We start from the raw sequence: 207,138 nt of genomic DNA, 5'->3' as shown, positions 1-207,138 counted from the left end.
CCATCCAGTACGCCGCAGCTTCTCGCTTCAATCACAGCGGCCACTGGAATACTGGATCGCCCGATCAAGTCGGGCGATGACAACTGAGATGGCGGTGCTATCGCTCGCTTCTCTCCATCAATGGACTCAACCAGGATTCAACCATGGCCTCCATCCACAATGACATTCCCCTCGCCGCCTCAGCGCAGGACGTCTGGGACGCGGTGCGTGATTTCGGCGCGCTGCATCAGCGGCTGGCGCCGGGCTTCGTCACCGCATGTCAGCTCGACGGCGATGCGCGCATCGTCAACTTCGCCAACGGTTCGGTGGCGCGCGAGGTGCTGGTCGATTGCGACGATGCGCGGCGACGGCTGGTCTATGCCATCGACAACGAGCGGCTGAAACATTACAGCGCCTCCGTGCAGGTGATCGCCGAGAGCGAGACGCGATGCCGCCTGGTCTGGATCATCGACATGCTGCCGAATGAGCTTGCGGCTTACGTGCAAGGACAGACCAAGGACGCCGTGATCGCCATGCACAAGGCGTTTCCGGCGCGAACGTAACTTTTTATTTGGACATGATCTTTCCGGATAACCGCTGCACAGTTTGCGCTGACGCGGTCCTTCGGGTCCGGATCATGCTCGTGGCTGCGTGATCTTTCTCACAGAGCCCTGCCCTCACCAGCCGTAACCATGGCGGCGTGCGCCCGGTTGGCTCCGCTCTCCCGGCGGCGCCACGCACGCGAGGAGCAGGCCATGAGAGGTGCGGACAAGGTGATCTGCCAGGCGGCCGTCGTGCTGCTGATGTTTTCGATTTCGAGCACGCCGGCAAAGGCGCAGTTCCTCGGCGGCGGAGGTGCCGGCGGCGAGGACATGATGACCCAGATGGCGCCGATGCTGGAGATGATGAAGGCCAAGATGGGCAAGCGCCGCTTCGGCATGATGATGCAGACCATGGGCCCGATGATGAGCCGCATGATGGAGAATGGCGGTGGTGGTCTTGGTGGCATGATGGGCGGCGGCGGAATTGGCGGCCTCGGCGGCGGCAATCTCGGCGGCGGTTTCGGTGCGCCCAATTACGGCGGCTACGCGCCGATGGCTGGAGGCGGCACCATGCCGACGGGCATGGGCGGCATGGGCGGCGGCGATATCATGGGCATGCTCGGCGGCGCCGGCGGCGGCGACATGATGGCGATGATTCCGCAACTGATGCGGCTTGCCAATGTCGGTGCTGGCGGCCATCGCCGCCACAGGCACCGCTAGTCGGCCGCGGCCGACAGAGCAGGCCTGATCGCCGCTTTCGCCTCACGCGGTGCCCAGCGTGTCAACAGCACGCTGGAGCACGAGAGCAGGCCGAGCACGACCATCGAGCTGGCGGCCAGCCAGAAGAAGTTTTGCGCGGTGGCCTCATGCGTCGACAGCCACCAGCCGACCGCCGCGATGTAGATCAGCCGCACGGTCTGCGCCAGCACCGGGCCGATGACCTTTGCCGCCCCTTGCGATGAGAAATACATCGTCGTCGCAAGGCCGATGAAGGCGTAGAACGGCGCCACCGTCGAGAGATATTGATGGCTCGCCGCACGCACGGCCACGCTGTCGGTGAAAATATTGACCCAGAGATCCGGGAAGGTCGCAACGAGGCACGCCGGCGCGCCGACCGCCACGAAAGCGGCAGCACTGGCAATCCAGGCGATGCGCCGGGCGCGCGCAATGCGGCCCGCGCCGATCGCCATCCCGACCATCGGCACACAGGCGATGCCGAACGAGAACGCGATCGAGGTCAGCAGGAACTCCAGCCGGGCGCCGATGCCGTAGCCGGCGAGGATCGCAGTGCCGAACTTCGCCAGCATGTGGGTGAAGATCGAGATCGTCAGCACCGATTGCAGCGGCGAGAAGCAGGCGATGGCGCCCACTTTCAGGATGTCGAAAAACATCGCCCATTGAATGCGCAGGCCACGCAGTTTCGGCACGACGCGGGCGCGGCCCGAGAACAGGTACCAGCCCATGATGCAGATGTTCATGGAATAAGCGATCAACGCGCCGGCCGCGACGCCGCGCATGCCGAGCTGCGGCACCGGTCCGAGTCCGAGGCCCAGGGTGCCGCCGAGCACGACCTGCCAGGCCGCGGAGTTGAGGATCAGGAACGATGGCAGCTTCATGTTGCCGGTGCCGCGCAGCACGCCCGCCATGGTGTTGAGCAGCCAGGGCAGCACGGCGCCGCCGAAAAACACTTGGGTGTAGGCGACCGCATGCGTCAGCACATCACCGCGGCCGCCGAGCATTTCCAGAACGCGCGGCCCGAAGATCAGCATGCCCAGCATGAAGACGACGCCGAAGCTGATGCCGATCAGCATCGCATGCACGGCGAGCGTGCCGGCGCGCTCGCGATCGCCGGCGCCGAGCGCGCGCGCGATGGCGGAGGCCACCGCGCCGCCCATCGCGCCGCCCGACATCGTCATGGTCAGGATCACTGTCGGAAACACCAGCGCCATCGCGGCCAGCGCCTCGACGCCCAGCCGGCCGATATAGGAGGTCTCCGCGATCACCACGCAGGTGCCGGCCGACAGCGCCATGACGTTGGGCCAGGCAAGGCCGAGCAGCGTACGCAGGATCGGCCCGTCCAGCAGCGCGCTCTTTACGCTTCGTGGGGGCGGCGGCAGCGGACGCTCTTGTTCATCGACCGGGATTTCGGCGATGTCGGACATGTCCTCTCCGGGATGCAAGGCGCCGTTTGCGGCGCAGCAATGAGTAGGTGTGCCAATAATTTGTTCGCGCGCAGGGCGCAACGAGAGACTTGTTAGCACGAGACGCTGCGATTCCTCCTGCGCCGGATGCAGGCGTGCCCTGCGGCGGCGCATTTCAATGGGTGGAATTACCCGACCGTCCAGACCAACGGGCGATGGCCGCCCACTGTCGAGCCCAGATGCACGCCGATGTGTCGCCCGCATCCGGCAGCGAGCCCTTCCAACAGTCCCTCCAGCACCTTGGTGCAGGCGCGGTGATAATCGGCAACGTCGTCCATCAGCTTCCAGCTTTGCTGGCGGATTTCGAAGCCGCCTTCGGATTGCGTGATCTCGGCCGCATCGTCCTGCGCAGCGAACAGCGCATTGAGGAACGTCGCGAATTCGCTCGCACCGCCGCGGCCTACCGACAGCGCGGCAGCGACCTCATCGAAATATTGCATGCCGATTAGCTTGCCGGTGAGGTGCAGGAGATAGCCGGCATCCTCCGGGCCGAACAGCTGCACCATCACGGGCGCGGCAGTGCGGACATACTCCATCGCATAGTTGCGATAGGCCTTTTCGAGCCGCGGTTTTGGCCAGCTCGCGACGGGAAGCGCTGGTGCTGTCTTTGCATCGAACAGCGGCGCTTCGAGATGGCGTGCAAACACCAGCCGCTGGTCGAGCTCGAGCGGATGGTCGTATTGATGGTAATAACCTTCGAGCCCGTCCTGACCGTCGACGCTCTGCTTGGTGCAGACGAAGCCCAACCTGAGATCGCCGAGCGCGACGCCGTTGTTGGCGTGCCAGCCGCGCAGCATCGCGCGCGAGACCTCGCCCGGCACCCCGCAGATCGCGGTGCCCTTCCAGATCCAGCGCGGCGGCGGATAGCGGATCCAGGCTTTGGTGTCGCTCTCGTACATGTATTCGACATGCACGCCGCCGATCCAGTTGGACAGGTAGTGATATTGCGCGGCGGCGACGGCCGGCGGCAGATGGCTCAGCCCGAGCTTTTGCAGCCCCGGCAGGAAGCGCTCCTGCTGCTGGCGGCGGAACACGCGATAGACGAACTCCGCAGCATCCGCCGTGCCGCGACGCGTGACCACGGTGAGGATCAGGCCGGTGAAGTAGGCGTGATAGAGATCGGCGACCGCGCGCCAGCGTTGCCATTGGGCTTCCTGCAGCGCTGTGTCTGGTACGGCGGTCATGTTCGCTCCCAATCGTTGTTTTGATCGAGTGTGTCACCGCAGCCGGCGACGGACAAGCTGAGCCGCACGCAGGGCGCCCTGCACGCCGGCTCGCCAATTCCGCATCACGAATCTTGCGCGGGCTTAATTTTGCGCAGCTTTGGCGGCGCGCTCGCGTTCGACGCGCTCGGTGACGTCGCGGGCCATCGCCACCGATCCCTGCACCACTTCAGCGGCATCCCGCACCAACGCAAAGGTCATCTCGATGTAGAGCTTGCGTCCATCCCTGTGCAGCGCGCGGGTCAATGTCGGCTTGCCCGCAAGCTTCATCGCGCCGCTGGCAAGCGCGGCCTCAAAACCCTTCCAGTGCGCGGCGCGCAGATGTTCGGGAATGATCAGGTCGAGATTCTGGCCCAGCGCTTCGTCCGCGGAGAAGCCGAACAGTGCGGACGATGCGCGATTCCAGCGCATGATCGTGCCGGAGCGATCCGAATAGATCAGCGCGTCCGCGACGTCGTCGAGGATTTTTGCGTCGAGTTGGGATTGAGCAATCATCTCGCCACCTCGGACATAGCCCGAATTTCACTTCTCATCCTGACACAGATTCGGTGTCATCGCCCGACTTGATCGGGCGATCCAGTATTCCAGAGGCGGATGTTTTCGAGCCGATAGGCTGCGGCGTACTGGATGCCCCGGTCAAGCCGGGGCATGACAGCGGAGGGTGAGGCTATCCCTACACCCGGAAATGCTTGCTCAGCTTCAGCCCCTGCGCCTGGTAGTTGGAGCCGATGCGCTGGCCGTACATCGCGTCGGGGCGGGCCAGCATCTTCTCGTAGACGAGGCGGCCGACGATCTGGCCATGCTCGAGGATGAAGGGCACTTCGCGCGAACGCACTTCGAGGACGGCGCGCGATCCCAGCCCGCCCGCACCGGCATAGCCGAAGCCGGGATCGAAGAATCCGGCATAATGCACGCGGAATTCGCCGACCAGCGGATCGAACGGCACCATCTCCGCGGCGTAATCGGGGGGCACCTGCACCGCCTCTTTCGACGCCAGGATATAGAACTCGCCGGGATCGAGGATCAGATTGCCGTCGGGACGCGCGGGGATCGGCTCCCAGAAATCGTCCACCGCGTAGCCGGCGCGGCGATCGACGTCGATGACGCCGGTGTGGCGCTTGGCGCGGTAGCCGACGAAGCCGCCGCTCTTTTCGCCGGAGAGATCGACGGAGACGGCGACACCGCCGGTGAGATCGGCATCGTCGAGGTCGACGAGACGCTCGGTCGCGTGCAGCGCCTCGAGCTCGTCGATGTTCAGGATGGCGTCACCGGTGCGGAAGCGCACTTGCGACAAGCGCGAGCCCTCGCTGACCAACACAGGAAACGTCTTCGGGCTGATCTCGGCATAGAGCGGACCGTGATAGCCGGCACCGATCATGTCGAAGCGGCGGGTGCCGTCGGCGATCACGCGGGTAAAGACGTCGAGCCGGCCGGTCGAGCTTTTCGGGTTGGCGGCCGCGACGATCTCCGGCGGCAGTGCGAGGCTTTCGAGCAGCGGCACGATGTAGACGCAGTTGGTCTCCAGCACCGCGCCGTCGGCGAGGCTGAACTCGTGCAGCTTCAACTCGTCGATGCGCTCGGCGACGGTGGCGCCGGGGCCGGGCAGGAAGCTGGCGCGGACGCGATAGGCGATGTCGCCGAGGCGCAGATCTAGGCTCGCCGGCTGGATCTGGCTTTCGACGAAATCGTAAGCGGGCAGGATGAGACCGCCCTCCGCCATCGCCGCGATCATGCGGTCGGGCAGGATACCATTGGCGTCGGCGGCGACCGTGAACGTCAACCGAGGGTCCTCATCAGGGGGCGAATGCAGCCCGACATGCGGGAAATATCAGCGTTTTACGGCTATCCGATGGACGTCTTGACGGAAAGGGCATTGCGGAATATGAGCATGACTTATCCCGTGGTGATTTGAGCCGGCCGGCTTGCAGCCACGTTAAATAAGTCGCTAAACAGGCCGGGGACCTCTGTGATCCCGGCCTGTGGAAATATTCCAGGCCGGTTTTTTGTGACCATTTTCGATGGTCACGCAGAGGAGGTCCTATGTCGAAGTCCCCGACGCCAACCGCGCACTACCGTCCCGAAACCCGTCTGGTCCATTCCGGCACCCTGCGCTCGCAATATGGCGAGACGTCGGAGGCGCTGTTCCTGACCCAGGGCTACGTCTACAACAGCGCTGAGGAGTGCGAGGCGCGGTTCAAGGGCGAGGACCCCGGCTTCATCTATTCGCGCTACTCCAACCCGACCATTGCGATGTTCGAGCGCCGCATGATCGAGCTCGAAGGCGCCGAAGCCGCGCGATCGGCCGCGACCGGCATGGCCGCGGTGACGACCGCGATCCTGGCGCCGCTGAAAGCCGGCGATCACGTGGTGGCCTCGCGCGCGCTGTTCGGCTCGTGCCTCTACGTCATCCAGGATTTGTTGCCGCGCTACGGCATCGAGACGACGCTGGTCGACGGCCTCGATCTCGACCAGTGGCAGCGCGCGCTCAAGCCGAACACCAAGACGTTCTTCCTGGAGAGCCCGACCAATCCGACCCTCGACGTGCTCGACATTCCCGGCATTGCCGAGATCGCGCACAGCGGCGGCGCGCGGCTCGTCGTCGACAACGTGTTCGCGACGCCGATCTGGCAGAGCCCGCTCGCGCTCGGCGCCGACGTCGTGGTCTATTCCGCGACCAAGCACATCGACGGCCAGGGCCGCTGTCTCGGCGGCATCATCCTGTCCTCGGAAGCCTTCATCGCCGAGCACATCCACAATTTCATGCGCCAGACCGGCCCGTCGATCTCGCCGTTCAACGCCTGGGTCCTGCTCAAGGGCCTGGAGACGCTGGCCGTGCGCGTGCGCGCGCAGACCGAAACCGCGGCGCGCATCGCGGACGTGCTGGCGAGCCATCCGAAGATTTCGCGGCTGGTTTTCCCCGGCCGCGCCGATCATCCGCAGGCAGCCCTGGTGAAGAAGCAGATGCGCGGCGGCTCGACGCTGGTCGGCTTCGAGGTCAAGGGCGGCAAGCAGGGGGCGTTCCGCGTGCTCAACGAGCTCAAGCTGGCGAAGATCTCGAACAATCTCGGCGACGCCAAGAGCCTCGTCACGCATCCGGCGACCACGACGCATCAGCGCCTCAAGCCCGAGGATCGCGCCGCACTCGGCATCAGCGAGGGCTTCATCCGCTTCTCGGCGGGGCTCGAGCACGCGGACGATCTGATCGAGGATCTGACCGCGGCGCTGGAGAAGGCATGAGGCAAGTAGGGTGGATTAGCCGAAGGCGTAATCCACCAACTTCGTTCCACATTCGCTGAAGCATGGTGGGTTACGGCTTCGCCTAACCCACCCTACAGCACCTCGCCTACATCGGCCGGTAGGTCCGCACATCCCCCGGCACGTTGACCCCGAGCTTGATTTGGCCGACGGAGCGGATGATGTCGTCGCCGAGGAGCTGGGCGAAGCAGGCGTAGCCCCAATCGTTCATGTGCAGGCCGTCGGCGATGACGAAGCTCTCGACCGGAATCGCCTGCTTCTCGTGCCAGTCCCGCATCACCTCGAAGCGCGGGAAGATGCCGACGTGGCGGAGCTCGGCGACCTTGCCGAGCAGCTTCACCATCTTGCCGGCGCTCTCGGCGCGCTGGTTGACGGCCGGCGAATATTGCGGATCGACCAGCACGATGTCGGCATCGCCGGCCGCCTGGATGCGGCTGATGCCATCCTCGACCATCTTCGCGGTGTCGCCGGGATCGAGATTGCGCAGCACGGCGTTGGTGCCGACCTGCCAGATCACCAGATCCGGATGCACGTCGATCACCTCCTTCTGGAGCCGCTTCATCATCTCGGGCGCATCCTCGCCGCCGACGCCGGCGTTGACGACCGTGATGTCGGCGGTCGGATATTGCCGATGAAGCTGGGCGGCCAGCCGGTTCGGATAATTGAACTCCGGCGAGCTCGCGCCGAATCCCGCGGTCGACGATGAGCCGAACGCGACGATGACGACGGGCTTGCCGGCGACGAGCTTGCCCGCAACATGCGGGAGCGTGCCCATCGCCTTCGAGCCGCCCTTCGGCGACAGGCAGGGGACACGGTTGAAGACGTCGCCGGCGGATTTCGCGACCTGCTTCACCTTGTCGATGGCGCGCGCGGTAATGCCGCGCTGGTCGGGGGACGTCGCCGCCACGGTGGTCTGCGAGGGCAAAGCGGAAGCGGGATTAGCCGACTGCTGCGGGGCGGGCGTTGCCGGCGCGGCCTGCGCCTGCGCGCGCGACGGCGAAGCCGGAACCAGCGACAGCAGCAAAGCTGCCGCGGACGCAGCCAGCCATGCCGTCAGGCAAAAAGGGCGGAAAGAACTCATTAACGCTAGACCTCAATTTTGCTGCTGGGCCGGCTCCAGATGGGCTGCGTCAATCACGAACTGTGCCAACGCCCGGCCAAGGCAGTCATGGACCTGTTTCGCCAGCTCAGGCCCGCGCGACGGGCTGAACAGGTCGAACTGGCCCTGATCATTCCACTGCCGCATGATCGCGAAGCGATCGAACAGCGGGATATCATGCTCCTGCGCCACCACCCGCATATTGTCGAGGTATGGCGGCACCGAGATCATGGTTTCGGTACGCGGGCTGTACTGCAAGTTCATCAAGACGACGTCCGCCCCTGCCTTTTGCAGCACGGTAACCCCTTCGGTCACCGCGCCACGAAAATCGTCGGGATCGATGGCTCGGATAGCATCCACGGTCCCGGTCTGCCAGATAACCAAAGTAGGTGCTTTTGCTTCCATCAGCTTAACGAAGCTGGCGGCCGCCTCCTCGGCCGTCTTCTTGCTCTGTATTTCTACGGAGACGTGCACGGTCTCGGACGGCGGCAGCTTGTCCTTCAGAATGGCCTGCATGCGCGCCGGATAGGAGGCGTCCTCGGAGGCTGGAATCGTGGTCGAACGGCTGCCGATGACCAGAATTTCGAGCGGCTTGCCGGCCTTGACGGCATCGGCGACCTTGGGAAGCTGGCTTTCGCTGGTGAGCAGATAGGATGGCAATTCGCAGGCTGCGGGAGCAGCAGGCGCAGCATCGCCCGCGCGCGCCGGCGGCGCGGCGAGGCTACCGCATAGCAGGATCAGGCTCAGGAGAACCTTCGCCTTCATCAGCCCCCTCCCGCCATATCGGCGTTGCTGACGGCGATTTTGGTTTTCGCACCGCTCTTGTCAGCTACGCGCTTATACCACGAAATCACCCAGGCCACGCCCCACATGATCAGGATTCCGGAGAGACTAATCACCGCATGCATGACTGCGCCGCCGGAGACCTCGGCCAGGATGAAATGACCGGCGAAGGCGAGGAAGACGCCGAGGCAGAAGATTTCCAGGGAATGCGAGCCGCACAGGATGAGCGGCCGCAGCCAGGGCGATTTAAGGCCCGGCCAGTCCCGCGGCAGGAAGCGCACAGTGAGCGCGGCCAGCGCCAGGAAATGCGTGAAGCGCAGCACGTCGAGATCGGTCTTGTCGATCGGATACATCCACTGTTCCAGCCGCTTCGGCATCAAATGGGAGAGCTGCGGCACGTACCAGGTCAGCGTCACGTAGAACGCCGCGACGATATAGGCGATCGAGATCCACATCGTCACCGGTGACGCCAGAATACGTGACATGCGCCGCGCACCTCCGAGCGCGCACCAGGCCCCGAAGACGAAAAGCAATTGCCAGGCCAGCGGGTTGAAGGCCCAGAAGCCGTTCGGATAGGCGGAGAAGTAGAGGTCGTATTCCCAGGTCACCGCGTAGAGCGCGACCGAGAGGCCGAGCGTGAGATCGGGCTTCCATTTCATCGACCACAGGATCAAGGGCAGCGCCAGCATCAGCACGATGTAGAGCGGCAGCACGTCCATGTTGACGGGACGGAAGCGCAGCAGCAGCGCCTGCACGATGGTGACGTCGGGCTGCTTGAGGAAATCCATGATGCCCATCTCTTCGGTGTAGAGCGGGTTCTCGAAGCTGGTCGCGACATAGGAGATTTCGGCGAGGAAGATCGTGAACAGGAAGACGTGGGCGACGTAGATCTGCCAGACGCGGCGCATGATGCGCGCGGTGGCGATGACGATGCCGGACTCCAGCATGGCCCGGCCGTAGACGAAGGCGGCGGTATAGCCGGAGATGAAGATGAAGATCTCGGTGGCGTCGCTGAAGCCGTAATTGCGGATCGTGAACCAGGTCAGGAGACTCGGCGGCAAATGGTCGATGAAGATCAGCCACAGCGCCAGGCCGCGGAACAGGTCGAGCCGGAGCTCGCGCTCGCCGATGGCCGGCAGCGAAATGGCCGGCGCGGCGGCGCGCGGCTTGACCCCCGCGGATTTGGCCTCCACGGCTTTGGCGCCCGCGGTTCCCGCGATCGTCGAGCCAGTCACTTGGTCGGCAATGGTCATCGGGGCCTAAAAACCCTTCCGCAAATCGCGACGTGTCAAGGAGTGTACCGATCCGGTCGTCGTCTCGCAAAGCGGCCGGATCACATGCGGGTGTACTTCCCTTCGAATTCTGGCGGGACGATGTCGCCAAAGGCGCCTCCGGCGTTTGGTTCCCGGGGGAATTTCGGTATGATGGCAACCATGTACCGCGCCGTGACCCGCCACATCGAAGTGACCGTCGAGCCGAACTTTGTTCCGGAACAGTCGTCGGCCGACCGTTCCCGCTACTTCTGGTCCTACACCATCGTCATCACCAATTCCGGCGACGAGACCGTGCAGCTCAAGACGCGGCACTGGATCATCACCGACGCCACCGGCCGGCAGCAGGAGGTGAAGGGCGAGGGCGTCGTCGGCGAGCAGCCGACGCTCGCCCCCGGCGAACGTTTCGAATACACCTCCGGCGTGCCGCTCACGACCGCCTCGGGCTTCATGACCGGCCGCTACCAGATGGTCAGCGCAGGCGGCGAACGCTTCGAGATCGACGTGCCGACGTTCTCGCTGGACAGCCCGGACAACAAGCGGGTGTTGAACTAGGGGGCGGGCGGCGTTTCCGGGGCGTCACTCATTCTCGTGTCCCGGACGCGCTGCAACGCTTTTGGCGTTGCGGCGCAGAGCCGGGACCCAGAAGGCAACACGGGTGTAGCGCGGTGAGATGGCCCCCCGGCTCTGCAGCGCACCGCTGAAGAAGCGCTGCGCTGCGTCCGGGGCACGACGGCGAGATGCCGCGCACACTCCATCCACATCGTCATTGCGAGCGCAGCGAAGCAATCCAGAATCTTCCCGCGACGGCAGACGGGATTGCTTCGCTTCGCTCGCAATGACCAGGATGGCGCGTCAAGCGTTCTCCACGCCCGCCTCGTCCGGCGTGAAATCGTACACCGAGCTACAGAACTCGCAGGTCACGACGACCTTGTCGTCCTTGACCATGGCGGCGCGGTCGTCGGGCGAAAAACTCTTCAGCATGGAGGCGACCGCATCGCGCGAGCAGGAGCATTGCGCCTTGAGGACCTGTGGATTGAACACGCGCACGCCGCGCTCGTGGAAGAGACGGTAGAGCAGCCGTTCGCCGGAGAGCTCGGGATCGATCAACTCGACGTCTTCGACGGTGTCGATCAGCGCGCGTGCCTCGACCCAGGCATCGTCTTCAGCAACGCTGTGCACCTCGACGCCTTCGGGCGCATCGCCGGGATGCAGATCGGCCTGCCGAGCCCGCTCCGGGGCCTTCGGCAGGAACTGCATCAGCATGCCGCCGGCACGCCAGCGATGCTTGCCGCCGTCGTTCGAGCGCCACTCCTCGCCGACCGCGAGGCGCACGCGCGTCGGAATCTGCTCGGAGCGCAGGAAATATTCGTGAGCGGCGTCTTCCAGGCTGCCGCCGTCGAGCGCGACCAGGCCCTGGTAGCGGCTCATGTCCGGGCCCTGGTCGATGGTCATGGCGAGATGACCGTGGCCCAGCAGCGCGCCGGAATCCTTGGTGTCGCCGAGGCGCGCGGCGTCGAAACGTGCATAGGCACGCAGGCGATCCGGCGCCACGTAATCGACGACCAGGAACGACACCGGACCGTCGGTCTGGGCCTGGAGGATGAAGCGGCCCTCGAACTTCAGCGCCGAGCCGAGCAGCGTGGTCAGCACGATGGCCTCGCCGAGCAGCTTGCCGACGGCAGCAGGATAATCGTGCTTGGTCAGGATCTCGTCGAGCGCCGGACCAAGCCGCACCAGGCGGCCGCGCACGTCGAGCGCGTCGACCTCGTAGGGCAGCACGGCGTCGTCGATCGGAACCGCTGATGGTGCGCGAACCGGGCCTTCAGGCCCGGTTTTCATGTCAGGAGATTGGGAAACCATGTCGCTTATCTGGGGTCGGAGGGCGGAAATGGAAGGGGGCGCGAGGGCGGTGTGTTCCTGATGCAGGTCGCATGTATGCAGCCACCTCACACTCGGTGTCGTCCTGGCTTTCGCCAGGACGACGATCCAAACCTACTTCGCCGTGCCCCGCGCTACTTCACCGCGTCAAAACACCAGGCCAGAATGCCCTTCTGCGCATGCAGGCGGTTTTCGGCCTCGTCGAACACGACCGATTGCGGGCCGTCGATCACCTCGTCGGTGACCTCCTCGCCGCGATGGGCGGGCAGGCAGTGCATGAACAGCGCATCGGGCTTGGCCAGCGACATCAATTGGGCGTTGACCTGATAGGGCTTGAGCACGTTATGGCGGTGCTCCCCTTCCTTGTCGCCCATCGACACCCAGGTGTCGGTGACGACACAATCGGCGCCCTTCACGGCGGCTTCGGCATCGGTGCCCAGCACGATCGGCGCGCCGGTGGCCTTGATGAAGTCGCGCATCACCTTCTTCGGTGCGAGCTCCGGCGGCGTTGCCACATTGAGCTGGAACTTGAAGCGCTCGGCCGCATGCGCCCAGGACGCCAGCACGTTGTTGTCGTCGCCGGTCCAGGCCACCGTCTTGCCCTCGATCGGCCCGCGATGTTCCTCGTAGGTCATGAGGTCGGCCATCACCTGACACGGATGCGAGCGCCGCGTCAGGCCGTTGATGACGGGCACCGTCGCATATTCCGCGAGCTCCAGCAGGGCATCGTGATTGAGGATACGGATCATGATGGCGTCGACATAGCGCGACAGCACGCGCGCGGTGTCGGCGATGGTCTCGCCGCGGCCGAGCTGCATCTCGGCACCGGTGAGCATGATGGGCTCGCCACCGAGCTGGCGCATGGCGACATCGAACGAGACGCGGGTGCGGGTCGATGGACGCTCGAAGATCATCGCCAGCGTCTTGCCTTCGAGCGGCCTGACCGGCTGATGCGCCTTCTGCTTCGCCTTCATCGCGGAGGACGCGGCGAGCATGCGCTTGAGCTCCGACAGCGGCAGCTCGTTGATGTCGAGGAAATGCTTCGGTGTCTTGTCGGGCGACTTGCTCATCAGCTTGCCGCCCGCTTGGTGCCGGACAACGCGGTGCAGGCGCGCTCGAGCCGCCCGACGCTGTCCTCGATCTCGGCTTCGGTGACGATCAGAGGCGGCAGGAAACGCACGACGTTCTCGCCAGCGCCGACGGTGAGCAGTTTTTCATCGCGCAAGGCGGCAACGAGATCGCCAGAAGGCACCACGGCCTTGATGCCGATCAGCAGGCCCTCGCCGCGCACTTCGCTGACGACATCGCCATGACGGTCGATCACGGAGGCGAGCTTCTGCTTGAGCAGCAGCGACATTCTCTGCACGTGGTCGAAGAAGCCGGGCTTGAGCATGACGTCGAGCACGGCGTTCGCAGCCGAGATCGCGAGCGGATTGCCGCCGAAGGTCGAGCCGTGCGAGCCAGGGCCCATGCCGGAGGCCGCGTCCGCGGTCGCCAGCACCGCACCGATCGGGAAGCCGCCGCCGAGCGCCTTGGCCAGCGACATCACGTCCGGTGTGACGCCGGTGCGCCTGTGGGCGAAGAGATCGCCGGTGCGGCCCATGCCAGTCTGCACCTCGTCGAACGCGAGCAACAGGCCCTTCTCGTCGCAGAGCTGGCGCAGCGCCTTGAGGAAAGCGGGCGTCGCCGAACGCACGCCGCCCTCACCCTGGATCGGCTCGATCAGGATGCCGGCGGTCTGCGGACCGATCGCCTTCTTCACGGCCTCGATATCGCCATGCGGGATCTGGTCGAAGCCGTCCATCGGCGGACCAAAACCTTCGAGATATTTTGCAGATCCGGTCGCGGCCAGCGTCGCCAGCGTGCGGCCGTGGAAGGCGCCTTCGAAGGTGATGATGCGGTAACGTTCCGGATGACCCTTGGAGAAGTGATGATGGCGGACCAGCTTGATCAGGCCCTCCAGCGCTTCGGCGCCGGAATTGCAGAAGAACACGAAGTCCGCGAAGCTCTCGTGGCAGAGGCGGTTCGCGAGCTTCTCGCCGTCCGGGCTCTGGAACAGGTTCGACATGTGCCAGAGCTTGGTCGCCTGCTCCTGCAACGCCTTGACCAGCACCGGATGGGCATGGCCGAGCGCGTTCACCGCGACGCCCGAGGTGAAATCGAGGTAGCGCTCGCCATTGGTCGCGATGAGCCAGCAGCCCTCGCCGCGCTCGAAGCCGAGGTCGGCCCTGGCGAAAACGGGAAGCAGATGCGGCGCGGCGCTGTTGGTCATGACGGTCACTTGAGTTGCGGACGGTGGGAGCGCGCATTACGCAGCGCACCATTGACCGGCCCGGAAAACGAAACGTGCCGCCTTTTAAGGGCGGCACGTGACACTATCTTATGCCCGGGGAAACCGGTGTCAATGCCGCCCGGAAAGCCCCGCGAAACGCAGAATCCGTAGTCTTGCGGTGCCGATTTTGCGGGTTTTCACCACGGAACATGTGGAAGCGAGTCGGCGGACTCTTGCGCGGGAGTCACGCCATATTGTAGCGTTTGGATTGTCAGATACGACATCTCGTGCAGTGGTTCTGATCTCTAAGTCCTCATGTACCGGCGTAAACGTTCGGGCGTTCTAGTCGCGCCCGGCGAGCCCTAAGGGATTCTGGCGGCACGGGTTTTTCAAGGCTTAAGCATTCGCTGCGAGGCGCCAGGATGGCAGGCCGACAGCGAGGGAAAGGGTGCAATGACGGTTTTGACCTGGTCCGATGATCGCGTCGAGCAGCTGAAAAAGCTCTGGGAGGCCGGACTTTCGGCCAGCCAGATCGCGGCTGAGCTCGGCAATGTGACCCGCAATGCCGTGATTGGCAAAGTGCACAGGCTCGGCCTGTCGGGCCGCGCCAAGAGCCCTTCATCGGCAGCGCCCCGGCCGCGCAAGGCGCGCCCCGCGCAGCATATGATGCGGGTGAGCCGTCCGATCTCGCGCGGCAACACGGCGCTGGCACAGGCCTTCGAGGTCGAAGTGGAGGCCGAACCGGTCACCTATGACAACGTGGTGCCGATGAGCCAGCGGCTGTCGCTGCTGGAGCTGAACGAGGCGACCTGCCACTGGCCTGTCGGCGATCCCTCGAGCCCGGATTTCTTCTTCTGCGGCGGCAAGGCGCTCTCCGGCCTGCCCTATTGCGCCCAGCACTCGCGCGTCGCGTATCAGCCCGCGTCGGATCGGCGGCGTGCACCGGTGAAGCCGGGGCCGCGCTGAGCTAGCGGATTTGGCTGACGGCAAGGACGGCGCCGTCACAGGATGACGCTTCCAGAAATTCAGTGTCGTCCCGGCCTACTGCGCAATAGCGCACCAGGCCGGGACGACACTGTGACTGTGATGTAGTGACAACTCGCTAGATCATCCCTGCACGCCTTGCGCCGGCTCCGCCTTGGCGAAGCGATCGTCCAGCGCGTAGCCGGCACCGCGGACGGTGCGGATCGGGTCCTGCTCGCGGCCGAGATTGAGCAGCTTGCGCAGGCGGCCGATATGGACGTCGACGGTGCGCTCGTCGATGTAGATGTCACGGCCCCAGACGCTGTCGAGCAGCTGCTCGCGCGAGAACACCCGCCCCGGATGCTCCAGGAAGAACTCCAGCAGGCGATATTCGGTCGGGCCGAGATCGATCGGCCGGCCCGAACGCGCCACGCGGCGCTTGTCGCGGTCGAGCTCGATGTCACCAAAGGCGAGCACGGTAGCTAGCCGCTCGGGGCTGGCGCGCCGCAGCAGGCCCTTCACGCGCGCCAAAAGCTCCGGCACCGAGAACGGCTTGACGATGTAATCGTCGGCGCCGGTCGCGAGACCTCGCACCCGCTCGCTCTCCTCGCCGCGCGCGGTGAGCATGATGATCGGGAGCTGCTTGGTGTCGGGACGGGTGCGAAGCCGCCGGCAGAGCTCGATGCCTGACAGGCCGGGCAGCATCCAGTCGAGCACGATCAGGTCCGGGATGTGCTCCTTGAGACGGGTGTCGGCGTCGTCGCCGCGCATGACCGTCTCGACGTCATAGCCGTCGCCCTCGAGGTTGTAGCGGAGAAGCTCGGTCAGGGCTTCCTCGTCCTCAACCACCATAATGCGTGCGCCCATCGCGTCGTCGCTCCTTACGTAATCAGGTGTTCGGTACCGTCGTGGCGAAGGTCGTCATATCGCCCTTCGGCCGCTTGTCGGTGATCGCCTGACCCTCGATCATGTAGAACACGGTCTCGGCGATGTTGGTGGCGTGGTCGCCGATCCGCTCGATATTCTTGGCGCAGAACATCAAATGGATGCAGAACGAGATGTTGCGCGGGTCCTCCATCATGTAGGTGAGGAGCTCGCGGAACAGCGAGGTGCAGATGGCGTCGACTTCCTCGTCGCCCTTCCACACTGCCATCGCCGCCGGCAGATCATGCGCGGCATAGGCATCCAGCACCGACTTGACCTGCTGCTGCACGAGGTCGGTCATGTGCTCGAGGCCGCGGAACAGCTTGAGCGGATGGAAATCCGTCTCCAGCGCCGCGACGCGCTTGCCCATGTTCTTGGCGAGGTCGCCGATGCGCTCGAGATCGGTTGCGACGCGCATGGCGCCGACGATTTCGCGCAGATCGACCGCCATCGGCTGACGCCGGGCGATGGTCAGCACGGCGCGCTCCTCGATCTTCTTCTGCAGCGCGTCGAGCTCGGTGTCGATGCTGACGACGCGCTGGCCGAGCGGGACGTCGCGGCGGATCAGCGCATCGACGGAATCGACGATCATGCGCTCGGCGATGCCGCCCATCTCGGCGACCAGGCGGGTGAGTTCCTGGAGGTCGGTATCGAAGGCCTTTGCGGTATGTTCAGAACCCATGTCCCGTCTCCTCAGCCGAACCGGCCGGTGATGTAATCCTGCGTGCGCCGGTCGGACGGCGACGTGAATATCTTGCTGGTGTCGTCGAACTCGATCAGCTCGCCGAGATACATGAAGGCGGTCTTGTCGGAGACGCGCGCCGCCTGCTGCATGTTGTGGGTGACGATCGCGATCGTGTAGTCCTCGGACAGCTCCTGGATCAGCTCCTCGACCTTGGCGGTCGAGATCGGGTCGAGCGCCGAGCAGGGCTCGTCGAACAGGATGACCTCGGGCCTCACCGCGACGGTGCGGGCGATGCAGAGGCGCTGCTGCTGGCCGCCGGAGAGCGACAGGCCGGAGGCGTTGAGCTTGTCCTTGACCTCGTTCCACAGCGCGCCGCCGCGCAGCGCCTTCTCGACGCGGCCGTCCATCTCGGACTTCGAGATCTTCTCGTAGAGCCGGATGCCGAACGCGATGTTCTCGTAGATCGTCATCGGGAACGGCGTCGGCTTCTGGAACACCATGCCGACGCGGGCGCGGAGCAAATTGAGGTCCAGCCTGGGGTCGAGCACGTTGGTCTGGTCGAGCATGAGCTGGCCGGTGGCGCGCTGGCCCGGATAGAGGTCGTACATCCGGTTGAAAATGCGCAGCAGGGTCGACTTGCCGCAGCCGGACGGGCCGATGAACGCCGTGACGCGGTTGGCGCCGAGCGTCAGGTTGATGTTCTTCAGCGCGTGGTGCTCGCCGTAATAGAAATTGAGGTTGCGAACAGTCACCTTGGCGGGCGCTTCCGGCAGCGGCTGCTGCGCGGCCAGGTGAGCATTCGAACTCACGGATACGGACATGTCGGTCATTTTGCGGTCCTCTCGGCGCTCAGGATGCGCGCGCCAATGTTCAGGGCAAGCACGGTCAGCGTGATCAGCAACGCGCCGCTCCAGGCCAGCTGCTTCCAATAGGCATAAGGGCTCTGCACGAAATTGTTGATGGTGACCGGAAGGTTCGCCATCGTCTTGGTCAGACTCAGGCTGTTGAACTGGTTCGACAGCGCGGTGAAAAGCAGCGGCGCGGTCTCGCCGGCGACGCGGGCCGTCGCCAGCATCACGCCGGTGATGAGGCCGGAACGTGCCGCGCGATAGGCGATGCGCTTGATCACCAGCGAGCGCGGCAGGCCGAGCGCGGAGGCCGCTTCGCGCAGCGCGTTGGGCACCAGCAGCAGCATGTCCTCGGTCGTGCGCAGCACCACCGGGATGACGATGACGGCGAGCGCCAGCGCGCCGGCGATCGCGGAGAAGCCGCGCATCGGCACGACCACCGCGCCGTAGATGAACAGGCCGATGATGATCGAGGGCGCCGAGAGCAGGATGTCGTTGATGAAGCGGATCACCGAGGTCAGCTTGTCGTTGCGGCCGTATTCGGCAAGATAGGTGCCGGCGAACATGCCGAGCGGCGCGCCGATGCCGACGCCGAGCACGGTCATGATGATCGAACCGACGATCGCGTTGCGCAGGCCACCTTCGGTCGAACCCGGAGGCGGAGTATCGGCGACGAAGAGCTCGAGATTGAGGCCGGCGAGGCCGTTGATGAGCAGTGTCATCAGGATCAGCGCGAGCCAGGTGACGCCGAAGACGGCTGCGGCAAAGCAGAGCCCGCGGATGACGATGTCCTTGCGGCGGCGGCGCGAATAGATCGGATTGATGGCCATGGCGTTACTTCCCCGCCTTCTTGTCGAGCCGCATCAGCATCAGCCGAGCGCCTGCGAGCACGAAGAACGTCAGCACGAACAGCAGGAGGCCGAGCAGGATCAGGCCGGACTGATGCAGGCCGTCGCTCTCGGCGAATTCGGATGCGATCGCCGCCGAGATTGTGGTGCCCGGGGCGAAGATCGACGACGAGATGCGGAACGAATTGCCGATGATGAAGGTCACCGCCATGGTCTCGCCGAGCGCGCGGCCCAGCGCCAGCATGATGCCGCCGATGACGCCGACGCGGGTGTAGGGGATCACCACGCTGCGGACGACTTCCCAGGTGGTGCAGCCGACGCCGTAGGCGGCTTCCTTCAGCACCGGAGGCACCGTCTTGAACACGTCGACCGAGATCGAGGTGATGAAGGGCAGCACCATGATGGCGAGGATCAGCGCCGCGTTGAACAGGCTGAGATAGGACGGGGGACCTGCGAAGATCGCGCCCAGCACGGGAACGCCGTCGAAGATCTTGATCATGAAGGGCTGGAACGTGTTGGCCAGGAACGGGCCGAGCACGAAGAAGCCCCACATGCCGTAGATGATCGAGGGGATGCCGGCGAGCAGCTCGATCGCCATGCCGATCGGGCGGCGCAGCCATTGCGGGCAGAGCTCGGTGAGGAAGATCGCAATGCCGAGACCGACCGGAATGGCGATCAGCATCGCGATGAAGGAGGTCACGAGCGTGCCGTAGATCGGCCCGAGCGCTCCGAGCACCGGCGGATCGGCGGACGGCGCCCAGCGCTGCGTCCACAGGAAGGAGAAGCCGTATTCCTTCATCGCCGGGAAGGCGCCGACGATCAGCGAAATGATGATGCCGCCGAGGATCAGAAGCACCGAGATCGCGGAGAGCCGCGTGATCCAGTAGAAAGTGACGTCGCCGAGCTTGAACGCGCTCAACGCCTTGGCGCGATCATACGGTCCGGCGGCATCAATTACATTGCTCTCGACAGCCATCTCAGCCACGCCGATCCCCTGTACCCATTTTATAGACGCTTGTTGCAGGTCGTGTTTTGCAGATCTTGTGGTTGGTCTTGCGCTCCGGATACGGCGCGATGCCGATCCGGAGCGGAAGTCTTTCGAGATCCCGGCGCGGTGTCCGGGACAGACGCGCTTAGCTCTTGATCTCGGCAGCCCAGGTCTTCTCGACCAGGGTCACGACGCCCTCGGGCATCGGGATGTAGTCGAGCTCTTCAGCCGCCTTGCCGCCGTTCTTGAAGGCCCAGCGGAAGAACTTGATGGCTTCCTGCGAGGCCGCCTTGTCGGTGGCGTCCTTGTGCATGAGGATGAAGGTCGCCGCCGTGATCGGCCAGGACTTCTCGCCGGGCTGGTCGGTCAGGATGACGTAGTAGCCGGGAGCCTTGGCCCAGTCGGCGTTGGAGGCGGCCGCCTGGAAGGCTTCGACGGTGGGCTGCACTGGCTTGCCGGCCTTGTTGACGAGCCCGGTATAGGTCAGCTTGTTCTGCTTGGCATAGGCGTACTCGACGTAACCGATCGAGTTCTTGGTCTGGCTGATGTTGCCCGACACGCCTTCGTTGCCCTTGGCGCCGACGCCGACCGGCCATTCGACCGCGGTGCCCTCACCCACCTTGCTCTTCCAGTCCGCGCTGGCCTTGGCGAGGTAGTTGGTGAAGTTGAAGGTGGTGCCCGAGCCGTCCGAGCGGCGGACCACGGTGATCGCGTCCGACGGCAGCTTCACGTTCGGGTTGAGCTTCTTGATCGCGGCGTCGTCCCACTTGGTGATCTTGCCGAGATAGATGCTGGCGAGGGTCTCGCCGTCGAACACCATCTCACCGGGCTTCACGCCCTCGATGTTGACGACGGGAACGATGGCGCCCATCACCATCGGCCACTGGACGAGGCCGTCCTTTTCGAGCTGCTCGGCCTTGAGCGGCGCATCGCTGGCACCGAAGGTCACGGTCTTGGCCTGGATCTGCTTGATGCCGCCGCCGGAACCGATCGACTGGTAGTTCAGACCGTTGCCGGTCTCCTTCTTGTAGGCGTCGGCCCACTTCGAATAGATCGGGAACGGGAACGTCGCACCGGCACCGGTGATGTCGGCAGCAAAGGCCGCCGTCGTCGATGCGGCGACCAAGCCGGCAGCGACGATCGTTTTGATGAAATTCATGGTGGTCTCCATACAGGGGAGCGAAGCGCCATCAGCGCCCGATCGCGCTCCCCGCACCGCCCCTTTAGGAGCGGACAGCTGAGCTTTTACGAAGGTTTCGTGACAGTCGGATGACAGGCCTAAGCGGCTGAAACTGCTGGGATTTAACTCAGCGTCGTGGATTTCCCCTGGGGAAAACAGGCGGTGAAAGTGGCGCCCTGTTTGGGCACGCTTTCGATCAGAAGCCGGCCGCGATGGCGGTTAACAATATGTTTCACCAGCGATAATCCGAGGCCGGTGCCGCCCTGCGAGCGGCTGTCGCCGACATCGACGCGATAGAAGCGCTCCGTCAGCCGCGGCAGGTGTTCCGGCGCGATGCCGGGGCCGAAATCCCGGACCAGAACCCGGATTTCCTGAGTTCCATCCGTGGCGGGGCTGGACGTCAGCGACACGATGACGCGACCACCGGAGGCGCCGTATTTGAGCGCGTTCTCGATCAAATTCTCGAACAGGCGGAGCAGCTCCTCGCGGTCGCCCGCGATCAGCACCGGACCCTCCGGCAGATGGGTCTCGACCTCGACCTGACGTTCCCGCGCCAGCGGCTCGAGCCCGTCGGCGACCTGGTAGATGATCGGCAGGAGGTCCACCAGGGTGTCGGGCCGCACATGGGCCGACAGTTCCACCCGCGACAGCGACAGCAGATCGTCGATCAGGCGCGCCATGCGGGTGGCCTGGTTGTGCATGATGCCGAGGAAGCGCTCGCGCGCCTTGGGGTCGTCCTTGGCCTGGCCCTGGAGCGTGTCGATGAAGCCCGACAGCGCGGCCAGCGGCGTGCGCAATTCGTGGCTGGCATTGGCGACGAAATCGGCCCGCATTTCCTCGACCCGGCGCAGCGGCGTCTGGTCGTGGAAGGTCATCAGCATGCATTTGTCGGCGCCGCCAAAGGTGGTCGGCACCGGCACCGGCGTGATGGTCAGCTCCATCCAGCGATCGACCGGGACATGGTCGAGATAGGTCGCGCGCCGCGGCTCGGTGCTCGCGATCGACTCGCGCAGAGCGGTGATGATCTCCGGCGAGCGCAGTGCGAACTGGGCGAGCTCGTTGCGGCGCAGCGCCGGTGCAAGCTGTGCAGCCGCGGCGTTGAGATGGATGACGCGGCCGGCGCGGTCGAGCAGCACCGCAGGATCGGGCATGCCGGCGACGACCGCGGCCACCGCCGCGCTCTCGACGGGGTTGACGCGGCGGGTGTCCTCGCGCGAGGCGGAATTATCGTGCAGCCGCCACGGGATCAGCGCTGCGGCCGCGATGCAGAGGAACACCGTCGCCGCCCGCATCACCGACAATTCGCCGAGCGAGACCACCACCGACAGCGCCAGCGCCGCGGCGATCAGGATGATGGTCGAGTGCCGCAGCCGGTCGGACCAGGGCCGGGCGGTGGGAGACGATGGGGCGTCGATCGCCATCGGGGCGGGCTTCTCCTGAGACTAATTGCGGCGGTCAGGCGCCGCTGTCGCTGCGCTCTCTCACATAGGCGGCTTCACGCGCGGGGCCGGGGTCGAGCTTGAGCGCGGCCTGCTGCAAGCGCTTGGATCGTGCGCCGATGATAACTTCGCGAAACGTCAGCAAGATTACAGATATGACGAAGGGGGACAGATAATACAGGACGCGGAACAGCAGCATGCCGCCCAGCAGCTCCTCGCGGTCCATCTGCCAGAGCCCCACCAGCATCGCGGCGTCGAACACGCCGAGGCCCCCGGGCGAATGGCTGGCAAAGCCGAGCAGGGTGGCCGAGACGAAGATCACCGCGACCACCACGAAGCCGAGATTGGGCTCGTCCGGGACCAGCACGTACATCGCGAGCGCGCAGAAGCCGAGATCGATGATGCCGATCGCGATCTGGAGCAGGGTCAGCGGGCCGCCCGGCAGCATCACGGTCCAGGGCCCGCGGCCAACCATCCGCGGCTGGGTCCAGACCCAGACCACGTAGGCGACCAGCCCGACGATGATCATCATCGCCAGCGTCCGGTTCAGCCAGGGCGGCAGCTGGTCGATCGCCGCGGCGGCCTCCGGATGATAGGAGATGCCGAGGCCCAGCACGGCGGCATTGCCGAGCCAGAAGGTCAGGCCGGCGAGGAAACAGATTTTTGCGACATCGATCGCGTTCAGGCCGTAGGCCGAATAGATGCGGTAGCGCACCGCGCCGCCGGTGAAGACGCTGGCGCCGACATTGTGGCCGATCGAATAGCTGGTGAAGGCCGCGAGCGCGTTGATGCGGTAGGGCACGTGGGCGTGGCCGATCGCGCGCACGGCGAACAAATCGTAGAAGGTCAGGGTGAAATAGCCGGCGGCGACGAACAGCCCCGCCATCGCGATCTGGCGCGGCTCGGTGCTCTTGATCGCCTCGATCACCTCGTTGGTGTCGATGCCGCGAAGCATGCGGTAGAGCACAAAGCAAGCGATGCCGATGACCGCGACGCTGATCACAACGCCAAGCTTATGCAGGATTTGCTTCTGGCGCAGAAACGTCATCGCCCTGCGTATGGCTTCCAGCATCTAGACCTCGAACAACGCTTCAGCGGCCAGGGTGGCCGGCGGACAGGCAGACGACGTACAGGCACTCAACGAACCCTCGCCGCCGGCTCCGGCATCGCGCATGCCCCCTACCTCTCCCCTAGCGCGTTTTCGCGCGGAGTGGAATTCGGCAATTCGAACAAAAACTCGTGCCTTCAGTATTTTAGGCAGGGTTGCGGGCTCCTGATGCACGGTTTGGCGCTTTCGACGGCAAGACTGACGCGAATCTCCATGGCAATCCTGCGCAGTCGCCATGAAGTTTTGATGATTTCGGCCGCACAATGTTCCGTCCCGGCTTAAGCCGATCTCAATCTATGGGCCGCGCCCCCCTGTTGAAAGAGGGGTGACCGGCGCGATCGTTCACGGTTTTCCGATGTGCCGAAGGGCCGCGCAGTTACACCCCTGACTCCCGCAGTCAGGGTGCACGGCAACATCACAGAGCGGCAGGCGGCGCGGTGCGCGAGACCACCCGGTCGCGCAGCCAGGCGCCGATGGTGCAGCCGACGAGGTAGCAGGCGAACATGACCAGGGCGAGGTCGAGCCAGTAGCCGAAGCGGCCGGGGACCACATGCGCGAACGAGGCCGCGACCAGGGCAGCCGCAAGCGCAGCGAGCCAGCGCGCAGTCACTTTCGAGGTGCCGTTGCCGCGCTGGACCACCGAGATCCAGCCCATGCAAAAGCCGAGCAGCAGCGAGCCGATCAACCAGCCCAGATGGAATGAGACGAGATAGGGCATCGTCACCTCACCAGAAATTCGATGCGGCGGTTCTGCGCCTTGGCGTCTTCGGTGTCGTTGCCGGCGACGGGCTGCGTGCTGCCATAGCCGACCGCGGTGAAGCGGTCGGCGGGCAGGCCGGCCTTGATCAGATGGTCGATCACCGCCTGCGCGCGCTTCTCCGAGAGAGCCTGATTGAAGGAATCCTCGCCGTCGGCATCGGTGTGCCCGGCGACCTCGATATTGGTGGCGGGGCATCGCAGCGCCGTCTCGATCAGATGATCGAGAATGCCGGCGGAATCCGGATCGATGTCGGCGCGCCTCGCCCCGAAGCGGATCTTGGCCTTGGCCAGAAGCTCCGAGAACAATTGCTGGCACACGGTGCCGTCGACCGGACCGGCCGCGGGTTTCACCGTGATTTCCGGCTTGTACTGCCAGTTTTTCGGGAAGTCCTTGCCGAGGCCTGCGCGGATGTCGTTGGCGGCACCTTCATAGAGCGCATCGCCCGACAGCTTCACCTCGCGATCGGAGACGACGAGCGTGCCGGTCGACAGCCGCGACAGCGCGCCCAACGCTGCGACCACGGCGGGGCTGAAGGCGCCGGGCGCGCCGATGCTGGCCTTGAGATTGTCGACGACCTTTTCGTTGAAGAATTTCCGCGACGCGCTGGTGGCGATGGCCGCGTGGACATTGTTGTCGGGAACATAACCGGTCAGCGTCACCGTCGCGGCCACCGGATCCTTGTAGGCCTGGAAGACGTAGGGCGGCGCCTTGACGTCGTTGGCGGCGATCGAAAAACCCTCGGGCAGGTTCTTGAGCGCCGCCGCAATCGCCTCGCGGCCGCCGAGATCGCGCGCCATGCCCGACAGATTGACCTTGGTATCCGTGATCGTGATCTTGCCGTCCTTGAGCTTGCCGATCTGGTCGAGCAGCAGCATCGCAGCCGCCTCGAACCGGGGCGGCGCGCCGCGCGCCAGGCCCATCTGATCGGCCACTTCGACCCCGCCGACCTCCTTGCGGGCCGCCTCGGTCAGGCGGCCCTTCATCGTCGGCAAGGGCGCGGAGCCTGACAGCGTCACCCGCACCACGTCGCGTTCGGCGTTCCAGACGAAGGGTTTTGCCTCGGCAACGAGGCGGGTCCTGTCGTCGACCAGGCGCACGCCGGGGACGGTCTCGACCGCCGCCACAGCGTCCCGACGCCCCTCCTCGGAAAACGCCTCCGCGGCCAGGCCGACGTCGCGGCCGTCCACCGCGATCCGGGTCTTGTCCAGAACGGTGTCCTTGAGGGCGGCCGAACTGCGGGCGGAAAGGTCCGCCTCGACCGGCAAGGTATTATTCCAGGCCGCAAATCCCCACATGACGGCCAGGGGGATCAACCCCGGCCACCATTTGCTGGCCCACCTGAAAAGCTTCTGCATTCGACGACCCGAACTCTGGAACCGGAGACAAAACAAACCCTTGGCGGGCTGTCAAACCGGAAATGGTGCCCTTCCGGAAGCCATGCATGGACAATTGGAATAACTTTTTCTTCAAGGGTGTCACCCTAAGTTGAGGGTGGAATGCCGGGGGTCGGCCAGGCGGTCATGAAACAACTGCGTAACAACGTCATCCGCGCCGGGCTGGGAGCACTCTATTTCAGCGGGGCGCACCACCTGCTGCGCCCGCTTTTGTCGGGCGTCGGCGCTATTTTCATGCTGCACCACGTGCGGCCGGCCCGCGACGTCCCGTTCCAGCCGAATCGGCATCTCGAAGTCACTCCCGAATTTCTGCGTGCAGCCCTGAGCCATTTGCGCTCGCGCGAGATCGACATCGTCAGCATGGACGAGCTGCATGAGCGGCTGGTGCGAGGCCGGTTCGACCGCCGCTTCGCCGCCTTCACGCTCGACGACGGCTATCGCGACAATCGCGACTTTGCCCTGCCGGTGTTGCGCGAATTTGACGCGCCTCTGGCGGTCTATGTCGCCAGCGATTTCGCAGAAGGCACGGGACGGCTGTGGTGGGAGGCGCTGGAGGCCGTGATCGCAAAGGCCGACCAGATCGAAGTGCAGGTCGGCAACGCCGCGCTGCGGCTCGATGCGACGACGCCAGCCGCAAAGCAGACGGCCTTCGACCGCCTGCACGACTGGTTGCGCGCATTGCCGGGCGAGCATGATCTCAAGCGCGAGATCGAGGCGCTGTGCACGAAGTACGGCGTCGACATCGCCGCGCTGTGCCGCAGAATGTGTCTGTCCTGGGACGAGGTGAAGACATTCGCCGCCGATCCCCTGGTCACGATCGGCGCCCATAGCGTCAGTCATTGCAATCTCGCAAAGCAGACGGAAGAGATCGCCACGCAGGAGATGGCCGTGAGCCGCGCGCGGATCGAGCAGGCGCTCGGCCGCAAGGTCCAGCATTTTGCCTATCCCTATGGCGATCGCGAGGCGGCGGGCGCGCGCGAATTCGTCCTTGCGTCGGCCGCCGGTTTCAAGACCGCGGTGACGACACGCCCCGGCATGCTGTTCGCCGAGAGCGCCGGCCACATGACGGCGCTGCCACGCGTCTCGCTCAACGGCAATTACCAGGACGCGCGGATTCTCCCGGTGCTGACCTCGGGCGCCGCGACGGCGATGTGGAACGGCTTTCGCAGGATTGCGGCGGCTTGATCCGTCCGCACACTTCGCCCTCATCCTGAGGAGCGCTCCAAAGGAGCGCGTCTCGAAGGATGGCCGCCCGCATCCTTCGAGACGCGCGCAAGCGCGCGCTCCTCAGGATGAGGCGGAACTGACGACGGTTTCTTGACTCCCCTCCCCGCCCCGCTCACAACCAGCGGCAAACCAAGGGAGGCACCATGTTCAACGATCTGTTCTCGCTCAAAGGCCGCGTCGCGCTGGTGACCGGCGGCTCGCGCGGCATCGGCAAGATGATCGCGGCGGGATTTCTCAGCGCCGGCGCTGCGAAGGTCTACATCACCGCGCGCAAGGCCGGACCGTGCGAAGCGACCGCGAACGAGCTTACCGCGCAATATGACGGCGAGTGCGTCGCACTGCCGATCGACATCTCGACGCTCGCCGGCACTGAATTGCTGGCGAGTGAATTTGGGAAGCGCGAGCCAAAGCTCGACATCCTCGTCAACAATGCGGGCGCGGCCTGGGGCGCGGAGTTCGACGAATTTCCGGAGAGCGGCTGGGACAAGGTGATGAACCTCAACGTCAAGGCGCCGTTCTTCCTGACCAAGGCGCTGGCGCCCACGCTGCGCGCATCCGCGAGCGCGGAGCGGCCGGCGAAGGTGATCAACATCGCCTCGATCGACGGCATCTTCGTCAATCCGGGCGAGACCTATTCCTATGCGGCGAGCAAGGCGGGGCTGATCCATTTGACACGGCGCATGGCGGTGAAGCTCATTCCAGACCACATCGTGGTCACCGCGATCGCGCCCGGCCCGTTCAAATCCGACATGAACCGCGCCGCCCGCGATCATGCCGATGAGGTCTCAACGCGCGTTCCCGCCGGCCGCATCGGCACCGACGAGGACATGGCGGGCGCCGCGATCTACCTCGCTTCGCGCGCGGGAGATTACGTGGTGGGCGCGACCATCGCGGTCGATGGCGGCATCGTTTACGCGAATGCGGGGATCAAGGGGAGCGGGTGGGATAGCTGAGGCTGACTGCGAGCGCGGCGCGCCCTCGCCTCACACTCCGGCGTCGTCCCGGCCTAGTGCGCAATTGCGCACGGGGGGCCGGGACGACAGGGAAAGTGAGGCGCGGTCGTCGCGCCTCGCGAGCCTCTACGATTCGATCTTCACGTACTCGAAATCGCCCGGCTTGTTGTCGATGCCGACTTTCGGCGGCGAGATCCAGGAGGCGAACTCGCCGGTCTCGGTCACCGGCTGCATCAGCGAGGTGATGAAGTCGCCGTCGGCGGTCGAGGGCAGCCATTCGTCCTTGCGCTTCGCCCAATTGGCATCGTCGATCAGGAGACCGTCGGGTGTCGCGTGGATGCCCTTGAACTCGCCGATATGGCGGTGGAAGGCGACGTTGGGCAGCTTGAGCTGGAACTGATAGCCCGCGGTCGAGATCACCTTGTTCCAGCGCAGCATGCCCTTGACGCAATCCTGGCTGTAATCGTCGCGCAGGCGCATATTGAGCGCGGTCAGCGCCGGCTCGTCGACCAGCTTGATCTCGCCGTCGACGAACTTCAGCACCGGATAGGTCGCGTTCTTGAGCTGGTGATCATCCTCGATCTGGGTCTCGTGATAGCGGCCCTTGATGCCGGTGTTGAAGGCGTTGGCCGCGTTGGTCGAGACCTCCGAGCCGAAGAGATCGAGCGACAGCGTATAGTGCAGGTTCAGCTTCTTCTGGATCGTCGGCAGATCGATCACGCCGAGCGCGCGGACCTTCGCGATGTCGGTGGGATCGGTGATGCCGGCTTCGCGCATCGCATCGCAGGTGCGCTGCACGACGCGGGTGATCCCGGTCTCGCCGACGAACATGTGGTGCGCTTCCTCGGTCAGCATGAAGCGGCAGGTGCGCGACAAGGGATCGAAACCGGACTGCGCCAGCGAGTGCAGCTGCATCTTGCCGTCGCGGTCGGTGAAGTAGGTGAACATGAAGAAGGACAGCCAGTCCGGTGTCGCCTCGTTGAAGGCACCCAGCATGCGTGGGCTGTCCGCGTCGCCCGAGCGGCGGCGCAACAAATCATCGGCCTCCTCGCGGCCGTCACGGCCGAAATATTTCTGGAGCAGATAGACCATCGCCCAGAGGTGGCGGCCTTCCTCGACATTGACCTGGAAGAGATTGCGCATGTCATAGAGCGAGGGCGCGGTCTTGCCGAGGTGGCGCTGCTGCTCGACGGAAGCCGGCTCGGTGTCGCCCTGGATCACGATCAGGCGGCGCAACATGGCGCGATACTCGCCCGGGACTTCCTGCCAGGCCGGCTCGCCAAAATGCTCGCCGAACGGCACGACGCGGTTTTCTTCCTGGGGAGCAAGGAGGATGCCCCAGCGATAGTCGGGCATGCGGACATAGTCGAACTTGGCCCAGCCGCGCGGATCGACGGAGTAGGCGGTGCGCAGATACACCAGCGATTCCTGGAAACCTTCCGGCCCCATGTCTTTCCACCAGTCCATGTAGCCGGGATGCCAGCCTTCCAGCGCCTTCAGCACCTGGCGGTCTTCGGCGAGATTGACGTTGTTCGGAATCTTGGTCGAGTAGTCGACGTTCATGATGTTCAGGCTCATGGCCGTGCTCCTTGCGATTTCTTGTCCCGGACGCAGTGCGGCGCGAAGTGCTGCACTGCTGAGCCGGGACCTATTGCTCGGTCTGTGTGGGTCCCGGTTCTGCGTCGCATCACTTCGTGCTGCGCCGCGCCCGGGACACAAAAAGTTAAACCCGCGTCATATCGAATTTCGGCTTCTGGCCGCTGCCGTAGCGGCGCAGCGCGCCTTCCTCGCCGACCGCGTTCGGGCGCTGGAAGATCCAGTTCTGCCAGGCGGTGAGACGCGAGAAGATCTTTGATTCCATCGTCTCGGGACCGACGAAGCGCAGGCTCGCTTCCATGCCGGTGAGGCTGTCGGGAGAGAAGCTGGCACGCTCCTCCAGGAACACGCGGACCTCGTCATCCCAGTCGATGTCGTCGAGCGCGAAGGTGACGAGGCCGAGTTCTTCCGCCTGCTCGGCGTCGAGCGCGGTGCCCATGGTGGCTTCCGCGCGTTCGACATCGGACGGATCGGCCTGGAAGCGCGACTGAAGCCGCGTCAGGCCATGGCTCATCGGATACGGGCCAAAGTTCATGGCGGAGAGTTCGATCGACGGCGGCGGACGGTTGTCGCCCTGGCGCGTGCCGATCAGCATGTAGGAGCGATCGGCGGCGAAGACGAGCTCGGCGAGCGTGCCGGCGAAGCAGGAGCCGGGCTCGACCAGCGTCACCAGCGTGCGCGAGGTGACGTCGATGCGCTTGAGCACACGCTTCCAATAGTGCCTGATCTCGTTGACCAGCCAATGCGCCTTGTTGGTTTCGAGGAAGGCATCGGATGCCAGCACATGGGCGCGGTCGCCATGGCTCTTGAACACCAGCATCGCGATCTCGAGCTCGTTGATGCGCAGATGCAGGATCGCGTCATCGATCTCGCGGGCGACCTGGAGCGGCCAGAACGAAGCGCCCTGCGCCATCATGCCATCGATATCGGCGGGCGGTGCCGTCTCCGGCGCCTTGATCGAGATCGTGGCGATGCGCGCGGCGCGGTCGATATCGACGGTGACGAAGCCGTAACGCAGGCTGGTCTCGTCGATGACACGCTTGAGCGGCGTGAGCGCGATGCCCTTGCCGCTTCCGTTGCGCTTCGACGCAGCCGCAAACTCCTTGGCGCGCTCGGCGACCTTGCCTTCAAGCTTGCTGTTCGGCGCGATCTCGTCGACGAGGCGCCATTGCACGGCGCGCTTGCCCTTCACGCCTTCCTCGATGGTGCAGAAGAAATCGGCATGGTCGCGGCGCACCTTGCGCTTGTCGACGACGCGGGTGAGGCCGCCGGTGCCCGGCAGCACCGCGAGCAGCGGCACTTCGGGCAGCGCCACTGCAGACGCGCCGTCGTCGGCGAGGATGATGTGGTCGGTCGCGAGCGCAAGCTCATAGCCGCCGCCGGCGGCCGAGCCGTTCACGACGGTGATGAAGCGCTGGCCGGAATTTTCCGACGAGTCTTCCATGCCGTTGCGGGTCTCGTTGGTGAATTTGCAGAAGTTGACCTTGTGGGCGTGGGTCGAACCCGCGAGCATGCGGATGTTGGCGCCGGCGCAGAACACGCGGTTCTTGGCCGAGCGCATCACCACGACCTTGACCTCGGGATGCTCGAAGCGCAGGCGCTGGACCACGTCGGCAAGCTCGATATCGACGCCGAGATCGTACGAGTTCAGCTTGAGCAGATAGCCTTCGAACAGGCCGCCATTCTCGTCGACATCCATGGTCAAGGTCGCGACGTCACCGTCGACAGCGAGCTTCCAGTGCCGGTAGCGGGACGGCTCGGTCTGGAAATCGATGAATGTCGCGCCGCCTGCGAGGCGCCGATCTTCCCCGGCCATGGGCCACCCTTGAGCTGTTTATGCGTTCTGGCTTATCGTTATATGCACAATAATGCATATTTTGGAGGATGTCTAGGTTTTAACGCTCCGTCTATGCACTTTGTTTCATGATCACGCGGCGCGGCCCTGAAGTCCCTGATCATCGCGGAGGGCTGCTTCTGCAAATTGCTCAATCGCCTTAAGCGTCGGCCCCGGCGCTTCACGATGCGGGGAATGCCCCGCGCCGGAAATGACTTTCGGATCAATCGGGCAATAACACTCGTCCTGCGCAATTTCGACTTGGCGCAGTGTCCCATACTGGTCATCCACGCCTTGCAGGATCGTGATGGGAACGCGGATGTAGGCCAGATATTCGGAAATGTCCCAGTCGCGGAATCTCGGATCGAGCCAGGCGCCGTTCCAGCCATGGAAGGCGTTGTCGACGTCCTTGTGCCAGCGCGCGAGCTTTGTCCTGAGATCGGTGGTCTCGAAGGCAGTCTTGATCGCGGCGATGGATTTGACCGAGACGTCCTCGACGATGAAATGCGGCGCGATCAGCACGAGGCCGCTCAGGCGATGATCCTGATGTGCCCCGGCATAGATCGTCGCGATCGAGGCACCGTCGGAATGGCCGAGCAGGAGGCCGCGCTTGAAGCCGATCGCATCGAGAATTTTCGGCAGCACGTCCAGCGCCTCGCGCTGCATGTAGTCGAGCGGCCGCGGCATTGTCGCCGGGCTCGACTGGCCATAGCCCGCACGCGAATAGACGAAGATGCCGGCTGAGGTGGCCTCGCGAAGCTTTTCCGGAAAGTCGCCCCAGAGCCCGACGGAGCCGAGGCCTTCATGCAGCATGACGATGGTGGGCGCGTCGGCGGATTCGGGCGCGAGCCATTTGTATTCGAGACTGGCGTTGCCGATGCCGAGGAAGCCTGTGGGGGTGAGGTCGGTCATGCTGTGTCGCCCTATTCTTCCGTCTTATCCAACGTGGAACGCATCGCGCGCCATTCGCTCAGTCGTTCCCTCTCCCTTGTTGGGGAGGGAGCGCAGTGGAGTTCGCAGCAACAGCGTTGGTCACACTCGGCACCCACGCGCTCAATTCGCACCTTCGCGCAGCTTGAACCGCTGGATCTTTCCCGTCGCGGTCTTCGGCAAGGACTCCACAACGTCGATCCAGCGCGGATATTTCCATGGGCCGATCTTCTGCTTGACGTGGTCCTTGAGCATCTCCTGAAGGTTGCTCGTGGTGGCGCCTGGGCGCAGCACGACAAAGGCCTTCGGCTTCAACAGGCCTTCCGGATCGGCCTCGGGCACGACGGCGGCTTCCAGCACGGCTGGATGCGTGATCAGCGCGCTCTCGACCTCGAACGGCGACACCCAGATGCCGGAGACCTTGAACATGTCGTCGGCGCGGCCGCAGAAGGTGTAGCGGCCCTCGGCATCCCGAATATATTTGTCCCCGGTGCGGGTCCACGGGCCCTCGAACGTGCGGCGGCTCTTGTGGCGCTGGTTCCAGTAGCCCTCGCCGGCGGAGGGTGCATCGACCAGCAGTTCGCCGACCTCGCCGTCGGCCACGGCCTCACCGGCTTCGTTGACGAGCCGAACCGCGTAGCCCGGCACCGGCTTGCCGCACGAGCCGTATTTGATGTCGCCCGGCGCATTCGACAGGAAGATGTGCAACAGCTCGGTCGAACCGACGCCGTCGAGAATGTCGACGTTGAAGCGCGCCTTCCAGCTGTTGCCGACCGATTCCGGCAGCGCCTCGCCGGCCGAGGTGCAGATGCGCAAGGACGTGCCGCCGCGCTCGGCCTTCCTCGCCTCGTCGTTTAGCATCGCGGCGAACAGCGTCGGCACGCCGTAGAAGATCGAGGGATTGTACTTGTTCATCAGGTCGAACATGCGTGCCGGCGTCGGGCGCTCGCTGTTCAGGATTGTGGTGGCGCCGACCGACATCGGGAAGGTCAGCGCATTGCCGAGGCCATAGGCGAAGAACAGCTTTGCCGCGGAGAGACCGACGTCGTTCTCGCGGATGCCGAGCACCTGGCTCGCATAAGTGTCGGCCGTCGCCTGCAAATTCGAATGGATGTGGCGCACGCCCTTGGGCATGCCGGTCGAACCCGACGAATACAGCCAGAACGCCGGTTCATCCGGATGCGTCGCCGCGGTCGTGAACTGATCGCTCTCGCGCGCGAGTTCTTCGGCGAGCTGCTTGTGGCCGTTCGCCTTGGCTCCGGACACCACGACGTGCTCGATATCCGGCATGCGGTCGACGACGTCCTTGATAACGGGATAGAGCGCTTCGGAGACGAACAGCACGCGCGCGCGGCAGTCGGCGAGGATGTAGGCGTACTGGTCCGAGGTCAGCAGCGTGTTGAGCGGCACCGGCACGATGCCGGCACGGATCGCACCCAGGAACACGATCGGGAAATCGACCGTATCCGGCATGATCATCGCCACGCGCTCTTCGCGGCGGACACCGAGGCGGCGCAGCATGTTGGCGGCGCGCCGCGTCTCACGCTGGAGCTCGCCATAGGTGAGCCGGGAGACGGTGTCGTCGAACACCAGCTTGTTGCCGCGGCCCTCCTCGACGTTACGGTCGAGCAGCCAGGTCACCGCGTTATAGGATCCCTCGACCACGGACGTCTCCCCTGATTTTAGAATTATAATTCATAGAAAGACACTGCGGCAGCTTGCTGTCAATGCCAGCAGGCATTATGTTTCATTAAACCGCGCCGCAGGACCTTCTTAAAAGAAGACATCCGCTCAAGAAGGCTCATGACCGACAGTCCCGACGCCGAATCCCGATTTCTCGAACAGCTCGGCCAGCGCGTGCGCACCATGCGCGCGCTGCGCGGCATGTCGCGCAAAGTGCTCGCCAAGGTATCGGGAATTTCGGAGCGCTACATCGCGCAGCTCGAGAGCGGCAAGGGCAACGTCTCCATCGTGCTGTTGCGCCGCGTCTCGGTCGCGATGGGCGCGCATCTGGAAGACCTGCTGCCCTCCGCCGATCCGACCCCGGACTGGCAGATGTTTCGCGATCTCCTGCGCAAGGCGACGCCGGCGCAGATCGCGCAGGCCAAGGATCTGCTCGCCGGCGGCAGCGCCTCGGCGCCGCGGCGCGCGCCGTTCTGCGGCATCGCGCTGATCGGCCTGCGCGGCGCCGGCAAATCCACGCTCGGCAAGGTGTTGGCGAAGAAGGTCGGCTGGAGCTTCGTCGAGCTCAACAAGGAGGTCGAGCAGCAGAACGGGCTCTCGGTCGCCGAGATCATCGCGCTCTACGGCCAGGAAGGCTTTCGCCGCATGGAGCAGGCGGCGCTGCAACAGTTGCTCGCGCGCAATGAGCTGATGGTGCTGGCGACCGGCGGCGGCATCGTCTCGGAGCCTCTGACCTTCGACCAGATCCTGTCGTCGTTCTACACGATCTGGCTGAAGGCCGAGCCCGAGGAGCACATGGCCCGCGTCCGCCGCCAAGGCGATCTGCGGCCGATGGCCGATGACCGCTCCGCAATGGCCGAGCTGCGCAACATTCTGCTTAGCCGCGAGCCGCTGTATGCGCGCGCGACGGCGGTGGTGGACACGGCGGGACTTTCCGTCGACGCCGCCGCGGCGCGCCTGATCGATGCGGTACGCCCCGTGCTGCAGAACGAAGCGCGCAGCTTTGGGCTGCGCAGCGTGGCGCTGTAGGCCGGGGCGCGGCATGACCGAGAGCGGCGTTACGGTTTCCATGTTCGAGCGGATCGGCGGCAGTGCCACGATCGATCGGCTGGTCGATCGCTTCTACGAGCGGATGGATACCCTGCCGGAGGCACAGGTCATCCGCGCCATGCACGCCGCCGATCTCGGCCTGATCAGGGACGTGCTGAAGCGCTATCTCACCGAATGGACCGGCGGCCCGAAACTCTATTCGGTCGAGAAGGGCCATCCACGGCTGCGCCAGCGCCATATCGGCTTTGCCATCGGCGATGCCGAGCGCGACGCCTGGATGCTCTGCATGCGCGGCGCGCTGGAGGAAAGTGTTGCGGACGCTGCGGCGCGGGAGGACCTCGATCGCGCCCTGTCGGGTCTCGCCGACTGGATGCGCAACCGGTAGCCAAGCTACAACAGCTGCGAGCCCACGGAGTCCGCACCCTCACGCAACAACGGCAAAAATCGCTCGATCAATTCCTGCGCCGGCACGCGGTCGACATGGGCGCCCATGTTGATGGCGGCGACAATGACGCCGTCGTAGCGGCGCACCGGGATCGAGATCGAGCGGAAATGCGGCTCGGCCTCGCGATCGACCAACGCATAGCCTTGCGCGCGGTCGGCAGCGATGCGCGCGAGCAAGGCCTTGGGATCGGTTACCGTCTGCGGCGTCAGCGCCTCGCGCGTCATCGCCTTCAGGCGCGAAGCAAGATCGGCATCGTCGAGCTGGCCGAGCATGGCGCGGCCGACCGAGGTGCAGAACGCCGGCAGGCGGTAACCGATCTCGAGGCCGCCGGAAAACATCCGCGCCGGACTGCTGCGCGCGATGAACACGACCTCATCGCCGTCGAGGACCGCGAGCGAGCAGATTTCGTTGGCCGCGGTCGCGACGCGATCGAGCACCGGTTGCAGGACCGTGACGAGCTGGCTGGACCGCAGATACGACGCGGCCAGTGTCAGCACATGCGGCGTCAGCGAAAACAGCTTGCCGTCGCCGGCGACGAACCCGCCGCGCTGGAGCGTGAACAGCATGCGGCGCGCGGTGGCGCGCGGAAGCTCGGCGGCGCGGGCGAGATCGCTCAGCGTCATCGGGCCGGCCGTGGTGCCGAAGCATTGCAGCAGGCGCAGCCCGCGATCGAGGCTCTCGACGAAATCCGTCGCGCGTTCGTCGCTCTCGCTTCGCTTCAGTTTTGGCATGGTGTCGGGATTGTCCTGCAAAATAGTGCTTGCTGCCGGATCGGGTCATGTCATAATTCGCCCATTCGTTCAATAGGCGAACAAACCTCACCCAAAAGGATGCCCTCGCCATGATGAGCCAGGAGCAGAACGACCTGATTACCCGCACCGGGCCGAAGGACCCCTGCGGAAAGCTGATGCGGAGCTACTGGCAGCCGGCGGCGCTGGTGGATGAGCTCGAAGGCGATCGTCCGATCCGCCCCGTCAAGCTGCTCGGCGAAAATCTGGTGCTGTTCCGCGACGAGCGAGGGCGCTACGGCCTGATCGATCGCCACTGCGCCCATCGCGGCGCCGACCTCGCCTTTGGACGGCTCGAACATGGCGGCCTGCGCTGCGCCTTCCATGGCTGGCTGTTCGACGCCACCGGCCAGTGCATCGAGACGCCGGCCGAGCCGAAGGATTCCAAACTCTGCCAGAACGTCCGCCAGCGCTCCTATCCCGTGGTGGAGAAGAGCGGCATCCTCTGGGCTTATCTCGGCGAAGGTGAGCCGCCGGCATTCCCCGAGCTCGACTGCTTCGTCGCGCCCGGCACGCATATTTTCGCGTTCAAGGGCCACATGGCCTGCAACTGGCTGCAGGCGCTGGAGGTCGGCATCGATCCCGCGCACGCCTCCTATCTGCATCGCTTCTTCGAGGACGAGGACACCTCGACCGCGTACGGAAAGCAGTTCCGCGGCGCGTCCGCCGGCAGCGACCTGCCGATGACCAAGATCCTGCGCGAATACGATCGCCCGATCATCAATGTCGAGCACACCGAATACGGGTTGCGGCTGATCGCGCTGCGCGAGATCGACGAGGAGCGCACCCATGTGCGCGTCACCAACCAGCTCTTCCCGCACGGCTTCGTCATCCCCATGAGCACGGAGATGACGATCACGCAGTGGCACGTGCCGGTCGACGACGAGAACTGCTACTGGTACGCGATCTTCACCAGCTATGCGAACCCGGTCGACAAACAGAAGATGCGCGACCAGCGGCTCGAGCTCTATGAGCTGCCCGACTACAAATCGCGCAAGAACAAGACCAACGATTACGGTTTCGATCCGCACGAGCAGCAGACCGCGACCTATACCGGCATGGGCAGCGACATCAACGTCCACGACCAGTGGGCGGTGGAGTCGATGGGCGCGATCCAGGACCGCACCAGCGAGCATCTCGGCACCAGCGACAAGGCGATCGTGCAATATCGCCGCCTGCTGCGGCAGGAGATCGAGAAGGTCGGCGGCGGCGAGAAGCCGATGCTGTTTCTCGACGAGGCCAACGCACGCAGCATCCAGGGACCGGCGACCATGGACGGCATCGGGCCGACGCGGGGCTGGGAGACCTATTGGATGGAAGTCGACGTCAAGCGCCGCCGCGGTGCGCCTTGGGCGGCACCGGTGCCGAAGGAGATCGCGGACAACGTGCACCGGCTGACGGCGGCGGAGTGAGGGTGACGCTTCCGACCAGCGAGGCGCGGCGGCGGCTCCACATTCTTCGTTGTCATGCCCCGCGAAAGCGGGGCATCCAGTACGCCGCGGCCTCTCGTGGACACACGGCCGTCTCTGGAATACTGGATCGTCCGCTTTCGCGGACCATGGCAGCGAGGGTTATACTCCTACCGGGCGAGAAGGAACGTTCAAAGTGAGTTTCGTCGCGCGTCATGCGCTGTGGTCCGATGAGCAGAAGGACGCCGCAACACGGCTGCGCCGTCTCGTCGAGGAGAAGAACCTCGAGGTCATCCGCCTCGCTTTCCCCGACCAGCACGGCATCTTGCGCGGCAAGACCATCATCGCGTCCGAGGCGATTGCCTCGCTGGAAAGCGGCTGCTCCATCACCACCACCCTGCTCGCCAAGGACACCTCGCACCGCACGGTGTTTCCGGTGTTCACATCAGGCGGCGGTTTTGGCATGAAGGAGATGGAGGGCGCGGCCGACGTACTGATGGTCGCCGATCCCACCACGTTTCGCGTGCTGCCATGGGCACCGGCCACGGGCTGGGTTCTCTGCGACCTCTATTTCAATGACGGCCGTCCCGTGCCCTTCGCGACGCGCGGTCTCTATCGCAAGGTGCTCGACGAGCTCGCAAGCCGCGGCCACGATTTCGTCGCGGGGCTCGAGGTCGAATTCCACATCTTCAAGCTCGACGATCCGCATATGCGCCCCGAGGATGCGGGACAGCCCGGCACGCCGCCGTCGGTGAGCCTGCTCAGCCACGGCTACCAATACCTCACCGAGCAGCGCTTCGATCAGATGGAGCCGGTGCTGGAGATTTTGCGCCGTGACATCGTCGCGCTCGGCCTTCCCCTGCGCTCGGTCGAGGTCGAGTTCGGGCCGAGCCAGTGCGAATTCACCTTCGCGCCGAAGAAGGGGATGGAGCCCGCCGACAACATGGTGCTGTTTCGTAGCGCCGTGAAGCAGATCGCGCACCGCCACGGCTATCACGCCACCTTCATGTGCCGGCCAAAACTGCCGAACCTTTTCGCGAGCGGCTGGCACCTGCATCAGTCGATCGTGTCGCGCGCGAGCGGCGAGAATCAGTTCATGGCGAAAGACGGCGGCGAGCCGCTCAGCGCCTTCGGCCGCGCGTATCTTGCCGGCCTGCTCGACCACGCCCGCGCCTCGACATTGTTCACCACCCCGACCATCAACGGTTACAAGCGGTACCGCTCCTATTCGCTGGCGCCGGATCGCGCGATCTGGGGCCGCGACAATCGCGGCGTGATGATCCGCGTGCTCGGGGCTGCCGGCGATGCCGCCACGCGCCTGGAAAACCGCATCGGCGAGCCCGCCGCCAATCCCTATCTCTACATGGCCTCGCAGATTCTCTCGGGCCTCGACGGCGTCGACCGCAAGCTCGATCCCGGCCCGTCGGCCGACACGCCCTACGAGACCAAGGCGCCGCTATTGCCGAAATCCCTGCGCGACGCGGTCAGCGCGCTGAAGGACGATCCGTTCTTCCGCGAGAAGCTGGGGGCGGAGTTCGTCGACTATTACGCCCACATCAAGAACGCCGAGATCGACCGCTTCCTGGCGGAGGTGACGGATTGGGAGCATCGCGAATATTTCGAGGTGTTTTGACGCCCTCCTCCCTCGGAGGCGGAGCCGCCGCGGCTCAATGCTCACACCCCCGTGAGGTGACTTCGTCCCACCTATTCCGACGACATCACATCGCGGGCCGACGAAACCATTTTCCGCACGTCCCGAAAACCGCCGGAAAAACACCGGGGTTAACCTGCTCCTGTGATCAACAGTGGAGTTCGGTCATGTGGGGTCAATTGTTCAGCCTGATCTATCGCCTGTCCTGCCGGACCACTCTGACCGAGATCGGCGCGCATCGGCTTACGCGGTGATTGGGCCGGTCGGGCGCTAATAGGTAAGACGGTTTGACCAGATGACGGGGATTTCATGCGCAAGCTGATCCTGATCGCTTCGATCTCGCTGTTCGCAGCACAAGCCCATGCCGGTGGTCCGCGCAGTCTGAGCCTCGCGGCGACCAACGCAAACCAACCGGCCGCCGGGCAACCGGCCTCGCCCACAGCCGCACCGCAGACGACGCAGGCCCCGGCGGCAACGCAGCCGGCGAATGTCCAGACGGCGACCACCGCCCCGACTTCAACGCCTCCGGCGGCGGCCGCCACGACAACCGCGACCCCTCCGGCCGCAACTCAGTCCACTGGTGCACCGGTTGCCAGCACGACAGATGTCGCCAAAACGAAACGTCGCCAGCCTTCCACCGAGGCGCGCGTGATCCGCGAGCTGCATCGGCATGGGATTTACTGGTGATTGCCCCGATGTCGTCCTGGCGAAAGCCAGGACCCATTACCCCAAGAAGGGGTTTGGCGAAGACCGTTGTTCGGTACTGATACTGCCCAAAATAGGTAGACCTCGCGGTATGGGTCCTGGCCCCCGTGCGCAATTGCGCACTAGGCCAGGACGACACCGAGTGGGCGGCGCGAGCATCCCGCCCCTAATCGTATCGTCAAATCCCCAGATATTTGTGCTGCAGATCCGGCTCGGCCATCAGCTCGTCCGAGGTGCCGCTCCACACCGTCTTGCCGCGCTCGATGATGGTGTGGCGGTCGCAGATGCGGGCGAGGTGGTCGACGTTCTTGTCGACGACCAGGATCGACTGTCCTCGGCTCTTGAGCAGCGACAGGCAGGTCCATATTTCTTCGCGGATCAGCGGCGCGAGGCCTTCGGTCGCTTCATCCAGGATCAGGAGCTTCGGGTTGGTCATCAGGGCGCGCCCGATGGCAAGCATCTGCTGCTCGCCGCCGGAGAGCTGGTTGCCCATGTTGGCGGCGCGCTCGGCGAGGCGCGGAAACATCCCGTAGATCGCAGCCAGCGTCCAGGGATTGGCGCTGCCGAAGCGATCGGCGGCGGCCGCAACCAGGTTTTCGCGCACGGTGAGGTTCGGGAAGATCTGCCGCCCCTCCGGGACGAGGCCGACGCCCAGCTTTGCGATTCGGTAGGACGGCTGCGTCCGCACCTCGGTGCCCGCAAAGCGGATGCTGCCGGCGCGCGCCGGGGTTAGGCCCATGATGGAGCGGATGGTCGTGGTCTTGCCCATGCCGTTGCGGCCCATCAACGAGACCATCTCGCCTGATTTGATCGACAGCGACAGCCCGAACAGCACCTGGGACAGGCCGTAGCAGGTCTCGATGCCGTCGACCTCGAGCAGCGTGTCGGCCACCACTTTTTCAGCCATGGTGCGTCACCACATGCGCCTCGCCGAGATAGGCGCGCTTGACGTCCTCGTTCGCCCGGATCGCGGCCGGATCGCCGGAGGCGATGACGCGGCCATAGACCAGCACCGAGATGCGGTCGGCGAGCGCGAACACCGCCGGCATGTCGTGCTCCACCAGCACGATCGAGACTTCTTTCCGCAACTCCTGGAGCAGTTGCACCATGCGCTGGGATTCGGTGACGCCGAGACCCGCCATCGGCTCGTCGAGCAGCAGCAATTTCGGCTTGCTCGCGAGCGCGACCGCAAGCTCGATCTGGCGACGCTCGCCATGGCTGAGCCTGGACACCAGGACGTCGGCGCGATGGGCCAGACCAACGCGGTCGAGCGCGGCATGCGCGGCATCGCGCAGGCCCTTCTCCTTGCGGGCATTGGCGAAGAAGCGGAACGAGTGCCCCGCATGCGCCTGCGCCGCCAGCGCGACATTGTCGGCGGCGGTGAAATCGAGCAGCAACGAGGTGATCTGGAACGAACGTGCCAGGCCCAGCGCGCAGCGGCGATAGGCCGGCAGATAGGTGATGTCGCGACCGCCCAGCGAGACGGTTCCGGAATGCGGTTCAAGATGTCCGGTGAGCTGGCTGATCAGCGTGGTCTTGCCGGCGCCGTTCGGGCCGATGATGGCGTGCAGCTCACCGGCCGCGACGTCGAGCGAGACGTTGTCGGTCGCAACGATACCGCCGAAGCGGCGCACCAGCCTGTCGACACGGAGCAAGGGTTCAGCCACGATTGAGCCTCCCGAGCAGGCCCATGATCCCGCCACGGCCGAACAGCACGATCAGCAGCAGCAGCGGCCCCATGATCAGCGCCCAATATTCGGTGAGCTGCGACAAAAACTCTTCCAGCAGCAGATATACCACCGCGCCGATGACCGGGCCGAACAGCGTGCCCATGCCGCCGAGGATCACCATCACCATGAGGTCGCCGGAACGGGTCCAGTACATCATGGCCGGGCTGACGAAATCGGTGTTGTTGGCGAGCAGCGCGCCGGCGAGGCCGCACATGGTGCCTGAGATGACGAAGCAGACGAGCTGGTAGCGTTTCGAGGGAAAGCCGATCGCCTGCATGCGCTGCTCGTTGGAGCGCAGCCCCTGCAACACGAGGCCGAAGCGCGAATTGACGACGCGCCAGATCAGGAAGATCATTGCGAACAAGCAGGCGAGGCAGAGATAATAGAACTGCGTGCGGTTCGACAGATTGACCAGCCCGGAGAAGTCGCTGCGCTTGTAGACGGTGAGGCCGTCATCGCCGCCGTAACGCGCCAGTCCCGAGGCGACGTAATAGGCCATCTGCGCGAAGGCGAGCGTGATCATGATGAAATAGACGCCTCGGGTGCGCAAGGAGAGCGCGCCGATCACCAGCGCGTAAGTCGCCGACGCCGCGAGCGCGACCGGAAACTGGATGAAGCCGGAGCCGATGCCTTCCTGTGCCAGCATGCCGACCGCGTAGCCGCCGATGCCGAGATAGGCGGCGTGGCCAAAACTCATCATGCCGCCAAAACCCATGATGAGGTTGAGGCTGGCGGCCGCCAGCGCCAGGATGATGATTCGGGTGAACAGCGTCAGGATGAAGATGTTGCCGGAGGCTTGCGAGTAGAGCGGCAACAGCACGAGGCCTACCACAAGAAGGGCCGTGACGGCCTTGCTCACAGTGAAAGCCTTCATCGACGATTGGCCGGAAACAGCCCCTCCGGCCGCACCACCAGCACGATCGCCATCAACAGGTAGATCAGCATGGACGACAGCGCGGGCGCGGCGGTGGAGGCGGCGGCGCCGCTCAGCACCTGCCGCAACAGGTTCGGCAGGAAGGCGCGGCCAAGCGTGTCGATCATGCCGACAAAGATCGCGGCGAGAAACGCGCCGCGGATCGAGCCGATGCCGCCGATCACGATGATGACGAAGGCGAGGATCAGGATGTTCTCGCCCATGCCGATCTGCACGGTGAGGATCGGTGCCTGCATCAACCCGGCAAGGCCTGCGAGCGCGGCACCGAGGCCGAACACCAGCGTGTAGAGCAGCTTGATGTTGATGCCGAGCGCGCCGATCATCTCGCGATTGGAGGCGCCGGCGCGGATCAGCATGCCGATGCGGGTGCGCATCACGCCGAGATAGAGCAGCAGCGCGACCAGCAGCGCCACCGCGATGATGGCGAGGCGATAGGCGGGATAGTGAATGCCCGGCAGGATCGGTACCGGCACGGTAAGCCAATTCGGCAGCTGCAGCGCGAGGCCGGCCGGACCCCAGACCAGCCGCACGGCCTCGTTGAAGAACAGGATCAGCCCGAAGGTCGCGAGCACGTGGTCGAGATGGTCGCGGCCATAGAGATGCCGCAGCGCGCTCATCTCGAGCACGATGCCGAGCACCAGCGTCGCGCCGAGCGCCAGCAGCGCGCCGAGCAGGAAGCTGCCGGTCCAGGCCGCGAAGGTGGCGGCGAAATAGGCGCCCATCATGTAGAGCGAGCCGTGCGCGAGGTTGACGAGATCCATGATCCCGAACACCAGCGTGAGGCCGGCTGCGAGCAGGAACAGCAGCAGGCCGAACTGCAACCCGTTCAAGAACTGTTCGACGACGAGCAGCATCAAAACTCTTTCAGGCGCACGCAGCTTCGCGCCGATGTCCGAACACGGTCGCCATCAGTGAAAGAGCTCCCCCTGCCTCTACAAGGCGGAAAAATGGGTAATGGCAGTATCGTTCCGAGGCAAGAGCGATTCGACACCGAACATGCACTTTGTTGCATGCCGGTGCATGCGATCGAACTGGGCGATGCAAAAAGACTGCCGTGCGGGCTGGGGCAACGTGCCGCACCCAAAACGATCACCCTCCCCCCGGCTGGCCGGAGGGAGGGTGCGATGGTCGTCGGAATGTAAAGAGGACGCGTCTAGTGCGACGTCATCTGCCGGGGAAGATCATCCGGCTCGGCGAGCACGCTGTTGGCCGTCGAGGCTTCCAGCGCCGCCATCCGGAACAGATAGGCGAGCGTCGCCAATCCGGTGTCTTCCGCCATCTGCGCCAATTCGAGCGCCATGTCGGACATGTAGCCGAGATTCTCGTCCTTGGTCTGCGCCATGATCTGGCTGTCTCGCATCATGTTCGACATCTCAAGCGCTCCTTCGTTGGGCGGCGAGGCCGCAGAGGTTGGCACGGGCGACGGCGTCCAGACGCGGGCCGTCGTGGCGCACGACATTCTTCATTCCGATACGGTCGCGCACGACATCGAGCGATTCCTGTCGGACCTCGATGGACGCCGCCATGGTCCAGGAATTCTCGATCAGTGCCGGCAATCCCAGCGGGGTAACGACGAAGCCGATGTCGTGGAAGCGCGGCAACCACCAGGTCTCCATGACGAGACAAAGACGCTCGATACCCTGATCCAGGCAGAACTCCTGCGCCGCAGCCATCAATTGCAGATTGAACGCGCCGTCGCGGCGTTCGCGCGAAACGAAGAAGCGCGACCACTCCCAGACCAGCGGGTCGGAGGGGCACCCGCGCACCGCGGCGAGATGCGGGAAGACCTCGCTCAGCATCGTCGGCTTGGTGGTCGGATACAGGCGGGAGCCGCCGAGCACCCGGCGGTTATCGAGCGCCAGCAGGTAGATCGCGTCCTCATTGTCATAGGTGTCGATCTCGCGGCCGTCGGGCTTGCGGAGCGCCTCCCATTTCCGTTCCTCGACGAAAATCTCGTGACGCACCCTGAAATGTTGCTCGAGCACGTCCTCATAGAGGTGCCGGTTAACGGCAGAGATCACATGAATCATTTATTCCCCCATTGTTCGAAATAAAGGGGAATCCTCACGGAAAACGACCAGACCGACTATTGGGAAATTTCCCAGTAGGCGCGGATTTCAGGGGGTGATGATTCTGTGGCGGATCGCGATCGCGACCGCGTGGGTCCGGTTGACCGCACCCAGCTTGCGCGCGGCAGTTGCAAGATGTTCTTCGGCTGTGCGCTGCGTGATGTGCAGGATCTCGCCGATTTCCCAGGCCGACTTGCCCTGCGACGCCCAGGCGAGCACCTCGCGCTCGCGCGGGGTAAGACGCATCGATGGATGCGGTACCGGATCGAGCAGACGGCGAATATGATCGAAGCCGTACATTCCGATCAGGTGCAGCGCCGGCTTACTGCGCGCATTGAGATCGAGATGAACGCCACCGAGCGAAACGCCAGCCTCATACCCGGTCAACCCGTGGATCGGCACCACGAAGCCGCGCGACATTCGGAAATCGGCAGCGCGCCGCATCACTTCTACCGCGCCCGGCTCCAGTTCCGGATCGTACGGCGCCTCAGACCACTCGAATGGGTTCACCGTCTGCCGGCACTTGCGGATCACGGGATCGACACGGTCGTAGCCTTTTTGAGTATAGAGGCTGAACCATTCCGCCGGCCACTTCTTGGCGAGCACCATTTGGGAAAAGCGCTGATCGGGATTCGGCAAGCCGGTGACGATGATATGCTCGAAGCCGTACCGTCCGAACGCGGTCGCAAGCGCGTCCATGGCGTCCGGAACCTTGGTGTAGGCTCCTAGCCCCTCAATGAAGTCGAGCGCTTCCCGGCCATAATCCACGGCGGACATCGGTGCGTTTCCTGACCCTCGCCGTTCGCTATAGCACGACTTTGGGGGCTGCCTCAATTCGCTGCTCCCGTAGTTCCCCGGTAGGCGTCTGCGCGGAAGCTTTAATCTACTTGTGGAAGAAGTGACGTCAAGTTACACCTGCGGCGTACAGAGCGAGAAAACCCCGATGGACGACGAGAACATCGCCCTCAACAGCGTGCTCGGCCTGGAACTCAACCGCGTGTTTTTCGCCGTCCTCGAAACGGCAAACAAGCAGAAGATCATCGAGTTCGCGCGCGAGATTCTGCAAAGCGAGCGCACCAAGCCGGCAGAGAGTGCCTCGCCGGAAGGACCGGCGAGCTAGAACGCAGTTGCAGCAAGGCGTGCGTCCTGCGCGAGCGACGCCTCTCCATTCGAACGTGCCGATTTTCGCCGAAACAATCAGGTCGTTGCCTTTCCTTCTCGCCTTGTGGGAGAAGGTGGCGCGAAGCGTCGGCCGCTATCGCGGCGATCCACCCTCTCACAAGGGGAGAGGGAAGGGCAGCGCGACCACGATTATCTTTCGGGTGCCAAGAGCATGATGACGCTGCGCCAAGTTGAAGTGATCCGTGCCGTGATGGTGACGGGCACCATCGGCGGCGCGGCCAAGCTGCTCAACGTCTCGGCGCCGGGGATCAGCCGGCTCGTCAAATACACCGAGCGCTCGCTCGGCATCCGCTTCTTCCAGCGTCAGAACGGCCGCTATTTTCCGACCCCGGAAGCCGAGAACATTTTCGAGCAGATCAACGGCGTCTACAAGAAGGTCGACGATCTCTCGGAGCTCATCTCCAAGATCGGCCGCGGCGGATTGTCGGAATTGCGCATCGGCTCGGTGCCGAGCATCTCGCAGGTGATGGTGCCGCGCGCGATCGAGCGGGTCCGCCGCCGCTATCCCGATCTCGGCATCGACATCAACATCCTCAAGATCGAGGAAGCAATCGACTATCTTCTGCTCGGCCGCGGCGAGTGCGTCGCGATGAGCTACCGGCTCGAGCATTCCGGGCTCGACTTCATGCCGCTCGCCTCCGGCGAGCTCTATTGTATCGTGCCGCCCGGCCACGAACTCGCCGGCCGCAAGCAGGTCTCGGCCGCCGAGATCACCCGTTATCCCCTGATCGGCATCGATCCCAACGATCCCTACGGCCGGATCATGGCCGAGATCTTCGCGCGCAACCGGCTCGACTACAACATCACCATCCGCGCGCGCTTCGGCACCACGGTCTGCGCGCTGGTGAAGGCGGGGCTCGGCATCGCCATCATCGACCAGTTCACGGTGGCCCATGGCGGCTATCCCGGAATCGAGCTGTTGAAGATCACCGAGCCGACGCGGTTCGACACCTATATCGCGGTGAAGCGCGGCGCGCCGTTGTCGCTTCACGTCGAGTATTTCATCGAAGCCCTGCGCACCGAGATGCGCGCGGTGGAGCCGTCCCGCAGCAACGGCAAGGCCGTTCCGGCGCGGGGGCGAAAGAAATAACATTATGTTAGGTTTGTCCGATAAATGGGTAATTGTGTTAGGCGGGGGAAAGGCTATCGTCCGACATGGAAGCCCCCTTGGAATGGCGCGGATTTCCCCGCTAATGGCGTGGACCGAACGCTCCAATCGAGACCATAGCAAACCATGTCCAAGCGCGGATACGCAGCCAGCAAGAAGCTTCTCACCGGCCTGATCGGCGCGCCGATCGCGCATTCCGCATCCCCTGCCATGCATGAGCGCGCCGCCGAGGCGCTTGGCTTGCGCGGCCATTACCAGCTCATCGAGGTCGCCGGCGCCGATGCGACCGGGCTGCGCATGATGCTCGAAGGCGTGCGCCGGCTCGGCTTTGCCGGCGTCAACGTGACTTTTCCTTACAAGGAGGCCGTGGTGCCGCTGCTCGACGAGCTGGCGCAGGGAGCGGCCGCCATGGGCGCGGTCAACACCGTGGTCGTCAATGACGGCCGGCTGATCGGCCACAACACCGATACCACCGGCTTCGCGCGCGCGGTGGCGCCGCTGCTGGCACCGTCCGGAAATGCGGTCGCCGTGATCGGCACGGGCGGCGTCGGCAAGGCGATCGCCTTTGCGCTGGCGAGCCTGAAAGTCGCCGACATCCGCATCTTCGACACCGACCTGGAGCGCGCCGAGAAGCTCGCTGCGCTGCTGGCTGGTGGCGCCCGGGTGGCCACAAGCGTCGAGGATGCCGTTGAGGGGGCAACCGGTCTGGTCAACGGCACGCCGGTCGGCATGCTGCCGAACCGCAACACGCCGGTGCCGCCGGCGCTGCTCCGCGCCGACCTGTGGATCGCCGACGCCGTCTATTCGCCGCTGATCACGCCGCTCCTCGCCGCAGCGCAAGAGAAGGGCGCGCGGATCATGACGGGGCGGGAGCTTGCAATCTACCAGGCGGCCGACGCTTTCGAATTGTTCACCGGCCTTGCGCCATCGATCGAAATCATGGGCGAGGCTTTCGACGCCGTGATGGCCGCGCGCAGCGCCGCCTATCAGGCAGCTTGAGACAAAGCGGCCGGACACAAGGCCGCTTGCAAAATTCAACCCGGAGGAGAGGACGATGAAATCAACGCTACTGGTGGGCGCGCTGCTCACCGCAATCACGACCACGGGCGCCTTCGCCCAGGCGATCAAGCTCGCCGACGTCGCCGAGCTGTCCGGTGGCGGCGCCACCGTCGGCACCAACTGGAAGAACGGCATCGACCTCGCGATCGAGGAGATCAACGCCAAGGGCGGCGTGCTCGGCCGCAAGTTGGAGGTCACCCATGCCGATTCGCAATCCAACCCCGGCGTTGCCCGCGCGCAGGTGCAGAAGGCGCTCGACGCCGAGCCCTATGTGCTGCTCGGGCCCGGCTATTCCGGCTCAGTCAAGGTCACCGCGCCGCTCGCGGCTGAGGCCGGCATCGCGCAGATCATGGGTGGCGAAGCCGCCGAGCTGACGCAGGCCGGAAACAAATTCCTGTTCCGCACCTCGTTCGGCCAGCAATCCTCGATGCCGAAGGTCGCCAAATACATCCACGACGACATGAAGGCGAAGTCGGTCGCGGTGGTCTGGGTCAACAATGATTTCGGCCGTGGCGGACGCGACGTCGTGGTCAAGGAGCTCGACCGGCTCGGCTCCAAGGTGGTCGCCGATCTCTCCACCGAAGCGGGCCAGGCCGATTTCGCCGCCGACGTCGGCAAGATCAAGGCCGCCAATCCCGACGCCGTGTTCGTCTATCTCAACGAGGAAGAGAGCGCGCGCATCCTGAAGGAGCTGAAGCGTCAGGGCGTCACCGCGCCGCTGATGGGGGAGACCACGCTGATCGGCCAGAAGGTGATCGAGCTCGCCGGCGATGCCGCCAACGGCGCGCGCGGCCATGTCGGCCTCACCACCGATGCGCCGGTCGATTTGATCAAGACGTTCCGCGACAAGTTCGCGAAGAAGTACAATTACGTGCCCGACCATAACGGCCTGAAGGGCTATCTCGCCGTCTACATGGTGAAGGCCACCACCGACAAGATGGGCAAGGTCGACAGCAAGGCGTTCGCCGATACGCTGCACGGCCTGACCATCAAGGCCGCCGACGAGCCGGGCATCCTGATGGACGTCACCTTCAGCGACACCGGCGACATCGACCGCCAGAGCTTTCTGGTCGAGGTGGTCGAGGGCAAGCAGGTCGTGAAGCAGGTGCTGCCGAAGGTGAAGTGAGGTGGTCTTCGCCTCTCCCCGCGCGCGGGGAGGGGCGACCTTTCTCCTCCCTCTCCCCGCCCTTCGCGGGGAGAGGGAGCCGATAAAGCGGGGCTAGGGACACGAGAGGGAACATGTCCAATCTGTTCGATCTTCTGGTCGCGGGACTTGCCACCGGCGCGATCTATGCGCTGGTCGCGGTCGGCTTCACGCTGCTGTGGCAGACCTCTCAGACCATCAATTTCGCGCAAGGCGAGTTCGTGATGCTGCCGGCGTTCCTGATGCTGGCGGCGATGCATGCCGGCGCGCCGTTCTGGCTCGCGATTATCCTCGGCATCCTGCTCTCGATGCTCCTGCTCGGCCTCGCCTTCAAGATGCTGCTGGTCGATCCGATGATGCGCCATGGCGTGCTGCCGCTTGCCATCGCGACCATGGCGCTGGCGATCGGCCTCAAGGAGGCCGTCAAACAGTTCTTCAGCGCCGAGGCCTCGCCCTTCCCCTCGATCGTGCCGACGGGCGATATCGCAATCCTCGGTCACAACGTCTCGCTGCAAAGCATCGGCGTCCTCGTGCTCGCCATCCTTGCCGTCTTCGGCCTGACCGCACTCCTCAACCGCACTTCGCTCGGTCACCAGATGCAGGCGGCGGCGCAGAACCCGACGGTGGCGCGCATCATCGGCGTGCCGGTCGAGCGCATGATTCTCCTGACCTTCCTGATCAACGCCTTCCTGGTCGCGCTCGCCTCGCTGTTGATCACGCCGATTTACCTCGCGAAGTTTACATCCGGCGAGGTGCTCGGCCAGGCCGCGTTCATCGCCGCGATCGTCGGCGGATTCAACCAGGTGCGCGGCGCGATCGCCGGCGGCCTGCTGATCGGCGTGCTCGACAACCTCGCGGCCGCCTACGTCTCGACGCAGTACCGCGCCGCCGTGCCGATGATCTTCCTGATCGCCGTCATCCTGTTCCGGCCGCAGGGCTTGCTCGGCCGCGCCGAGGAGCGCACCGTATGAGCGGCTTCGCCAAACCTCTGAAGATCGCCCTCGGCCTCGCCGTCATCGCCGCGCTGATCGTCGTCCCCATGAACTTCAACCGCTATGGCCTGTTCATTCTGAGCCAGTGGGCGGTGATGGCGATCGCCGCCATGGGCCTCAACCTCACGCTCGGCTATGCCGGCCAGGTCTCGCTGGCACAGGGCGCCTTCGTCGGCATCGGCGCTTACGCGGCGGCGATCATGACCACCCATGGCTGGCCGCTGCCGGCGGCGATCGTGGTCGCGATCGCCTTGAGCTTCGCGGTCGGCTGGGTGCTCGGCTATCCCGCGCTGAGGGTGCAGCACCATTATCTCGCCTTCGTCACGCTCGCCTTCTCGACGCTGGCCTTCCTGGTGTTCCGCAACGAGAGCTGGCTCACCGGCGGCATCTACGGCATCTCCAACATTCCGCGCCCGCACATCTTCGGCATCGCCACCAATAAGCCGCTGCCGTTCTACTATGTCTGTCTCGGCTCGCTCGCGATCGTGTCGCTGGCGGTCTGGTGGCTGATCCGCTCGCCCTGGGGCCGCGCCTTCATGGCGCTGCGCGAAAACCCCCTGCGCGCGCAGTCGCTGGGCATCGACACGCGCCGCTATACGCTGATGGCGTTCGCGATCGGCTCCGCGCTCGGCGGCGTCGCCGGCGCGCTCTATGCGCCGCTGACGCAATATATCGATCCCGTGCCGTTCAACCTGTCGCTCTCGCTCGACCTCTTGATGATGGTGATCGTCGGCGGCGCTGGATTCTTCCTCGGCCCATTCCTCGGCGCGATGATCGCCGTGCTGTTGCCGGAATGGCTGCGCTTCACCGAAGGCTATTATCTGATGCTCTACGCGATCGCGGTGATGGGCCTGCTGATCTGGTCGCCGACCGGCATTCTGGGGATCCTCGACCGCTATCTCGCCGAACGCCGCACCAAGGCGGCCTCCGCACTGCGCGCCGTCGCGAAATCCCGACTGGAGACGGTGCAATGAGCGCGGTCCTCGAAGTCACCGACATCAAGAAGAACTTTGGCGGCATCAGCGCCGTCGGCGGCGTCTCGTTCGACGTCCGCGAAGGCGAGATCCTCGGCCTGATCGGGCCGAACGGCTGCGGCAAGTCGACCCTGTTCAACTGCATCCTCGGCCAACTCACCCCGTCAGGCGGCGAGGTCAAGCTCGACGGCAAGATCGTGACGGGCCTGCGGCCCGCCGAGCTCAACAAGCTCGGGGTCAGCCGCACCTTCCAGCTGTTGCAGGTGTTTCCAAAGCTCTCGGTGCGCGAGAACCTGATCCTTGCTGGCCAGGAGCACCAGGGCAGCATGGCCTCGCGCCTTGTCGGTCGCTCCGATGCAGGACTGACAGGGGCCGCCAACCAGATGATCGGCTTCTTCAAGCTCGATCATCTCGCCGACGAGCCGGCCGGCGGCCTGTCCTACGGTCAGCAGAAGCTTCTGGACGCCGCCATGGCCTTCATGGGCGGCCCCCGCCTGGTGCTGCTCGACGAGCCCGCGGGCGGCGTCAACCCGTCGATGCTGACGGATCTGAAGGAGCGCCTGGTCGCGATCAACCGCGAGAAGAACGCCACCTTCGTCGTGATCGAGCACAACATGGAATTCGTGATGTCGCTATGCTCGCGCGTGATGGTGATGGCGGAGGGCAAGGTGCTGGCGATGGGACGACCGGACGAGGTACGAAAGAACCCCGCCGTGATCGAAGCCTATCTCGGACATTGAGGAGCGAGCGAGCCATGAGCGACCCGATCCTTTCGGTTCACAATCTCGTCGGCGGCTACGGCAAGATGACGATCCTGAACGGCACCACCTTTGCCGTGCCGCAGGCCACGATCACGACGATCATCGGCCCGAACGGTGCCGGCAAATCGACGGTCTTCAAGGCAATCTTCGGCCTGTTGAAGCTGCGCGAGGGCAAGATCAATTTCGCCGGCCGCGACGTCACCAATTTGAGCCAGCGCGCGCTGCTCAATGCCGGCATCTGCTACGTGCCGCAGGGCCGCAACATCTTTCCCGAACTGTCGGTGCGTCACAACATCGAGCTCGGCGGCGTTTCCGCCGGGAAGGACATCGACCTGCCCACACGGATCGAGGTCGCTCTCGACCTGTTCCCGGCGCTGCGGCGGAAATCGACGCAGCAGGCCTCCACGCTGTCCGGCGGCGAGCAGAAACAGCTCGAGATCGCCCGCTCGCTGCTGCTCGAGCCAAAGCTGGTGCTGATCGACGAGCCCTCGATCGGCCTGTCGCCGCTGATGGTGCAACAGACCTTCGACATCCTCAAAGGCTTGCGCGACCGCGGCGTCACCATCCTGATGATCGAGCAGAACGCGCGCTCGGCGCTGGAGATTTCCGACATCGGCATCGTGCTCGAGCTCGGCCAGACCCGCATGGTCGACGACGCGAAGCGCATCCTGAACGACCCGCGCATCGGGCAACTTTTCCTCGGTGGCGTCATGGAGGACAATGCGGCATGAACAAACGCTCGATCGCTACCGTTTCCCTCTCAGGCGCCCTCGACGAAAAGCTCCGCGCCATCGCGTCCGCCGGTTTCGACGCGGTCGAGATTTTCGAGAACGATCTGCTGTCGTTTGGTTCAGGCCCGCGCGAGGTGGCGCAGCTCTGCAAGGATCTCAATCTCAAAATCTGCGCGTTCCAGCCGTTCCGCGATTTCGAGGGCATGCCGGAGCCGCAGCGGACGCGCAATTTCGCTCGGGCCGAGCGCAAGTTCGACCTGATGCAGGAGCTCGGCACCGACCTGCTGCTGATCTGCTCGAACGTCTCGCCGGCCTCGCTCGGCGGCATCGACCGCGCTGCGGATGATTTTCGCGAGCTTGGCGATCGTGCGGCCAAGCGGTCTTTGCGCGTCGGCTACGAGGCGCTGGCCTGGGGTCGCCATGTCAACGATTATCGCGACGCCTGGGAGATCGTGCGGCGCGCCGATCATCCGGCGATCGGCGTCATCCTCGACAGCTTTCATGCGCTGGCGCCGGGCTTTCCCGTTCGCGCGATGGCCTCGATCCCCGGCGACAAGATCTTTCTGGTGCAGCTTGCGGATGCGCCGAAGCTCGAGCTCGACATTTTGTCCTGGAGCCGGCACTTCCGCTCCTTCCCCGGTCAGGGCGATCTGCCGGTCGGCGAGTTCATGGCGGCGATCGCGGCGACCGGTTATGCCGGGCCGCTCTCGCTCGAGATCTTCAACGACCAGTTCCGCGCCGGCTCGGCTGCGCAGACCGCGGTCGACGGACTGCGTTCGCTGATCCTGCTGGAGGACCAACTCGCACCGGATTGGCCGAAGCTCGTCAGCGAACCCTTGGCGCCGAAGGCCAAGAGCGGCGGCACGGGCTTCATCGAGTTTGCCGTCAACGAGACCAAGGCCGGCGAGCTCGCCCGCCTGCTCTCGCAGCTCGGCTTCCGAAAGACCGGCAAGCATCGCAGCAAGGCGGTGGAACGTTGGTCGCAAGGCAAGGTCGAGCTCGTCATCAACTCCGAGACCGACGGCTTCGCGCACTCGCACTACGTGACGCATGGCCCCGGCGTCTGCGCCATCGCGCTCGATGTCGACAATGCCGGCCTTGCCATGCAGCGGGCCGAGACGCTGAAGGCACGCACCTTCTACCAGCCGGTCGGGCCGGGCGAACTCGAGATTCCCGCGATCCACGGCGTCGGCGGCAGCCTGCTGTATTTCCTCGACCAGGCCGGCAAGAACTGGGACACGGATTTCGAACACGTCCCGAGCGATACGAGCGCGGACGCCCTGCTCGCCGTCGATCACATTGCGCAGTCGATGCCCTATGACGAGATGCTGTCCTGGCTGCTGTTCTACACCGGCATCCTCGACCTCAAGCGGCTGCCGCAGATGGAGATCGCCGATCCCCGAGGGCTGGTGCAGAGCCAGGCCGTCATCAACGGCGACCAGAGCCTGCGCTTCGTGCTCAACGGCTCATCCGCAAACCGCACGCTGCCGGCCCGCTTCATCTCGGAGTTTTTCGGCTCGGGCGTGCAGCACGTCGCGTTCTCCTGCCGGGACATTTTTGCGGCGGTCGCGGAAATGCGCAAGCGCGGCGCGGATTTCCTGGACATCCCTGACAATTACTACGACGACATCGAAGCCAAATACGACCTCGCGCCCGACCTGATGGCGCAGCTTCGCGCCAACCACATCCTCTACGATCGCGAAGGCGACGGCGAGTTCTTCCAGGTCTACACCCACATTTTTGATGAGCGCTTCTTCTTCGAGATCGTCGAGCGGCGGAATTATCGGGGGTTTGGCGCGGCCAATGCCGGGATCAGGCTCGCGGCGCAATCGCGCGAGGTGCGCCCGGTGAGCATGCCGCGGATGTAGCGGCTTCTTCCCCTCTCCCCTTGTGAGAGGGTGGCTCGTCGCGTAGCGGCGAACCCCTCATTCGCCGCTTCGCGCCACCTTCTCCCACAAGGGGAGAAGGGAACGCAGCTTGATTGTAGTTACAATCAGCTCACTTCATCGGGCACTTTTCGTGGAAGCGGTCCTGGTCGTCCGTGACGATGGTGGCGACGGTCTTCAGCGAGAGCTCGCCCCCGGCGCCCTTCACCACGTCCTGGAGATAGAAGTTCTGGATCGGGATGTGGTTGTTGCCGTATTTGAACGAGCCGCGCAGAGACTTGAAATTGGCCTTCTCCATCTCGGCCTTCATCGCATCCTTCTTGGACGTGTCGCCGCCGACGGCGACCACCGCGCTGTTGATAAGCTGCGCCGCGTCATAGGCCTGCGCGCCGTAATAGCTCGGCCGGGCGCTGGGGTACTTCTTGCGGTAGTCGGCGACGAACTTCTTATTCTGCTCGTTCGGGAGGTCGTTCACCCACTCCTGCGCGCCGGATACGCCGAGTGCGTTCTCCTTCTGGAGTGGCAGTGAGAGCTCGTCGATGGTGAAGGCGGTGTAGAGCGGCATCGTGCTCTTCAGGCCGGCCTGTGCATATTGGTTGAGGAACTGCACGCCGGCCGCACCGGGATAGAACACGAAGATCGACTCGGCTCCGGAGGCCCGCGCCTTGGAGAGCTCGGCGGAGAAATCGAGCTGGCTCGGCCAGACCGTGTACTCCTCGCCCTTGATCTCGCCCTTGAAGGTGCTCTTCACGCCGGCGAGCATGTCCTTGCCGGCGGCGTAGTTCGGGCCGATCAGGAAGACGCTCTTGACGCCATTCGCATTCATGTTGAGGCCCATGGCGGCCGGCGTCTGGTCGTTCTGCCAAGAGGTCGAGAACACGTAGGGCGAGCAGAGCTCGCCTGCGAGCTGCGACGGGCCGGCATTGGCCGAGATCAGGAAGGTCTGCGAATCCACCGCGGTCTTGAGCGAGGCCAGCAGCACGTTCGACCAGATGTAACCGACTATGAAATCGACCTTGTCGGACTGCACCAGCTTCTCGGTCTTCTGCTTGCCGACGTCGGGCTTCTGCCCGTCATCCTCGTAGATCACCTCGACCGGCTTGCCGTCCATCTTGCGGCCGATGTGATCCAGCGCGAGCTCGAAGGAGTTGCGCATGTCGTTGCCGATCACGGCGGTCGGGCCGCTGAAGGTCGAAACGAAACCGATCTTGATGGTGTCGCCGGCGAAAGCCTGGTTTGCCAGCCCCAGCGCCGCAGCGCCCGCCAGCCAAAATGCCGTCCTCATAACCACTCCCCTCCTTATTATTGTGCCCGGCAGCGAGGTGATCGCCGCCCCCGGGTCGTCTCTATTGAACGCAAAATCTGTCGCGCCGCCAATGGCTCAGCGCCCGCCCTGCACCATATTTCGCCCCCATCGACGTTAGCAAGAAATATAATTCTACTTACTTCGTCGGAGGCTGCGGCGCTTTCTCACGGGATATATCGATATATCCGGCCTATCTCCCGATTGATGACGGCTATTGGACCGCGGCGTCCAATCAGCCCTTAAATGAGTAAGCAGAGCAGCGAGATTCGAGGGCATCATGACCACGACACCGCATCGCGTCGTCATCGTCGGAGCCGGCTTCGGCGGACTGGAGACGACCTACCGGCTCGCCGGCAGCCCGGTCGCGATCACGCTGATCGATCGCCGCAACCATCATCTGTTCCAACCGCTGCTCTACCAGGTCGCGACCGCCTCGCTCGCCACCAGCGAGATCGCCTGGCCGATCCGGCACCTGATGCGCGACCGGCGCGACGTGACGACGCTGTTTGCCACCGTCAGTGGCGTCGATGCCGGCAGGCGTTGCGTGCTGATCGACGACGGCAGCGAGGTGCCTTACGACACGCTGGTGCTCGCCACCGGCGCGCGACATGCCTATTTCGGCCACGACGAATGGGAGCAGTGGGCTCCGGGCCTGAAGACGCTGGAGGACGGCACCACGCTGCGCCGTCACATCCTGGTGGCATTCGAGCGCGCCGAGCGCGAGACCGATCCGGAAAAGCGCGCGGCGCGGCTGACCTTCGTCATTGTCGGTGCCGGCCCCACCGGCGTCGAGCTCGCCGGCACCATCGCCGAGATGGCGCACCAGACCCTGCCGGCGGATTTCCGCAACATCGACACGACCAAGGCGCGGGTGGTGCTGATCGAGGCGGGGCCGCGCGTGCTCGCGGGATTCGCCGACGACCTCTCGGCCTACGCGCAGGCCTCGCTGGAAAAGATCGGCGTCGAGGTGGTGCTGGGGCAGGCCGTCACCGAGATCGACCGCGACGGCGTGGTGTTCGGCGGCACGCGGCTCGACGCCAAAACCAAGATCTGGGCCGCCGGCGTCCGCGCCTCACCTGCCGCCGAATGGCTGGGCGCACCGGCCGATCGTGCCGGACGCGTGCAGGTCGAAGACGATTTGACGATCCCCGGCCATCCCGAGATTTTTGCCATCGGCGACACTGTCTTGATCAACGCCTGGGACGGCAAGCCGGTGCCCGGTATCGCACCGGCCGCCAAGCAGCAGGGCCGTCACGTCGCCGAGACCATCACGGCGCGCCTCCGGGGCGCGCCGACCGGTCCGTTCCGCTACAAGCACTCCGGCAGCCTCGCGCAGATCGGCAAACGGCTCGCGGTGATCGACTTCGGCAAGGTCAAACTGCGCGGCACGATCGCATGGTGGATCTGGGGCATCGCCCACATCTACTTCCTGATTGGCCTGCGCCACCGGCTCAGCGTTGCGCTCAGCTGGCTCTGGATCTACGCCCGCGACCAGCGCGCCGCGCGACTGATCACACAGGGGTCAAGCAAGGTGGTGTAGGGACGGGCCTCTCGTGTCCCGGACGTGGCGCGGCATGAAATGACGCGACGCAGAGCTGCGCGCCGCACTGTCCGGGGCATGAGAGCCTACTTCACCAGCTCGCACCCGCCCTCCGCCAACGGGCGAAACGCCTGCTCCGCGGGAATCGTCGAGACCAGCTTGTAATAGTCGTAGGGATATTTCGACTCTTCCGGCTTCTTGACCTCGAACAGATACATTGGGTGCACGACGCGGCCGTCCTGGCGGATCGTGGTGTCGCCGAACAGTTTGTCCTTACCCTTGAACTTCTTCATCTCGGGCACGGCGTCCTTGGCACTGTCGCTGCCGGTGGCCGCGACGGCGTTGAGATAAGCGAGCGTGGAGGCATAGACCCCGGCCTGGTTGCCGCTCGGCATCTTTCCGTTCATGCCGGGCCGCGCCGCGAAGCGTTTTGCGAAGGCACGGGTGTCGTCGTTCATGTCCCAGTAGAAGGCTTCCATGAGCTGGAGACCCTGCGCGACCTTGATGCCCATGCCGTGAACGTCGTTGATGAAGAGCAGGAACGCCACGAGCTTCTGCCCGCCTTGCTGGATGCCGAACTCGGCGGCCTGCTTCACCGCGTTGATGGTGTCACCGCCGGCGTTCGCAAGCCCAATCACCTGCGCCTTCGAGCTCTGCGCCTGCAACAGGAAGGATGCGAAATCGGAGGTGCCGAGCGGATGCTTTGACGAGCCCAGCACCTTGCCGCCATGCCCCTCGATGTATTTCTGGGCTTCCGCCTCGATGCCCTTGCCGAGCGCATAGTCGACCGTGAGGAAGTACCAGTCCTTGCCGCCGCGCGACATCATCGCGGCCGCTGTGGTGTTGCCCGTCGCCCAGGCGTCATTGACCCATTGGATGGTGTTGGGCGAGCAGGCCTTGCCGGTGAGGTCCGAGCTTGCCGTAGACGAGGCCAGGAACGTCATTCGGCTGTCGCGCAGCAGCGTGTTGATGGAGAGGCCGACGGCCGAGTTCGGCACGTCGACGATGGCGTCGACGCCCTCGACGTCGAGCCACTTTCGCGCGATGGCGTTGCCGACGTCAGCCTTGTTCTGGTGATCGGCATAGACGATCTCGACCTTGATGCCCTTGCCGCCGCCGTTGAAATCCTCGGCGGCCATGCGCGCGGCCTCGACCGAGCCCATGCCGTTGGTGTCCTGGAAGATGCCGGAAATGTCGTTGAGCACGCCGACGCGCACGACATTGTCCGAGATCTCGGCGCTCGCCGCGCCGCTTACCAGGCTCGCGGTCAGCGCCAGCGTCCATGTCAGATGCTTCATCATTCCCTCCCCTATTTATTGTTTTCGCTGCCGGTCGCGTCAGGCCGGCGTGATCGTCACCGGCAAGCTATCGAGCCCGCGCAACGTGTTGTTGAAGCGGCGTTTCGGCTCGCCCTTGATCTCGATCTTTGCAATCCGGCGGGCCAGCGCCGAGAGCATCGTCTCGCCTTCAAGCCGTGCGACGAGCTGGCCGACGCACATGTGAATGCCCGAGCCGTAGCCGACATGGCCTGATGTGCGGCGGGTGATGTCGTAACTGTCGGGCTTGTCCCAGCGCCGCCGATCGCGATTGGCCGCAGCGAGGAACATCAGCACTTTCTCGCCCTCCCCGATCGTCGCGCCGGAAAGCTCGACGTCGCGCGTGGTAGTGCGGAAGAAGGTCTGCACTGGGCTCTCGAACCGCACGGCCTCCTCGAAGGCATTGCGCGCGAGGGTGGGATCGTTGCGCAACCGCTGCCACTGATCGGGAAAGCGGGCCAGGCAATACACGGCGGCACCGATGCCGTTAACGGTGGTATCGAGCCCGGCCGACAGCAGCGAACGCACCAGCAACGGCGCTTCCGTGGCCGTGATGGCACCCTCGTCGACGTGAGCATGAATGCAGGCGCCGATGCCGCCGGGCGTGAGGTTGTCGCGCTGGCACTGGTCGGTGACGTAGGCCTGGTGCGGCGCCGAGCGGGCGATCGCCTCCTTGCGCAATTCGTTCGGCGGACCGAAAGCGTTGAACACAAGGCTCGCATAGGGAATCAGATGCTCGCGGCCTTCGGGCTTCAGGCCCAGCGCATCCGGAAAGATCGAGAGCGGATAGGCTTCGGCGAGATCCGTGATCGCGTCGAAGCTGCGCTTCTCCAGCAGCGCATCGACGCGCGCCTCGGCTGCCGCGGCAAAGCGGTCGCGGAGCCCCTTCATCACGGTCGGCGACAGCACCTTTGAGAGCACAGCGCGGGTGCGGGTGTGCGCGGGCGGATCGGCCTCCAGAATCAGGCTTGGCGGCCGCCACGGCGTCTCCTTCTTGAAGTCGGAAAGGCCGACGCCGCGGCTGGAGCAGAATGTCGCGGGATCGTTCAGCACGGCATGGACCTCGGCATAGCGCGCTACGCCATAGACGTTCCATTTGTCGAGATAGACGACCGGGCCTGCTTCGCGCAGCAGCTCATGCGTGGGATAGGGATCGGCAAAAAAACTCATGTCGAAGGGATCGACGTCGAGATGCGGGACGCCGGTTGTTGAGGAGCCGGATGCGCTCATGGAAGACCTCCCGTATTTTGATCTTGTGAAAGAGCGCCGCATGCCTTTAGGTCAGCGGGCCCGCCGCGAGTCAGAAGTCCGATATGCCGTCGTCGACCAGACCCCGCCAGAAGCCTGCGCCCGCTGAAGTGGGACCGACGCTCGATCTCGACCGCTACGTCCCGGCGTTCATCACCTTCATCGCCAACAAGCTCTCGAACAGCGCGACCGCGTTCTATCAGCGGCAGTTCGGCGTCAACGTCACGGAATGGCGGATCATGTCGCTGCTGGCGATCGAGCCCGGCATTCCCGCCTCGCGCATCTGCCACGTCATCGGTTTCGACAAGGGTCCGGTGAGCCGGACGCTCGCCGGTCTCGAGAAGCGCGGGCTGGTGTCGATCCGCACCGACCCGAACGACGGCCGCACCCATTCGATCTCGCTGACGGCGCGGGGCCGCGCCACCCATGACAAGGTAATCGTCGCGGCGTTCGAGCGCGAACGGCGGCTGCTGTCCTGTCTGGGCAAGGACGAGCGCGAGGTGCTGATCGATTTGTTGCGCCGGCTGCACGAAAATCTCGGCGCGGTGACCGGCGGCACCGAGACCTGACGGGCCGCGCGTCAGCCGCGATCCCGCGCCATTCTCGGGCATGCGCCGGCGTTCGCCGACGGCATCATTCCTGCCAAGCATGTTTCCTCCCAGATCAGCGCAGCGGTTCCCCCGCCATCATTCCCTGTCCGTAACGGTTCGCACAAATTAGTTGCTTAGGCAACAAAGGAATCCTGCAGGATGATGCGGCAGGATGGTTGGCCTAGCTGCTTCGCCCGTTCTCGTGTCCCGGACGCGGCGCGGCATGAAATGACGCGATGCTGAGCCGGGACCCAAAAAGCCGAGTGCATGCAGGGGTACGGGACCCGGCTCTGCAGCGCACCGCTGAGAGGCGCCGCGCTGCGTCCGGGGCACGAGAGTTTCGAACGAAGAGGGTCTTCATCTAGAGACGATCCACTCGCCCGACGCCTCATCGTTCAACCGCACCACGGCATCGGCACGCCGCGTCAGCACCGCGCGCTGGTTGATGTAGCCCTTGTCGGTGATCTCGCCGCCGTCGACCGACGGCGGCTCGGGGAGCAGCAGCGCGCGTGTGGCGTGGCCGGACGAGTTGGCGCTCTCCTGCTTCAGTTTCGCGAGCCCTTGCGCGATCGCGGTCCGGACCTTGTCGTGCGCCAGCACGTCATTTACGCCCGCCGTCTCGGGCAGGCCGGCGTGGGCGCGGCAGGCGGCGATGTTCGGAAACACCAGGAACCGCACCTCGTCGCCGCCATGGCCGGTGACGACGATGTCCTGCGCGAGCGGCGCCAACGCGGCGATGCCGGCGACGCGCAGCGTGCCGACGCTGACCCAGGTGCCGGAATTGAGCTTGAAGTCCTCCGCGACGCGGCCGTCGAAGAACAGGCCGCACTCGGGCCTGTCGGCGTCGGCGAACTTCACGGCGTCGCCGATGAGATAAAAACCCTCGTCGTCGAACGCCTGCCTAGTCAGCTCCGGCGCCTTCCAGTAACCCGGCGTGACGTTGGGGCCGCGCACGCGCACCTCCAGCTTGTCGCCGGAGGGGACGAGCTTCAGCTCCGTGCCGGGGATGGGCACACCGATATTGCCCGAGCGCTCCGCAAGGAAATGGCAGTCGGTGGCGAGCGGCGACGTCTCGGTCGAGCCCCACGCCGAGACCATCGGCATCGCGCGGCCGACGGTCTCGACGGAGAGCTCCTCGAGCGCGTCCCAGAGATTCTGCGGCAGCGCGGCACCTGCGTAGAACGCGAATTTCACCTCGCCGAAAAAACGACGACGCAACTCCTCGTCGCCGCGCAGTGCCGCGATCAGCATGTCGAAGCCGCGCGGCACGTTGAAATAGACCGTCGGCATTACGCTTTTCAGATTGGCCAGCGACGTCGCAAACAGACCGGGCGCGGGCTTGCCGCCGTCGATATAGAGCGAGCCGCCATTGCGCAGCACGAGATTGAAATTGTGGTTGGCGCCGAACGTGTGGCTCCAGGGCAGCCAGTCGAGAATGACGAGATCGTCGCGCGGCTGCTCCAGAAAAGTCCAGGTCTGCGCCTTGGCCTGCTGGCTCGAGGTCAGCATGCGCTGGGTGTTGATGACGGCTTTCGGCGTCCCGGTCGAGCCCGAGGTGAACAGGAATTTCGCGATGGTGTCAGGCCTCACCGCGGCGAAGGCCGTTGCGACCTCGGGGGTCTCGGACGTCGCCGCGATGGTGCCAAAGGCCAGCGCATCGGCATCGTCGACGTTGCCGCTGATGATCTGCGCATCGTGCAGCGGCTTGATCGCGGCCAGCGCCGCCGCGAACGGCTTGGTCGCGGCGACGTAGATCGCGCCCGGTCGGAGCAGCGAGATCATGCCCTTGAGCTTGTCGAAGTCCTTCGACATCAGCGAATAGGCCGGCGAGATCGCCGCCGAGGGCACGCCGACATGCTGCGCGGCAAGCGCGAGCAGCGCATGGTCGATGCTGTTGTCCGAGAGGATAACGACCGGGCGCTCGGCGCTGAGACTTTGCGCGAGCATCCAGGACGCTGCCGCGCGCACCTGGCGCAGCGCCCGCGCATAGGTGACATTGCTCCATGGCGATTCGGTATTGCTGCGCTCTGCGAGGAAAATCGCATCGGGCCTTTGCCGCGCCCATTGCTCCAGCCAGTCGCCGATGCAGCGCGCACCATTGCACAAGGGATCGGGCGAACGCAGCACGATGCTGCCGTCGGCGCGATGCTCGGCAACGGTCCTGGGCGTTGCGAACAGGCTTGAAGCATCACCGCGTGTGGCGGTTGTCATTGGTTTCCTCCTCCGCCCGGATCCGGGATCGGCCGCAGCCTCGTCGCGGGCCGCATTGGCCATAATGTTGGGCATGACGATTGTTGTCGTCAACAACAAACTTCCGTCGACGCGGGGAAGGCGCTACAACAATGGCCCGCCAGGAGACGCAACGTGACAGCCCTCGCAGCCAGAGCCGATGCCCGCCCTTCCGCACGCAAACGCGCCGGCAACGGCGCGACGCGGCGGATCGACGCGGACGAAATCGGCCTCGACGCCCTGGTCGGCCACGCCGGCTATGCCGTGCGGCGCTTCCAGATCTGGATTTTCCAGGACTTCGTCAAAACGCTCGGCAATGTCGACATCCGGCCGACGCAATATTCGGTGCTGACGGTGATCGGGGCCAATCCGGGCCTCTCGCAGATGGCGGTGGCCAAGCGCCTCGGCATCGAGCGCGCGCGGCTGGTGCATCTGCTCGACAGCCTCGAACAGCGCAAGCTCGTGAAGCGGGTCAAGTCGAAGACGGACCGGCGCTCTCATGCCCTGCACCTCACCGCCCAAGGCGAGACGGCGCTGGCCAAATTCAAGCGCCTCGCCGCGGAGCACGAGCGGCATGTCGAGGACAGGATCGGCAAGGAGAACCGAGAGCGGCTGCTGCGGATCCTCGCTGACTTCACCTGACCTGAGCCAGGCTGCCTAATATTTACGCAAATGCCCGTAACAGGGCGGCGCCGCGATGGCCGGCGCGGCCCTCAAAATATCCCCAAGCCACTGATCTGTCGATAATATCCAGAGCAGCCGTTCTGCCCGGTTTGTGTACACAATGGCACATCGCTTGCTTCAATCCGCGTGAGACCTGTTGCCGGAGTTTTGTCGCCATGAGGGCTGAAATGGGGGCTGAGCAGCCTGAAACGATCGCCGCGATTGTGGCCGCGCATCGCGCGGGCACGCTGACGCCGGCGCAGACGATCGCGCGCAGCTATCAGCGCATCCGCGACCACAACGACCCCGCCTTGTTCATCAGCCTGCGCGACGAAAAGGACGCGATCGCGGAGGCCGAGAAGCTCGCCGCGAAGGATGCAGCACACCTGCCGCTCTACGGCGTGCCGGTCGTGGTGAAGGACAATATCGACGCGCTGGGATTTCCGACCACGGCCGCCTGCCCGGCCTTCTCCTATACGCCAACGCATGACTCGACCGCGGTGCTGCGGCTGCGCGCCGCCGGCGCCATCATCATCGGCAAGACCAATCTCGACCAGTTCGCGACCGGCCTCGTCGGCGTGCGCTCGCCCTACGGCATTCCCAGGAATTCGATCCGCGATGATCTCATTCCCGGCGGATCGAGCTCGGGCTCGGCCACCGCCGTCGGCGCGGCGCTGGTGCCACTGTCGCTCGGTACCGACACGGCCGGCTCGGGCCGCGTGCCGGCGATGCTCAACAACATCGTCGGGCTGAAGCCGAGCCTCGGCATGATCTCGACCGCCGGCCTGGTGCCGGCCTGCCGCACGCTCGACTGCATCTCGGTATTCGCCTTGACGGTGGACGACGCCGCGCTGGCGCTCTCCGTGATGGCCGGTCCCGACCAGGCCGATCCGTTCTCGCGCGACCGGCCGCTGGGCCCGCTCACGCCGCTCCCGGCAAACCTGCGTCTTGGCGTGCCACGCAACGGACAGCTGATCTTCTTCGGCGACAAGAAGGCCGAAGCCGCCTACGCGGATGCGCTGAAGCGCTGGACATCACTCGGCGCAACGCTCGTCGAGTTCGACCTCGAGCCGTTCTACGAGACGGCGCGGCTGCTATATGAAGGACCGTGGGTCGCCGAACGCTATCTCGTGATCCGCAACCTGCTCGCCTCGGCGCCGGATTCGATCCACCCGGTGACACGCGAGATCACCGCGGCCGGTGCGCGGCTGACGGCGGCCGAAACCTTCTCCGCGCTCTACCGCTTGCAGGGCCTGCGCAGGATCGCCGAACGCACCTTCACCAATATCGACGCGCTGGTGCTGCCGACGGCGCCGACGGCCTATACGACCGCGCAGGTGCTGGCCAATCCGGTCGAGCTCAACAGCCGGCTCGGCACCTACACCAATTTCGTCAATCTCCTCGACCTCTGCGGCCTCGCGCTGCCGGCAGAGGTGCGCAGCGACGGCATTCCGTTCGGCATCACACTGCTCGCGCCCGCAGGACGCGATGCGCTGCTCGCGAGCATCGGCCGCGTGTTCCATGCCGATACGAAGCTGACTCTTGGTGCGAAGGGCGTAACGCAAGCACCGCTGGCGCCCCTTCCCGCAAACAGCGACGACGAGATTCCGATCGCGGTGGTCGGCGCGCATCTCTCCGGCATGGCGCTGAACGGCGAGTTGCAGGCACTGAACGGCCGGTTGGTCGAAGCGACCCGGACCGCGGCTGACTACAAGCTCTATGCCCTCGGGACCACGCCGCCGAAGCCGGGCCTGCTGCGCGTCGAAGCCGGCAAGGGCGCGTCGATCGAGCTGGAGATCTGGTCGCTGTCGTCGTCCGCCTTCGGAAAGTTCGTCAACGCGATCCCCGCGCCGATGGCGATCGGCACGGTACGGCTGGCAGATGGCCGCAGCTTGAAGGGATTTCTCGTCGAGCCCGAGGTGCTGGGCGCAGCGCGCGATATCACCAGCTATGGCGGCTGGCGGAAGTATATGGCGGAGAAGGCGACGGGGTAATTCGTAGGGTGGGTTAGCGCAGCGTAACCCACCTCTTCTGTCTCTGCGGATGCGAACAGTGGTGGGTTACGCCTTCGGCTAACCCACCCTACGGCACCGCGTGCGCAGCCCTACACCGACACCGCGTAGATCTCGTATTCCCCGCGCACCAGCTCGATATGCGCGCGCATCGCAGCTGCAGCGCCCTGCTTGTCGCCGCGCATGATGGCGACGACGACGCGGTCGTGCTCGGCTTGCGACTTGGCAAGACGTCCGAGGTTGCGGAACTGGGCGCGACGGAACGGCTGCACGCGCACGCGTGTGGCCAATGTGATCTCGGCGATGTAGCCGTTCTGCGAGCCCGCATAGATCGCGTTGTGGAAGCGCTCGTTGACCTCGTGGAAGCGATCGGGATTGCCGGCGTAGCTGAGAACCCGCAGCTCTTCGTGGATGGCCTCCAGGCCGTGGCGCTCGGCCGCGGACATGCGCTCGGCGGCAAGGTCGGCGCACAGCGCCTCGAGCTCCGCCATCGCCTCGAACATGCTTGTCAGCCGCTCGAACGAGGGTTGCGCCACGACCGCGCCGCGATGGGGCCGTGCCTCGACGAGGCCGCTCGCCACCAGCTGGCGCAACGCCTCGCGCACCGGCGTGCGCGAGACGCTGAAGCGCCGCGCGATGTCGGTCTCGTCCAGCGGCGCGCCGGGCGCCAGCGTTCCACGCACGATCTCGTCGGCGAGCTGAAGGCGCAGCTCCTCGGCGCGCGTTACCTTGTGCACGCTTGGCTGCGCCCGGTCGACCCGTGGCACCACCGGCTCGGCCGGCAGTGTTCCGGGCGGAAGATCGTCAAGCGTCATACGGTCAGGTCTCTTTCGACTCGTCGATGATGCTGACATGGGCGGCGACGACGCGCCAGCCCTCCGGGAAGCGAATCCAGGTCTGCATCTGCCGGCCGACCTTGCCGGGAGCCGTGTCGCGATAGAACAAGGTGGAGGCCACGGCCGTGTCGCGGCCATAGCTCGATATGACGGTCTTGGCGGTGCGGCGGCTGAGGCCAGCCGGCGAGCGGCCGGCGCGGAAGCCGGAGATCGCCTCATAGCCATAGAGGTTCTCACCGATGCCGTAGCGCAGCGTACGAGGATCGTTGCGGAAGAGCTCGCCGAGCACGGCGACGTCGTTGGTGATCAGCGCCTGCTCATAGCGCTCGAACGCGGCTTTGACTTCTGCGATCACGTCGGGGAGATCGATCTCCATTTCAAAATCCTTTTGGGCTGGGCGCGGCGACGACGCCCATCTTCTCCAACGCGTAGGCGACGCGCAACGCGATGTCCTCGCGCCAAGGGGCGCAAATGATCTGCACGCCGATCGGCAGCGGCTCGAGCGGCACCGGTACCGCCACCACGGGCAGGCCGATGAACGAGATCGGCTGGGTGTGGATGCCGATATTGGCGCGCACCGGCAGCTCGACGCCGTCGAGATTGAAATTGACCTGGCCGAGCTTTGGCGCGGTGCACGGCGTTGCCGGCGCGAGCAGGACGTCGACGGACTTGAAGATCTCGGCGAGCTGCGCGCGGTACCAGCGGCGGAATTTCTGCGCGCGGTCGACCAGCGGCGCCGGCACCATGGCCCCCGCAATCAGCCGGTCGCGCACGGCGGGATCGAAATCGTTCGGACGCTTGCGCAGGCGATCGAGATGCAGCGAGGCACCTTCGGTGGTGCTGATGACATAGGCCGCCGCACGGGCCCGCGCGGCTTCGGGCACATCGACCACGCGTGTTGCGCCCAGCGCCTTGGCGACGCGGCTGATCGCTTCGACAGCTTCCGGAAACACGTTCTGCTGGAAGTACCCGCCGGCGATCGCGATGCGCAGGTCCGAAACCGGATTGGCGAGCAGCGGCGTCGTCGGCTCCAGCCCGCGCGTCGTGCAGGCGGCATCGTCCGCATCCGGTCCCTGCATCGCGTCATAGGCGAGCGCGAGATCGGTGGCGGAGCGCGCGAACGGGCCGAGATGATCGAGGCTCGCCACGAACGGAAACGAGCGCGCGCGAGAGAGCCGGCCATAAGTCGGCTTCAGGCCGAAAATGCCGCAGAACGACGACGGCACGCGGATCGAGCCGTTGGTATCCGACCCGAGCGCGATCGGCACCAGCGCGCCGCCGACGGCGCTGCCGGAGCCGCCGGACGAGCCGCCGCTCATGCGCGTGGTGTCATGCGGATTGCGCGAGGGACCGTCATGGACGTTCTCGCCGGTGAAGTCGTAGGCGTATTCGCCCATGTTGAGCGCGCCGACCAGCACGGCGCCTGCGGCTTCCATGCGCTCGATCAGTGTCGCGTCGCGCTTCGCGGGGGCACGATCGCGGTTGATCTTCGAGCCCGCGCGGGTGGCGAGGCCCGCGACGTCGAACAAATTCTTCACCGCAAACGGGACGCCGGCGAGCGGGCCGACGGACTTGCCGGCCGCGAGATCGGCGTCGATCGCGCGCGCTTTGGCACGGGCCCGATCGGCGGTGACGTCGGTGAAAGAATTGAGGACGGTGTCGTGCTGCTTGATGCGCGCAAGCGCTGCTTCGGTCGCATCGAGCGCCGACATCCTGCGGCCTGCCACTGCACTTGCGATCTCGGCGGCCGTCATCTCTGGCTTGGTGGTCATGGCGGCGTCAGACAGTAAATACGGGCGCCGGCTCGGTCTCGTCCGGCAGCGCGAATTCGTCGACCATCCGGCCAAGCCGCAACGAAACTTCGAGATTGGCGCGAATGGACGGCCTCCAGGCCTCCTCGACCGGCAACGCCAGCGCTTTCGCTACGGCATCGATATAGTCGTCCAGCGGCTCGGCCATCACGCTCCCAAACAATCTCTCAGTGCGCCGGCAACGGCGGATGCGGGATCGCCGTCAGCAGCTCCTTGGTGTAGTCGTCCTGCGGATCGCTCAAAACCCTCTCGGAAGAGCCTTCTTCGACGATTCGACCCGACCGCATGACAATGACACGATCGCACAACAAGCGCACTACGTTCAAATCATGCGAGACAAACAAATAACTCATACCTAGCCGCGCCTTGAGGTCCTGGAGCAGGTTGAGGACCACGGCCTGCACGGAGACGTCGAGCGCCGCCGTCGGCTCGTCCAGGATCACGAGCTTGGGATGCAGGGCGATGGCGCGGGCGATGCCGACGCGGGCCTTCTGGCCGCCGGACAATTGGTGCGGAAACCGATCCAGCAGATTGTGCGGCAGGCCGACCATGGTGGCGAGCTCCTCGCAGCGAAAACGCAGCGCGTCGCGCCCCCTGATATTGTCGAGCTGCAAGATGGGATCGGCGATGGCGCGCACGGCGGTAAAGCGCGGGTTGAGGCTGTCGGTCGGGTCCTGGAACACCATCTGGATGCGGCTGCGCTGCGGCAGCCGGGCAAAAGAGGCAGGCGCCATGGCGCCGATGTCCTCGCCGTCGAACTGGATCAGGCCGGAGGTCTGGTCGAGCAGACGCATCACCATCATCGAGGTGGTCGATTTGCCGCAGCCGGATTCGCCGACGAGACCGACGCTCTCGCCATGGCCGATCGAGAAGCTGATGCCGTCGACCGCGCGGAACACATCGGGCTCCAAAGGCGGCTTGCGACCGAACAGCTTGCCGAGGGTCGCGGTCGCGCCCTGGCGGGGATATTCCTTGACCAGCTTTTCGATGAGGAGAAGGGGCGCCTTCTCCGCGCCCGCTGCGACTGTCGGAGCGGTTTCGTGCGCCGCGCTTGCGGCAGCGAGCGCAGCGCCCTCCTCCTCCGGCAGCAGATCACGCAGGCTCACACCAAGCCGCGGCGTCGCGCGCATCAGCTTCTTCGTATAGGGGTGCTGCGGGTTGGCAAAAATGTCGGCGGCCTTTGCGGTCTCGACCACCCGGCCCTTCTCCATCACCACGACCCGGTCGCAATAGGCGGCGGCCAGGCCCAGATCATGGGTGATCAGGATGGTCGACATCGCCTTGCGCTTGGTCAGCTCGACGATCAGGTCCATCACCGCCTTCTGGGTGGTGACGTCGAGGCCGGTGGTCGGTTCGTCCGCGATCAAAAGCTGCGGATTGCAGGCCAGCGCCAGCGCGATGACGACGCGCTGGCACATGCCGCCTGACAGCTCGAACGGATAGGCGTGGTAGCGCTCGCGCGGGCGGGCGATCTTGACCTGCTCCAGCGCCTCGATCGCCTTTTCGCCGCGGTCGGAAACCATGGCCTGCTGCACATGGGTGCGCAGCACGTCCTCGATCTGGTCGCCCACTTTGCGGATCGGGTTCAGCGCCGCGCGCGGGTTCTGAAAAATCATCGAGACTTCGCGACCGCGCAGATCGCGCATCTGGTCTTCGGTCGCGGCCTTGACGTCGATGCCCGAGAACATCACCGAGCCCTCGGCGATCCGCCCGGCACGGTCGAGGATGCGCATCACCGCATAGGACGTCACCGACTTGCCGGAGCCGGACTCGCCGACGATGGCCAGGGTCTCGCCCTTGGCGACGGAAATGTTGACGTGCTGTACCGCCTTGACGATGCCGCGGCGGGTGGTGAATTCGACGGTGAGGTCCTGGACGTCGAGCAGGGGCTGCGCGGTCATGGGTGCCTCCCGTCACTCAAAAGGTCGAAAACAACCCCATGCACAGTAGAGAAGGGTCTGAAATTACTGGGGGATTTTTGGCGGAAATTTACGCGGAAGCCGGCCATCACGTCCTCCGCTGGGGGTCGACGATGTCGCGCAGGCCGTCGCCGAGGAGGTTGAAGCAGAACACGGCGATCATCAGCGCGAGGCCCGGGAACAGCGCGATCCACCATTCGCCCGACACCATGAAACCCGCGCCTTCCGCGACCATGATGCCCCATTCCGCCGTCGGCGGGCGGACGCCGAGGCCGATGAAGGAGAGGCCCGCGGCATTGAGGATGGCGTAGCCCATGGTCAGCGACATCTGCACGATCATGATCGGCATGATGTTCGGCAGGATGTGCACGAGGAGAATGCGGAATTCGCCGTTGCCGGAGAGACGCGCGGCCTGCACGAAGCCGGCGTTGCGGCGCACGTTCGCTTCGGCCCGCGCGACACGGGCATAGAGCGGGAAGTTCACGATGGCGGTCGCCAGGATGATGTTCTGCACGGTGTTGCCCAGCGCCGCGACGATGCCCATCGCCAGCACGAACAGCGGGAAGGCCATGATGGTGTCGGCGATGCGGCCGACGATGCGATCGGTCCAGCCGCCGAAATAGCCCGCCGCAATGCCGGCGAGCCCGCCCATCAAGAACACCAGCACGACGGAGGCAACCGCGATGAACGTATCGAGCCGCGTCGCCACGACGACGCGGCTGAAGATGTCGCGGCCCAATTGATCGGTGCCGAACCAGTGCGCCATCGAGGGCGGCTTCAACGACGCGGCGGTGTCGGACGCCAGCGGATCATACGGCACCACATAGGGACCGAAGATCGCGGCCAGGAGAATCACGATCAGCAGGGCAAAGGAAAAGCCCGTGACCTTGTTCTCGCCGAGCACGTAGCGGGTCTGTTCGAGGAGCGCGACAAATCCCGATGTGCGCGCGGGTCCAACGGGTTCAACAGCAGGCGCAACGGTGCTCATTGTGTCCCCCTAGCCTTCCAGCCGCACGCGTGGATCGATCACGCCATAGAGAATATCGATCACGAGATTGAGCAGCACGTACATCACCGCCATGGTCAGCACGAAACCCTGCACCGGCGCGAAGTCCGACGAGATCAACGCTTCCACCGCGTAGGAGCCGATGCCGGGCCAGGCGAACACTTTCTCGACCAGCACGTTGGCGCCGAGCAGGAACGAGAACACCATGCTGAGCGTGGTGATGACGGGGAGCATGGCATTGCGGAAGGCGTAGGTGACGATGACGGTCGCCGGCGACAGGCCGCTGGCGCGCGCGGTGCGGACGAATTCGGACGACAGCACCGCCAGCATCGAGGCGCGCGTCATGCGCGCGATCGGCGCCAGCGAGAAGATCGCGAGCGTCGTCGCCGGCAGGATGAGCTGGCTCGCCGCCGAACGAAACGCCTCGAGATCGCGCGCGATCAGCGTGTCGATCAGGTAGAAGCCGGTGACCGTCGGCGGCGCGCTGTAGAACACGTCGAGCCGGCCGAGCGGCGCGGGCGACCAGCCGAGCTGGAAGTAGAAGACGTAAACCAGCACGAGGCCGGTGAAGAACACCGGTAGCGACACGCCGGCTGTCGTCGTCACCCGACATAAATGATCGACCCATGATCCCGGCCGCGTCGCCGCCAGCACGCCGAGCGGAATGGCGATGACGATCGAGACGATGAGTCCAAGCAAGGTCAGTTCGGCCGAGGCCGGCAGGCGGTTGCGGATTTCCGCGGCGACCGGCTGGCCGGTCGTCAGCGAGTTACCGAAATCGCCATGGGCGAGATCGTTGCTGTAGCGGAAGAACTGCTCGATCAGCGGTTTGTCGAGGCCGAGTTTTTTGCGGATCTGCTCGACGGCTTCTTTCGTCGCGGCGGGGCCTGCGAAGTACGCGGCGGGATCACCCGGCAGCGCACGCGTCAGCAGGAAGGTGACGATGACGACGCCGATCAGCGAGGGAATCGCGAACATCAGGCGCTTGCCGATCATGGTCAGCATGGGACGCTCCTTCTGCATAGCGATTGGGAGTTGGATCGCACGGCTTGCGTCGCTGCGTTCCCTCCCCCCTTGTGGGGGAGGGCTAGGGAGGGGGGTGGCTCCGGGAGAGATCGGAGTTCGTGGCTACCCCTCTCCCCAACCCTCCCCCGCAAGGGGGGAGGGAGCCTGAAGAGCGTGCTCACCTCACCCATGCACCTCACCCCTTCGCCATCGCGCGATAGTCGAGGCGGCGGTGGAACCAGTATTGGTAGCCGCTGATGTTCTTCTGCATCGCGACGTTGACGAAGGGCTGGTACAGCGGAATGCGCGGGATGTCACTGTAAGCGAGATCGACAAAGCCCTTCACGTCGGTGTCGTAGGTCGCGATGTCGCCGGTGGCGGCGGCGGTGCGCGCGCCGTCGATCAGCTTGTCCATCTCCGGCGACTCGTAGCTCATGGTGTTGAAGACGGAATTGTTGCCGTGATAGCACCAGTAGAAGAAGTATTCGGGGTAATCGAGCCAGCCCGAGAACACGTTGGTGAAGAGCGGCATCTCCTTCTTGTTCAACTCGGTGCGCCAGTTGGCGCCGGGCACCTTGTTGATGGTGGTCTTGATGCCGATCTGGGCGAGGCTCTCCTGCACCAGCACGCAGAGCGGCTCGTTGACTCCGGCGAAGTTGAGGTCGAACGAGATCGTGGTCTCGAAGCCGTTGGCGAGGCCTGCTTCCGCCATCAGCGCCTTCGCCTTCTCCATGTCGGTGTTGTATTTATGCGGCTGCGGCCAGGCGACTTCGGTCGGCTTGTCCTTGGCCGCGCCGAACATCGGGTTCGCCAGCCCGAACATCACCGCGTCCATGATCTTCTGATAGGGAATCGCGTAGGCGACCGCCTGACGCACCTTGGGATTGTCGAACGGCGGCTTGGTGACGTTCATGCCGATATACTGGATGCCGTTGGAGAACGGCAGCGACACCACGTTGAGCTTGCCGCTCGCCTTCATCTCCTGGAAATCCTTGAACGGCAATTCGTAGGAGATATCGGCGTCGCCGCGCTCCAGCAGCGCACGGCGGTTGCCGGCCTGCGGCACCATGCGCCAAATCACGCGCTTGATCTTCGGCAAGGGACCGCCGACCCAATCCTCGTTGCGCTCCATCACCACTTCGGTGCCGGCGGTCCACTTCGTCACCTTGTAGGCGCCGGAGCCCGCGGTCTGCTGCTTTGTGTACTCGAGACCCCACGGGTCCTTCTCGCTGGCGTTCTTCTTCACCAGCTCAGAGTTGATGATGCAGGGCACGATGACCGCGAGATCGGGGATCGTGAGCCGGTCCTTCTTGGCGAAATCGACGCGGATCGTATAGTCGTCGATGACGACGAACTGCTCGGGTTTTGTCAGCGAGCCCGCGCTCATCTGGAAGGTCGGAAAGCCGCCGACGCTCACCGCGCGATCAAGCGACCATTTCACGTCCTTCGCGGTCACCGGCGCGCCGTCGTGGAATTTGGCGTTCTTCTTCAGCTTGAAGGTGACCGACATGTCGTCGATCTTGAAGTCCTCGGCGAGCTCCCCCTTGAGCTTGTCGCGGTCGTAATAGGGCACGCCGCCGGGGCCGCTCTTCATCTCGTGGCTGATCAGCCGGTCGTAGCAATTCCAGGACACCTCATAGCCGGGGACGTTGGTGCCGACGCCGTGGATGTCGAGATTGTTGGGGCCACCCTCCGAGACGATCAGCAGCGTCTCCGAGCGCGCGTCGGCATAGGCCGAGGAGATCACGGACGGCATGGCCGGAAGCGCCGCGCCAGCGGCCAATCCGGAAACGGACTTGAGGAAATCGCGGCGCTTCATGAAATGGCTCCAACACAAAAGTTTCTGGCTGGAACTGGATTCGCAAGGTTCGTGCCAAGGCTTAACGGGGCTTTGGAAGCTCACTAAGCTATTGGTTATACGTATGATTATATCTTTTCGACCCAGGATCCGAGCGCAGCCCGGATTGTAGGGAATTGCATACAAAGACGCATATTTGCTTAGAAAATAGACGACGAGCATCGGCCTCCGGCTGGCTCCCGAGCGTCAGTCGCTGTCGTTTGGCAAAAGCCAAAACGCATAGTTCCAGGAAAAATTGGCAGCGGCCGGTTCGCACTAAGCCTGTATGCAACCGACGTCGCTGTCAGAAGTAGTCGAATGTTCGAAGGGCGCAGGCAGCACCGGACGACCAAATTGGGCGCTCGGCGATGAAACGCTTCACACTTCCCTCGTCGAAAGAAACTTTATGTAATGTTTGGTTTTCTTTCCGGTCTTTCGCCTTCTGCCATGCGCCATACAGCGTATCGAAATCGAGATCGACCTCCGCGAACGCCAGAAAATTAAACTGATAGAACTCCAGATCGCAGCCGAACTCAAAAATAACTAGCCGCTTGATAATGTCCTCCAACGGACGCTTAAGGATGCTCCTATTCACACCCAGTTCTTCGGAGAGCGCGCGATAGGCAGCGTCGTGTATCGTTGTCGACCCCGCTCCTTCCGCGCCCGGACGTATACCTTCTACAACAGCAATGTCATACTCGCCTTTTCTGAACGTTTCATCGAACGACCTTTGACCAATCACGATGGACTTTGCGTCATCGCAAATGACGTTGACGCACACACCAATTCCAGAAGCGAGGAAGGCTACTGGCTTGAGTGGAATAGTAGCCTCCTGCAGAGTTCGCCAACGGTGACCTGCGCCGGCTGCTTGCTTGGCGATTACGTTGTAGCGATACCAGGAATGCTGAAGCCTTAGCGTAAGATGGGGGCGCTCCTCTACGTCCTTACCAAGGTCCGTGACAATGGACCGAACAGCAAAGTCGGGCTCGTCGCGTGAGACGCCGGGCATCCCTTTCGCCGATAGAAGACAAAAGGTTGGGTTATCAGTCCAGCCACGAACGCCGTCCGCTTTTTTCTGCTCATTCTGCGCCAAGGCTTGATTCGCCAAGTTCTTGAAGTCATCAGGGGGAGCAACCTCAGATGCTTCAACAACGACGTTGATTTCACCTGGCATAAATCCGCCGGAAGCGGCCTTTTCCACCTCAAGCCAGGTCGACACCTGATCGCCAACACGCAACGCATCGCCAATGGCCGGCCCAAATTCGCCAATAGCCAGATTTCGCATGCGCCATCCGGCGATTAGGTGTGGATTTGCACCGGAAACGGCATTGAGGTTCGGATCGTCCAGTACGGCTCGGACCTCGTGCACGGAGAGCCCATAAGCCGTGAGCAACGCTTTTATTAGTGCCGGAGAGGGGTTACGTGATCGGCTCGTCTCGACGTTGCGAAGGTGATCAGTATTCAGCTGATACCCAGTCACTTTCAGAACCCAATCAGGCACTTCGGCGCGGGTAAGCCCGAGCTTCCCAAGCTTCTGCGCCTCCTCACGAAATCGAGGATCAGCCTCAAGATTTAGCACTCGCCTCCCTACTGATTCCCGCAGGGCCACAAGCAAGCGTCCAATTCGCGATGGAGGTAGAGCGATTGACCGGCCCCGCCGGTCAGCAACACCTGGGCGCTTTGTCAACTTATTCTCCTGCCAAAATTCGGGCCGCCGACTAGGATCGATTAGTGTGATGGTTTTGCCGCTCCACTAATGGAGCGCTACCATGAAGCGATCTGAACCTCACCAGAGGAGCCATCCCCAGACGAGCGGACAACAAGATAGGGCGTCGACACAAATACGAGAGCTTGAGGCCCCAGCAACCGATGAAAGAGCCGTTCGGGATCTACTCACTCAACTTATCTTCCTGCTGGAAGCCAGTCACGATGTGTGCAGTTCAAACGGGATCAGCATAGCAGCGGCAGCTTACAAAGCTCGCGAAATGTTGGCACGTCTTGATGATGACAGCACAGATCGTGCGGCAGTCGAACGCAAAATACGACATCTATTCAGCGCCCTTCGGCAAGATAGACAAGTCTGATTGGGACTCGCCGCACGGCCCGGCGAGGGATGACATTCGGCCCCAAGTAATCAAATACTGCGTGAATTTCGGTGCTTGGTGCGGCGCAAGTGGTTCTATACGCATCCAAAGTTTTCTGCGAGGTATCAACCGCGAACCATTACCAAACGTCTCCCTAAGGTGATAAGTTTGGATTGACTCCGTTCGCAGTGCTTGCCCATGACGACACGAAGATTGGCTCCGGCCACTCACCCCGCCCAGATCAGCTCCTGAAGCTGGACCAGATCGTCGGCCTGCTCCTGCCAGCCCTCCATGCAGATGTGGCTGTTGAGATCGCTGGCGCGGTGCAGCAGCATCAGGGCCATCAGCCGCCGCTTCAGCGCGAAATCTAGTTTCGCATAGCCAAAGCCTTCGAGCAGGTTGCGCACCCTCCCCGGCCGGCCTGCGGCCATGAAGGCGCTGGGGCCGAGCAGATCGTAGTCGCGCCATCCCACCAGCACGTCGCCGAAATCGAACAGGCCGGCGAGCGACCATTGATCGTCATGACAGGCGAGCAGAAAGTTCTCGGGAATGTATTCGCCGATCAAGATCACCGGCGGCGCGTCCATCGGGATCAGTTCGGCGGCATCACGCAGGAGGTCGTCGAGGCCGGCCAGGAATTTTGGCGCAAGGCCGAGACGCGTGTGCCGGGCCTTGCAGCCTTGCATCTGGGCACCCATGAAATCGTCCCAGCGCGGCTGTATCTGCGCGAGCGGGCCGAGCGGCGCGCGCTGCACGGCGGCGATGGTCTCGCCGATCTGGCGCAGCACGCGCTCCTTCTGATCTTCCGGAAGTTGCGGCCAGACCTCCGCGCCGAGCGTGCCTGATAGCCGCGTGATGATGAGATAAGGCCAGCCGTCACGCATCCCTTCCGCGACGATCTCGGGGATCGGCAGATGAAGGCGGCCGGCAAGCTGCGTCAGCGAACCGCGCTCGGAGACGAATTGCGCTGCGAGCTGCGGCGGGAAGATCTTCAGGATCACGCGGTCGCCGAGCCCGACCACGAGATTGGTGCCGGTCGAAAATACATGCGGCGCGCTGACATCGAGATCATGGCCGCGCGCGATGTCGAGCGCGATCGGCAGCCATCGCGAGGGATCAGAGCGCCAGGCGCGAAAACTCTTGGCGTCGGTGAAAGCCGGAAGCATTTGCGATGGAACGTTCGTCATCAGTGCTCGCTCATGCAAGCCGGCTTTGGTTGATGAGGTGCATGCCAGGAAAGCGGTGCACCTCTCCCGCTTGCGGGAGAGGTCGCGCCGAAGGCGCGGGTGAGGGTTCTTTCTTCTTGGGGAGTGTCCCGATGCGGAGGCACCCTCTCCCCAACCCTCCCCCGCAAGCGGGGAGGGAGCGCATCTCGTTCGTGACTACACCGAGGCCAAATCCCACTGCCACTATCTATCCGGGCTGGCGCGCTCGAACTGGCGCAGCAGCTTGTTGCCGCGATCGACGGCGGAATCGAGCGCTCCTTGCGCGCTCTTCTGGCCGGAGAACGCCTGCTCCAGCTCGTCCTCGATGGCGCCGCGGATCAGCACGAAGGAGCCGAGCCGGATGCCCTTCGAATTCTCCGTCGGCGGATGCAGCGTGATCTCCTCGAACGAGATCGCCGAGCCCGGATTGCGCTCGTAGAAGCCCTGCGCGCGGGTCAGCTCGAAGGCGGCGCGGGTCACAGGCAGATAGCCCGTGTTCTGGTGCCAGGCGGCCTGAACGCCTGGCTGCGACAGATAGGCGAAGAACCGCGCCACGCCCTTGTATTCCTCACGCGGGCGGTCGCGCAGCACCCACAGCGTGGCGCCGCCGATGATCGAGTTCTGCGGCGCGCCCTTCTCGTCGGCCCAATACGGCATCATGCCGTAGCCGATCTCGAACTTCGAATTGGCCTTGATGTCGGCGCGCGTCGCCGAGGAGCCGATGAAGATGCCGCATTCGCCGTTCTGGAAGCGCGGCTCGGCCGACTGGCCGCGGCCGCTATAGTCGAACAATTTTGTCTTTTGCCACTCGCTGAGCTGGGCGATGTGCTTGACCACGACCGGATTGTTGATGGTCAGCTCCGCATCGAGGCCCGCAAAACCGTTGGTCCGTGTCGCCAGCGGCAGATTGTGGAAGGCGGAGAAATTCTCGACGTGAATCCAGGACGGCCAGGACGTGGTGAAGCCGCACACCGCGCCGCGATCGCGCAGGCGCTTTGCCGCGGCCCCAAGCTCGGGCCAGGTCTTCGGCGGCGTCTCCGGATCGAGGCCCGCGTCGCGGAACATGGTCTTGTTGTAATACAGGATCGGAGTCGAGGAATTGAACGGGAAGGACAACAGATTGCCGGCCGCGTCGGTGTAATAGCCGGAGACGGCGGGAAGGTAATCAGCGAGCGAGAACGGCTCGTTCATATCGCGCATCAGGCTGAACACCGGATAGATCGCGCCCTTGGCCGCGGTCATGGTGGCGGTGGCGACCTCGTTGACCTGGACGATCGCAGGCTGGCTGCGCGAGCGGAAGGCGAAGATTGCGGCCGTCACCGTCTCGGTGTAGTTGCCCTTGTAACTCGGCACGATGCGGTAGTCGGATTGCGAGGCGTTGAAATCGGAGGCGAGCTTTTCCAATTGCCGGCCGAGTTCGCCGGACATCGCGTGCCACCACGCGATGTCCGTGGCAGCGCGCGCCTGTGCGGTGAACGTGAAGACCGCGGCGGCGGCAACGACCTGCAAAAAGCGCAATGCTGAATTCACGACGGCTCTTCCCATCCCGCGCGGCAAAAGGCGACCGCCTCCTGCTTAAGGCGGGGCATTTCCAGTTTCAACCGGGAATGAGGGCCAGACGCGACACACAATCACCCCGCGGGCCCACGCGGGATGGCCTTCCCTTGACCATCTGCTAGATTGCATTGAACCTTTTCCTCCCGCCATAGACTCCACCACTGAGGGGTTGAGTGTGCCAGTGTTGAACCGTGCCGAACGCTCGCGGACCGGGGTGGTTTTCGTCGCGCTTCTGATCGCCATCTGCGCGACGGGCGCCGTTGCGCGCGAATTCCGCGCCGCCGACACCCAGACCGAGGATTACCCGACCGTGCAGGCGCTGCGCTACATGGGCGCCCTGATCGCCGAGCGCAGCGGTGGCCGGCACGAGATCAAGGTGTTCCACTCCCGCCAGCTCGGCGAGGAGAAGGAGACCATCGAGCAGACCCGGGCCGGCGCGATCGACCTCAACCGGACCAATGTGGCGCTGATCGGCAATTTCGTTCCGGCCATGAACGTGCTGGCGATGCCGTTCCTGTTCCGGTCCATCGAGCACATGCAGAAGGTGCTCGACGGACCGATCGGCGGCGAGATCCTCGGCAGTTTCGAGTCCTACGGCTTCGTCGGGCTCGCCTTCTACGATTCCGGCGCGCGGTCGATCTACAACGGCGTCCGCCCGGTCAGAAACATCGCCGACCTCAAGGGATTGCGGATCCGGGTGCAGCAGTCGGAGTTGATGAGCCAGATGATCCGCGCGCTCGGCGCGGAGCCGGTCGAGATGCCCTATGGGCAGGTGCTCACCGGGCTTGCCAACCATCTGATCGACGGCGCCGAAAACAACTGGCCGTCTTTCGTGACGACGGACCATTACAAGCATGCCGGCTACCTCGCGCTTACCGAGCACACGATGAGCCCCGAAGTGCTGGTGATCTCGCTGAAGGCCTGGAAAAGCCTGTCGGCCGACGACCAGACCATCTTCAGGGAAGCCGCAAGCCGCTCCAGCCGATTCATGCGCGAGAAGTGGCGCGACCTCGAGGAGCAGTCGCAGCGCAAGGCGGAAGAGGCCGGCGTCATCATCGTCAGGGATATCGACCGCAAGCCGTTCGAGGACGCGATGGCCGCGATCTACGCCAAGGCCGGGCAAGATCCGGCCGCGGCCGCCCTGATCGAACGCATTCGCAAGGTGGAGTGAGCCTCTTGCCCGGGCTTGGACACAGCGAGCACGCAGACAGGCCGCCCGGCCCGATCGGGCGGCTGCGCGCGCGGCTGGTCGGCGTGCTCCGGGCGGTGCCGATCCGCTGGCGCATCCTGTCGATCGCGGCGCTGAACTCCGCCGTGGTGGTGGTGCTGGTCGCGCTGATCTGGAACGGCTCGCAGGTGCTCGGCTCGGCCTGGGACGACGTGCGCCAGGTGCGCGAGTCCGACCGGATTCTGGCGCTGCTCGAAAGCGAGACCGGGCGGCTGCACAATCTGATCCACCGCTACATCAACCAGCCCAGCCCGGACCTGTTCGCCGAGATCCTGCTGCTGCGCGAGGCGGTGCTGGGAACGCTGGCCAACCGCGCCGCCAAGGACCCGATGCTATCAGGCTCGGTCGAGGAGCTGGAGCGCACCACCGACCGTTTCCTCAACGGCTTTGGCGAGCTGCGCGGCGTGCAGGCCACCATCGCCAGGACCTATGAGGAGCAGGTGCAGGGACCGGCCAGAGACATGGCGGGCCTCTACTCCGTCATCGAAGGCGCCACCGGCCATCGCGACGCGCTGATCTGGCCTTCGCTCGGCAAGTCGCGCGAGGCCTTCACCGCGATGCTGGTCGCGGCCAATTCCTACTATCTGTCGCTGTCATCGGGTGCGGCCGACGACGCGCGCCGCAACACCGAGACGATCGAGAAGACCATCCCCGTCATGATCGATCTCGCCGACAACGATCTCCAGAGATTGGCGCTGCAACGGCTCGGGGCCCGCACCGCCGCGCTGCGCGAGGGCTTTGCAAAGCTCTCCGAGCAGCTCACGAGCCGCACCGAGCTGCTGCGCAACACCATCGACGCCAACCAGGCCGAGGCGATCGGCGCCATCGACGACCTCTCCACCAAGATGCGCCAGCGCGAGCAGAAGGCACAGGAGACGTTCGACCGCACGCTGGCGGACATCTCCCGTCGTGTTCTTTCCATTGCCGTGATCTTCCTCGGCATCATCCTCACCGCCGGCGTGCTGATCGGGCTGTCGATCCGGCTGCCGCTGCAGCAGATCATGGCGGCGATGCGCGCGATCACGCTCGGCGATCTCGGCCGCGAGGTGCAGGGCACGCGCGCGCGCGACGAGGTCGGGGCCATGGCGCGCGCCGTGGAAGTATTTCGTGAGAACGCGATCGCCAAGCGCCAGACCGAGGACGAGCTGCGCGCCTCCAAGGAGAAGGCCGAGAGCGCGCTGCTCGAGCTCAACACCGCGCAGCAGAATTTGATCGATGCCGAGCGGCTGGCAGCCCTCGGCGGCCTCGTCGCCGGCGTCGCGCACGAGGTCAACAATCCGATCGGCATCAGCCTGACCGTCGCCTCGAGCTTGGCCCGGCGCACCGAGATCTTCGAGGCCCAGCTCAAGGGCGAAGGCGGCCTGCGCCGCTCGCAGCTGGAAGAATTTGTGCAATCCTCACGCGACGCCTCGCAGCAGCTCGTTGCCAACCTCCAGCGCGCCGGCGAATTGATCCAGTCGTTCAAGCAGGTCGCGGTCGACCGCTCCCATGCCGAGCGGCGGCAGTTCTCATTGAGCGAGGCCACCGACCAGATCATCGCGAGCCTGCGCCCGGTGCTGAAGCGCTCGCCGATCACGCTCCATGTCGACATGCCCGAGGGGCTGCTGCTCGACGGCTATCCCGGCTCCTATGGTCAGATCCTGACCAACCTGTTCCTCAACGCCGCCAACCACGCCTTTGCCGACGGCCGTGCCGGCACGATCACGATCTCGGCGCGGCCGCGCGGGGCCGACGACGTCGAGATCATCTTCACCGATGACGGAGCCGGCATGACCCCGGACGTGCAGCGCCAGGCCTTTGACCCATTCTTTACCACGAGGCGCAACGAAGGTGGCACGGGACTCGGCCTCCATATCGTCTATAACCTCGTCACCCAGCAGCTCGGCGGTCGCATGATGCTGGAATCCAAGCTGGGACAAGGCACTACTTTTCGCATTATCATGCCCCGGGTCGCCAAGGGCGGCGGGCAAAGCACAGAGACTGACGGGACTTCTCAATGGCCGAACAGGACGATGTCCTCCACCTGATCGACGACACCGGTACCGCGTCGGAGGATATTGACACCCGGAAATGGAAGATCGCCGTCATCGACGACGATCAGGCCGTGCATGACGGCACGCGTTTTGCGCTCTCGGACTACAATCTCAACGGCCAGGGCCTGGAGATCCTCTCCGCCCATTCCGCCGCCGAAGGTCGCAAGCTGATGGCCGCGCACGGCGACATCGCCGCCGTGCTGCTCGACGTCATCATGGAGACGGATGTCGCCGGCCTCGAACTGGTCGAGTTCATCCGCAACGAGCTCAAGAACGAGACCGTGCGCATCATCCTGCGGACCGGACAGCCCGGCCAGGCGCCCGAGCGGCGCGTGATCGTGCAGTACGACATCAACGACTACAAGGCCAAGACCGAGCTCACCGCCGACAAGCTGTTCACCTCGCTGACCGCGGCGCTGCGCTCCTACCAGCAGCTCGAGCGCATGGTGCAGACAAGGCGCGGGCTCGAGATCATCATCGATGCGGCGTCGACGCTGTACGACTTCAAGTCGATGCAGCGGCTCGCCGAGGGCGTGCTGACCCAGCTCGCCTCGCTGCTCAATGTCGATTGCGCCGGCATACTGGTTTTGCGCGACAATGGCGGCATCGACCCCGAGCTCTCGGTGCTCGCCGGCAGCGGCTGCTACAGCCGCTTCATCGGCATGACGTCATCCAAGGCACTCGACCCTGATTTGCGCGCGATGGTGGAAGCCGCGTTCCAGGGCCGCAAAAACGAATTCGCCGACCATCGCAGCGTGATTTACTTGCGCACCGGAAGCGGCCGCGAGGTCGTGGTGCTGCTGCAGGCCGAGCGCGAGCTGTCGGAGACCGACCGCTCGCTGGTCGAGATCTTCTCCAGCCGGCTCTCGATCGCCTTCGACAACGTCATCCTCTACCAGCAGCTCCAGGCCGCCAACACCCAGCTGGAAGACCGCGTTGCCCAGCGCACCCGCGCGCTGATGCAGGCCAACCGCCGCCTGTCGGCGCAATGGCTGCGGCTGCAGCGCGCCAACGGCTTCAAGAACGAGATCCTGGGCACCGTCGCCCATGACCTGAAGAATCCGCTCGGCGTCATTCTCGGCCGCACCGAGATGCTCAAGGAGCTGATCTCGACCGGCGCGTCGTCAAGCGGCGTGGTCGCCCAGGTCGATCACATCCGCGACGCGACGAAGCGCCTGACCACGATGGTCGATCATCTGATCTCGGACGCGATGGCCGATGCCTTCGACATCACCATCCGCCGCGAGCCGGTCGACGTCGCGGCCCTGGTCAAGGAAGTCGCCGAGGCCAACCAGCCGCTCGCCGTCAACAAGCAGCAGGCCATCAGCGTCACCGCGCCGGCCAACATCGTCACCATGTGCGACACCGACCGCATCCGCGAGGCGATCGACAATCTCATCAGCAACGCCATCAAATACTCACCGATCGGCGGCAAGATCGGCGTCGCCGTCACCCATGAGGGCCATGACACCGTCATCCGCGTCAGCGACGAGGGCGCCGGCCTGTCGCCGGAAGATCTCGGCCGTCTGTTCGGCCGGTTCCAGCGGCTGTCCGCAAAACCGACCGCCGGCGAGAGCTCGACGGGGCTTGGGTTGTCCATCGTCAAGCGTATTATCGACATGCACGGTGGAGAGGTGACCGCCGACAGCGACGGCCCCGGCAAGGGCTCGACCTTCACCATCACCCTCCCCGCGACCGAAATACCGTGATCTCAAGACCATGACCCCAACACCATGACCCCAAGACCGTGACCCCAAGACCATGACCCAAAGCCAGCACATCATGATCGTCGACGACGAGGCCCCGGCCCGGGAGATGGTCGGCGATTACCTCAAGATGCACGGCTTCACCGTGACGCTGTGCGACGGCGGCAAATCCTTGCGCACCGCGATCCAGGGCGGCATGCCCGATCTGGTCGTGCTCGACCTCAACATGCCCGAAGAAGACGGGCTCTCGATCATCCGCGACCTCAAGAGCCGCATCAACGTGCCTGTCATCATGCTCACCGCGACCGCGAGCCCGATCGACCGCGTCGTCGGCCTCGAGCTCGGCGCCGACGATTACGTGGCAAAGCCGTGCGAGCTGCGCGAACTGATGGCGCGTATTCGCTCGGTGCTGCGCCGGAGCACGCCAGTGAAAGCCGTGGCGGCGGAAACGGCGGCGACGAAATCGGACAAGGACCAGTTGGTACGGTTCGGGACCAAGTGGCTCGATCTCGAAGCGCAGGCCTTGCGCGACGACGAGGGCAACGAGCACCCGCTGACCGCATCCGAGTTCGGGCTGCTCAAAGTGTTCGCGGCCAATCCGAAGCGCGTGTTGTCGCGCGAGCGGCTGCTGGAATTGGCCAATGCGCGCGACGCAGAAGCCTTCGACCGCGCCGTGGATCTGCGCATCATGCGCATCCGCCGCAAGATCGAGCCCGACCCGACAAAACCCGCCGTCATCCGCACCATCCGCGGCGGCGGCTATCTGTTTTCACCGGTCGGCGAGAAGGCGTAGGGGCGGGCGGCACTCCCTCCTGTGTCGTCCCGGCGAAGGCCGGGACCCATACCGCGTGATCCATCGTGGGTGCAGGTTCTGGTACCGTGGGAAGACCTCTCCACTGCCAGTCTTCGTCAAACTTCTCCCTGTGGTTATGGGTCCCGGCCTTCGCCGGGACGACAGCTGGGATTGAGGCGACATCGAACGCAAAAGCCCGGAATACGTTCCCGGCGCCTCCGTCCGCCTCTAATTCCCCACCCCGTATTTTCCGTATATTGAAATTCCACGCTTTTTTGCCCCGAATGTTTCGTCGCACCCTGTCCGACGAAACAATTTGGCGGCGCACGAAACCATTTTCCCCTTTTCGTGCAGACGTCCCGAAACGTTGGCTCATTAACACTTCGGTCCAAGGAAACGCCGCTCGGTTGCGGCGCTACGGGGAGCCAAGTCAATGCCGAACGTCATCGCCATCAACGCCCAAGCCAGCCAGAGCATCATTGCCGCTCAGGCGACCTCGGACGTCATGCTTCTCGAAAGCATTGCCGACGGCAACCGGACGTCCATGCACATCCTTTATTGCCGGCACAATGTGCGCGTCTACCGCTTCATCCTGCGGATCGTGCGCGACGCCACCACGGCGGAAGACCTTGTCAGCCAGGTGTTTCTGGACGTGTGGCGGACCGCCGGCCAATTCCAGGGCCGCTCGCAGGTTTCCACCTGGCTGCTCTCGATCGCCCGCTTCAAGGCGCTGACCGCGATGCGCCAGCGCCGCTTCGAAGACATCGACCAGGAAGACGTGCGACAGATCGCGGACGGTTGCGACACGCCGGAGACTTCGCTCGACCGCAGCGACACCAGCGCCATCCTGCGCGCCTGTGTTCAGAAGCTGTCACCCGCGCATCGCGAAATCATCAACCTCGTCTACTACCATGAGAAGTCGGTGGAGGAGGTCGGTCAGATCATCGGCATCCCCCAGAGCACGGTGAAGACGCGGATGTTCTACGCCCGCAAGCAATTGGCCGAATTGCTTAAGGGCGCCGGCGTCGAGCGCTTCGCTGCCTAACACAAGTGATTTCAAGGGGATAAGATCGCCCATGCGGCCCTCTCCCCGGACACGGAAGTGTTACCGCCGACGAAACAATTGAAACAAAGCACAACATCAGGCGGAAAAACTTCCCTCCTATAAAGCTCACATACGGTTTTGCTTAAACCTCCCAAGGACCTCCAACGACCCGGACGGGATGCCCCCCGCCGGGTCGTTTTGTATTTGGGGCCAAGTTCGCGCCGCGCGCGGCGGGTGAGGGTTCTTTCCTCTTGGGGAGCGTCCCGGCGCGGAGACACCCCCTCCCCAACCCTCCCCCGCAAGCGGGAGAGGGAGCGCACCGCCACTGTGGCCGGCACCTCTCCCGTCACGAACGTGTGACGCCACGTAACGACCGCCCCACCCCGCCCGAACCAACCTTGTGACCCCCATTCACGAGTGCCCCGATGCTCGAACTCACCTTCGCCGTCCTTGCCGGCATCCTCACCATCGCCGCGCCCTGCACGCTGCCGATGCTGCCGATCCTGCTCGGCGCCTCGATCGGCCGCACCTCGCATCTGCGCCCCGCCATGATCGCGCTCGGCTTCGTCGTCTCGTTCTCCGCGACGGCTCTGCTGTTAGGGGCGATCACCCGGCTGTTCGATTTCGATCCGAACGTGCTGCGCGAGGCGGCGGCGATCCTGCTGCTCGGCTTCGGCCTGTTGATGCTGTGGCCGGCGCCGTTCGAATGGCTGTCGATTCGGCTCAACGGCTGGCTTGATCTCGGCAATTCCGGCGCCACGCAGCGCGAGGGCGCGCTCGGCGGTCTCGTGCTCGGCACCACGCTTGGCCTGGTCTGGACGCCCTGCGCCGGCCCCGTGCTCGGCTCGATCCTGACGCTGGTCGCGACCACGAGGAATCCCGGCTGGGCCGGCACGCTGCTGATTGCCTATGCCATCGGCGCGGCGATCCCGATGCTGGCGATAGCCTATGGCGGACAGGCCGCCACCACGCGGGTGCGCAGTCTCGCGCAGATCTCGCCGCGGCTGCAGCAGGGCTTTGGAATCGTCGTGATCGGCTTCGCGCTCGCCGCCTATTTCCAATACGACACGCTGATCGTGGCGTGGCTCACCGGCTTCTATCCCACCGGCCAGATCGGCCTGTGATCAACCCTCACCTTCACCGGAGGATTTTTCCATGACTTTCAAACTGCTCGCCGTCTCTGCCGCGCTGATCGGCATCGCCGTGACCGGGGCCGTCATCCCCGGCGTCTGCGACGAGGCCGCGCCCACGACGCCGATCACTGTCGCAGCCGCAACCCAGGGGACGGCGCCCGACTTCACCGGCATCAATACCTGGTTCAACTCAAAGCCGCTCAACATCGCCGATCTCCGCGGCAAGGTCGTGCTGGTCGATTTCTGGACCTATGGCTGCGTCAACTGCGTCAACACGCTGCCGCACGTCACCGAGCTCTATGCAAAATACAAGGACAAGGGCCTCGTCGTGGTCGGCGTGCACACGCCGGAATTCCCGTTCGAGCGCTCGGCCGCCAACGTGCAGGCCGCGCTGAAGCGCCACGGCATCACCTATCCGGTGGCGCAGGACAATGATTCCAGGACCTGGAACGCGTACCGTAACCAGTATTGGCCGGCGCAATACATCATCGACCAGAACGGCAAGATCGTGTTCCAGCACGAAGGCGAAGGCCGCTACGACGAGATCGACCGGACGGTGGGCCGGCTGCTGAACGCCAGCAGCTGATACCTGGTTGCGGCGGTCTCGTCCTTGTTGCTTGACTCCATGGACCTGTCCGTGGAGTTTCGCAGGCCTCGCAATCAGCCGCCCGCGATGGACGACGCGACCACCAGCACCGACATTCGCCTTCGTGAAGGCGCCTCGATCGCGCAGCGGCTGGTCATGTCCGGCTTTGCGGCCGCCGTGGCGCTTTGCTTCACGCCGGGCCTGTTCACCCACGATCCGCTGGAGGTGATCATCTCCGTGGTCGCCCTCCTCGTGGGAGCCGCGTTCGTCGGAATCATCATGCTGGCGCCGGCGGTGGTGTGGATCATCACGCCGGACGAGATCTTGATCGGGGAGCAGCGCCCGTTCGGAAAGCTCCGCACGCGGGTGGTCGCCAAGGACGACATCAAGGGATTGCAGGTTCCCGGCAGCAAGAGGGCGAAAGCCCGCTTCCAACTGGCCTTCACGCTGGCCTCCGGAGAACGGCTGACGTCGCCGCCGATCGCCGATGTCACGCATGTGCACGACACCGTGGCGCGGATCGCCGCGCAATTCGACGTTCCCGACGTCGAATCTCCGGTCAATCCGCTCGATGCCAGCAATCCCGAGATGCGTCTCGGCGACCCGCTCGAGCCGTTTTCCGCGAGGGACAAAGGGATCGTCGCACTGATCGCCGTCGCAATCTGCGCCGTTCCCTACGCCTACAAGCTCTGGCGCGGCCTGTCGCCCGGGCCGGTGGACATGATGCTGCTGCCGGTTGGCGCGATCGCCGCTTTCGCCGTGCACCGATACGCCAATCTGGTGACGGGCGCCTTCTGGATCATCCGGCAAGGCGATATTCGCGTTGAGCGCCTATGGGGCGACGGCACGCTACGCGTGGACCATATCGAAGGGCGCCAGGTGAAAGCGATCACGGTCGAGCGCCGCGGCCGGTCCGAAGACGAGCACTGCATCATCGTGATCAGGCTGCTCGCAGGGCAGCGATTTCGCAGCCCCCGCATCGGTTCGCGGCCTGAGGCCCGGGCCGTCGGCGCCGAGATCGTCCGGCGGCTCGGGATTGCGCCGGAGAATGACCAGATTTGAAATCGATGCCTGTTGGCGCGGATGATTTAGCCACGTACTCGCTGCAACCTCTCCCGCTTGCGGGGGAGGTCGGCGCGCAGCGCCGGGTGGGGGGCTCTCGCCCCCATCGGGAGTATCCCATTGCGGAGACACCCTCTCCCCGACCCTCTCCCGCAAGCGGGAGAGGGAGCGCACCGGCCTCGCGGCAGTAACCTATGCTTTTCGCGCCATCCCCTGTTTGTGGCATTTCCCGGCCCGTCAAAAAATCAAAGCATTCTAGTGACATACCAGCTGGGCGCGCCATCAACTTGCCATGAACATGGCCCTGAGCTTTGATAGTTCCGATGAATTGCGCTGTGGCAGCGGGGAGAGCTTGATATGACGGATTTTCGTCGCCTGACCGGCGCGTTTCTGGCTGCGGTGGGGTTGATCCTGTTCGCGCCGCATGCCTCCGCCCAGCAACCCGACCGCGGCGACGAGCCGGGCCTGGTCGCCGACGACGCCTACGAGCTCGACCCGGAATGGCAGAAGCAGGTCGTCTACTTCCGCACCACCGAGGCGCCGGGCACCCTCATCATCTCGACCGCCGAACGGCATCTCTACCTGGTGCAGCCCGGCGGCCGTGCCATCCGCTACGGCATCGGCGTCGGCCGCGATGGTTTTCAGTGGCAGGGGCTGGTGAACATCACCAACAAGAAGGAGTGGCCGGACTGGACGCCGCCGCCGGAGATGATCCAGCGCCAGCCCTATCTGCCGCGCTTCATGGCCGGCGGCCCCGGCAACCCGCTCGGCGCCCGCGCCATGTATCTGGGCACCACGGTCTACCGCATCCACGGCACCAACCGTCCTGACACGATCGGCACCAAGGTCTCCTCGGGCTGCTTCCGGCTCGTCAACCGCGACGTCGCCGATCTCTATGATCGCGTCCCGGTCGGCACCAAAGTTGTCATCCGGCAGAAGCCCGAACTCTAGGGCTATGGTTTGAGCATGATCCTCCGGATCATGCCTTCCGCCCTCATCCAAATTCCTTTTCCCGATTATTTCGAGAGAGCAACATGATGCGCACATTTCGAGGCGGCCTGCTGATCGGGCTCGCGGTTGCCGTGCTGGTCGGCGTCCTGGCGGTGATCTACGAGTTCTACGACACCCGCACCCTGAAGCGCACCGTGCGCCGCGGCGAAGTGCTGTGCGGCGTCAACAAGGGCCTGCCGGGCTTCTCGATCCCCGACGACAAGGGCAACTGGACCGGCTTCGACGTGGATTTCTGCCGCGCTGTGGCCTCCGCGATCTTCAACGACCCGAGTAAGGCGAAGTTCGTCGCGCTCGATGCCAGCGAGCGCTTCAAGGAATTGCAGAGCCGGAAGGTGGACATCCTCTCGCGCAACTCGACCTGGAGCATGGCGCGCGAGCTCGACTACGACCTCTATTTCCCCGCGGTCGCCTATTACGACGGCGCGGGCTTCATGCTGCCGCGCGCGCGCAACAAGGAAACCGCGCTGGATCTGACCGACAGCAAGGTCTGCGTCCAGACCGGGACCACCACAGCGCTCAACGTCGCCGACTACTTCCGTGCCAACAACATGAAGTATGAAGAGATGAAGTTCGACAAGCTGGATGACGTGGTGAAAGCCTACGACACCGGCAAGTGCGACACGCTCTCTGCCGACGTCTCGCAGCTCTATGCGCTGCGGCTGAACCTGTCCAAGCCCGGCGACAGCATGATCCTGCCGGACATGATCTCCAAGGAGCCGCTCGCCCCCGTCGTGCGCCAGCGCGACGACGACTGGATGATGATCGTGAAGTGGACGCTGTACGCGATGATCAACGCCGAAGAGCTCGGCGTCTCCTCGGAGAACATCGACGAGGCCCTGAAGTCGAAGAAGCCGGAAGTGATGCGGCTGGTCGGCACCGAGGGCAATTACGGCGAGCAGCTCGGCCTCACCAAGGATTGGGTCGTCCGCATCATCCGCAACGTCGGCAATTACGGCGAGATGTACGAGCGCAATATCGGCGAGAAGTCCAAGCTGAAGATCCCGCGCGGCATGAACCAGTTGTGGAATGCAGGCGGCGTGCAATACGCGCCGCCGGTGCGTTAAGGAGCACTATCCGCCGTCATTGCGAGCGGAGCGAAGCAATCCAGAGTCTTTCCAAGGCGACAGTCTGGATTGCTTCGTCGCAAGTGCTCCTCGCAATGACGAGCTTGGGGCAGGCGCTATCCACAATCTCAACTGTCATCGCCCGGCTTGACCGGGCGATCCAGTAGTCCGAGACGTCAATCGTATGCGGAGGGGCCGCGGCGTACTGGATCGCCCGCCTTCGCGGGCGATGACATCCAGTGTGACGTGACGGTACGCCTCAGTACCCCCGCGCCCTTGCCAACTGCTCGGTGTGGTAATTCGCGTCCCCGAACAACTCCTCACAGACCCGGGCGCGCTTCATGAAGAAGCCGATGTCGAACTGGTCGGTCATGCCCATGCCGCCATGCATCTGCACGCCCTCCTGCACCGCGCGGGTCGCGGTGGTGCCGGCGCGGGCCTTTGCGACGGCGATGGCTGCGGCGGCCTTGGTGACATCAGCATCCAGCGCCTGAAGCGCCTTCATTGTCGCGGCACGGGTGATCTCGATGTCGACATAGAGCTCGGCGGCACGGTGCTGCAGCGCCTGGAATTCGCCGATCAGCTTGCCGAACTGCTTTCTGCTTTTGAGGTACTCGACGGTGCGATTGAAGACTTTCTCGCTGAGGCCGACCATCTCTGACGCCACTGCACCACGACCGATATCGAGCACACCGTCGAGCAGGCCAGCGCCCTGATCGACCTCGCCGAGCACGCTGTCGGCATCGACCTCGACATCGGCAAGCTCGATCCGTGCCGCGTTGTGTGCGTCGACCATGATGGTGCGCTCGACCGCAACCCCCTTGGCCGCGGGATTGACCAGGAACAGCGTCAAGCCTTCGCGCTCGCCGGCCGAGCCCGCGGTGCGCGCGGCGACGATGAGGAGGTCGGCGACATGGCCGTCGACGACCAATGCCTTGGCGCCGCTCAGCTTGAAGCCGTTGCCGGCGCGTACGGCCTGAAGGCCGGTCTGAAGCGGGCGATGCTTTGCGCCCTCGTCGATCGCGAGCGTCGCGAGCAGCGAGCCATTAGAGATTTTTGGCAGATACTCGGATTTCTGCGCGGCGTTGCCGCCTCGGTTCAGGGCCGAGGCCGCGACCACGCTCGTGGCGAGGAAGGGCGACGGCATCAGCGTGCGGCCGATCTCCTCCATGACGATTCCGGCCTCGACATAGCCGAGGCCGCTGCCGCCGAATTCTTCGGGCACCAGCAGACCGGCAAAACCCATCTCGGCGAAGGAATGCCAAAACTCCCTGGAGAAGCCGGTGGGATCTTTGCTGTCGCGCAGATGACGCAAATGTGAGATCGGCGCCTTGTCGCTGATCAGCCCGCGCGCGCTGTCGCGGAGCATCGATTGTTCTTCGGTGAGGACGAGGGCCATGGCGGGGCTCCAACATAGTGCGGTTCGCTGAATTCGGTGGTGACCCTCATGGTGAGGAGGCGCGAAGCGCCGTCTCGAACCATGCAGGCCGTGGCCATCCTTCGAGACGCGGCCTGAGGGCCGCTCCTCAGGATGAGGCTTATCCTAGGCCCCCGGCAGATCGAGGATGCGCTTGGCGACGATGCCGAGCATCACCTCCGTGGTGCCGCCCTCGATCGAGTTGGCCTTGGTGCGCAGCCAGGCGCGCGGGCGCGCTCCTTGCCTGGAGCGCTCGCTCTCCCATTCCAGCGCGTCGACGCCGCCGGCCGACATCAGGATTTCGTAGCGGCGCTTGTTGAGCTCGGTACCGTAATATTTCATCGCCGACGAGAACGCCGGATGCGCCTGACCCGCCTTGGCGAGATCGACCGCGCGCTCGGCGCAGGCCGCGAGTGCTGCTTCATCGACGTCGAAGCTGGCGATCCGGCCACGCAGCATCACATCGTCGAGCCGCCCCAGCGCATCGGTGCCGACGGAATCGGCCGCGATCTGGCCGAGCGGACGGCCGACGCCGCGCTCGCCCATGCCTGAGATCATCGCGCGCTCATGCTGGAGCAGATATTTCGCGACGTCCCAGCCACGGTTGACGGTGCCGACCACATGCGATTTCGGCACGCGGACGCCGTCGAAGAAGGTTTCGCAGAACGGCGAATAGCCGGAGATCAAGAGGATCGGCTTGGTCGAGACGCCCTTCGAGGTCATGTCGAACAGGATGAAGCTGATGCCGTCGTGCTTCTTCGCGGAGGGATCCGTGCGCACCAGGCAGAAGATCCAGTCGGCGTAGTTGGCGTAGGACGTCCATATCTTCGAGCCGGTGATGACGAAATCATCGCCGTCGCTCTCGGCGCGGGTCTGGAGCGAGGCGAGGTCGGAGCCGGCGTTCGGCTCGGAATAGCCCTGGCACCAGCGGATCAGGCCCGCCGCGATTTTTGGCAGATGCTCTTTCTTTTGCGCCTCGTTGCCGTATTTCAAGAGCGCGGGTCCGAGCATCCAGATGCCAAAACTCGACAGCGGCGGGCGTGCGCCTATCTTCGCCATCTCGGCGCGCAGCACCTTGTGCTCGGCGGCGCTTAAGCCGCCACCGCCATATTCCCTAGGCCAGTCCGGCACGGTCCAGCCCTTGTCGCGCATGCGCTCGAACCAGATGCGCTGTGGCTCGGACGCGAATTTCGTATTGCGTCCGCCCCAGAACACGTCGGCGTCGGAGGTCGCGGGCTTGCGCATTTCCGGCGGGCAGTTCGCCTCGAGCCAGGCGCGCGTCTCGTTGCGGAATTGTTCGAGATCGGCGGTCTCGGCATCGCTCGCTTTGTCGCTCATGGTCGTTTCCATCATTTCTAAATCGACTTGTTGGCCGCGACTCTGAGCCATCGCCTCGTGGAATTCAACCACTTCCGTGACGCGCGGCCTCCGCATTCGGCTATAGTCACCACGACGGCGAAGCTTGAAAACAAAGAGGAAACAACGATGCGCCTGACACTTCTTTCGCCTGGCGAAATGAACGAGAGCCAGCGGCAGACCTATGACGAGTCGATTGCCGGCAAGCGCGGCAAACCGCCGGCGCCGATGATGGCCTGGCTCAACAGCCCCGACATGGCCCGTCACGCCACACGGCTCGGCGAGGTCCTGCGTTACGACACGATATTCCCGGCAAAACTCTCGGAAATCGCGATCCTGGTGACGGCGCGGCACTGGACCGCGCATTACGAATGGTATGCACACAAGCGCCTCGCGCTCGCCGGCGGCATGGACCCGAAAATCATCGACGCCATCCGCGATCGCCGCACGCCTGATTTCGACGACCCCAAGGGCAGGATGATCTACGACGTCGCGAAGTCGCTGCACGAGGGTCACGGCATCGAGAAGGGCCTCTATGATGACGCGGTGAAGCTGCTCGGCGAACGCGGAATCGTCGAGGTGATCGGGCTGTGCGGCTATTACACGATGGTGTCGATGACGCTGAACACGTTCGAGTTCGAACTGCCCGAGGGCGAAGTTCGCGAGCTCTCATAGTTTCCTATCCGGAAACGATGGGTTTCGGGAAAGGCCCGTAGCGCTGTCCCGAAGCCAGCCTTATCTGGGATTGGTCAACGGAGCAGCACCATGTCGCAAAGCCCAGCCGTCCATGCCGGCACAAGGATCGGCCACGTCCACCTCAAGGTCGCCGATCTCGATCGCGCGCTCGGCTTCTATTGCGGCGTGCTCGGCTTCGAGCTGATGCAGCGGATGGGCTCGGGCGCGGCCTTCATCTCGGCCGGCGGCTATCATCACCACATCGGGCTCAACACCTGGGAGAGCAAGGGCGGCTCGCCGCCGCCGCCTGGTACGACCGGGCTCTATCACACCGCGATCCTCTATCCGACGCGGCCGGCGCTGGCGGATGCGCTGCATCGCGTGCTCGCGGCCGGCATTGCGCTGGATGGCGCGAGCGACCATGGCGTGTCCGAGGCGCTGTATCTGCGCGATCCGGACCAGAATGGCGTGGAGCTGTATCGGGACAGGCCTAGGGAGCAATGGCCGTTCGGGCCGGACGGCAAGCTTGCGATGGTCACGAAGAGGCTAGATCTGGAGGGATTGCTGAAGGACCGTGAGGCGTGATGCCGGAGTGATTGCGTAGGGTGGGTTAGCCGAAGGCGTAACCCACCTCTTTCGCCTCCGCGGAGATAAACAGTGGTGGGCTACGCTTCGCTAACCCACCCTACGAAGTCCCGACGCGGCCTTCCCCGCACCATGATCAACCCCGCCGCAACCACCTCCAGCGCGATGCAGAGATAGAACGGCAGCGAATAGCCGCCGGACCAATCGCGCAGGACGCCGACGACGCCGGGGCCGAACGCGTAGGTCACCTGGTTGATCGCGGTGTTGAGGCTGATCAGCACGCCGAACGAGGCGGACTCGAACTCCTGCTGCACGATCAGCGACGGCAGCGTGATGAGGTTGCCGACGGAGAAGCCGAATACGGCGCAGGCCGCGATCAGCACGTAATCATTGTGCAAATTGATCACGACGAGAAGCGCCGCCGCCTGGCTCAGAAACGACAGCGCCGAGGCAAGGCGCTGATCGAGGTGGTCGATCACCAGCGAGAACAGCACCCGGCCGACCACCGCCATCGCGGTCAGCACCGCGACGGCAACAGCGGCGCGCTCGCGGCCGATCACGGGATCGAGGAACGAGATCAGGTGGACGATGAAGCCGACCTGGGCGAACAGCACCAGCGCGAACGCGATGGTCACCGTGAGGAAGCCGATATCGCGCAATGCCTGGCTGCGGATCTCGCCTGAGGATTGCGGCTTTGCTTTCGTCGCTGCGCGCCGCCCATGGAGATCGGGCGGGCGGCCGACGACGATCAGGATGACCGGCACGAGCAGCACCAGCATGGTGCCGGCGACGCTAAACATCGCGCTGGCGAAGCCGATATGCCCGATCAAGGTCACCAGCAGCGGCACGCCGACGATGCCGCCAAAGCTTGCGCCGTTGAGCGCCAGGCTGATCGCCATGCCGCGCTTCTGGTCGAACCACAGGCTGATCGTGTTGGTGATCATGGCCAGGCTGGTGCCGGCCCAGCCGAAGGCGAGCACGGCGTTGGCGAGATAAAGCTGCCACGGCTCGCGCACCGCGCCGATCGCAACCGCGGCCGCCGACATCGCCAGCGTGCCCGCGATCAGGCCGAGGCGCGGACCATATTTGTTGACGGCCTCGCCGACGAAGACGACGAGCAGCGCGCCGAACAGATAGAAGAACGTCGTGGCCGATGAGATCAGCGAGGCCGACCAGCCGTGCGCGCGCTGGAGCTCGGCGACATAGACGCTCTGGCCGTAGAAGCCGAGCCCCCAGCCGAAGGTCGCGAGCAGGAAGCAGACCGCGACGATGCGCCAGCCTTCGTAGCGGAGGGAGGATTCGTCGATGGATGCGTCGTGCCGGGGATTGTCGAGCATTTGCGCTTCTCCTGTGTTTCCCCCGCGAGCGCCGTGCTTCACGCCCGCCTGTCTATGACGAGCATCATGTAACAACCAGGCCCCGGAAATCACTTCGACCGGGGTCGAACTATCAACGTTGCTGACAGCCTCCTGCCACCTTAAATCGCATCCGGGAACTCGCCCATCGCGGCCTCGAGCCGCGCCTTGCGGCGGCGGGCAAAGGACGCCAGCGAGAGCACGGCGAGGCCGAGCACCACCGGCGGGAACACCACCATGTTCACCGCGGACCAACCGTAGTTTGCGAGCAGCTGGCCGGACGAGAACGAGCCGATCGCCATCATGCCGAACACCAGGAAATCGTTGAAGGCCTGCACCTTGTTGCGCTCCTGCGGGCGGTGCGTTTCGAGCACCAGCGCGGAGGCGCCGATGAAGGAGAAATTCCACCCCACACCGAGCACGATCAGCGTCGCCCAGAAGTGCATCGCGGTGATACCGGACAAGCCGATGCCGGCAGCAACGGCCTCCAGCAGCAGGCCGGCGGCAACGACCCTCTGTGCACCGAAGCGGGCGATCAGCGCGCCCGTGAAGAAGCTCGGCCCGTACATGGCGACGATGTGCCATTGAATGCCGAAATTGGAATCGGAAAGGCTCAAGCCGCACAGCTTCATGGCGAGCGGCGCCGAGGTCATCACCAGATTCATCATGGGGTAGGAGATGACGCCGCACAAAGCCGCCGCGATGAAGCGCGGCTGGGTTACGATGTCGAGCAAGGGACGGCCGCCATGCAGATCGGCCGGCGCCGGCTTCGGCATGTCGACCCCGGCGACGATGCCCATCGCGACCAACGCGACCGCGGCCTGGACCAGGAAGCTGAAGGCGAACAGATAGGGCGACCAGACATCCATGGTCCATTGCACGAGCTGCGGACCGAGCACGCCGGCGAACACGCCGCCGGCCATCACCCAGGATACTGCCTTGGGGCGGTAGGCGGCGCTGGCGCCGTCGGCCGCGGCGAAGCGATAGGACTGCGCTACCGCGCCATAGAGGCCGCCGAGGAAGGTCGCCAGACAAAACAGTGCGAATGAGGCGTGCAGGATCGCGAACGAGCCGAGCAGGCCGGTGAGCGCGCCGAGGCCCGTGCCGATGACGAAGCCCGTGCGGCGGCCGAAGCGGCGCGAGATCGCGCCGGTCGGCAGCGTGCCGGCGGCGAGCCCCAGCACATACATCGAGATGGGCACGGTCGCGAACGAGACGTCGGGCGCAAGCGTGGCGCCGACAATCGATCCGGTGGCGAAGATCACCGCCGAGTTGGCGCCGGTCAGCGCTTGAGCTGCGGCAAGGCGCACCACATTGGCACGCACGCGGGCGTCGGCGGCGATCTCATTGGCTGCAGTCACGTCTAACATTCGGCATTTCCGCCCAAAAGGGCTTCGTTGATTCCCGGCACTATGGCGGGGCGCGGGAGGGCGGGCAACCGGCGCAAACGGGCGCAGGCCATGCCTCTGACGCAATCGGCAAGACTATAATCGGCAAAACTATAACGGGCCGCGCCCTTGACGGCTTGCGCTCGATCAAATCCTATCCGCCGCATTCTCCAAGAGCTGCGGTCATCAGGAGTTTCGTTCATGTCCGTCGACGACAGGCCCACGCTCAGCGCTCCCGACGACGATCCCTGGCTCTGGCTGGAGGAGATCGAGGGCAAGCTGGCGCTCGATTTCGTCACGCGGCAGAACAGCCTGACGCGCGAGGCGTTTGGTGGAAAGGCCTTTGAGCGCGATCGCGACATCCTCGCGACGATCTACGATCGCCCCGACAACGTTCCCTATGTCAGCCGGCGCGGAGATGATCTTCACAATCTCTGGAAGGATGCCGCCAACCCGCGCGGTCTGTGGCGGCGGACTTCGCTTGCGGAGTTTCGCAAACCCCATCCGGCGTGGGAGACCATGCTGGATATCGACCAGCTCGCGGCGCGCGAAGGCGAGGACTGGCTGCTGAGCGGCATCACCACACAGAAGGGAAGCTCGCGGGCGATTCTGAGCCTGTCGCGCGGCGGCAGCGACGCCGTCACCTTGCGGGAATTCGACATCGGCACCAAGAGTTTCGTTGCGGACGGATTTGCGCTGCCGGAAGCCAAGGGCGGCGCCGATTGGCTCGATGCCGACACGCTGCTGCTGTCGAGCGCCCATGGCAAAGGCATGGCGACGAGCTCGGGATATTCGCGGACCGTTCGCGTGTGGCGGCGCAGCCAGCCTGTCGATCAGGCGCAGACGATCATCGAGACCACGGCCGATCATATGGCGATATCAGGCATGGTCGACGACACCGCTGCGGCCCCGCGCAGCTGGATCATCGACCAGATCGACTTCTTCAATCATGCGATCTGGCTGCGCGATGCCGACGGCACGACGACGAAGCTCGACCTGCCGACCGGCATCTGGATGCAGGCGCATGGCGACTGGTTCGCGATGAAGCTGCGCGAAGCCTGGTCGATCGAGGGGAGAACCTATGCCGCCGACACCGTGCTCGGCATGTCGCTCTCGGCATTCCTCGCCGGCAGCCGGGATTTTGCGATCCTGTTCGAGCCGGAGCCGCGACGCGCTTTGCAAGGCCTGTTCTGGGCAGGGGCTAAGCTGGTGCTGTCGATCCTCGACGAGTTGAAGCCGCAATTCGAGATCTGCACGCCATCCGCCACAGGCTGGAGCCGCGAGATGCTCGGCGGTCTTCCGGACATCGGCGTCGTCGACATCTGGCCGCTCGACCGCCATCCGTCCGAGAGCAATGGCGATTTGCTCGCCAATGTGCAGGATCCGCTGACGCCGCCGTCGCTACTGCTGATGGAGCGCGGCGTCGCGAGCCCGATTGTGTTGAAGCAGGCGCCGAAGACATTCACCGCCGACGGCCTCGTGGTGACCCAGCACGAGGCGATCTCGATCGACGGCGAGCGCATTCCCTATGTCCAGACCGGCCCCATTGACCAGAGCGGTGATGCGCCGGTGTATATGAGCGCCTATGGCGGCTTCGGACTCTCGGTGAAGCCGTATTACAACGCATCGCTCGGCAAGCTGTGGCTGGAGCGCGGCGGCACGACAGTGCAGGCGAATTTGCGCGGTGGCGGCGAATTCGGCACACGCTGGCACGATGCCGGCCGGCTCGCCGGCAAGAAACTGTCGCACGACGATTTCGCGGCCGTTGCTGCCGATCTCGTCCGTCGTGGCGTGACCACGGCAAAGCGCATCGCAGCCCAGGGCGGATCGAACGGCGGCATCCTCATCACCAACATGCTGGTACGATACCCCGAGCGCTTCGGCGCGCTGTTCTGCACTATCCCGCTGATCGACATGCGCCGCTACACAAAGCTGCTCGCGGGCGCGAGCTGGATCGCGGAATACGGCGATCCTGACAAGCCGGAGGAGTGGGACTGGCTGAAGACGTACTCCGCCTATCATAACGTCAAAGCCGGCCAACCCTATCCGCCGATCCTGATCGCGACGACGCGGCGCGACGATCGCGTCCATCCCGGCCACGCGCGCAAGATGGCGGCCAAGCTCCAGGCGATGGGCTACGAGGCCTGGTTCTACGAGCCGGAAGCAGGCGGCCACGGCTACGGCAAGGACAACAAGGAGCGCGCCGGCTTCGAGGTGCTTGGCTTCAGGTTCTTGAAGGAGAAGATCGGGTGGGTAGATGGCGGGGCGTGACGGCCGCTTGATTTGACCAATGCGCGCCCAGCAGGCGGTGCACCTCTCCCGCTTGCGGGAGAGGTCGGCGCGAAGCGCCGGGTGAGGGTTCTCTCCTCTTGGGGACTATCCCGTTGCGGAGACACCCTCTCCCCAACCCTCTCCCGCAAGCGGGAGAGGGAGTGCACCGCCTTCGCGGCTTAGCGCGAAAACACCAGCGTCAGATTATTCGCAGGCATGTCGATCGTATCGACGAGGCGAAGGCCTACGCCGCGGGCGAGGCTCTCGACATCGCCGATGTCGCGGACGCCCCAGTCGGGATTGCCCTGACGCAGCGATGTGTCGAACACGGCATTGCTCAGCGCAGTGTGCTTGCCGTCGCGCTTGAACGGCCCGTAGAGAACCAGCTTGCCGTCAGCGCGCAAATAGCGGCCGGCCCCGGCAAACAAGCCCTCGGCCACGGCCCACGGCGCAATGTGGATGACATTGGCACAGAACAATGCAGCCAGACTTGTCGGCGCCTGCCCGCTTTTCATCTCCGGACACCAGTCGGGATCCGTGAGATCGATGCGAAGCGGACTGCGAATGTTTTGCAGGCCGGCATGAACGCGCCAGGCCTCGATGCTCTTGAGGTGGCGCTGGTTGAGGTCGCTGGGCCACCAGACCAGGTCGGGCGAATGGCGGGCGAAATGGACCACATGCTGCCCGGTTCCGCTGCCGACCTCGACCACGTTGCCGGTCAGGCCTGCGAGATGCTTTTCCAGCGCCGCCCAGAGCGGTTCGTGATTGCGATGAAATGCCGGCGCGTCGAGCCGCCCATCCGACTCGACCCGTCCGCCATCCCTGCCGAATTCGACGACATATTCAGCCAAGTGAGGTCCCCTTAAAAAAACGAGAACGCGATGAAAACGGGATGAGCGCCCAAACGCCCCGGAAACAGCCGGCCCGCGCCACTGCCCCTTACGCTTGGGGCAAAATCGGCTGAACAGATAATCTCTTTAGTTGCAATGCGGAAGATATTAACGCCATTTTGTCGTCTGCATAGTCTCGATTGTCAGGCGATGCCCTTTGTGCTTTGGAACGCATCTATTTCGCGATCGAGACCATCGACATAATGCTCGGAATGATGCCTTGACCGTTTTTTCCCGAACGCCCGTCCTGTTGCTCCTGCTGGCCATTGCCGCCGGCCTCGCCAGCCCGGCGCGGGCGCAGTCCGCCGCGGCCGAGGGCCAGAAGCTCGCTTTCGACCGCGGCAAGGGCAATTGCCTGACCTGCCACGTCATCAAGGGCGGCGACCTGCCTGGAACGATCGGGCCGGAACTGAAGGACCTCAAGTCAAAATACCCCGATCGCAACGAGCTGGTCGCGATCATCTTCGACGAGACCAAGCGTAATCCGCAGACCATGATGCCGCCGTTCGGCCGGAACAGGATTTTGACCGAACAGGAGATCAGCGCGATCGTTGATTTCCTGCAAACCCTGTGACTTCAGGCACGCCAAGCGACTGTGCAGGAGATTTGAGATGACGACACGCACCGGCCCACGCGCGACGCGGCGCCTGATCCTTCTGGGCGCGGCCTCGGTCGCGCTGCTCGGCCTCGGCAACCTACCGTTCGGCGCGGCTCCCGCGCTCGCCGCGGCCAACGATAAATATCCGGACGAGGCGTTCAAGCAGAAGGGCGAGGCGGACGCGATCAAGGCGCTCTACGGCAAGACCGCCGAGCCCTCCGACAAGGTCAAGCTCGACGCGCCCGAGATTGCCGAGAATGGCGGCGTGGTGCCGATCTCGGTGACGACGACGCTCGACAAGGTCACCTCGATCTCGCTCCTCGTGGCCGAGAACCCGAGCGCGCTGGCCGCGTCCTACAAGATTCCCGACGGCACCATCCCTGGTGTCGCCAACCGGCTGAAGATGGCCAAGACCAGCAACGTGGTCGCGATCATTGAGGCCGACGGCAAGCTCTACAGCGCGACCAAGGAAGTAAAGGTCACCGTCGGCGGCTGCGGCGGCTAACGGCGAGGGAGAGACAGATGGCATCCACCATTCGCGTACGCGCAACATCCAACGGCGACATCACCGAGGTGCAGACGCTCATTCAGCACCCCATGGATACCGGCCTGGTCAAGGATGCCAAGGGCGAGTTGATCCCCGCGCACTACATCCAGGAACTGAAGTTCGAATGTAACGGCAAGGACGTCTTTGTCGCCAATTGGGGCACCGCGGTCTCCAAGGACCCCTATGTCAAGTTCAGCTTCAAGGGCGCCAAGAAGGGCGACGATCTCAAGATCTCCTGGACCGACAACAAGGGTGGATCGGACACGACCACCGCGAAAATTTCGTGATGAAGGCCCGGTCCGCCCTCCTGCTTGGCTCGTTGAGCGCCGCGCTCATTGCGTTCGCCCTCACCTCTCCGCGCGTGGTGGCGGCCGACAAGGTCGATCCCGCCGCCGATGCGAAAGCATTCCAGAATTTCTTCTTCCAGAAATTCCCGGCCGTGAAGCACGAGGATTTCGTCAACGGTCCTTATTCGATGAACGAGGACATGAAGCGGCAGTGGCAGGAGAAGGAGGAGTTCCCGCCTTACGAGTTCGCGCTCGACGCCGGCAAGGAGATGTTCGCGACCCCGTTCAAGAACGGCAAGAGCTATGCCGATTGCTTCCCGAACGGCGGCATCGGCATCCGCCAGACCTATCCTTATTTCGACGAGAAGGAAGGCAAGGTCGTCACGCTGGAGCTCGCGCTCAACCGCTGCCGCGAGGCCAATGGCGAAGCGCCCTATTCCTACGTCAAGGACGAGATGGCTTCGCTGACCGCCTACATGGCCTTCACCTCGCGCGGCAAGCCGATGGACATCAGGATTCCCGACGATCCGCGCGCGCTCGCAGCGTACGAGAACGGCAAGCGCTATTTCTACACGCGGCGCGGCCAGCTGAATTTCTCCTGCGCGAGCTGCCACGTGCAGAGCCCGGGCGAGCGCATCCGCGCCGAGATTTTGGCACCGGCGCTCGGCATCTTGAACGCGATGCCGATCTACCGCTCCGAATGGAGCGGCATGGGCACGATCAGCCGCCGCTTCGTCACCTGCAACAGCCAGACCCGCGCGGTTCCGCTGGAGCCGCAGGCGGATGAGTATCGCGACGTCGAATATTTCGTCTCTTACGTCGCCAACGGCCTGCCGATTTCTGGACCGGGAGCGCGGCCATGAAGCAATCACTTCCTCTCGCCATGCTGCTTGCCTTGCTGCTCACCTTGGGCCTCGCGCCGGCGGCGCGCGCGGCCAATGAAGCAGAATTCAAGGCGGCCTATTCCGCCGCCGAAGCCGCATCGAAGGAGGCAGCCGGTATGCGCAACCAATGGACCGTGACCGTATCGGCGCTGGCGGCGGCAAAGAAAGCGGCCGATGGCGGCGATTTCGACCGCGCGACCGCCGCTTCGAAGGAAGCAGAGGCGCTGGCGAAGGCGTCGATCGTTCAAGCTACGTCTGAAAAAGAGGCGTGGAAGGCCATGGAAATCCGCTAGACTGATCATGTTGAAACAGTCGAGCGATCATTGAGGGGCGGAGAATTCGAGATGGCGATCCGCCGCCGCGATTTCCTGAAGAGCACAGCCGCAGTCGCCACCACGCTCAGCCTGCCGCGGCTTGCGCACGGCGCTGAAGCAGCGAGCATTTACGATCTCGAACGGTTCGGCAATGCGCGCATCCTGCACACCACCGATACGCATGCGCAGCTCAATCCGGTCTATTTCCGCGAGCCAAGCGTCAATATCGGCATCAGCGAGATGGCGGGACGGCCGCCGCATCTGGTCGGCCGCGCCTTCCTCGAACGGTTCGGCATCCGGCCCGACAGCGCCGATGCCTATGCCTTCAGCTGCTTCGAGTTCGAGAAGTCCGCGGGCCGCTTCGGCAAGCTCGGCGGCTTCGCCCATCTGAAGACGCTGGTCGACCGCTTGCGCGGCGATGTCGGCGAAAAATACTCCGTGCTCGTTGACGGCGGCGATCTCTGGCAAGGCACGGGGCTCGCCAACATCATGCAGGGCCGCGACATGGTCGAGGTCGCCAATTTGCTCGGTATCGAGGCGATGACCGGGCATTGGGAATTCACCTATGGCGAGGCGGCGCTGCGCGACAATCTCGAGCGCTTCAAGGGCGAGTTTCTGGCGCAGAATGTTTTTCTCACCGAGGAAGCCGCATTCAACGACGCCCGCGCCTTCGACAAGGCCACGGGGCGCGTGTTCAAGCCCTCTGTCATCAAGGAGCTCGGCGGTCATCGCGTCGCGATCGTCGGCCAGGCCTTCCCTTACGTGCCGATCGCGCACCCCAAACGGTTCACGCCGGACTGGACCTTCGGCATCCGCGAAGAAGAGCTCCAGAAGCATGTCGATGCCTTGCGCGGCACCGACAAGGTCGACGCGGTCATCCTGCTGTCGCACAACGGCATGGACGTCGATCTCAAGCTCGCAAGCCGCGTCACCGGGATCGACGTTATCCTCGGCGGCCATACCCATGACGCGATCCCGCAGCCAATCCCGGTGAAGAACGCCAGTGGTACGACGCTCGTCACCAATGCCGGCTCCAACGGAAAATTTCTGGCCGTGCTCGACCTCGCGCTCGACAGAGGCAAGGTCAGCGACGTCAAATATCATCTGCTGCCTGTTTATTCCGAGCTGTTGAAGCCCGATCCCGCGATGGCCGAACTGATCGGCCGGTTGCGGGCGCCCTTCGTGACCGACTGGTCGGAGAAGATCGCAACGCCCGATCGCCTGCTGTATCGCCGCGACAATTTCGCCGGCCCGGTCGACGAGCTGATCTGCACCGCGCTGCGCACCGAGCTCGACGCCGAGATCGCGCTGTCGCCGGGCTTCCGCTGGGGCGTCTCCGCGCTGCCCGGTCAGGCGCTGACGATGGAGGATCTGCTCGCGGAAACCGCCATCACCTATCCCGAGACCTATGTGCAGGAGATGACGGGCGTCGAGATCAAGGACGTGCTGGAAGACGTCTGCGACAATCTCTTCAACGCCGATCCCTATTACCAGCAGGGCGGCGACATGGTGCGCGCCGGCGGGCTCAGCTACACCTGCACGCCGACGGCTGCGATCGGCAACCGCATCTCCGAAGTGAAGCTCAATGGCGGCAAGGCGCTCAGCGCCAACCAACGCTACAAGGTCGCGGGCTGGGCCTCGGTCAACGGCCAGCACGGCGCGCCGGTGTGGGATGTCGTCGCCAAATACCTGCGCTCGGGCCGGATGCTTCAGGAGCGGCTCGGCTCCGGCGTCACGCTGAAAGGCGTCGAGGGCAATCCAGGCATTGCGGGATAGGGCACGGCCGCAAGCCCTTTCGTGGCACAGCGCCGCAACACACTCGGTGTCATCGCACGCCTTGTGCGCAATTGCGCACTGGAGCGGGCGATCCAGTATTCCAGAGACATCGAGAGGATGCGGAGAAGCCGCAGCGTACTGGATTCCCCGCCTTCGCGGGGAATGACAGCCGTGATTGGGCACCGGCTCAGCGTCGCCGACAAACCCGTGCGCCGGATCCGGTCTCCACGCAGCCTGATCACGGGCAATAAAAATCTTCTAAATTTTCTTATCTTGGCAGTAGATTACTTCTCTTTATAGTCCCGGCTGTAGTAGAATCCTCGAAATCAGTTCCACGCCGGGTCTTGCCATGATCTTTCGACAGCTCTTCGACAGCGTTTCAGGCACCTACAGCTACCTGCTGGCGAGCCGCCCCGGCGGCGAGGCGCTGATCCTCGATCCCGTGCTGGAGAAGGTCGACCGCTATTGCCAGCTGCTGCGCGAGCTCGACCTCAAGCTGGTCAAGGCGGTCGACACCCATCTGCACGCCGACCACGTCACCGGCCTCGGCGAGCTGCGCGACCGCACCCATTGCATGACCGTGATGGGCGACCAGACCAAGGCCGACGTGGTGGCGATGCGAGTCGCCGACGGCGACAAGGTGACGATCGAGGGCCTGTCGCTCGACGTGATGTACACGCCCGGCCACACCGACGATTCCTATTCCTATCTGATGGGCGACCGCGTCTTCACCGGCGACACGCTGCTGATCCGCGGCACCGGCCGCACCGATTTCCAGAACGGCTCGTCGCGCGCGCAGTACGAATCGATCTTCAACCGCCTGCTCAAGCTGCCGGACGAGACGATGGTGTTCCCGGCGCATGACTACAAGGGCGATACCGTCTCCACCATCGGCGAGGAGAAGCGCTACAATCCGCGGCTCCAGGTGCGCTCGGTCGACGACTATATCGAGCTCATGGCGAACCTGAAGCTGCCCAATCCGAAGATGATGGATGTCGCAGTGCCCGCCAACATGCATGTCGGCCTGCATCAGGAGGAGCTGGAGAAAGAGGGCCGCGCGCTCAACGCCATCGAGGCGATCCGCTCCCTCGGCCGTCCCGACATCCTGCTGGTCGATTTGCGAGAGACCAACGAGCGGATGAAGCACGGCATGCTCGAAGGCGCGCTGCATACGCCCTATCCGTCCGTCGAGGAGAGCCTCAAGCCCGGCGGCATGCTGCGCGAGGTCGCGGCCGCCACCGGCCGTCGCGTCGTGTTCTTCTGCGCCTTTGGCGAACGCTCGGCGATGGCGGTGGCCGCCGCCAAGGCGACCGGGCTCACCAATACCGCGCACATCGCCGGCGGCATCGATGCCTGGAAGAAGGCCGGCGGGCCAGTGGTGCACTGACGCCTCGTTGAAGACCCTTGAGATAAGTCAGGGACCGCACATATGTCCCGGTAGAATCGGGTGCAGCATCACCATCCGGGATCAGCCATGGCCAAGATCGGCAAGCCGAGCGAGCCGCCAAAAACGAAGACGGCTGGGGACAAGGCCAAGCAGCCTCCGCCTCCACGCGAGATCGACGACGATTACGACGACGGCGACATCGCTACGCCCAAGCGCGATCGTCAGGGCGATGATGATGAGCCGTTGTGAGGTTGGCGCGAGGGTCTTTTGGGCGCGTGTTAGCGCGATATACCCCTCAACCGCCCGCGCTACCTGCCATGCACCTGCGTTCATGGACAAATAACCGCTCTCCGATAGTTTGCGCGCCACCAGGGAGTGAAACGGAACAGCAATGGTCGACGTTCTCGCCGCATCGCAGCAAGGCAAGGCGGACAGCGCGCTGCGCACGCTGACGGGAATCTCGATCGGGCATTGGGTCAGCCATTTCCATCTGCTGGTCCTGCCGATGCTGTTTCCGTTCCTCAAAAGCCAGCTCGGTGTCGGCTATGTCGAGCTCGGCTTCGCGCTCACCGTATCAGCCGTGGTATCGGGGCTGACGCAGGCGCCGACCGGCTATCTCGTCGACCATTTTGGCGCGCGAAAAATTTTGCTGGGCGGCCTCACGCTCGGCGGCATCGCGCTGATCCTGCTCGGCCTGCATCTGAGCTACGCCTCGCTGATCGCCAGCGCCGTGCTGCTCGGGCTCGCCAACAGCGTCTACCATCCCGCCAACTACGCTATCCTCGCCGAGCACATGGACGAAGCGCGGATGGGCCGCGCCTTCTCGATCCATACCTTTGCCGGTTATTTTGGTGGCGCGGTGGCGCCAGCGATCGTTGCTGCGCTCGTCACCGTGTCTGGCGGCAGGGGTGCGCTGATCGCATCGGGCGCGATCGGCGTTGCGGTGGCGTTTCTGCTGGTCGTCATGAGCATACCCGACGCCGGCGCCCACAAGACAAAGCCGGGCAACGAAAATTTGCCGAAGCCGGCCGTGATCACGCCGGCGCTGATCACGCTGACCGCGCTCTTCATGCTGCTCAGCCTGTCGGTTGCCGGCATCAATAATTTCGGCGTGGTGGCGCTGATGAGCGGCTATGGCACATCCTACTCCGCCGCCAATGTCGCACTCACCGCGTTTCTTGGCGCCAGCGCCGCCGGCGTGCTCGCAGGCGGCTTCCTCGCCGACCACACCGAGCGCCACGGCTATGTCGCCGCGGCCTGCTTTGCTGCAAACGCGGCGATCGTGCTGCTGATCGCTTTGGTGACGCTGCCGAGCTGGGCCTTGACCGCCACGATGGCGACCGCGGGATTCCTCTCCGGCGTGATCGCGCCCTCGCGCGACATGCTGGTGCGCAATGCGGCGCCTCCGGGTGCAGCGGGCCGCGCCTTCGGCATCGTCTCCACCGGCTTCAATCTCGGTGGCATCATCAGCCCGCTGCTGTTCGGCTGGATCATGGACCAGAGCGCACCGCATTGGGTGTTCGGGGCCTCCGTGATCTTCATGCTGGCAACGGTGGTGCTGTCGCCATTCACGGAGCGGAAGACGCGAGGCAAGGCGTAACCACGGTGTCGTCCTGGCGAAAGCCAGGACCCATTGCCCCGGGGAGAAGTTGTGGCGCGAAGCTGGTAACCGCGAGTCTTCGTCAAACTACTCATTGGGGTAATGGGTCCTGGATCAGCGCTCGCTTCGCTCGCTTGTCCAGGGCGACAATTTTGATAGAGGCGAGCAGTATCGGACCGCCCCTTACGTCGGCGACACCGCGCCCTTCAGCGGCGCGGCCTGCGCCGCCGCACCCCCGGTCAGCCTGGCCTTCTCCGTGTTCGGCCAGAGCAGCAACAGGCCGAGCAGGCCGGAGCCGACCATGATCACGGCGTTGATGGTGAAGCCGGTCATGTAGCCGTCGAGCATGCTGCCGGCACGCTGGATCACGGTGCCCATCACGAGCGGCGCGATGATGCCCGAAAGGGTGTAGAGCGCGCCATAGATCGCGAGGACCGCGCCGCGCTGCGAGGCCGGGGTGAACTCGCCAAGCATGGGCGGGCAGACGACATAGATCGCGCCACACAGGCCCGTTCCGACCACGAGCAAGCCAAGCTGGAAGCCGGCTCCCTGAACATGCGGCATCGTCGCCAGGATCAGGCCACCGATCACCAACGGTACCGAGCCGAACACACCACGGGCAAGGCGCGTGGTCACGCCGCGCGCCATCAACACCTGCGAGAACCAGCCGGTGAGGATGACGATGGTGGCGCCGAACACCCAGGGCAGGATCGAGATGAAGCCGGCCTGCTGCTGCGAGAATCCGAGTCCCTTGACGATGAAGGGCGTGAACCAGGTGAGCCCGAGCGACAGCGCCCAATAGGCGCCGAAGGTCGCGGCGACGCAGCCGATGAAGGTGCGCGAGGTAAGAAGCTGGATGTAGGGAATCCTTGGCTCGGTCGCAGCGAGGACCTGCGTATTCTCCAGCGGGCCTTCCTTGCCGAGCGTGAGCCAGGCACAGACCCAGATCAGGCCGACGACGCCGAGCGCGCCAAAGGCGTAGTGCCAGGAATGATTGACGATGATCCAGTTCAGCGCCGGCACCGCCAGGATCACGCCGAACGCCGAGCCCTGCGACAGGATCGCGGTCGGCAGCGTGCGCTTCTCGTCCGGGAACCATTTATAAATGGCGTGCATGGCGACCGAAGCCGCCGGGCCTTCGCCGGCGCCGAGCACGATGCGGCAGATCAGCAGCGTGGTGAAGCTGACGGTGCCCACCATCGGAAACTGCGCCAGCGCCCAGATCACGGCGAGTGTCAGCAGCACCCAGCGCGTCGGCACCTTGTTGACGATGAAGCCGACCACGATGGCCGCAATCGAGAACAGGAAGAAGAACGAGGAACCGAGCAGGCCGAACTGTTCCGGCTCGAGCTTCAGCTCGGTCATGATCGGCACGCCGGCGAGGCCGACGACGATCTTGTCCGCAAAGTTTACCAGCATGAACAGAAACAGCAGAAACGTGATCGTCCAGGCGCCCTTTGGCGTCGCTCTGGATGTCGTCATTTTGCCTGCCACCATGGGCGTTCCCTGAGCGCTCATCGTCTCCCCCATCTTTTCCTTGGCACTTTTTTGATTTGGCCGTCTTGGAAGCTAACAACGGCTTCGAGACCAACGCAACCCCGGCATTTCCGCAGCAAGTGTGCTACGCAGCATTTCCGTTAATTCCGTCCGGCGCCATTCATCGTGCTGAGCATCCGAAACCTCTCCAAGACGTTCGCTTCGGCCGGCGAGCCGGTCCACGTGCTGCGTGGCATCGATCTCGACCTCAAGGCGGGCGAGCGCATCGCGCTGACCGGCGAATCCGGCAGCGGCAAGAGCACGCTGCTGCACCTGATCGCGGGGCTCGATGTCGCCGATGGCGGCACGATCCGGCTGGAAGACACCGAGATCACTAAGCTCTCCGACGCGGGGCGCGCGGGGCTGCGGCGCGACCGGATCGGCCTGGTGTTTCAGCAGTTCAACCTGATTCCGAGCCTGTCGGTCGCGGATAATCTCGCCTTCCAGGCGCGGATCGCCGATCGGCACGACGCAGCCTGGTCCAGCGAGCTGATCGAGCGGCTCGGACTCGGCAATCTGCTCAAGCGTTATCCCGAGCAATTATCAGGCGGACAGCAGCAACGGGTCGCGATCGGCCGGGCGCTGGCGACAAAGCCGTTGCTGCTGCTGGCGGACGAGCCGACCGGCAATCTGGATGAAGCTACCGCGGAGGACGTGCTGGCCCTGGCGCGCGATCTCGTCACGCGCACCGGCTGCGGCTTCCTGATGGTGACGCATAGCCTGCATCTGGCCGCGACACTCGATCGCCAGGTCAACTTGCATGCGGGGCGGATCGCATGAAGCGCGCGCTGTGGGTGCTCGCCGTGCTGCTCAGCCATTGGCGACGCCACAAGATGCAGTTTGCAACGCTGCTGATCGGGCTGATCGCGGCGACCGCGCTGTGGAGCGGCGTGCAGGCGATCAACCAGCAGGCCCGCAACGCCTATGATCGCGCTGCGGCAACGTTCGGCGGCGCGCGTACGCCTATGCTGGTCGCACCTGACACGGCGACCTTCTCGCAAGAGCTGTTCGTCAAGCTCCGCCGCGCGGGCTGGCCGGTCTCGCCGGTGCTGGAGGGACGGGTCCAGGTCAACGGGCACTCGGTGCGATTGCTCGGGATCGAGCCGGTGACGCTGCCGGCCGATGTCGGCGACGCGCCGCGCCTCGGGGCTTCGGATCTGAGCAGTTTTGTTGCACCGCCGGGCCAGACATTGGTGGCGCGGGAGACGCTGAGCGATTTGCAGGAGCAGGAGGGGACCGCGCCGCCGATCAGCAGCGGCGCCAACCTGCCACCGCTGCGCGTGCTGCCGCAACTCGTGCCCGGCGTGCTGGTGGTCGATATCGGCGTGGCGCAGCGGCTGCTCAACAAGCCGGACCAAATCTCGCGGCTTCTGATCGGCAAGCCGAAGGGCAAGCCGGCGCCGCTGGCGAGCGTCGTCGGCAATCAGTTGCAGCGGGTCGAGCCCAATGCGGAGACCGAGCTGGAGCGTCTCACCGACAGCTTTCATCTCAACCTCACGGCGTTCGGCCTGTTGTCGTTCTTCGTCGGCTTGTTCATCGTCAATTCGGCCGTCGGCCTCGCTTTCGAACAGCGGCTGCCGATGCTGCGCACCTTGCGGGCCTGCGGTGCCTCGGCGCGACTGGTCAACACCGTGCTGGTGATCGAGCTCGTGGCGCTGGCGCTGGTCGCGGGCCTGATTGGGCTCGTGTGCGGCTATTTCATCGCCGCAGCGCTCTTGCCCGACGTCGCAGCATCGCTGCGCGGGCTCTATGGCGCGCAGATCCCGGGACAGCTCAGCTTGCGACCTGAATGGTGGCTCGCCGGAATCGGTATCAGCATTGCCGGCGCGTTGGTGGCCGCGGCCACCAGCCTGATCAAGGCAATCAGGATGCCGGTGCTGGCGACCGCGCAGCCCCAGGCCTGGCAACAGAGCCAGCGCCGCTGGCTGATCCTGCAGAGCCTAGCCGCGTGCGCCGTGTTCGCGGTCGCGCTGCTGCTGCTCCAGTACGGACAATCGCTGATCGCGGGTTTTGGCGTGCTGGCAGCGCTGATGCTCGGCGCGGCGCTGATCCTGCCGGCCTTCCTCGAACTCATCCTGCTGGTCGGGCAGCGTCTCGCGCGAAAACCGCTCGCGCTGTGGTTCTGGGCGGACAGCCGGCAACAGCTCTCGGGATTGTCGCTGGCGCTGATGGCGCTGCTGCTCGCGCTCGCGGTCAATGTCGGGGTGTCCACCATGGTGGAGACGTTCAGCCGCACTTTCGTCGGCTGGCTCAACGGGCGGCTCGCAGCCGACGTCTACATCAGCGCCTCCGACAACGCGCAAGGCGTCGCGATCCGCAACTGGCTGAAGGAGCGCAGCGACGTCCAGGCGATCCTGTCGGGCGGGCGCGCCGAGGCGCAGGTGCGGGGCCAGCCGGTGGAGCTGCTCGGCCTGCCCGATCACGCGCTCTATCGCGAGCGCTGGCCACTGCTGGAAGCAGCGCCGCGCGCCTGGACCCAGCTGGTGCCGGGCAATGCCGCCTTCATCAGCGAGCAGCTGGCCCGCCGCCTCAAAATCCGCGTCGGCGACGTCATCGAGGTGCCGGCACCTGGCGGGACCTGGGAGCTCGACATCGTCGGCATCTATGCCGACTACGGCAACCCCAAGGGACAACTCGCGGTGAACGTCGCGGCGCTGATCAGGCAGTTTCCGCAGACGCCGCAGACGCGGATCGGCCTGATCGTTGCAAAGGAAAATATTTTTGACCTGATCGCGGCGTTGCAGAAGCAGTTTGCGCTCGACGACCGCAGTGTCGCCGATCAGGCGACGGTGAAGGCGGAATCGATCCGCATCTTCAACCGCACCTTTGCAGTCACGTCCGCTTTGAATGCGTTCACGCTTGGCGTCGCCGGCATCGCGCTTCTGACCAGCTTGCTGACACTGGCGAACTCGCGCCTGCCGCAACTCGCGCCGCTCTGGGCGATCGGCATCACGCGGCCGCGCCTCGCCGCGATCGAGCTGACCAAGACGCTGGCGGCTGCGCTGTTCACGTCGCTCTTGGCCGTGCCACTCGGGCTCCTGGTGGCGTGGTGCCTGATCGCGATCGTCAACGTCAAAGCGTTCGGCTGGCGGCTGCCGTTCCATGTGTTTCCGCTGCAGCTTGTCGAGCTGGTCGCGGTGGCGTTGTTGGCGGCGCTGCTTGCCGCCCTGCTGCCGATGATACGACTGGCGCGGATGCAGCCGGCGAGCCTCGTCAAGGTGTTTGCCAATGAGCGCTGACAGGATCTCGCGGCGCGCCTTCGCCGGCGGCATCGCCGCGCTCGCGGCCGTCCGCCGCGCGGGCGCGCAGGGCTATGCCGGGCTCGGCGCGACAGCTGAAGGTTTTGCGCAGGTCACGCCTGGAAAGCTTTTCGCCTTTCCTGGGGATCACGGGCCGCATCCGGAGTTTCGTATCGAGTGGTGGTATCTTACGGCGAATCTCGTCGACGCCAACGGCGCCGCTTGCGGTCTGCAATGGACGCTGTTCCGCCAGGCGGCGCAGCCGGGGCCGCAAGGCGAGGGCTGGGCCAATCAACAGGTGTGGATGGCCCACGCCGCGGTGACGCGCGCCGATACCCATCGCTTCAGCGAGGTGTTCTCGCGCGGCGGAATCGGGCAGGCCGGCGTCACGGCAAAGCCGTTTGCGGCCTGGATCGACGATTGGGAGATGAGCGGGACGGAGCGCACCGGCGATCGCACTCTGGCGCCGTTGACGCTGAAGGCCTCGGGTGCCGACTTCAGTTACGCACTCACGTTGGAGGCCGACCGTCCGGTCGTGCTTCAGGGCAACGGCGGCTACAGCCGCAAGTCGGCGCGCGGGCAGGCCTCCTATTATTACAGCCAGCCGTTCTACCGCGCCCGCGGCAATCTCACGATCGACGACAAGCCCGTCGATGTCTCAGGCCAGGCCTGGATGGACCGGGAATGGAGCAGCCAGCCGCTCGACGCGGACCAGACCGGCTGGGACTGGCTGTCGCTGCATCTCGCATCCGGCGACAAGCTGATGCTGTACCGGCTGCGGCAGAAGGACGGGAAGGATTATCCGTTCGGCAACTGGATCAGCGCCGCCGGCGACACGCAGATGATTGCGGGCAACGACATCCAGATGATTCCGAAGGCGACGGCCGAGGTCGCGGGACATAAGCTGCCGGTGGAATGGCAGATCGCGATCCCATCGCGGTCGTTCTCGATCCTCTGCAAGCCGCTCAATCCCAAGGCCTGGATGGGGACCGGCTTCTCCTATTGGGAAGGGCCGATCAGCTTTTCCGGCACGCATGACGGCGTTGGCTATCTCGAGCTGACCGGGTATTGAAGCGCAATCTGTTCGAAGGGACCCGCGATGTATCATTTCACCGCCCTCGTCACGCTGCTGGCGATCGCATTTTATTTCTTCACTTCCGTCAACGTGTCGCGCTCGCGCACCAAGACCGGCGTCAAGGTGCCCGCGATGTCGGGCCATCCGGATTTCGAGCGCGCCTTCCGCATCCAGATGAACACGCTGGAATGGCTGCCGATCTTTTTGCCGGCGCCCTGGCTGTTCGCGGTCTATATCGGCGACGCCATCGCAGCCGGGATCGGCGCGATCTGGATCATCGGGCGCATTGTCTATTTCATCGGCTATTCGAAGGCCGCCGCAAAGCGCGGCCCGGGCTTCATGATCCAGGGCATCGCCGCCATTACGCTATGGGCGGGGGCGATCGGGGCGGTGGTGTTGCGGCTGGTGTGAGTGCAGAGCTCGCCGCTCCGACCTCAGCCGTCGTCCCGGCGAAGGCCGGGACCCACAACCACAAGAAATGATTTGGCGAAGATTGGTCGTTCGGTACGTCTATCTTCCGCACCCGATAGATCACGCGGTATGGGTCCCGGCTTTCGCCGGGACGACACCAAAATTGTTGAACCGCCGTGGGTCTACTTCGTCAGCGGGCAACCGCTGTCCTTGGCGGTGAAGAACGCCTTGTCGCCAGGGACGACTGCGAGCTGCTTGTAATAGTCCCAGGGCTTCTTCGATTCCGAGGGCTTCTTGACCTCGAACAGATACATGTCGTGGACCATGCGGCCGTTCTCGAGCACCTTGCCGCCTTGCGCGAAGTCGTCGTCGACCGGCAGTTCCTTCAGCTTCTTGGCGACCGCATCCGAGTCCTTCGTCCCCGCGGCCTTGACCGCCTTGAGATAGCTCAGCGTCGCCGAATAGGTGCCGGCCTGGATCATGTTCGGCATCCGCCCGGTGCGCTTGAGAAAGCGTTCGCCGAGATTGCGCGTGCGGTCGTTGACGTCCCAGTAATAGCCCTCGGTCAGCACCAGGCCTTGCGCGGCCTGCAAGCCGAGGCCGTTCACTTCGGCGAGCGTCATCAGCAAGCCGGCGAGCTTCTGGCCACTGGCGACGATGCCGAATTCGGACGCCTGCTTGATCGAATTGGTGGTGTCGAGGCCGGCGTTGGCAAGGCCGACGATCTTCGCCTTCGAGCTCTGCGCCTGGAGCAGGAAGGAGGAGAAGTCCGAGGAGTTGAGCGGCACGCGCACCGAGCCGACCACCTTGCCGCCATTGGCGGTGACGATCTCGCTGGTGTCCTTCTCCAGTGCGTAGCCGAAGGCGTAGTCCGCGGTGAGGAAGAACCAGGTGTCGCCGCCCGCCTTGGTCAGCGAGCCGCCGGTGCCGACGCCGAGCGCGCGGGTGTCATAGGCCCAGTGGAAGCCGTAGGGCTGGCAGGCATCGCCGGTGAGGCGCGATGTCGCGGCGCCGACCACGATGTCGATCTTCTTCTTTTCCTTGGAGAGTTCGTGGATCGCCAGCGCGACCGAGGAGGTCGTCAGCTCCGTGATCATGTCGACGTTCTCGACATCGTACCAGCGGCGCGCGATCGAGGTCGCGAGATCCGGCTTGTTCTGGTGGTCGGCGGTGACGAGCTCGATCTTCTGGCCCAGCACCTCGCCGCCAAAATCCTCGATCGCCATCCGGGCCGCTTCGACCGACCATTTGCCGCCGTAATCGGCATAGACGCCGGACTGGTCGTTGAGGATGCCGATCTTGACGCCTTGCGCGGAGGCCGGCGCTGCCAGCAGCAAAGCTGATATGGCAGCCGCGGCCAAAAGTCCTGATTTCATAGGTTAGCTCCCAGCATTGTTCTGTTTTGAAATCGCGCGGATAGTAGTGAAGAACCCCGCGCGTGCCCATCCATTGCATGTTGGTCGTTAGTATGAAGGGAGCTCCGCAAATGGCGTCATCCCGGCGAAGGCCGGGACCCATAGCCACCGAATTGAGTTTTGCGAAGACTCGTGGTTACCACTTCGCCGCATAACCCCTCCCTGGGGTTATGGGTCCCGGCCTTCGCCGGGACGACGTTGGAGAAGCATCAAGCCGCCGCCTCGGGCTTCTTCTCGTTCTTCCCCTCAGCCAGATTCCGCACCACCACATAGAAGATCGGCGTGAACAACAGTCCGAACAAAGTGACGCCGATCATGCCGAAGAACACGGCGACGCCGACGGCTTGCCGCATCTCCGAGCCCGAGCCCGACGATATCACCAGCGGCAGCACGCCGAGGATGAAGGCGAAGGACGTCATCAGGATCGGACGCAGCCGCAACCGGCAGGCGTCGATCACGGCTTCCAGCCGTGGCTTGCCTTCCTTCTCGATGTCGCGGGCGAACTCGACGATCAGGATCGCGTTCTTCGCCGCCAACCCCACCAGCACGACGAAGCCGATCTGGGTGAGGATGTTGACGTCCTGCCCCATGATGCGCACGCCGATGGTCGCAGCCAACAGGCACATCGGCACGATCAGGATCACCGCGAACGGCAAGGTCCAGCTGCCATATTGCGCGGCGAGCACGAGATAGACGAACAGCACGCAGATCGGGAAAACGTAGAGGCCGGCATTGCCGCCGGTGACCTGCTGGTAGGAGAGGTCCGTCCATTCGAAGGTGAAGCCGCTCGGCAGGGTGTCATCGGCGAGCTTCTTCATGGCGTCGAGCGCGGTGGTCGAGCTGGTGCCCGGCGCCGGCTCGCCCTGCAATTCGGACGCCGCATAGAGATTGTAGCGCGCGACACGGTCGGGGCCCGAGACATCCTTGAACTCAACCACGCTGCCCAGCATCACCATGTCACCCGAAGCGTTGCGCGTGCGCAGACGCGAGAGGTCGCTGGGCTCTTTCCGGTACGGGAAATCGGCCTGCGCGGTGACGTGATAGGTGCGGCCGAACAGGTTGAAGTCGTTGACATAGGTCGATCCGAAATAGGTCTGGATCGTGTCGTTGATGTTCGCAATGGGGACGCCGAGCTTCTGCGCCTTGGTGCGGTCGATGTCGACGAAGAGCTGCGGCGTGTTGGCCGAGAACGGCGAGAACACCGTGGGAGCGAGCAGCGAGGGCGATTTGCGCGCCGCGGCGACAAGCTCGTCGGTGGCCGCGGCGAGCATCTCCGGCCCGCGGCCTTGGCGGTCCTGGACGCGGATGGTGAAGCCGCCGCCGGTGCCGATGCCGGGCACGGCCGGCGGCGGAATGACGATGATGAACGCGCCCTGGATCGCGGCGAGCCGCTTGCGCAGTTCGACCGTGATGGCGTTCGCGGTCAGGCCCTTCTTGATTCGCGCCTCGGGCTCGTCGAACACCGGAAACAAGGCCGCCGCGTTGCCGGCCTGCGTGCGTGTCGCGCCGGAGAAACCGGCGAAGGCGGCGACGCGAACGATGCCCGGCGTATCCAGCGAGATCCGCTCGATCTCGCGCACGACCTCGGTGGTGCGCGCCAGCGAAGCCGCGCCCGGCAATTGCACGGAGATGATGACGTAGCCGCGGTCCTGCGCGGGAATGAAGCCCTGCGGCGTGGTCGCGATCAGCCAGCCGGCGCTGCCGATCAGCACGACATAGATCAGGATCATCACCACCGAATGCCGGATCACGAAATTGGCGAGGCCGGCATAGCCGTGCGCCAGCCGGTCGAACACCCGGTTGAAGACACCGGTGAAGGCGTTCCAGCCGCGCGCGATGACATTCCAGCTTGCCGGCGGACGCTTCTCCTCGTGCGGCGTGAGAATCTGCGAGGCCAGCGCCGGCGACAGCGTCAGCGAGCAGAAGCAGGAGATTGCGGTCGCGACCGCAATGGTGACGGCGAATTGCTGGAAGAACTGTCCGGAAATGCCCCCTATGAACGCGGTCGGCACGAACACCGCGCACAGCACCAGCGCGATCGAGACCAGCGCGCCGCCGACCTCCTCCATGGTCTTGAGCGCAGCATCCTTCCTGCTCATGCCGTGCTCGAGATGCCGCTCGACGTTCTCGACCACGACGATGGCGTCGTCGACCACGATGCCGACGGCGAGCACGAGGCCGAACAAAGTGAGATTGTTGATGGAGAAGCCAAGTGCAGCCATTACCGCGAAGGTGCCGACCAGCGACACCGGAATCGCGATGATCGGAATGATCGCGGGCCGCCATCCCTGCAGGAACACCAGCACCACGATGACCACGAGCAGCATGGCCTCGTAGATGGTCTTGATCAGCTCGTGGACGGATTGCGCGATGAACTCGGTCGGGTTGTAGCCGATATTGTAGTCGAGGCCTTTCGGAAAGCTTGCCTTGAGCTTCGTCATCGTGTCGGAGATGTTTTTGGCGGTCGCGAGCGCGTTCGATCCCGGCCGCTGCGTGACCAGCATGGCGACCGCCGATTTGCGCAGCAGGAAGCTGTTGGTGGAGTACGCCAGCGCACCGAGCTCGATGCGGGCGACGTCGCGCAGACGCACCGTGCGGCCGTCGGAACCGGCCTTGATCAGGATGTCTTCGAACTGCTTCTGATCTTTCAAACGCCCTGTGAACGTCAGGTTCGGCTGGAAGGCGCGATCGGCGATCGGGGGCTCGGCGATCTGGCCGCCAGCGATCTGCACGTTCTGCGCGCGGATCGCCGCGAGCACCTCGGTCGAGGTCAAGCCGAGATTGGCGATCCGGTCGGGATCGAGCCACAGCCGCATCGAATAGTCACGTGCGCCAAAAATCTGGATGTCGCCGACGCCGTCGATGCGCAGCAGCTGGTCGCGGACCTGCAGCAGCGCGTAATTGGAGATGTAGAGCTGGTCGAAGGTGTCGTCGGGCGACAGCATGAACACGACCATCAGGATGTCGGGCGAGTTCTTGCGCGTGGTGACGCCGTTGCGCTGCACTTCTTCGGGCAGGCGCGGCTGCGCGATCGCGACGCGGTTCTGCACCAGCACCTGGGCCTTGTCGAGATCGGTGCCGAGCTTGAAGGTAACGGTGATGGTGAGCTGGCCGTTCGAGGTCGCCTGGCTGTAGAGATACAGCATGTCCTCGACGCCGTTGATCTCCTGCTCGATGGGAGCTGCGACCGTGTCGGACACGGTCTGTGCGGAAGCACCGGGATATTGCGTGGTGACGACGACGGTCGGTGGCACCACTTGCGGATATTCGGAGACCGGCAGCGTGGTGTAGGCGAGCGCGCCGACGATCAGCAGCACGATCGACAGCACCATCGCGAGGATGGGCTGGTTGATGGAGAGACGGCCGAGATTCATGACTTGTCACCAGGCTTGCCACCGGCCGGCGCCGGCGCAGTCTGCGGGGCGACTTTGGCGCCGACACGGGCGCGCTGGATGCCGTTGACGATGACGCGGTCCTCCGCCTTCAGCCCCTCGCGGATCACGCGCAGGCCGTCATCGAGCGGCCCCAGCGTCACGGGACGCGCCTCGACGGTGTCGTCCGGCTTCACCACGAACACGATCTTGCGGGACTGGTCGGTCGCGACCGCGACGTCGGGAATCAGCAGCGCCTCATAGGGCGCGCTGCCGATCAGGCGGACGCGACCGAACTGACCCGGCAGGATCGACAGATCGGTGTTCTTGATCACGGCGCGGCTGCGCAGCGTGCCGGTGGAGACATCGAGGCGGTTGTCGAGGAAATTGATACTGCCTTCACGGGATGGTTTCGTCTCGCCGGCGAGCGTCACCTGCACCGGGTTCGCCGTATCGCGCGAACTCGGGCGGCGCCCTTCGAACCACAGCTTGCTGTATTTGATGAAGGTCGCCTCATCCATGTCGAAATAGATATAGATCGGGTCGAGCGTCACGATCGAGGTGAGCAGCGTCGACGTTCCGGTATCGCTGCCCTGCACGAGATTGCCAGGGCTGACAAGGTGGCGGCCGACGCGGCCGGTCAGCGGCGCCGTCACATGCGTGAATTCGATATTAAGCTTGGCGACTTTGAGCGCACCCTCGGCCTGTGTTTCGGCAGCGTGCGCGGCTTGCAAGGCCTGACGGCGCTGATCGACCACCTGCTCGGAGACGGCGCTGGTCTGCACCAGGCTCAAACCGCGATCAAGCTCCCGCTTTGCAAGCTCCACCTTGGCACGCGCATCCGAAAGCTGCCCCTCCGCCTGCGTGGCCACCGCCTCGAACGGACGTGGGTCGATGACATAGAGCAGATCGCCCTGACGCACGATGGCGCCATCCTGGAACTCGACAGAGTTGACGAATCCGCCGACGCGCGGGCGGACCTGCACCTCCTCCATCGCCTCGAAGCGGCCGGTGAATTCGTCCCAATCGGTGACGGTGCGCTTGGCCGGCTGGGCGACGGTCACCGGCGCGGGCGGCGGGGCACCTGCCTGCGACGTCGGCTGGCCGCAGCCGGCGAGAGCGAATGCCGCGGTGAGGAGACCCGCAATTGCGTAAGGTCGGGGCTGGACGAAATCGTGCTTTTTGACAAGTGGCTCGCTTCCGTCCGGTCCAGTCATCCCAAGTCCTCGCACAAAAGCCGCGGAAAACGCAGGCTACTCGCCTACGCGCGGGCGGCACAAGATGGGTGGCAATGATGAACTCTTCAAGACCAAAGCGCGCGCAATGCTCGCGGGAAGGCCCTGGCCGGATGGCGGGTTGACACGGCCTTCTTCGCCTCTCCCCGCCTGCGGGAAAGGGGACGAGAGAGACCCCCCAGCGTCTTCACACATGACGGGCACGGCCGGCTCGGCTAGACTATCCCCACAAAACAAGACGAATTGTCCGGGGAGGACAGGCGTGCACCAGGGACGTGTCGTTTACGGCGCGATCGAGGAGGTCGTGTTCGGCCATCCTGCGGCCGCGGCCATCGTCGCGCAGATGGATCGGCTGGGGACGCGCCGCGCCTTCCTGATGGTCTCCGGCACACTGAAGCGGCAGACCGACGAAATCGCGAAGATCGAACAGGCCCTCGGCGCACGCTGCGCGGGTGTCTTCGATGCCATGCCGGCGCACACCCCGCGCGAGGCGGTGATCGCCGCGACCAATGCGGCGCGCGAAGCAGAAGCCGACCTGATCGTCACCGTGGGCGGCGGCTCGATTACCGATGGCGCCAAGGCGGTGCAGCTCTGCCTCGCCAACGGCATCGACGATGTCGACGGCATCGAGCGTATCCGCGTGCACAAGGGTGTCGCGCCCGAGATGACGGCGCCGAGCGTGCGCCAGATCAGCGTGCCGACCACGATCGCCGGAGGCGAGTTCAGCGCGATCGCGGGCGTCACGGACCTCAATACCCATGTGAAGCAGATGCTGCGGCATCCGCTCACGGTGCCGCGTGCGACCATCCTCGATCCCGCCATCACCGTGCACACGCCGGAATGGCTGTTCCTCTCCACCGGCATCCGCGCCATCGATCATTGCGTCGAGGCGATCTGCTCGCGCGAGACGCATCCTTACGCCGACGCCCAATCGGTGAAGGGCCTCGCCATGCTTGCCGACGCGCTGCCGCGGGTCAAGGCCGACCCCGCCGACCTCGACGCGCGGATGGATGCGCAGATCGGCACCTGGCTGTCGATGGGGGCGCTCGCCGCCGGCGTGCCGATGGGCGCGAGCCACGGCATCGGCTACGTGCTGGGCGCGGCCTTCGACGTGCCGCACGGCTACACCTCCTGCATCATGCTGCCGGCGGTGATGCGCTGGAATGCGCGCGACAATGCCGAGCGCCAGATGATCGTCGCGGCCGCGATGGGCTTTCCCGGCCACAAAGCGGCCGATGTGCTCGATGCCTTCATCCGCTCGCTCGGCATGCCGCGCAGCCTCGCCGACGTCCGCGTCGCGCCGGAGCATTTCGACGCCATCGCCGAACAGGCGATGCGCACGCCCTGGGTCCCGCGCAATCCGCGCAAGATCGACGGCCCTGCGCAGTTGCGCGAAATCCTGCTTCTCGCCGCCTGATCCAAAGCCGGAGGACTGATGTATCCAGGTCAGCATGCCCGCCTGCGCCCGCTGCAGCCCGCCTTCATCATGGCGGCGACGGGCGAGGCCGTCAGCTATCGCGAGCTCGATGCGCGCAGCAACCGACTGGCGCACCTGTTCCGCAAGCACACCTTGAGGCGGCTCGACCACTACGCGATCTTCATGGAGAACAATTCCCGCTACCTCGAAGCCTGCAGCGCGGGCGAGCGGTCCGGTCTGTATTATACCTGCATCAACTCCTTCCTCACCGCGGGCGAGCTCGCCTATCTCCTCGTCAACAGCCAGTCTAAAATCCTGATCACGTCCGTTGCCAAACTCGACATCGCGCGGGAGGCGATCAGGGCCTGCCCCGACATCAAGCTGTGCATCGTCGCCGACGGCCCAGGCGAGAGTGAGCGCATCGTCGGCCTCGCAGAGGTGACCGCAGATTTGCCGAACACACCTATCGCGGACGAGTGGCTCGGCACCCCCATGCTCTATTCGTCGGGCACGACGGGACGGCCGAAGGGCATTCTGCGGCCGCTGCCTGAGGAGCCGCCGAAGCACAATCTGCCGCTGTTCGATTTCCTGACCAAACTCTGGCAGTACCGCGAGGGCATGGTCTACCTCTCGCCGGCGCCGCTCTACCACTCCGCGCCACAGGCCGCCGTGAACCTCACGATCCGCATGGGCGGCACCGTGATTATCATGGAGACTTTCGATCCCGAGCGGTATCTCCAGCTCGTCGGGCAATGGGGCATCACGCACACCCAGCTGGTGCCGACGATGTTCTCGCGCATGCTGAAACTGCCCGAGGAGGTGCGAAAGCGCTACGACCTGTCCTCGCTGGAGATCGCGATCCACGCCGCCGCGCCCTGCCCGGCGCTGGTCAAGGACGACATCATCAAATGGTGGGGCCCGATCATCCACGAATATTACGGCGCCACCGAAGGCCTCGGCTTCACTGCCTGCGACAGCGCGGAATGGCTTGGCCATCGCGGCACCGTCGGCAAGGTTCTGCTCGGCGACCTCCACATTCTCGACGAGAACATGAAGCCATGCCCGACCGGCACGCCCGGTCAGGTCTGGTTCAAGACGGCCACGCCGTTCGAATATTTCAGCGACCCGGAGAAGACGAAAGAGGCCCGCTCGGCCGACGGCAGCATGAGCACGGTCGGCGACGTCGGCTATGTCGACGAAGACCGCTTCCTCTATCTCACCGACCGCGCGACCTTCATGATCATCTCCGGCGGGGTGAACATCTATCCGCAGGAATGCGAGAATTTGCTGATCACGCATCCGAAGGTTGCCGACGCCGCGGTGTTCGGCGTGCCCAATCCCGATCTCGGCGAGGAGGTGAAGGCGGTGGTGCAGCCGATGCCCGGCGTGGTGCCCGGGCCGGCCCTCGCCGAGGAGCTGATCGCCTTCTGCGGCGCGTCGCTGTCGCGGCAGAAGGTGCCGCGTTCGGTCGATTTCGAGAAGGAACTGCCGCGGCTGCCAACCGGCAAGCTGTACAAGCGGCTGCTGCGGGATCGGTATTGGGGGAACAAGACGTCGCGGATCGTGTGAGCCCCGATGTCGTCCTGGCGACGGCCAGGACCCATACCGCGTGATCCATCGATTGCAGTCGGCATCAGTACCAACGAGAGGTCTTTGCCAAACGTCTCCCTGGGGTAATGGGTCCTGGCCGTCGCCAGGACGACGTCCAAGGAGCTTCCCTCACGTTGTGAGAGAAAAACCCTGCGGCCTTCCGTCATCCGAATTGTCGAGAGAGCGAGCGGCCTTGCCGGTTGCCTCGCTCCCCCTGCGTCGCTATCGTCGGGACAAACAGGCCACAAAAGGCCGATGTCCAGGGAGGACGAGGATGCGGAGCGTGCGGGCGCTCGCCGCGATGGCGGCGCTATCTTTTCTGGCGTTTTCCACCATCACGTTCGCCGGCGAGCCGAAGCAGGGCGGAATCCTGCGGATGTATCACCGCGACAGTCCAGGCAACGCCTCGATCCACGAGGGCGCGACCTATTCGCTCAACGTTCCCTTCATGCCTGTGTTCAACAATCTCGTCATCTACAAGCAGGACGTGGCGCAGAACAGCATGGACACCATCATCCCCGAGCTCGCCGAGAGCTGGGCGTGGGTGAACGACAACAAGACGCTGACCTTCAAGCTGCGCCGGGGCGTGAAATGGCACGACGGCAAGCCGTTCACGTCGGCGGACGTCAAATGCACTTTCGACATGCTGATGGGCAAGTCGCAGCAGAAGTTCCGGCAGAATCCGCGCAAGACCTGGTACGAACAGGTCAACGACGTCTCCACCAACGGCGATCTCGAGGTCTCCTTCAATTTGAAGCGGCCGCAGCCTTCGCTGCTGGCCCTGCTCGCTTCGGGCTACACGCCGGTCTATCCCTGTCACGTCTCGCCCGGCGACATGCGCACGCATCCGATCGGCACCGGGCCGTTCAGATTTGTCGAGTTCAAGGCCAATGAATCGATCAAGCTCGTCCGCAATCCCGACTATTGGCGCGAGGGCCGTCCCTATCTCGACGGCATCGAATTCACCATCATCCCGAACCGCTCGACCGCCATCCTCGCCTTCGTCGCCGGCAAGTTCGACATGGCCTTCCCGACCGAAGTGAGCATTCCACTGCTGAAGGACGTGAAATCGCAGGCGCCGAACGCCGTCTGCGTGGTCGAGCCCAACAATGTCGCCACCAACATCATCGTCAATTCGTCCGCCCCGCCGTTCGACAACATCGACATCCGCCGCGCCATGGCGCTGTCGCTGGACCGCAAGGCGTTCATCTCGATCATGTTCGAGGGCCAGGGCGACGTCGGCGGCACCCTGCTGCCGCCGCCGAACGGACTGTGGGGCATGCCGAAAGAGATGCTCGAGAGCATTCCGGGCTATGGCCCGGACATCAACGCCAACCGCGAGCAAGGCAGGAAGCTGATGCAGAAGGCCGGCTACGGCCCCGACAAGCATCTCGCCGTCAAGGTCTCGACCCGCAACATCCCGGTCTACCGCGACCCCGCGGTGATCCTGATCGACCAGCTCAAGAGCATCTATATCGACGGCGAGCTCGACGTGGTCGAGACCGCAAACTGGTTCCCGAAGATCGCGCGCAAGGACTACATGCTCGGGCTCAATCTGACCGGCAATGCCGTCGACGACCCCGACCAGTCGTTCTACGAAAATTACTCCTGCGGCTCCGAGCGCAACTACACCAATTACTGCAACAAGGAGATCGAAAAGCTGTTCGACGTGCAGTCGCAGGAAGCCGACGTGAACAAGCGCAAGAAGCTGGTGTGGGACATCGATAAGAAGTTGCAGGAGGACGTCGCCCGCCCGATCATCTTCCACGCGCGGACCGGCAGTTGCTGGCAGCCTTACGTCAAGGGCGTGACGGTGATGTCGAACAGCTCCTATAATGGGTATCGTTACGAGGACGTCTGGATGGACAAGTAGCGCGGGCGGCTGACGGGTTCGACGGGAGGCGATGCATGTTTGCCTATCTGGTGCGGCGCCTGTTCCTGATGCTCGTGACCCTGTTCGGGATCTCGGTCGTCATCTTCTTCCTGCTGCGCATCGTTCCCGGCAATATCGTCGACATCCTGTTCGCGGCGGCCGGCTATGTCGACCCCGCCGACAAGGCCAATCTGGAGAAGGAGCTCGGCATCGACCAGCCGTTGATCGTGCAGTACTGGCACTGGATCAGCGGATTCCTGCGTGGGGATTTCGGCTACTCCTACGTCTCGGAGAAGCCGGCGCTGCAGGAGATCCTGCCACGCATTCCGATCACCGCACGGCTGGCCGGCCTGGCGTTGTTGTTCTCTGCGTCGATCGGCATTCCCTTGGGCGTCATCAGCGCTGTGAAGCAGGGCACGAGGCTCGATTACGCATTGCGCGTCGTCAGCCTCAGCGGTCTGTCGCTGCCCTCGTTCTGGCTCGGCCTGCTCATCCTCACCGCGTCGGTTGCGATGTTCAACCAGATGCCGATCTTCAATCCCCATCCGGCGACCTGGCTGGAGGCTTTCGCGACTTATGCCGTGCCCGCCGCCGCCGTCGGCTTCCGCAGCGCGGCACTGACCACGCGCATCACGCGTTCCTCGATGCTGGAGGTGCTGCGGCAGGATTATATCCGCACCGCGCGCGCCAAGGGCGCTTCGGATGCCGCCGTGCATTATCAGCATGCGCTGAAGAATGCGATTCTGCCCGTCATCACCGTGATTGGCATCGAGGCCGCCTTCCTGATCGGCGGCCTCATTGTCACCGAGACCGTGTTCAACATCCCCGGCGTCGCCCGCTTCCTGGTCGAGGCGATCCGCTGGCGCGACTATCCGATCGTGCAGAACCTGGTGATGCTGATAGCTATCGTGGTGGTCAGCGCGAATTTCATTGTCGACATGCTCTACGCGGTGTTCGACCCGCGCATCCGATTTACGGATTAGGAGATCAGTTTGGCCGCGATCGACTATGAGGTTGAACTGAGGCGCGCCGGCGCCTACGCGCCCGGCGGCTGGCGGCGCGTGCTGTTTTTGGCGCAGCGGCATGTGCTGGGCGCGGCCGGGCTCGTCATCATGACCCTGTTTGTGTTCACCGCGATCTTCGCCGACTTCATCGCGCGTTATGATCCCCTGACGATCGACGCCGCGCGGGCGCTGGGCCGCCCAAGCCTTTCGCACTGGATGGGCACGGATTCGTTCGGCCGCGACGTGTTCAGCCGCATCATCCACGGCGCGCGAATCTCGCTCGCGGTCGGCATCGGCTCGACCGCGCTTGGCGGCTCGATCGGTGTCGTCGTCGGCCTTACCTCCGGCTATCTCTCCGGCTGGGTCGATCTCGTGTTCCAACGCGTCTCCGACGTTCTTCAGGCGCTGCCGCTGCTGGTCCTCGCGCTGATCATGACGGCCGCACTCGGCCCATCGCTGCCAAACGTCATCATCGCAATCGCCATTCCGCTGATCCCGACGGTGTCGCGCGTCATCCGCGCCAATACGCTGGCGCTGCGCGAGCTGCCCTTCATCGAGGCCGCCAAGTCGATCGGCATGAGCGAAATGCGCATCGCGGTCCGCCACGTGCTGCCAAATACGCTGGCGCCGCTGATCGTGCTCGCGACCGCCCAGCTTGGCTCGACCATCCTCACCGAGGCCTCGCTCTCCTTCCTCGGCCTCGGCATTCCCGAGCCTTATCCGTCGTGGGGCCGCATGCTCTCGGAATCCGCCGCCGAATACGTCCGCACCGCGCCCTGGCTGGTGATCTTCCCGGGCATCGCCATCAGCCTTGCCGTGTTTGGCGCCAACCTGTTCGGCGACGCCCTGCGTGACATCCTCGATCCCCGGCAGCGCGGCTGATGGCGAACACATCCGATATCGTGCTCGATGTGAAGAACCTGAAGACGGTGTTCTTCACGAACTCCGGCCTGTTCAAAGCCGTGGACGACGTCTCCTTCACCGTCCGGCGCGGCGAGACGCTGGCGATCGTCGGCGAATCCGGCTGCGGCAAGAGCGTCACCGCGCTGTCGCTAATGCGGCTGGTGCCCGATCCGCCAGGGCGGATCGTCGGCGGCTCCGTCTCGCTCGAAGGCACCGAATTGCTCGCGCTGGACGAAGCGCAGATGCGCGCTGTCCGGGGCAATCGCATCTCCATGATCTTCCAGGAGCCGATGACCTCGCTCAATCCGGTGATGCGGATCGGCGACCAGATCGCAGAAGCCGTGCGGCTGCACCGGACTATATCGTCGAGAGAGGCACGAACCATCGCCGTCGAGATGCTGCGACTGGTGCGCATCCCCGAGCCGGCGCGGCGCGCGCGCGAATATCCGCATCAGCTCTCCGGCGGGATGCGCCAGCGCGCGATGATCGCGATGGCGTTGGCGTGCCGGCCGGCGCTGCTGATCGCGGACGAGCCGACCACCGCGCTCGACGTCACCATCCAGGCGCAGATCCTGGCGCTGATCCTCGATCTCCAGAAAGAGCTCGGCACCGGCCTCGTGCTGATCACGCACGATCTCGGCGTCGTCGCCCAGACCGCGCAGCGGGTGATCGTGATGTATGCGGGACGGAAGGTCGAGGAAGCCAGTGTCGAGGCGCTGTTCGCCGCGCCAAAGCATCCCTACACGCGCGGGCTGATGGCCTCGATCCCCGCGGTGCCGGCGTCCGGCCTCCCCGCGCAGGCGCGGCTGAACGAAATTCCCGGCACGGTGCCCTCACTGGTCCGGTTGCCCAAAGGCTGCGCCTTTGCGCCGCGCTGCACGCTCGCGATCAAGCGCTGCGAGGAATATCCCCCGCTCACGGATTGGGGTGGCGGCCATCTCGCTGCCTGCTGGCGGGCGGCCGAAGTGGCGGAGGTGGCATGACCGAAGCGCTGCTCGAAGTCACCGACCTCAGGAAGCACTATCCGGTTCGCGCCGGCGTGCTGCGCCGGCAGGTCGGCACCGTGCACGCGGTCGACGGCGTCTCGTTTTCCGTGGGCGCCGGCGAGACGCTGGGTCTGGTCGGCGAATCCGGTTGCGGCAAGTCGACGGTGGCGCGCAGCGTGCTGCGGCTGGTCGAACCGACCTCGGGGCAGATCCGCCTCGACGGCGAGGACATCACGCGCCTCTCCAAGACGGCGCTGCGCCCGCACCGCCGTTCGATGCAGATCGTGTTCCAGGACCCGTTCGCCTCGCTCAACCCGCGCATGACCGCGGGCGACATCGTCGGCGAGCCGCTTGCGGTACATGGTCTCGCCAGCGGCAAGGCACTGGAGGCGCGCACCGCCAGGCTGTTCGAGCAGGTTGGGCTGCGATCCGACCAGATGCGCAATTTCCCGCATCAATTCTCCGGCGGCCAGCGCCAGCGCATCTGTATCGCGCGGGCACTTGCCTTGGAGCCGCGCCTGATCGTCTGCGACGAGCCGGTCTCCGCGCTGGACGTCTCGATCCAGGCGCAGGTGATCAACCTGCTGATCGATCTGCAGCGGCAGCACGGCTTCTCTTATCTCTTTATCGCGCACGATCTCGCCGTGGTCGCCCATATCAGTCACCGCGTCGCCGTGATGTATCTCGGCCGCATCGTCGAGATCGCCCACAAGGACGAGTTGTTCAGGAACCCGCGCCATCCCTACACGCAGGCCCTGCTCGCCTCCGTGCCGGTCGCGAACCCGCTCGCGAAGAAGCTTGCGCCGCTGGTGGATGGCGACGTCCCGAGCCCGGTCAATCCGCCGCCGGGATGCGCGTTTCACACCCGATGCCGGTTTGCGATGGAGCGGTGCAAGATCGACCGGCCGGCGCTGGTGGAGGCCGGTGACGGACATCAGGTGGCGTGTCTGCTGAATGAGGGGACGGGGCAGAAGAACCCGATCCCGTAGGGTGGGTTAGGCGTAGGCGTAACCCACCACTGTCCGTCATTGCGGAGAAAAAGGTGGCTTACGCCCAACGAACTGCGCTTCGCGCAGTCGCAAGGCTAACCCACCCTAAGATACCGCGCTCGCCGCGCTATCCCGCCCCGATCTCCGCCACGATCCTGCCCGTGGTCACCTGCTCGCCCTCGGCGACATCGATCGCTGCGACCATGCCGTCGATGCCCGCCTTATGGACGTGCTCCATCTTCATCGCCTCCAGCGTCATTACCGGCTGGCCGGCAGTGACGCGGTCACCCGGCTTGACCAGAACGGCGACGACGCGGCCGTTCATGGCGGCGCGGACTTTTCCGTCGCCGCCGTTGCTCGCGGCGGCCTTCGGCGCTGCGAGCGTGAGATCGATGACCGCGAGCGGGATGCCACGGTGCTGGAGATAGAGCCGGTCACCGTCGCGCAGGAATTTGGCGCTGTCCATCACGCCGTCATGGCGGAAGCGGATGGTGTCGGCATCGAACTGGTCGATCTCGAACTTGTCCTGCCGCCCGTCGCTGGCGACGGTGTAGCTGCCATCGCGGTCCCGCGTGACTTCGAGCTCATGTGCGTGGCCTGCGATCTCGACTTTCGCCGGCAATGGGAACGTTGCCGCAAGGCTCCGTCCACTGCGCCACGACGGTGCCTGCGGATTGGTGACATAGAGCAGAAGGCCCGCGAGTGCAGCACTGAATGAGCTGTTCGCCGCTGGCACCAGCAATTCGTCGCGATGTGAACTGATGAAGGCCGTCGTCGCCTCGCCCATGGCAAAGCCGGGATGACGCAGGCACGAGACCAGGAACGCTTGATTGGTGGTCACACCAAAGGCCGTGAGCTGCTCCAGGCCGACAATCAGCCGCCCCCTCGCCTCCTCGCGCGTCGCGCCATGGCTGATCATTTTGGCGATCATGGAATCGTAGAACGGCGGGATTTCCGAGCCCGATTGCAGAGCATGCTCGACGCGGATGCTGTCAGGCACCTGCCAGCGCGCCATGCGCCCGGACTGCGGCATGAAATCATGCGCGGCATCCTCCGAGCACAGCCGCACCTCGATGGCGTGACCTGCAAAGCGAATGTCCTGCTGCTTCACCGGCAGAGGCTCGCCACGCGCGACGCGCAGCTGCAGTTCGACGAGATCGAGCCCGGTGATCGCCTCAGTCACGGGATGCTCGACCTGGAGGCGCGTGTTCATTTCCATGAAGTAGAACGCGCCGCTCGTATCGAGCAAAAACTCCAGCGTGCCGGCGCCCTCATAGCGCAGCGCCTTCACCGCGGCGACCGCGACCTCGCCCATTTTTTCGCGCAAATCGGGCGTGACCGCGGGCGACGGCGCCTCCTCGATCAGCTTCTGGTGCCGCCGCTGCACCGAGCAATCGCGCTCGCCGAGATGGATGGCGTTGCCATGGCTGTCGCCGAACACCTGGATCTCGATGTGCCGCGGATTCTGGATGGCGCGTTCGAGGATGACGGTGGGATCGCCGAACGCCGCCTTCGCCTCCGAGCGCGCACTGCGCAGCGCGTCGCCGAAGGATGCTGCGTCGGTGACGAGCCGCATGCCGCGTCCGCCGCCGCCGGCGACCGCCTTGATCATCACGGGGAAGCCGATCTTTTTGGCTTCCCCCAGCATGATTTCGTCGCCCTGGTCGGCGCCCTGATAACCGGGCACGCAGGGCACGCCGGCCTTCCTCATGATCTCCTTGGCGCCGGCCTTGTTGCCCATCGCGGCGATCGCCTGCGGCGATGGGCCGATGAAGACGAGGCCGGCATCCTTGCACGCTTGCGCAAAATCCTCGTTCTCGGCGAGGAAGCCATAGCCGGGATGCACCGCATCCGCACCGGTCGTCTTGGCCGCGGCGATGATCGCGGGGATGTTGAGATAGGAATGTGCCGGCAAGGCTTCGCCGATGCGCACCGCCTGGTCGGCCTGCCGCACATGCAGCGCATCGCGATCGGCGTCCGAATAGACCGCGACGACGCCAAGGCCGAGCCGCCGCGCACTGCGCATCACGCGCAGCGCGATCTCACCGCGATTGGCGATCAACACCTTGAAGAACGGCCGGTTCAGCACTGATCCGTTCCTCATGGGCGGGCCACCGAAAATTGCATACGCTGGGGCGTGCGCGCATCGCCCTCGCGGCAGATCGCGAGCACTTCCGACAGCACCGCGCGGGTGTCGCGCGGATCGATCACGCCGTCGTCGAGCACGCGCGCGCTGGTCGAGAACACGTCCATCTGGCCGTCGAACACGCCGACGATCTGCGCCTTCATGGCATCGAGCTTGTCCTTCTCGATCGGCTTGCCGCGACGAGCTGCTGCGGCCTCGGTTACGATCGCCATCGTCTCGGCGGCCTGCTCACCGCCCATCACCGCGGTCTTGGCATTGGGCCAGGAGAAGCAGAAGCGCGGATGGAAGCCGCGCCCGCACATGCCGTAATTGCCGGCGCCGAACGAGGCGCCACAATAGATCGTGATCTGCGGCACCGTTGCCGACGTCACCGCCTGGATCATCTTCGAGCCGTGCTTGATCATGCCGGCTTCTTCATAGGCTTTGCCGACCATGTAGCCGGTGGTGTTGTTGAGGTAGAGCAGCGGCGTGCGGGTCTGGCAGCACGCCTGAATGAAATGCGTCGCCTTGTTGGCTCCAGCAGGATCGAGCGGACCGTTGTTGGTGATGATGCCGATCGCCTGACCCTCGATGCGGGCATGACCGCAGATGGTGGCGGGACCGTAAGTGGGTGCCATCTCGGTGAAATCGGAATCGTCGATGATGCGCGCGATCACCTGCTTCATGTCCACGGAGCGCTTGTGGTCCATCGGCATGATGCCGAGCAGCTCGTCCTGGTCGTAGCGGGGCGGTTTGAATTGCGTCCCCCCCCTGCCCGCCCGTTCCCATTCCAGCGCCGCCATGATCTCGCGCGCGATGCGAAGTGCGTCGCGATCGTCCTCGGCGAGATAATCGCCGAGGCCGGAGATCTGGGTGTGCATTTCGGCGCCGCCGAGCTCTTCCTCGGTCGCGACCTCACCGGTCGCGGCTTTCAGCAGCGGCGGCCCGGCCAGGAAGGCGCGGGTGCGGCCGCGGACCATGACGATGTAATCGGACAGGCCGGTCTGGTAGGCGCCGCCTGCGGTGGACGAGCCATGGGTCACGGTGACGACGGGCAGTCCTGCCGCAGAAAGCCGCGCGAGATTGCGAAAGATGTTGCCGCCGCGAACAAAATCTTCGACACGGTAGCGCAGCAGATTGGCACCGGCGCTTTCGACCAGCTGGACGTAAGGCAGCTTGTTCTCCAGCGCCAGTTCCTGCGCGCGGATCGTCTTGTCGAGGCCATAGGGCTGGAGCGCGCCCGCGTCGATGCCGGCATCGTTGGCACTGACCATGCAGCGGATACCCGAGACGAAACCGATGCCGGCGATGACGCCGCCGCCGGGCACGCTCTTGGCCGCATCCGGCACGTCGAACATGTAGCCCGCGAGGGTCGACAACTCGATGAAAGGTGCGCCGGGATCGAGCACCAGCGCGACGCGCTCGCGCGGCAGCAACTGCCCTCGCTTGTGAAAGCGATCCTTTGCTGCGGCCGACGCCCCGCGCGTGCGCTCTTCCAGCGCGCGCATGCGATCGATCAGGCCGAGCATGCCGTCGCGGTTGGCGTGATAGGCGGCACTGCCGGGGGAAATGGTGTTCTCGAGAATGGACATAATTCTATCCTGCTCGTCATTACCAGCTTTCCCCTCCACTCCTCGAGCTTCGGCGGATAAGTCGCTCGCAACGACGGTTGAGGCGATACCTTATCGATTCGTCCCAAAAATCTTCCGCGCCTCGGCCGGGCTCGCGATCTCGCGGCCGGCGCGGCGGGCACAGGCGGCGATAGCCTCGATCAGCTGGCCGTTCGATGCCACCTTCTTGCCGTCGGCCAGATAGAAGGCGTCCTCGAGACCGGTGCGCAGATGACCGCCGAGCTCGGCGCAGCGCTGGTGCAGCGGCCAGATCTCCTCGCGGCCGATCGCGGTGACCTGAAAATGCGCTTCGGGGCGCTTCAGCTTGATCAGGATCGGCAACAGGTCGGGATCGGATGGCATGCCGGAAGCCACGCCCATCACGAAGTTATATTCGAGCGGGCCCTTGTACATGCCGACCTGGTGGTACATGCCGACGCAACGCACGATGCCGACGTCAAAGCATTCGAACTCGGGAATGGTGCCGACCGCGTTCATGACGTCGAGATAGTCCTTCACCTTCTCGACCGAATTGTCGAACATCATCGGCGGCCAGGCCCAATTGTTGTCGGCCCTCACCTTCAGATAATTCAGCGAACCCGCGTTGCAGGCTGCGATCTCCGGTCTGGTCTCGCGGATGCAATCGAGCGCGCCGCTGTAGTTCGGCCCTGATACACCCGAGGTGTGGTTGATGATGACGCCGGGGCAGGCTTCGCGGATCGCCTGCTGGATTTCCTTGCTGACGGTGACCTCCCAGGACGGCAGATGTCCCTTGTCCGGGGCCTGCTGGCGCAGATGGATGTGCATGATGGACGCGCCGGCATCGAATGCAGCCCTGGCCTCGCGCGCCATCTGCTCGGGCGTCACAGGCACGTTGTGCTGCTTCGGGTCGGTGAGCACGCCGTTCAGCGCGCAGGTGATGACGGCCTTGTCGCTCATGCCACTCATGTCTCGCACGTTGAGAATTCAACGTTTGCGATCATGTGATGGGTGGCATGCGGCTTCTTGCGCGGAGAAGCTGAAAAATAGCGGGCTTTCGTAGGGTGGGTTAGCGTAGCGTAACCCACCAGCGCATCTCACCGCGGGTGCAGAATTGGTGGATTGCGCCGGCGGACTGCGCTTCGCGCAACCGCGGGCTATCCACCCTACGAGAGCGGCATCAGCTCGCCTTCGCGAGCTCCCGCACCGTCTCGCTGCTGCGATAGATCGCGAGATCGCGCGAGCCGACGAAGATCGCCCGCGGCTTCAATCCGTAGAAGCGGCGGATCGAGTGGCTGAAATGCGTCGAATCGGGATAGCCGATGTCCTGCGCGAGATGGGCGAGGTTGAGGTCCTGGTTGGCGAAGTGCAGCAAATGCCGCGCGCGCTTCCAGGCGCGGAAGGAGCGGAACGAGATGCCGGTCTCTTCCTTGAACAGATGCAGGAAGCGCGAAGCGGAAAGTCCGGCGTCCGCCGCGCATGTGTCCGCCGTCACCGGCTCGCCCGTGAAGCGGCCGATGCGGGCCACTGCGCGCATCACGCGGGGATCGAGCACGCGGCGCGGCAGCGCCTCACCGAAGCACATCTCATCGAATTCGGCGGTGGTGATGTCGCCATAGCGGCGTTGCCGCAGCAGCGCATAGGCCGCGAGGATTTTTCGGGCGTAAGCAGCCCGGTCCGGTCCGGTGAGCCGCTCGGCCAGGGCCTCGATCGCGCCATCCGGCATGCTCTCCGGCTCGAGCGTCACGCTGATCGCAGTGCGGTAGTCGCTGGCAATGGAATGCCGCTGATTCGGCAAGGTGACGAACAGCTCGCCGGTGGCGAGGACGTCGTCGACCGTCAGATGCAGGTTGCCTTTTACCGCGACATAGACGTGGCAGCAACCGGGGGTCCGCTTACGGGGACGGCCGAGCAAGCCGGCATAGAACACCCGCTCCGGCGTGATCAGCATCAAATGGTCGGATTCGCGACCCAGATCTTCCATTGGCGGTCCTCCTCGCGCGGCTCTCTGGCCGCTGCGGACGGAGGTCACCTTAGCGCAAATTTGGGCGCTGTCACGGCGCGGTAGCGCTGTCATGGCACGCAAAAGGCTGGCGTTCCTGGAAGGCGAAGGCCATATCCGGAACTTTCTACACCGTCGTCCTGGACAAGCGCAGCGAAGCGGAGCGCTGATCCAGCACCCATTACCCCAAGGAAGGGTTGCGGCGCGAAGCTGACAACTCCGAGCCTCCGCCACCCCCCCCTTGGGTCATGGGTCCTGGCTTTCGCCAGGACGACCGCTACGCCCTCACGCGCGGCGCAATATTTTGCTCGACGCCCGCCGCCTGCTCCGCAGCAACCGCGCGCTTGAAACCGTCGCGCTGCTGCAACCGCGCCCAATAGCCTGCGACATTTGGCCCAAAGTCCTTGGCGAGCCCGATATTGCTGGCGAGGCGGAGCGCGTAGCCGATGACGATGTCAGCGGCGGTGAAGCGGCCGGCGCATAAGGTTTCGGCAGCCGCAGTCGCGGCCTCAACGGCGCGCAATCTTCCCAGAAACCATTTGGCATAGTCCCCGGCGACCTGCGGATTGCGGCGCTCTTCCGGCTCGAGCTGGGTGTATCGGAGCACCAGCGTCTGCGGGAAGGTTAACGTGGCATCGCTGAAATACAGCCAGTTCAGGAACGCGCCATAGGCGGGATCCTCAGGCCCGACCATCAGCGGCGTCGGTCCATGCTTGACGCCGAGATAGTGGCAGATGCCGGACGATTCCGTCATCTTGGTCTCGCCGTCGACCATGAAGGGAATCGTGCCCAGCGGATTGAGCGCGAGGTATTCCTTGGCGAAGACGCGCGGCGGGAAGGGCAGCATCTTCAACTCATATGGCAGCCCCATCTCCTCCAGCATCCAGAGTGGACGGAACGAGCGCGCAGCATCGCAATGATAGAGCGTGATCATCAGGCATTTCCTTTAGAGCATGATCCGGAAAAGTATGAAGCGGTTTTCCGACAAGATCATGCTCAGACTTTACGACTTCCGGGCAGCGTATCCATCATCTTGCACAGGACCATCAGCATGACCTCGTCGGCGCCGCCGCCAATCGAGGTCAGGCGGCTGTCGCGATAGGCCCGGCTGACGGGCGTCTCGTTGGTAAAGCCCATTCCGCCCCAATATTGCAAGCAGGCGTCGGTGAGTTCGCGGCCGAGCCGGCCGGCTTTCAGCTTGGCCATGGTCGCAAGCTTCGTCACGTCCTCGCCGGCGACCAGCTGCTCGGCGGCGCGATAGATCAGCGCGCGCAACAGCTCGACCTCGGTCTGCATCTCCGCAAGCTTGAAGTGCACAACCTGGTTGTCGAGGATCGACTTCCCGAAGGCTTTGCGATTGCGGGTGTATGCGATAGTCTCGTTGATGATGTATTCATGCGCCTTCAGGCAGGCGGCCGCGCCCCAGAGCCGCTCCTCCTGGAACTGGATCATCTGGTAGGTAAAGCCCTTGCCCTCCTCGCCGATCCGGTTGCGCTTGGGCACGCGGACATTGTCGAAGAAGATCTGCGCGGTATCCGACGACCGCATGCCCATCTTGTCGAGTTTTCGCGCGACCGTGACGCCCTTGCTCTTCATGGGCACGCAGATCAGCGACTTGTTGCGGTGAACGGGCCCCTCGCCGGTGTTCGCGAGCAGGCAGATCCAGTCGGCCTGGGTGCCGTTGGTGATCCACATCTTGCCGCCATCGATGACGTAATCATCGCCGTCGGAGCGCGCATTGGTCTTGATCGAGGCGACGTCCGAACCCGCGCCGGGCTCGGAGACGCCGATGCAGGCGACGAAATCGCCCGCAATCGAGGGGCTGAGAAATTCGCGCCTCACCTCGTCCGAACCGAACCGCGCCAGCGCCGGTGTCGCCATGTCGGTCTGCACCCCGATCGCCATCGGCACCCCGCCGCAATTGATCGCGCCGAGTTCCTCCGCCATCATCAGCGCGTAGGAGTAGTCGAGACCGGAGCCACCGAATTCGACCGGCTTGTTCAGCCCGAGAAAACCGAGGCTGCCCATCTTCTTGAACAGCTCATGCGCCGGGAAGATATCGGCCTTCTCCCATTCGTCGACATGAGGGTTGATCTCGTTGGCGATGAATCTTTGCAAGCTTCGACGGATGTCGTCGTGTTCGGCGGTGAACAGCATTTTGTCCTCTCGTCACAACCCCATCTGCCGGCTCGCGAGATCCTTCATGATCTCCTCGGTGCCGCCGCCGATGGCGTTGACCTTGACCTCGCGGTAGATGCGCTCGGCCTTGATGCCGCGCATGAAGCCGGCGCCGCCAAAGATCTGCACGGCTTCCGAGGCGCAGAACGCCATGGTCTGCGTCGCTTGGTTCTTCATCATGCAGATCTCGGCGACCGGGCTCTCGCCCTGCTCGAGCCGCCAGGCCAGCATCTCCAGCATTGCTTGCGACGCGGCCACCTTCTGCGCCATGTCGACGATCTTGTGGCGGATGACCTGGTGCTGGGCGAGCGGCTTGCCAAAGGTCTGGCGCTCCTTGGCGTAGGCAATCGCCTCGTCGAGGCAGACGCGGGCGAACGCCGTGCAGCCCGCGGCCATGCCCATGCGCTCGCTGTTGAAATTCTGCATGATGATCTTGAAGCCTTGGCCTTCCTCGCCGATCAGGTTCTCGACCGGCACGTGGCACTCGTCGAAATGCAGGGTGGCGGTGTCGGAAGCCCACCAGCCCATCTTCTTCAGCTTGGTCCGCGACAGGCCGGGCGTATCGCCCTCGATCAGGAGCAGGCTGACGCCGCCGGCACCCTCGCCGCCGGTGCGCACCGCAACGGTCAGATAGTCGGCGCGCATCCCAGAGGTGATGAAGGTCTTCTCGCCGCTCACGACGTAGTGACCGCCGTCGCGCCGCGCCTTGGTGCGCAAGCTCGCAACGTCCGAGCCGCCGCCCGGTTCGGTGATCGCAAGCGCGGAGATCTTCTCGCCTGAGAGCACCTGCGGCAGCAACCTCGCTTTGATCTCGGGGCGCGCCGCCCGTGCGATCGGCGGCGCCCCGATGGTGTGGCTCATCAGGCTGGCGCTGATGCCGCCGGCGCCGGCTTGCGCCAGTTCCTGGCTGGCGACAATCTTCATGAACTGGTCGGCGGCGATCCCGCCATATTGCTCGGGGAATCCGAGCCCCAACAGCCCAATCTCGGCTGCCTTGCGATAGAGCGCGCGCGGAAATTCGCCGGCCTCGTCCCAGTCATGGGCGAACGGCGCGATCTCCTTGTCGACGAAGCGGCGCATCATGTCGCGGAAGGCATCATGCTCGGCAGTATAGAACGGGCTCTTCATGGCGGTCTCGCCTTGCTGGCGGATTCGTCTCGTCCACCATGGCCGGAACCTTGGCGGCTCACTTGCGCGGAGTGGCTGGCTGGGGCCAACGCTCCAGGCAAGGCGGCAGCTAGCAACTCAACGCAAGACGATTTTCACGGCTCGCGCGCCAACTCCGGATCAAAAAAAGACGTCCATGCACAAAACTCCGGCTGGCCCCAGGGACCACACCGGGCATAGTGCACGGCAAAGAATGCGGGCGGCACCAGACCGCCGAGGGAGGGATTTTTGGCCGTTCGTTACTACGACTGGATCGCTCATCATGGCCGCCGCACGCCGAACAAGGTTGCGGTGATCGACCTCGCGAGCGAGCGCCGTTTTACCTATGCGGAGCTCGATGCCCGCATCTCGCGTCTCGCTTCAGTTCTGCGTCACACGCTGAAGGTCTCGCGCGGCGACCGTGTCGCGGTGCTGGCGCTGAACACGACCGATACGCTGGAGGTGCAGTTTGCCTGCGGGCGGCTCGGCGCGATCTTCGTCCCGCTGAACACCCGCCTCACCGTTCCCGAGCTCCAGTTCATCACCGGCGATTGCGCGCCGAAGGTGATGATCCACGATACCGATCTGGCCGAGACGGCGCTTGGCGTCGCAAAACTCTGCGGCGTCACCAGCAGCCTGCTGCTCGGATCCGGCGGCTCCTACGAGGCCGGCATCGCCGCGGCAAAGCCGCTCGAGGCAATCGAGGAGGTCACGCTCGACGATCTCTCGACCATCATGTACACGTCGGGCACCACGGGTCATCCCAAGGGCGCGACCATCACCCATGGCATGACCTTCTGGAATTGCGTCAATCTCGGCGGCCCCGCCTGCATCGGGCCCTCCTCGGTGCTGCTCACCGTGCTGCCGCTGTTCCACACCGGCGGGCTGAATTGCTACACCAACCCCGTGCTGCATGCCGGCGGTAGCGTGATGATCATGCGCGCCTTCGATCCCGGTACGGCGCTCGGCCTGATCAACGATCCCGCGCAGGGTATCAATGTGTTCTTTGGTGTGCCCGCGATCTACCAGTTCATGGCGCAGCACCCGGCCTTCACGACCACCGACCTCGGCCGGCTGATCGTCGGCGGTGTCGGCGGCGCGCCGATGCCGGTGCCGCTGCTGAAGGTCTGGGAGGCGCGCGGCGTCGCGCTCCAGCAAGGCTACGGCATGACCGAGACCTCGCCGGCCGTGCTGGTGCTCGACCGCGAGGACGCAGCACGGAAGGCCGGCTCCGCCGGCAAGCCAGTTCTGCACACGGAAGTCCGCATCGTGCGTCCTGACGGCAGCGACGCCGATGTCGGCGAGCTCGGCGAGCTCTGGGTGAAGGGACCGAACATCACGCCCGGCTACTGGAATAAGCCGGAGGCGAATGAAGCGTCGTTCACCGACGGATGGCTGCACACCGGCGACGCGACCCGCGTCGACGAAGAAGGTTTTTACTATATCGTCGACCGCTGGAAGGACATGTACATCTCCGGAGGCGAAAACGTCTATCCGGCCGAGGTCGAGAACGTCCTGCATCAGCTCACGACCATCGCCGAAGCCGCCGTGATCGGGATTCCCGATCCGCAATGGGGCGAGGTCGGCCTCGCCATCGTCGCGGTCAAGCCGGGCCAAAAGCTGACGGAGGCCGATGTCTTTGCGCATTGCGCGGCCAATCTGGCGCGTTTCAAATGCCCGCGCCAGGTTCGCTTCGTCGAGGCGCTACCGCGCAACGCCACCGGCAAGATCCACAAGCCGACCTTGCGCAAGGAATTTTCGGTGACCTCCGAAATCGACAAGAAAGTCGCCAACGCCTGATCAAAGCGCCGCTCTCGCGGGCGCTCTCTTTTTCCACATGCCTGCTCCAGCTCAAAGAAACCCTCAAGGAAGTTTCAAGGAATTTTTCATGAACAAGACACTCTCCCTGCTTGCTGCAACAACAGCGTTGGCGCTGCTCACAACTCAAGCCGCGTATGCGCAAAAGAAGTACGACACCGGCGCCAGCGACACCGAAATCAAGATCGGCAATGTCGAGGCCTATTCCGGTCCCGCTTCCGCCTACGGCGTCATCGGCAAGACCGAGGAAGCCTATTTCAAGATGATCAACGACCAGGGCGGCATCAACGGCCGCAAGATCAACTGGATTTCCTATGACGACGGCTACTCGCCGCCCAAGACCGTGGAGCAGATCCGCAAGCTGATCGAGAGCGACGAGGTGTTCCTGGTCTTCAACGCGCTGGGCACGCCGACCCAGACCGCCGTGCAGAAGTACCATAACGCCAAGAAGGTGCCGCAGCTCTTCCTCGCCACCGGCGCCAGCAAGTGGAACGACCCAAAAGGCTTCCCCTGGACCATGGGCTTCCAGCCAAGCTACCGGGTCGAGGCCCGGATCTTCGCGAAATACATCCTGCAGGCCAAGCCGGATGCTAAGGTCGCGATCTTCTATGCCAACGACGATTTCGGCAAAGATTACGTGGCCGGCATCAAGGAAATCTTCGGCGACAAGGCATCTTCGCTGATCGTCGCGGAGGAGAGCTACGAGACCACCGAGCCCTCGATCGATTCCCACATTGTCAAGCTGAAGGACACCGGGGCCACGGTCTTCGTCAACATCGCAACGCCAAAGTTCGCGGCACAGGCGATCAAGAAGATCGCCGAGTTGGAGTGGAAGCCGATGCAGGTGATGACCGACGTCTCGATCTCGATCGGCGCGGTCATGCAGCCGGCCGGCCTGCAGGCTTCCGAAGGCGTGCTGTCGGCGACCTATCTGAAGGACGCCTCCGACCCGCAGTGGAAGAACGACGAAGGCATGATGAAATTTACCGCCTTCATCGACAAATACATGCCGGGCGCCAACCTCTCCGACCTCAATCTCGTCTACGGCTACGCCGCCGCGCAGACCATGGTACAGGTCCTGAAGCAGTGCAGTGACGATCTGACCCGGGAGAACGTGATGAAGCAAGCCGCGAGCTTGAAGGATTTCGCGCCCGAGGTCCTGATCCCAGGCATCAAGATCAACACCTCGCCCACCGACTTCGCCCCGATTGAGCAGCTCAAGATGATTCAGTTCAAGGGCGGCAAATGGGATCTGATCGGCGACGTCATCAGCGCCGAAACAGGTGGTTAGCTTTCCGCCGGCGCGGCAGCCCGAGGATCCGGAGCCGTCCCGCGCGGGGGCGGCTCCGCGCCATGATGAAACGAGGGCCAAAGGGCCGTTTTTCTTTCTTCACATCCGCAAGACGGCCGGCGTCTCGCTGCGTGGTCTGCTCGCCAACCGTTTCCCCGCCGACCGGGTCCTGTTCCAGGCCCATTCGGTCAGCGGTCCGCAGCAGCCGGGCGATGCGTTGTTCGCGACCGGACATGTCGGGTTCGACTATGCCGCGCGGTTCAGTGTCGCGCCGGTGATTTTCACAGTGCTGCGTGAACCGGTGGCACGCTGTGTCTCAGCCTGCACGTTCTTTCAAAGTCACAGCGAAACGTTTTTCCACACGCTCGCGACCGAACTCAGCTCTGGAGAGTACCAGGCTCGCCGGAGATTTCAGGAGAAGGCCCGCAGCCTCGGCACGGCGCGTTTTCTCGTCGAGGAGGAGACGCTGGCGCGCCATTGGCTTGCCAACGTGCAGACGCGACAGCTGGCCGGAGCTGCGGGCGCCGATTTGAGCGATGATGATCCGCGCCTGCTCGAGGCTGCGCTGCAACATATCATGCGCGTCGATCTCGCCGGAATTTTAGAGCGCGAAGCGGATACGCTGCAGCTGCTCGGACAGATGATGGGTTGGAGCCAGTTCGGCCCGTTGCTGCATCTCAACCGCACGCCACGATCCGACCTTCCACCCGTCGATCCGGAGTCACGCGAGATCCTGCGTTGCTGGAACGCGCTCGATCTACAGCTTTACGCGGAGGCATGCCGGCTGTTCGATGACAGGCTCGGCGCCAGCGGGGCTGTTCCGGAGCTTGCGACCGCGATCGGGGCCGACGGTTTCACCCCGGACCAGCCTCTGCATGGCTTCGGCTGGCACGAGCGGGAGCATCACGAAGGCCGCTGGCTTTGCTGGAATTCTGCCGCTGAGGCGACCCTGAACTTGCGGACCGCGACGGCGCGTCCTTCGCGCTTGCAATGCCTGCTGTCCCATGTCCTCAACGAGGAAGCGCTCCGGCAGCTCGACATATCGCTGAACGGCCAGCCGCTCGTGCTGCGCAGATGCGCGGTGCAAGGCGGCATCCTGCTCGAAGGCGACGTTCCCGCCCATGTTTGGAGTGCCGATGCCGATCGTGCCTTGCTGACGTTCCGTTGTCCGGTGATGGGATGCCCGCCCCGGGTCGATGACGCACCGTCTGATCTGCGGCAGCTTGGCTTTGCGCTGGCGAAGCTCAGGCTGTTCTGATGTCAGCCGGCTGCTTGATCAGCAGCTGATCGCGAGCATTGCTGTTGACGCCGGAAGGCGCGCTCGCACTGATTGCGATGGCCATAATGGGAAGGCCAAGCCGCCGCGCATCGTTGCCGGCCGGAAACCGGGGGCAAGTCCACGCTAGCCTGGCCGTCCCGCTATTCGGCAGATCGAGACTGAGCGTAAAGCCGTCGCCATCAATCGCGATCGACGGATCCGCGACGCGGACACCGTCCAGATAGAAGCGAACGCCGATGCGAGCCTGGGGCTCGCGTATCTCCGGGGAGTCGATCCGGACGATGTTGCCGCCGGGCGTCCCCCGGATCCAAACGACGGCCTCAGGCTCGCTCCAGCGAAACTTGCGGCCGTGCCACGTCTCCTCAGCATGGAAGCCGGCCTTCGCAAGCACGCCCAATTGCGCCGATGCGGCGCGTGCACCCCTCCGAACATCGCGGATACAGCCGAGCCGCTGGACATCGATCAGTGCGGCAATGTAGCGCCTCAGCCAGCGAGAGATTCTTTCGGGTGGGCCAGTCAGCGCCACGGCGGTCAGGATGCAGCGCGCCCGGATCGCGGCGAAAAGCGCGCGGCACCGCGCAGGACCATCGCCGAACAGGGCCGGCTCGGCCCAGCGCCAGAGCGCGAGCAATACTTGGTGCGGCCTTCCCAACGCATGGCGCGATAAGCCACTGCGCACGACAACCCGAACGGCCTCGCGCGCCAGCGCGGGATCGAAATTGTCCTGACAGGCCCATTCCACCGGAATTTCGAGCAGCTCGCTGCCGGGTTCGTTGCGAGCTTCGCCGAGATAGCGAATCTCGCCTTGCACGAAATCGAGCGTGAACTTCTTCAGCTCCCCGATCTCGCCGATATAGTAATGATGGAAGCGCGCCTCTTCGAGATAGCCGATTGCATACCCCCTCGCATGATACGCGGCGGCAAGCACCCATTCGGCGAAATGGCCGAGATCTTCGCGCAGGCCGCCGCACTCCCGATAGACGTCGCGCTGCGTCACGAAGCACTGATCCAGCACCTTGCGCCAGGGATGTTGCTTCATGCCGAACTCGATATCGGCCTGGTACATGGCGGCCTCCGCCACGGATAATCGATTATGGCAGATCGGGATCGAACGGCAGGAAAAACCGGCCCAGTCGGGATGAGCATCGATGGCGCGAATGCAGAGTTCGACGACGTCGGGTTCGGGCCGGCAGTGCGATTCCGTGAAGAACAGATAGCTGCCGCGCGCCTTCGTCGCCCCGAATGCGCAGAGCCCGATGTCGTGCCCGGAATCGGTGAATTCGAGGCGGGCCTTGTCGCCGGCCAGCGCCTTCAATTGCTCGCGTGCCGTGAAATCCGGCGGCACGACCAGAATGATCTCGTAGAGCGATTTGTCGGCGGTCTGCGATGTCCAGCCGAGCCAGGACAGCTCCCACTGCCCGCGATGATATTCGAGCGGGATGATGATGGAAAACAGCGGAGATTCGCCGCCGGGTTCTGCAGTCGCGTCGAACATGACCCGCTTTATAAACGGATGTGCGACCGATAGCCGACTAATTTGTTAACGAACTTAACTATCCCGGCAGAAACAACGCAAACGCCTCTTCCACCGTACGGCGCAGGTGCTTTCGATACAATTCGTGGTTGGGGTCTTCCGGACCGACCCGTCCCAGCGACGGCTTCGGGACGTTGCGGAGCGGCACGTAGGCGATGGGCGCTGCGATCGGCGTCAATTGCGAGCCGGGGCCGGCGCGGAGCGTCGAGATGATCCCGTACATCTCGCCGGCGACAGTCGGCCGCGACACCGTGATCACGCGATGCTGGCCGTGCTTGATGATGACGAGATAGATGAACCCGGACTGATGCGGCACCGCAACCTGACCGGTGTGCTCATAGGCGGCATCGGTGCGCTCACCCTCGCGGAACATCAGTGAAGAGACCTTCGGCTCCCAGACGATCTCGGTGCGGTAGGCGAAGATCGCGTCCTTGTCGCCGAACGACGGCCGCAGCGTGATGTAGACGTCCTCGAGCCAGGTCACCGCGCGATGTGCATAGGAGCCGAGGCTGTCGGGCGCGACATCGCTTGCGGCCGGTGGCGCCGCCACGATGGCGCTTTTGCGTAAGGAGACGCCGAGCGCCTGCTCCAGCCGCACCGTCGTCGCCAGCGTGAACGGCCGTCGGCCGCCGAGCACCTTCTCCAGCGTCGACAGGCTGAGCTTGGCCTGCTCGGCCAGCGCCTGCCGGGAGATCCGGCGCCGGGCCAGCTCCTCGCGAACGGTCTCCGCAATCTCGCGGCTCTGCTCGTCCGAAAGCTGCTTGTCGGGGAGGTTATCCTGCGTCTGCATCGTGGCCCTGCTCCAGGACGACATCCTAGCAGGGCGGACAAACCAGCACAAAACCGCACTTGGCCATCTGGGAGGCAGCCCGTCCGGGCCGGCCGTGGCGGAACATTGCCGATCATTCTGCTCGCGGAATCCCCCTCTCCCGACCGATGCTCGCCATCGTCAACATTCTTCGGGAGCAGGCCAAATGGACAATTACGGCGCAGTCGACAGCAACGAACACCCTTGGCTGGGCAGACTGATCGTGGTCGGACTGTTCCTTCTGGCGCAAGGTATCGCGGTGATGCTGGTCGCCGTCGTGGCGCTGCTGGTGAGCTTGGAGCCCGGCTGGTCGGCGACGACTGAGCAGGCGAGCCTGCTGCAGCCCGGCGATGCCAAATCGGGCAGCCTCCTCCTGAAGGACGACGACGTGACCACGGAGGCGATCCGCCTCGGCATCGACGTCGACATCACGGTATCAGGTCCGACGCTGCGCGCCCGCATCACTCAGGTCTTCCGCAACCCGACCAAGGACTGGGTCGAAGCAACCTATGTCTATCCGCTCCCCGCCGGCGGCGCCGTCGATTCGCTGAAGATGGTGGTCGGCAATCGCGTCATCGTCGGCGACATCAAGGAGCGGCAACAGGCGCGCGTGATCTACGAAGAGGCGCGCCGCACCGGCCAGAAGGCCGCGCTCACCGAACAGGAGCGGCCGAACATCTTCACCAACTCGGTCGCCAATATCGGTCCCGGCGAAACCGTGCTGGTGCAGATCGAATACCAGGAGCCGGTGCATCAATCCGGCAATGAATATTCGCTGCGCCTGCCGCTGGTGGCCGGGCCGCGGTACAATCCGGCGCCGATCGTGCAGAGCGTCGACTTCCGCAACGACGGCTCCGGCTGGGGTGCGACGACGTCGGACCCGGTGCCGGACCGCGACCGCATCTCGCCGCCCGTGCTGGATCCCGCCAAAAACGCGCCGGTCAACCCGACCAGCATCACGGTGCGCCTAAAGGCCGGCTTTGCGCTCGGCGAGGTCAAGAGCCCCCACCACAACGTCAAGATCGAGAGCCCGGACACCACGACGCGCATCGTCACGCTTGCCGACGGTGCCGTGCCGGCCGACCGCGATTTCGAGCTGACCTGGAAACCCGCCGCTGCGAAGGCGCCGTCGGTCGGCCTATTCCGGGAGCGCGTCGGCGACGCCGACTATTTGCTCGCCTTCGTCACCCCGCCCAGCGCCGAGCAGGCGACGCAGAAGCCGCTGCCGCGCGAGGTGGTGTTCGTGATCGACAATTCCGGCTCGATGGGCGGCACGTCGATCGTTGAGGCCAAGGCGAGCCTCACTTATGCGCTCTCTCGTCTCCAACCGGCCGATCGTTTCAATGTCATCCGTTTCGACGACACCATGGACGTGCTGTTTCCGGCCCCCGTGCCGGCTGACGCCGCACACGTCAATGACGCCACCGCGTTCGTCAGCGCCTTGCAGGCGCGTGGCGGCACCGAGATGGTGCCGGCGATGCGCGCGGCGCTGACCGACAAGCTCGGCGACACCAGCATGGTTCGCCAAATCGTGTTCCTGACCGACGGCGCGATCGGCAACGAGCAACAATTGTTCGAAACGATCACGGCAATGCTGGGCCGCTCCCGCGTGTTCATGGTCGGCATCGGGTCCGCGCCCAACACCTATCTGATGACGCGCGCCGCCGAGCTCGGCCGGGGCGCCTTCACTCATATCGGCTCCGTCGAGCAGGTCGAGGAGCGCATGCGGGGCCTGTTCGCCAAGCTCGAGAACCCGGCCGTAACCGGCCTCAGCGCAAAATTCTCCGAGGCCAAGGCCGACGTCACACCGGCCATCATTCCCGACGTCTATCGCGACGAGCCGCTGGTGCTGGCGGCAAAGCTCGACAAGCTCGCGGGTTCGCTCGAGATCAAGGGCCGCGTCGGCGACCGCCCATGGTCGGTGACACTGCCGCTGCAAAATGCGGCTGAAGGCAAAGGCCTGTCGAAGCTCTGGGCCAAGCGCAAGATCGGCGATGCCGAAGTGGCGCGCACCTTGCGCGAGATGACGCCTGAAGACTCCGACAAGGCGATCCTGGCGCTGGCGCTCGACCATCAGATCGTCACGCGGCTGACCAGCCTCGTCGCGGTCGACAAGACGCCGAGCCGTCCCGAAGACGCGCCGCTCAAGCTCAGCGAATTGCCGATCAACCTGCCGGCCGGCTGGAATTTCGCGAAGCTGTTTGGCGAACGACCGCAGGTCCCGGCGCAGCTCCGCGAACGGCACGCCGATGCGCGCAGCCAGCCGGCCGCCGCACCGGATGCGATCCGCCTGCCCAAGACTGCAACCTCGGCCGAGCTGAAGCTGATTACAGGCCTGATCCTGATCCTGCTCGCCCTGATCCTGTTCGTGTTCAACCGGCGTCAGACCTTGCTCACTGACGCCGCTTGAGAGAGGAGCCCCCGATCTCCTCTGTTAGCGCGCGCGGCTGCCCGTCCCACACCAACGGCCGCGCGCGCCTTTTTTGAACACGCCATCTCAACCGAATTCGTCATTGCGAGCGAAGCGAAGCAATCCAGAAATCCATCCGCTGAGGCAGTCTGGATGGCTTCGTCGCAAGGGCTTCTCGCAATGACGGGAATTGACACAATGCCCCGCCTCATCTCCCCCCTGGCACTCGCACTGATCGGCGTCCTCCTGTTCGGCGACGGCGCCTATATCCATGCCAAAGCCTGGCTGGCGCAGCTGCTGCTGGAGCGCGCGTTCGACAGGAGCGTTGCGACCGGCGAGATGATCAGGCCCTGGTCATGGGCCGACACTTGGCCGGTCGCGCGGATCGAGGTGAGGCGGATCGGCGCCAGCGCCATCGTCTTGGAAGGCACCAGCGGCCAGGCGCTCGCCTTCGGACCCGGCCATATCCACCAAACGGTTGATGCCGGCGAGCGCGGCATTGCGGTATATGCAGCGCACCGCGACACACATTTCCGTTTCCTGCGGAATGTTGCGATTGGTGACGTAATCGAGGTCACACGCAGTGACGGCAAATACTTTCGCTATCGCGCGGATTCCTCCGCGGTCGTCCGTTTCGATGAGTCTGGCATCGATCCCGCAACGCAGAACTTCGAGCTGGTGCTCGCGACCTGCTGGCCGTTCGACGCCGTCACGTCCGGCCCGGAGCGCTATGTCCTGCATGCCACCTTGATTACAACCGGTGAATAGCGGTTCGCAATCGGTTCTGTCCGGGATCAACCGCCCGCTTCTGAAACCGCGCCTGACCTCCCCGTCGGTCGCGCCTGATGGAACCGCTGAACTGGCGTCGTCGGCCGGAGACTTACAAAGAATGGCCGGTTGATCATATTGCACTGCAACTTGCGAGAATAACGGTGATGGACGAGGAGTTCAGGCGGCGTCTCGAACAGCTCGAAAACCGCGTCGCGCTCTTTGAGAGGAACCAGGATCTCATTGCCGCCGGGCAAAGACGCTCCTCGCTTCGGAGCCTCTGGCGGCGTCCCCCGATGTGGACCTTCGAGCAATATCCGCCGCGCCTGCTCAACCTGACGGCTTTCCCGCCAGCGCCTGCGATCGATGCGAGCCCGCCCCGGATCGCGATGGTCACGCCGAGCTACAACCATGCGCAATATCTCGGCGCCACGATCGACAGCATCGTCAGCCAGAATTATCCGAACCTGACTTATCACGTGCAGGACGGCGCCTCGATCGACGGCACGCGCGATCTGCTGAAAAAACTCGGCGAGGGCGTCAGTTGGAAGAGCGAGCCGGACAAGGGACAGTCGAACGCCATCAATCTCGGCTTCGCCGGTGCCGACTGCGAGATCATGGCCTATCTCAACAGCGACGACATGCTGCTGCCCGGAACGCTCGCCTATGTCGCCAACTACTTCATGTCGCACCCCGATGTCGACGTCGTCTACGGCCATCGCGTCTTCATCGACCGCGAAGGCCTCGAGGTCGGACGCGCCGTGCTGCCGCCCCATGACAGCGAGGCGTTACGATATGCCGACTACATTCCGCAGGAGACAATGTTCTGGCGCAAGCGCGTGTGGGACACGATCGGCCCGCTCGACGAGAGCTTTCACTACGCGTTGGACTGGGACTTCATCCTGCGGGCGCAAGCCGCAGGATTCAAATTCGCGCGCTTGCCGCGATTTCTCGCCTGCTTCCGAATCCATGACGCACAGAAGACGGCATCCACCTATGCGGTCGGTGTCAGGGAGATGGGCATCCTGCGGCGCCGCGTTCTCGGCTTCGATCCGACACAGATGCAGATCCGACGCGCCATCGCTCCCTATCTCGCGAAGCAGCTGGCCTATCACTACGCCTGCAAGCTCGGGATACTGAAATACTGAACGACAACGCGGACTGCGTTCCGAACACGTCGATCAACCCGTGCTTGATGCGCACTCATTCCATCGCACGGCATTAACACCCGCACGGTTGCTACTCCAAAGAACTCGCCATAGAACAGCGTGACGCGCCGCCAAGAACAACAACAGTTGAGGTCACGCCATGGAAGACAAGGTGTCTGCTGCGTCCGTTTTTCCGCGCCCATGGTCTCCATCGGCTGACGCCAGTGACATCGTCAAGGGCATCCACGCCATGCTGCACCCGCGCAACATCGTGCTGGTGGGCGCGACCGACAAGCCGGGCAACTATGCCGAGCGCATCTGGAACAATCTGGTCAAATACGGCTACGAGGGCGGGCTCTATCCGGTCAATACCAAACGCGACACCATCTGGGGCGTCCCCTGCTACAAGGATTTTGCGACCCTCCCGGAAAAGCCCGATCACGTGCTGGTTCTGGTGCCTGCACGCTTTGCCGTGCAGGTGATCCGCGATGCCGCCGCGGCCGGCGCGCGTTCGGCCACCATCGTCACCTCGGGCTTCAGTGAATTGCAGGATGAGGAGAGCCAGAGGCTCGCCGCTGAATTGCAGGCGGCCGTGCGCGAGACGGGCCTCGCCGTCACTGGTCCGAACTGCCTCGGCAATTTGAGCGCCGGCGAAAAGCTCTTCACCAATATCGACGACCGGATCGTCACCATGGAGCAGGGCGCGGTGGCCATTGCCGGGCAATCCGGTGCCATCGTCATGGCGATCCGGCAGGCGCTGGAAGATCGCGGCGTCGGGGTTGGCTACATGGTGACGACCGGCAACGAGGCCGGGCTCGAGACGCCGGACCTGATGCGCTATTTCGCCGAGGATCCGAGCATCAGGGTGATCGTGGTCTACCTCGAAGGCGTGCGCAACACCAAGGCATTCCGCGACGCCTGCAAGGCGGCGCGCGCCGCCAGCAAGCCGGTGATCGCGCTCAAGCTCGGCTCGTCGGAAGGGGGGCGCGCGGCAGCGATGGCGCACACCGGCGCACTCGCGGGCTCGATCGAGACGTTCGACGCCATTGCGACGCGCGAAGGCGTCATCAGGGTCGACGGACTCGACGAGCTGATCGAGACCACCGAATGCTTCGTCCACGCCGCGGTGCCGAAAGGAGACAGGCTCGCTGCGGTCACGCTGTCCGGCGGCAAGCGCGGCATGCTGCTCGACGCCTTTTATGCCGCAGGCCTGAATTTTGCACCGCTGAGCCCGCACGTCGGCTCCGAGCTGGCAAAAATGCTTGGGCCAGGCTCGATCGTCGGCAATCCGCTCGATGCCGGCTTTGCCGCGGTGGTCGATCCCTCCGTCTACATGAAATCGATCGAGCTGATGATCGACGATCCCGACATCGACATCGTCATCATCGATGCGGAGCTGCCGAAGGCGCCGCACGAGCTACGTGAACGCAATCTGCGCATCGTCGACGGGATGGCGAGCCGGGCCTCAAAACCCGTGATCTATATCAGCGCGATGTCGATCGGCTTCACCGAATTCACCAAAACCTTGCGCAAATCGCTGCCGAATCTCGCTGTCATGCAGGGCATGGATCGCGCGGTGACTGCGATCAAGTCGCTGCTCGACTATGCCAAGCTGCGCAAGGAAGTGCCCGACATCGTCTCGAGCTCGAAACCTGCCGCGCGTGTCGTGCTGGAGAAGGCGCTGAAATCGGCAACCGGCGCCGCGCTCGACGAGGTCGCCTCGAAGAAGCTCCTGAAGGCCTACGGCATTCCGATCTCGAAGGAGGCGATCGCACAGACGGCAGCCGAGGCCGCGAAGATCGCCAAGCAAATCGGCTTCCCGGTCGTGGCCAAACTCGTCAGCGCCGAGATCCTGCACAAATCCGACATCGGCGGCGTGGTGCTGAATCTCACCAGCGCGGCCGAGGTGAAGAAGGCATTCACCGACATCACCGCGCGGGTGAACAAATTGAAGGGCAGGCCCAAGCTCGACGGCATCCTGATCGCGCAACAGGTCAAGGCTGATCTCGAGCTCGTGGTCGGCGCCTCGCTCGATGCCGAGATGGGACCGGTCGTGCTGTTCGGCACCGGCGGCATCGACATCGAGCTCATGAAGGACGTGGCGCTCGCCGGCGCGCCGCTGGACGAGGCCGAAGCGCGGCTCCTGATCGGCCGCACCAAGGCCGGCATCAAGATGCGCGGCTATCGCGGCAAGCCCGCCTTGCACGAGGCCTCCGCCGTGAAAGCGCTGGTCGGCCTGTCCAACCTGATCGCGGATGCCGGCGACCGGATCGCCTCGATCGACGTCAATCCGTTCCTGATCAATGCCAAGACCGGCGTGGCCGTCGATGCCCTGATCGTGCTGAACAATGCTGCAGCAAAACGCGCTGCGGAACATTGATGGCCAGCAGGGCGGCAGGGCTCCTTCCAACTTCCCCGCTTTGGCCGTAAAATAGCCCCGCATGGCACGCGCGAGCAATCTGGTGATCGGAACGGCGACGCTGACGGCGATCGCCGTGGCGTTCGGCGGCCTGCTCGGTGTGCAGAAATGGCGCACCACCCAGAGCCGCAGCCAGTTGCGCGTGGTGTTCGAGGGCGGCTCCGCCAGCGGCCTGCGCCGCGGCGGGCCGGTCAATTTCGACGGTATTCCCGCGGGCCAGATCCTGTCGATCAAGCTGGACAATCCGCGCAAGGTCGTGGCGCTCGTATCGCTCGATAACACCGCGCCGATCCGCAAGGACACCGTCGCGGGCATCGAGTTCCAGGGTCTCACCGGCGTCGCCGCGATCTCGCTGATCGGGGGCGCGCCCTCCGCACCGCCGGTGCCGCTCGACTCGGACGGCGTCCCCGTGCTGACTGCCGATCTCAGCGACGCCGAATCCATCGTCGACACGCTGCATAGTGTCGATCGCACGATCGTGAGCAACGCCCCGGCCATCAAGGAGGGCCTGCGCACGTTCGAGAACCACACCGCCGATCTCAGGAGCAAGGGCGGCGAAATCGATTCCGTCATGGCCAAGGTCGACAGCGCCTTCGCGGGCTTCGACAAGGCCGTCACGAAGATCGAGGGCGTGGTGCCGGGCTTCGTCGACGGCAAGGCGGATGAGCTGTTTGAAAAGATACAGGACTTGCGCGAGCTCGCCGACACCATGAAGAAGAAATCGGCGAACTTCCTCGAGGACATCCGTCGCTCGCTGCTCGACGTCAGCGAGGCCGCCAACAAGATGAGCGGGACGCCGACCCCCGCCGCCACGCGCCCGCCACGCAAGCCCACGCAGCAGAAGCGGTAGAGCCTACCAGGCGTAGCGGACGACGCCCTTGCCGGCGTAGGAGCGGGTGACGTTCGAGAACTCGCCCTCGAAGGTCGCCGACGCGGACCAGCCGTTCATCCAGCTCATCTGCACCGATGCCGTGGTCAGCGCGGAGTCGCGCGCCTGCGCGGCGCCGTTCACGACGAAGGCCGATCCCGGCAACGTCTGGAATACCGCACCGACGCTGCGGTCCGGATTATAGTCATGCGCCCAGGCGACGCGGCCGCGCAGGGTCATCAGGCCACCGGCCGCCGCGAATGATTTGTCCGCGCGCAAGCCGAGCTCGGTGCGGGTGCTGGTCACGTCCTTGGCGGCATAATTCAACGCGAAGACGTTGCTGCCGACCACAGCGAACTCCGAATAGCTCGGCAGGCTGAACATGGTGGCCTGGAGCGCCGCATAGGGCGTGAGGCCGATCCACTGCGTGGCTTGGCGATAGCCGCCTTCGATCCGGCCAGAGAGCGCGTTGGCGTTGAACTGCGCCCGCAACTGATCGACACCGGCAGCGGTGACGATGCGGTTGGTGGTGACATCCTGCCAGCCATAGGCCAGCGCGGCCGTGATATAGGCCGGTCCCGCCGTGTGGCGCACGAAGGCGCCGGCCTGGAACAGGTCGGAGCGGCCCCAGCCGAGCCCGTTGACGTTGAAGCCGGTCGCGCCGCCCGCAAGCGCGAAGCCGGCGATCGTCGACGGCGAGAAGCGGTAATCGAGGCCGACCGCGGTGCCATAGACGCTGCTGCTGGTGGTGTTCGAGCCGAGAGCAGCGTTGCCGTCGGTGGTCTGCGAGCCGCCGTAGCCGGCCGCCCACACATCCCAGCGCTGTTCGAAATTGGCCGGCGGCGCCTTGCGATAGATCGAGGCCAGGGCGTCGCGTGGGTTCTTGTCCCGTGCGGTCTTGCCGCTCCCGGCATACGCGTTCGCGCTCGCCTCGTCGGCGAATGGCGTCGCTCCCGGTGCGCCGCCGCGTCCCGAGCCAAACACGTCGGTCAACAGGCCGAGGAACAGGTTCATCGCATTGAATGTCGACTGTTGCGATCCCGTTGCCGACTCGCCGGAAGCCTGCGTCAGACCCTGGGGCGTGAGATTCGCCAGCGCCACAGGCAGACTGCCACCATTGTTGAAGGTGCGGGTCAGGACGTTGGCGACGTTCTGCTGATTGATGTTGAGGCCGCCGCCATAGCCCAGCACGAGATCGAGGAAGACGTTGTTGGGATCGCGGCTCAACGTCGCACGCAGGTTCGGCGACAAACCGCCGACGACCGGATTGAACGTGTCGGGCAGCGTTCCCGCGGTCAGGATCTTGTAGTGATTTGTGATCGTGCCGACCGGTACGACCGTGACAGTAGCACCATTGAGCGTGGATGTCCCGGTGACGACCGCGATGCCGTTGCTCGCACCGGAAACCTGCACCATATAGCTCGACGCGGTCGTGAACGTGAGGTTGCCGGACACGGTGAGCGTTCCGGTCGGATTGCCCGGCGCCAGCGTGCCGCCATTGACGACGATGTTGCCGACCGTGCCGACGCCGCCGAATGTGCCGCCCGCGGCAACGGCCACATTGCCGTTGATGGTGCCGGCCAGCATCAACGTGCCGCCAAGCACGTTCCAGTCCTGATTGCCGATGCCGGTCACGGTCCAGGTCGAGCTGTCGATCTTGTTGAAGGTCGAGAAGCCGTCGTATTGGAGGCCGGCGCCGATCAGGTCGAGATTGAACGTATCCTTGCCGATGCCGCCGAGCTGGAACGTGTCGGTGCCGGTGCCGAGCACCAGGCCGTTGATGATGCTACCGGGCCCGAGCGTAAGCGAGTTCGGGCCGCAGATGCAGAATTCGACCGCGGCAAAGCCGGTCGCGGCGTTGATTGTTCCCGAGTTGAAGACATCCGCCCCGCCACTCACGCTGATGCCGATACCGTTGAACCCGACGGTAATGGTGCCGGTATTGACGATCTGGTTGGTCGCGCCGAACGAGCTTACGTCGATGCCGATGCCGGTATCGCCGACGACGATCGTGCCCTTATTGATGACGGTGTTGGAATCACCGGAGACAATGATGCCTTCGGCAAAATCGACGCCCGTGATCCGCCCGCTGTTGGTGATCGTGGAGGACGAGCCGTTATAGGCGATGCCCCAACCACCCAGGCCGACATTGATCGTGCCGCTTTGGCTGATCGCGGCCCGATCGCCCTGCACCGAAATGCCCGCCGATCCGCTATCGCCCGTCGTGATCGAACCGCCATTGGTCACCTTGGCGTCATCGCCCTGCACGGCAATGCCGACGCCGAAGTCCAGGGCTGTAATGGCGCCGAAATTACTGACCGTTTGAAAGTTGCCCTGCATGAAGATGCCGGCGGCGTTCTGTCCGACCCAGATCGTGCCGGTAGCCGTGTTGATGACCGTGTTGTTGTCGCTGATGGCGAGAATACCGCCGGACAATCCGGTGGAATCGCCGACAGTGATCGCGCCAGCATTGGTCACCGTCGCGTTGCCGAAGACGAAAATGCCGATCGCGTCGTCAAGCCCGGCGATCGTGCCGCCGGCTGCGTTGGTCACCGTATTGTTCACGGCACCGAAGATGCCTGAGCCCCCGGCCCCGACTGACAGCGCGCCGCTATTGGTGACGGTGTTGTTGTCGCCTACCGAGATCGCAGCGCCGCCGTCACCCGTCGTGATCGTTCCGGCATTGGTGATGATGTTGTGGTCGAGCGCAGAAATGCCGAGGCCGTTGTCGAGCGCGGTGATGCTACCGTTATTGGTCACGGTGTTGAAATTTCCGACGCTGATGCCGGTAAGGCCCGAGCCCGCCGACAGCGTGCCGTTGTTGGTGATGGTGTTGAAATCGTTGACGCCGATCGCGACCGCCCCGTTGTCGGTCACGGTCGCACCGGACAACACGTTGACGCTCAGACTATCGATGCCGGGGCCGGCCTGGAAGCCGTCCGCATCGGTGCCGCTACAGGTCACGGTCTGGCCACTCGAAGCCGGGTCAGGCGCACATTGCGCGTTGACCGGCGTCGTCGAAAGGCCAAGGCCGCACACGAGCGCCAGGATTGCCGATGCACCAGCGGATGACACGGAGCCATGCCCGCGCAGCCCACCCTGCGGCCTCCATGGCACCCCGCCCCTCACGCCACTCTCCCCACTGTTCCCAGGGAACTTAGGCCATGAGGAGGTCCCGTAGAACTACGACCCGACCCAAATGCGTCCGTTTGGCGCACAACCAAGGCAGAATCCAACGGCCATGTTGCAACCGGGCCACGGTTTTGCCCAGCGCAGTTACCATTGCGCGTCAGATGTGGCTTGCGCGGCCGACCGGATATCGGCCGCTATGGCTTAGTAGTTGCTGGCAGCCGCTTCATTCGGGATGCCGTCGATCGGACATTCGGCGGTCCCCGGCGTCGAGCGGGTCATCGCCTCGACCATGTCCCGCGTACCTTCGGGATCGGCGATCCAGTTCTTGTAAAAATCATACGGGCAGGCCGCGACGCCGCGCGGGCTTTCGCCGGAATTGATCATGCCGGTGTAGCCGCGATGGACCAACTTGTAGAGGTGGTTCTGCGACTGGCCGTTGCGGCGGGCATCGCGGATCAGATGTTTCGACAGCTGGGCATATTGGATGCCGTAGTCCTCCTCGCCGCATTCGCCGAGCGTGCGGCCGTCGAAGCCGATGATCGCGGAGTGACCGAAATAGGAATAGACACCGTCGAAGCCGGCGGCGTTGGCGACGGCGACATAGACATTATTGGCCCACGCCATCGCTTTGGAAATCATGACCTGCTGTTCCTTGGCCGGATACATGTAGCCCTGGCAACGCACGATCAGCTCGGCGCCCTTCATGGCGCAGTCGCGCCAGATCTCGGGAAAATTGCCGTCGTCGCAGATGATCAGGCTGACCTTCATTCCCTTAGGACCGTCGGAGACATAGGTGCAATTGCCGGGATACCAGCCCTCGATCGGTACCCACGGCATGATCTTGCGGTACTTCTGGACGATCTCGCCCTGGTCGTTCATCAGGATCAGGGTGTTGTAGGGTGCCTTGTGCGGATGCTCCTCGTGACGCTCGCCGGTGAGCGAAAACACGCCCCACACTTTCGCTTTGCGGCAGGCCTCCGCGAAGATCGCGGTTTCCTCGCCCGGCACCGCGCAAGCGGTCTCGTACATCTCCTTGGAATCGTACATGATGCCTTGGGTGGAGTATTCCGGGAAGATCACCAGGTCCATGCCGGGCAGGCCGGTCTTCATGCCCACCACCATGTCGGCGATCTTGCGGGCGTTATCGAGCACCTCGGCCTTGGTGTGCAGGCGGGGCATCTTGTAGTTCACCACTGCGACGCCGACGGTGTCGTTGCTGCTGGAAATGTCACCATGAAGCATTTTGAGTCGCTCCTGTACGCTGTTTGAGATTGCCGCGTGAATTAGTGGCTGATCATCCAGGGCCGCGCAGTGGGAAAGCCCTTGGCGCCGCTCCTGGTCTTGGTCACCAGCCGCGCCGGCTTTTTCTTGTCGGTCGTGCTCTTGTCCTTCACGGTCTTGCCCGACGAGCAGCAGCCGCAGCCGGGGCCGTGCGAGGCCTTGTATTGCGCGAGCGTCTGCGGCGCGTGCGTGCTGCGCTCGTTGACGGCGTGAGCCTTGCGCGTCTCCGACGGCATGCAGAAGAAATTCGGCGCGGTCAGGATGACGCGCGGCGCCATCGTCTCGCAATTCGGGCAGCCTTGCGGATCGTCGCATTCGGCCATCGGCCTGAGGTCCTTGAACGGACCGCAATCGTCACAGAGATATTCATAGACCGGCATCGCATCATCCCTACGCTGTTGCCTGTGAGAGAACTGCCGCGACGGGATGCAGGGCGGCAGATTCGCCGTCCCGCATCCCGTCGCGCAGGGATTACTTGTCCGGCGAGATCGGCATCTGGATATCGCCGGTGATGTGCTTGATCGGTCCTGCCGACGACGGCATCACGTCGAAGTCGAAGATCTCGGTCGGCAGCCACAGCGTGGCGCAGGCGTTGGGCACGTCGACCACGCCGGAGATGTGGCCCTGGCATGGTGCGGTGCCGAGGATTGAATAGGCCTGGGCGCCGGAATAGCCGAACTTCTTCAGGTATTCGATCGCGTTGAGGCAGGCCTGGCGGTAAGCGATGTGGACGTCGAGATAGTGCTGCTTGCCGGCCTCGTCGACCGAGATGCCTTCGAAGATCAGATAATCCTTGTAGTTCGGCGTAATCGGCGACGGCTTGAAGATCGGGTTCTTGATGCCGTACTTGGCCATGCCGTCCTTGATCACTTCGACCTTCAGATGCAGCCAGCCGGCCATCTCGATGGCGCCGCAGAAGGTGATTTCGCCGTCGCCCTGGCTGAAGTGCAGGTCGCCCATCGAGAGCCCGGCGCCGGGCACGTAGACGGGGAAATAGATTTTCGAGCCGCGAGACAGATCCTTGATGTCGCAATTGCCGCCGTGCTCGCGCGGCGGCACGGTGCGCGCGCCCTCCGCACCGATCTTGGCCTTGACGTCGCCCTTGGCGCGGCCGCCATGGGCGGTCGGCGCGAACGGCGGGTTGGCAAGGCCGGGCACGCGGGTCGGATTGGTCGCGATCAGCTCGGCCTCGCGCTTGTTCCAGGTGTCCAGCATCTTCGGATCGGGCAGACAGCCGATCAGGCCGGGGTGAATGAGACCGGCGAAGTTGACGCCGGGCACGTGGCGCGACGAGGTATAGAGGCCCTTGATGTCCCAGATCGACTTCTGCGCCAGCGGGAAGTGATCCGTGAGGAAGCCGCCGCCGTTCTGCTTGGAGAAGAAGCCGTTGAAGCCCCACAGGCTCTCCTTCATCGGACCGACGTCGAGCAGGTCGACGACGAGGAGATCGCCGGGCTCGGCGCCCTTGACGCCGATCGGGCCGGAGAGGAAGTGCACGATCGAGAGATCGATGTCGCGCACGTCATCGGCGGAGTCGTTGTTCTTGATGAAGCCGCCGGTCCAGTCATAGGTCTCGATGATGAAGTCGTCACCGGGATTGACCCAGGCCACGATCGGAATGTCGGGGTGCCAGCGGTTGTGCACCATGTCATTTTCATAGGGCGACTTGGTGAGATCGACCTTGATCAGTGTCTCTGGCATCGAGATGCTCCCCTTTTACACGGTTGGTTAGACGGACAGATATTTCGAGACCTGTGCGGCATCGACGCTGGCGCGCGGATCGTCGCGCACGATCTCGCCGTTCTCGATCACCAGCACGCGGTCGGCGATATCGAGCGCGAAGCTCAAAACCTGCTCGGACACGACGATCGACAACCCCTTTTCGTCGCGGATGCGCTTCAGCGTGCGCGCCATCTCCTTGATGATCGACGGCTGGATACCTTCGGTCGGCTCGTCCAGCAGCAGCACTTTCGGCTTGGTCGCGAGCGCACGCGCAATCGCGAGCTGCTGCTGCTGGCCGCCGGAGAGATTGCCGCCGCGGCGGCCCTTCATCTCCAGCAGCACCGGAAACAGCTCGTAGATGTCGGCCGGCACCTCGGTGCCGCCGGAGACCACGAGGCCGGTCTCGATGTTCTCCTTCACCGTCATGGTCGAAAAGATCATGCGGCCCTGCGGCACATAGGCGAGGCCCTTGGCCACCCGATCATAGCTCGGCAAATTGCCGAGCTCGGCGCCGTCCATGGTCACCGAGCCGCTCTTGGTCGGCAGGATGCCCATCAGCGACTTCATCAGCGTGGTCTTGCCCATGCCGTTGCGGCCCATGATCGCCACGATCTCGTTGGGCGCGACCTTGACATTGAGCCCGTGCAGCACCTCGCTCTGACCATAGGCGACGTGAAGATCGGAAATAGCCAGCATCAGCGTGCTCCTCAATGACCCAGGTAAACTTCGATGACCTTGGGGTCGTTCTTCACCTTCTCCATGGTCCCTTCGGAGAGGATCTGACCTTGGTGAAGCACGGTAACCTTGTGCGCGATGTCTTCGACGAACTTCATGTCGTGCTCGATCACCAGCACCGAACGATTCTTGATGATGCGGTTGAGCAGCTCGGCGGTCTTGGCGCGCTCGGACACGCTCATGCCAGCGACGGGCTCGTCGAGCATCAGCAGATCGGGGTCCTGGATCAGCAGCATGCCGATCTCGAGCCATTGCTTCTGGCCGTGGCTGAGTTCGTCCGCAAAGGTATTGAGCTTGTCCTTGAGGAAGATCATCTCGGCGACCTCTCCAACGCGGTCCTTCACCGGCTGGTCGCGCTGGAAGGTCAGCGAGCCGAACACGGTGCGACCGCGGGGAAAGGAGATCTCGAGATTCTCGAACACGGTGAGATCCTCAAATACCGACGGCGTCTGGAATTTTCGCCCGACACCTGCCTTGACGATCTCGTTCTCCTTCAGCTTCGTCAGCTCGGTACCGCGAAACTGGATCGAGCCGGTGGTTGCCTTCGTCTTGCCGCAGATCAGATCGAGCACCGTGGTCTTGCCGGCGCCGTTGGGACCGATGATGACGCGGATTTCGTTCTCCTCGACATAGAAGGAGAGATCATTCACCGCCTTGAAGCCGTCGAAGGAAACAGTGAGGCCGGTGACCGCGAGCAGAAAATCCTTGGGCTGATGTCCCACGAGCATGATGATCTCCTCACTCAGCCGGCGCGCCATCGGCGACGGAATTATCGACCCACGCGCCCGACTTCGCCTTGCGCGACGGCAGCAGCCGATCGATGCGGGGCTGCACGTAATCGGCCCAGAGTCCGGACAGGCCATTCGGGAAGGCGAGCACGACCGCGATGAACAGCGCGCCGAGGCCGAACAGCCAGAGCTGCGGGAACGATTCCGAAAGGCTGGTCTTGGCGAAGTTCACCAGAAGCGCGCCCCACACCGCGCCGAAGATCGACGTCCGACCGCCGACCGCGGTGTAGATCACCATCTCGATCGACGGCACGATGCCGACGAAGGACGGCGACATGAACCCGACATTGAGCGCAAACATGGCGCCGCCGATCGCGGCGAAGATTGCGGACATGCAGAAGGCAAAAATCTTGAAATTGGCGACGCTGTAGCCGGAGAAGCGGACGCGGTCTTCCTGTTCGCGCATCGCCACCAGAATGCGACCGAGCTTGGTCAGGCGGATGAATTGCGCGATGCCGATGCAGGCGAACAGCAACACCACCTCGACGAAGTACAGGATGACCTTGGCATGGTCCGGCCGGATGTCCCACCCCTTCAGCGTCCGCAGGTCGGTCATGCCGTTGATTCCGCCGGTGTAGCCCTGCTGCCCGACGATCAGGATGGTCAGGATGGCGGCGACGGCCTGGGTGATGATCGCGAAATAGGTGCCGCCGACACGACGTTTGAACATCGCGGTGCCGATGATCAGGGCGAAGAGACCGGGGACCAGGATGATGGCGAGAATGGTGAGCGAGAGACTATGAAATGGCTGCCAGAACAACGGCAGCGACGTGATCTGATTCCAGTCCATGAAATCCGGAATGCCCGGCGTCGACTGGATTTTCGTGTTCTCTACGCTGGAGGCTTCCAGCTTGAGGAACATCGCCATGCAGTACCCGCCGAGGCCGAAGAAGACGCCTTGGCCGAGGCTCAGAATGCCGCCATATCCCCAGCATAGCACCAGGCCGACCGCGACAAAGGCGTAGGTCAGGTATTTCGCGACCAGGTTGAGGCGGAAGACATCCAGCGTCAGCGGCAGGATCAGGAACAGGACCGCTGCGAGCGCAACGAAGCCGATGAGCTCGGATCGGTTGAAGAAGCGTGAGCTGATGATCATGACGTTGCCTGCTTCCGTTATTTGCGGACTTTGAGGGCGAACAGGCCCTGCGGCCGCAGCATCAGGATGCCGACGACAGCGAGCAGCGTGAGCACCTTGGCCATCGATCCAGACAGGAAGAACTCGAGCGTCGATTGCGTCTGGGAGATCGAGAACGCGGAGGCGATGGTGCCGAGCAAGCTTGCGGCGCCGCCGAACACCACCACCAGGAAGGTATCGACGATGTAGAGCTGGCCCGAGGTCGGCCCGGTCGAGCCGATCATGGTGAAGGCACTGCCGGCAACGCCGGCGATGCCGCAGCCGAGACCGAAGGTGTAACGGTCGACCTTTTCGGTGTTGATACCGACCGCGCCGGCCATGATGCGGTTCTGCACGACGGCGCGGACCTGACGGCCCCAGCGCGACTTGTACATGACATAAGCGACGCCCAGCGTGATCAGCAGGGTCAGGCACATCACGAAGACGCCGTTGATCGGTACTTCGATGCTTTCGGTGACGTGCAGCGATCCGAGCATCCACTGCGGCAGCTCGACGCCAACCTCACGCGCGCCGAACACGGAGCGATAGGCCTGCTGCAGGATCAGGCTGAGGCCCCAGGTCGCGAGCAGCGTGTCGAGCGGGCGCTTGTAGAGATGCCGTATCAGCACCCACTCCACCAGCATTCCCAATGCACCGGATGCGACAAAGGCCAGGATCATCGCGAGGAAGAAGTAACCGCTAAAGAGACTCGGCAAGTAGGACTGGAAGAAATTCGAGGTCATCCAGGTGACGTAGGCCCCGAGGATCATGAACTCGCCATGGGCCATGTTGATGACGCCCATCTGGCCGAAGATGATCGCAAGACCGAGCGCCATCAGCACGTAGACGGAGAACAGGATCAGTCCTGCAAAACCCTGCATGACGAAGATGGAGCCGAGATCACCAAGCGAATAGTCGCCGAACATCGATGTCCTCCGTCGGGGATAAGGGTCCCGCGTCGCGAGCAGGCTCGCGACGCGGGGGTCTTGGGCGTGGATTTGCTGTCCACGCCAGGGAGCTGCATGGTCTTGAAGGAAACGGCGACGAGCGCCGCTCTTACTGGTAGCCCTTGGGGAACGGATCCGGCTCGACGAGATCGGCGGTCTCGAAGATCAGCTCGAACTGGCCGTCGAGCTTGGCGCGTCCCACCCGGGTCTTCGACCAGAGGTGATGGTTTTCGTGGATGCGCACGTATCCTTCCGGAGCGCCCTTGAACTCGACGCCGGGCGAGGCCGCCGCGATCTTGTCGACGTCGAAGGAGCCCGCCTTCTCGACCGTCAATTTCCACAGCCACGGGCCGAGATAGGCAGCCTGGGTGACGTCTCCGATCACGGTCTTTTCGCCCCACATCTTCTTGAACGCCGGGACGAAGGTCTTGTTGTTCGGATTGTCGAGCGACTGGAAGTACTTCATGCAGGCATAGGCGCCCGCGATGTTCTCGCCGCCGATGCCGTCGATTTCGTCTTCGGTCACCGAGATCGTCAGCAGCGCCTGCTTGGAGAGGTCGATGCCGGCGGCCTTGAGCTGCTTGTAGAACGCGACGTTCGAGCCGCCGACGACGTCGGTGAAAATCACGTCGGGCTTGGTCAGCTTGATCTTGTTGATGACCGAGTTGAACTGGGTGTTGCCGAGCGGATAATATTCCTCGCCGACGACCTTGCCCTTCAGCACGTTCTCGACGTGCTTGCGCGCGATCTTGTTCGAGGTGCGCGGCCAGATGTAGTCGGAGCCGATGAAGAAGAACGACTTGGCGCCCTTCTCCTTGGCGATCCAGTTCAGGCCGGCGAGAATCTGCTGGGTCGCTTCCTGGCCGGTGTAGATCACGTTCTTGGACTGCTCGAGGCCTTCGTAGAAGGTCGGGTAATAGAGCATGCCGTTATACTGCTCCATGACCGGCAGCACGGCCTTGCGCGAGGCCGAGGTCCAGCAGCCCATGATCGCCGCGACCTTGTCGTTGACGAGCAGCTTCTTGGCCTTTTCGGCAAACGTCGGCCAGTCGCTGGCGCCGTCTTCCTGGATGAACTTGATCTTGCGTCCGAGCACGCCGCCCATGGCGTTGATCTGCTCGATGGCGAGCTTTTCGGCTTCGATCGAGCCAGTCTCGGAGATCGCCATGGTGCCGGTCGCCGAATGCAGGATGCCGACCGTCACCTCGGTGTCGGTGACCGCGAGGCCTGTCGTGTTGATCGCCGAGGTCGCCGGGGCCTGCGCAAAAGATGCCCTCGGCAGCATCGTGATGGCCGGCAGGGCCGCCATTCCCATCAATAATTTGCGCCGGAGCGGCGACAAAAGGCCCTTGTTCGCTTCGTCTGACATGAGCACCCCACTGTTTGTTCGAGGACACGCGTTTGGTGCCGTGAGGATGGCTCGAATTTGTGCACTGCAAGCATACGCAAGATCGCGTATACTGCACCGCAAAATGACGACGTAGGCTTTTGGTACGGGATTTGCGAGGGGTCCGGGTAGTTCGGGAGTGGGGTTAAGTGGCAGGGCGGCAGCGAATAGACCGCGTCAGGCGCCAGTACAACCAATGGGTCGCCAACCAGACGCTGGAAGACTACGCGCTGCGCTTCACTGCCAAGAGCGCACGCCGGTGGTCCGCCGCCCGCGTCGCCAACACCGCCATCGGCGCGATCTCCTTCCTGGTGCTCGAAGCGATCGGCGGCACCATCACCCTGAACTACGGCGTCACCAACGCCGCTGCCGCAATCCTCGTCGTCTCAGCCATCATCTTCTGCTGCGGCGTACCGATTGCCTATTATGCCGCCAAATGCGGCATCGACATTGACCTGCTCACCCGCGGCGCCGGCTTCGGCTATATCGGATCAACCGTCACCTCGCTGATCTACGCCTCCTTCACCTTCATCTTCTTCGCGATCGAGGCGGTGATCCTGGCGACCGCGCTGGAGATGTGCCTGGGCATCCCGCGCCCGATCGGCTACCTCATCAGCGCCGTCGCGATCATCCCGCTCGTGACCTACGGCATTACGCTGATCAGCCGTTTCCAGCTCTGGACGCAGCCGCTCTGGATTGTCCTGCATATCCTGCCCTTTGCCGCGATCGCATGGGCCAATCCCCACTCCTTCACGGAATGGCACAAGTTCGCCGGCGAGCACGGCGACCCCGCTGGCCATTTCGATCTGTTGCTGTTCGGCGTCGCGTCCTCGGTGGTGTTCTCGCTGGTGGCGCAGATCGGCGAGCAGGTCGACTTCCTGCGCTTTCTGCCGCGCGACCGCCGCACCTCCAAGGCTTCGTGGTGGATTGCACTGATGAGCGCAGGGCCTGGCTGGATCGTGCTCGGCGCCCTGAAGCTCCTGGCCGGATCGTTCCTCGCCTTCTTTGCACTGAGCCACGGCGTGCCGCCCGAGGAGGCCGCCGAGCCCGCGCATATGTATCTCGTGGCATTTCGATACGTCTTGTCGGAGCCGGACCTCGCCCTCGCGCTGACAGGTTTCTTCGTCGTCCTGTCACAGCTCAAGATCAACGTGACCAACGCCTATGCCGGCTCGATCGCATGGTCGAACTTCTTCTCGCGCCTGACCCACAGCCATCCCGGCCGTGTCGTCTGGCTGGTGTTCAATGTGATGGTGGCGCTGCTCTTGATGGAGATCGGCGTCTACAAGGCGCTGGAGCAGACGCTGGCGCTTTACTCCAACGTCGCGATTGCCTGGGTCGGCGCGCTGGTGTCCGATCTCGTCGTCAACAAGCCGCTCGGCCTGCGTCCTCCGCAGATGGAGTTCAAGCGCGCCCATCTCTACGACATCAACCCCGTCGGGGTCGGCGCGATGACACTCGCGATCATCGTCTCGGTCGCAGCGTTCTACGGCCTGTTCGGCCCGACCATGAAGGCACTCGCGGCCTTCGTCGCGCTGACGGTCGCCTTCGTCACCGCGCCTGTTATCGCCTGGCTGACCGGCGGCAAGTACTACATCGCGCGCAAGCCGAAGCGGAGCTGGGCGAATATCGAGGCGATCCAGTGTTGCATCTGCGAGCACAGTTTCGAGCCGGAGGATACCGCCTCCTGCCCGGCCTATGCCGGCCCGATCTGCTCGCTTTGCTGCTCGCTCGATGCGCGCTGTCATGATCTCTGCAAGCCGCATGGGCGGGCGCAGGTGCAATTCGCCGACGCGCTCAGCAGGATCTTGCCGCAGCCGATCTATCAGCGGATCAACTCGCAGTTCGGCCACTATATCGGCGTGTTCGTGGTCTCCGCGGGCCTCGTCGCACTGGTGCTGGGGCTGATCTATCTCCAGACCTCGGTGAGCGTGCATGGCGACAACATGCTGGTCTCCAACGTGCTCTGGAAGGTGTTCTTCTCGCTCAGCATCATCATCGGCGTGGTGGCCTGGCTGTTCGTGCTGGCCCAGCAGAGCCGCCGGGCTGCCGAGGCCGAGACGCGGCGACAGACCACGCTGCTGATCCAGGAGATCGACGCGCACAAACGTACCGACGCCGAGTTGCAGCGCGCCAAGGAAATCGCCGAATCCGCCAACCTCGCCAAGAGCCGCTACGTGGTGGGCCTGAGCCACGAGCTGCGCTCGCCGCTGAATGCGATCAGCGGCTATGCCCAGCTCCTGGAGCAGGATGCAACGCTCAACACCAAGCCGCGCGACCAGGTCCGCGTGGTCCGGCGCAGCGCCGATCACCTTTCCGGCCTGATCGACGGCATTCTGGACATCTCCAAGATCGAGGCGGGGCGGCTGTATCTGTCGCGCGACGAGGTGCGGCTCAGCGAATTTCTGGATCAGCTCGTCGGCATGTTCCGCCTTCAGGCCGCCGCCAAGGGCATCGACTTCGTGTTCAAGCGGCCACCGCATTTGCCGCTCGTCGTCTATGCCGATGAAAAGCGGCTGCGCCAGGTGCTGATCAATTTGCTCTCCAACGCGATCAAATTCACCCAGACCGGCAGTGTGCAATTCGTGGTGCACTACCGCAGCCCCGTTGCCGAGTTCGAGGTGATCGACACCGGCCCGGGCATCCGGGGTGACGATCTCGAACGCATCTTTGCACCCTTCGAACGCGGCGCGCTCGGCGTCTCGCAGCCGCAGACCGGCACCGGGCTCGGCCTGACCATCAGCCGGCTGCTGGCTGGCGTGATGGGCGGCGACATCAAGGTCTTGAGCAAGGTCGGCAGCGGCAGCACCTTCAAGGTCAAGATGCTGCTATCGGAAGTCACCAATCCGCAGCGCATTGCGCCGGTGGAGGCCCCGGTCTCCGGCTATCACGGCGCGCGCAAGACCATCCTCATCACCGACGACGACCCCGTGCATCGCGACCTCCTGCGGGAGGTGCTGACCCCGCTCGGCTTCATCCTGCTCAGTGCCCCCGACGGACCGGGCTGCCTGGCGCTGGCCCAGCACTGCCGGCCCGATCTGTTCCTGCTCGACATCTCCATGCCGGGCATGGACGGCTGGACGGTCGCGGAGACGCTGCGCGCGAACGGCCATCATCAGGCGCGCATCCTGATGGTGTCGGCCAGCGCGCTGGAGGCCCACGGCACACCGCTGGCGCAGCCCTTCCACAACGGCTATCTGATGAAGCCGATCGACATTCCGCGGCTTTTGGAAAGCATCCGCCAGCTTCTCAAGATTGAATGGCAATACGGCTCGGACGAGATCGCGGTCCCGTTCTGGCGGCCCGAGAGCGGATCGAGGCCGCCGGTGCGGCACGTCGAGGCGCTGATCGGGCTCGGCCAGATCGGCTACGTCAAGGCTATCCAGTTGAAGCTCGACGAGATCGGCAGCGAGCACCCGGAGCATGCTGATTTTGTCGCAGAAATGCGTTCGCTGGTCGATCGATTCGATCTCGACCAGTACATGGCCACATTGAAGACGTTGCATGCGTATGAGCACTGAGTCGAAAAAGCGCGATATCGCGCTCGTTGTCGATGACTCTCCGGAGACGTTGCGGCTGCTGACCGACGCGCTCGACGGCGCCGGAATGACGGTGATGGTGGCGCTCGACGGCGCAGCCGCGATGCGCATCGTCGACCAGATCACGCCCGACATCGTGTTGCTGGACGCGGTGATGCCCGGGATGGACGGGTTCGAGACCTGCCGCCGGCTCAAGCGCGATGCGGACCTTACCAATGTCCCCGTGATCTTCATGACGGGCCTCGCCGAGACCGAGCACATCGTGCGCGGGCTGGAAGCCGGCGGCGTCGACTACGTGACCAAGCCGATCGTGATCGAGGAGATGCTGGCGCGCATCCGCGTGCATCTCGGCAATGCGCGGCTGACGCAGAGCGCGCGCGCCGCGCTCGACGTCTCCGGCCGATTCCTGTTCGCGGTCAATCGCCAGGGCAACATGTTGTGGGCGACCCCGCAGGCGCAGAAGCTGCTGGCCGATCATCACGGCGCGCAGGCCGACGATTTCGTCCTGCCGCCGTCGCTGCTGCAATGGCTGGGGCAGGCCAAGGGCAAGGGCAGCTCGAAGTCTCAGGCGGCCTCATTGCCCGACAATCCGCAACTCCGGTTCTATTACATGGGCGAAACCGCGCCGAACGAGTTCCTGCTGCGGCTGTCCAAGGAGTCCGGCACATCATTGCCGCCGGAATTCACCAGCGAGCTCGGCCTCACCACCCGCGAGGGCGAGGTGCTGGCCTGGCTCAGCAAGGGCAAGACCAACCGCGACATCGCGCAGATCCTGGGATTGAGCCCCCGCACGGTCGACAAGCATCTTGAGCAGATCTACGCCAAGCTCGGGGTGGAGAACCGGACTGCGGCGGCGGCGATTGCCACGAATGCGACGAGGCGGAATTCGTAGCAATGCTGCGGATGAGTTAGGGCGCGGCTCATCAAACAAACATGTCGTCCCGGCCAAAGCCAGGAGGGCGCGGCTACTCCACCAGCGCGAACTGCAACAACAGCGTCCGCTGCAGCAGCGAGAAATTGTCGTCGGACACCAGCGTCAGCACGGTCTCGCCCCCCGGCGTGACGTGGACGTCGATGCCTTCCATATTGTCGATCTCCTGGCCGAGATCGGCCTTGAACAGCGCGGGGCCGTCGACCACGGCGCCGGGCGCGATCGATTTCAGCGGGATCGCGCGGATGCGGATGTTGACGCCGCTGAACCAGGAGAATTTGCGTTCGAGGATCAAGAGGTCGCCGGAGGGCAGCAGCACGGCGTCGCTGATGTCGAATTTTTCGGTGCGGCGCACGCTGAACGGGCCGGGTGTGGGGCCGCCGATCAGGAACGCGACCAGATTGCCGTCAGCGTCCAGCCCGCGCTCGGAGAAGGCGATCAGCGTGCCCGCGAGCGGCTGGCCATTCGGCACGAACACCAGCGCCTCGAGCCCCTTGTTGGAGGGCAGCTTGCGCACGCCCGCGGGCGTCGGCACCACCTCGCCGGGCGCACGCGTGCCGCCCTTGGCGAAATCGAACCGCATGATCTGGTTGACGCGTTCGAGCCCGACATAGACGAGGCTGCCGTCGCGCGCGAGCGACTCTGTGTCGTACCAATAGCGTTTTTCCGTGATCGGCCGCCCCTCCGCATTCAGCACCGGCGCGGCCTCGACGTCGTCGAGCGCGACCATCTTGCCGCCGGAATAGCGGATGGCGCCGGTGAACCAGGTGCCCTGGTCGGAGATCGCGAGGAAGCGCTCGCCCTTGGTATCGAGGAAGCGGAGGCCGGACAGGCCACCAAAGCCGCGATGCGGCGAGGTCAGCACGAGGCCGCTGCGATACTCCAGCGAGCCGAAGCGGGTGCGCGAATGATCGCGCGGCGCGAAATTGGGGATCGGCCGCGCATTGACTTCGATGCGGACGGGCGCGGCGACGGCGTGCTCGATCAGCGAGGTGCGCGCCTGGGGCTCGGTCGCGGACTGCGCCTGCGCCAGTCGATGAGTTAAGAGAGTGGAAAATCCCGCCGCCGCGTGGCCGATAAAGCTGCGGCGGGATGAAGGTTTGCTCACGAATGCAGTTTGCGTCGCGGGCGACCGGCCGGTTGCGTGGGCGCGGTATTGGTCTCGCTGAACAGCTCCGCGAGCTTCTCGGTGATGGCGCCGCCGAGCTCTTCGGCATCCACGATCGTCACCGCGCGGCGGTAGTAGCGCGTCACGTCATGGCCGATGCCGATCGCGATCAGCTCGACCGGCGAGCGGGTCTCGATCTCCTCGATGATGTGGCGCAGATGCCGCTCGAGATAGTTGCCGGGATTGACCGACAGAGTTGAATCATCGACCGGGGCGCCGTCCGAGATCATCATCAGGATCTTGCGCTGCTCGGGCCGGCCGAGCAGGCGCTTGTGCGCCCAGTCCAGCGCCTCGCCGTCGATGTTCTCCTTCAGCAGCCCCTCGCGCATCATCAGCCCGAGATTTTTTCGCGCACGGCGCCAGGGGGCGTCGGCGGATTTGTAGATGATGTGGCGGAGATCGTTGAGACGGCCGGGACTGGCCGGCTTGCCGGCGGCCAACCACGCCTCGCGCGACTGCCCGCCCTTCCAGGCGCGGGTGGTGAAACCGAGAATCTCGACCTTGACGCCGCATCGCTCCAGCGTGCGGGCGAGAATGTCGGCGCAGGTCGCGGCGACCGTGATCGGACGTCCCCGCATCGAGCCGGAATTGTCGAGCAGCAGCGTCACCACGGTGTCGCGGAATGTCGCCTCCTTCTCGTGCATGAAGGACAGCGGATGATAGGGATCGGTCACCACGCGCGACAGGCGCGCGGGATCCAGAATGCCCTCTTCGAGATCGAATTCCCAAGCACGGTTCTGCTGCGCCATCAGCCGGCGTTGCAGCCGGTTGGCTAGGCGGGCGACGATGCCCTGCAGATGCGCGAGCTGCTTGTCGAGATAGGCGCGCAGGCGCTCCAGCTCGTCGTGGTCGCAGAGGTCTTCGGCGGCGATGATCTCGTCGAATTTCGGCGCGAACGCATGATATTCCGGCCCGCGCGGCTCGTTCTTGCCGTGCGAGTTGGGACGCGTCGCCTCGCCCGGCGTCTCATCATCGCCGAGTTCGCCGTCGTCGAACGTATCCGAGGTCGAGGCCTGCGCGCTTTCCATCGCGCTCTCGCTCATCTCTTCCGACGAAGCCTGCGCCTGGTCGGCGCTCATCTCCTGCGCGGCGTCGGAATCGGGCGAGCCCTCGGCGCCGGACTGATCGTTGTCGCCGTCCTGGTTCTCGTCCTGGTCGTCATTATCCTCGCTGTCGGCGTTGCGCTCATCGCCGATATCGAGCGCCGTCAGGAGATCATGCACGGCGTCGCCGAACCGGGTCTGGTCCTCGACCAGGCCGTCGAGCCGGTCGAGCCGCCTGCCGATCTTGTCCTCCAGGATCGGCCGCCAGAGATCGACCACCTTTTTCGCAGCCGTCGGCGGCGCCATGCCAGTCAGGCGTTCGCGCACCAGCATGGCCAGCGCGTCCGCCAGCGGCGCGTCGGCGCGGTCGGTGATTTCGTCGAACTTGCCGCGGTGAAAATGATCGTCGAGCATCGCGGTGAGGTTTTTCGCAACGCCGGCCATGCGGCGCGCGCCGATTGCCTCGACGCGGGCCTGCTCCACCGCCTCGAACACACCGCGCGCCTGCGGATTGCCGGGCATCAGCTTGCGATGCAGTTTCGGATCGTGACAGGCGAGCTTGAGCGCGATCGAATCGGCATGGCCGCGCACGATCGCGGCATCGCGCTTGGTCATTTTTCGCGCGGGCTCGGGCAAGCGGGCCTTGCCCGGCGCAAGCCCGGGACGCTCGGCCGCGAAGGAGACGTCGAGCTCGGGCGATTTCGCGATTGCCTTCAGGCAGGACGCGACCGAGCGCTTGAACGGCTCGGTCGGAGCTTCCTTGGTGTTACGGAATTTGGAATTTGATGATGATGTGCTCATAGCGACTTCGTAAACGAATGGCGCGTCACGCCGCCGGGATAGCCCTTGAGGGCGCCGAATTCCTCGTACCCGCAGGAACGATAGAAGCCCGGCGCCTGGAAACTCATCGTGTCGACATGGGCCTGGACCGCGCCCTGCCGTCTTGCCTCGTCTTCGATCGCCGCGATCAGCTTCGTGCCAAAACCCTTGCCGCGTTGCTTCTGGTCGATCCAGAAATACTGGATGAACAGAACCGTGGCCCAGAGGTGCCCGACGATGCCGCCGACGATCTTGCGGCCGTCCTTTAACGAGACCGCGATACTCTTGACCCTCTGCTTCCCGAACTGCTCGTCGTTGTAGGCGCCGAGCCCGGCGAGCACAGCCTTCTTGGTCGTCCCAATGGTGCGCTCGACGGTGATTGTGGGCATGGTCTAGCTGAGCGCCACGTTCACTGCCGATTCCGGCAGCTCCGCATTGAAGCAGCGCTGGTAGAACTCCGCGACCAGGGGACGCTCGAGCTCGTCGCATTTGTTGAGGAAGGTGACGCGGAAGGCAAAGCCGATATCACCGAAGATGTCGGCGTTCTCAGCCCAGGTGATCACCGTGCGCGGGCTCATCACCGTCGACAGATCGCCGTTGGCGAAAGCGTTACGGGAGAGATCGGCAAGGCGCACCATCTTGTTGACGATGTCGCGGCCCTCCGGGGTGCGATAGTGCTTGGCCTTCGCCAGCACGATCTCCACTTCCTCGTCATGGCTGAGATAGTTCAGCGTGGTGACGATCGACCAGCGGTCCATCTGGCCCTGGTTGATCTGCTGGGTGCCGTGATAGAGGCCCGAGGTGTCGCCGAGGCCGACCGTATTGGCGGTCGAGAACATCCGGAACGCCGGATGCGGCTTGATCACCTTGTTCTGGTCGAGCAGCGTCAGGCGGCCGGAGACTTCCAGCACGCGCTGGATCACGAACATCACGTCCGGACGGCCGGCGTCGTATTCGTCGAACACCAGCGCGATGTTGTGCTGGAGTGCCCAGGGCAGGATGCCGTCGCGGAATTCGGTGACCTGCTTGCCGTCGCGGACCACGATCGAGTCCTTGCCGACGAGGTCGATACGGCTGATATGGCTGTCGAGGTTGACGCGGACGCAGGGCCAGTTCAGGCGCGCCGCGACCTGCTCGATATGGGTGGATTTGCCGGTGCCATGGTAGCCGGTGACCATGACGCGGCGGTTGCGGGCGAAACCGGCGAGAATGGCGAGCGTGGTGGCGCGGTCGAAGCGGTAGTCGGAATCAACTTCCGGCACATGAGGATCGACTTCGGAATAGGCCGGCACTTCGAGATCGGTATCGATCCCAAAGACTTGGCGCACCGACACCTTCATGTCGGGCAGACCGGAAACTTCCTCAACTTTGGACAGGGCGGCGGTCGTCATCAATCCTCCGAGGCCCCGGGCGGTCCCGAGACCAGTTATTTGCACGTTGGCTGCGGCTGGGTGCGGTCGCGAACCTATCAGAGACAAGGTGCGGGCAGAAGCCCGCGCCCCAATCAAAGTTCCGTTGTCTTTTCATTTAGATAGGCAAGGAACGCGATTTTTGGAAGGCTGCTCTGCGAATCACGCCTGAATTTCGCGCGGGATACGCGGCCCTGCCTACGCGAGTGGCACTTTTACCGCCGCCCGTTACTTATGTAGGGTCCGAACCCCAAAGCCCAATCCCACAACAGAGACGATGTGACGTCCTTTCTCGATCCCCTCATTTCATTCGTCTCGGCCCATGCGTGGCTGGCCTATCTGACCCTGTTCCTGGCGGCCCTGCTGGAGGCCGTTCCGGTCGTGGGATCGGTGATCCCGGGCTCGACCATCATCCTGGCGCTGAGTGCGCTGGTTCCGGGCGGGGAGCTGAAGCTGCAATGGGTGCTGCTGGCGGCGGCCATTGGCGCTGTGCTCGGTGACGGCGCGGCCTTCTGGATCGGACACCGGCAGCAACGCGAGATCCTCAACACCTGGCCGCTGACCAATTATCCCCGCGTGGTCGAGCAGAGCGAAAACTTCTTCCGCCGGTTCGGCTCCTGGGCCGTGTTCTTCGCCCGCTTCGTGCCGCCGATCCGCGCGTTTGTCCCGGTCACGGCCGGCGCGCTGGGGATGGCGCCGGCTCGCTTCTACGCGATCAACATCCCCGCGATCCTGGTCTGGGCACCGGCGCACGTGCTGCCGGGCGTGCTGGCGGTGTCCGCCCTGCACGAATATGCCGGGCTGCCGCACCACGGGCATATCGGCAAGCACATCTGGATCCTCACTGTGATCGGTGTTGCGATTGTTCTGGGGCTGGCTGTGTGGACCATTCGCCGCAGGCACGGCGGCGGTGTCGTCGCCAAAACGCGGGCCTAGGGCTCACGCGCGATCGGTTTCATCGACGTCGATATCCTCCGCGATGAACGTATTATTGTCTCAAGCGGCCTGGATCGCCTCGCGTAAGGCGATCTGACAGGAACGACTCGTTGGCCAGCAGATTGAAATATCGGTCTGTGACGCAACACCTGGACCCTCCAGGTTCGCGCCATCCACCCGGAACGGCCCATTGTCCGACGCGCGTGAGGCGATGGGCCGGTTCTCGTAAGGTAAGGCCTCACCCAAGTCACCGGCTGGAAGGGCTCTTAACTACTCGAACGAAGCCGCCGACCATCAAGCGGAGCCCGGTTGGCATTCTTCTTGAATTCTTTCCACTGCTATTGTATGTGGTGACGATCGATACTGGCCGAACAACTGTTCCGCTTTCGCCTCAGATCCTGACGGCGCGCACGTTTCAGACATTCTCCAAATCGACTATCCGGAACAATGGCCGCAACTCTGCGGCCAGTTCCTGCGCATGCGCGAAAGGACACCTGATGAATACAGGTACAGTGAAGTGGTTTAACGCCCAAAAGGGCTTCGGTTTTATCCAGCCCGCAAATGGCACCAGCGACGTCTTTGTTCATATCAGCGCCGTTGAACGCGCCGGTATGGGGGGCCTGAACGAAGGTCAGACGGTGTCTTACGATGTCGTCGCAGATCGTCGCACCGGCAAGTCGGCCGCCGAAAATCTTCGGGCTGCTTGATTGAGAGCATGACAGACCTGTCGCTCTAGCCACGGATGTACTGGCAGAGCCTGTGGTCCCAACCCGCCGCCGAGTGATCGGGGGCGGGTTTTTTCATCAACCTGGTGCAGTCGGAGCGAGCTTGTCAGCTTCACGTCCTTCTCACCGGCTTCTCGCATGATGCGGAATTCCTCAGCCTCTCTGTGCACCTTCAGCGAGGTCGGCAGGCGCCGGAGCGTCCGAGGAGAGTCGTATGGTCAGCGCAAGACAGGAAAATCAATGAGCATTGTAAAGCGTCATCTGGCCGAACACGAAGAGCGCCTGGTTCTGGTCGAGGAAATTTGCATCGATAAAGGGGCGCTGGTGTTGGACACCGTGACTGACGAAGTCTACTTTTCTGCGGATGAAGAGGCCTACAAGAACGCCTACGTCACCGTGTTTCAGGCCTGGGCAAAGGGCACGATCAAGGGCACGGCGGAACAAGTCTTCGAAGCGACGAAATCCATTCTTGAGGACTAGCAGAATTCAAGACGACCAGCGCCGCCGTGTCACGCACGGTGCTGGAAGCCGGACGTCGGTGGAATGCCTCACTTGCTGGCCTTGGGACCGCCGTCTCGCGCCAGCCGCTCCGCTCGGAGACGCCTGTGATTTTCCTGGAACGCGGGATCGGCGTGGCTGTCCGCTATCGTTTGCCGCGTTCCAACCGGGTTTTGCGCCTTTCGGTCCGCCTCATCCGCGACCTGCTGCTCTGCGGAGCGTTTCGGTTTAGTCATTGCCAAATGGTCCTTGCACCTAGTGCTCAGGGGCTACGCAACGTTGCTGCTGCTGGTGGTTTTTAGCAGCCGGGCACCGACCTGAAAAGCACGCTGCGGTATAGATGCGCAGTTGGACCACGCCTCTGTCCTGGCAGGGCTCCCGGTCCTATCCGCGCCAACGAAATTTCCAGGAACGGACCGGGGGCCAGCCCGCCAAGAGACCATCGGCGGCCGCCTTGCCCGATGCGGCGCTAGCCCTTCGCCGACACCGTCGTCCTCCGCCCCGGTGCCGGCCCCACGTACCGTGCCCGCGGCCTGATCAGCTTGCCGTGCTGCAATTGCTCGCTGGCATGCGCGATCCAGCCGACGCTGCGGGCCATTGCGAACAGCGCTAGCTCGCTGCCTGCAGGCAGGCGCAGCGCGTGCACGAGCACCGCGAGTGCATAGTCGATGTTGACGAGCTCGCCGGTTGCCTCGGCGATGCGCTCCGGCACCTCCTTGGTGAATTTGCGCGGTGCGCCGGCCCGGGCGAGAGCATTCAGCAGCGATTGCGCGCGCCGATCGCCACGCTTGTAGACGCCGTGGCCGAAGCCGGCAAAGCGTTCGCCGAGCGCGACGCGTTCGCGGACCATCGGCTCGACGTCGCGATCCACCAGCGCCTTGACGAGCTGCGAGGCCAGCACGCCGGCGCCGCCATGTTTTGGGCCTTTCAGCGCGGCGAGGCCGGCGATCACCGAGTCATAGAGATTGAGGCCGGTCGACGCCGCGCAACGCGCGGTGAAAGTGGATGCGTTCAATTCATGCTCGGCGAGCAGCACCAGCGCGCGGCGAATGAGATCGGCCGCGGGCTTGTTGTCGGGCGCCCAGGCCCTGGCGATCTGCTGGTGCAACGGCTCGGCTGACGGCTCGGCATTGAGCATGGTTGCTACCAGGAGCCGGACAATGCGCGCACCGACCAGCGCACGCCCGTCATGCGCGCGGGTAAAGGCGCGGGGATCGGCGTTCGCTGCGAGCGCCAGCACGGCGATGGCACGGTCGATCGGCGCCGCGCGGCGCGCGGCCTCCGCGATCAAGCGCATCTCATCGGACATCGCGGGAAGATTGTCCTGATCGAACGGATCGACGCCGGAGACGTCCCACAGCAGCGTCGCGGTGTGCTCCAGCGTGTCGCGCTCGGCGAGATCGACGCAGTTCACGCCGCGATAGATCGGCCCGTCCTCGGTGATCGTCGAGATCTCCGTGTCCATGACCGGCAAATCGGCGTCGAAGCTGCGCAGACCGCGCGGCTCCGGCGACGGCAACCGGCGCTCCTTGAGGACGCGGACGTCCTCGGCACGATAGCGGTTCTTGCGCGAATCCTGCGTCGGCTCGGAGCGGATCAGGCCGCGGCTGACATAGGCGTAGAGCGTGGCCGGCGAGATCGCGAGCTCGGCGGCGGCTTCCCGGGCAGAGAGATAGAGCCCCTCGGAATTTTTCATGTTGATTTATGTAATCAAGATTGATCAACTTGTCGAGAGGCCCGACCTTTCCCTGGCGCAGTGCAAAGGAGATTGGGCCATGAACATCCACCTCACCAAAAGCCAGATCGGGCTCGACGGCGTTCCCGCGGCCGAAACCGTGCTGAGCCATGTCGATGGCGAGCGCGGCGAGCTAATCATCGCCGGCGAGCATATCGGCCGCTTGGCGAGCCAAACGAGCTTCGAGGGCGTCACCGCCCGGCTCTGGAACGGCGCCAGCCAGACCACGCTGAGCGAAGCCAATGTGCGGGCGAAGCTGGGCGCGGCACGCGAACGCGCCTTCGCGCGATTGCCGGACCTTTTGCCGGGGACAAGCGGCATGGGGATCGTCGACGGATTTCGCGCCGCCGTCGCCGGGCTTCGCGCGGAGGCTGGCCTCGAGCACGAGGCGACGATCGTCGGCGCGTTTCCGGTGATCGCGGGCGCGCTGGTCCGGCGTGCTAAGGGGCTCGGTCCGGTCGCGCCAGATCCGAGCGCAAGCCACGCCGCCGATACGCTGCGCATGCTGCATGGACGCGCGCCCGCGTCGCGAGAGGTCACCGCGCTCGACGCCTATCTCGTCACCGCCAGTGACCACGGCATGAATGCCTCGACCTTCACCGCGCGCGTGGTGGCCTCGACGCAGGCCGATCTGTTTGCCGCCGTCACCGCCGGCTACTGCGCGCTCACCGGTCCGCTGCATGGCGGCGCGCCCGAACCGGTGCTGGAGATGCTCGATGCGATCGGATCGCGCGAGCGTATCCAGCCCTGGGTGGATGCGGCGCTGGCACGCGGCGAGCGGATGATGGGTTTTGGTCACCGCGTCTATCGCGTGCGCGATCCCCGCGCCGACGTGCTCAAGACCGCCATCGAGGCGCTCGCCTCGGACGGCGCCGGCCTGCCCTTTGCCGGCGAGGTCGAAGCCTATATCCGCAGCGCCTTGCGCAAGAAGAATCCGGAGCGGCCGCTGGAGACGAACGTCGAGTTCTTCACCGCGATCCTGCTCGATGCGCTGGCAATTCCAAGGCAGGCGTTCACGCCGATCTTTGCGGTGGCACGGGCAGCCGGATGGACCGCGCATGCACGCGAGCAGCAGCGCACCGGGCGGTTGATCCGGCCGAGCTCGTCCTATGTCGGGGCGATGCCGGAATGAGGTGCAACGGCGGGAGGCCTTACGCCTCCCGCACCACGGTCTTCAGATAATTATACGCCTTGATGATCTCGATCAGGCGATCTTCCGTCGAGCGGTCGCCGCCGTTGGCGTCGGGGTGGTGCTGCTTGACCAGCGCCTTGTACGTGGACTTGACGTCGGCGAGCGTGGCGGAGGGGCCGAGGCCCATCACCTGGAGCGCCTTGCGCTCGGCGTTCATGATCTTGCGTGTCTCGGCCTTGGGCGCGGCCTGCGGGCCGGCGCGCCAGCCGGTGCGGCCGTTGAGCTCCTGGAACATGCTGAACGGATCGAACGCGCCGTCGATCTCGGCCTCCGCGCCCTTCTTGACGCCGCCATTGGCGCCCATCTTCCAGGTCGGACGGTGGCCGGTCAGCGCATCCTTCTGGTAGCGCGCGACCGCGTCGGCATTCATGCCGGAGAAGAAATTGTAGTTCTGGTTGTACTCGCGCACGTGGTTCAGGCAGAAGTGCCAGTACTCACGCTGGTTGTCGCGACCCTTGGGCGCACGATGCGCGCCCTTGTTCTGACACCCGGTCCATTCGCAGTTGGCCACGGTGTCGCGCGGCTTCGCCTCCGGCTTGCCCTTGTTCGGCTTGACGCGGATGGAGTCGAAGAATTTGGATGAATCGATCGGCATGACCAACTTTGACTACGCAATGCAAAAACCTTCAAGTCTTGACATTGCAATTAGCGCACAACCCCGGCAATTGACGGAGTGCGGCCGCGCAGATTAATGGGCAAACATGGCTACCAAAGACACTATCAGCAACAAGTTGCAGGAAGCTTTCACGCCGGAAAGCCTGCAGGTCGTCGACGAGTCACATTTGCATGAGGGCCACGCTGGCCATCGGCCGAGCGGCGAGACGCACTTCCGTGTCTATATCGTGTCTCAGGCCTTCAAAGGGAAGAGCCGGGTCGACCGCCACCGCATGATAAATTCGGCGCTGGCGGCGGAACTCTCCGGCAGCGTGCACGCGCTGGCGATCCACGCGCAGGCGCCGGGGGAAGGCGGGACTTAAGCTCCGCCGTGCTGCATCAGAACGACGTCCCTGCCCGCCTCGGCTTAGCCTCCTCCAGCTCCGCGTCGCGCGGCACCGGTGAAATACGGAGCGCGGTGATGCGGTTGCGCTCGCGGCGGAGCACGCGGAAGCGGAAGCCGTGGAAGGTGAAGCTCTGGCCGCGATCCGGGATGGACCGCGCCTCGTGAATGACGAGGCCGGCAACCGTGGTCGCCTCTTCGTCGGGGAGGTGCCAGTCCATGGCGCGGTTGAGATCGCGGATCGGCACCGAGCCGTCGACCACCACCGAGCCGTCCGGCTGGGCGCGCACGCCCGCGACCACGACGTCGTGCTCGTCGGAGATGTCGCCGACGATCTCTTCCAGAATGTCTTCCAGCGTCACGAGACCTTCAACTTCGCCGTACTCGTCGACAACCAGCGCGAAGTGGGTCTTGCGGCGGCGGAACGCCTTGAGCTGCTCGGACACGGGCCGCATCTCCGGCACGAACCATGGCGGCAGCGCGATGGTGGAGACGTCGATGCGCGAGGTGTCGCCGTCGGCGGCACGGATCGCGCGCAACAGATCCTTGGCGTGCAGCACGCCGATGATGTTTTCCGGCTTCTCGCGCCAGAGCGGGATGCGGGTGTATTCGGTCGCCAGCACCTCGCGCACCAGTTCCTCTGGCGGCAGGTCGGCGTTGATCATCATCATCTCGGTGCGATGGATCATGACGTCGGAGACCTGAAGCTCGCGCAGGTCGAGCAGACCGCCGAGCATGTCGCGGTCCTGCTTCTCGACCTTGCCCTCGTGATGCAGCAGGTCGACCGCGCCGCGCAGGCGTTCGGTCGGCGACAGGATCGCCTGGTGCTCGCCGGCCAGGCCAAACAGGCGCATCAACAGGCGCACGATGACTTCCACGATTCTGAGCAGCGGCCCCAGCACGTACATCGTCATCCGCATCGGGCGCGCCACCGCAAGGGCCATGCGGTCGGGCGCGTTGATGGCGATGGTCTTGGGCAGCACCTCCGCGAAGATGACGACGAGGGCCGTCATCAGGCCGGTGGCGTAGAGCACGCCGACATCGCCGAACCACGCGGTGAAGATGCTGGTGGCCAGGGCGGATGCGCTGATATTGGCGATGTTGTTGCCGAGCAGCAGCGCGCCGATCAAGCGCTCGCGCATGTCGAGCAGCTGCGAGACCACGTCGGCGTCGCGATTACCCTGCTTGGAGAGCCGCAGCATGCTGGCGCGCGAGGCGCCGGTCAGCGCGGTCTCGCTCGCGGCGAAGAAGCCGGAGACGAGCAGGCAGAGAATGACGATGGTGAATCCGAGCCAATCCATGAACCACTCGAGTTTCTAGTTTTGACGCGTTTTCTTGACGCGAACCGGCACCCACTTCGCTCGAAAACGCTTTAGAGCCGCGTCATCACGCCTTGAGGGCGAGCTTCTCTTTCAGGAAATCGCGCACCGGCGCCGGCTCGACATCCTTCGCGATGACGGCCCGCCCCACAGCCTCCAGCAGGATGAAGGTGAGCTTGCCGCGCTTGACCTTCTTGTCCTGCGCCATCAGGGCCATCAGCGCGTCGGCATCGGCAAGCCCCTCCTGCGCGAAGCCCGCGATATCCTGCAAGCGCGTCGGCAGGCCCGCTTCGATGAGGTGGCGCTCGACGCGCGCCGCATCGGTATCGCTGATCATGCCGAGCTTCGCCGAGAATTGCGTTGCCAAGGTCACGCCGATCGCAACGCCTTCGCCGTGGAAAAGACGGTCGGAGAAACCGGTCGCGGCTTCCAGCGCGTGACCAAAGGTGTGGCCGAGATTGAGCAGCGCGCGCTCGCCGGTCTCGCGCTCGTCGCGCGAGACAACGCCCGCCTTGGCGCGGCAGGAGGTTGCAATCGCATGCTCGCGGGCCGCGCCGCCCTTGAAGATGTCGGAATGGTTCTTCTCGAGCCAGTTGAAGAAGGCCTCGTCGCCGAGCACGCCGTATTTGGCGACCTCGGCATAGCCGGCGCGGAATTGCCGCGGCGACAGTGTGTCGAGCACGGCGGTGTCGGCGATGACAAGCACCGGCTGGTGAAAGGCGCCGAGCAGGTTCTTGCCCTGCGGCGAGTTGATACCGGTCTTGCCGCCGACGGAGGAATCGACCTGTGCCAGGAGCGAGGTCGGCACCTGCACGAAATCGACGCCGCGGCGCAGGATCGCGGCGGCAAAGCCGGCGAGATCGCCGACCACGCCGCCCCCGAGCGCGATGACGAGATCGTTGCGCTCGATCTTTGCGGCGATCAGGGCTTCGCTGACCTTTTCCAGGCCCGCATAGGTCTTGGAGATCTCGCCTTCCTCGACGACGATTCGCGAGGTCGGAATACCCGCCTCTGCGAGCGAGGCCTCGGCGGGTTCGAGCCAGTATTTTGCGACGGTGCGATCGGTCACAACAGCGGTTCGCACGCCGGGACGTAAAGCTGCGATCCGTTCGCCGAGCGAGGCCAGCACGCCGCGGCCGATGACGATGTCATAGGCGCGATTCTCCAGCGCGACCTCGACGTTGACCGGATCGGAATGTTTCAAGGGCGCGGTCATCGTACAGCACTCGCGACGTCGGCTGGTGGCGGGGACGCCTGTTCGCCGCAGAGATGGGCGCGCAGCGTCTCGATGGTCTCCTCGACGATTCTGTCATGCGGCACGTCGCGCGAGGCGATGGTGAGGTCGGCATTGCCGTAGACCGGCTCGCGCTCGGTGAGCAGGCGCGTCACGGTTCCTTCGGGATCGGCGGTCTGGAGCAGCGGACGGTCGGCGCGGCGGCGGACGCGGCGCATGATGACGTCATGGTCCGCCTTGAGCCAGATCGAGATCGCCTTGGTCGCAATGCGCGCGCGCGTGTCCTCACGCATGAAGGCGCCGCCGCCGGTCGCCAGCACGAGGGGGCCGCCATCCAGAAGGCGCGCGATCACCCGGGCCTCGCCGTCGCGGAAATGCGGCTCGCCGTGGCGCTCGAATATCTCAGGTATGGTCATGCCGGCCGCCGCCTCGATTTCGGTGTCGGCATCGATGAAGGGCAGCTTGAGCCTGAGAGCCATGCGGCGGCCGATGGTGGATTTGCCCACCCCCATCATGCCGACGAGCACGATCGAGCGCGCGCCCAGCGCCGACAGGATGTCGGCCTCGGGCGAAGCTTGGATCGGCAACGCGGCGTCAGACATGGGTCTCGCTCGAATGGATCTCGCTCGATTTGCCGCCAAAGACGGCACGCTTTGGCCACCTATACGACCCCGCGGGGGGCCTCGCCAGAGGACTCTTGCCACGAAACGGCGAACATGTTGGATGATTTCATTGATTAATTTGCCCGTCTGGACCCCAACGCGATGCCCAGCCTGTTCCGCTTCCTGACGGTCGTCGCCGTGATCGCCGGCATCGTCTATGGCGTGGTGTTCGCGCTGGCGAACTTCGTCAATCCCAAGCCGCGGGAAATGACGGTGACGATCCCGCCGGACAAGTTTCTCAAGAAATAGGAGCTAGGCTGCCGGGCATGCGTGCCAAATCTTCCGCAAACAAGCCCTTAGATGCCAAGCTCACCGGCCTGTTCCTCGACATGCTCGCGGCGGAACAGGGCGCCGGCCCCAATACGCTCGATGCCTACCGCCGCGACCTCACCGATTTCTCGGAATTTCTGGTCCGCGTCGGCCATACATTTGCGGACGCCGAGACGCAGACGCTGCGCGACTATCTCGCCGATCTCGACACGCGCGGCTTCAAATCCACCAGCGTCGCGCGGCGGCTGTCGGCGATGCGGCATCTCTACCGCTTCCTTCTGAACGAACGGATCAGAACCGACGATCCCGCGGCGATCCTATCCGGCCCCAAGCGCGGCCGCGGCCTGCCAAAGGTGCTGTCGATCGCGGATGTCGACCGCATGCTGCGCCGCGCCAAGGAATTGAGCGAGGCGGAAGATGCCTCGCCCTCGAAACGGCTGCGCGCTCTGAGACTCTATTGCCTGCTCGAGGTGCTCTACGCCACGGGCTTGCGCGTGTCCGAGCTGATGGCGCTGCCGCGCACGGCCGCCAAGCGCGACGCCCGCATGATCGTGGTGCGGGGCAAGGGCAACAAGGAACGGCTGGTACCGCTCAACGAGGTCTCACGGCAGGCGATGGCCGATTATCTCGCGGCGACGGAGGCCGCCAAGGAAAACAACAAGACCGACAAGAAGAACGGCCTCGCCGCCTCGAAATGGCTATTCCCCTCATTCGGCGAGAGCGGACATCTGACGCGGCAGCATTTTGCCCGCGATCTGAAAGAGCTCGCGGTCGCCTCGGGCCTCCAGGCCCGGCTGGTCTCCCCGCACGTGCTGCGCCACGCGTTTGCCAGCCACTTGCTTCACAACGGCGCCGATTTGCGCATCGTGCAGACGCTGCTCGGCCACACCGACATCTCGACGACCCAGATCTACACCCATGTGGTCGAGGAGCGGCTGAAGAGCCTGGTGCGCGACCTACATCCGCTGGCGGAAAAGTAGAGCGGCACGTAGCCAAGCTACAGACCAACCCCGAAACCGCCTTGACTTCGGCCACATCTCCGCAGAAAGAGCCGGGGCCTCACGATGATTGGCCTGCGCTCGTTACGAGCACACAAGCCAACTCATTGAAGAACCTACACTTCTTTCCGCGACATCGAATCCGCTTCGCCGCCTCGCCCCGTCCTCCCTATATTGAGTTGATGCCAGACCAGATGCGCAGCTATCTCGATTTCGAAAAGCCCGTCGCCGAGCTCGACTCGAAGCTCGACGAGCTGCGGACGCTCGCGGCCTCCGGCACCGATATTTCTGACGAGATCGGGCGGATCGAGGACAAGGCGGCGCAGGCGCTGGCCGACCTCTATACGAACCTGACGCCGTGGCAGAAGACGCTGGTCGCGCGGCATCCGCAGCGGCCGCATTTCAACGACTTCATCAAGGGCCTGATCACCGAGTTCACCCCGCTCGCCGGCGACCGCAAGTTCGGCGAGGACGAGGCGCTGGTTGCCGGCTTCGGCCGCTTCCGCGGTGAGCCGGTCTGCGTGATGGGCCAGGAAAAGGGCGATTCGACCGAGAGCCGCATCAAGCACAATTTCGGCATGGCGCGGCCCGAGGGCTATCGCAAATGCGTGCGGCTGATGGAGATGGCCGAGCGGTTTGGCCTGCCGGTGTTGTCGCTCGCCGATTCCGCCGGCGCCTATCCCGGCATCGGCGCGGAAGAGCGGGGTCAGGCCGAGGCAATCGCGCGCTCGACCGATGCCTGCCTGGCGCTGACCGTGCCGAACGTCGCCATCATCACCGGCGAGGGCATGTCGGGCGGCGCCATCGCGATCACCACCGCCAACAAGGTGCTGATGCTGGAGCACGCGATCTACAGCGTGATTTCGCCGGAAGCGGCGTCCTCGATCCTCTGGCGCGACGGCACCAAGGCGCAGGAAGCCGCCAACAACATGAAGATCACCGCCCAGGACATGCTCCGTTTCGGGGTGATCGACAGCATCTTGAAGGAGCCGGTCGGCGGCGCCCATCGCGACCCCGCCGCCATGATCGCCACCACGGGCGACGCCATCGCCAAGGCTTTTGACGAGCTCCGCGGCCTCGACGGCGATGCCATCCGCAAGCACCGGCGGCAGAAATTCCTCGATATCGGCCGGAAACTGGCCTGATTCGGGCGATTTTGGACCAGCAATACGCGATTTGCCCAGCTCGTCGTCCTGGCGAAAGCCAGGACCCATACCGCGGAATCTCTCGATTTGGGACGCTGGGCGTACCGAACGCATCTTCGCCAAACTACGCCTTGGGGTAATGGGTCCTGGCTTTCGCCAGGACGACGCCGAGTTTGGTACCCGGGTAACCCCGCGTTAACCCTTTTTTTGCCCAAATCAGCGATCTCTGTCCGTATCGGGCCAAACGGCCCAAGTAAGGCCCAAAGTCGCGTCCATTCAGTCTTCGTTGACCATGCCACTGGGCCAACGGGCTCGTGATCCCCGCTCGGGTTGCGACGACATGCCCCAGAGGTTAGAATTTTAATCAATGGCTTCAGGGCATAGCGCTGGAGCGCGGTCTGAACAAACCCGCCACGGCGGGCCCGGATGTCCGGTCGGATCGTGCTTCGAGATCGGGGTTTGCGCGTCGCCCGGCACGGTGTGGGGTCCGTCTTGATTTCTCGTTCGCTTGCGCGCGCGTTTTTGGCTTCGGTTGCGCTCGCCGCCAGCATTTTGCTGGCCGGCTGCGACACCGACCAGGTTTCGCTCGCGACCAACGCCAAGGCCAACCAGCCGGTGCCGCCAAAGCTTCTCGCCGCGATGGTCGAGAAGGACATGGATTTGCAATCGCCGATCCTGGTGCGCCTGTTCAAGCAAGAGGCCGAGCTCGAGGTCTGGAAGCAGGCCCGCAACGGCCAGTTCGTGCTGCTCAAGACCTATCCGATCTGCCGCTGGTCGGGCGATCTCGGCCCGAAGGTGCGCGAGGGCGACCGCCAGGCGCCGGAGGGATTCTACTCGATCAATCCGGGCCAGATGAATCCGCAGTCGGCCTATTATCTCTCGTTCAACACGGGCTATCCGAACGCATTCGACAAGGCGCTCGGCCGCTCCGGCTCGCAGCTGATGGTGCATGGCGATTGCTCCTCGCGCGGCTGCTACGCGATGACGGACGAGCAAATCGCCGAGATCTATTCGCTCGGGCGCGAATCCTTCTTCGGCGGCCAGAAGGCGTTCCAGCTGCAGGCCTATCCGTTCAAGATGACGCCGGTGAACATGGCCAAGCACCGGAACAATCCGAACATGCCGTTCTGGAAGATGATCAAGGAAGGCTATGATCATTTCGAGGTGACGCGGCAGGAGCCGAAGGTCGATTTCTGCGAAAAGAAGTACGTCTTCGACGCGACCAAGGCGCCCGACGCCAAGCGCGATCCGGTGTTCGATGCCTCGGCAAAATGTCCGGCCTATGTGATCCCCGAGGACATCGTCAGCGCCGTGCGCGAGAAGGACCAGCGCGACCAGGCCGAGTACAACAAGCTGGTTTCGCGCGGCACGCCCGTGGCGCGTATGAACACCGGCATCGACGGCGGCATGAACAAGATCTTCGCCGCGAAGATTCCGGAAGGCTCGACCGGCCTGTCCGAGGGGGCCGAAGGCACCACGCTCCAGATGCTGGCGATGGCGAAAGCGCCGGGCACGATCCCTGGACACGTCAATCCGCCGAAGCCGAATCTCGACACGATCGCAGCCGCCCCGCAGGAAGAGCCGGTCGTCGCGGTCACCGCGCCCGCCGCCAGCACGCGGGTCGCCACCGCCGCTCCGGCCGAGAAATCGCAAGGCGGCGGCTTCTTCTCGAACCTCGGCCGCAAGATGGGCATGGGCACCGCCGATACGACGGCGACTACGCCTCCGCCGCAGGCCACCGCGTCCGTGGCCCCGGCCGCGACGTCCACAACAACAACGCCGCCCACCGCCGCATCCCGGCTGAAGGCCGCAGTAACCCGGTTCGTCCCGGGGCACGACACGTCAAAAGATGCGCCGAAGCCGACAGTAGCCGCCAAGCCCGCCGAGCCGACAAAGCCCGATACGCGCCTCGCGGCGACGCGCCCGGCGCTGAAGCCCTCAGTGAACGATGGTGCGGGTGAAGCGACGCAGATCATGGGCGCCGCGCCGGTGGTGTCGTCGAACTCGTTCGACAGCCGGTTTGGGGCGGTGAAGTAGGCGGCGCCGTTTTCTGAGTCAAAGCCGGCCACAACCGACGCGGGAATATGGACACCGCGACCTTCGGTTCAGCCTCTCCGGGTCACTTGCCTCAAACAATATCTTGCCTATGATATACATGTGCAGGCTTGATATCATGGAGGCAAGCGATGCAGGTTTCCAAATGGGGCAACAGCCTCGCTGTCCGATTACCCAAGGCGCTGGTGGACGAACTCGGCCTCAAGGAAGGCGATGAGCTCGACGTTGTCGCCGCTCGCAAGGGCGCGATCGAGGTCGAGACGAAAGAAGAGCGGCGCCGGCGCGCGATAGAGCGGCTCGCCTCCCTGAACTGGACGCTTCCTGCCGACTACAAGTTCGATCGCGACGAGGCCAACGAGCGTTGAAAGCGTTTTTCGATTCCAACATTCTCGTCTACACGGCAACGTCGGATCCAAGACGGCAGCAGGCTGCCGCTTGTCTGAGTGGTGGCGGTTATATCAGCGTTCAGGTGTTGAACGAGTTCGTCCACGTTGCCCGCCGGAAACTCCGCCAGGATTGGCCACTCATCGAATTGGCGCTTCAGCAGCTTCGCGTGTCCCTCGAGGACATCGCGCCGATCACTCTGGATACCCATCTCAGTGCTCTCGCGCTTGCACGAACTCACGGCTTCGCCTTCTACGACGCGCTGATCGTCGCCTCCGCCATCGAGGCCGGCTGTGACACGCTCTATAGCGAAGACATGCAGCATGGCCGCAGCATCGGCGGGCTCACCATCGTCAATCCGTTTGTCGGAAGCGCGCCGTGAACACGCGCGATCAAGCGATCTGACTGCAGCTGAACTCCCTACGGCGCCAGATATCGCAGCAGCTCCGGATTGCCCTTCACCTCGCCCGCCTTGCCCTGCAGCGCGACGCGGCCACGGTCCAGCACATAGGCGTAGTCGGCGACCCGCAGCGCGAGGTCGAGGTGCTGCTCGACGATGATGACGGCGATGTTTTTCGCCAGCTCGATCAGGCGTTCGGTGATCTCCTCGATGACGCCGATCCAGACGCCTTCGGTCGGCTCGTCCAGCAGCAGCAGTTTTGGATCGCCCAGCATGGCGCGGCCGATCGCGAGCATCTTGCGCTCGCCACCGGAGAGCGTGCCGGCGGGCTGGTCCAGGCGCTGGCCGAGTTTCGGGAAGATGGTCAGCACGTGGTCGACGACGTCGGCCTTCCTGCTCGCGAGCGAGCCGACGGCGAGATTGTCGCGCACCGACAGCCGCGCGAACACCGAATGCTCCTGCGGCACATAGCCGATGCCGGCGCGCACGCGCTCCTGGGTCGCGCGGCGGCTGATGTCGCGGCCGTCGAAGGCGACCTCGCCCTTCCACGCCGGCAGCTCGCCGACGATAGTCTTCATCAACGTGGTCTTGCCGGCGCCGTTACGGCCCAGCACGGCGACACCGCCGCGCCAGGGAATGCCGAGGTTGACATCGAACAGGACCTGGCTGCGGCCATAGCCGGCGTCGAGATGCTTGATGTCCAAAAATTCAGGCACGGCGCAGATAGATCTCCTGGACGGATTTGTTGGCCTGGATCTCGGACACCGTGCCGGACGCCAACACCTTGCCCTGGTCGAGCACGGTGAGACGGTCGCAGATGTCGCGAATGAAATCGAGATCGTGCTCGACGATGACGAGCGAGCAATGCTGCTTGATCGGCTGCAGCAATTCGCCGGTGACGCGGCGCTCCTCCAGGCTCATGCCGCCGGTCGGCTCGTCCAGCAGCAGAAGTTTCGGCTTGCCGGCAAGCGCCATCGCGATCTCCAGCCATTGCTGCTGGCCATGCGACAAGGCTGCTGCCGCGTCGAAGGCGCGATCGGCCAGACGGAATTGGGTGAGCATGGTCATGACCTGATCGTGCAGCGCGACGCGGGTGCGCGACAATAGGAGATCGAGCAGCGAGGACTGCGCCTGCAGCGCGAGCAGGATGTTGTCGTAGAGCGTCAGCGACGGCAGCACGCTGGTGATCTGGAATTTCAGGCTCATGCCGGCCCGCGCGCGCTCGGTCGGCGTGAACGCGGTGATGTCGGTGTTGACGAAGGAGACCTTGCCCAGCGTCGGCACTTCGGCCCCTGCAATGCACTTCATCAGCGTGCTCTTGCCGGAGCCGTTCGGGCCGATCAGGCCGTGAAACTCGTTCTCGCCGACGGTGAGCGCGGCGCCGTCGAGCGCGGTGAGCTTGCCGAAGATTTTTTTGATGCCCGCGGCTTCAAGGAGCGGCATTGCGCTTCTCCTTGGTCTCTCTGGGTTTCGCACCGAAGCTTCCGACGCGCTCACGCTCTCCCAGCACAAAACTGATCAGGCCGAGCGGCCGGAACAGAATCACGAGCAGGAGCAGCAATCCCAGAATGATCGGCCAGATATCGCGGTAATTGTCCGACAGCCAGAAACTGACGCCCTCGACGATGACAGCGCCGATGACGGCGCCGATCAGCGTGCCGGAGCCGCCGAACAGGACGTAGAGCACCACTTGCGTCGAGATCACGACGCCGACCATGTTGGGCCAGACGAAACCTTCGTGGAAGGCATAGAGGCTGCCGGCGAGCCCCGCGACGGCGCCGCCGATCGCGAAGATGATCGCCTTCAGGTGCTGCGCCTTGTAGCCGAAGAAGGCGATGCGCTGCTCGTTCTCGCGCAGCCCCGCGAGCGCCAAGCCGAATTGCGAGCGCACCAGGAAACGGCAGAGCAGATAGACGACGACGAGGATGCCGAGCACGAGATAATAGAAGGACGGCCCTTCCGAGAATTCGTAACCACCGAGCGTCATCGGCGCAATCGAGGGGATGCCGTTCTGGCCACCGAGATAGTACCAGCCGCGCGCCAGTCGGTCGGCGGCATAGGAGCCGGTGAGCGTGCCAAGCGAGACGAAGATCACGCTGGAGGGATGCCGTCCCAGCAGCAGGAAGCCACCGAGCAGCAACGCGAAGGTGAGGCCGATGATGGTGCCCGCCGGCAGCACCAGGAAGATGTTGGTGACGTCGAGGTCGCGCGCGAGCAGTGCGACGCCGTAGCCGGCCGAGCCGAAAAACAGCGCCTGGCCAAAGCTCATGATGCCGGCATAGCCCCAGACCAGATCGAACGACAGCGCGAACAGCGCGAGGATGATCACGCGCGTCGCGAACACCGTGAGATAGTCCTGCAGCAGCAGCGGCGCGAGCAGCGCCGCGACGAGCACGACGCCCTCCACGATCGGCAGGACTTGTTGTCCCGAAGCGGATTGCTTCGTGGGTCCATGCTCAGTCATTACGACGTCCGCCTCCCCGCCGATGTCGGCGGGGATCGCCTGTTTCACTGCGCCCATCGACTTCAGCATTCCGCCTTAACATTCCTTGGGATCGACGAGACCGTCGCTGCGTCCGACGATCTCGTAGTTCCCGCCCTTGGCGACCGCGGTGTACATCTTCATCTTGCAGTGCCGCTTGCCCGGCACCATCTCTGCGGGTCCGCCGGGACCTTCGGCGATCTTGGCGTGATCAAGCGCGGCGGCAACCGAGTCGCGATCGACCTTGCCGGCCTCCTTGACGGCCGCCTCCCACAGCTTGAGGCCGCGATAGGTGCCGGTGGCGGCGCTGCCGGCGGCGAACAGGAAGTTGCCCGGGAAATCCTTCTCATACGCCGCCTGGATTTTTGCGTTGAACGCATCCTCCTTGGTCAGCACCTTGAAATAATCGAGACAGCTTGCGAGCCCCTCGATCTCGGCGGCCTGATTGATGTTGAGCGTGTTCTCGTCATAGTAGACGCAGGCCAGACGCCCGCCGTTCTTGAGGAAGCCCGCTTCATAGAGCTGCTTGAAGAACGGGCCGACGCCCGGCGGAATGACGGTGTTGAAGACGACGTCGACCTTGTTGGAGATGATGCGGTTGACGGTCGAGGAGAAGTCGACCTGGTCGAGCGGATAGTATTCCTCGAACACGACCTCGCCGCCGTTCGCCTCGATCACCTTGCGGGCGTAGACATTGAGCGTGTGCGGCCAGACATAATTGGCGCTCGGCAGCGCGAATTTCTTGCCGCCGTTCTTGATCAGCCAGGGGATGAATTCGTCGCATTGCTGCGCCGGCGTCGGTCCGGTGCAGAACAGGTAGGGCGTGCACTCCTTGCCTTCGTAGAGCTGCGGATAGATGTAGAGCGTCTTGCCGCGCGCCACGATCGGGTCCTTGATCGCGTTGCGCATCGACGAGGTGATGCCGCCCAGCACCATGTCAACCTTGTCGCGCTGGATAAGCTTTCGCACGTTGCCGACGGCGACGGATTCATTCGAGGCGGTGTCTTCGATGTAAAGCTCGAGCGGACGGCCGAGCAGGCCGCCGGCATCGTTCATCTGCTTGATCAGCATCTTGGCAACGTTGGCGTCCGCCGTGCCGGCATAGGCGATCGGGCCGGTGAGATCGGTGGCGATACCGACCTTGATCGGGCCTTCGGCCGCATTGGCCCAGCCGGCCGGGATCACCCAGCTGCCGACGCCGGTTGCGACCGCACCGGACGCAAAGGCGAAATTGGATAGAAAGCGGCGGCGTGAGAGCTGACGATCGAACATGTGACTAAACCCCTTTTCCAGCGATGAGGCCCTGCGGGCGAAATTTGATGAAGACAATGGCGAGAACGAAGACGAGGACGTCGGCGACGACGGGCGCCATCACCCAGGGCAGTGCAGCACTCAGCGTGCCGATGACGCCGGCACCCGCGACCGGGCCGATGAAGGAGCCGACACCGCCGACCATGACCGCGACAAAACCCTGGATCAGGAAGCGCAGGCCGAGATCGGCGTACAGGCTGAACACCGGCACGATCAGTGCGCCGGCAAGGCCAGCGAGCGCGGAGCCAAATGCAAAGGTGGCGCCGTACATCAAGGGCGTGGAAATGCCGGACGCGCGCGCCAGCGACGGGTTTTCCAGCGTGGCGCGCATGCGCAGGCCGAAGCTCGTGCGCGACAGCAGGAGATAGCAGCCCACCATCACCAGCAGGGTGATGACGATGATGGTGAAGCGCCAGGCCGAGATGTGCATGGCGCCGATGTCGATCGAGCCGCCGATCGGTTCGGGCACGGTGAGATAGAAGCCGCCGATCAAGCCACGCACGGATTCGCGGATGATGAGGCCGAGCGCATAGGTGCCGAGCATGGCCACGATCGGTGCTGCGTAGAAACGGCGGATGATCAGCGCCTCCAGCACGAAGCCGAGCGCACCGACCACGAAGGGCGCCGCCACCATGCCGGTCCAGATCGGCAGGCCCTTGGCGTGGGCGAGATAGGTGATGTAGGCCCCGAGCAGGACGAACTCGCCTTGCGCGAAGTTGAAGATGCCCATCATGCTGGCGATGATCCCGAGTCCCAGCACGATCAGGACGATGATCGCGCCAAAGCTCAGGATCTCGAACGCCGCGACGAACGCGTTAGCCATGCGTGGGATTCTTGTTTTGACGCGTTTTCTTGACGCGAACCGGGATCCACTTCGCTCGAAAACGCTTTGTTCCGTCCGTCTTCATCAAAACCTCGCTCACATCTTCTTCCAGTCGCCGACCTGCTCGAAGGCGTGAGCGGCGCGGTAGATGGTGGATTCCTCGAACATGCGGCCGACCAGCATCAAGCCGACCGGCAGGCCGTCGACCATGCCGCAGGGCAGCGACATCGCGGGATGATGGGTAATGTCGAACGGCGCGGTGTTGGAGATCATCTCCAGCGCACGGGCGACATAGTCCTCCCGGCTGGCATTGGGCTCCGGCAGCTTCGTCGCCTTCATCGGCGTGGTCGGCAGCAGCAGCAAATCGTATTCCCCGAACGCCTTGTCATAGGCCGCGGTCAGGCGCCGGGAGACGTTGAGCGCCTTGCCGTAGTAGCGGGGACCGAAATTGTTGTTGATGTAGGTGCCGAGCAGCAGGAACAGCTTTGTGGTCTCGGACAACGAGTCCGCCTGGCGCCGCCAGCCGCGGTGGAAATCCATCAGCGAGGTCGAGTACAGGTCGGACCGGCTGAGGCCATAGCCGTCGCCATACATCATGGTCTGGGTCATGCCCTCGGTGCCGATCGGCGTCCAGATCGCCGGGCCCATGAGGTGCATCGGGATCGAGACGGTCTCGACCGTTGCACCCAGATCCTTGAAACGCTTGGCGGCCTCGCGCACGCTTTCGTTGACGGCGCTCTCGGCGTTCGCCTGCTCGAAGCCTTCCTTGAGGATGCCGATCTTCATGCCCTTCACACCCTGGCCGAGCGCCTTGGTGTAGTCCTCGACCTTCGGTGCTTTGATGCGGGGATCGTAGCCGTCGTCGCCGGCGAGCACTTCGAGCAACAGCGCGTTGTCGGCGACCGTCGCCGTCATCGGACCGGTGTGATCGACAAAAATCTCGATGGGCATGATGCCGGTGTAGGGCACGAGGCCCCAGGTGGGCTTCATGCCGTAGGTGCCGCAGAACGAGGATGGCATCCGGATCGAGCCGCCCTGGTCGCCGCCGATCGCCATGTCGACCTCGCCAAGCGCGACGACGACGCCTGAGCCCGAGGACGAGCCGCCGGCCGAATAACCCATCTTGTGCGGATTGTGCACGGCACCGACCGCATTGGTGTGGCTGCCGCCGGACATGCAGAAGGATTCGCAATGCACTTTTCCGGCGATCTCGGCACCGGCATCGAGCATGCGTGTGACGATGGTGGCGTCGAAATCGGGCACATAGCCCTCCAGCGTCGCCGAGCCGTTCATCATGGGAACGCCGGCGAGCATGATGTTGTCCTTCAGCGCGACGGTCTTGCCCTTGAGCTTGCCGGAGCCAGCGCCCTTCACGGTCGACTTGCGATACCAGGCATTGCGCGGGTTCTCTTCCGCCGACGGCCGGTAGCCCGGCGTGCGCGGATATTTGACCTCGGGCACTTCATCCGGCATCGCACCGACCAGATTGTAGGCCTCGATCGAGCCTTGCATCAGGCCGCGGAACGAGGCCACGTCTTCATCGGTCAGCGCGAGGCCGCATTGCTCGGCGACGCTGCGAAGTTGGGCTGGCGTGGGAAGGGCAACTGTCACGGCGCTCTCCTTGAGGCTTCTTGGTCCCTGGCATCGGAGCCTCATGGACGCGCCTGCAGGGCGCGGGCCAGTCGGCTTCACGTCGATATTACAGACGGAAATATTTTCCTTTTCAAGTATTATTTTGGATTCGAGCGTGTGCGGATCGCCGCGCCGGTATCAGACCGGTTTAATCAGCTTGAAATCGAGACCATCTGCCCCGGCGAGATACATTTGCATCCGGGTGTGACCGTTCCTGACGGTGACGGGGCCACGCGCGCCGCCATAGACGATGTTGCGGCCAGCCGCGAGCATAGGCCCCATCGCCAACGTGCCCGCCTTGTTCGCCACGGCTTCGAGGAAGCGCAGTCCCTCATAGCTGGATTGACCGAGCGAGCCGATCGGGGGGCCGTTCGGTCCGAACATCGCGCGATAGCGGCTCTGGAAGTCGTCGTTGGCCCGCGATCCGATGCCGGGGAAATAGCCGGAGGCGCAGAACAGATTTTCGCTGTTGTCGGCGCCGATGCCGAGCAGCACGGTCTCGTCCATCGCCCCGGCGAGCCGCAGCGTCGTGGCACCAAGACCGCATTCGCCGAACGCGCGATTGAACGTGATGCTGTCGGTGCCGATCAACGAGATGAGAACGGCGTCCGGCCGCGCTGCGCGGATGCGCTCCAGATGGGGCTCGTGGTTATCTTCGCCGAGGGGAACGAACTCTTCGCCGACGACGTGGCCGCCGGCCTCCTTGATGTAGCGCTTCACCGCGCGGTGCGATTGCCAGGGCCAGACATAGTCGCTGCCGATCAGGTACCAGCGCGCCGCCTTCTTGACGTCGGCAAGCCAGTGGATCGACGGGCGGCTCTGCCAGCGCGGCGTCTCGCCGATCGCCATGACGCCCGGCGTCTGCTCGCCGCCCTCGTAGACGGGTGTGTAGATATAGGGGATGCGGTGGCGGGTGGTGACCTTGCGCAGCGCCATGCGCACCGCGCTGGTATGCAGTCCCACGATGAGGTCTATCTCATCGGAAGCGATCGCCTGCTCGGCACGGCTCAAAATCTCGTCGAGCGGACCGCCGGCGTCATAGATCGAAAGCTCGATTTCGCGTCCGAGAATGCCGCCGCGCTTGTTGATCTCGGCGACGGCGAGCTGCGCACTGCTTGTCGCGCACGGCCCCCAAACACCGGGCGAGCCGGTGCAGCAAATGAAGCCCCCGATGCGGAGCTTGTTGTGTGCGCCGCGGCGCTTCATGAAATGCGCGTCCGCCGGCGACAGGCCGAAATCCGCTGCCGCCGACGACAGATTCCTGAACAGCAAAGACGGCGGCATCGCCGGACCGTCGTGAGCCGGGAAGTTTACCGTCGCGCGCACGCCAACTCCTGTCTGGCACCAGACCTGAAAGCACATTGAGCAGGCGGCCGCGGCTTCCGCCCTTTTGTTAGGCAATCATCCTATTTTGAAAATATTGAATATTCAAGAATTGAAGTGCATATAGATGCAGCATTGATTGCAAGACATTCACTCATTTGGGTCAAGACGAAGTCTTAGCCGTGGCAAAACCGAACACCCCGATCACCGAACACCTCGCTTATTTGCTCGCGCAAGCCAACCGGGAGATCAACCGGCAGCTGGAACTGCGGTTGAGCAAGGAGGGCGTGCCCGTCGAGCAATGGCGCATCCTCAAGGTTCTCTCCGATGGTAGCGGCCATTCGATGGGCGAGCTCGCGGATGCCGTGCTGCTCAACCATCCGACGCTGACCAAGATGATCGACCGCATGGTCTCGGACACGCTGGTCTATCGCGTGCAGGATCCGAACGACCGCCGCAAGGTTTTGATGTTCATCTCCGACCGCGGCAAGGTGCTGAGCAAGAAGCTCAACTCGCTCGCGGTGGACCAGGAGGAGCACATCCTGGAGAGCTACGGCGACAAGTCGACGAGCGAGTTGAAGCGGCTGCTGGAGAGCTTGATCGACAGTTCGAATTGAGCGACTGCCGGCTCATCCAACCGCGGTCGTCGGCAGCGCCGCTACGCAATTTTCATTGCCGGAACAAAATCTGGAACGGCGGGTTAATTTCCGCTCGTTCCATCGAGCCCTGTTCGAGTCCGATTTGAGCAACGGCCGGGTCGCGAATGTCATCCACAGTGCTGATTGTTGAAGACGAAATCTTCGTCGCGACCGACATCGCTCGGATTATCGAAGATGCGGGCTATCACGTCGCCGCGATCGCGGCGGATCGGGAACAAGCCCTCGAAGCCGGGCCAAAGGCGCAAATCGCCCTGGTGGATGTCAATCTGCGCGACGGCCCGACCGGACCGCAGATCGCCTTGGATCTCTCGCGGAAGTACGGGATCAAGATCTTCTACGTCACGGCAAATCCCACGCAAATCTTGCCCAAGGCAGAGACCGCGATCGGCTTTATCCGCAAGCCGTTCAGCGATGACGCGATCCTGACCGCCATCCATCACGCATCGGGCAACATGGATCGTTGCAGCTGTCCGGAAGTCACGCTGTTTCAGGCGGCGGGCGGCTCATCGAATTCTTTGGGATAGTGACCACAACCTGCAGGCCACCCGGATTCCAGGAGTTGGAAATCCTTCCACCCAGTTGATTTGAAATACTGAGATCGATCAGCTTCGAACCAAATCCTTCCACGTTCGGGACACGCTCTATCTTCGGACCGCCGCTCTCGCCCCATTCGATGATGATGTCATGGGGCGATTCGCCGATCGCGATGGCGACGCATCCTTCGTGGGTCGAGAGCGCGCCGTACTTTGCGGCGTTGGTCGCCAGCTCGTGAAAAATCAGGGCCAGCGGCGTCGCAGAGCGGTCGTCAATGCGAAAATCCTCACCCGAGATGCGCACGCGTCGTGTCTCCGATTGATAGGCCGACAGGAGCTTTTCCAACAGACCCTTGAGCGTCGCCTGCGTTGCGGCTGGCCGAGATCGGGCGCTGTGAGGGCGCACGAAATCGTGGGCTTGTCCGAGCGACATGATGCGCGCGCGAAGCTCGTTCGCGAGGTCCTTGAGCTGGGGATGCCTGCGTGTCGACAGGCCTATCAGCCCATTGATGACCGAGAAGATGTTCTTGATGCGATGGCTTAGCTCCTGGCTCACCATTTCCCGCTGCTCCATCAGCAGCTTTTGGTCGTGGATGTCGGTGCAGGTTCCGAACCAGCGGGTGATGTGACCCTCGGCATCGCGGATCGGCAGCGCCCGCCCGAGGGTCCACCGATATTTACCCTCGGCGTCTCGCAAACGGTATTCGACCTCGTAAGGCTCGCCCGTTCTCAGTGAATGCCGCCACCGCTCCCAGGCCCTGTCCTGATCGTCCGGGTGGAACATGCCGTTCCAGCCCTCACCGTCGGTGGAGCCCTCGGGAACGCCCGTGAATTCGTACCACCTCGCATTGTAGTAATCGTGGTGCCCGTCGGGCAGCGTCGACCACACCATCTGGGGCATCGTGTCGGCGAGGATGCGAAACTTCTGCTCGGTCTCCGACAGCGCCTGCTTTGCAACTGCCTCATTTGTTTGCTGAAGCTTCGTCGACTTGCGAGATCCCAGGGCGGCCATCACCTGCGAGGCCATGACGCGGAGACCCTGCTGCTGCAGCGGCGTCAGGCCCTCCCTTGGAATACGATCGATGACGCAGAGCGAGCCGAGGGGAAATCCCTCATCGGTTACGAGTGGGGCCCCTGCGTAAAACCTGATGAACGGCTCTCCCGTCACCAGAGGATTGTCGGCGAACCGCGCATCCCTGGTCGCATCCGAAACGACCATGAGATCGGACCCCAGCATGGCATGCGCGCAGAATGACGTTTCACGGGGAGTTTCGCTGACGTCGAGGCCCTGCTTCCCCAGGAAGCGCTGCGTCGCGTCGCCCACGATGCTCACCAGGCAGATCGGCGTTTCACAGAGAGCGGCAGTGAACGCCGTGAGTTCGTCGAACCCCCCGTCATCCGAAAAATCCGCAAGTTCATGCGCTTCGAGGATCGCCGACCGGGACCGCGGCGGAGGGTCCAAGGATGTCATGAAGCAGTCTTCAGCGCGGCGCTACGGGATGCATCATCCCGCGCAATCAAGCCCGTCACCTGACCTGTGGAGGCATCATCACGTCGAGCCATCCCTACCCGCATCTCGCATGTCTGAACTTGGTCCGGACCAACACCCACCGCGTCTTTTGCGCGATGCAGTCCAAAGCGCGCCGCGCAAAACTTACCAAAGCGCCCGCGCAAAACTTACGATGTCTACAACACCGTTCGCCGCATACGGTTCCGGGCCGGCCCACGACTCGCTGCTACCGGCCCAGGCGATCAGCGCTTTACGAGCTGTCGTCTGGACCCGTCGACTTGAATGCGAGGCTTACGCATACCGCCCGTGACAGTGCTTGTACTTCTTGCCTGAGCCGCACGGACAGTCCTCGTTGCGGCCAATCTTGCCCCAGGATGCGGGGTTCTTCGGATCGCGAAGCGCCGCGTCGGTGGCTTGCGGGGCGAGCGAGACGTTGGCGATGGCCATCTCGTCCTCGCCGGTGTTCGGGTCGAACTTGTGCGCTTCCATCGGTGGCAGCATCGGGGCTTCCTGCTCCGGCGGGACGATCTCGACCCGCATCAGCTGCGCGGTGACGGCCTCGCGCAGATGCGCGCTCATCTCCTGGAAGAGGTTGAAAGCCTCGGTCTTGTACTCCTGCAGCGGATCGCGCTGGCCGTAACCGCGCAGGCCGATGACCTGGCGCAGATGGTCGAGCATGATCAAATGCTCGCGCCAGAGATGGTCGAGCGTCTGGAGCAGAATGGTCTTCTCGACGTAACGCATCACGTCGGGACCCCATTGCCCGACCTTGGCCGCCATGTGCTCGTCGGCGCGGGTCTCGATGCGGTTGAGCAGTTCCTCGTCGGCGATGCCCTCTTCCTTGGCCCAGTCGTCGACCGGCAGGTCGAGATCGAGCACGCGCTTCAGCTCTTCCTTCAGGCCCGCGACGTCCCACTGCTCGGCATAGGCATGTTCGGGCACGTGCTTGGCGACGAGATCGTCGATGAAGGCGTGGCGCATGTCGGTAACGGTCTCGGCGACGCTGTCGTCCTTCATCAAATCGACGCGCTGGTCGAAGATCACCTTGCGCTGGTCGTTCTGGACGTTGTCGAACTTGAGCAAATTCTTGCGGATGTCGAAGTTGCGCGCCTCGACCTTCTGCTGTGCCTTCTCCAGCGCCTTGTTGATCCAGGGATGGATGATGGCCTCGCCCTCTTGCAGGCCGAGACGCTGCAGCATGCTGTCGAGGCGGTCCGAGCCGAAGATGCGCATCAGATCGTCTTCCAGCGACAGGAAGAATTTCGAGCGGCCGGGGTCGCCCTGACGGCCGGAACGGCCGCGGAGCTGGTTGTCGATGCGCCGGGATTCGTGGCGCTCGGAGCCCATGATGTAGAGGCCGCCGGGCTTCTTCACGGTCTTGGCGGGCTTCGAACCCTTTGCCGGCTCGATCTCGACCTCTTCCTCGGCCTTCAGCACGATGTCGCGGAAGTGCTCGATGTCGGCCTTGATCTGCTCGATCTTCTTGGCCTTCTCTGCCTCGTCCTCGATGCCCCCAGTCTCCTGCTGGATGCGCATCTCCAGCGAGCCGCCGAGCTTGATGTCGGTGCCGCGGCCGGCCATGTTCGTCGCGATCGTGATCGCGCCGGGCACGCCGGCTTCCGCGACGATGTAGGCCTCCTGTTCGTGAAAGCGCGCGTTCAGCACCGCGAACAGTTTTGCCGGCTTGCCGGCGCGGGCCGCGGCGTACAGCTTCTGCATCGAATTTTCGTTGCCGAAATCGATCTGCCGGTAGCCGTGCTTCTTCAGATATTCGGCGATCACTTCCGACTTTTCGATCGAGGCAGTGCCGACCAGCACCGGCTGCAGTCGCGCGTTGGCGCGCTCGATCTCGGCCAGGATCGCGGCGTATTTCTCGTTCTGGGTGCGATAGACCTCGTCGTCCTCGTCCAGACGAGCGACCGACAGATTGGTCGGGATTTCCACGACCTCGAGCTTGTAGATGTCGAACAATTCGTCGGCTTCGGTCAGCGCCGTGCCGGTCATGCCGGCGAGCTTTTCGTACATCCGGAAATAGTTCTGGAAGGTGATCGAGGCCAGCGTCTGGTTTTCCGGCTGGACCTGGACGTGCTCCTTGGCTTCCAGCGCCTGGTGCAGGCCCTCGGAATAACGCCGTCCGGCCATCATGCGTCCGGTGAACTCGTCGATGATGACGACCTCGTCGTCGCGGACGATGTAGTCCTTGTCGCGGGTGAACAGCGTGTGGGCGCGCAGCGCCTGGTTGATGTGATGCACGATCGAGACGTTCTCGACGTCGTAGAGCGATTCGCCCTTGAGCTGGCCGGCATCGCGCAGCAGCGACTCGATCTTCTCCATGCCGGCTTCGGTGAGCGTCACCGTGCGCTGCTTCTCGTCGACGTCGTAATCGGTCTTGTCGAGCTTGGGCAGGAAGCCGTCGATGGTGTTGTAGAAATCGGAGCGGTCGTCGAGCGGACCGGAGATGATCAGCGGCGTGCGCGCTTCGTCGATCAGGATGGAGTCGACTTCGTCGACGATAGCGTAGAAGTGCGGCCGCTGGACCATGTCCTCGAGCCGGTACTTCATGTTGTCGCGCAGATAGTCGAAGCCGTATTCGTTGTTGGTGCCGTAGGTGATGTCGCAGGCATAGGCCAGCTTGCGCTCGGAATCGTCGAGCCCGTGCACGATCACGCCGGTGGTCATGCCGAGAAAGCCGTAGATCTGGCCCATCCAGCCGGAGTCGCGGCGGGCGAGGTAATCGTTGACGGTGACGACGTGGACGCCCTTGCCGGCGAGCGCGTTGAGGTAGACCGCAAGCGTCGCCACCAGCGTCTTGCCTTCGCCGGTCTTCATCTCGGCGATGTCGCCCTCGTGCAGCACGATGCCACCGATCAGCTGGACGTCGAAATGGCGCTGGCCGAGCGTACGCTTGGCGGCTTCACGGACCGTGGCGAAGGCGGGCACCAGCAGATCGTCGAGCGTCTTGCCCTCGGCGAGCTGCTGCTTGAACTCGGCGGTGCGGGCCTTGAGCGCCTCGTCGGAGAGTTTCGAGACCTCGGGCTCCAGCGCGTTGATCGCGTTGACGCGGGACTGATATCCCTTCACCCGCCGGTCGTTGGCGGAGCCGAAAAACTTGCGGGCGAGCGCGCCGATCATGACTAGTTCCTGTGTTCGCGATTCAACCGCGTTGCAGCCAAGAGGTTGTCACCCGCCTGCCTATCAACTCACCGTGACGCCTGATGGCGCCGGAGCCCCGACGTCGGGGGTCCATCCGCCATATGGGTGGGAGTTGGGCAAGTCCGGGTTCAACGGCCAAAAACGCAGCAAAATAAACGCCATCGCCATGGACGCGACCGGCCAGAGATATGGCCCGGTCAGGGCCTTGTCAACGGCGGGCGCATTGCGGCTAATTCATCATTTTGACAGACTTTTCGCGTTGCCAAGGCCCCCTGAATTGGGCGAGTGTCCGCCGCGCTCGAGCAGCCCCCTGCTTCAACAAAAGGATTTTCCATGACCACCTCGTTCCCGGTAATCACCGGCCAGCGTTTCCGCCACGCGTCGGCCCTGGCTGGCAGCCTTGCCCTGGCGCTGACCCTGGCGTTCGCAGGCCCGCTCCGGGCCGCCGACGATCCGGTGCTGGCGAAGGTCAATGGCGTTGAAATCAAGAAGAGTGACGTCGCCATGGCCGAGGAGGAACTCGGACCGAGCCTCGCCCAGATGGACCCCGCGACCAAGGACGAGAACGTCCTGTCCTTCCTGATCGACATGAAGATCGTCGGCAAGGCTGCCGAGGACAAGAAGATCGCCGACGGCGAGGAGTTCAAGAAGCGCATGGCGTTCGCCCGCAACCGCCTGCTGATGGACAATTTGCTGGCCCAGGAAGGCAAGGCCGCGACCACCCCAGACGCCATGAAGAAGGTCTATGAGGAGGCCTCCAAGCAGATCACCGGCGAGCAGGAAGTGCGCGCCCGCCACATCCTGGTCGAGACCGAGGACGAGGCCAAGGCGGTGAAGGCCGAGCTCGACAAGGGCGCAGATTTCGCAGAGCTCGCCAAGAAGAAGTCCAAGGATCCGGGCTCCGCTGACGGTGGCGACCTCGGCTTCTTCACCAAGGAGCAGATGGTGCCGGAATTCTCGACCGTGGCGTTTGCGCTGGAGCCGGGCAAGATCTCCGACCCCGTGAAGTCGCAGTTCGGCTGGCACATCATCAAGGTCGAGGAAAAGCGCAGCCGCAAGGCGCCTGATTTCGAGCAGGTCAAGGCCCAGATCGAGCAGTATGTGACCCGCAAGGCCCAGGCCGACTACGTCGCCAAGCTGCGCGCGGAAGCCAAGGTCGAGCGGATGGACCAGCCGGCGGCGGACGCCAAGCCGGATGCCAAGTCGGATGCAAAGTCGGATGCAAAGCCTGCCGATGCGGCGAAGCCCTCCGACAGCAAGATGGCGCCTCCCGCCAAGAAGTAAGAATCTGCTGTCACTTCGGTGACGCCAAGGGTATCTAAGCATCGCAATGGCCGGGCATCGCCCGGCCATCTGCATATCCAGACCTCACCAAGGCGCGCCCAACGATGTCCTCAGCCGTCTCCCCTCTCGCCCCGAAATCTGTTCCCGACATGCCCACCATCGCGGGCGTCCGCCTTGCAACGGCCGAGGCCGGCATCCGCTACAAGAACCGCACCGACGTGCTGCTGGCGGTGATGGACAAGGGCACTGCGGTCGCGGGTGTCTTCACCAAATCGAAATGCCCCTCCGCGCCGGTGGAATGGTGCCGCGCCAAGCTGAAGGGCGGCAAGGCGCGCGCGCTGGTGGTCAATTCCGGCAATGCCAATGCCTTCACCGGCAAGACCGGCCGCAGCTCCACCGCGCTGACCGCGAAGATCGCGGCCAAGGCGGTCGGTTGCACCGAGGGCGAAATCTTCCTGGCCTCGACCGGGGTGATCGGCGAGCCGCTGGATGCGACCAAATTCGACGGCGTGCTCGGGCGTCTGGCGGAAACCGCCGAGGCCGGCGACTATCTGGCAGCCGCCAAGGCGATCATGACCACCGACACGTTCCCGAAGGTCGCGACCGCGACCGTGAAGCTCGGCAAGGCCAAGGTCACGATCAACGGCATGGCCAAGGGCGCCGGCATGATCGCGCCCGACATGGCGACGATGCTGTCGTTCATCTTCACCGACGCGCCGATCGGGCCCGCCGCGCTGCAAGCTTTGCTCAAGAGCGGCGTCGAGGACACGTTCAACGCGGTGACGATCGACGGCGACACTTCGACCTCGGACACGCTGCTGGCCTTTGCGACCGGTGCTGCCGCCGAACAGGGCGCGCCAAAGATCAGTCGCGCCAGCGACCCGCGCCTGAAGGCCTTCGTCAAGGCTTTCAACCAGGTGCTCGCCAATCTGTCCGAGCAGGTGGCCCGCGACGGCGAAGGCGCGCGCAAGCTGGTCGAGATCACGGTCGAGGGCGCCAAGACCAAGGCCTCTGCGCGCAAGATCGCGATGTCGATTGCGAACTCGCCGCTGGTGAAGACTGCGATCGCCGGCGAGGACGCCAATTGGGGCCGCGTGGTGATGGCGGTCGGCAAGGCCGGCGAGCCGGCCGATCGCGACAAGCTCTCGATCTCCTTCAACGGCATCCGCGTCGCCAAGAGCGGCGCGCGCGATCCGTCCTATGACGAAGCGCAGGTGTCGGAGGCGATGAAGGCGCCGGAGATCGCGATCAAGGTCTCGCTCGGCCTCGGCAAGGGCCGCGACCGCGTGCTGACCTGCGACCTCACCAAGGAGTATATCGCGATCAACGGGGATTACCGGTCGTAGCGTCCGCTACACCCTCACCCCGAGATTCGCGCGTCGGCAAGCGCCTTCTTGAACAGCGCGTCCATCGCGTCCGAAATTCCCTGGGTCGGGCTGACCTCGAAATAGAATCCCGGCGAAGCGCAGCTCTGCATGTTCTGCGCGATCTTGCTGTTCGGAGACGGGCCCCACGTCCCGGCGTTGAAGGGCGCGACCCACATGTCGTACCAGGAGTCGGTAGGGGGCTGATATGTCGTGTACAGCACCGCAATCTTGATACCGCGGTTCTTGAGGGTCGTGCAGAGCGCCGGATTGATCGGCGACTGACAACGGTTCGTTGGCGTGTAAAGTGGATACGAGCCGGGCCAGACGCTGCACGCCGTCGTGCTCGAGTTGGTTTCGTCGGCGACGCCATCGGATACAAAGAACAGATATTTCAGCGGTGACGCGGATGTGCCGGTTCCCGACGAGGCGATTTCGGTATTGATCGCAGGAAAAATAGTCGTGAAGGGCGTGTCTTTATCGGCGGTATACGAGTCATTCTGACCGGCCACCGCCATCAGGTCGATGTTTCCCGCCGCGGTCTTGGCGGACGTCAGGCTTGATGAGAGCGAGAATAGATTTCTCAATCCGATCGTCGCCGACGCGGCGCCGAAATCGTAGATCGCCATTCTGAACTGGTTCGAGTAGGTCTGCGTGTTCTTGGCCGTGTCCATCAGGTTCGCGCTTGCCTGGCGAACCACGTCGATTCGGGTCGTGATGCCATTTGCTTTGGCTATGTCGTAGTTGCTTGTGCCAGCGCTCTTGGAGGTGTCGTGACACGCGAACGCGCATCCACCCGTCTTTCCCTGCAACTTCGTTATGTCTGTCGGCGTCGCCGCAACTCCCATCGACGGCGAATTGTCCAGCAGGAGGTAGAAATCGACGTAGAGCGGCATGTTGGCCGTTGACGTCGACGTGCCGCTCATGACCAGCGACGACTTGCCGATCAGGCCGAGAAACATGGTGTTGATGGTGGCGGTAAACGAAATCGTCGAGGTGATGGTCGAGCCGGTCTTGACCATGCTCGGGGTGACGCTATTGAGCGTGTAGCCGGTCAGATTGGAGCGATTGGCGTTGAAGATGTTCTGGGCATCGGTGACGCCGACCGGGATCGGGCCATCCGACGTCATCGAGCCCGCGGCGGCAAAGCCCGGCGAAGCCTTGGCAAGCGAGCCAACGCTGGCGGCGTCGGCCGCGGCCTGAAGCTTCGAGCGGAGCTGCGTCGCGCGGGAGTAGTCGATCGCACTGCCGACGAAACTGATCAGGGGGACGCAGCAGATTGCGAAGATCACCGCGATATTGCCGCGTCGGTCGCGGACGAACCGGCGGATGATGGTGCGAAACGCAGCGCGCATGGATCGGGCCCGGAATGGTTAAAGCGTTTCCACTCTAGGAACGGTCGATTAAATATGACTTATGGAGACCTCGGAAACGTGGACCGTAACGGGGTTAACGAATCGTTTCGGACGATCTTCAGTGAGCGACATCGCAGGCATGGCCGATCTCAAACTGACACTGGTGGTGGCCTGCGCGCTTGTCGACGCCGACAAGCGCGTCCTGATCGCGCAGCGTCCCCCGGGCAAGACGCTGGCCGGCCTCTGGGAATTTCCCGGCGGCAAGTGCGAACCCGGCGAGCGCCCGGAGCAGAGCCTGATCCGCGAGCTCCAGGAGGAGCTCGGCATCACCGTCGCCGAACCCTGCCTGGCGCCGCTGACCTTCGCGAGCCACGGCTACGAGACCTTCCACCTGCTGATGCCGCTCTACATCTGCCGGCGCTGGGAGGGACAGGTCACGCCGCGCGAGGGCCAGACCCTGGCCTGGGTTCGCGCCAACAAGCTGCGCGACTATCCCATGCCGCCCGCGGATATTCCGCTGATCCCGCATCTGATTGATTTGCTGATGTGACGTACTGGGAGCCATAGCTCCCAGTACGGAGCGTTGCTTTAGTTGGTCTCAAGGTAGGCAACGCGCGCCGCCTGATAGCAGGCCTGCCAAACGAGCGGTGACTTACCGGTCTTGGATGGATTTCGAGCGTCGAGAGCGAAATTGCCGATCGTGTCGGCAAGTGTCTCACCAAGACCGTTTTGGAGCATTTGACGCGGATCAAGACCCTTACCCCACACATACCGACCGCCTTTTTCTTCGATCAAAGCACGGAAGCCGCCAAGAATGGGATAGGTGAAACCTGCCGGAACGCCATACTTGGAATCCTTGTTGATGAATTCCAGATGCGCTTTGTGTTTCCCCTTGTAAGTTGTGACGCCGGTAAGGTGGCCAAACTTGCCACCACGAACCTTATTGTAGAGGTCTGGAAGCTGGAGCTGGATCAGATCGTAGAGCTCTAGGATGTCCGCTGCGAGCGGGTAAATCTTCTGATACGACTTGGTGTGATCCTTAAAGTGCTGCAAGCACGCAGCTTTCGAGCGGTAAGCGTTGATGGGATGGACCTTGTCATCAAAGTGATCTCGCTCGAACGCAGTAAGTATGGCGATAATATCCCGCACGTCGATTGGCTTTTGATCGCCGTTAGGAAGAACCTCATACTCCTTGTACGCGATTGCTTCGGCGTAGGACTCCTTTGCGAGCGCCTTCTTTAGCTTATCGAACTCGCCACTCAGATTCATTAAGCTCTGATCGCGAACCTGATTGGATGTATTGCGTGCATCAACCAGCTGAGGGATATCCTCCGGCCTGAAGCCTTCCAGTATCTCTATCCGCACATACTGCGGCTCTTCCAATGCGTCTCGTTCTTCCAACAAGATGTTGTATGTGTGCCCACCATCAAGGAGCCCATGCAGAACGGGATCACGCAGACTGACTGTGAGCTTTCCGCTCTTGTTGTCGAATTGAACCGACTCGACTGACAGAACAATTCCACGGTTCATGAAGACGAAAAGCTCTGGCTGATCGCTAACGCTTGCACGAATTTTCGCTGGGACCGCCCCGCTCAACTTCGGATCGCGGACGTTGATCTTCCGCCACTCCGAAAGATCCGGCAGATCGCGCAAATCGACCATCGCGAAATAGTCGCGATAACCTTGCTTATGAATATGTTGAGGGGCTTCAAGATTCCGGAATGAGACAACCGGAAAGGTCAGCTTCGAAAGCTGCATGTTAGTTCTCCTTTGCAAGGGCATGGCCCTGTGCGGTCAACAGCCTGAGGGAACGCCCCTGCAGGATGCGCCTGCCGAATGGCAAGGCTCCCACAGCCTGCCCGCGAATCAAAGGTTCGTCAAGCAGCCTGCTCGATTACCCTTGAATCAAGACGGTTTGCGACGTGACCATCCATGGACAGGCGGGTAACCGTCATACCGACGATGAGCGGTATCCCGCTCAGGTCTCCCCCGCCTTCTTCACCGCCTCCGCCAGGCTCGCCTTGGCCGACCCCGGCTTCAGCGGCTGCTGCTGGCTCGCATGTGGGGCCCAGCCGGAGAGCCAGATGATGTCGAACGTCGCGCGGATGCGGCCGTCGGCATCGGCAAAGCGCTCGGCATAAATCTCGGCCATCCGCAGCAGCGTTGCGCGACGGCTCGGTGTGCGCCGCCGCTCGATCAGCACATTGGCCGCACCCATGCGGCGGAGATCCTGCATCAGCGCGAACGCATTGGCGTAACGCACCACGACGCGGTCAACATCGGTGACCGGCAGCGCGAAGCCCGCCCGCTGCAACAATGCGCCGATGTCGCGTAAGTCAGCAAACGGCGCGACGCGCGGCGACACGCCACCCTCGCATTCGGCTTCCGCCGCGGCAAAGGCCTGACGCAGCTCGGTCAGGCTGTCACCGCCGATCATCGCGGCCAGCAGCAGGCCGTCCGGCTTCAGCGCGCGGCGGATTTGCGCGAGCACGCCCGGCAAGTCGTTGACGAATTGCAGCGCCAGCGCCGAGACAACGAGGTCGAGACTTTCCGGCGCGAAGGGAAGTTTCTCTGAACCCGCGGCGTCGAGCGCAATCCGCTGGATCGACGGCAATCGCACGCGCAATGCCGCAAGTCCCTCACCGGGCGTCCAGAGATCGGCCGCCGCGTGAAACTCGCGCATCACCGCAGCCAGCCGGTCGGACATGTCTTCGGCGACACGGTCGAGCAGGAAGGTGACCTGGCCCTGCCCCTGCGCGCGCCCGTGCCTTGCATGCAGCAGGGCGCGGTCGAACAGAGCGGGCGGGGTTTGCGAGGTCTGAGCCATGCCGCTGGTTACGCCGAACATGCGGGCGATGGCAATCTCTCGTGTCCCGGACGCGCTGCAGCGCTCTTACGCTGCTGCGCAGAACCTGGACCCAGGCTTCCGTGCACGCGCTGCGCTGCGTCCGGGGCACGAAACCCCGCTTGAGCGGCCAATCGCATGACGCTAGCCTCGTCTCATGGAAGCCTCCGCCCCCGCCCGTTCCATCGCCGCGCCGCTGCGGGCTGCGTGGGCGGCCGGCCGTCACATGCTGT

The 207,138-nt window shown here is 64.1% G+C and carries 179 protein-coding genes and 1 riboswitch; of the genes, 84 read left to right on the top strand and 95 right to left on the bottom strand.

What is annotated here, in order from left to right; translation table 11 throughout:
- The first annotated feature begins 143 nt into the window (after positions 1-143).
- Together IVB31_RS17625 and IVB31_RS17620 are read left to right on the top strand one after the other, a co-directional pair.
- Positions 144-542, top strand: coding sequence for an SRPBCC family protein (locus tag IVB31_RS17625; protein ID WP_247324532.1), 399 nt, complete (start codon positions 144-146; stop codon positions 540-542).
- A 192-nt stretch (positions 543-734) separates the two neighbouring features.
- Complete coding sequence (locus tag IVB31_RS17620) at positions 735-1,241, top strand: hypothetical protein (protein WP_247324531.1); 507 nt, start codon at positions 735-737, stop codon at positions 1,239-1,241.
- On the opposite strand, the gene IVB31_RS17615 is transcribed toward IVB31_RS17620, so the two are convergent.
- From IVB31_RS17615 to IVB31_RS17600, 4 genes are all read right to left on the bottom strand, one after another.
- Positions 1,238-2,683 carry an MATE family efflux transporter gene (locus tag IVB31_RS17615; protein WP_247324529.1) on the bottom strand — a complete coding sequence of 482 codons (1,446 nt, stop codon included), beginning with the start codon at positions 2,681-2,683 and terminating at the stop codon, positions 1,238-1,240. The genes IVB31_RS17620 and IVB31_RS17615 overlap by 4 nt on opposite strands.
- Before the next feature lie 167 nt (positions 2,684-2,850).
- Positions 2,851-3,906: a hypothetical protein gene (locus tag IVB31_RS17610; protein ID WP_247324527.1), complete on the bottom strand. Its 1,056-nt coding sequence runs from the start codon at positions 3,904-3,906 to the stop codon at positions 2,851-2,853.
- A gap of 123 nt (positions 3,907-4,029) precedes the next feature.
- On the bottom strand, positions 4,030-4,440 hold the full coding sequence (locus IVB31_RS17605; RefSeq protein WP_247324521.1) for a PAS domain S-box protein: 411 nt from the start codon (positions 4,438-4,440) through the stop codon (positions 4,030-4,032).
- Between the two features lie 178 nt (positions 4,441-4,618).
- Positions 4,619-5,725, bottom strand: coding sequence for a 2'-deoxycytidine 5'-triphosphate deaminase (locus IVB31_RS17600; protein WP_247324520.1), 1,107 nt, complete (start codon positions 5,723-5,725; stop codon positions 4,619-4,621).
- A gap of 110 nt (positions 5,726-5,835) precedes the next feature.
- Positions 5,836-5,915, top strand: a riboswitch (SAM riboswitch).
- A 70-nt stretch (positions 5,916-5,985) separates the two neighbouring features.
- Here IVB31_RS17600 and IVB31_RS17595 point away from each other — a divergent pair.
- Positions 5,986-7,182, top strand: a complete 1,197-nt coding sequence (locus tag IVB31_RS17595; protein WP_247324513.1) for an O-succinylhomoserine sulfhydrylase — start codon at positions 5,986-5,988, stop codon at positions 7,180-7,182.
- A gap of 106 nt (positions 7,183-7,288) precedes the next feature.
- On the opposite strand, the gene IVB31_RS17590 is transcribed toward IVB31_RS17595, so the two are convergent.
- The 3 genes from IVB31_RS17590 to IVB31_RS17580 are packed head-to-tail and all read right to left on the bottom strand — an operon-like array spanning position 7,289 to position 10,335.
- The gene (locus IVB31_RS17590; protein ID WP_247324511.1) at positions 7,289-8,281 is read right to left on the bottom strand and encodes an SGNH/GDSL hydrolase family protein; all 993 of its coding nucleotides are present in this window, start codon (positions 8,279-8,281) and stop codon (positions 7,289-7,291) included.
- Positions 8,282-8,293: 12 nt separating this feature from the next.
- A complete protein-coding gene (locus tag IVB31_RS17585) occupies positions 8,294-9,064 on the bottom strand; it encodes an SGNH/GDSL hydrolase family protein (RefSeq protein WP_247324509.1) in 771 nt (256 codons plus the stop codon).
- A complete protein-coding gene (locus IVB31_RS17580) occupies positions 9,064-10,335 on the bottom strand; it encodes an OpgC domain-containing protein (RefSeq protein WP_247324507.1) in 1,272 nt (423 codons plus the stop codon). The genes IVB31_RS17585 and IVB31_RS17580 overlap by 1 nt, the downstream gene beginning before the upstream one ends.
- 180 nt (positions 10,336-10,515) lie before the next feature.
- Between IVB31_RS17580 and apaG the strand changes: the two genes are divergently transcribed.
- Entirely contained in the window at positions 10,516-10,908 is a 393-nt protein-coding gene (gene apaG, locus IVB31_RS17575; RefSeq protein WP_247324810.1) for a Co2+/Mg2+ efflux protein ApaG, read from the top strand.
- 300 nt (positions 10,909-11,208) lie between these two features.
- On the opposite strand, the gene IVB31_RS17570 is transcribed toward apaG, so the two are convergent.
- From IVB31_RS17570 to IVB31_RS17560, 3 genes are all read right to left on the bottom strand, one after another.
- Complete coding sequence (locus IVB31_RS17570) at positions 11,209-12,216, bottom strand: Hsp33 family molecular chaperone (protein ID WP_247324505.1); 1,008 nt, start codon at positions 12,214-12,216, stop codon at positions 11,209-11,211.
- 152 nt (positions 12,217-12,368) lie between these two features.
- Positions 12,369-13,304 carry an ornithine carbamoyltransferase gene (gene argF, locus IVB31_RS17565; RefSeq protein WP_247324503.1) on the bottom strand — a complete coding sequence of 312 codons (936 nt, stop codon included), beginning with the start codon at positions 13,302-13,304 and terminating at the stop codon, positions 12,369-12,371.
- Entirely contained in the window at positions 13,304-14,506 is a 1,203-nt protein-coding gene (locus IVB31_RS17560) for an aspartate aminotransferase family protein (RefSeq protein ID WP_247324501.1), read from the bottom strand. The genes argF and IVB31_RS17560 overlap by 1 nt, the downstream gene beginning before the upstream one ends.
- 453 nt (positions 14,507-14,959) lie before the next feature.
- Here IVB31_RS17560 and IVB31_RS17555 point away from each other — a divergent pair, with 453 nt between their 5' ends.
- Complete coding sequence (locus tag IVB31_RS17555; protein WP_247324500.1) at positions 14,960-15,472, top strand: GcrA family cell cycle regulator; 513 nt, start codon at positions 14,960-14,962, stop codon at positions 15,470-15,472.
- Positions 15,473-15,613: 141 nt separating this feature from the next.
- Here the strand turns inward: IVB31_RS17555 and phoB are convergent, their stop codons facing one another.
- From phoB to IVB31_RS17505, 10 genes are all read right to left on the bottom strand, one after another.
- Positions 15,614-16,336, bottom strand: a complete 723-nt coding sequence (gene phoB, locus IVB31_RS17550) for a phosphate regulon transcriptional regulator PhoB (protein ID WP_247324499.1) — start codon at positions 16,334-16,336, stop codon at positions 15,614-15,616.
- A 22-nt stretch (positions 16,337-16,358) separates the two neighbouring features.
- Positions 16,359-17,075 carry a phosphate signaling complex protein PhoU gene (phoU, locus tag IVB31_RS17545; RefSeq protein WP_247324498.1) on the bottom strand — a complete coding sequence of 239 codons (717 nt, stop codon included), beginning with the start codon at positions 17,073-17,075 and terminating at the stop codon, positions 16,359-16,361.
- Positions 17,076-17,086: 11 nt separating this feature from the next.
- The gene (gene pstB, locus IVB31_RS17540; protein WP_247324497.1) at positions 17,087-17,908 is read right to left on the bottom strand and encodes a phosphate ABC transporter ATP-binding protein PstB; all 822 of its coding nucleotides are present in this window, start codon (positions 17,906-17,908) and stop codon (positions 17,087-17,089) included.
- Positions 17,905-18,750: a phosphate ABC transporter permease PstA gene (gene pstA / locus IVB31_RS17535; protein WP_247324806.1), complete on the bottom strand. Its 846-nt coding sequence runs from the start codon at positions 18,748-18,750 to the stop codon at positions 17,905-17,907. The genes pstB and pstA overlap by 4 nt, the downstream gene beginning before the upstream one ends.
- A 10-nt stretch (positions 18,751-18,760) precedes the next feature.
- A complete protein-coding gene (gene pstC, locus IVB31_RS17530) occupies positions 18,761-19,750 on the bottom strand; it encodes a phosphate ABC transporter permease subunit PstC (RefSeq protein ID WP_247324804.1) in 990 nt (329 codons plus the stop codon).
- Positions 19,751-19,907: 157 nt separating this feature from the next.
- On the bottom strand, positions 19,908-20,921 hold the full coding sequence (gene pstS / locus IVB31_RS17525; RefSeq protein ID WP_247324496.1) for a phosphate ABC transporter substrate-binding protein PstS: 1,014 nt from the start codon (positions 20,919-20,921) through the stop codon (positions 19,908-19,910).
- A 143-nt stretch (positions 20,922-21,064) separates the two neighbouring features.
- Positions 21,065-22,363: an ATP-binding protein gene (locus tag IVB31_RS17520; RefSeq protein WP_247324494.1), complete on the bottom strand. Its 1,299-nt coding sequence runs from the start codon at positions 22,361-22,363 to the stop codon at positions 21,065-21,067.
- A 34-nt stretch (positions 22,364-22,397) separates the two neighbouring features.
- Positions 22,398-23,453, bottom strand: a complete 1,056-nt coding sequence (locus IVB31_RS17515) for a lysylphosphatidylglycerol synthase domain-containing protein (protein WP_247324493.1) — start codon at positions 23,451-23,453, stop codon at positions 22,398-22,400.
- A gap of 451 nt (positions 23,454-23,904) precedes the next feature.
- A complete protein-coding gene (locus IVB31_RS17510; RefSeq protein ID WP_247324492.1) occupies positions 23,905-24,207 on the bottom strand; it encodes a hypothetical protein in 303 nt (100 codons plus the stop codon).
- 2 nt (positions 24,208-24,209) lie between these two features.
- Positions 24,210-25,604, bottom strand: coding sequence for an OmpA family protein (locus IVB31_RS17505; protein WP_247324491.1), 1,395 nt, complete (start codon positions 25,602-25,604; stop codon positions 24,210-24,212).
- A gap of 165 nt (positions 25,605-25,769) precedes the next feature.
- On the opposite strand from IVB31_RS17505, the gene IVB31_RS17500 reads away from it, so the two are divergent.
- Together IVB31_RS17500 and IVB31_RS17495 are read left to right on the top strand one after the other, a co-directional pair.
- Complete coding sequence (locus IVB31_RS17500) at positions 25,770-26,828, top strand: polysaccharide deacetylase family protein (RefSeq protein WP_247324489.1); 1,059 nt, start codon at positions 25,770-25,772, stop codon at positions 26,826-26,828.
- 185 nt (positions 26,829-27,013) lie between these two features.
- Entirely contained in the window at positions 27,014-27,823 is an 810-nt protein-coding gene (locus IVB31_RS17495; protein ID WP_247324475.1) for an SDR family oxidoreductase, read from the top strand.
- Between the two features lie 126 nt (positions 27,824-27,949).
- On the opposite strand, the gene boxB is transcribed toward IVB31_RS17495, so the two are convergent.
- The 4 genes from boxB to IVB31_RS17475 all read right to left on the bottom strand — a co-directional run bounded on the left by boxB (position 27,950) and on the right by IVB31_RS17475 (position 33,848).
- Entirely contained in the window at positions 27,950-29,401 is a 1,452-nt protein-coding gene (gene boxB, locus IVB31_RS17490) for a benzoyl-CoA 2,3-epoxidase subunit BoxB (protein WP_247324473.1), read from the bottom strand.
- Between the two features lie 145 nt (positions 29,402-29,546).
- The gene (boxC, locus tag IVB31_RS17485; protein WP_247324471.1) at positions 29,547-31,235 is read right to left on the bottom strand and encodes a 2,3-epoxybenzoyl-CoA dihydrolase; all 1,689 of its coding nucleotides are present in this window, start codon (positions 31,233-31,235) and stop codon (positions 29,547-29,549) included.
- A gap of 111 nt (positions 31,236-31,346) precedes the next feature.
- Entirely contained in the window at positions 31,347-32,165 is an 819-nt protein-coding gene (locus tag IVB31_RS17480; RefSeq protein ID WP_247324470.1) for an alpha/beta hydrolase, read from the bottom strand.
- Between the two features lie 141 nt (positions 32,166-32,306).
- On the bottom strand, positions 32,307-33,848 hold the full coding sequence (locus IVB31_RS17475) for a benzoate-CoA ligase family protein (RefSeq protein WP_247324468.1): 1,542 nt from the start codon (positions 33,846-33,848) through the stop codon (positions 32,307-32,309).
- Positions 33,849-33,968: 120 nt separating this feature from the next.
- Here IVB31_RS17475 and IVB31_RS17470 point away from each other — a divergent pair, with 120 nt between their 5' ends.
- A complete protein-coding gene (locus tag IVB31_RS17470) occupies positions 33,969-34,895 on the top strand; it encodes a helix-turn-helix transcriptional regulator (protein ID WP_346730877.1) in 927 nt (308 codons plus the stop codon).
- A gap of 13 nt (positions 34,896-34,908) precedes the next feature.
- Positions 34,909-35,301 carry a group II truncated hemoglobin gene (locus tag IVB31_RS17465; protein ID WP_247324464.1) on the top strand — a complete coding sequence of 131 codons (393 nt, stop codon included), beginning with the start codon at positions 34,909-34,911 and terminating at the stop codon, positions 35,299-35,301.
- Between the two features lie 5 nt (positions 35,302-35,306).
- Here IVB31_RS17465 and IVB31_RS17460 read toward each other — a convergent pair whose 3' ends face one another.
- Complete coding sequence (locus tag IVB31_RS17460; RefSeq protein ID WP_247324462.1) at positions 35,307-36,092, bottom strand: IclR family transcriptional regulator C-terminal domain-containing protein; 786 nt, start codon at positions 36,090-36,092, stop codon at positions 35,307-35,309.
- Positions 36,093-36,202: 110 nt separating this feature from the next.
- On the opposite strand from IVB31_RS17460, the gene IVB31_RS17455 reads away from it, so the two are divergent.
- The 3 genes from IVB31_RS17455 to IVB31_RS17445 all read left to right on the top strand — a co-directional run bounded on the left by IVB31_RS17455 (position 36,203) and on the right by IVB31_RS17445 (position 39,896).
- A complete protein-coding gene (locus IVB31_RS17455) occupies positions 36,203-37,561 on the top strand; it encodes an aromatic ring-hydroxylating dioxygenase subunit alpha (RefSeq protein WP_247324460.1) in 1,359 nt (452 codons plus the stop codon).
- 193 nt (positions 37,562-37,754) lie between these two features.
- Positions 37,755-39,191, top strand: coding sequence for a glutamine synthetase family protein (locus IVB31_RS17450; RefSeq protein WP_247324457.1), 1,437 nt, complete (start codon positions 37,755-37,757; stop codon positions 39,189-39,191).
- A 327-nt stretch (positions 39,192-39,518) separates the two neighbouring features.
- On the top strand, positions 39,519-39,896 hold the full coding sequence (locus IVB31_RS17445; protein WP_247324455.1) for a hypothetical protein: 378 nt from the start codon (positions 39,519-39,521) through the stop codon (positions 39,894-39,896).
- Between the two features lie 196 nt (positions 39,897-40,092).
- Here the strand turns inward: IVB31_RS17445 and IVB31_RS17440 are convergent, their stop codons facing one another.
- From IVB31_RS17440 to IVB31_RS17410, 7 genes are all read right to left on the bottom strand, one after another.
- The gene (locus tag IVB31_RS17440) at positions 40,093-40,821 is read right to left on the bottom strand and encodes an ABC transporter ATP-binding protein (protein WP_247324453.1); all 729 of its coding nucleotides are present in this window, start codon (positions 40,819-40,821) and stop codon (positions 40,093-40,095) included.
- A complete protein-coding gene (locus IVB31_RS17435; RefSeq protein WP_247324451.1) occupies positions 40,814-41,581 on the bottom strand; it encodes an ABC transporter ATP-binding protein in 768 nt (255 codons plus the stop codon). Before IVB31_RS17435 ends, IVB31_RS17440 begins: the two co-directional genes overlap by 8 nt.
- A complete protein-coding gene (locus IVB31_RS17430) occupies positions 41,574-42,518 on the bottom strand; it encodes a branched-chain amino acid ABC transporter permease (RefSeq protein WP_247324449.1) in 945 nt (314 codons plus the stop codon). The genes IVB31_RS17435 and IVB31_RS17430 overlap by 8 nt, the downstream gene beginning before the upstream one ends.
- The gene (locus tag IVB31_RS17425; RefSeq protein ID WP_247324447.1) at positions 42,515-43,432 is read right to left on the bottom strand and encodes a branched-chain amino acid ABC transporter permease; all 918 of its coding nucleotides are present in this window, start codon (positions 43,430-43,432) and stop codon (positions 42,515-42,517) included. The genes IVB31_RS17430 and IVB31_RS17425 overlap by 4 nt, the downstream gene beginning before the upstream one ends.
- Before the next feature lie 299 nt (positions 43,433-43,731).
- The gene (locus tag IVB31_RS17420) at positions 43,732-43,950 is read right to left on the bottom strand and encodes a hypothetical protein (protein ID WP_008540920.1); all 219 of its coding nucleotides are present in this window, start codon (positions 43,948-43,950) and stop codon (positions 43,732-43,734) included.
- A gap of 1 nt (position 43,951) precedes the next feature.
- Positions 43,952-44,608: an acyl-homoserine-lactone synthase gene (locus IVB31_RS17415; RefSeq protein ID WP_247324446.1), complete on the bottom strand. Its 657-nt coding sequence runs from the start codon at positions 44,606-44,608 to the stop codon at positions 43,952-43,954.
- A gap of 87 nt (positions 44,609-44,695) precedes the next feature.
- Positions 44,696-45,424, bottom strand: coding sequence for a LuxR family transcriptional regulator (locus IVB31_RS17410; protein WP_247324445.1), 729 nt, complete (start codon positions 45,422-45,424; stop codon positions 44,696-44,698).
- Between the two features lie 166 nt (positions 45,425-45,590).
- Between IVB31_RS17410 and IVB31_RS17405 the strand changes: the two genes are divergently transcribed.
- The 9 genes from IVB31_RS17405 to IVB31_RS17365 all read left to right on the top strand — a co-directional run bounded on the left by IVB31_RS17405 (position 45,591) and on the right by IVB31_RS17365 (position 54,466).
- Complete coding sequence (locus tag IVB31_RS17405) at positions 45,591-45,767, top strand: hypothetical protein (protein WP_247324444.1); 177 nt, start codon at positions 45,591-45,593, stop codon at positions 45,765-45,767.
- Between the two features lie 213 nt (positions 45,768-45,980).
- Positions 45,981-46,919 (top strand): LysR family transcriptional regulator, encoded by a 939-nt coding sequence (locus IVB31_RS17400; RefSeq protein WP_247324443.1) that lies wholly within the window; start codon positions 45,981-45,983, stop codon positions 46,917-46,919.
- Between the two features lie 144 nt (positions 46,920-47,063).
- Positions 47,064-47,936 (top strand): shikimate dehydrogenase, encoded by an 873-nt coding sequence (locus IVB31_RS17395; protein ID WP_247324442.1) that lies wholly within the window; start codon positions 47,064-47,066, stop codon positions 47,934-47,936.
- 55 nt (positions 47,937-47,991) lie between these two features.
- Entirely contained in the window at positions 47,992-49,122 is a 1,131-nt protein-coding gene (locus IVB31_RS17390; protein ID WP_247324436.1) for an ABC transporter substrate-binding protein, read from the top strand.
- A 113-nt stretch (positions 49,123-49,235) separates the two neighbouring features.
- On the top strand, positions 49,236-50,111 hold the full coding sequence (locus tag IVB31_RS17385; RefSeq protein ID WP_247324434.1) for a branched-chain amino acid ABC transporter permease: 876 nt from the start codon (positions 49,236-49,238) through the stop codon (positions 50,109-50,111).
- A complete protein-coding gene (locus IVB31_RS17380) occupies positions 50,108-51,106 on the top strand; it encodes a branched-chain amino acid ABC transporter permease (RefSeq protein WP_247324432.1) in 999 nt (332 codons plus the stop codon). The genes IVB31_RS17385 and IVB31_RS17380 overlap by 4 nt, the downstream gene beginning before the upstream one ends.
- Positions 51,103-51,846 carry an ABC transporter ATP-binding protein gene (locus IVB31_RS17375; protein WP_247324430.1) on the top strand — a complete coding sequence of 248 codons (744 nt, stop codon included), beginning with the start codon at positions 51,103-51,105 and terminating at the stop codon, positions 51,844-51,846. Before IVB31_RS17380 ends, IVB31_RS17375 begins: the two co-directional genes overlap by 4 nt.
- Before the next feature lie 14 nt (positions 51,847-51,860).
- Positions 51,861-52,598, top strand: coding sequence for an ABC transporter ATP-binding protein (locus tag IVB31_RS17370; protein ID WP_247324429.1), 738 nt, complete (start codon positions 51,861-51,863; stop codon positions 52,596-52,598).
- Positions 52,595-54,466 (top strand): sugar phosphate isomerase/epimerase and 4-hydroxyphenylpyruvate domain-containing protein, encoded by a 1,872-nt coding sequence (locus IVB31_RS17365; protein ID WP_247324428.1) that lies wholly within the window; start codon positions 52,595-52,597, stop codon positions 54,464-54,466. The genes IVB31_RS17370 and IVB31_RS17365 overlap by 4 nt, the downstream gene beginning before the upstream one ends.
- A 130-nt stretch (positions 54,467-54,596) precedes the next feature.
- On the opposite strand, the gene IVB31_RS17360 is transcribed toward IVB31_RS17365, so the two are convergent.
- Positions 54,597-55,769: an ABC transporter substrate-binding protein gene (locus IVB31_RS17360; protein WP_247324427.1), complete on the bottom strand. Its 1,173-nt coding sequence runs from the start codon at positions 55,767-55,769 to the stop codon at positions 54,597-54,599.
- A gap of 298 nt (positions 55,770-56,067) precedes the next feature.
- On the opposite strand from IVB31_RS17360, the gene IVB31_RS17355 reads away from it, so the two are divergent.
- A complete protein-coding gene (locus tag IVB31_RS17355; protein ID WP_247324426.1) occupies positions 56,068-57,330 on the top strand; it encodes an NAD(P)/FAD-dependent oxidoreductase in 1,263 nt (420 codons plus the stop codon).
- An 86-nt stretch (positions 57,331-57,416) separates the two neighbouring features.
- Here IVB31_RS17355 and IVB31_RS17350 read toward each other — a convergent pair whose 3' ends face one another.
- Together IVB31_RS17350 and IVB31_RS17345 are read right to left on the bottom strand one after the other, a co-directional pair.
- Positions 57,417-58,628, bottom strand: coding sequence for an ABC transporter substrate-binding protein (locus tag IVB31_RS17350; RefSeq protein WP_247324803.1), 1,212 nt, complete (start codon positions 58,626-58,628; stop codon positions 57,417-57,419).
- 39 nt (positions 58,629-58,667) lie between these two features.
- Positions 58,668-59,876: a cytochrome P450 gene (locus IVB31_RS17345; RefSeq protein ID WP_247324425.1), complete on the bottom strand. Its 1,209-nt coding sequence runs from the start codon at positions 59,874-59,876 to the stop codon at positions 58,668-58,670.
- 83 nt (positions 59,877-59,959) lie between these two features.
- On the opposite strand from IVB31_RS17345, the gene IVB31_RS17340 reads away from it, so the two are divergent.
- Complete coding sequence (locus IVB31_RS17340; RefSeq protein ID WP_247324423.1) at positions 59,960-60,463, top strand: MarR family winged helix-turn-helix transcriptional regulator; 504 nt, start codon at positions 59,960-59,962, stop codon at positions 60,461-60,463.
- Positions 60,464-60,841: 378 nt separating this feature from the next.
- Here the strand turns inward: IVB31_RS17340 and IVB31_RS17335 are convergent, their stop codons facing one another.
- The gene (locus IVB31_RS17335) at positions 60,842-62,695 is read right to left on the bottom strand and encodes a feruloyl-CoA synthase (protein WP_247324421.1); all 1,854 of its coding nucleotides are present in this window, start codon (positions 62,693-62,695) and stop codon (positions 60,842-60,844) included.
- 153 nt (positions 62,696-62,848) lie between these two features.
- Here IVB31_RS17335 and IVB31_RS17330 point away from each other — a divergent pair, with 153 nt between their 5' ends.
- Positions 62,849-63,355 (top strand): MarR family winged helix-turn-helix transcriptional regulator, encoded by a 507-nt coding sequence (locus IVB31_RS17330; RefSeq protein WP_247324409.1) that lies wholly within the window; start codon positions 62,849-62,851, stop codon positions 63,353-63,355.
- Positions 63,356-63,552: 197 nt separating this feature from the next.
- Positions 63,553-65,370, top strand: coding sequence for an allophanate hydrolase (gene atzF, locus IVB31_RS17325; protein ID WP_247324407.1), 1,818 nt, complete (start codon positions 63,553-63,555; stop codon positions 65,368-65,370).
- Positions 65,371-65,480: 110 nt separating this feature from the next.
- Here atzF and IVB31_RS17320 read toward each other — a convergent pair whose 3' ends face one another.
- The 11 genes from IVB31_RS17320 to ugpB all read right to left on the bottom strand — a co-directional run bounded on the left by IVB31_RS17320 (position 65,481) and on the right by ugpB (position 78,636).
- Complete coding sequence (locus IVB31_RS17320) at positions 65,481-66,203, bottom strand: GntR family transcriptional regulator (RefSeq protein WP_247324403.1); 723 nt, start codon at positions 66,201-66,203, stop codon at positions 65,481-65,483.
- Positions 66,204-66,207: 4 nt separating this feature from the next.
- On the bottom strand, positions 66,208-66,600 hold the full coding sequence (hpxZ, locus tag IVB31_RS17315) for an oxalurate catabolism protein HpxZ (protein WP_247324402.1): 393 nt from the start codon (positions 66,598-66,600) through the stop codon (positions 66,208-66,210).
- A gap of 1 nt (position 66,601) precedes the next feature.
- A complete protein-coding gene (locus IVB31_RS17310; RefSeq protein WP_247324399.1) occupies positions 66,602-67,996 on the bottom strand; it encodes an AtzE family amidohydrolase in 1,395 nt (464 codons plus the stop codon).
- A 7-nt stretch (positions 67,997-68,003) separates the two neighbouring features.
- Positions 68,004-68,183, bottom strand: coding sequence for a DUF4089 domain-containing protein (locus IVB31_RS17305; RefSeq protein WP_247324396.1), 180 nt, complete (start codon positions 68,181-68,183; stop codon positions 68,004-68,006).
- 19 nt (positions 68,184-68,202) lie between these two features.
- Positions 68,203-69,936 (bottom strand): ABC transporter ATP-binding protein, encoded by a 1,734-nt coding sequence (locus IVB31_RS17300; RefSeq protein WP_247324392.1) that lies wholly within the window; start codon positions 69,934-69,936, stop codon positions 68,203-68,205.
- Between the two features lie 106 nt (positions 69,937-70,042).
- Positions 70,043-70,942 carry an ABC transporter permease gene (locus IVB31_RS17295; protein WP_247324386.1) on the bottom strand — a complete coding sequence of 300 codons (900 nt, stop codon included), beginning with the start codon at positions 70,940-70,942 and terminating at the stop codon, positions 70,043-70,045.
- A gap of 9 nt (positions 70,943-70,951) precedes the next feature.
- Entirely contained in the window at positions 70,952-71,965 is a 1,014-nt protein-coding gene (locus IVB31_RS17290; protein ID WP_247324385.1) for an ABC transporter permease, read from the bottom strand.
- Between the two features lie 196 nt (positions 71,966-72,161).
- On the bottom strand, positions 72,162-73,784 hold the full coding sequence (locus IVB31_RS17285) for an ABC transporter substrate-binding protein (protein WP_247324384.1): 1,623 nt from the start codon (positions 73,782-73,784) through the stop codon (positions 72,162-72,164).
- Positions 73,785-74,106: 322 nt separating this feature from the next.
- Positions 74,107-75,381 carry a helix-turn-helix transcriptional regulator gene (locus IVB31_RS17280; RefSeq protein WP_247324383.1) on the bottom strand — a complete coding sequence of 425 codons (1,275 nt, stop codon included), beginning with the start codon at positions 75,379-75,381 and terminating at the stop codon, positions 74,107-74,109.
- Positions 75,382-76,113: 732 nt separating this feature from the next.
- Entirely contained in the window at positions 76,114-77,073 is a 960-nt protein-coding gene (locus tag IVB31_RS17275) for an aminoglycoside 3'-phosphotransferase/choline kinase family protein (protein ID WP_247324382.1), read from the bottom strand.
- 222 nt (positions 77,074-77,295) lie between these two features.
- A complete protein-coding gene (gene ugpB / locus IVB31_RS17270) occupies positions 77,296-78,636 on the bottom strand; it encodes a sn-glycerol-3-phosphate ABC transporter substrate-binding protein UgpB (RefSeq protein WP_247324380.1) in 1,341 nt (446 codons plus the stop codon).
- A gap of 187 nt (positions 78,637-78,823) precedes the next feature.
- Between ugpB and IVB31_RS17265 the strand changes: the two genes are divergently transcribed.
- The 10 genes from IVB31_RS17265 to IVB31_RS17220 all read left to right on the top strand — a co-directional run bounded on the left by IVB31_RS17265 (position 78,824) and on the right by IVB31_RS17220 (position 90,309).
- Positions 78,824-79,819, top strand: coding sequence for a TRAP transporter substrate-binding protein (locus tag IVB31_RS17265; RefSeq protein ID WP_247324379.1), 996 nt, complete (start codon positions 78,824-78,826; stop codon positions 79,817-79,819).
- Positions 79,820-79,872: 53 nt separating this feature from the next.
- Positions 79,873-81,903 (top strand): ATP-binding protein, encoded by a 2,031-nt coding sequence (locus IVB31_RS17260; protein WP_247324801.1) that lies wholly within the window; start codon positions 79,873-79,875, stop codon positions 81,901-81,903.
- A complete protein-coding gene (locus tag IVB31_RS17255; RefSeq protein WP_247324367.1) occupies positions 81,873-83,618 on the top strand; it encodes a DUF3369 domain-containing protein in 1,746 nt (581 codons plus the stop codon). The genes IVB31_RS17260 and IVB31_RS17255 overlap by 31 nt, the downstream gene beginning before the upstream one ends.
- 52 nt (positions 83,619-83,670) lie before the next feature.
- Positions 83,671-84,408 carry a response regulator gene (locus tag IVB31_RS17250; RefSeq protein ID WP_247324365.1) on the top strand — a complete coding sequence of 246 codons (738 nt, stop codon included), beginning with the start codon at positions 83,671-83,673 and terminating at the stop codon, positions 84,406-84,408.
- Between the two features lie 433 nt (positions 84,409-84,841).
- A complete protein-coding gene (locus IVB31_RS17245; protein ID WP_247324363.1) occupies positions 84,842-85,453 on the top strand; it encodes a sigma-70 family RNA polymerase sigma factor in 612 nt (203 codons plus the stop codon).
- A 425-nt stretch (positions 85,454-85,878) separates the two neighbouring features.
- Positions 85,879-86,577, top strand: coding sequence for a cytochrome c biogenesis CcdA family protein (locus IVB31_RS17240; RefSeq protein WP_247324362.1), 699 nt, complete (start codon positions 85,879-85,881; stop codon positions 86,575-86,577).
- Positions 86,578-86,608: 31 nt separating this feature from the next.
- Positions 86,609-87,172, top strand: a complete 564-nt coding sequence (locus IVB31_RS17235) for a thioredoxin family protein (protein ID WP_247324360.1) — start codon at positions 86,609-86,611, stop codon at positions 87,170-87,172.
- An 87-nt stretch (positions 87,173-87,259) separates the two neighbouring features.
- Positions 87,260-88,234, top strand: a complete 975-nt coding sequence (locus IVB31_RS17230; protein WP_247324358.1) for a hypothetical protein — start codon at positions 87,260-87,262, stop codon at positions 88,232-88,234.
- Positions 88,235-88,591: 357 nt separating this feature from the next.
- A complete protein-coding gene (locus tag IVB31_RS17225) occupies positions 88,592-89,185 on the top strand; it encodes a L,D-transpeptidase (protein ID WP_247324356.1) in 594 nt (197 codons plus the stop codon).
- An 86-nt stretch (positions 89,186-89,271) separates the two neighbouring features.
- Positions 89,272-90,309, top strand: coding sequence for an amino acid ABC transporter substrate-binding protein (locus IVB31_RS17220; protein ID WP_247324800.1), 1,038 nt, complete (start codon positions 89,272-89,274; stop codon positions 90,307-90,309).
- Positions 90,310-90,568: 259 nt separating this feature from the next.
- Here IVB31_RS17220 and IVB31_RS17215 read toward each other — a convergent pair whose 3' ends face one another.
- Positions 90,569-91,708 (bottom strand): acyl-CoA dehydrogenase family protein, encoded by a 1,140-nt coding sequence (locus tag IVB31_RS17215; protein WP_247324354.1) that lies wholly within the window; start codon positions 91,706-91,708, stop codon positions 90,569-90,571.
- 144 nt (positions 91,709-91,852) lie between these two features.
- Positions 91,853-93,064: an acyl-CoA dehydrogenase family protein gene (locus IVB31_RS17210; protein WP_247324353.1), complete on the bottom strand. Its 1,212-nt coding sequence runs from the start codon at positions 93,062-93,064 to the stop codon at positions 91,853-91,855.
- A gap of 147 nt (positions 93,065-93,211) precedes the next feature.
- Here IVB31_RS17210 and IVB31_RS17205 point away from each other — a divergent pair, with 147 nt between their 5' ends.
- Both IVB31_RS17205 and IVB31_RS17200 read left to right on the top strand, forming a co-directional pair.
- Entirely contained in the window at positions 93,212-93,757 is a 546-nt protein-coding gene (locus IVB31_RS17205; RefSeq protein ID WP_247324347.1) for a carboxymuconolactone decarboxylase family protein, read from the top strand.
- Positions 93,758-93,847: 90 nt separating this feature from the next.
- Entirely contained in the window at positions 93,848-94,342 is a 495-nt protein-coding gene (locus IVB31_RS17200; RefSeq protein WP_247324344.1) for a VOC family protein, read from the top strand.
- Positions 94,343-94,422: 80 nt separating this feature from the next.
- Here the strand turns inward: IVB31_RS17200 and IVB31_RS17195 are convergent, their stop codons facing one another.
- Together IVB31_RS17195 and IVB31_RS17190 are read right to left on the bottom strand one after the other, a co-directional pair.
- A complete protein-coding gene (locus IVB31_RS17195) occupies positions 94,423-95,679 on the bottom strand; it encodes an MFS transporter (RefSeq protein ID WP_247324343.1) in 1,257 nt (418 codons plus the stop codon).
- A 140-nt stretch (positions 95,680-95,819) separates the two neighbouring features.
- On the bottom strand, positions 95,820-97,067 hold the full coding sequence (locus IVB31_RS17190) for an MFS transporter (protein ID WP_247324341.1): 1,248 nt from the start codon (positions 97,065-97,067) through the stop codon (positions 95,820-95,822).
- 219 nt (positions 97,068-97,286) lie between these two features.
- Between IVB31_RS17190 and IVB31_RS17185 the strand changes: the two genes are divergently transcribed.
- Positions 97,287-99,356: a prolyl oligopeptidase family serine peptidase gene (locus tag IVB31_RS17185; protein ID WP_247324340.1), complete on the top strand. Its 2,070-nt coding sequence runs from the start codon at positions 97,287-97,289 to the stop codon at positions 99,354-99,356.
- A 179-nt stretch (positions 99,357-99,535) separates the two neighbouring features.
- Here the strand turns inward: IVB31_RS17185 and IVB31_RS17180 are convergent, their stop codons facing one another.
- Positions 99,536-100,207: a DUF938 domain-containing protein gene (locus IVB31_RS17180; protein ID WP_247324339.1), complete on the bottom strand. Its 672-nt coding sequence runs from the start codon at positions 100,205-100,207 to the stop codon at positions 99,536-99,538.
- A 259-nt stretch (positions 100,208-100,466) separates the two neighbouring features.
- Here IVB31_RS17180 and soxX point away from each other — a divergent pair, with 259 nt between their 5' ends.
- The 9 genes from soxX (at position 100,467) to IVB31_RS17135 (ending at position 107,639) form a co-directional block, all read left to right on the top strand.
- On the top strand, positions 100,467-100,820 hold the full coding sequence (soxX, locus tag IVB31_RS17175; protein ID WP_247324338.1) for a sulfur oxidation c-type cytochrome SoxX: 354 nt from the start codon (positions 100,467-100,469) through the stop codon (positions 100,818-100,820).
- Between the two features lie 37 nt (positions 100,821-100,857).
- The gene (gene soxY / locus IVB31_RS17170; protein WP_247324337.1) at positions 100,858-101,349 is read left to right on the top strand and encodes a thiosulfate oxidation carrier protein SoxY; all 492 of its coding nucleotides are present in this window, start codon (positions 100,858-100,860) and stop codon (positions 101,347-101,349) included.
- Positions 101,350-101,366: 17 nt separating this feature from the next.
- A complete protein-coding gene (soxZ, locus tag IVB31_RS17165; protein WP_247324336.1) occupies positions 101,367-101,678 on the top strand; it encodes a thiosulfate oxidation carrier complex protein SoxZ in 312 nt (103 codons plus the stop codon).
- The gene (gene soxA, locus IVB31_RS17160; RefSeq protein WP_247324335.1) at positions 101,678-102,541 is read left to right on the top strand and encodes a sulfur oxidation c-type cytochrome SoxA; all 864 of its coding nucleotides are present in this window, start codon (positions 101,678-101,680) and stop codon (positions 102,539-102,541) included. The genes soxZ and soxA overlap by 1 nt, the downstream gene beginning before the upstream one ends.
- Complete coding sequence (locus tag IVB31_RS17155) at positions 102,538-102,855, top strand: hypothetical protein (protein WP_247324334.1); 318 nt, start codon at positions 102,538-102,540, stop codon at positions 102,853-102,855. The genes soxA and IVB31_RS17155 overlap by 4 nt, the downstream gene beginning before the upstream one ends.
- Before the next feature lie 51 nt (positions 102,856-102,906).
- On the top strand, positions 102,907-104,652 hold the full coding sequence (soxB, locus tag IVB31_RS17150; RefSeq protein ID WP_247324332.1) for a thiosulfohydrolase SoxB: 1,746 nt from the start codon (positions 102,907-102,909) through the stop codon (positions 104,650-104,652).
- 349 nt (positions 104,653-105,001) lie between these two features.
- Positions 105,002-106,039 (top strand): MBL fold metallo-hydrolase, encoded by a 1,038-nt coding sequence (locus IVB31_RS17145; protein ID WP_247324331.1) that lies wholly within the window; start codon positions 105,002-105,004, stop codon positions 106,037-106,039.
- 87 nt (positions 106,040-106,126) lie between these two features.
- A complete protein-coding gene (locus IVB31_RS17140; RefSeq protein WP_247324328.1) occupies positions 106,127-106,288 on the top strand; it encodes a hypothetical protein in 162 nt (53 codons plus the stop codon).
- Positions 106,289-106,430: 142 nt separating this feature from the next.
- The gene (locus IVB31_RS17135) at positions 106,431-107,639 is read left to right on the top strand and encodes an MFS transporter (RefSeq protein ID WP_247324326.1); all 1,209 of its coding nucleotides are present in this window, start codon (positions 106,431-106,433) and stop codon (positions 107,637-107,639) included.
- Between the two features lie 183 nt (positions 107,640-107,822).
- Here the strand turns inward: IVB31_RS17135 and IVB31_RS17130 are convergent, their stop codons facing one another.
- Complete coding sequence (locus IVB31_RS17130; RefSeq protein ID WP_247324324.1) at positions 107,823-109,157, bottom strand: MFS transporter; 1,335 nt, start codon at positions 109,155-109,157, stop codon at positions 107,823-107,825.
- A gap of 144 nt (positions 109,158-109,301) precedes the next feature.
- Between IVB31_RS17130 and IVB31_RS17125 the strand changes: the two genes are divergently transcribed.
- Genes IVB31_RS17125 through IVB31_RS17110 form a run of 4 tightly spaced genes read left to right on the top strand, consistent with a single transcriptional unit; the run spans position 109,302 to position 113,900 of the window.
- Positions 109,302-109,955, top strand: a complete 654-nt coding sequence (locus tag IVB31_RS17125) for an ABC transporter ATP-binding protein (RefSeq protein WP_247324323.1) — start codon at positions 109,302-109,304, stop codon at positions 109,953-109,955.
- Positions 109,952-112,414 (top strand): FtsX-like permease family protein, encoded by a 2,463-nt coding sequence (locus tag IVB31_RS17120; protein ID WP_247324322.1) that lies wholly within the window; start codon positions 109,952-109,954, stop codon positions 112,412-112,414. The genes IVB31_RS17125 and IVB31_RS17120 overlap by 4 nt, the downstream gene beginning before the upstream one ends.
- Positions 112,404-113,486, top strand: a complete 1,083-nt coding sequence (locus IVB31_RS17115) for a lipocalin-like domain-containing protein (RefSeq protein ID WP_247324321.1) — start codon at positions 112,404-112,406, stop codon at positions 113,484-113,486. The genes IVB31_RS17120 and IVB31_RS17115 overlap by 11 nt, the downstream gene beginning before the upstream one ends.
- Before the next feature lie 27 nt (positions 113,487-113,513).
- Entirely contained in the window at positions 113,514-113,900 is a 387-nt protein-coding gene (locus tag IVB31_RS17110) for an MAPEG family protein (protein WP_247324316.1), read from the top strand.
- 182 nt (positions 113,901-114,082) lie between these two features.
- Here the strand turns inward: IVB31_RS17110 and IVB31_RS17105 are convergent, their stop codons facing one another.
- From IVB31_RS17105 to IVB31_RS17095, 3 genes are all read right to left on the bottom strand, one after another.
- On the bottom strand, positions 114,083-115,276 hold the full coding sequence (locus IVB31_RS17105; RefSeq protein ID WP_247324314.1) for an ABC transporter substrate-binding protein: 1,194 nt from the start codon (positions 115,274-115,276) through the stop codon (positions 114,083-114,085).
- Between the two features lie 248 nt (positions 115,277-115,524).
- The gene (locus IVB31_RS17100) at positions 115,525-118,689 is read right to left on the bottom strand and encodes a multidrug efflux RND transporter permease subunit (RefSeq protein ID WP_247324312.1); all 3,165 of its coding nucleotides are present in this window, start codon (positions 118,687-118,689) and stop codon (positions 115,525-115,527) included.
- A complete protein-coding gene (locus IVB31_RS17095) occupies positions 118,686-119,903 on the bottom strand; it encodes an efflux RND transporter periplasmic adaptor subunit (RefSeq protein ID WP_247324311.1) in 1,218 nt (405 codons plus the stop codon). The genes IVB31_RS17100 and IVB31_RS17095 overlap by 4 nt, the downstream gene beginning before the upstream one ends.
- Before the next feature lie 280 nt (positions 119,904-120,183).
- Between IVB31_RS17095 and IVB31_RS17090 the strand changes: the two genes are divergently transcribed.
- From IVB31_RS17090 to IVB31_RS17060, 7 genes are all read left to right on the top strand, one after another.
- Entirely contained in the window at positions 120,184-121,338 is a 1,155-nt protein-coding gene (locus tag IVB31_RS17090; RefSeq protein ID WP_247324309.1) for an iron-containing alcohol dehydrogenase, read from the top strand.
- An 18-nt stretch (positions 121,339-121,356) separates the two neighbouring features.
- Positions 121,357-122,907, top strand: a complete 1,551-nt coding sequence (locus IVB31_RS17085; RefSeq protein WP_247324308.1) for an AMP-binding protein — start codon at positions 121,357-121,359, stop codon at positions 122,905-122,907.
- Positions 122,908-123,202: 295 nt separating this feature from the next.
- Positions 123,203-124,801, top strand: coding sequence for an ABC transporter substrate-binding protein (locus IVB31_RS17080; RefSeq protein ID WP_247324307.1), 1,599 nt, complete (start codon positions 123,203-123,205; stop codon positions 124,799-124,801).
- Positions 124,802-124,836: 35 nt separating this feature from the next.
- On the top strand, positions 124,837-125,784 hold the full coding sequence (locus tag IVB31_RS17075; RefSeq protein WP_247324297.1) for an ABC transporter permease: 948 nt from the start codon (positions 124,837-124,839) through the stop codon (positions 125,782-125,784).
- 9 nt (positions 125,785-125,793) lie between these two features.
- A complete protein-coding gene (locus IVB31_RS17070) occupies positions 125,794-126,687 on the top strand; it encodes an ABC transporter permease (protein WP_247324296.1) in 894 nt (297 codons plus the stop codon).
- Positions 126,687-127,691, top strand: coding sequence for an ABC transporter ATP-binding protein (locus IVB31_RS17065; RefSeq protein ID WP_247324294.1), 1,005 nt, complete (start codon positions 126,687-126,689; stop codon positions 127,689-127,691). The genes IVB31_RS17070 and IVB31_RS17065 overlap by 1 nt, the downstream gene beginning before the upstream one ends.
- Positions 127,688-128,683 carry a dipeptide ABC transporter ATP-binding protein gene (locus tag IVB31_RS17060; protein ID WP_247324292.1) on the top strand — a complete coding sequence of 332 codons (996 nt, stop codon included), beginning with the start codon at positions 127,688-127,690 and terminating at the stop codon, positions 128,681-128,683. Before IVB31_RS17065 ends, IVB31_RS17060 begins: the two co-directional genes overlap by 4 nt.
- Before the next feature lie 127 nt (positions 128,684-128,810).
- On the opposite strand, the gene IVB31_RS17055 is transcribed toward IVB31_RS17060, so the two are convergent.
- The 7 genes from IVB31_RS17055 to IVB31_RS17025 all read right to left on the bottom strand — a co-directional run bounded on the left by IVB31_RS17055 (position 128,811) and on the right by IVB31_RS17025 (position 137,705).
- Complete coding sequence (locus IVB31_RS17055) at positions 128,811-130,787, bottom strand: acetyl-CoA carboxylase biotin carboxylase subunit (protein WP_247324290.1); 1,977 nt, start codon at positions 130,785-130,787, stop codon at positions 128,811-128,813.
- Positions 130,784-132,400 carry a carboxyl transferase domain-containing protein gene (locus IVB31_RS17050; protein WP_247324288.1) on the bottom strand — a complete coding sequence of 539 codons (1,617 nt, stop codon included), beginning with the start codon at positions 132,398-132,400 and terminating at the stop codon, positions 130,784-130,786. Before IVB31_RS17050 ends, IVB31_RS17055 begins: the two co-directional genes overlap by 4 nt.
- A 90-nt stretch (positions 132,401-132,490) precedes the next feature.
- A complete protein-coding gene (locus IVB31_RS17045) occupies positions 132,491-133,357 on the bottom strand; it encodes a 3-keto-5-aminohexanoate cleavage protein (protein WP_247324286.1) in 867 nt (288 codons plus the stop codon).
- Between the two features lie 220 nt (positions 133,358-133,577).
- Positions 133,578-134,381 (bottom strand): AraC family transcriptional regulator, encoded by an 804-nt coding sequence (locus tag IVB31_RS17040; RefSeq protein WP_247324284.1) that lies wholly within the window; start codon positions 134,379-134,381, stop codon positions 133,578-133,580.
- 295 nt (positions 134,382-134,676) lie between these two features.
- Positions 134,677-135,333 (bottom strand): glutathione S-transferase, encoded by a 657-nt coding sequence (locus tag IVB31_RS17035; RefSeq protein WP_247324282.1) that lies wholly within the window; start codon positions 135,331-135,333, stop codon positions 134,677-134,679.
- A gap of 62 nt (positions 135,334-135,395) precedes the next feature.
- Positions 135,396-136,556, bottom strand: a complete 1,161-nt coding sequence (locus IVB31_RS17030) for an acyl-CoA dehydrogenase family protein (RefSeq protein WP_247324280.1) — start codon at positions 136,554-136,556, stop codon at positions 135,396-135,398.
- A gap of 12 nt (positions 136,557-136,568) precedes the next feature.
- Positions 136,569-137,705: an acyl-CoA dehydrogenase family protein gene (locus IVB31_RS17025; RefSeq protein WP_247324277.1), complete on the bottom strand. Its 1,137-nt coding sequence runs from the start codon at positions 137,703-137,705 to the stop codon at positions 136,569-136,571.
- Between the two features lie 267 nt (positions 137,706-137,972).
- Between IVB31_RS17025 and IVB31_RS17020 the strand changes: the two genes are divergently transcribed.
- From IVB31_RS17020 to IVB31_RS17010, 3 genes are all read left to right on the top strand, one after another.
- Positions 137,973-139,523, top strand: a complete 1,551-nt coding sequence (locus tag IVB31_RS17020; protein ID WP_247324274.1) for a long-chain fatty acid--CoA ligase — start codon at positions 137,973-137,975, stop codon at positions 139,521-139,523.
- Between the two features lie 88 nt (positions 139,524-139,611).
- Positions 139,612-140,832, top strand: coding sequence for an ABC transporter substrate-binding protein (locus IVB31_RS17015; RefSeq protein ID WP_247324272.1), 1,221 nt, complete (start codon positions 139,612-139,614; stop codon positions 140,830-140,832).
- A complete protein-coding gene (locus IVB31_RS17010) occupies positions 140,825-142,090 on the top strand; it encodes a hypothetical protein (RefSeq protein WP_247324270.1) in 1,266 nt (421 codons plus the stop codon). Before IVB31_RS17015 ends, IVB31_RS17010 begins: the two co-directional genes overlap by 8 nt.
- On the opposite strand, the gene IVB31_RS17005 is transcribed toward IVB31_RS17010, so the two are convergent.
- Together IVB31_RS17005 and IVB31_RS17000 are read right to left on the bottom strand one after the other, a co-directional pair.
- Complete coding sequence (locus IVB31_RS17005; RefSeq protein WP_247324267.1) at positions 142,077-143,606, bottom strand: hypothetical protein; 1,530 nt, start codon at positions 143,604-143,606, stop codon at positions 142,077-142,079. The genes IVB31_RS17010 and IVB31_RS17005 overlap by 14 nt on opposite strands.
- Before the next feature lie 58 nt (positions 143,607-143,664).
- The gene (locus tag IVB31_RS17000; protein ID WP_247324264.1) at positions 143,665-144,435 is read right to left on the bottom strand and encodes a helix-turn-helix transcriptional regulator; all 771 of its coding nucleotides are present in this window, start codon (positions 144,433-144,435) and stop codon (positions 143,665-143,667) included.
- 184 nt (positions 144,436-144,619) lie between these two features.
- Here IVB31_RS17000 and IVB31_RS16995 point away from each other — a divergent pair, with 184 nt between their 5' ends.
- From IVB31_RS16995 to IVB31_RS16975, 5 genes are all read left to right on the top strand, one after another.
- Complete coding sequence (locus IVB31_RS16995) at positions 144,620-146,863, top strand: marine proteobacterial sortase target protein (RefSeq protein WP_247324263.1); 2,244 nt, start codon at positions 144,620-144,622, stop codon at positions 146,861-146,863.
- Between the two features lie 198 nt (positions 146,864-147,061).
- The gene (locus IVB31_RS16990; protein ID WP_247324798.1) at positions 147,062-147,631 is read left to right on the top strand and encodes a class GN sortase; all 570 of its coding nucleotides are present in this window, start codon (positions 147,062-147,064) and stop codon (positions 147,629-147,631) included.
- A gap of 167 nt (positions 147,632-147,798) precedes the next feature.
- Complete coding sequence (locus tag IVB31_RS16985; RefSeq protein WP_247324249.1) at positions 147,799-148,779, top strand: glycosyltransferase family 2 protein; 981 nt, start codon at positions 147,799-147,801, stop codon at positions 148,777-148,779.
- A gap of 160 nt (positions 148,780-148,939) precedes the next feature.
- Entirely contained in the window at positions 148,940-151,159 is a 2,220-nt protein-coding gene (locus tag IVB31_RS16980) for an acetate--CoA ligase family protein (protein ID WP_247324248.1), read from the top strand.
- A gap of 61 nt (positions 151,160-151,220) precedes the next feature.
- The gene (locus tag IVB31_RS16975; protein WP_247324247.1) at positions 151,221-152,048 is read left to right on the top strand and encodes an MlaD family protein; all 828 of its coding nucleotides are present in this window, start codon (positions 151,221-151,223) and stop codon (positions 152,046-152,048) included.
- Positions 152,049-152,051: 3 nt separating this feature from the next.
- Here the strand turns inward: IVB31_RS16975 and IVB31_RS16970 are convergent, their stop codons facing one another.
- The 9 genes from IVB31_RS16970 to urtA all read right to left on the bottom strand — a co-directional run bounded on the left by IVB31_RS16970 (position 152,052) and on the right by urtA (position 163,154).
- Complete coding sequence (locus tag IVB31_RS16970; RefSeq protein WP_247324246.1) at positions 152,052-155,141, bottom strand: autotransporter domain-containing protein; 3,090 nt, start codon at positions 155,139-155,141, stop codon at positions 152,052-152,054.
- Positions 155,142-155,399: 258 nt separating this feature from the next.
- The gene (locus IVB31_RS16965) at positions 155,400-156,440 is read right to left on the bottom strand and encodes an aliphatic amidase (protein ID WP_247324245.1); all 1,041 of its coding nucleotides are present in this window, start codon (positions 156,438-156,440) and stop codon (positions 155,400-155,402) included.
- A gap of 41 nt (positions 156,441-156,481) precedes the next feature.
- Positions 156,482-156,859 (bottom strand): zinc ribbon domain-containing protein, encoded by a 378-nt coding sequence (locus IVB31_RS16960; RefSeq protein ID WP_247324244.1) that lies wholly within the window; start codon positions 156,857-156,859, stop codon positions 156,482-156,484.
- Positions 156,860-156,950: 91 nt separating this feature from the next.
- Positions 156,951-158,180, bottom strand: coding sequence for a formamidase (gene fmdA, locus IVB31_RS16955; protein ID WP_247324243.1), 1,230 nt, complete (start codon positions 158,178-158,180; stop codon positions 156,951-156,953).
- A gap of 27 nt (positions 158,181-158,207) precedes the next feature.
- On the bottom strand, positions 158,208-158,897 hold the full coding sequence (gene urtE, locus IVB31_RS16950; RefSeq protein WP_247324240.1) for an urea ABC transporter ATP-binding subunit UrtE: 690 nt from the start codon (positions 158,895-158,897) through the stop codon (positions 158,208-158,210).
- Positions 158,898-158,908: 11 nt separating this feature from the next.
- Positions 158,909-159,664 carry an urea ABC transporter ATP-binding protein UrtD gene (gene urtD, locus IVB31_RS16945; RefSeq protein WP_247324238.1) on the bottom strand — a complete coding sequence of 252 codons (756 nt, stop codon included), beginning with the start codon at positions 159,662-159,664 and terminating at the stop codon, positions 158,909-158,911.
- A gap of 10 nt (positions 159,665-159,674) precedes the next feature.
- Entirely contained in the window at positions 159,675-160,820 is a 1,146-nt protein-coding gene (urtC, locus tag IVB31_RS16940; RefSeq protein ID WP_247324237.1) for an urea ABC transporter permease subunit UrtC, read from the bottom strand.
- Positions 160,821-160,837: 17 nt separating this feature from the next.
- Entirely contained in the window at positions 160,838-161,764 is a 927-nt protein-coding gene (urtB, locus tag IVB31_RS16935; RefSeq protein ID WP_247324235.1) for an urea ABC transporter permease subunit UrtB, read from the bottom strand.
- A gap of 130 nt (positions 161,765-161,894) precedes the next feature.
- Entirely contained in the window at positions 161,895-163,154 is a 1,260-nt protein-coding gene (gene urtA, locus IVB31_RS16930) for an urea ABC transporter substrate-binding protein (protein WP_247324234.1), read from the bottom strand.
- 167 nt (positions 163,155-163,321) lie between these two features.
- Here urtA and IVB31_RS16925 point away from each other — a divergent pair, with 167 nt between their 5' ends.
- Both IVB31_RS16925 and IVB31_RS16920 read left to right on the top strand, forming a co-directional pair.
- Positions 163,322-166,693 (top strand): ATP-binding protein, encoded by a 3,372-nt coding sequence (locus IVB31_RS16925; protein WP_247324233.1) that lies wholly within the window; start codon positions 163,322-163,324, stop codon positions 166,691-166,693.
- Positions 166,683-167,603 (top strand): response regulator, encoded by a 921-nt coding sequence (locus IVB31_RS16920; RefSeq protein WP_247324797.1) that lies wholly within the window; start codon positions 166,683-166,685, stop codon positions 167,601-167,603. Before IVB31_RS16925 ends, IVB31_RS16920 begins: the two co-directional genes overlap by 11 nt.
- Positions 167,604-167,676: 73 nt before the next feature.
- On the opposite strand, the gene IVB31_RS16915 is transcribed toward IVB31_RS16920, so the two are convergent.
- The 4 genes from IVB31_RS16915 to cobS are packed head-to-tail and all read right to left on the bottom strand — an operon-like array spanning position 167,677 to position 172,063.
- A complete protein-coding gene (locus tag IVB31_RS16915) occupies positions 167,677-168,750 on the bottom strand; it encodes an esterase-like activity of phytase family protein (RefSeq protein WP_247324228.1) in 1,074 nt (357 codons plus the stop codon).
- Positions 168,747-170,654, bottom strand: coding sequence for a cobaltochelatase subunit CobT (gene cobT / locus IVB31_RS16910; protein WP_247324215.1), 1,908 nt, complete (start codon positions 170,652-170,654; stop codon positions 168,747-168,749). Before cobT ends, IVB31_RS16915 begins: the two co-directional genes overlap by 4 nt.
- Positions 170,651-171,061, bottom strand: a complete 411-nt coding sequence (locus IVB31_RS16905; protein ID WP_247324207.1) for a GNAT family N-acetyltransferase — start codon at positions 171,059-171,061, stop codon at positions 170,651-170,653. Before IVB31_RS16905 ends, cobT begins: the two co-directional genes overlap by 4 nt.
- Positions 171,062-171,064: 3 nt before the next feature.
- Positions 171,065-172,063 (bottom strand): cobaltochelatase subunit CobS, encoded by a 999-nt coding sequence (gene cobS / locus IVB31_RS16900; RefSeq protein WP_247324206.1) that lies wholly within the window; start codon positions 172,061-172,063, stop codon positions 171,065-171,067.
- A gap of 297 nt (positions 172,064-172,360) precedes the next feature.
- Here cobS and IVB31_RS16895 point away from each other — a divergent pair, with 297 nt between their 5' ends.
- From IVB31_RS16895 to IVB31_RS16885, 3 genes are all read left to right on the top strand, one after another.
- Positions 172,361-173,017, top strand: a complete 657-nt coding sequence (locus IVB31_RS16895; protein ID WP_247324205.1) for a DedA family protein — start codon at positions 172,361-172,363, stop codon at positions 173,015-173,017.
- Positions 173,018-173,514: 497 nt separating this feature from the next.
- Complete coding sequence (locus IVB31_RS16890) at positions 173,515-173,724, top strand: cold-shock protein (RefSeq protein ID WP_247324204.1); 210 nt, start codon at positions 173,515-173,517, stop codon at positions 173,722-173,724.
- A gap of 258 nt (positions 173,725-173,982) precedes the next feature.
- A complete protein-coding gene (locus IVB31_RS16885; protein ID WP_247324203.1) occupies positions 173,983-174,222 on the top strand; it encodes a hypothetical protein in 240 nt (79 codons plus the stop codon).
- Positions 174,223-174,709: 487 nt separating this feature from the next.
- On the opposite strand, the gene IVB31_RS16880 is transcribed toward IVB31_RS16885, so the two are convergent.
- Positions 174,710-175,936 carry a citrate synthase family protein gene (locus IVB31_RS16880; protein WP_247324202.1) on the bottom strand — a complete coding sequence of 409 codons (1,227 nt, stop codon included), beginning with the start codon at positions 175,934-175,936 and terminating at the stop codon, positions 174,710-174,712.
- A 79-nt stretch (positions 175,937-176,015) separates the two neighbouring features.
- Between IVB31_RS16880 and IVB31_RS16875 the strand changes: the two genes are divergently transcribed.
- Entirely contained in the window at positions 176,016-177,107 is a 1,092-nt protein-coding gene (locus tag IVB31_RS16875) for a citrate synthase/methylcitrate synthase (RefSeq protein ID WP_247324201.1), read from the top strand.
- 19 nt (positions 177,108-177,126) lie between these two features.
- On the opposite strand, the gene IVB31_RS16870 is transcribed toward IVB31_RS16875, so the two are convergent.
- Positions 177,127-177,762, bottom strand: a complete 636-nt coding sequence (locus IVB31_RS16870) for a DnaJ domain-containing protein (RefSeq protein ID WP_247324199.1) — start codon at positions 177,760-177,762, stop codon at positions 177,127-177,129.
- A gap of 106 nt (positions 177,763-177,868) precedes the next feature.
- On the opposite strand from IVB31_RS16870, the gene IVB31_RS16865 reads away from it, so the two are divergent.
- Positions 177,869-178,144, top strand: coding sequence for a BolA family protein (locus tag IVB31_RS16865; protein WP_247324198.1), 276 nt, complete (start codon positions 177,869-177,871; stop codon positions 178,142-178,144).
- A 16-nt stretch (positions 178,145-178,160) separates the two neighbouring features.
- Here IVB31_RS16865 and IVB31_RS16860 read toward each other — a convergent pair whose 3' ends face one another.
- The 3 genes from IVB31_RS16860 to IVB31_RS16850 form a co-directional block, all read right to left on the bottom strand.
- Positions 178,161-179,465, bottom strand: a complete 1,305-nt coding sequence (locus IVB31_RS16860; protein ID WP_247324197.1) for an HlyC/CorC family transporter — start codon at positions 179,463-179,465, stop codon at positions 178,161-178,163.
- 85 nt (positions 179,466-179,550) lie between these two features.
- Complete coding sequence (gene aroB, locus IVB31_RS16855) at positions 179,551-180,699, bottom strand: 3-dehydroquinate synthase (RefSeq protein ID WP_247324196.1); 1,149 nt, start codon at positions 180,697-180,699, stop codon at positions 179,551-179,553.
- Positions 180,696-181,319, bottom strand: coding sequence for a shikimate kinase (locus IVB31_RS16850; RefSeq protein ID WP_247324195.1), 624 nt, complete (start codon positions 181,317-181,319; stop codon positions 180,696-180,698). Before IVB31_RS16850 ends, aroB begins: the two co-directional genes overlap by 4 nt.
- A 162-nt stretch (positions 181,320-181,481) precedes the next feature.
- Here IVB31_RS16850 and IVB31_RS16845 point away from each other — a divergent pair, with 162 nt between their 5' ends.
- The 6 genes from IVB31_RS16845 (at position 181,482) to IVB31_RS16820 (ending at position 186,613) form a co-directional block, all read left to right on the top strand.
- Complete coding sequence (locus IVB31_RS16845; protein ID WP_035669499.1) at positions 181,482-181,628, top strand: hypothetical protein; 147 nt, start codon at positions 181,482-181,484, stop codon at positions 181,626-181,628.
- Between the two features lie 17 nt (positions 181,629-181,645).
- Positions 181,646-182,629 carry a site-specific tyrosine recombinase XerD gene (xerD, locus tag IVB31_RS16840; RefSeq protein ID WP_247324194.1) on the top strand — a complete coding sequence of 328 codons (984 nt, stop codon included), beginning with the start codon at positions 181,646-181,648 and terminating at the stop codon, positions 182,627-182,629.
- A 200-nt stretch (positions 182,630-182,829) separates the two neighbouring features.
- Entirely contained in the window at positions 182,830-183,792 is a 963-nt protein-coding gene (locus tag IVB31_RS16835; RefSeq protein WP_247324193.1) for an acetyl-CoA carboxylase carboxyltransferase subunit alpha, read from the top strand.
- Positions 183,793-184,284: 492 nt separating this feature from the next.
- Entirely contained in the window at positions 184,285-185,829 is a 1,545-nt protein-coding gene (locus tag IVB31_RS16830) for a murein L,D-transpeptidase family protein (RefSeq protein WP_247324185.1), read from the top strand.
- A 149-nt stretch (positions 185,830-185,978) separates the two neighbouring features.
- A complete protein-coding gene (locus IVB31_RS16825) occupies positions 185,979-186,212 on the top strand; it encodes an AbrB/MazE/SpoVT family DNA-binding domain-containing protein (RefSeq protein WP_247324183.1) in 234 nt (77 codons plus the stop codon).
- Positions 186,209-186,613, top strand: a complete 405-nt coding sequence (locus tag IVB31_RS16820) for a PIN domain-containing protein (protein ID WP_247324179.1) — start codon at positions 186,209-186,211, stop codon at positions 186,611-186,613. The genes IVB31_RS16825 and IVB31_RS16820 overlap by 4 nt, the downstream gene beginning before the upstream one ends.
- Before the next feature lie 38 nt (positions 186,614-186,651).
- On the opposite strand, the gene IVB31_RS16815 is transcribed toward IVB31_RS16820, so the two are convergent.
- The 7 genes from IVB31_RS16815 to IVB31_RS16785 all read right to left on the bottom strand — a co-directional run bounded on the left by IVB31_RS16815 (position 186,652) and on the right by IVB31_RS16785 (position 194,205).
- Positions 186,652-187,347: an ABC transporter ATP-binding protein gene (locus IVB31_RS16815; protein ID WP_247324178.1), complete on the bottom strand. Its 696-nt coding sequence runs from the start codon at positions 187,345-187,347 to the stop codon at positions 186,652-186,654.
- Positions 187,340-188,074, bottom strand: a complete 735-nt coding sequence (locus tag IVB31_RS16810; RefSeq protein ID WP_247324177.1) for an ABC transporter ATP-binding protein — start codon at positions 188,072-188,074, stop codon at positions 187,340-187,342. The genes IVB31_RS16815 and IVB31_RS16810 overlap by 8 nt, the downstream gene beginning before the upstream one ends.
- Positions 188,061-189,164 (bottom strand): branched-chain amino acid ABC transporter permease, encoded by a 1,104-nt coding sequence (locus IVB31_RS16805; protein ID WP_247324175.1) that lies wholly within the window; start codon positions 189,162-189,164, stop codon positions 188,061-188,063. Before IVB31_RS16805 ends, IVB31_RS16810 begins: the two co-directional genes overlap by 14 nt.
- 6 nt (positions 189,165-189,170) lie before the next feature.
- A complete protein-coding gene (locus tag IVB31_RS16800; RefSeq protein WP_247324173.1) occupies positions 189,171-190,385 on the bottom strand; it encodes a substrate-binding protein in 1,215 nt (404 codons plus the stop codon).
- 4 nt (positions 190,386-190,389) lie between these two features.
- Positions 190,390-191,247 (bottom strand): branched-chain amino acid ABC transporter permease, encoded by an 858-nt coding sequence (locus IVB31_RS16795; protein ID WP_247324172.1) that lies wholly within the window; start codon positions 191,245-191,247, stop codon positions 190,390-190,392.
- A 96-nt stretch (positions 191,248-191,343) separates the two neighbouring features.
- Complete coding sequence (locus IVB31_RS16790) at positions 191,344-192,858, bottom strand: amidase (RefSeq protein ID WP_247324168.1); 1,515 nt, start codon at positions 192,856-192,858, stop codon at positions 191,344-191,346.
- Positions 192,859-193,017: 159 nt separating this feature from the next.
- Positions 193,018-194,205: a substrate-binding domain-containing protein gene (locus tag IVB31_RS16785; RefSeq protein ID WP_247324158.1), complete on the bottom strand. Its 1,188-nt coding sequence runs from the start codon at positions 194,203-194,205 to the stop codon at positions 193,018-193,020.
- Between the two features lie 179 nt (positions 194,206-194,384).
- Between IVB31_RS16785 and IVB31_RS16780 the strand changes: the two genes are divergently transcribed.
- A complete protein-coding gene (locus IVB31_RS16780) occupies positions 194,385-194,819 on the top strand; it encodes a MarR family transcriptional regulator (protein WP_247324156.1) in 435 nt (144 codons plus the stop codon).
- Positions 194,820-194,965: 146 nt separating this feature from the next.
- Positions 194,966-195,385 (top strand): response regulator, encoded by a 420-nt coding sequence (locus IVB31_RS16775; protein WP_247324146.1) that lies wholly within the window; start codon positions 194,966-194,968, stop codon positions 195,383-195,385.
- Here the strand turns inward: IVB31_RS16775 and IVB31_RS16770 are convergent.
- Entirely contained in the window at positions 195,339-196,865 is a 1,527-nt protein-coding gene (locus IVB31_RS16770; protein ID WP_247324141.1) for a PAS domain-containing protein, read from the bottom strand. The genes IVB31_RS16775 and IVB31_RS16770 overlap by 47 nt on opposite strands.
- A gap of 330 nt (positions 196,866-197,195) precedes the next feature.
- Positions 197,196-200,036, bottom strand: a complete 2,841-nt coding sequence (secA, locus tag IVB31_RS16765; protein WP_247324136.1) for a preprotein translocase subunit SecA — start codon at positions 200,034-200,036, stop codon at positions 197,196-197,198.
- A 354-nt stretch (positions 200,037-200,390) separates the two neighbouring features.
- On the opposite strand from secA, the gene IVB31_RS16760 reads away from it, so the two are divergent.
- Complete coding sequence (locus IVB31_RS16760) at positions 200,391-201,341, top strand: peptidylprolyl isomerase (protein WP_247324133.1); 951 nt, start codon at positions 200,391-200,393, stop codon at positions 201,339-201,341.
- Between the two features lie 104 nt (positions 201,342-201,445).
- On the top strand, positions 201,446-202,687 hold the full coding sequence (gene argJ, locus IVB31_RS16755) for a bifunctional glutamate N-acetyltransferase/amino-acid acetyltransferase ArgJ (protein WP_247324131.1): 1,242 nt from the start codon (positions 201,446-201,448) through the stop codon (positions 202,685-202,687).
- Between the two features lie 14 nt (positions 202,688-202,701).
- On the opposite strand, the gene IVB31_RS16750 is transcribed toward argJ, so the two are convergent.
- Positions 202,702-204,060 (bottom strand): TadE/TadG family type IV pilus assembly protein, encoded by a 1,359-nt coding sequence (locus tag IVB31_RS16750; protein WP_247324129.1) that lies wholly within the window; start codon positions 204,058-204,060, stop codon positions 202,702-202,704.
- Between the two features lie 139 nt (positions 204,061-204,199).
- Here IVB31_RS16750 and IVB31_RS16745 point away from each other — a divergent pair, with 139 nt between their 5' ends.
- On the top strand, positions 204,200-204,610 hold the full coding sequence (locus IVB31_RS16745) for a (deoxy)nucleoside triphosphate pyrophosphohydrolase (RefSeq protein ID WP_247324794.1): 411 nt from the start codon (positions 204,200-204,202) through the stop codon (positions 204,608-204,610).
- Between the two features lie 38 nt (positions 204,611-204,648).
- On the opposite strand, the gene IVB31_RS16740 is transcribed toward IVB31_RS16745, so the two are convergent.
- Both IVB31_RS16740 and IVB31_RS16735 read right to left on the bottom strand, forming a co-directional pair.
- Entirely contained in the window at positions 204,649-205,818 is a 1,170-nt protein-coding gene (locus IVB31_RS16740; protein ID WP_247324127.1) for an AIPR family protein, read from the bottom strand.
- A gap of 220 nt (positions 205,819-206,038) precedes the next feature.
- Complete coding sequence (locus IVB31_RS16735; RefSeq protein WP_247324125.1) at positions 206,039-206,908, bottom strand: methyltransferase domain-containing protein; 870 nt, start codon at positions 206,906-206,908, stop codon at positions 206,039-206,041.
- Positions 206,909-207,138: the final 230 nt, after the last annotated feature.

Source organism: Bradyrhizobium sp. 21 (assembly GCF_023073335.1).
GTDB lineage: Bacteria > Pseudomonadota > Alphaproteobacteria > Rhizobiales > Xanthobacteraceae > Bradyrhizobium.
Note: the sequence above shows the minus strand (reverse complement) of the source record. Positions and strands in the feature narration are given on the sequence as shown.

Coding starts and splice junctions, on each gene's coding strand:
- IVB31_RS17625 (WP_247324532.1), top strand. CDS start 144: ATGGCCTCCATCCACAATGACATTCCCCTCGCCGCCTCAGCGCAGGAC.
- IVB31_RS17620 (WP_247324531.1), top strand. CDS start 735: ATGAGAGGTGCGGACAAGGTGATCTGCCAGGCGGCCGTCGTGCTGCTG.
- IVB31_RS17615 (WP_247324529.1), bottom strand. CDS start 2,683: ATGTCCGACATCGCCGAAATCCCGGTCGATGAACAAGAGCGTCCGCTG.
- IVB31_RS17610 (WP_247324527.1), bottom strand. CDS start 3,906: ATGACCGCCGTACCAGACACAGCGCTGCAGGAAGCCCAATGGCAACGC.
- IVB31_RS17605 (WP_247324521.1), bottom strand. CDS start 4,440: ATGATTGCTCAATCCCAACTCGACGCAAAAATCCTCGACGACGTCGCG.
- IVB31_RS17595 (WP_247324513.1), top strand. CDS start 5,986: ATGTCGAAGTCCCCGACGCCAACCGCGCACTACCGTCCCGAAACCCGT.
- IVB31_RS17590 (WP_247324511.1), bottom strand. CDS start 8,281: ATGAGTTCTTTCCGCCCTTTTTGCCTGACGGCATGGCTGGCTGCGTCC.
- IVB31_RS17585 (WP_247324509.1), bottom strand. CDS start 9,064: ATGAAGGCGAAGGTTCTCCTGAGCCTGATCCTGCTATGCGGTAGCCTC.
- IVB31_RS17580 (WP_247324507.1), bottom strand. CDS start 10,335: ATGACCATTGCCGACCAAGTGACTGGCTCGACGATCGCGGGAACCGCG.
- apaG (WP_247324810.1), top strand. CDS start 10,516: ATGTACCGCGCCGTGACCCGCCACATCGAAGTGACCGTCGAGCCGAAC.
- IVB31_RS17570 (WP_247324505.1), bottom strand. CDS start 12,216: ATGGTTTCCCAATCTCCTGACATGAAAACCGGGCCTGAAGGCCCGGTT.
- argF (WP_247324503.1), bottom strand. CDS start 13,304: ATGAGCAAGTCGCCCGACAAGACACCGAAGCATTTCCTCGACATCAAC.
- IVB31_RS17560 (WP_247324501.1), bottom strand. CDS start 14,506: ATGACCAACAGCGCCGCGCCGCATCTGCTTCCCGTTTTCGCCAGGGCC.
- IVB31_RS17555 (WP_247324500.1), top strand. CDS start 14,960: ATGACGGTTTTGACCTGGTCCGATGATCGCGTCGAGCAGCTGAAAAAG.
- phoB (WP_247324499.1), bottom strand. CDS start 16,336: ATGGGCGCACGCATTATGGTGGTTGAGGACGAGGAAGCCCTGACCGAG.
- phoU (WP_247324498.1), bottom strand. CDS start 17,075: ATGGGTTCTGAACATACCGCAAAGGCCTTCGATACCGACCTCCAGGAA.
- pstB (WP_247324497.1), bottom strand. CDS start 17,908: ATGACCGACATGTCCGTATCCGTGAGTTCGAATGCTCACCTGGCCGCG.
- pstC (WP_247324804.1), bottom strand. CDS start 19,750: ATGGCTGTCGAGAGCAATGTAATTGATGCCGCCGGACCGTATGATCGC.
- pstS (WP_247324496.1), bottom strand. CDS start 20,921: ATGAATTTCATCAAAACGATCGTCGCTGCCGGCTTGGTCGCCGCATCG.
- IVB31_RS17520 (WP_247324494.1), bottom strand. CDS start 22,363: ATGGCGATCGACGCCCCATCGTCTCCCACCGCCCGGCCCTGGTCCGAC.
- IVB31_RS17515 (WP_247324493.1), bottom strand. CDS start 23,453: ATGCTGGAAGCCATACGCAGGGCGATGACGTTTCTGCGCCAGAAGCAA.
- IVB31_RS17510 (WP_247324492.1), bottom strand. CDS start 24,207: ATGCCCTATCTCGTCTCATTCCATCTGGGCTGGTTGATCGGCTCGCTG.
- IVB31_RS17505 (WP_247324491.1), bottom strand. CDS start 25,604: ATGCAGAAGCTTTTCAGGTGGGCCAGCAAATGGTGGCCGGGGTTGATC.
- IVB31_RS17500 (WP_247324489.1), top strand. CDS start 25,770: ATGAAACAACTGCGTAACAACGTCATCCGCGCCGGGCTGGGAGCACTC.
- IVB31_RS17495 (WP_247324475.1), top strand. CDS start 27,014: ATGTTCAACGATCTGTTCTCGCTCAAAGGCCGCGTCGCGCTGGTGACC.
- boxB (WP_247324473.1), bottom strand. CDS start 29,401: ATGAGCCTGAACATCATGAACGTCGACTACTCGACCAAGATTCCGAAC.
- boxC (WP_247324471.1), bottom strand. CDS start 31,235: ATGGCCGGGGAAGATCGGCGCCTCGCAGGCGGCGCGACATTCATCGAT.
- IVB31_RS17480 (WP_247324470.1), bottom strand. CDS start 32,165: ATGACCGACCTCACCCCCACAGGCTTCCTCGGCATCGGCAACGCCAGT.
- IVB31_RS17465 (WP_247324464.1), top strand. CDS start 34,909: ATGACCGAGAGCGGCGTTACGGTTTCCATGTTCGAGCGGATCGGCGGC.
- IVB31_RS17460 (WP_247324462.1), bottom strand. CDS start 36,092: ATGCCAAAACTGAAGCGAAGCGAGAGCGACGAACGCGCGACGGATTTC.
- IVB31_RS17455 (WP_247324460.1), top strand. CDS start 36,203: ATGATGAGCCAGGAGCAGAACGACCTGATTACCCGCACCGGGCCGAAG.
- IVB31_RS17445 (WP_247324455.1), top strand. CDS start 39,519: ATGCGCAAGCTGATCCTGATCGCTTCGATCTCGCTGTTCGCAGCACAA.
- IVB31_RS17440 (WP_247324453.1), bottom strand. CDS start 40,821: ATGGCTGAAAAAGTGGTGGCCGACACGCTGCTCGAGGTCGACGGCATC.
- IVB31_RS17430 (WP_247324449.1), bottom strand. CDS start 42,518: ATGAAGGCTTTCACTGTGAGCAAGGCCGTCACGGCCCTTCTTGTGGTA.
- IVB31_RS17425 (WP_247324447.1), bottom strand. CDS start 43,432: ATGCTGCTCGTCGTCGAACAGTTCTTGAACGGGTTGCAGTTCGGCCTG.
- IVB31_RS17420 (WP_008540920.1), bottom strand. CDS start 43,950: ATGTCGAACATGATGCGAGACAGCCAGATCATGGCGCAGACCAAGGAC.
- IVB31_RS17415 (WP_247324446.1), bottom strand. CDS start 44,608: ATGATTCATGTGATCTCTGCCGTTAACCGGCACCTCTATGAGGACGTG.
- IVB31_RS17410 (WP_247324445.1), bottom strand. CDS start 45,424: ATGTCCGCCGTGGATTATGGCCGGGAAGCGCTCGACTTCATTGAGGGG.
- IVB31_RS17405 (WP_247324444.1), top strand. CDS start 45,591: ATGGACGACGAGAACATCGCCCTCAACAGCGTGCTCGGCCTGGAACTC.
- IVB31_RS17400 (WP_247324443.1), top strand. CDS start 45,981: ATGATGACGCTGCGCCAAGTTGAAGTGATCCGTGCCGTGATGGTGACG.
- IVB31_RS17395 (WP_247324442.1), top strand. CDS start 47,064: ATGTCCAAGCGCGGATACGCAGCCAGCAAGAAGCTTCTCACCGGCCTG.
- IVB31_RS17390 (WP_247324436.1), top strand. CDS start 47,992: ATGAAATCAACGCTACTGGTGGGCGCGCTGCTCACCGCAATCACGACC.
- IVB31_RS17385 (WP_247324434.1), top strand. CDS start 49,236: ATGTCCAATCTGTTCGATCTTCTGGTCGCGGGACTTGCCACCGGCGCG.
- IVB31_RS17380 (WP_247324432.1), top strand. CDS start 50,108: ATGAGCGGCTTCGCCAAACCTCTGAAGATCGCCCTCGGCCTCGCCGTC.
- IVB31_RS17375 (WP_247324430.1), top strand. CDS start 51,103: ATGAGCGCGGTCCTCGAAGTCACCGACATCAAGAAGAACTTTGGCGGC.
- IVB31_RS17370 (WP_247324429.1), top strand. CDS start 51,861: ATGAGCGACCCGATCCTTTCGGTTCACAATCTCGTCGGCGGCTACGGC.
- IVB31_RS17365 (WP_247324428.1), top strand. CDS start 52,595: ATGAACAAACGCTCGATCGCTACCGTTTCCCTCTCAGGCGCCCTCGAC.
- IVB31_RS17360 (WP_247324427.1), bottom strand. CDS start 55,769: ATGAGGACGGCATTTTGGCTGGCGGGCGCTGCGGCGCTGGGGCTGGCA.
- IVB31_RS17355 (WP_247324426.1), top strand. CDS start 56,068: ATGACCACGACACCGCATCGCGTCGTCATCGTCGGAGCCGGCTTCGGC.
- IVB31_RS17350 (WP_247324803.1), bottom strand. CDS start 58,628: ATGAAGCATCTGACATGGACGCTGGCGCTGACCGCGAGCCTGGTAAGC.
- IVB31_RS17345 (WP_247324425.1), bottom strand. CDS start 59,876: ATGAGCGCATCCGGCTCCTCAACAACCGGCGTCCCGCATCTCGACGTC.
- IVB31_RS17340 (WP_247324423.1), top strand. CDS start 59,960: ATGCCGTCGTCGACCAGACCCCGCCAGAAGCCTGCGCCCGCTGAAGTG.
- IVB31_RS17335 (WP_247324421.1), bottom strand. CDS start 62,695: ATGACAACCGCCACACGCGGTGATGCTTCAAGCCTGTTCGCAACGCCC.
- atzF (WP_247324407.1), top strand. CDS start 63,553: ATGAGGGCTGAAATGGGGGCTGAGCAGCCTGAAACGATCGCCGCGATT.
- IVB31_RS17320 (WP_247324403.1), bottom strand. CDS start 66,203: ATGACGCTTGACGATCTTCCGCCCGGAACACTGCCGGCCGAGCCGGTG.
- hpxZ (WP_247324402.1), bottom strand. CDS start 66,600: ATGGAGATCGATCTCCCCGACGTGATCGCAGAAGTCAAAGCCGCGTTC.
- IVB31_RS17310 (WP_247324399.1), bottom strand. CDS start 67,996: ATGACCACCAAGCCAGAGATGACGGCCGCCGAGATCGCAAGTGCAGTG.
- IVB31_RS17305 (WP_247324396.1), bottom strand. CDS start 68,183: ATGGCCGAGCCGCTGGACGACTATATCGATGCCGTAGCGAAAGCGCTG.
- IVB31_RS17300 (WP_247324392.1), bottom strand. CDS start 69,936: ATGACCGCGCAGCCCCTGCTCGACGTCCAGGACCTCACCGTCGAATTC.
- IVB31_RS17295 (WP_247324386.1), bottom strand. CDS start 70,942: ATGAGCACCGTTGCGCCTGCTGTTGAACCCGTTGGACCCGCGCGCACA.
- IVB31_RS17290 (WP_247324385.1), bottom strand. CDS start 71,965: ATGCTGACCATGATCGGCAAGCGCCTGATGTTCGCGATTCCCTCGCTG.
- IVB31_RS17285 (WP_247324384.1), bottom strand. CDS start 73,784: ATGAAGCGCCGCGATTTCCTCAAGTCCGTTTCCGGATTGGCCGCTGGC.
- IVB31_RS17275 (WP_247324382.1), bottom strand. CDS start 77,073: ATGACGAACGTTCCATCGCAAATGCTTCCGGCTTTCACCGACGCCAAG.
- ugpB (WP_247324380.1), bottom strand. CDS start 78,636: ATGGGAAGAGCCGTCGTGAATTCAGCATTGCGCTTTTTGCAGGTCGTT.
- IVB31_RS17255 (WP_247324367.1), top strand. CDS start 81,873: ATGGCCGAACAGGACGATGTCCTCCACCTGATCGACGACACCGGTACC.
- IVB31_RS17250 (WP_247324365.1), top strand. CDS start 83,671: ATGACCCAAAGCCAGCACATCATGATCGTCGACGACGAGGCCCCGGCC.
- IVB31_RS17245 (WP_247324363.1), top strand. CDS start 84,842: ATGCCGAACGTCATCGCCATCAACGCCCAAGCCAGCCAGAGCATCATT.
- IVB31_RS17240 (WP_247324362.1), top strand. CDS start 85,879: ATGCTCGAACTCACCTTCGCCGTCCTTGCCGGCATCCTCACCATCGCC.
- IVB31_RS17235 (WP_247324360.1), top strand. CDS start 86,609: ATGACTTTCAAACTGCTCGCCGTCTCTGCCGCGCTGATCGGCATCGCC.
- IVB31_RS17230 (WP_247324358.1), top strand. CDS start 87,260: ATGGACGACGCGACCACCAGCACCGACATTCGCCTTCGTGAAGGCGCC.
- IVB31_RS17225 (WP_247324356.1), top strand. CDS start 88,592: ATGACGGATTTTCGTCGCCTGACCGGCGCGTTTCTGGCTGCGGTGGGG.
- IVB31_RS17220 (WP_247324800.1), top strand. CDS start 89,272: ATGCGCACATTTCGAGGCGGCCTGCTGATCGGGCTCGCGGTTGCCGTG.
- IVB31_RS17215 (WP_247324354.1), bottom strand. CDS start 91,708: ATGGCCCTCGTCCTCACCGAAGAACAATCGATGCTCCGCGACAGCGCG.
- IVB31_RS17210 (WP_247324353.1), bottom strand. CDS start 93,064: ATGAGCGACAAAGCGAGCGATGCCGAGACCGCCGATCTCGAACAATTC.
- IVB31_RS17205 (WP_247324347.1), top strand. CDS start 93,212: ATGCGCCTGACACTTCTTTCGCCTGGCGAAATGAACGAGAGCCAGCGG.
- IVB31_RS17200 (WP_247324344.1), top strand. CDS start 93,848: ATGTCGCAAAGCCCAGCCGTCCATGCCGGCACAAGGATCGGCCACGTC.
- IVB31_RS17195 (WP_247324343.1), bottom strand. CDS start 95,679: ATGCTCGACAATCCCCGGCACGACGCATCCATCGACGAATCCTCCCTC.
- IVB31_RS17190 (WP_247324341.1), bottom strand. CDS start 97,067: ATGTTAGACGTGACTGCAGCCAATGAGATCGCCGCCGACGCCCGCGTG.
- IVB31_RS17185 (WP_247324340.1), top strand. CDS start 97,287: ATGTCCGTCGACGACAGGCCCACGCTCAGCGCTCCCGACGACGATCCC.
- soxY (WP_247324337.1), top strand. CDS start 100,858: ATGACGACACGCACCGGCCCACGCGCGACGCGGCGCCTGATCCTTCTG.
- soxZ (WP_247324336.1), top strand. CDS start 101,367: ATGGCATCCACCATTCGCGTACGCGCAACATCCAACGGCGACATCACC.
- soxA (WP_247324335.1), top strand. CDS start 101,678: ATGAAGGCCCGGTCCGCCCTCCTGCTTGGCTCGTTGAGCGCCGCGCTC.
- IVB31_RS17155 (WP_247324334.1), top strand. CDS start 102,538: ATGAAGCAATCACTTCCTCTCGCCATGCTGCTTGCCTTGCTGCTCACC.
- soxB (WP_247324332.1), top strand. CDS start 102,907: ATGGCGATCCGCCGCCGCGATTTCCTGAAGAGCACAGCCGCAGTCGCC.
- IVB31_RS17145 (WP_247324331.1), top strand. CDS start 105,002: ATGATCTTTCGACAGCTCTTCGACAGCGTTTCAGGCACCTACAGCTAC.
- IVB31_RS17140 (WP_247324328.1), top strand. CDS start 106,127: ATGGCCAAGATCGGCAAGCCGAGCGAGCCGCCAAAAACGAAGACGGCT.
- IVB31_RS17135 (WP_247324326.1), top strand. CDS start 106,431: ATGGTCGACGTTCTCGCCGCATCGCAGCAAGGCAAGGCGGACAGCGCG.
- IVB31_RS17130 (WP_247324324.1), bottom strand. CDS start 109,157: ATGAGCGCTCAGGGAACGCCCATGGTGGCAGGCAAAATGACGACATCC.
- IVB31_RS17120 (WP_247324322.1), top strand. CDS start 109,952: ATGAAGCGCGCGCTGTGGGTGCTCGCCGTGCTGCTCAGCCATTGGCGA.
- IVB31_RS17115 (WP_247324321.1), top strand. CDS start 112,404: ATGAGCGCTGACAGGATCTCGCGGCGCGCCTTCGCCGGCGGCATCGCC.
- IVB31_RS17110 (WP_247324316.1), top strand. CDS start 113,514: ATGTATCATTTCACCGCCCTCGTCACGCTGCTGGCGATCGCATTTTAT.
- IVB31_RS17105 (WP_247324314.1), bottom strand. CDS start 115,276: ATGAAATCAGGACTTTTGGCCGCGGCTGCCATATCAGCTTTGCTGCTG.
- IVB31_RS17100 (WP_247324312.1), bottom strand. CDS start 118,689: ATGAATCTCGGCCGTCTCTCCATCAACCAGCCCATCCTCGCGATGGTG.
- IVB31_RS17095 (WP_247324311.1), bottom strand. CDS start 119,903: ATGACTGGACCGGACGGAAGCGAGCCACTTGTCAAAAAGCACGATTTC.
- IVB31_RS17085 (WP_247324308.1), top strand. CDS start 121,357: ATGTATCCAGGTCAGCATGCCCGCCTGCGCCCGCTGCAGCCCGCCTTC.
- IVB31_RS17080 (WP_247324307.1), top strand. CDS start 123,203: ATGCGGAGCGTGCGGGCGCTCGCCGCGATGGCGGCGCTATCTTTTCTG.
- IVB31_RS17075 (WP_247324297.1), top strand. CDS start 124,837: ATGTTTGCCTATCTGGTGCGGCGCCTGTTCCTGATGCTCGTGACCCTG.
- IVB31_RS17065 (WP_247324294.1), top strand. CDS start 126,687: ATGGCGAACACATCCGATATCGTGCTCGATGTGAAGAACCTGAAGACG.
- IVB31_RS17060 (WP_247324292.1), top strand. CDS start 127,688: ATGACCGAAGCGCTGCTCGAAGTCACCGACCTCAGGAAGCACTATCCG.
- IVB31_RS17055 (WP_247324290.1), bottom strand. CDS start 130,787: ATGAGGAACGGATCAGTGCTGAACCGGCCGTTCTTCAAGGTGTTGATC.
- IVB31_RS17050 (WP_247324288.1), bottom strand. CDS start 132,400: ATGTCCATTCTCGAGAACACCATTTCCCCCGGCAGTGCCGCCTATCAC.
- IVB31_RS17045 (WP_247324286.1), bottom strand. CDS start 133,357: ATGAGCGACAAGGCCGTCATCACCTGCGCGCTGAACGGCGTGCTCACC.
- IVB31_RS17040 (WP_247324284.1), bottom strand. CDS start 134,381: ATGGAAGATCTGGGTCGCGAATCCGACCATTTGATGCTGATCACGCCG.
- IVB31_RS17035 (WP_247324282.1), bottom strand. CDS start 135,333: ATGATCACGCTCTATCATTGCGATGCTGCGCGCTCGTTCCGTCCACTC.
- IVB31_RS17030 (WP_247324280.1), bottom strand. CDS start 136,556: ATGCTGTTCACCGCCGAACACGACGACATCCGTCGAAGCTTGCAAAGA.
- IVB31_RS17025 (WP_247324277.1), bottom strand. CDS start 137,705: ATGAAGAGCCCGTTCTATACTGCCGAGCATGATGCCTTCCGCGACATG.
- IVB31_RS17015 (WP_247324272.1), top strand. CDS start 139,612: ATGAACAAGACACTCTCCCTGCTTGCTGCAACAACAGCGTTGGCGCTG.
- IVB31_RS17005 (WP_247324267.1), bottom strand. CDS start 143,606: ATGTTCGACGCGACTGCAGAACCCGGCGGCGAATCTCCGCTGTTTTCC.
- IVB31_RS17000 (WP_247324264.1), bottom strand. CDS start 144,435: ATGCAGACGCAGGATAACCTCCCCGACAAGCAGCTTTCGGACGAGCAG.
- IVB31_RS16995 (WP_247324263.1), top strand. CDS start 144,620: ATGGACAATTACGGCGCAGTCGACAGCAACGAACACCCTTGGCTGGGC.
- IVB31_RS16990 (WP_247324798.1), top strand. CDS start 147,062: ATGCCCCGCCTCATCTCCCCCCTGGCACTCGCACTGATCGGCGTCCTC.
- IVB31_RS16985 (WP_247324249.1), top strand. CDS start 147,799: ATGGACGAGGAGTTCAGGCGGCGTCTCGAACAGCTCGAAAACCGCGTC.
- IVB31_RS16980 (WP_247324248.1), top strand. CDS start 148,940: ATGGAAGACAAGGTGTCTGCTGCGTCCGTTTTTCCGCGCCCATGGTCT.
- IVB31_RS16975 (WP_247324247.1), top strand. CDS start 151,221: ATGGCACGCGCGAGCAATCTGGTGATCGGAACGGCGACGCTGACGGCG.
- IVB31_RS16965 (WP_247324245.1), bottom strand. CDS start 156,440: ATGCTTCATGGTGACATTTCCAGCAGCAACGACACCGTCGGCGTCGCA.
- IVB31_RS16960 (WP_247324244.1), bottom strand. CDS start 156,859: ATGCCGGTCTATGAATATCTCTGTGACGATTGCGGTCCGTTCAAGGAC.
- fmdA (WP_247324243.1), bottom strand. CDS start 158,180: ATGCCAGAGACACTGATCAAGGTCGATCTCACCAAGTCGCCCTATGAA.
- urtE (WP_247324240.1), bottom strand. CDS start 158,897: ATGCTGGCTATTTCCGATCTTCACGTCGCCTATGGTCAGAGCGAGGTG.
- urtD (WP_247324238.1), bottom strand. CDS start 159,664: ATGCTCGTGGGACATCAGCCCAAGGATTTTCTGCTCGCGGTCACCGGC.
- urtC (WP_247324237.1), bottom strand. CDS start 160,820: ATGATCATCAGCTCACGCTTCTTCAACCGATCCGAGCTCATCGGCTTC.
- urtB (WP_247324235.1), bottom strand. CDS start 161,764: ATGTTCGGCGACTATTCGCTTGGTGATCTCGGCTCCATCTTCGTCATG.
- urtA (WP_247324234.1), bottom strand. CDS start 163,154: ATGTCAGACGAAGCGAACAAGGGCCTTTTGTCGCCGCTCCGGCGCAAA.
- IVB31_RS16920 (WP_247324797.1), top strand. CDS start 166,683: ATGAGCACTGAGTCGAAAAAGCGCGATATCGCGCTCGTTGTCGATGAC.
- cobT (WP_247324215.1), bottom strand. CDS start 170,654: ATGAGCACATCATCATCAAATTCCAAATTCCGTAACACCAAGGAAGCT.
- IVB31_RS16905 (WP_247324207.1), bottom strand. CDS start 171,061: ATGCCCACAATCACCGTCGAGCGCACCATTGGGACGACCAAGAAGGCT.
- cobS (WP_247324206.1), bottom strand. CDS start 172,063: ATGACGACCGCCGCCCTGTCCAAAGTTGAGGAAGTTTCCGGTCTGCCC.
- IVB31_RS16890 (WP_247324204.1), top strand. CDS start 173,515: ATGAATACAGGTACAGTGAAGTGGTTTAACGCCCAAAAGGGCTTCGGT.
- IVB31_RS16885 (WP_247324203.1), top strand. CDS start 173,983: ATGAGCATTGTAAAGCGTCATCTGGCCGAACACGAAGAGCGCCTGGTT.
- IVB31_RS16880 (WP_247324202.1), bottom strand. CDS start 175,936: ATGAAAAATTCCGAGGGGCTCTATCTCTCTGCCCGGGAAGCCGCCGCC.
- IVB31_RS16875 (WP_247324201.1), top strand. CDS start 176,016: ATGAACATCCACCTCACCAAAAGCCAGATCGGGCTCGACGGCGTTCCC.
- IVB31_RS16870 (WP_247324199.1), bottom strand. CDS start 177,762: ATGCCGATCGATTCATCCAAATTCTTCGACTCCATCCGCGTCAAGCCG.
- IVB31_RS16865 (WP_247324198.1), top strand. CDS start 177,869: ATGGCTACCAAAGACACTATCAGCAACAAGTTGCAGGAAGCTTTCACG.
- IVB31_RS16860 (WP_247324197.1), bottom strand. CDS start 179,465: ATGGATTGGCTCGGATTCACCATCGTCATTCTCTGCCTGCTCGTCTCC.
- aroB (WP_247324196.1), bottom strand. CDS start 180,699: ATGACCGCGCCCTTGAAACATTCCGATCCGGTCAACGTCGAGGTCGCG.
- IVB31_RS16850 (WP_247324195.1), bottom strand. CDS start 181,319: ATGTCTGACGCCGCGTTGCCGATCCAAGCTTCGCCCGAGGCCGACATC.
- IVB31_RS16845 (WP_035669499.1), top strand. CDS start 181,482: ATGCCCAGCCTGTTCCGCTTCCTGACGGTCGTCGCCGTGATCGCCGGC.
- xerD (WP_247324194.1), top strand. CDS start 181,646: ATGCGTGCCAAATCTTCCGCAAACAAGCCCTTAGATGCCAAGCTCACC.
- IVB31_RS16835 (WP_247324193.1), top strand. CDS start 182,830: ATGCCAGACCAGATGCGCAGCTATCTCGATTTCGAAAAGCCCGTCGCC.
- IVB31_RS16825 (WP_247324183.1), top strand. CDS start 185,979: ATGCAGGTTTCCAAATGGGGCAACAGCCTCGCTGTCCGATTACCCAAG.
- IVB31_RS16810 (WP_247324177.1), bottom strand. CDS start 188,074: ATGCCGCTCCTTGAAGCCGCGGGCATCAAAAAAATCTTCGGCAAGCTC.
- IVB31_RS16805 (WP_247324175.1), bottom strand. CDS start 189,164: ATGCTGAAGTCGATGGGCGCAGTGAAACAGGCGATCCCCGCCGACATC.
- IVB31_RS16800 (WP_247324173.1), bottom strand. CDS start 190,385: ATGTTCGATCGTCAGCTCTCACGCCGCCGCTTTCTATCCAATTTCGCC.
- IVB31_RS16795 (WP_247324172.1), bottom strand. CDS start 191,247: ATGGCTAACGCGTTCGTCGCGGCGTTCGAGATCCTGAGCTTTGGCGCG.
- IVB31_RS16775 (WP_247324146.1), top strand. CDS start 194,966: ATGTCATCCACAGTGCTGATTGTTGAAGACGAAATCTTCGTCGCGACC.
- IVB31_RS16770 (WP_247324141.1), bottom strand. CDS start 196,865: ATGACATCCTTGGACCCTCCGCCGCGGTCCCGGTCGGCGATCCTCGAA.
- secA (WP_247324136.1), bottom strand. CDS start 200,036: ATGATCGGCGCGCTCGCCCGCAAGTTTTTCGGCTCCGCCAACGACCGG.
- IVB31_RS16760 (WP_247324133.1), top strand. CDS start 200,391: ATGACCACCTCGTTCCCGGTAATCACCGGCCAGCGTTTCCGCCACGCG.
- argJ (WP_247324131.1), top strand. CDS start 201,446: ATGTCCTCAGCCGTCTCCCCTCTCGCCCCGAAATCTGTTCCCGACATG.
- IVB31_RS16750 (WP_247324129.1), bottom strand. CDS start 204,060: ATGCGCGCTGCGTTTCGCACCATCATCCGCCGGTTCGTCCGCGACCGA.
- IVB31_RS16745 (WP_247324794.1), top strand. CDS start 204,200: ATGGCCGATCTCAAACTGACACTGGTGGTGGCCTGCGCGCTTGTCGAC.
- IVB31_RS16740 (WP_247324127.1), bottom strand. CDS start 205,818: ATGCAGCTTTCGAAGCTGACCTTTCCGGTTGTCTCATTCCGGAATCTT.
- IVB31_RS16735 (WP_247324125.1), bottom strand. CDS start 206,908: ATGTTCGGCGTAACCAGCGGCATGGCTCAGACCTCGCAAACCCCGCCC.